The sequence below is a fragment of the Spirochaetia bacterium genome, from assembly GCA_022482625.1.
Classification (GTDB): Bacteria; Spirochaetota; Spirochaetia; order Sphaerochaetales; family Sphaerochaetaceae; genus Pleomorphochaeta.
Window position 1 is genome coordinate 2,998,410 of record JAKVOU010000001.1, and the last position, 230,686, is coordinate 3,229,095.

At 43.8% G+C, this 230,686-nt stretch carries 202 protein-coding genes, 2 tRNA genes, 7 pseudogenes, 1 CRISPR repeat array and 1 riboswitch (2 of these 213 only partly in view); of the genes and pseudogenes, 132 read left to right on the top strand and 79 right to left on the bottom strand.

The window, feature by feature from the left end:
- From LKE40_13605 to LKE40_13685, 17 genes and pseudogenes are all read left to right on the top strand, one after another.
- Positions 1 to 1,736 carry the 3' portion of an L-fucose isomerase gene (locus LKE40_13605; protein ID MCH3918467.1) on the top strand. Its footprint begins 61 nt before the window's first position, so the window shows 1,736 of its 1,797 coding nt (coding positions 62-1,797); its start codon lies beyond the left edge, outside the window; its stop codon occupies positions 1,734 to 1,736.
- A 403-nt stretch (positions 1,737 to 2,139) separates the two neighbouring features.
- Positions 2,140 to 2,391 (top strand): annotated as a pseudogene (locus LKE40_13610) (IS3 family transposase).
- A gap of 586 nt (positions 2,392 to 2,977) precedes the next feature.
- Entirely contained in the window at positions 2,978 to 3,979 is a 1,002-nt protein-coding gene (locus LKE40_13615) for a tripartite tricarboxylate transporter substrate binding protein (protein MCH3918468.1), read from the top strand.
- Positions 3,980 to 4,003: 24 nt separating this feature from the next.
- Positions 4,004 to 4,495 carry a tripartite tricarboxylate transporter TctB family protein gene (locus LKE40_13620; protein MCH3918469.1) on the top strand — a complete coding sequence of 164 codons (492 nt, stop codon included), beginning with the start codon at positions 4,004 to 4,006 and terminating at the stop codon, positions 4,493 to 4,495.
- Positions 4,496 to 4,504: 9 nt separating this feature from the next.
- Complete coding sequence (locus tag LKE40_13625; protein MCH3918470.1) at positions 4,505 to 5,992, top strand: tripartite tricarboxylate transporter permease; 1,488 nt, start codon at positions 4,505 to 4,507, stop codon at positions 5,990 to 5,992.
- Positions 5,950 to 7,170 carry an amidohydrolase family protein gene (locus LKE40_13630; protein ID MCH3918471.1) on the top strand — a complete coding sequence of 407 codons (1,221 nt, stop codon included), beginning with the start codon at positions 5,950 to 5,952 and terminating at the stop codon, positions 7,168 to 7,170. Before LKE40_13625 ends, LKE40_13630 begins: the two co-directional genes overlap by 43 nt.
- 243 nt (positions 7,171 to 7,413) lie before the next feature.
- The gene (locus LKE40_13635) at positions 7,414 to 8,745 is read left to right on the top strand and encodes a glucarate dehydratase (GenBank protein MCH3918472.1); all 1,332 of its coding nucleotides are present in this window, start codon (positions 7,414 to 7,416) and stop codon (positions 8,743 to 8,745) included.
- A gap of 225 nt (positions 8,746 to 8,970) precedes the next feature.
- Complete coding sequence (gudD, locus tag LKE40_13640) at positions 8,971 to 10,293, top strand: glucarate dehydratase (GenBank protein ID MCH3918473.1); 1,323 nt, start codon at positions 8,971 to 8,973, stop codon at positions 10,291 to 10,293.
- A gap of 307 nt (positions 10,294 to 10,600) precedes the next feature.
- On the top strand, positions 10,601 to 12,127 hold the full coding sequence (garD, locus tag LKE40_13645; GenBank protein ID MCH3918474.1) for a galactarate dehydratase: 1,527 nt from the start codon (positions 10,601 to 10,603) through the stop codon (positions 12,125 to 12,127).
- A 294-nt stretch (positions 12,128 to 12,421) separates the two neighbouring features.
- Positions 12,422 to 13,306: a 2-hydroxy-3-oxopropionate reductase gene (gene garR, locus LKE40_13650; GenBank protein ID MCH3918475.1), complete on the top strand. Its 885-nt coding sequence runs from the start codon at positions 12,422 to 12,424 to the stop codon at positions 13,304 to 13,306.
- A 12-nt stretch (positions 13,307 to 13,318) separates the two neighbouring features.
- On the top strand, positions 13,319 to 14,218 hold the full coding sequence (locus LKE40_13655; GenBank protein ID MCH3918476.1) for a dihydrodipicolinate synthase family protein: 900 nt from the start codon (positions 13,319 to 13,321) through the stop codon (positions 14,216 to 14,218).
- Between the two features lie 86 nt (positions 14,219 to 14,304).
- The gene (locus LKE40_13660; protein ID MCH3918477.1) at positions 14,305 to 15,294 is read left to right on the top strand and encodes a tripartite tricarboxylate transporter substrate binding protein; all 990 of its coding nucleotides are present in this window, start codon (positions 14,305 to 14,307) and stop codon (positions 15,292 to 15,294) included.
- Positions 15,295 to 15,351: 57 nt separating this feature from the next.
- A complete protein-coding gene (locus tag LKE40_13665) occupies positions 15,352 to 15,816 on the top strand; it encodes a tripartite tricarboxylate transporter TctB family protein (protein MCH3918478.1) in 465 nt (154 codons plus the stop codon).
- 15 nt (positions 15,817 to 15,831) lie between these two features.
- Positions 15,832 to 17,334 carry a tripartite tricarboxylate transporter permease gene (locus LKE40_13670; GenBank protein MCH3918479.1) on the top strand — a complete coding sequence of 501 codons (1,503 nt, stop codon included), beginning with the start codon at positions 15,832 to 15,834 and terminating at the stop codon, positions 17,332 to 17,334.
- A gap of 17 nt (positions 17,335 to 17,351) precedes the next feature.
- Positions 17,352 to 18,209 carry an MBL fold metallo-hydrolase gene (locus tag LKE40_13675; protein MCH3918480.1) on the top strand — a complete coding sequence of 286 codons (858 nt, stop codon included), beginning with the start codon at positions 17,352 to 17,354 and terminating at the stop codon, positions 18,207 to 18,209.
- 1 nt (position 18,210) lies between these two features.
- Positions 18,211 to 18,906 carry a tripartite tricarboxylate transporter permease gene (locus LKE40_13680; protein ID MCH3918481.1) on the top strand — a complete coding sequence of 232 codons (696 nt, stop codon included), beginning with the start codon at positions 18,211 to 18,213 and terminating at the stop codon, positions 18,904 to 18,906.
- A gap of 5 nt (positions 18,907 to 18,911) precedes the next feature.
- Entirely contained in the window at positions 18,912 to 19,793 is an 882-nt protein-coding gene (locus tag LKE40_13685; GenBank protein MCH3918482.1) for an MBL fold metallo-hydrolase, read from the top strand.
- Between the two features lie 168 nt (positions 19,794 to 19,961).
- On the opposite strand, the gene LKE40_13690 is transcribed toward LKE40_13685, so the two are convergent.
- Positions 19,962 to 20,189 carry a hypothetical protein gene (locus LKE40_13690; protein ID MCH3918483.1) on the bottom strand — a complete coding sequence of 76 codons (228 nt, stop codon included), beginning with the start codon at positions 20,187 to 20,189 and terminating at the stop codon, positions 19,962 to 19,964.
- Between the two features lie 76 nt (positions 20,190 to 20,265).
- On the opposite strand from LKE40_13690, the pseudogene LKE40_13695 reads away from it, so the two are divergent.
- From LKE40_13695 to LKE40_13715, 5 genes and pseudogenes are all read left to right on the top strand, one after another.
- Positions 20,266 to 20,325: pseudogene (locus tag LKE40_13695) on the top strand (hypothetical protein).
- 63 nt (positions 20,326 to 20,388) lie between these two features.
- Positions 20,389 to 20,586, top strand: a complete 198-nt coding sequence (locus LKE40_13700) for a hypothetical protein (protein ID MCH3918484.1) — start codon at positions 20,389 to 20,391, stop codon at positions 20,584 to 20,586.
- The gene (locus tag LKE40_13705; GenBank protein ID MCH3918485.1) at positions 20,586 to 21,902 is read left to right on the top strand and encodes a nickel-dependent lactate racemase; all 1,317 of its coding nucleotides are present in this window, start codon (positions 20,586 to 20,588) and stop codon (positions 21,900 to 21,902) included. The genes LKE40_13700 and LKE40_13705 overlap by 1 nt, the downstream gene beginning before the upstream one ends.
- Before the next feature lie 53 nt (positions 21,903 to 21,955).
- The gene (locus tag LKE40_13710) at positions 21,956 to 22,957 is read left to right on the top strand and encodes a hydroxyacid dehydrogenase (GenBank protein MCH3918486.1); all 1,002 of its coding nucleotides are present in this window, start codon (positions 21,956 to 21,958) and stop codon (positions 22,955 to 22,957) included.
- 221 nt (positions 22,958 to 23,178) lie between these two features.
- Positions 23,179 to 23,967, top strand: coding sequence for an IclR family transcriptional regulator (locus tag LKE40_13715; protein ID MCH3918487.1), 789 nt, complete (start codon positions 23,179 to 23,181; stop codon positions 23,965 to 23,967).
- Between the two features lie 142 nt (positions 23,968 to 24,109).
- On the opposite strand, the gene garR (LKE40_13720) is transcribed toward LKE40_13715, so the two are convergent.
- The 4 genes and pseudogenes from garR (LKE40_13720) to araA form a co-directional block, all read right to left on the bottom strand.
- Positions 24,110 to 24,994 carry a 2-hydroxy-3-oxopropionate reductase gene (gene garR, locus LKE40_13720; GenBank protein ID MCH3918488.1) on the bottom strand — a complete coding sequence of 295 codons (885 nt, stop codon included), beginning with the start codon at positions 24,992 to 24,994 and terminating at the stop codon, positions 24,110 to 24,112.
- 458 nt (positions 24,995 to 25,452) lie between these two features.
- Positions 25,453 to 26,514: a LacI family transcriptional regulator gene (locus tag LKE40_13725; GenBank protein MCH3918489.1), complete on the bottom strand. Its 1,062-nt coding sequence runs from the start codon at positions 26,512 to 26,514 to the stop codon at positions 25,453 to 25,455.
- Between the two features lie 3 nt (positions 26,515 to 26,517).
- Positions 26,518 to 27,275: pseudogene (locus LKE40_13730) on the bottom strand (L-ribulose-5-phosphate 4-epimerase).
- A 13-nt stretch (positions 27,276 to 27,288) separates the two neighbouring features.
- The gene (araA, locus tag LKE40_13735; GenBank protein ID MCH3918490.1) at positions 27,289 to 28,773 is read right to left on the bottom strand and encodes an L-arabinose isomerase; all 1,485 of its coding nucleotides are present in this window, start codon (positions 28,771 to 28,773) and stop codon (positions 27,289 to 27,291) included.
- A gap of 208 nt (positions 28,774 to 28,981) precedes the next feature.
- On the opposite strand from araA, the gene LKE40_13740 reads away from it, so the two are divergent.
- The 3 genes from LKE40_13740 to LKE40_13750 all read left to right on the top strand — a co-directional run bounded on the left by LKE40_13740 (position 28,982) and on the right by LKE40_13750 (position 31,514).
- Complete coding sequence (locus LKE40_13740) at positions 28,982 to 29,809, top strand: transporter substrate-binding domain-containing protein (protein MCH3918491.1); 828 nt, start codon at positions 28,982 to 28,984, stop codon at positions 29,807 to 29,809.
- Positions 29,810 to 29,971: 162 nt separating this feature from the next.
- Positions 29,972 to 30,745 (top strand): amino acid ABC transporter permease, encoded by a 774-nt coding sequence (locus LKE40_13745; protein ID MCH3918492.1) that lies wholly within the window; start codon positions 29,972 to 29,974, stop codon positions 30,743 to 30,745.
- The gene (locus LKE40_13750) at positions 30,735 to 31,514 is read left to right on the top strand and encodes an ATP-binding cassette domain-containing protein (protein ID MCH3918493.1); all 780 of its coding nucleotides are present in this window, start codon (positions 30,735 to 30,737) and stop codon (positions 31,512 to 31,514) included. Before LKE40_13745 ends, LKE40_13750 begins: the two co-directional genes overlap by 11 nt.
- A gap of 5 nt (positions 31,515 to 31,519) precedes the next feature.
- Here LKE40_13750 and LKE40_13755 read toward each other — a convergent pair whose 3' ends face one another.
- The gene (locus tag LKE40_13755) at positions 31,520 to 34,651 is read right to left on the bottom strand and encodes a DUF3427 domain-containing protein (protein ID MCH3918494.1); all 3,132 of its coding nucleotides are present in this window, start codon (positions 34,649 to 34,651) and stop codon (positions 31,520 to 31,522) included.
- A gap of 320 nt (positions 34,652 to 34,971) precedes the next feature.
- On the opposite strand from LKE40_13755, the gene LKE40_13760 reads away from it, so the two are divergent.
- The 14 genes from LKE40_13760 (at position 34,972) to LKE40_13825 (ending at position 50,150) form a co-directional block, all read left to right on the top strand.
- The gene (locus tag LKE40_13760; GenBank protein ID MCH3918495.1) at positions 34,972 to 35,565 is read left to right on the top strand and encodes a hypothetical protein; all 594 of its coding nucleotides are present in this window, start codon (positions 34,972 to 34,974) and stop codon (positions 35,563 to 35,565) included.
- A gap of 43 nt (positions 35,566 to 35,608) precedes the next feature.
- Positions 35,609 to 36,112: a hypothetical protein gene (locus tag LKE40_13765; GenBank protein ID MCH3918496.1), complete on the top strand. Its 504-nt coding sequence runs from the start codon at positions 35,609 to 35,611 to the stop codon at positions 36,110 to 36,112.
- A 308-nt stretch (positions 36,113 to 36,420) separates the two neighbouring features.
- Positions 36,421 to 36,975, top strand: coding sequence for a rubrerythrin family protein (locus LKE40_13770; protein MCH3918497.1), 555 nt, complete (start codon positions 36,421 to 36,423; stop codon positions 36,973 to 36,975).
- A gap of 1,114 nt (positions 36,976 to 38,089) precedes the next feature.
- Positions 38,090 to 38,869 carry an ABC transporter ATP-binding protein gene (locus tag LKE40_13775; GenBank protein ID MCH3918498.1) on the top strand — a complete coding sequence of 260 codons (780 nt, stop codon included), beginning with the start codon at positions 38,090 to 38,092 and terminating at the stop codon, positions 38,867 to 38,869.
- Position 38,870: 1 nt separating this feature from the next.
- Entirely contained in the window at positions 38,871 to 39,701 is an 831-nt protein-coding gene (locus LKE40_13780; GenBank protein ID MCH3918499.1) for an ABC transporter permease subunit, read from the top strand.
- A 5-nt stretch (positions 39,702 to 39,706) separates the two neighbouring features.
- Positions 39,707 to 40,516: an ABC transporter permease subunit gene (locus LKE40_13785; protein MCH3918500.1), complete on the top strand. Its 810-nt coding sequence runs from the start codon at positions 39,707 to 39,709 to the stop codon at positions 40,514 to 40,516.
- Between the two features lie 54 nt (positions 40,517 to 40,570).
- The gene (locus LKE40_13790) at positions 40,571 to 41,671 is read left to right on the top strand and encodes an ABC transporter substrate-binding protein (protein MCH3918501.1); all 1,101 of its coding nucleotides are present in this window, start codon (positions 40,571 to 40,573) and stop codon (positions 41,669 to 41,671) included.
- A gap of 40 nt (positions 41,672 to 41,711) precedes the next feature.
- Positions 41,712 to 43,064, top strand: coding sequence for a dihydropyrimidinase (gene hydA, locus LKE40_13795; GenBank protein ID MCH3918502.1), 1,353 nt, complete (start codon positions 41,712 to 41,714; stop codon positions 43,062 to 43,064).
- A gap of 30 nt (positions 43,065 to 43,094) precedes the next feature.
- Positions 43,095 to 44,606 (top strand): NAD-dependent dihydropyrimidine dehydrogenase subunit PreA, encoded by a 1,512-nt coding sequence (preA, locus tag LKE40_13800; GenBank protein ID MCH3918503.1) that lies wholly within the window; start codon positions 43,095 to 43,097, stop codon positions 44,604 to 44,606.
- Positions 44,603 to 45,022, top strand: a complete 420-nt coding sequence (locus LKE40_13805; GenBank protein ID MCH3918504.1) for a hypothetical protein — start codon at positions 44,603 to 44,605, stop codon at positions 45,020 to 45,022. The genes preA and LKE40_13805 overlap by 4 nt, the downstream gene beginning before the upstream one ends.
- Before the next feature lie 41 nt (positions 45,023 to 45,063).
- Positions 45,064 to 46,326, top strand: a complete 1,263-nt coding sequence (locus LKE40_13810; protein ID MCH3918505.1) for a Zn-dependent hydrolase — start codon at positions 45,064 to 45,066, stop codon at positions 46,324 to 46,326.
- A gap of 20 nt (positions 46,327 to 46,346) precedes the next feature.
- Entirely contained in the window at positions 46,347 to 47,657 is a 1,311-nt protein-coding gene (locus LKE40_13815; GenBank protein MCH3918506.1) for an aminotransferase class III-fold pyridoxal phosphate-dependent enzyme, read from the top strand.
- Between the two features lie 21 nt (positions 47,658 to 47,678).
- Entirely contained in the window at positions 47,679 to 48,317 is a 639-nt protein-coding gene (locus LKE40_13820) for a PucR family transcriptional regulator ligand-binding domain-containing protein (protein ID MCH3918507.1), read from the top strand.
- 678 nt (positions 48,318 to 48,995) lie between these two features.
- Positions 48,996 to 50,150 (top strand): iron-containing alcohol dehydrogenase, encoded by a 1,155-nt coding sequence (locus LKE40_13825; GenBank protein MCH3918508.1) that lies wholly within the window; start codon positions 48,996 to 48,998, stop codon positions 50,148 to 50,150.
- A 145-nt stretch (positions 50,151 to 50,295) separates the two neighbouring features.
- Here LKE40_13825 and LKE40_13830 read toward each other — a convergent pair whose 3' ends face one another.
- From LKE40_13830 to cytX, 8 genes are all read right to left on the bottom strand, one after another.
- The gene (locus tag LKE40_13830; GenBank protein ID MCH3918509.1) at positions 50,296 to 50,673 is read right to left on the bottom strand and encodes a hypothetical protein; all 378 of its coding nucleotides are present in this window, start codon (positions 50,671 to 50,673) and stop codon (positions 50,296 to 50,298) included.
- The gene (locus tag LKE40_13835; GenBank protein MCH3918510.1) at positions 50,666 to 51,097 is read right to left on the bottom strand and encodes a helix-turn-helix domain-containing protein; all 432 of its coding nucleotides are present in this window, start codon (positions 51,095 to 51,097) and stop codon (positions 50,666 to 50,668) included. The genes LKE40_13830 and LKE40_13835 overlap by 8 nt, the downstream gene beginning before the upstream one ends.
- Positions 51,063 to 51,545 carry a type II toxin-antitoxin system RelE/ParE family toxin gene (locus LKE40_13840; GenBank protein MCH3918511.1) on the bottom strand — a complete coding sequence of 161 codons (483 nt, stop codon included), beginning with the start codon at positions 51,543 to 51,545 and terminating at the stop codon, positions 51,063 to 51,065. The genes LKE40_13835 and LKE40_13840 overlap by 35 nt, the downstream gene beginning before the upstream one ends.
- A gap of 572 nt (positions 51,546 to 52,117) precedes the next feature.
- Positions 52,118 to 52,906 carry a bifunctional hydroxymethylpyrimidine kinase/phosphomethylpyrimidine kinase gene (gene thiD, locus LKE40_13845; GenBank protein MCH3918512.1) on the bottom strand — a complete coding sequence of 263 codons (789 nt, stop codon included), beginning with the start codon at positions 52,904 to 52,906 and terminating at the stop codon, positions 52,118 to 52,120.
- Positions 52,903 to 53,523, bottom strand: a complete 621-nt coding sequence (locus tag LKE40_13850) for an HAD family phosphatase (protein MCH3918513.1) — start codon at positions 53,521 to 53,523, stop codon at positions 52,903 to 52,905. Before LKE40_13850 ends, thiD begins: the two co-directional genes overlap by 4 nt.
- Positions 53,508 to 54,149: a thiamine phosphate synthase gene (gene thiE, locus LKE40_13855; GenBank protein ID MCH3918514.1), complete on the bottom strand. Its 642-nt coding sequence runs from the start codon at positions 54,147 to 54,149 to the stop codon at positions 53,508 to 53,510. Before thiE ends, LKE40_13850 begins: the two co-directional genes overlap by 16 nt.
- Positions 54,133 to 54,945, bottom strand: a complete 813-nt coding sequence (thiM, locus tag LKE40_13860; GenBank protein MCH3918515.1) for a hydroxyethylthiazole kinase — start codon at positions 54,943 to 54,945, stop codon at positions 54,133 to 54,135. The genes thiE and thiM overlap by 17 nt, the downstream gene beginning before the upstream one ends.
- The gene (cytX, locus tag LKE40_13865) at positions 54,927 to 56,096 is read right to left on the bottom strand and encodes a putative hydroxymethylpyrimidine transporter CytX (protein MCH3918516.1); all 1,170 of its coding nucleotides are present in this window, start codon (positions 56,094 to 56,096) and stop codon (positions 54,927 to 54,929) included. Before cytX ends, thiM begins: the two co-directional genes overlap by 19 nt.
- Before the next feature lie 39 nt (positions 56,097 to 56,135).
- Positions 56,136 to 56,243: riboswitch (TPP riboswitch) on the bottom strand.
- Positions 56,244 to 56,664: 421 nt separating this feature from the next.
- On the opposite strand from cytX, the gene LKE40_13870 reads away from it, so the two are divergent.
- Genes LKE40_13870 through LKE40_13880 form a run of 3 tightly spaced genes read left to right on the top strand, consistent with a single transcriptional unit; the run spans position 56,665 to position 60,882 of the window.
- Entirely contained in the window at positions 56,665 to 57,636 is a 972-nt protein-coding gene (locus LKE40_13870; GenBank protein ID MCH3918517.1) for a glycosidase, read from the top strand.
- Between the two features lie 12 nt (positions 57,637 to 57,648).
- Positions 57,649 to 58,713, top strand: coding sequence for an NDP-sugar synthase (locus tag LKE40_13875; GenBank protein MCH3918518.1), 1,065 nt, complete (start codon positions 57,649 to 57,651; stop codon positions 58,711 to 58,713).
- 15 nt (positions 58,714 to 58,728) lie between these two features.
- Positions 58,729 to 60,882: a glycosyltransferase gene (locus tag LKE40_13880; GenBank protein MCH3918519.1), complete on the top strand. Its 2,154-nt coding sequence runs from the start codon at positions 58,729 to 58,731 to the stop codon at positions 60,880 to 60,882.
- A 19-nt stretch (positions 60,883 to 60,901) separates the two neighbouring features.
- Here the strand turns inward: LKE40_13880 and LKE40_13885 are convergent, their stop codons facing one another.
- Positions 60,902 to 62,554, bottom strand: coding sequence for an acetolactate synthase large subunit (locus LKE40_13885; GenBank protein MCH3918520.1), 1,653 nt, complete (start codon positions 62,552 to 62,554; stop codon positions 60,902 to 60,904).
- A gap of 347 nt (positions 62,555 to 62,901) precedes the next feature.
- Here LKE40_13885 and LKE40_13890 point away from each other — a divergent pair, with 347 nt between their 5' ends.
- The 11 genes and pseudogenes from LKE40_13890 (at position 62,902) to LKE40_13940 (ending at position 73,463) form a co-directional block, all read left to right on the top strand.
- Entirely contained in the window at positions 62,902 to 63,285 is a 384-nt protein-coding gene (locus tag LKE40_13890) for a hypothetical protein (GenBank protein MCH3918521.1), read from the top strand.
- A gap of 73 nt (positions 63,286 to 63,358) precedes the next feature.
- A complete protein-coding gene (locus LKE40_13895; GenBank protein ID MCH3918522.1) occupies positions 63,359 to 63,769 on the top strand; it encodes an SIS domain-containing protein in 411 nt (136 codons plus the stop codon).
- Positions 63,770 to 64,176: 407 nt separating this feature from the next.
- Positions 64,177 to 64,647, top strand: a complete 471-nt coding sequence (locus LKE40_13900; GenBank protein MCH3918523.1) for an AAA family ATPase — start codon at positions 64,177 to 64,179, stop codon at positions 64,645 to 64,647.
- Positions 64,581 to 65,300 (top strand): ATP-binding protein, encoded by a 720-nt coding sequence (locus tag LKE40_13905; GenBank protein ID MCH3918524.1) that lies wholly within the window; start codon positions 64,581 to 64,583, stop codon positions 65,298 to 65,300. Before LKE40_13900 ends, LKE40_13905 begins: the two co-directional genes overlap by 67 nt.
- Before the next feature lie 544 nt (positions 65,301 to 65,844).
- A pseudogene (locus tag LKE40_13910) lies at positions 65,845 to 67,111 on the top strand (ABC transporter substrate-binding protein).
- A gap of 60 nt (positions 67,112 to 67,171) precedes the next feature.
- Positions 67,172 to 68,113 carry an ABC transporter permease gene (locus LKE40_13915; protein ID MCH3918525.1) on the top strand — a complete coding sequence of 314 codons (942 nt, stop codon included), beginning with the start codon at positions 67,172 to 67,174 and terminating at the stop codon, positions 68,111 to 68,113.
- Position 68,114: 1 nt separating this feature from the next.
- A complete protein-coding gene (locus LKE40_13920; GenBank protein ID MCH3918526.1) occupies positions 68,115 to 68,972 on the top strand; it encodes an ABC transporter permease in 858 nt (285 codons plus the stop codon).
- A 5-nt stretch (positions 68,973 to 68,977) separates the two neighbouring features.
- Positions 68,978 to 69,985 (top strand): ABC transporter ATP-binding protein, encoded by a 1,008-nt coding sequence (locus LKE40_13925; protein ID MCH3918527.1) that lies wholly within the window; start codon positions 68,978 to 68,980, stop codon positions 69,983 to 69,985.
- Between the two features lies 1 nt (position 69,986).
- Positions 69,987 to 70,973: an ABC transporter ATP-binding protein gene (locus LKE40_13930; GenBank protein ID MCH3918528.1), complete on the top strand. Its 987-nt coding sequence runs from the start codon at positions 69,987 to 69,989 to the stop codon at positions 70,971 to 70,973.
- Between the two features lie 93 nt (positions 70,974 to 71,066).
- Complete coding sequence (locus LKE40_13935; protein MCH3918529.1) at positions 71,067 to 72,146, top strand: M42 family peptidase; 1,080 nt, start codon at positions 71,067 to 71,069, stop codon at positions 72,144 to 72,146.
- 12 nt (positions 72,147 to 72,158) lie between these two features.
- On the top strand, positions 72,159 to 73,463 hold the full coding sequence (locus LKE40_13940) for an aminopeptidase (protein MCH3918530.1): 1,305 nt from the start codon (positions 72,159 to 72,161) through the stop codon (positions 73,461 to 73,463).
- 131 nt (positions 73,464 to 73,594) lie between these two features.
- On the opposite strand, the gene LKE40_13945 is transcribed toward LKE40_13940, so the two are convergent.
- Positions 73,595 to 74,434, bottom strand: a complete 840-nt coding sequence (locus tag LKE40_13945) for a M55 family metallopeptidase (protein MCH3918531.1) — start codon at positions 74,432 to 74,434, stop codon at positions 73,595 to 73,597.
- Between the two features lie 391 nt (positions 74,435 to 74,825).
- On the opposite strand from LKE40_13945, the gene iadA reads away from it, so the two are divergent.
- From iadA to LKE40_13970, 5 genes are all read left to right on the top strand, one after another.
- Positions 74,826 to 75,971 carry a beta-aspartyl-peptidase gene (iadA, locus tag LKE40_13950; GenBank protein ID MCH3918532.1) on the top strand — a complete coding sequence of 382 codons (1,146 nt, stop codon included), beginning with the start codon at positions 74,826 to 74,828 and terminating at the stop codon, positions 75,969 to 75,971.
- Between the two features lie 358 nt (positions 75,972 to 76,329).
- The gene (locus LKE40_13955) at positions 76,330 to 77,394 is read left to right on the top strand and encodes a LacI family transcriptional regulator (GenBank protein MCH3918533.1); all 1,065 of its coding nucleotides are present in this window, start codon (positions 76,330 to 76,332) and stop codon (positions 77,392 to 77,394) included.
- Between the two features lie 396 nt (positions 77,395 to 77,790).
- The gene (locus tag LKE40_13960; protein ID MCH3918534.1) at positions 77,791 to 78,207 is read left to right on the top strand and encodes a YjdF family protein; all 417 of its coding nucleotides are present in this window, start codon (positions 77,791 to 77,793) and stop codon (positions 78,205 to 78,207) included.
- 387 nt (positions 78,208 to 78,594) lie between these two features.
- A complete protein-coding gene (locus tag LKE40_13965) occupies positions 78,595 to 79,026 on the top strand; it encodes an NfeD family protein (protein ID MCH3918535.1) in 432 nt (143 codons plus the stop codon).
- Entirely contained in the window at positions 79,019 to 79,987 is a 969-nt protein-coding gene (locus LKE40_13970; protein MCH3918536.1) for an SPFH/Band 7/PHB domain protein, read from the top strand. The genes LKE40_13965 and LKE40_13970 overlap by 8 nt, the downstream gene beginning before the upstream one ends.
- Positions 79,988 to 80,352: 365 nt before the next feature.
- Here the strand turns inward: LKE40_13970 and LKE40_13975 are convergent, their stop codons facing one another.
- Positions 80,353 to 80,589, bottom strand: coding sequence for a 4Fe-4S dicluster domain-containing protein (locus LKE40_13975; protein ID MCH3918537.1), 237 nt, complete (start codon positions 80,587 to 80,589; stop codon positions 80,353 to 80,355).
- A gap of 248 nt (positions 80,590 to 80,837) precedes the next feature.
- Here LKE40_13975 and LKE40_13980 point away from each other — a divergent pair, with 248 nt between their 5' ends.
- The 9 genes from LKE40_13980 (at position 80,838) to mprF (ending at position 90,122) form a co-directional block, all read left to right on the top strand.
- Positions 80,838 to 81,866, top strand: coding sequence for a molybdopterin-binding protein (locus tag LKE40_13980; GenBank protein ID MCH3918538.1), 1,029 nt, complete (start codon positions 80,838 to 80,840; stop codon positions 81,864 to 81,866).
- Positions 81,867 to 82,349 (top strand): cyclic pyranopterin monophosphate synthase MoaC, encoded by a 483-nt coding sequence (gene moaC / locus LKE40_13985; protein MCH3918539.1) that lies wholly within the window; start codon positions 81,867 to 81,869, stop codon positions 82,347 to 82,349.
- On the top strand, positions 82,336 to 83,301 hold the full coding sequence (locus tag LKE40_13990) for a radical SAM protein (GenBank protein ID MCH3918540.1): 966 nt from the start codon (positions 82,336 to 82,338) through the stop codon (positions 83,299 to 83,301). The genes moaC and LKE40_13990 overlap by 14 nt, the downstream gene beginning before the upstream one ends.
- Positions 83,302 to 83,309: 8 nt before the next feature.
- Positions 83,310 to 84,248 (top strand): molybdopterin-binding protein, encoded by a 939-nt coding sequence (locus tag LKE40_13995; GenBank protein MCH3918541.1) that lies wholly within the window; start codon positions 83,310 to 83,312, stop codon positions 84,246 to 84,248.
- 101 nt (positions 84,249 to 84,349) lie between these two features.
- Positions 84,350 to 85,168, top strand: a complete 819-nt coding sequence (gene modA, locus LKE40_14000) for a molybdate ABC transporter substrate-binding protein (GenBank protein ID MCH3918542.1) — start codon at positions 84,350 to 84,352, stop codon at positions 85,166 to 85,168.
- Between the two features lie 13 nt (positions 85,169 to 85,181).
- The gene (locus tag LKE40_14005; GenBank protein ID MCH3918543.1) at positions 85,182 to 85,982 is read left to right on the top strand and encodes an ABC transporter permease; all 801 of its coding nucleotides are present in this window, start codon (positions 85,182 to 85,184) and stop codon (positions 85,980 to 85,982) included.
- On the top strand, positions 85,957 to 86,685 hold the full coding sequence (locus tag LKE40_14010; protein MCH3918544.1) for an ATP-binding cassette domain-containing protein: 729 nt from the start codon (positions 85,957 to 85,959) through the stop codon (positions 86,683 to 86,685). The genes LKE40_14005 and LKE40_14010 overlap by 26 nt, the downstream gene beginning before the upstream one ends.
- On the top strand, positions 86,654 to 87,403 hold the full coding sequence (locus LKE40_14015) for a DUF364 domain-containing protein (GenBank protein ID MCH3918545.1): 750 nt from the start codon (positions 86,654 to 86,656) through the stop codon (positions 87,401 to 87,403). The genes LKE40_14010 and LKE40_14015 overlap by 32 nt, the downstream gene beginning before the upstream one ends.
- Positions 87,404 to 87,542: 139 nt before the next feature.
- Positions 87,543 to 90,122, top strand: coding sequence for a bifunctional lysylphosphatidylglycerol flippase/synthetase MprF (gene mprF, locus LKE40_14020; GenBank protein ID MCH3918546.1), 2,580 nt, complete (start codon positions 87,543 to 87,545; stop codon positions 90,120 to 90,122).
- A gap of 17 nt (positions 90,123 to 90,139) precedes the next feature.
- Here mprF and LKE40_14025 read toward each other — a convergent pair whose 3' ends face one another.
- The 3 genes from LKE40_14025 to LKE40_14035 all read right to left on the bottom strand — a co-directional run bounded on the left by LKE40_14025 (position 90,140) and on the right by LKE40_14035 (position 94,157).
- Positions 90,140 to 91,888: a DUF2326 domain-containing protein gene (locus LKE40_14025; protein MCH3918547.1), complete on the bottom strand. Its 1,749-nt coding sequence runs from the start codon at positions 91,886 to 91,888 to the stop codon at positions 90,140 to 90,142.
- Positions 91,889 to 92,095: 207 nt separating this feature from the next.
- A complete protein-coding gene (locus LKE40_14030; GenBank protein MCH3918548.1) occupies positions 92,096 to 93,064 on the bottom strand; it encodes an SMEK domain-containing protein in 969 nt (322 codons plus the stop codon).
- Positions 93,065 to 93,347: 283 nt separating this feature from the next.
- Complete coding sequence (locus LKE40_14035) at positions 93,348 to 94,157, bottom strand: lysophospholipase (protein MCH3918549.1); 810 nt, start codon at positions 94,155 to 94,157, stop codon at positions 93,348 to 93,350.
- A gap of 233 nt (positions 94,158 to 94,390) precedes the next feature.
- Here LKE40_14035 and LKE40_14040 point away from each other — a divergent pair, with 233 nt between their 5' ends.
- The 4 genes from LKE40_14040 to LKE40_14055 all read left to right on the top strand — a co-directional run bounded on the left by LKE40_14040 (position 94,391) and on the right by LKE40_14055 (position 99,154).
- Positions 94,391 to 95,164: a hypothetical protein gene (locus tag LKE40_14040; GenBank protein ID MCH3918550.1), complete on the top strand. Its 774-nt coding sequence runs from the start codon at positions 94,391 to 94,393 to the stop codon at positions 95,162 to 95,164.
- 26 nt (positions 95,165 to 95,190) lie between these two features.
- On the top strand, positions 95,191 to 96,393 hold the full coding sequence (locus tag LKE40_14045) for an ATP-binding protein (GenBank protein ID MCH3918551.1): 1,203 nt from the start codon (positions 95,191 to 95,193) through the stop codon (positions 96,391 to 96,393).
- 1 nt (position 96,394) lies between these two features.
- Positions 96,395 to 97,582 (top strand): ATP-binding protein, encoded by a 1,188-nt coding sequence (locus LKE40_14050; protein MCH3918552.1) that lies wholly within the window; start codon positions 96,395 to 96,397, stop codon positions 97,580 to 97,582.
- Positions 97,583 to 97,795: 213 nt separating this feature from the next.
- Entirely contained in the window at positions 97,796 to 99,154 is a 1,359-nt protein-coding gene (locus tag LKE40_14055; protein MCH3918553.1) for a GGDEF domain-containing protein, read from the top strand.
- Here the strand turns inward: LKE40_14055 and pyk are convergent.
- The 4 genes from pyk to LKE40_14075 form a co-directional block, all read right to left on the bottom strand.
- Positions 99,151 to 100,599, bottom strand: coding sequence for a pyruvate kinase (pyk, locus tag LKE40_14060; protein MCH3918554.1), 1,449 nt, complete (start codon positions 100,597 to 100,599; stop codon positions 99,151 to 99,153). The two genes, LKE40_14055 and pyk, sit on opposite strands and share 4 nt — an antisense overlap.
- 120 nt (positions 100,600 to 100,719) lie before the next feature.
- Complete coding sequence (locus tag LKE40_14065) at positions 100,720 to 101,550, bottom strand: AraC family transcriptional regulator (protein MCH3918555.1); 831 nt, start codon at positions 101,548 to 101,550, stop codon at positions 100,720 to 100,722.
- On the bottom strand, positions 101,547 to 102,413 hold the full coding sequence (locus LKE40_14070; GenBank protein MCH3918556.1) for an EamA family transporter: 867 nt from the start codon (positions 102,411 to 102,413) through the stop codon (positions 101,547 to 101,549). The genes LKE40_14065 and LKE40_14070 overlap by 4 nt, the downstream gene beginning before the upstream one ends.
- An 84-nt stretch (positions 102,414 to 102,497) precedes the next feature.
- The gene (locus LKE40_14075) at positions 102,498 to 102,917 is read right to left on the bottom strand and encodes a C-GCAxxG-C-C family protein (GenBank protein MCH3918557.1); all 420 of its coding nucleotides are present in this window, start codon (positions 102,915 to 102,917) and stop codon (positions 102,498 to 102,500) included.
- A 124-nt stretch (positions 102,918 to 103,041) separates the two neighbouring features.
- Between LKE40_14075 and LKE40_14080 the strand changes: the two genes are divergently transcribed.
- The 6 genes from LKE40_14080 to LKE40_14105 all read left to right on the top strand — a co-directional run bounded on the left by LKE40_14080 (position 103,042) and on the right by LKE40_14105 (position 110,702).
- Positions 103,042 to 103,566 carry a helix-turn-helix domain-containing protein gene (locus tag LKE40_14080; protein MCH3918558.1) on the top strand — a complete coding sequence of 175 codons (525 nt, stop codon included), beginning with the start codon at positions 103,042 to 103,044 and terminating at the stop codon, positions 103,564 to 103,566.
- Positions 103,559 to 104,788: an MFS transporter gene (locus LKE40_14085; GenBank protein ID MCH3918559.1), complete on the top strand. Its 1,230-nt coding sequence runs from the start codon at positions 103,559 to 103,561 to the stop codon at positions 104,786 to 104,788. Before LKE40_14080 ends, LKE40_14085 begins: the two co-directional genes overlap by 8 nt.
- A 120-nt stretch (positions 104,789 to 104,908) precedes the next feature.
- Positions 104,909 to 106,027, top strand: coding sequence for an aldo/keto reductase (locus LKE40_14090; protein ID MCH3918560.1), 1,119 nt, complete (start codon positions 104,909 to 104,911; stop codon positions 106,025 to 106,027).
- Positions 106,028 to 106,202: 175 nt separating this feature from the next.
- The gene (locus tag LKE40_14095; protein ID MCH3918561.1) at positions 106,203 to 107,108 is read left to right on the top strand and encodes an AraC family transcriptional regulator; all 906 of its coding nucleotides are present in this window, start codon (positions 106,203 to 106,205) and stop codon (positions 107,106 to 107,108) included.
- Between the two features lie 64 nt (positions 107,109 to 107,172).
- Positions 107,173 to 108,975: an ABC transporter ATP-binding protein/permease gene (locus LKE40_14100; protein MCH3918562.1), complete on the top strand. Its 1,803-nt coding sequence runs from the start codon at positions 107,173 to 107,175 to the stop codon at positions 108,973 to 108,975.
- Entirely contained in the window at positions 108,975 to 110,702 is a 1,728-nt protein-coding gene (locus LKE40_14105) for an ABC transporter ATP-binding protein/permease (GenBank protein ID MCH3918563.1), read from the top strand. Before LKE40_14100 ends, LKE40_14105 begins: the two co-directional genes overlap by 1 nt.
- Before the next feature lie 186 nt (positions 110,703 to 110,888).
- On the opposite strand, the gene LKE40_14110 is transcribed toward LKE40_14105, so the two are convergent.
- Complete coding sequence (locus LKE40_14110) at positions 110,889 to 111,053, bottom strand: hypothetical protein (protein ID MCH3918564.1); 165 nt, start codon at positions 111,051 to 111,053, stop codon at positions 110,889 to 110,891.
- A gap of 462 nt (positions 111,054 to 111,515) precedes the next feature.
- A tRNA-Ile gene (locus LKE40_14115) sits at positions 111,516 to 111,589 on the bottom strand.
- 414 nt (positions 111,590 to 112,003) lie between these two features.
- On the opposite strand from LKE40_14115, the gene LKE40_14120 reads away from it, so the two are divergent.
- The 3 genes from LKE40_14120 to LKE40_14130 all read left to right on the top strand — a co-directional run bounded on the left by LKE40_14120 (position 112,004) and on the right by LKE40_14130 (position 115,420).
- The gene (locus LKE40_14120; GenBank protein MCH3918565.1) at positions 112,004 to 113,056 is read left to right on the top strand and encodes a hypothetical protein; all 1,053 of its coding nucleotides are present in this window, start codon (positions 112,004 to 112,006) and stop codon (positions 113,054 to 113,056) included.
- A 90-nt stretch (positions 113,057 to 113,146) separates the two neighbouring features.
- On the top strand, positions 113,147 to 114,727 hold the full coding sequence (gene lysS, locus LKE40_14125; GenBank protein ID MCH3918566.1) for a lysine--tRNA ligase: 1,581 nt from the start codon (positions 113,147 to 113,149) through the stop codon (positions 114,725 to 114,727).
- Positions 114,728 to 114,847: 120 nt separating this feature from the next.
- Positions 114,848 to 115,420 (top strand): flavodoxin family protein, encoded by a 573-nt coding sequence (locus LKE40_14130; GenBank protein ID MCH3918567.1) that lies wholly within the window; start codon positions 114,848 to 114,850, stop codon positions 115,418 to 115,420.
- Here the strand turns inward: LKE40_14130 and era are convergent.
- Positions 115,417 to 116,298 carry a GTPase Era gene (gene era, locus LKE40_14135; GenBank protein MCH3918568.1) on the bottom strand — a complete coding sequence of 294 codons (882 nt, stop codon included), beginning with the start codon at positions 116,296 to 116,298 and terminating at the stop codon, positions 115,417 to 115,419. The genes LKE40_14130 and era overlap by 4 nt on opposite strands.
- 199 nt (positions 116,299 to 116,497) lie before the next feature.
- Here era and LKE40_14140 point away from each other — a divergent pair, with 199 nt between their 5' ends.
- Both LKE40_14140 and LKE40_14145 read left to right on the top strand, forming a co-directional pair.
- On the top strand, positions 116,498 to 117,088 hold the full coding sequence (locus LKE40_14140) for an ATP-dependent Clp protease proteolytic subunit (protein MCH3918569.1): 591 nt from the start codon (positions 116,498 to 116,500) through the stop codon (positions 117,086 to 117,088).
- Positions 117,089 to 117,289: 201 nt separating this feature from the next.
- Entirely contained in the window at positions 117,290 to 118,195 is a 906-nt protein-coding gene (locus LKE40_14145; GenBank protein MCH3918570.1) for an endonuclease/exonuclease/phosphatase family protein, read from the top strand.
- A 38-nt stretch (positions 118,196 to 118,233) separates the two neighbouring features.
- On the opposite strand, the gene LKE40_14150 is transcribed toward LKE40_14145, so the two are convergent.
- A complete protein-coding gene (locus LKE40_14150; GenBank protein MCH3918571.1) occupies positions 118,234 to 118,911 on the bottom strand; it encodes a redox-sensing transcriptional repressor Rex in 678 nt (225 codons plus the stop codon).
- Between the two features lie 484 nt (positions 118,912 to 119,395).
- Here LKE40_14150 and LKE40_14155 point away from each other — a divergent pair, with 484 nt between their 5' ends.
- The 7 genes from LKE40_14155 (at position 119,396) to LKE40_14185 (ending at position 126,731) form a co-directional block, all read left to right on the top strand.
- A complete protein-coding gene (locus tag LKE40_14155) occupies positions 119,396 to 119,863 on the top strand; it encodes an NAD(P)H-dependent oxidoreductase subunit E (GenBank protein MCH3918572.1) in 468 nt (155 codons plus the stop codon).
- Between the two features lie 15 nt (positions 119,864 to 119,878).
- Positions 119,879 to 120,460 (top strand): ATP-binding protein, encoded by a 582-nt coding sequence (locus LKE40_14160; protein MCH3918573.1) that lies wholly within the window; start codon positions 119,879 to 119,881, stop codon positions 120,458 to 120,460.
- A gap of 21 nt (positions 120,461 to 120,481) precedes the next feature.
- Positions 120,482 to 120,877, top strand: a complete 396-nt coding sequence (locus tag LKE40_14165; protein MCH3918574.1) for a (2Fe-2S) ferredoxin domain-containing protein — start codon at positions 120,482 to 120,484, stop codon at positions 120,875 to 120,877.
- A gap of 3 nt (positions 120,878 to 120,880) precedes the next feature.
- Complete coding sequence (locus LKE40_14170) at positions 120,881 to 122,668, top strand: NADH-quinone oxidoreductase subunit NuoF (protein ID MCH3918575.1); 1,788 nt, start codon at positions 120,881 to 120,883, stop codon at positions 122,666 to 122,668.
- A 21-nt stretch (positions 122,669 to 122,689) separates the two neighbouring features.
- Entirely contained in the window at positions 122,690 to 124,435 is a 1,746-nt protein-coding gene (locus LKE40_14175; protein ID MCH3918576.1) for a [FeFe] hydrogenase, group A, read from the top strand.
- A gap of 202 nt (positions 124,436 to 124,637) precedes the next feature.
- Entirely contained in the window at positions 124,638 to 125,084 is a 447-nt protein-coding gene (locus LKE40_14180) for a PTS sugar transporter subunit IIA (protein ID MCH3918577.1), read from the top strand.
- A gap of 18 nt (positions 125,085 to 125,102) precedes the next feature.
- A complete protein-coding gene (locus LKE40_14185; GenBank protein MCH3918578.1) occupies positions 125,103 to 126,731 on the top strand; it encodes a cation:proton antiporter in 1,629 nt (542 codons plus the stop codon).
- A gap of 58 nt (positions 126,732 to 126,789) precedes the next feature.
- On the opposite strand, the gene LKE40_14190 is transcribed toward LKE40_14185, so the two are convergent.
- Positions 126,790 to 128,862 carry a hypothetical protein gene (locus LKE40_14190; protein ID MCH3918579.1) on the bottom strand — a complete coding sequence of 691 codons (2,073 nt, stop codon included), beginning with the start codon at positions 128,860 to 128,862 and terminating at the stop codon, positions 126,790 to 126,792.
- A gap of 201 nt (positions 128,863 to 129,063) precedes the next feature.
- Here LKE40_14190 and LKE40_14195 point away from each other — a divergent pair, with 201 nt between their 5' ends.
- The 7 genes from LKE40_14195 (at position 129,064) to LKE40_14225 (ending at position 135,423) form a co-directional block, all read left to right on the top strand.
- Entirely contained in the window at positions 129,064 to 129,519 is a 456-nt protein-coding gene (locus tag LKE40_14195; protein ID MCH3918580.1) for a PTS sugar transporter subunit IIA, read from the top strand.
- On the top strand, positions 129,516 to 130,076 hold the full coding sequence (locus tag LKE40_14200; GenBank protein ID MCH3918581.1) for a hypothetical protein: 561 nt from the start codon (positions 129,516 to 129,518) through the stop codon (positions 130,074 to 130,076). Before LKE40_14195 ends, LKE40_14200 begins: the two co-directional genes overlap by 4 nt.
- Before the next feature lie 185 nt (positions 130,077 to 130,261).
- Positions 130,262 to 130,837 carry a hypothetical protein gene (locus LKE40_14205; protein MCH3918582.1) on the top strand — a complete coding sequence of 192 codons (576 nt, stop codon included), beginning with the start codon at positions 130,262 to 130,264 and terminating at the stop codon, positions 130,835 to 130,837.
- Positions 130,838 to 130,943: 106 nt separating this feature from the next.
- Complete coding sequence (locus LKE40_14210) at positions 130,944 to 131,807, top strand: hypothetical protein (protein ID MCH3918583.1); 864 nt, start codon at positions 130,944 to 130,946, stop codon at positions 131,805 to 131,807.
- Between the two features lie 58 nt (positions 131,808 to 131,865).
- Positions 131,866 to 133,113 (top strand): peptidase T, encoded by a 1,248-nt coding sequence (pepT, locus tag LKE40_14215; GenBank protein MCH3918584.1) that lies wholly within the window; start codon positions 131,866 to 131,868, stop codon positions 133,111 to 133,113.
- Entirely contained in the window at positions 133,110 to 134,051 is a 942-nt protein-coding gene (locus LKE40_14220) for a DUF3187 family protein (protein MCH3918585.1), read from the top strand. The genes pepT and LKE40_14220 overlap by 4 nt, the downstream gene beginning before the upstream one ends.
- A gap of 7 nt (positions 134,052 to 134,058) precedes the next feature.
- Complete coding sequence (locus tag LKE40_14225) at positions 134,059 to 135,423, top strand: hypothetical protein (protein MCH3918586.1); 1,365 nt, start codon at positions 134,059 to 134,061, stop codon at positions 135,421 to 135,423.
- On the opposite strand, the gene LKE40_14230 is transcribed toward LKE40_14225, so the two are convergent.
- The gene (locus LKE40_14230) at positions 135,416 to 136,177 is read right to left on the bottom strand and encodes a glycerophosphodiester phosphodiesterase (GenBank protein ID MCH3918587.1); all 762 of its coding nucleotides are present in this window, start codon (positions 136,175 to 136,177) and stop codon (positions 135,416 to 135,418) included. The two genes, LKE40_14225 and LKE40_14230, sit on opposite strands and share 8 nt — an antisense overlap.
- 178 nt (positions 136,178 to 136,355) lie before the next feature.
- On the opposite strand from LKE40_14230, the gene LKE40_14235 reads away from it, so the two are divergent.
- Positions 136,356 to 139,295: an insulinase family protein gene (locus LKE40_14235; GenBank protein ID MCH3918588.1), complete on the top strand. Its 2,940-nt coding sequence runs from the start codon at positions 136,356 to 136,358 to the stop codon at positions 139,293 to 139,295.
- Positions 139,296 to 139,351: 56 nt separating this feature from the next.
- On the opposite strand, the gene LKE40_14240 is transcribed toward LKE40_14235, so the two are convergent.
- Entirely contained in the window at positions 139,352 to 139,696 is a 345-nt protein-coding gene (locus LKE40_14240) for a DRTGG domain-containing protein (protein ID MCH3918589.1), read from the bottom strand.
- A 237-nt stretch (positions 139,697 to 139,933) separates the two neighbouring features.
- On the opposite strand from LKE40_14240, the gene LKE40_14245 reads away from it, so the two are divergent.
- The 10 genes and pseudogenes from LKE40_14245 (at position 139,934) to hisIE (ending at position 148,649) form a co-directional block, all read left to right on the top strand.
- Positions 139,934 to 140,743, top strand: a complete 810-nt coding sequence (locus tag LKE40_14245) for a hypothetical protein (protein ID MCH3918590.1) — start codon at positions 139,934 to 139,936, stop codon at positions 140,741 to 140,743.
- Between the two features lie 16 nt (positions 140,744 to 140,759).
- Positions 140,760 to 141,377 (top strand): DUF308 domain-containing protein, encoded by a 618-nt coding sequence (locus LKE40_14250; protein ID MCH3918591.1) that lies wholly within the window; start codon positions 140,760 to 140,762, stop codon positions 141,375 to 141,377.
- A 193-nt stretch (positions 141,378 to 141,570) separates the two neighbouring features.
- Positions 141,571 to 142,431 carry an ATP phosphoribosyltransferase gene (gene hisG / locus LKE40_14255; GenBank protein ID MCH3918592.1) on the top strand — a complete coding sequence of 287 codons (861 nt, stop codon included), beginning with the start codon at positions 141,571 to 141,573 and terminating at the stop codon, positions 142,429 to 142,431.
- 4 nt (positions 142,432 to 142,435) lie between these two features.
- Positions 142,436 to 143,740: a histidinol dehydrogenase gene (hisD, locus tag LKE40_14260; protein ID MCH3918593.1), complete on the top strand. Its 1,305-nt coding sequence runs from the start codon at positions 142,436 to 142,438 to the stop codon at positions 143,738 to 143,740.
- Complete coding sequence (hisC, locus tag LKE40_14265) at positions 143,740 to 144,789, top strand: histidinol-phosphate transaminase (protein MCH3918594.1); 1,050 nt, start codon at positions 143,740 to 143,742, stop codon at positions 144,787 to 144,789. The genes hisD and hisC overlap by 1 nt, the downstream gene beginning before the upstream one ends.
- Positions 144,789 to 145,937 (top strand): imidazoleglycerol-phosphate dehydratase HisB, encoded by a 1,149-nt coding sequence (gene hisB / locus LKE40_14270; GenBank protein ID MCH3918595.1) that lies wholly within the window; start codon positions 144,789 to 144,791, stop codon positions 145,935 to 145,937. The genes hisC and hisB overlap by 1 nt, the downstream gene beginning before the upstream one ends.
- Positions 145,934 to 146,531, top strand: a pseudogene (gene hisH, locus LKE40_14275) (imidazole glycerol phosphate synthase subunit HisH). The gene hisB and the pseudogene hisH overlap by 4 nt, the downstream one beginning before the upstream one ends.
- Positions 146,528 to 147,265 carry a 1-(5-phosphoribosyl)-5-[(5-phosphoribosylamino)methylideneamino]imidazole-4-carboxamide isomerase gene (hisA, locus tag LKE40_14280; GenBank protein ID MCH3918596.1) on the top strand — a complete coding sequence of 246 codons (738 nt, stop codon included), beginning with the start codon at positions 146,528 to 146,530 and terminating at the stop codon, positions 147,263 to 147,265. Before hisH ends, hisA begins: the two are co-directional and overlap by 4 nt.
- Positions 147,255 to 148,031 (top strand): imidazole glycerol phosphate synthase subunit HisF, encoded by a 777-nt coding sequence (hisF, locus tag LKE40_14285; protein MCH3918597.1) that lies wholly within the window; start codon positions 147,255 to 147,257, stop codon positions 148,029 to 148,031. The genes hisA and hisF overlap by 11 nt, the downstream gene beginning before the upstream one ends.
- A 12-nt stretch (positions 148,032 to 148,043) precedes the next feature.
- Positions 148,044 to 148,649: a bifunctional phosphoribosyl-AMP cyclohydrolase/phosphoribosyl-ATP diphosphatase HisIE gene (gene hisIE / locus LKE40_14290; protein MCH3918598.1), complete on the top strand. Its 606-nt coding sequence runs from the start codon at positions 148,044 to 148,046 to the stop codon at positions 148,647 to 148,649.
- A gap of 2 nt (positions 148,650 to 148,651) precedes the next feature.
- On the opposite strand, the gene radC is transcribed toward hisIE, so the two are convergent.
- Positions 148,652 to 149,347, bottom strand: coding sequence for a DNA repair protein RadC (radC, locus tag LKE40_14295; GenBank protein ID MCH3918599.1), 696 nt, complete (start codon positions 149,345 to 149,347; stop codon positions 148,652 to 148,654).
- A 55-nt stretch (positions 149,348 to 149,402) separates the two neighbouring features.
- On the opposite strand from radC, the gene LKE40_14300 reads away from it, so the two are divergent.
- The gene (locus LKE40_14300) at positions 149,403 to 149,855 is read left to right on the top strand and encodes a MerR family transcriptional regulator (protein ID MCH3918600.1); all 453 of its coding nucleotides are present in this window, start codon (positions 149,403 to 149,405) and stop codon (positions 149,853 to 149,855) included.
- Here the strand turns inward: LKE40_14300 and LKE40_14305 are convergent.
- From LKE40_14305 to LKE40_14365, 13 genes are all read right to left on the bottom strand, one after another.
- Positions 149,852 to 150,280, bottom strand: a complete 429-nt coding sequence (locus LKE40_14305; GenBank protein MCH3918601.1) for a hypothetical protein — start codon at positions 150,278 to 150,280, stop codon at positions 149,852 to 149,854. The two genes, LKE40_14300 and LKE40_14305, sit on opposite strands and share 4 nt — an antisense overlap.
- Before the next feature lie 43 nt (positions 150,281 to 150,323).
- The gene (locus LKE40_14310; protein ID MCH3918602.1) at positions 150,324 to 152,195 is read right to left on the bottom strand and encodes an EAL domain-containing protein; all 1,872 of its coding nucleotides are present in this window, start codon (positions 152,193 to 152,195) and stop codon (positions 150,324 to 150,326) included.
- A gap of 249 nt (positions 152,196 to 152,444) precedes the next feature.
- The gene (locus tag LKE40_14315; GenBank protein MCH3918603.1) at positions 152,445 to 153,869 is read right to left on the bottom strand and encodes a hypothetical protein; all 1,425 of its coding nucleotides are present in this window, start codon (positions 153,867 to 153,869) and stop codon (positions 152,445 to 152,447) included.
- Positions 153,866 to 154,738 (bottom strand): ABC transporter permease, encoded by an 873-nt coding sequence (locus LKE40_14320; protein MCH3918604.1) that lies wholly within the window; start codon positions 154,736 to 154,738, stop codon positions 153,866 to 153,868. The genes LKE40_14315 and LKE40_14320 overlap by 4 nt, the downstream gene beginning before the upstream one ends.
- Positions 154,729 to 155,754, bottom strand: a complete 1,026-nt coding sequence (locus tag LKE40_14325; GenBank protein ID MCH3918605.1) for an ABC transporter permease — start codon at positions 155,752 to 155,754, stop codon at positions 154,729 to 154,731. The genes LKE40_14320 and LKE40_14325 overlap by 10 nt, the downstream gene beginning before the upstream one ends.
- Positions 155,751 to 157,277 (bottom strand): ABC transporter ATP-binding protein, encoded by a 1,527-nt coding sequence (locus LKE40_14330; GenBank protein MCH3918606.1) that lies wholly within the window; start codon positions 157,275 to 157,277, stop codon positions 155,751 to 155,753. The genes LKE40_14325 and LKE40_14330 overlap by 4 nt, the downstream gene beginning before the upstream one ends.
- Positions 157,274 to 158,329, bottom strand: coding sequence for a BMP family ABC transporter substrate-binding protein (locus tag LKE40_14335; protein MCH3918607.1), 1,056 nt, complete (start codon positions 158,327 to 158,329; stop codon positions 157,274 to 157,276). Before LKE40_14335 ends, LKE40_14330 begins: the two co-directional genes overlap by 4 nt.
- A 92-nt stretch (positions 158,330 to 158,421) precedes the next feature.
- Positions 158,422 to 159,861 (bottom strand): phosphomannomutase/phosphoglucomutase, encoded by a 1,440-nt coding sequence (locus LKE40_14340; protein ID MCH3918608.1) that lies wholly within the window; start codon positions 159,859 to 159,861, stop codon positions 158,422 to 158,424.
- Positions 159,862 to 159,864: 3 nt separating this feature from the next.
- Positions 159,865 to 161,631: an ATP-binding protein gene (locus tag LKE40_14345; protein MCH3918609.1), complete on the bottom strand. Its 1,767-nt coding sequence runs from the start codon at positions 161,629 to 161,631 to the stop codon at positions 159,865 to 159,867.
- Positions 161,615 to 162,316, bottom strand: a complete 702-nt coding sequence (locus LKE40_14350) for a response regulator transcription factor (protein ID MCH3918610.1) — start codon at positions 162,314 to 162,316, stop codon at positions 161,615 to 161,617. Before LKE40_14350 ends, LKE40_14345 begins: the two co-directional genes overlap by 17 nt.
- Positions 162,317 to 162,395: 79 nt before the next feature.
- Complete coding sequence (locus LKE40_14355) at positions 162,396 to 163,508, bottom strand: ABC transporter ATP-binding protein (protein ID MCH3918611.1); 1,113 nt, start codon at positions 163,506 to 163,508, stop codon at positions 162,396 to 162,398.
- A gap of 1 nt (position 163,509) precedes the next feature.
- A complete protein-coding gene (locus LKE40_14360; GenBank protein MCH3918612.1) occupies positions 163,510 to 165,303 on the bottom strand; it encodes an iron ABC transporter permease in 1,794 nt (597 codons plus the stop codon).
- A 90-nt stretch (positions 165,304 to 165,393) separates the two neighbouring features.
- Positions 165,394 to 166,551 (bottom strand): extracellular solute-binding protein, encoded by a 1,158-nt coding sequence (locus tag LKE40_14365; protein MCH3918613.1) that lies wholly within the window; start codon positions 166,549 to 166,551, stop codon positions 165,394 to 165,396.
- Between the two features lie 279 nt (positions 166,552 to 166,830).
- Between LKE40_14365 and LKE40_14370 the strand changes: the two genes are divergently transcribed.
- Positions 166,831 to 167,322 carry a flavin reductase family protein gene (locus LKE40_14370; protein ID MCH3918614.1) on the top strand — a complete coding sequence of 164 codons (492 nt, stop codon included), beginning with the start codon at positions 166,831 to 166,833 and terminating at the stop codon, positions 167,320 to 167,322.
- 51 nt (positions 167,323 to 167,373) lie between these two features.
- Here LKE40_14370 and LKE40_14375 read toward each other — a convergent pair whose 3' ends face one another.
- The gene (locus LKE40_14375; GenBank protein ID MCH3918615.1) at positions 167,374 to 168,900 is read right to left on the bottom strand and encodes an NAD(P)-dependent oxidoreductase; all 1,527 of its coding nucleotides are present in this window, start codon (positions 168,898 to 168,900) and stop codon (positions 167,374 to 167,376) included.
- A 6-nt stretch (positions 168,901 to 168,906) separates the two neighbouring features.
- The gene (locus tag LKE40_14380) at positions 168,907 to 169,920 is read right to left on the bottom strand and encodes an NAD(P)-dependent oxidoreductase (protein ID MCH3918616.1); all 1,014 of its coding nucleotides are present in this window, start codon (positions 169,918 to 169,920) and stop codon (positions 168,907 to 168,909) included.
- Positions 169,921 to 170,028: 108 nt separating this feature from the next.
- Here LKE40_14380 and LKE40_14385 point away from each other — a divergent pair, with 108 nt between their 5' ends.
- On the top strand, positions 170,029 to 170,667 hold the full coding sequence (locus LKE40_14385; protein ID MCH3918617.1) for a TetR/AcrR family transcriptional regulator: 639 nt from the start codon (positions 170,029 to 170,031) through the stop codon (positions 170,665 to 170,667).
- Between the two features lie 44 nt (positions 170,668 to 170,711).
- On the opposite strand, the gene LKE40_14390 is transcribed toward LKE40_14385, so the two are convergent.
- A tRNA-Arg gene (locus LKE40_14390) sits at positions 170,712 to 170,785 on the bottom strand.
- Positions 170,786 to 171,799: 1,014 nt separating this feature from the next.
- Here LKE40_14390 and LKE40_14395 point away from each other — a divergent pair.
- Positions 171,800 to 172,147, top strand: coding sequence for a hypothetical protein (locus LKE40_14395; protein MCH3918618.1), 348 nt, complete (start codon positions 171,800 to 171,802; stop codon positions 172,145 to 172,147).
- A 199-nt stretch (positions 172,148 to 172,346) separates the two neighbouring features.
- Here the strand turns inward: LKE40_14395 and LKE40_14400 are convergent, their stop codons facing one another.
- The gene (locus tag LKE40_14400) at positions 172,347 to 173,339 is read right to left on the bottom strand and encodes a DMT family transporter (GenBank protein MCH3918619.1); all 993 of its coding nucleotides are present in this window, start codon (positions 173,337 to 173,339) and stop codon (positions 172,347 to 172,349) included.
- A gap of 143 nt (positions 173,340 to 173,482) precedes the next feature.
- On the opposite strand from LKE40_14400, the gene LKE40_14405 reads away from it, so the two are divergent.
- From LKE40_14405 to LKE40_14425, 5 genes are all read left to right on the top strand, one after another.
- The gene (locus LKE40_14405) at positions 173,483 to 174,025 is read left to right on the top strand and encodes a CGNR zinc finger domain-containing protein (GenBank protein ID MCH3918620.1); all 543 of its coding nucleotides are present in this window, start codon (positions 173,483 to 173,485) and stop codon (positions 174,023 to 174,025) included.
- A gap of 441 nt (positions 174,026 to 174,466) precedes the next feature.
- Entirely contained in the window at positions 174,467 to 175,519 is a 1,053-nt protein-coding gene (locus tag LKE40_14410) for an aminotransferase class I/II-fold pyridoxal phosphate-dependent enzyme (GenBank protein ID MCH3918621.1), read from the top strand.
- A gap of 196 nt (positions 175,520 to 175,715) precedes the next feature.
- The gene (locus tag LKE40_14415; GenBank protein ID MCH3918622.1) at positions 175,716 to 176,150 is read left to right on the top strand and encodes a hypothetical protein; all 435 of its coding nucleotides are present in this window, start codon (positions 175,716 to 175,718) and stop codon (positions 176,148 to 176,150) included.
- A gap of 426 nt (positions 176,151 to 176,576) precedes the next feature.
- A complete protein-coding gene (locus LKE40_14420; protein MCH3918623.1) occupies positions 176,577 to 176,975 on the top strand; it encodes a hypothetical protein in 399 nt (132 codons plus the stop codon).
- Positions 176,976 to 177,166: 191 nt separating this feature from the next.
- Positions 177,167 to 177,442, top strand: a complete 276-nt coding sequence (locus tag LKE40_14425; protein MCH3918624.1) for a hypothetical protein — start codon at positions 177,167 to 177,169, stop codon at positions 177,440 to 177,442.
- 598 nt (positions 177,443 to 178,040) lie between these two features.
- On the opposite strand, the gene LKE40_14430 is transcribed toward LKE40_14425, so the two are convergent.
- Positions 178,041 to 178,988: a 3-hydroxyacyl-CoA dehydrogenase family protein gene (locus LKE40_14430; GenBank protein MCH3918625.1), complete on the bottom strand. Its 948-nt coding sequence runs from the start codon at positions 178,986 to 178,988 to the stop codon at positions 178,041 to 178,043.
- 101 nt (positions 178,989 to 179,089) lie between these two features.
- On the opposite strand from LKE40_14430, the gene LKE40_14435 reads away from it, so the two are divergent.
- Positions 179,090 to 179,671, top strand: a complete 582-nt coding sequence (locus LKE40_14435; protein MCH3918626.1) for a macro domain-containing protein — start codon at positions 179,090 to 179,092, stop codon at positions 179,669 to 179,671.
- Between the two features lie 10 nt (positions 179,672 to 179,681).
- Here LKE40_14435 and LKE40_14440 read toward each other — a convergent pair whose 3' ends face one another.
- From LKE40_14440 to LKE40_14450, 3 genes are all read right to left on the bottom strand, one after another.
- Entirely contained in the window at positions 179,682 to 180,443 is a 762-nt protein-coding gene (locus LKE40_14440; protein ID MCH3918627.1) for an SIMPL domain-containing protein, read from the bottom strand.
- Between the two features lie 485 nt (positions 180,444 to 180,928).
- Complete coding sequence (locus tag LKE40_14445; GenBank protein MCH3918628.1) at positions 180,929 to 181,549, bottom strand: NUDIX hydrolase; 621 nt, start codon at positions 181,547 to 181,549, stop codon at positions 180,929 to 180,931.
- 1 nt (position 181,550) lies between these two features.
- Complete coding sequence (locus LKE40_14450; GenBank protein MCH3918629.1) at positions 181,551 to 182,477, bottom strand: Mrp/NBP35 family ATP-binding protein; 927 nt, start codon at positions 182,475 to 182,477, stop codon at positions 181,551 to 181,553.
- 243 nt (positions 182,478 to 182,720) lie between these two features.
- Here LKE40_14450 and LKE40_14455 point away from each other — a divergent pair, with 243 nt between their 5' ends.
- Genes LKE40_14455 through LKE40_14465 form a run of 3 tightly spaced genes read left to right on the top strand, consistent with a single transcriptional unit; the run spans position 182,721 to position 186,073 of the window.
- On the top strand, positions 182,721 to 183,008 hold the full coding sequence (locus LKE40_14455) for an OadG family protein (GenBank protein ID MCH3918630.1): 288 nt from the start codon (positions 182,721 to 182,723) through the stop codon (positions 183,006 to 183,008).
- 24 nt (positions 183,009 to 183,032) lie between these two features.
- Complete coding sequence (locus tag LKE40_14460) at positions 183,033 to 184,862, top strand: biotin attachment protein (GenBank protein MCH3918631.1); 1,830 nt, start codon at positions 183,033 to 183,035, stop codon at positions 184,860 to 184,862.
- 14 nt (positions 184,863 to 184,876) lie between these two features.
- On the top strand, positions 184,877 to 186,073 hold the full coding sequence (locus tag LKE40_14465) for a sodium ion-translocating decarboxylase subunit beta (GenBank protein MCH3918632.1): 1,197 nt from the start codon (positions 184,877 to 184,879) through the stop codon (positions 186,071 to 186,073).
- 103 nt (positions 186,074 to 186,176) lie between these two features.
- Here the strand turns inward: LKE40_14465 and LKE40_14470 are convergent, their stop codons facing one another.
- Positions 186,177 to 186,800 (bottom strand): CpXC domain-containing protein, encoded by a 624-nt coding sequence (locus LKE40_14470; protein ID MCH3918633.1) that lies wholly within the window; start codon positions 186,798 to 186,800, stop codon positions 186,177 to 186,179.
- Between the two features lie 110 nt (positions 186,801 to 186,910).
- Here LKE40_14470 and LKE40_14475 point away from each other — a divergent pair, with 110 nt between their 5' ends.
- Together LKE40_14475 and LKE40_14480 are read left to right on the top strand one after the other, a co-directional pair.
- A complete protein-coding gene (locus LKE40_14475) occupies positions 186,911 to 187,879 on the top strand; it encodes an alpha/beta fold hydrolase (protein ID MCH3918634.1) in 969 nt (322 codons plus the stop codon).
- Positions 187,860 to 188,342, top strand: coding sequence for a dCMP deaminase family protein (locus LKE40_14480; GenBank protein ID MCH3918635.1), 483 nt, complete (start codon positions 187,860 to 187,862; stop codon positions 188,340 to 188,342). Before LKE40_14475 ends, LKE40_14480 begins: the two co-directional genes overlap by 20 nt.
- A 279-nt stretch (positions 188,343 to 188,621) precedes the next feature.
- Positions 188,622 to 192,007: a CRISPR direct-repeat array (repeat unit 36 nt; unit sequence GGTTTATAGGTATTAGAAAGAACATACTACTCAAAC).
- Between the two features lie 157 nt (positions 192,008 to 192,164).
- Here the strand turns inward: LKE40_14480 and csn2 are convergent.
- The 8 genes from csn2 to LKE40_14520 all read right to left on the bottom strand — a co-directional run bounded on the left by csn2 (position 192,165) and on the right by LKE40_14520 (position 201,760).
- Complete coding sequence (gene csn2 / locus LKE40_14485) at positions 192,165 to 192,836, bottom strand: type II-A CRISPR-associated protein Csn2 (protein ID MCH3918636.1); 672 nt, start codon at positions 192,834 to 192,836, stop codon at positions 192,165 to 192,167.
- Positions 192,833 to 193,156 (bottom strand): CRISPR-associated endonuclease Cas2, encoded by a 324-nt coding sequence (gene cas2 / locus LKE40_14490; protein ID MCH3918637.1) that lies wholly within the window; start codon positions 193,154 to 193,156, stop codon positions 192,833 to 192,835. Before cas2 ends, csn2 begins: the two co-directional genes overlap by 4 nt.
- Positions 193,149 to 193,973, bottom strand: coding sequence for a type II CRISPR-associated endonuclease Cas1 (cas1, locus tag LKE40_14495; protein MCH3918638.1), 825 nt, complete (start codon positions 193,971 to 193,973; stop codon positions 193,149 to 193,151). Before cas1 ends, cas2 begins: the two co-directional genes overlap by 8 nt.
- A gap of 47 nt (positions 193,974 to 194,020) precedes the next feature.
- Complete coding sequence (gene cas9 / locus LKE40_14500; GenBank protein MCH3918639.1) at positions 194,021 to 198,247, bottom strand: type II CRISPR RNA-guided endonuclease Cas9; 4,227 nt, start codon at positions 198,245 to 198,247, stop codon at positions 194,021 to 194,023.
- A gap of 366 nt (positions 198,248 to 198,613) precedes the next feature.
- Positions 198,614 to 199,396, bottom strand: a complete 783-nt coding sequence (locus LKE40_14505) for an ABC transporter substrate-binding protein (protein ID MCH3918640.1) — start codon at positions 199,394 to 199,396, stop codon at positions 198,614 to 198,616.
- Complete coding sequence (locus LKE40_14510) at positions 199,393 to 200,202, bottom strand: metal ABC transporter permease (GenBank protein MCH3918641.1); 810 nt, start codon at positions 200,200 to 200,202, stop codon at positions 199,393 to 199,395. The genes LKE40_14505 and LKE40_14510 overlap by 4 nt, the downstream gene beginning before the upstream one ends.
- A complete protein-coding gene (locus LKE40_14515; GenBank protein MCH3918642.1) occupies positions 200,195 to 201,220 on the bottom strand; it encodes a DUF1893 domain-containing protein in 1,026 nt (341 codons plus the stop codon). The genes LKE40_14510 and LKE40_14515 overlap by 8 nt, the downstream gene beginning before the upstream one ends.
- A gap of 105 nt (positions 201,221 to 201,325) precedes the next feature.
- Entirely contained in the window at positions 201,326 to 201,760 is a 435-nt protein-coding gene (locus LKE40_14520) for a DUF3842 family protein (protein ID MCH3918643.1), read from the bottom strand.
- Positions 201,761 to 202,002: 242 nt separating this feature from the next.
- Between LKE40_14520 and xdh the strand changes: the two genes are divergently transcribed.
- From xdh to LKE40_14535, 3 genes are all read left to right on the top strand, one after another.
- Positions 202,003 to 204,576, top strand: a complete 2,574-nt coding sequence (xdh, locus tag LKE40_14525; protein MCH3918644.1) for a selenium-dependent xanthine dehydrogenase — start codon at positions 202,003 to 202,005, stop codon at positions 204,574 to 204,576.
- 67 nt (positions 204,577 to 204,643) lie between these two features.
- Entirely contained in the window at positions 204,644 to 205,708 is a 1,065-nt protein-coding gene (locus tag LKE40_14530) for a M20/M25/M40 family metallo-hydrolase (GenBank protein MCH3918645.1), read from the top strand.
- Positions 205,705 to 206,634: a ketopantoate reductase family protein gene (locus LKE40_14535; protein ID MCH3918646.1), complete on the top strand. Its 930-nt coding sequence runs from the start codon at positions 205,705 to 205,707 to the stop codon at positions 206,632 to 206,634. The genes LKE40_14530 and LKE40_14535 overlap by 4 nt, the downstream gene beginning before the upstream one ends.
- A 3-nt stretch (positions 206,635 to 206,637) precedes the next feature.
- Here the strand turns inward: LKE40_14535 and LKE40_14540 are convergent, their stop codons facing one another.
- From LKE40_14540 to LKE40_14565, 6 genes and pseudogenes are all read right to left on the bottom strand, one after another.
- Entirely contained in the window at positions 206,638 to 207,561 is a 924-nt protein-coding gene (locus tag LKE40_14540) for a 3'-5' exonuclease (protein MCH3918647.1), read from the bottom strand.
- A 62-nt stretch (positions 207,562 to 207,623) separates the two neighbouring features.
- A pseudogene (locus tag LKE40_14545) lies at positions 207,624 to 208,926 on the bottom strand (NCS2 family nucleobase:cation symporter).
- 179 nt (positions 208,927 to 209,105) lie between these two features.
- On the bottom strand, positions 209,106 to 209,258 hold the full coding sequence (locus tag LKE40_14550; GenBank protein ID MCH3918648.1) for a hypothetical protein: 153 nt from the start codon (positions 209,256 to 209,258) through the stop codon (positions 209,106 to 209,108).
- A 115-nt stretch (positions 209,259 to 209,373) separates the two neighbouring features.
- The gene (locus tag LKE40_14555) at positions 209,374 to 209,475 is read right to left on the bottom strand and encodes a hypothetical protein (GenBank protein ID MCH3918649.1); all 102 of its coding nucleotides are present in this window, start codon (positions 209,473 to 209,475) and stop codon (positions 209,374 to 209,376) included.
- 10 nt (positions 209,476 to 209,485) lie between these two features.
- Positions 209,486 to 209,641, bottom strand: coding sequence for a CatA-like O-acetyltransferase (locus LKE40_14560; GenBank protein ID MCH3918650.1), 156 nt, complete (start codon positions 209,639 to 209,641; stop codon positions 209,486 to 209,488).
- A gap of 157 nt (positions 209,642 to 209,798) precedes the next feature.
- Complete coding sequence (locus LKE40_14565; protein MCH3918651.1) at positions 209,799 to 210,611, bottom strand: WYL domain-containing protein; 813 nt, start codon at positions 210,609 to 210,611, stop codon at positions 209,799 to 209,801.
- Positions 210,612 to 210,849: 238 nt separating this feature from the next.
- On the opposite strand from LKE40_14565, the gene LKE40_14570 reads away from it, so the two are divergent.
- Entirely contained in the window at positions 210,850 to 211,392 is a 543-nt protein-coding gene (locus LKE40_14570; GenBank protein ID MCH3918652.1) for a hypothetical protein, read from the top strand.
- A gap of 5 nt (positions 211,393 to 211,397) precedes the next feature.
- On the top strand, positions 211,398 to 211,922 hold the full coding sequence (locus tag LKE40_14575) for a hypothetical protein (GenBank protein MCH3918653.1): 525 nt from the start codon (positions 211,398 to 211,400) through the stop codon (positions 211,920 to 211,922).
- A gap of 74 nt (positions 211,923 to 211,996) precedes the next feature.
- On the opposite strand, the gene LKE40_14580 is transcribed toward LKE40_14575, so the two are convergent.
- Both LKE40_14580 and LKE40_14585 read right to left on the bottom strand, forming a co-directional pair.
- Positions 211,997 to 213,901 (bottom strand): phosphoenolpyruvate carboxykinase (GTP), encoded by a 1,905-nt coding sequence (locus tag LKE40_14580; GenBank protein MCH3918654.1) that lies wholly within the window; start codon positions 213,899 to 213,901, stop codon positions 211,997 to 211,999.
- 30 nt (positions 213,902 to 213,931) lie between these two features.
- The gene (locus LKE40_14585; protein ID MCH3918655.1) at positions 213,932 to 214,129 is read right to left on the bottom strand and encodes a hypothetical protein; all 198 of its coding nucleotides are present in this window, start codon (positions 214,127 to 214,129) and stop codon (positions 213,932 to 213,934) included.
- A gap of 239 nt (positions 214,130 to 214,368) precedes the next feature.
- On the opposite strand from LKE40_14585, the gene LKE40_14590 reads away from it, so the two are divergent.
- Positions 214,369 to 216,537 carry a U32 family peptidase gene (locus LKE40_14590; protein MCH3918656.1) on the top strand — a complete coding sequence of 723 codons (2,169 nt, stop codon included), beginning with the start codon at positions 214,369 to 214,371 and terminating at the stop codon, positions 216,535 to 216,537.
- Between the two features lie 15 nt (positions 216,538 to 216,552).
- Here LKE40_14590 and LKE40_14595 read toward each other — a convergent pair whose 3' ends face one another.
- From LKE40_14595 to LKE40_14620, 6 genes are all read right to left on the bottom strand, one after another.
- A complete protein-coding gene (locus LKE40_14595) occupies positions 216,553 to 217,152 on the bottom strand; it encodes a class I SAM-dependent methyltransferase (protein MCH3918657.1) in 600 nt (199 codons plus the stop codon).
- Between the two features lie 116 nt (positions 217,153 to 217,268).
- Positions 217,269 to 218,291 carry an aspartate-semialdehyde dehydrogenase gene (asd, locus tag LKE40_14600; GenBank protein MCH3918658.1) on the bottom strand — a complete coding sequence of 341 codons (1,023 nt, stop codon included), beginning with the start codon at positions 218,289 to 218,291 and terminating at the stop codon, positions 217,269 to 217,271.
- A gap of 198 nt (positions 218,292 to 218,489) precedes the next feature.
- Complete coding sequence (locus tag LKE40_14605; protein ID MCH3918659.1) at positions 218,490 to 219,254, bottom strand: class I SAM-dependent methyltransferase; 765 nt, start codon at positions 219,252 to 219,254, stop codon at positions 218,490 to 218,492.
- 40 nt (positions 219,255 to 219,294) lie between these two features.
- On the bottom strand, positions 219,295 to 220,701 hold the full coding sequence (locus LKE40_14610) for an MATE family efflux transporter (protein MCH3918660.1): 1,407 nt from the start codon (positions 220,699 to 220,701) through the stop codon (positions 219,295 to 219,297).
- Positions 220,702 to 220,872: 171 nt separating this feature from the next.
- Positions 220,873 to 221,052: a hypothetical protein gene (locus tag LKE40_14615; GenBank protein MCH3918661.1), complete on the bottom strand. Its 180-nt coding sequence runs from the start codon at positions 221,050 to 221,052 to the stop codon at positions 220,873 to 220,875.
- A 175-nt stretch (positions 221,053 to 221,227) separates the two neighbouring features.
- Positions 221,228 to 222,232 (bottom strand): LacI family transcriptional regulator, encoded by a 1,005-nt coding sequence (locus tag LKE40_14620; GenBank protein ID MCH3918662.1) that lies wholly within the window; start codon positions 222,230 to 222,232, stop codon positions 221,228 to 221,230.
- 170 nt (positions 222,233 to 222,402) lie between these two features.
- On the opposite strand from LKE40_14620, the gene LKE40_14625 reads away from it, so the two are divergent.
- A complete protein-coding gene (locus LKE40_14625; protein ID MCH3918663.1) occupies positions 222,403 to 223,317 on the top strand; it encodes a ribokinase in 915 nt (304 codons plus the stop codon).
- Positions 223,318 to 223,341: 24 nt separating this feature from the next.
- On the opposite strand, the gene LKE40_14630 is transcribed toward LKE40_14625, so the two are convergent.
- Positions 223,342 to 224,631, bottom strand: coding sequence for a hypothetical protein (locus LKE40_14630; GenBank protein ID MCH3918664.1), 1,290 nt, complete (start codon positions 224,629 to 224,631; stop codon positions 223,342 to 223,344).
- 195 nt (positions 224,632 to 224,826) lie between these two features.
- On the opposite strand from LKE40_14630, the gene LKE40_14635 reads away from it, so the two are divergent.
- On the top strand, positions 224,827 to 225,582 hold the full coding sequence (locus LKE40_14635; GenBank protein MCH3918665.1) for a DUF364 domain-containing protein: 756 nt from the start codon (positions 224,827 to 224,829) through the stop codon (positions 225,580 to 225,582).
- A gap of 88 nt (positions 225,583 to 225,670) precedes the next feature.
- Positions 225,671 to 226,495, top strand: coding sequence for an MBL fold metallo-hydrolase (locus LKE40_14640; protein ID MCH3918666.1), 825 nt, complete (start codon positions 225,671 to 225,673; stop codon positions 226,493 to 226,495).
- 86 nt (positions 226,496 to 226,581) lie between these two features.
- Here the strand turns inward: LKE40_14640 and LKE40_14645 are convergent.
- Positions 226,582 to 228,049 (bottom strand): annotated as a pseudogene (locus LKE40_14645) (carbon starvation protein A).
- Between the two features lie 771 nt (positions 228,050 to 228,820).
- Between LKE40_14645 and LKE40_14650 the strand changes: the two are divergent.
- Positions 228,821 to 230,026: a methyltransferase domain-containing protein gene (locus LKE40_14650; protein ID MCH3918667.1), complete on the top strand. Its 1,206-nt coding sequence runs from the start codon at positions 228,821 to 228,823 to the stop codon at positions 230,024 to 230,026.
- A gap of 148 nt (positions 230,027 to 230,174) precedes the next feature.
- On the opposite strand, the gene LKE40_14655 is transcribed toward LKE40_14650, so the two are convergent.
- Positions 230,175 to 230,686 carry the final stretch of a M18 family aminopeptidase gene (locus LKE40_14655; protein MCH3918668.1) on the bottom strand. The gene runs 778 nt beyond the window's last position, so only the last 512 of its 1,290 coding nucleotides appear in the window; its start codon lies beyond the right edge, outside the window — the gene reads right to left on this strand; its stop codon occupies positions 230,175 to 230,177.

The following is a 230,686-nucleotide window of genomic DNA, read 5'->3' on the forward strand; positions in this document are numbered from 1 at the left end:
CTAGGATTGGGTTCCTCAATGTAAGAGGTTCCTTGGAGAAACAGACAATGCAGATGGCGCAGTCCGCTGCAGCCCTATTCAGGGATAACCTTAGGTATTCTGACGGGACAGCGGTAAAGGTTGTCATCAGTGATACGACAATCGGAAGAGTAGCTGAGGCTGCACGGTGTGCAGAGCAGTTCCGTAGGGAAGGTGTTTCCATTACCCTTTCTGTTACGCCTTGCTGGTGCTATGGTTCAGAGACAATGGACATGGATAAGCATACGATCAAAGGTGTATGGGGGCTCAATGCAACCGAACGTCCCGGTGCTGTCTATCTTGCCTGTGTACTTGCTGCGCATGCCCAGAAAGGCCTTCCGGCTTTCGGCATCTATGGCAAGGATGTACAGGAAGCTGATGATGCGACGATTCCTGATGATGTGAGGGAAAAACTGCTTCGATTCGGAAGAGCGGCAGTGGCAGCAGCTTCCATGCGCGGTGCTTCTTTCCTGCAGATAGGGTCCCAGTGCATGGGCATAGCAGGAAGTGCCATCAACCAGGATTTCTTTGAAGAATACTTGGGCATGAGAGTAGAATCTGTAGATGAGGTTGAGATTCTCCGTCGGATGAAAGAACACATCTATGATGAGAAGGAAGTTAAGCGGGCAATTGCCTGGGCATGGAAAAACTGTCCCATCGGATTCAACAAGAATCCAAAGGAAGTACAGCGCAGTGAGGCAGAAACGAAGGAAGAATTCGAATTCGTTGTCAAGATGGCTGTCATCGTCAAGGATTTGATGAACGGTAACCCGAATCTTCCCAAAGGGCGGGAAGAGGAAATGCTCGGCCATAATGCCATTGCTGCGGGATTCCAGGGACAACGTCAATGGACTGACCATTATCCTGATTGTGATTTCGGTGAAGCCATCCTCAATACGACCTTTGATTGGAACGGTACAAGGGAGCCTTATATACTTGCTACTGAAAATGATACGCTTAACGGTGTCAGCATGTTGTTCATGAAGTTGCTGACGCATAGGGCACAGATGTTCAGTGATGTGAGGACATACTGGAGTGAGGCTTCGGTCCGCAAGGCCACCGGCTACCAGCTGGAAGGGAAAGCCAAGGAAAACGGTGGATTCCTGCATCTGATCAATTCCGGAGCAACTGCCCTTGATGCCTGCGGACTATGTACCGACGAGAAAGGTGAGCCGGTGATGAAACGATGGTATGAGGTGACCGAAGAAGACCAGAAGAAGATGCTTGGCGCAACGACTTGGTGTGAGGCGGACAACGGCTACTTCCGTGGAGGTGGTTTTTCATCCAGGTTCATTACCGAAGCGCAGATGCCTGCGACGATGATCAGGCTCAATTTGATCAAGGGACTGGGACCTGTGCTGCAGATTGCCGAAGGATGGACCGTAAAGTTGCCCAGGGAAGTCAGTGAATCCCTGTGGAAGCGTACAGACTATACATGGCCGTGTACATGGTTTACACCTCGCTGTGATGGCAAGGACGGTCCGTTCAAGAGTGCCTATGATGTCATGAACAACTGGGGTGCCAACCATGGAGCTATAAGCTATGGGCACATTGGCGCTGATCTCATAACCCTTTGCTCAATCCTGCGTATTCCTGTCTGTATGCATAATGTTCCACAGGAGGATATCTTCCGTCCTGCCTGTTGGAATGCCTTTGGTATGGACAAGGAAGGCCAGGATTACAGGGCCTGTCTGAATTATGGACCTTTATATAAATAAATAAGAATATATCGATTGAATAAAACTGACGGAATCATATACAATGTGATTCCGTCAGTTGTTTTTTAGTTCTGGATGCCACTGTGCGTCGTTCGGGCGCAAAGGATGGCTTGCCACATGGGAAGCCTGAGGCTTAGAATAAGCCGAGAAAATTAGTATCAGAACTTGCTGTACAGCATGTCGAATTTGGTCTATCATTTTGTGGAAAGTGTCGGAAAGCATGCGAGCAAGAAGTGGTAGTGGAGCATGTAAAGAATCAGAGTAAGCAGAAGAATGACTATAGGTAATTGTATCCCAAACTTAGAAGTGAAAAATCTGATATCTTTGTAAGGGATTCCTCTATCTTGATTTTCATATTCCGTAGAATATTTAAGATGAAGGCAAAGAGCTTTAGACAATTTTTCCCCCAAAAAAGGGGCTGAGCGACATTACCGAGTTCAGCATCACCGCAAGGAAGGTATATCTCTTTCCCGTAGTGAACTGTAATGACGATATGGCAGTCTCATGGACATTGGGGCCAAGGCTTAATGCCCAGTTGGTAAATACGATGCTGGACGAGGTGACGGCTACCCTGCGGGAAGACGAGCATCCGGTAATCCATACGGACAGGGGCTGCCATTATCGCTGTTTTGAATGGATTTGGTGGATAATGGAATAGGCAGAACTGGTATGCTCGATGTCAAGGAAAGGCTGTGCCCCTGTCATACAGCAGGTGGAATCTGTTCACCCTGCCCGACCATGCTGCCAAAAAGAATTCCCAAAAACTAGTCTATCTATCTAATTTGATGCTTACAGTCGAAGCGGATACTCGCAAGGCAGCAGGGGCAGTGCCCATTGGTCATAGCCTATGCGGACAGGGCAAGGAAAAAGATCAGTACATGATCCAGCCATCTTCGACTAAACTATGAGACTGAAACAGACTCTCGCTTGTAGACTGAAAGGGCTTTCGACGAACCATTGACCTGTAGGTATCCAATCCACGTATATCAGAATGGCCAAGTGTCGAAAAGACTGTAGCCTTTTCCTTATCCACGTCCATGACATCTGCAGAAATGGCTTAGCCGATGAAAAAGGAGTAAAGGGTGTTGCAATAGTGCTTGACAGAATATATAGTCTAGACAATTTTATAATAATTATATAATATATTTTGTAATTTTGATTATATATTTTTTTAAAATCAAATACTAATTGACATGATTAGAATCAATGTTATAATTATAATCAAAAATTAGGAGGGAAATATGAAAAAAATATTTTCATTATTATTATGTATTGTTTTGTCAACATGTTTGTTTGCAAATGGTTCGCATGAAGATGAGGCTGATTTGCAAATTTCTCAAACAGATGCCGGTGCCATTTGGCCACAAAAAACTACGACGATTATTGTACCTGCACAAGCAGGAAGTTCTTTGGATTTAAATGCTAGGGTTATGGCTGAATATCTTCAAAGAACGACTGGAAATGCATTTGTTATTCAAAATGATGTAACAGGTAATGGTACCGTCGCGTATGAGAATGTACGAAATGCTGCAAAGAATGGAACAACATTGCTTTATACGCAAAATTTATTTTTACAATATCATGGAGGTGTATACAGTCAGAATCCATGGGATGCTTTTGATGTTGTAGGAATTGGTCAAAATCTTTCCGAAATGTATATTTTGGTTGCAAAGAATGGACGGAAAGAGTTTTCAAATTGGAATGAGCTTGTTGCATATGCAAAAGCTAATCCTGGGAAATTAGTTGCAGGTATCCAAAATGGTGGTATGGCTCATCTATTGACTGTACTTTTGGAAAAGGATGCTGGAATCCAATTTAAATTGGTAGAGGCTGGTTCATCTGCAGATAAAATTAGTGGTATTCTTGGCGGGTATATTGATGTTGCATTTGTTGCAACTGCAACAGGAGCTGATTATGTAAAATCTGGTGATCTCCTTGCATTTATGACAACAACATCAAAAAGAAGTGCTTATAATGATACTTGGCCTACTTCATCGGAACTTGGTTATAAGGATATTGTTAATCTAGCTGCTACGGGCATATTTGTACCAAAAGGAACTGATCCAAAAATTATTGCAGCAATTAGCAATGCTATAAGTGGAATGGCCTCTGATACAAAAGTTATTGAATCTGATACTAAATTGCATAGTATTTATACTCATTATTCTCCTGAAGAAGCTACGAAACTTTTGCAAGATTATGATATTGCTTTGACTGCTGCTTATAAGATGATTGGTAGGTAAGTGAGAAAGGAGTGAGGTGTAACTATGGATAAGAAAAACCTATCATCCTACAAAGACCGTATTTGTGGAATTATCATGCTGATTTTAGGGATAGTAGTAGTAATCGCGACAATGGTATTGCCTGACTCAAACTTAGAGGGTGATCCTGGCCCAAAATATTTTCCTTTATTTAGTGCGATACTTATTATCGGAAGTAGCCTTGCTCTGATTTTAAAAAAAACTGATGAAGCTGCAAAACCATTTTTAAACAAAACCCAATGGAAAAGGCTTGCTGTTATGTTCTGTGTTATTGCTGGGTATGCATTTGTTATGTGGTTGCTTGGTTATGTTATTTCAACAATTATCACTCTTTATTATGTAAATTATTTGTTTTGTGAACGCGAGGGAGTAAATACAAAATCATCAGCATATCGTATTAAAACTGCAGTTTATTCTATTACAATTACAGTAATTATTTATTTTGTATTTCATAAAGGACTGCAGATGATTCTTCCACAGGGATTACTTTTTAAATAGGAGATGAGAATGAGTAGCATTGTTGGGCAGATTTTTGTTAACCTGCTAAATCCCATTTGTTTTTTTTTGGTGCTTGTAGGTGGAGTCCTCGGCACTGTCCTTGGTGCTATACCTGGCCTTTCCGGTGGACTTGCTATAGCTGTTTTTTTGCCAGCAACTTTTTTTATGAAAGCCGAACTGTCGATTCCCTTTTTGATGGCTATTTACGTTGGTAGTATGTCAGGAAGTTATATAGGAGCTATTTTACTTGGAATTCCAGGAACTCCTTCTTCAATTGCAACTGTATATGACGGTTACCAGTTTACAAAAAAGGGAGATGCTGTACATGCTTTGTCCGTAGTTACTGTGTGTAATTTTCTTGGAACAATTCCGTCAATTCTAATAGCAATGTTCTTTAGTCCGTTGCTTGCGAAATGGGCTTTGAAGCTTGGTCCTTGGGAGTTTTTCTCCCTTAGCTTTTGTGCTGTTATGATGGTTATTTCTTTGTCAAAGGGGAATATTACCAAGGGATTGCTTTCAGCAGGAATTGCTTTTCTTGTTTCGTCAGTTGGTACTGCACCACTTTGTGGTACACAACGTTTTACCTTTGGTAGTTATTATCTGTCCAGTGGTTTTAGCATTACATCGGTTATGCTTGGTTTATTTGCAGGAATTACTATTTTAATGGAATATGCTAAACAAGGTGAAGTTGCAAAAGTTAAACAAAAGGTTGGACACTTTAAATATTATAAAAGGGATTTTGTTCATAATAGGAAAAATATGTTTCGGTCTTTTTTGATTGGACTATGGGTAGGATTTCTTCCAGGGTTGGGTGGATCTGTGTCAAACCAAATGGCCTATGCAATGGAAAAAAATGCCTCCAAAACCCCCGATCAGTTTGGGAAAGGTTGTATTGATGGGTGTATTGCTTCTGAAACAGCTAATAATGCTTCCCTTGGTGGAGCTTTAATCCCTTTCCTTGCTTTAGGGATTCCTGGTGATATGGTAACTTCATTGTTGTTGGGAGCCTTGACGATTCAAGGGGTTCAAGCTGGACCCTTGGTGTTTAGAAATTCGCCGAAGGTTGTTTATTTGATTTTTGGTGCTTGTCTTATGACTGCTATTTTTGTATTTTTGTTTGAAATCATTGGTATGCCGATTTTTCCTAAAATTCTTAGTCTTTCGTCACATGTTTTGTATCCTGCAATTTTAGTTGTTGCTATTTGTGGGGCATACACAAGTAGCAGTAATATATTTGCAGTTGTTATGGTTTTGGTTTTTACTGCATTAGGTTTGTTTATGGCATTTCTTGAGTTACCTGTTGGCCCCTTTATGTTGGCCTATGTACTTTCCAATGTGTTGGAAACAAATTTTAGAAAGGGTATCAGTTATGCAGGGAATGGTGCATGGTCCTTTTTTACACGTCCCATTTCATGTATTCTTTTATTGATTGCTATTGGTTCCGTTGTTTATCCATGTTTAAAGGGAATTGTTTTGAAAAAGAAGGTTTCGGTATGAAAACTTTAATTGAAGGTGCGACTATTGTCACTTGTATGGGAAAAACTATCAAGGATGGCTGTATTCTTTTTAGCGATAGGATTCTTGGAATAGGAAAAACCAGAGATGAAGTTGGAAATGTGGAAGATGCAAGAGTCATAAACGGGGAAGGGAAAACCATTATTCCTGGTCTAATTGATTGTCATGTCCATTTGGGGATGGATTTAGAAAATGATGCATCAGATACAACTATAGGCGCTGTAGTGTTGTCTGAAGCACAAGAATGCTCAACATACGGAATTACAACTGTAAGAAATATGGGAACGAAGCATAATGCCGATATTGCCGTTAGGGATATTATTAACAGTACTTATTGCAAAGGTGTGCGAATTGTTGCTAGTGGACAGCCGATTACAATTACAGGAGGACATGGCTCTTCGATGAGTTATATTGCTGATTCGGTTGATGAAGCAAGAAAAGCAGCCAGGACAGTTATCGGTAATGGTGCTGATGTCATCAAGATGATTGCGACAGGAGGGATGGGTACAAAAGGTTCAAATCCTTATGCGGTACAACTTTCTGAGGAGCAAATGAGAGTTATCTGTGAAGAGGCTCGCAGAGCGGGTATCCTGACGGGAGCCCACTGTACAGCTCTTGATGGAGCAAAAAATGCTATAAAGGCTGGTGTCAGAAGTGTTGAGCATGTGCAAATGAATGAAGAAATTGCCCGTATGATGAGAACAAACGGTACCTATTATTGTCCAACAATTGTAACAAGGTATAATATCTTGCATCTTTTGGATCCGTCTTTGCAATGGTTGAAACAAAAGGCTCGCCCTACTGATTTAGATGGGAAAAAACGTGCTATCCAGCTTTGTCATAAATATGGTATTCCTGTTTGTGCTTCGACTGATTCAATGAATAGTTCAAAGGCGGAACATGCAGTAACAAAACTAGGAGTGAGTCTTGCAACAGAACTGCATATTTATGTTGAATTTGGTATGACGAATGAAGAAGCCTTGCTTACAGCAACAAAAACAGCTTCAGAAATGTTGTGTATTGGCAATCAAGTAGGGACCCTTGAAGTAGATAAATGTGCTGATTTGGTTCTTTTGGATGGAAATCCATTGGATTGTATTGATAATGTTTCCAGAGTGGTAAAAACATATCAAAGAGGTAAACTTTCATTTTCAGCATGAAATTATTTATAAAGTAATTATTTACTTTAGTTTGAAGCTTTGTACAATTATAAAAAAGCATTAATTAAAATTTTACCATGTGGCAATTTTTATTTTAGGTATTATTTCTCTATAAGCTTCATTGCTAATAAGTAGGGGCAATTTCGAGAATAGTAATATTATATTTTGTTGATTGCTACCTGATAAATTTGAATGAATATAATATAAGTTTTAGTTTTGCGAGAAAAAGTAAAGGATGTAATAATGTTCAATACTCCAAAAGTAACTGATATGAAGGTAATTCCCGTTGCTGGATGTGACAGTATGCTACTGTCTCTCAGTGGGGCACATTATCCATATTTTACAAGAAACATCGTAATTTTGACTGATGACAGCGGTCATACCGGAATCGGCGAAGTACACGGTGGAAAGAGAATTACCCAAAGTCTTCAGGCCTGTGTGCCTGAAGTGGTTGGCAAACCGATCGGAGCCTATAGGAATATCATCAGCAAGCTGCGAAGGATACACGACTGTGGTTGCAAGGACAGCGATGGATTGCAGAATTTGGATTTGTGCAAACTTGCTGATGTCGTACACTTTGAAACAGCTATTGAATGTGCTCTCTTGGACTTGATGGGGCAGTTCATGGATGTTCCCGTATGTGAACTTCTGGGTGATGGCAAACAAAGAGATGATGTAGTCGTATTGGGATATCTTTTCTATCAGGCAGATTCCAAGAAAACTGATTTGCCATATATCCATGAGAAAAAATGCGGAAATCCTTGGTTTGATGTCAGAAGAAATACGTATATGACCAGTGACTCGATAGTAGAACAAGCCCAGGCCTTGCAAGAATACTATGGTTTCAAGGATTTTAAGCTGAAGGGTGGAGTTTTTTCTGGTGAAGAAGAAATGGAAGCTGTCGAAAAATTGGCCAAGACTTTTCCCGATGCAAGAATCAATATCGATCCCAATGGGGCTTGGAAGCTGGAACAGGCAATTGATCTCTGTAAGGGCAGTTCGCTTACCTATGCTGAAGATCCCTGCGGTACTGAATGCGGCTATTCAGGCAGAGAAACAATGGCAGAATTCAAGGAAGCGACAGGAATTCCGACGGCTACCAATATGATTGCTACGGATTGGAGACAATTCAAGCATGCAATTGTAGAAAAGTCAGTTGATATCGTACTTGCAGATCCTCATTTCTGGCTGATGTCCGGTTCTGTCAGGATTGCACAGGTTCTGAACGATTGGAAGCTTACCTGGGGATGCCATTCCAACAATCATTTTGATGTTTCCTTGGCAATATTTGCCCAGTGTGCCGCTGCCTGTCCTGGTAACATTACAGCTATGGATACACACTGGATTTGGCAGGATGGACAGTACCTGACTAAAAATCCGTATCAGATAAAAGAAGGTAAGATCCATATTCCTGATGCTCCTGGTCTTGGACTTGATATAGACATGGATGCAATCATGAAGGCGAATGAACTGTATGAAAGTCTGTCATTTGCAGATCGGAATGATGCCTTGGGTATGCAATATCTTATACCTGGTTGGAAATTTGATTCCAAGCTGCCTTGCCTCGTGCGATAAGGATATATCCTTTTTGGCCTGACAAACAATTTTTTTGATTGGTTGGTGAGATAAGGGCAAGTGTATTGGTTTTTTATAAAATATAATAGAATTATAAATATATGATTTTTTATATTATTATATAAAGTATTAAGATAATAAACTGGAAATTAACTTGATAATTCAAAATAAATTTTAAGTTGTTACCCAGTATGTATTGGTTGTGACTGAAGGAAGGAGTGCAGGATGTCACCAAAAGTTATTGATATGCAGGTTTATCCCGTTGCGGGGCACGATTCAATGTTGTTGAATCTCAGTGGTGCCCATGGCCCATTCTTTACCCGTAATGTGGTGATTCTGACAGATGATGCCGGACACACCGGAGTAGGTGAGGTTCCTGGTGGACAAAAAATCACGAAAGCTTTGGAAGAAGCCAAGAGCCTTATCGTTGGGTCGGCAATCGGTGACTATAAGAATACGCTGCTGAAGGTCAAGGACTCAATTCAGAGTGAGAATGATGTAAGGGGTGACCAGACCTATGACCTTCGTACCGGAGTACATGTACTTACGGCAGTGGAAGCTCCCTTGCTGGATTTGCTGGGCCAGTATCTTGGTGTACCTGTAGCATCCCTTTTAGGTGATGGCATGGTAAGAAGAAAGGTAAAAGTACTTGGCTACCTCTTTTTTGTAGGGGACAGGAACAAGACTGATCTTCCATATTGCAATGAACAGGACAGCGATGTCGAATGGTATAGGCTTCGAAGGGAAGAAGCCATGACTCCTGAGAAAATCGTGGCACTGGCGAAAGCAAGCAAGAGTCTCTATGGGTTCAAGGATTTCAAGCTCAAGGGTGGTGTCCTCAAAGGTGAGGAAGAGATGGAATGCATCATTGCCCTGAAGAAGGAATTTCCTGATGCACGTATTACTCTTGATCCGAATGGTGGTTGGTTACTTAAGGATGCCATAAGGCTCTGCAAGGATAAACATGGAATTCTTACGTATTGCGAAGATCCCTGTGGTGCTGAGGAAGGATATTCCGGACGTGAAATCATGGCTGAATTCCGCAGGGCAACAGGATTGCCTACGGCAACGAACATGATTGATACCGATTGGAGACAGATGCAGCATGCCATAGCGCAGAATGCAGTGGATATTCCTTTGGCAGATCCGCATTTCTGGACTATGGAAGGTTCTGTAAGGGTTGCTCAGCTCTGCAATGATTTTGGGCTTACCTGGGGCTGCCATTCAAATAATCATTTTGATATTTCCTTGGCGATGATTGCCCATTGTGGATCTGCGGCTCCTGGGAATCCGACTGCATTGGATACCCATTGGATCTGGCAGGAAGGCGAGGAAAGACTTACCAAAGAACCTCCTCGGATTGAAAATGGTTGTCTGACGATTACCGACAAACCGGGACTTGGAATTGACGTTGATATGGATAGGATTATTGCAGCAAACGACCTTTATAAGAAACATTGCCTTGGGGCAAGAAATGATGCTGCAGCAATGCAATATCTGGTACCAGGATGGAAATTTAATGCAAAGCGTCCATGCTTGGTACGTTGAAAATTGTGGATATGTTATGATAGACATTTTTTAAAACTAATATTGCTAATAGAACCGAATATAGACCTTTGTATGACATGCTGAATGAAAAAAATGGGTTTTAATCATTATGAATTTCTAGGTTAAGACTTGAAATTATTGTGGTATGTATAGAAATTTTAAAAGAAACAAAACGTTTCTGACTTAATTTATGAAAGTGATATTAATATCAGTATAGTAATATTATTTTATAAATATGGATTATTTTTATTTTGTTATAGTCAGTTGTAATAAGGGCTATAGTTTTTGTTTCAGAAGGTAATGAATTATGCTAATATACAAGCCCCAGCAAATAATCAAAATCGCATCCACGGATAATGTTGCCATTGCAATCAGGCAAATAAAAAAAGGTACGCAATTATCTCCCGACTTAATTGCGACCGAAAATATTCCACAAGGACATAAAATTGCCTTATACAATCTCAAAAAGGGTGATAAAATTTTTCGTTATGGAGTTGAATTAGGACATTTGCTTGTCGATACATCGAAAGGTAGTTGGATAAATGAAAAAATGCTATCACTACCAGCAGCTCCACAACTAAAAAATCTTGATTTAACTTGTCAGTTGACTCCGCCAAAATTCATTCCTCCACGTATGACATTTCAAGGATATGAAGTCCCGGGAAGCCCTTATGCAGGTACACGTAACATCCTTGGCATTACAACTACGGTCCAGTGTGTTGCAGGAGTACTCAGAGTTGCAGTTGAAAAAATGAAACGGGAACTATTACCCAAATATTCCAATGTTGATGATATTGTTTCGCTTGAGCATCCATATGGATGTGGAGTCGCAATCAATGCAAAAGATGCAGATATTCCAATACGTGCAATCAAGAATCTTGCTAAAAACCCTAATTTTGGCGGAGAGCTCATGGTAGTTGGCCTAGGATGTGAAAAGTTAACTGTGGACAAATTACTTGATTCCGAAGATAACAATAGTGATAACGTTATCATGCTACAGGATTGCAAGGGATTCAATGCAATGATTGATGCATTAATGACTATGGCTGACAAAAAGTTAAGGAAACTCAATACAAGAAAAAGAACAACGCTACCGCTTTCTGCTTTATGTATTGGTCTTCAATGCGGAGGAAGTGACGCATTCAGTGGAATAACTGCAAATCCATCTGCCGGATATGCAAGTGATCTTTTGGTAAGCGGAGGAGCTACAGTTTTATTCAGTGAAGTAACAGAAGTACGAGACGGCGTGGATAAAATCGCTCATCGTTGTGTAGATACTGGTACAGTAAAAAAACTTGCTCAACAGATGGCTTGGTATGACAATTACTTAGAAAAGGGGAATGTCGATCGTAATGCAAATCCTACTCCAGGTAATAAACAAGGCGGCCTATGTAATATTGTGGAAAAGGCAATGGGTTCTATAGCAAAAAGTGGTACTAGCCCTATTGTAGAAGTGCTTGCTCCTGGCGAGCTTCCCTCCAAACATGGAATGATTTTTGCAGCAACTCCAGCCAGTGATTTTGTTTGTGGCCCTATGCAATTAGCAAGTGGTATCACTTTACAAGTTTTTATGACCGGACGAGGTACTCCTTATGGATTGGCAGTTGCTCCTGTCATCAAGGTTTGTTCCAGAACCGAACTAAAGAACATGTGGAATGATTTGATCGATGTAAACGCAGGTACTATTGCTACAGGAGAAAAAACCATCCAACAGGTAGGACTGGAATTATTTAATCTGATTTTGGATATTGCATCAGGACAAAAAAAACCGTGGGCAGAAAAATATAATCTGGCAAATAGTCTTTGTATTTTTAATCCTGCACCAATCACATAGAAATATAGGTTTTTAAAATTTTATTTAGTAATATAAATTCAAGTTTTTATTATTTTAAATATAATCTTAAATTATATATTTTTATTGACATATGATATTTTTTATAATATAACTATATTATAAATTGTTGAAAAATATTTTTTTGTAACTACTATAGAAATTTGTTTAATTATAACATTTTAATATTTAGGTAGATTAGTAGAATTCCATGGCAAGTTGAGGTGTTAATAACCTAAGCAACTATAATCTGATAGGAAAGTAGTTATCATGTTAAAAATGTAAGGAGATACAATTATGAAGATTGGATTCATTGGACTTGGTATCATGGGCAAACCCATGGTAAAGAACCTGCTGAAGGCAGGCTATGAAGTTGTCGTATATGACATCATAAAAGAAAATGTTGACCAGATGATTGCTGCCGGAGCTTCTTCCGGCAAGAGCGCCGCCGAGATAGCAGCCAGTTGTCCTGTAGTCATCACCATGTTGCCGAATTCACCTCATGTGAAGACCGTAGTCTTGGGCAAGGACGGCGTTCTGGAAGGTGCAAAGCCCGGCCTCAAGTATATTGACATGAGCTCCATTGCTCCTCTGGCAAGCCAGGAAGTTGGGAAGGCCTGTGCGGCAAAGGGCGTGCGCATGCTTGATGCTCCTGTTTCCGGCGGAGAGCCGAAGGCAATAGACGGGACCATGTCGATCATGGTCGGCGGTGACAAGGACCTGTTCGAGGAAGTCAAGCCGATCTTCGAGGTACTGGGCGGATCATACGTGCTCTGTGGCTCGATCGGGGCCGGCAATACGACAAAGCTTGCAAACCAGATGATCGTTGCAGGCAATATTGCAATCCTGGCCGAAGCCCTTACCTTGGCCAAGAAGGCTGGTGTTGATCCCCAGACTGTGTTCGAAGCCATCAGAGGTGGCCTTGCCGGTTCGACTGTGATGAATGCAAAGGCACCCATGATGATTGCAGGGGATTTCAAGCCTGGCTTCAAGATTGACCTGCACATCAAGGACCTGAACAATGCCATTGAGACCGGACATGGTATCGGTTCCCCCATGCCGCTGACCGTTGAGGTACAGGAGATGCTTGAGAACCTTCACTTTGAGGGCAAGGGCCAGCATGACCACAGCGGTTTGGCTGAGTACTATGCGAAAGTATCCGGTACAAAAATCGGCAAGTAAGGAATGAATACAATGGACACGGATTTCTTCAAAGGTATCATCGTACCGATCTTGACTCCAATGACTGATGACGAGCGTATTGATGCTGAAAGGTTGTGCAGGCAGGTAGACTTTGTTATTGATGGCGGAGTCTCCGGTATCCTGCTGTTTGGCAGCAACGGAGAATTCTACGTCATGGAGGAAAGCGAGATTGAGCAGTCTCTTGGACTCGTTGTAGAACATGTAGCGGGACGTGTACCCGTATACATGGGAATCGGAGCAATCAGGACGAGCAAATGCGTAAGGCTGGCAAAGATGGCGCAAGGGTATGGAGTGAATGGCATTTCTATCCTTCAGCCCATGTTCCTGAAGCCTTCTGAAGATGAGCTGCGAACACATTTTGCAACTATTGCTGAAGCCGTGTCTGACCTGCCTGTATTGCTGTATAACAATCCGGGCAGGACTGGTTACGGCATAAGCCAGGACTGCGTGGAATATCTGGCACATCACCAGGAAAACATCATAGGCATGAAGGACAGCAGCGGCAATCTGACAGAAACCATTGAGTTCATCCGCAGGAACCATGATGTGAATTTCAAGGTCATGTGCGGAAAAGACACTTTGATTTATTCAGGTCTTAGTGCTGGGTGTGTAGGAGCAGTTTGCAGTACCGCAAATTTTCTTCCCAAGCTTGTCTGTTCCATCTATGATAAGTTCACGGCTGGAGATTCAAAGGGCTCCTTGGAAGCCCAATGGAGATTGAATCCGATCCGTCTGCAGATGGATAAGAGCAGTTTCCCTGTTGCAACAAAGGACTATGCGAATCTTCTTGGTCTTGATGTGGGTGCACCTATATTGCCATGTAAGCCTTCTGATCAACAGCAGATGGATGGACTGAAACAGCAACTGAAGGAATCGGGTTATATTGATTGATTTTTCAGAATGAATAATTAATTTTTAAGGTTTTTATTTTGTATGTAGTCAAATGTATAATACATATCTCATAGGATGGAGGAAGTATGAAAAAAATATTGTTTGTGTTTTGTATCTTGCTAGGAAGTATGTCTCTTGTTTTTGCTAATGGGCAAGGGGAATCAAATGATTCTACTTGGGCAAAAAAAGTAGAAATCCAAGTACCTGCCCGTGCTGGGGGTGGAAGTGATGTCATAGCAAGGACACTAGGTACTGAAGTGGCAAAGGCATCCGGTCGAACATTTACTATTGTCAATGATACAGATGGCAATGGAGTAGTTGCGTTTGAAAAGACTCGAACAGCAAAGACTGACGGAAGTACTCTACTTGCATATCATACATCTATGTTGATTAAGATGGCAACAAATGTTTATAACCATTCATTAGATGATTTTACAGTGATTGGAGTTGCTCATCCGTTGGATCAAGCACCGGAGGTTTTTGTTGTAGGTGCCGATTCTCCTTATCAATCGTTAGATGATTTTGTAAAGGCTGCAAAAGCGGCACCTGATACTTTGCTTGTAGGTGTTGAAACAGGAGGGGTGTCTCATATTATAGGAGGTCTCTTTGACAATGCTGCTGGTATTACTCTCAAATTTGTCGAGGCAGGTAGTGATACTGAGAAACTGACTTCTTTGGTTGGAAAAAATATTGATGCTTGCATAGTCAATGTAAATCAAGCAAAACAATATGTACAATCGAACAAAGTCAGGGCCTTAGGGGTGATTTCACGAGATAGTGAGGGAGGAAAAAGTGAAGTACTTCCTGATGTACCCAGTTTTATTCAGCAGGGCTATAATGTTGATTTCTGTATTTTCGATCTTTTATTGGGTCCAAAAGACATGAATCTTGATCTGGTTGCATCCATCTATAATTATTATGCAAACGCGGCTACTTCTGATGCTGTCAATGCAGTACTGGAACCGGCAGGATTTGCAATGGAATTTTACGGGCAGGAAAAAGGTTTGCAGGTAATTGAGAAACAACAGAAGGAACTGAACGAAATAGTCAAGGATCTTGGATTGATGAAGAAGTAGGCTTTGCCATCTTTATCTTGGAGAAAGTGTAATATCTTTCTCCATGAAGGAAAATATATGAAAGTTAAACGTGATCAAATAACAGGTTCAATTTTAATATTGTTTGGAATCTGTGTGCTTGTATTAATACAGCAGTTTCAGAAAAATTTTTCATTGTCTTATCCAGGGCCTAAGTTTGTACCTGCATGCGCAGCCATTGGCTTTTTAATCTGTGGCAGTGGTATTTTCATTGAAAGTTCATTGAATAAGAAAGAAGAAAAAAAGTTTCTTGTGAAAGATGGCTGGATGAGAATGTTTGTAAGTGTATGTATCTTATGTTTATATGTCTTAGCAATGAAATATTTTGGCTATTTGGTATGTACACCTATATTCACTTATGCCATTGTAACATTATTCGCAAGAGAGAAAAAAACGACACTGATAGGGCGGATATTTTTTTCTCTTTCTGTTAGTTTTATCGTGTATGCTGTCTATGTGTTTGCCTTTGGCATGTCGTTGCCTGTAGGTCTTGTCTTTGACTAAAAAAGGAGTACTTTTATGGGTTCTTATTTGCCCTATATTCTATCACAACTACTACAACCATTTAATTTTAGTCTGCTGTTGATAGGAAATATTATTGGTTTGATTTTTGGGGCTATTCCAGGTCTTTCTGGGACACTTGCAGTTATTCTTTTCATGGCATTGACTTATACAATGAAAACCGCTCCTTCGGTAATCTTTTTGATAAGTCTTTGGGTGGGAGGCTGTTCCGGTGCCTTTATTGGATCGATTTTGCTTGGTATTCCGGGATCGCCCTCTGCCGTTGCAACTTGTTTTGATGGTTATCCGATGGCTCAGAAAGGTAAGGCAGGAAAGGCACTGGCTATTGGTATGTGTGCTTCGCTGATTGGTACTTTTTTCAGTGCGATTTTCGGTGCTCTTTTGAGTGAGAAAATTGCAGATCTTGCTTTCAAGTTGGGACCATGGGAATATTTTTCTCTTTGTTTGCTTGCTATTACTATGGTAGTGGCAATTTCAAAAGGAAATATGTTGAAAGGGTTGGCCTCCGGATTCCTTGGGCTTTTATTGGCTTGTATTGGCTATTCTCCAATTGATGCCGAACCTCGTTTCGTTTTTGGGAATATGTATTTGATGAGTGGTTTAAGTATGATTGTTGTAATGATTGGTATATTTGGAGTTAGCAAAATTCTTTATGAATATGCCAAAGGATTTTCAGTGTTGCCTGAAGTCGATACTAAGTCAATCAAGGGGTTGGGAATTACCCTTCATGAAATCAAGGCACAATTCGGTAATATACTTCGATCCTTCGGTATTGGTCTTGGCATAGGATTTCTGCCTGGTATGGGAGCTGGTTTGTCTAATCTTGTTTCTTATTCAGCTTGCAAGAATGCTTCTAAACATCCTGAACGTTTTGGAACTGGTGTCCCTGAGGGGCTATGGGCTTCCGAAGTTGCAAACAATGCGTCGGTTGGTGGCTCTTTAATTCCTATGTCTGCTTTGGGAATACCTGGTGATTCGACTACTGCATTGCTTATCGGTGCTCTTACAATACATGGGCTTGAAATGGGGCCTATGGTTTTTAAGAACAGTGGTAATATTGTATTCTTAATGTTTGGTGCTGTTGCAGCAGGAGCTATCATAGTATTTATTCTCCAAGCTTTGGGGATGAGGATTTTTCCAGAAATTTTAAAGGTACCCTATCATTATATGTATCCTGCTTTGCTGGTTGTTTCATTTGTGAGTTGCTATGTTGAGTCTGCAAGTTTGTATAAATGCGGGATGCTCATTGTATTTGCCATTTTAGGTGTTGTTATGGCTTTTGGAGATTTACCTGTAGCTCCGCTTATTCTTGCCTTTATTCTTGAACCTACATTGGAGTCAAATATGCTTAAGGCTTTTCAATATACGGGGACCGGTGTTACGTTCTTTGCTAGACCGATTTCTTGTATTTTCATTTTATTATCTATTTTCAGTGTTTTCTCTCCGATTTTACGTTTTCTATTTAATAAATTTAAGAAGAACAAGGCTCTATCGGCATAAAATTTTAGGAGGAATCTATGTCATTGCAATATAATACTGTTGACAAATTGTTATCAGCTGAGGTCTTGATGGAGCATTGTTGCAGAGAACCATGGGACACATATCAATCACCTATTAAGATGGCTCCTCGTGTATATTATGTATCCGGCAATAATTGGGTAGCTAGCTACCTTATTGATACTGGAGATGGGTTGATACTAATTGATACCGGCATGCATGAAACTGCGTATCTATTATTGGAAAATATTCGTAAACTTGGTTTTGACTATCGTGATATAAAAAAAATATTACTTTCTCATGCACACATAGACCATATAGGTGCGGCAAGGACTTTGAAGGAGCTGACCAAAGCGGATTTGTACTTGGGAAAAAGGGACTTACTTTTTCTGCATGAAAGGCGAGATTTGATTTATATTGGTAATTATACCTGTGGCTTATTTGAACCAGATTATATTTATGATGATGAAAAGCCCATTATACAGGGAGATATTACTATACGTACTATATCTACGCCTGGGCATACTCCCGGCTGTACCTCGTTTTTCTTTGATGTCAGGGATGATATACATAATAAAATTTTGCATTGCGGTATGCATGGTGGTATTGGAGTTACCTGTACAAAGAAAGCATTGAATCAGATGGGACTTCCGCTGTCATTGCAGACTGAATTTGCAGAGGGGCTAGAAAATTTGGATAAAATGGATATTGATGTTTGTTTGCCTTCTCATACAAATCAAGTGGATATACTATCACTTCAGGATCAAGTTACTGACAGTTTCAACCCCTATGATGATCCATCAGTATGGCATAAACTTATGAAAGAGCGACTAATGCGGGTTAAGACTATGATTGAAGAAGAGAAGGATAAATATTAGCTTGTCAAATAATGCAGCTTGTGGCGGAGCTATGATTCCCATGGTTGCATTAGGAATTCCTAGGGACTCAACTACTGCAATTATTGAAGCGATTCCAAAAGAAAAAATAACATCTAGGGAACCAGAATTGCTTATAAAGGCAAAGGGGCTGTTACCCAAACTTTTTATCAAGAAAATAGATGTCTTGATTGTTGATACTATAGGTAAAAATTTTAGTGGTGCTGGCATGGATGCAAATATTACAGGGTCGTTCATATCTCCGTTTGCAAGCGGAGGACCTGAGGTTGAAAGATATGTGATATTGGATTTGAGCAAAGAATCACATGGAAATGCAATGGGCGCCGGCCGAGCTGATTTCATGACAAAGCGTTTGTTCGATAAAATAGATTTTGATTCAGCATATCCAAATGCTTTGACCTGTAAGCTTCTTTTAGGCGCAAAAATCCCAATTGTTTTAAAGAATGATGAAGATGCAATAAAAGCCGGAATTTTCACCTGTGATTCAATTGATTTTGACAACCCTAGAATTGTCCGTATCCATGATAGTTCGCATGTTACAAAAATTATGGTTTCAGAAGCGTTGTCAGAAGAAGTGGAAAAATCTTCAGAAATGAAATTGCTTTCTGAATTCCAGCCAATGACTTTTGATGAAAAAGGTAATTTGGATATTTCTTCTGACTTTTGGAATAGAAGGTGAAAATTATGAAAACAATGAAAAAGGCATATGAGGATTATTTACAACGGCGGAATATTTTAATGCAAGATTCCCATGCTCAATTTTGGTTTGAGCAAGAAAAGCGTTATGTACATCCATTTCGGATATTTGGAAATATTTATTATGTGGGTGATAACTGGGTGTGTGTCCATATCATTGATACAGGAGATGGACTTTTAATGATTGATGCTGGAAATGTTGGGGCAACAGCTATGCTTATAAATTCAATTTGGGAAATTGGATTGGATCCTAAAAATGTAAAATGGATTATTTTAAGTCATGGGCATGTAGATCATATTGGAGCGGCTTGGTTTTTCAAGAGGATGTTTGGAACAAGGTTGTTGATGGGCGAACCTGATGCCATAAATTTTAAGGAAAAACCAGAATTGTCAGCAATTCAAGATGCAGGACAGTTACAGGATTCTTTGTTCATGGTGGATGAGGTAATAAGAGATGGTGATGTTAAACAGTTTGGAAATACTCTGATACATTTTTTTCTTGTTCCTGGACATACGGATGGATGTGTAGCTGCTTTTTTTGATGTTTCTGATGGTGTCTCCTTTAAAAGGGCCGGTTATTATGGAGGATTTGGATTTAATACTTTGCAAAAAGATTATTTACTGGAAATAGGCGATAATACCTTTAATCATCGGAAAATGTATCTTAATTCGCTTCGGCATGTCAGAGAACAGAAGGTTGATATTTTCTTGGGAAATCATACTGAGAATAATCATTTGTTGGAAAAGAGGAAACAAATGTTAATGGGCTGTAGCAAAAATCCCTTTATTAATTCGTCCGAATGGAAAGAATATTTGGATAAGAAGCGCGATGCCCTTATGTTATTTATGAATGATCCCAAAAACAAATAAGAAAAATTTTATTTTGTACACGAATGATGGAAAACATTGATCCAATCGTTCAATTGGGCTTTTCATCCCGATATCTGAGCAAAATGGAAGTTGCGAGGCTCCGTTTCAGGAATTCCTCGATTTTCATGTTCATATCCCGTGGCGTATTCGTGATGAAGGCAAAGAGGTTCAGATAGTCCTGCAGGTCATCCCTGCAGAAGCCGCCGTGGACATTGAGGGATCTTTTTCAGCAGCCTGTGCACGCTGTTGATCCTGTCCATGGGATTGCCATAGCCTGCAAGGCCCCTCGTTTCCCTCGAGGGTTACTTTTGCAAATGGTTCAACAAAACAACAGCAATCACAGGATAGTAGTACTACGGCTACATCAGTTAAATGGCCCTCGACTGTAGAAATCATTGTTCCTGCAGGTGCAGGTGACGATACTGATTTTAATGCTCGATTACTTGCCCAGAAGTTATCTAAAAAAATATATATTAATTTTGTAGTATCTAATGTAAATGGTAATGGAGGAGCAACAGGAATTCGACAAGTAAGGAATACAAAACCAGATGGCTCTACTGTTTTGTTTTACTATTCTGCAGTAGTAGTCAATCAGTTGACTGGAGCTGCTGATTATGGATTTGTTTTGGGCGGTATTATCGAACAAAATCTTATCCGTGGCCTCATGTATGCAAATGGCAATTTCTTAGTTTTCTTTACTTCGCCGGTAGCTGCTGTTTGTCTTGGGTTAGCAGTTGTCTATATGATATATTTGATTATAAAACAAATAAAAATGAAAAGGGAGCAGCATTAATGGTTAAGGTTGAAAAAGATGGGAAAGTATCCCAATTATTAAGTTCTGTACTGATTCCACGAATGTTTCATGCAACCCAAGTTTTCCCTAATGAAAAAATTAAATGTGAAGATATTCCCGCCTATGTTGACGCGTTACTTAATGATAGTTGCTATAAGTCTTTGGTGAGACCTGCTATGAATATTGCTATTACTGCCGGTAGTAGGGGAATACGTAATATTGACATAATTACAAAGGCAATAGTGGATTGGGTAAAAAGGCAACATGCTGTTCCTTTTATTGTCCCTGCAATGGGGAGTCATGGAGGTGCAACCGCCCAAGGGCAACGAGAGATTCTGACTCATTATGGGATTTCAGAAAGGACAATGGGTTGTCCTGTAGTTTCTTCAATGGAAGTAATAAAACTAGGTGTTTCGAAAAGCGGTAAAACGGTCTTTTTCGATAAACATGCCTATGAAGCAGATGGTATCATCGTTTCGTGTAGAATTAAACCTCATAACGCATTTCGAGGGCCTATAGAAAGTGGTATCTGCAAGATGCTGACTGTTGGTTTGGGAAAACAAATTGGCGCTTCTGTTGTTCATGGTGATGGAATGGCTCATATAGCGCAAAATATTCCTGAAATGGCAAAAGTAGTATTGGAAAAAGCTCCAGTACTTTTTGCCGTTGCAACTATTGAAAATGCTTATGATCAAACATATATGATTGATTCTATTCTTGCAAAAGATGTTCTTGATCGTGAACCTGAATTATTGAAAATTGCCTTTAGGCAAATGCCATCGCTTTTGGTTGGAAAAACCGATGTATTGATTGTAGATGAAATTGGTAAAAATTTTAGTGGGACCGGAGTAGATCCAAATATTACTGGTACTTTTTCTACTCCATATGCTTCGGGAGGTATAAAAGTTCAGCGAACCTGTATGCTTGATTTGACGGAGGAATCTGATGGAAATGCGTTGGGTATCGGACTTGCTGATGTTATTACAAATAAGATTTTTTCCAAAATGGATATTAGCAAGATGTATCCTAATTGTATTACCAGTACTGTATTGGCGTCAGCAAAGATTCCATGTATTGTATATAGCGATAAAGAAGCAATTCAACTGTGTATTCGTACATGTACAGGTTTATCAGGGAAGCAACCTTATGTTGTTAGAATTCCTAACAGTTTGAATATTGGGCAGGTAATGCTTTCAGAGCGATATTATAATGATGTTATAGGGGGTAAATATCCTAATGTCCATGCAGTTGATCAACCGAAAGCTTTGGAATTTGATCAAGCTGGTATGTTGCAAACTACCTGCCTAATTGATTAAGTTGCTAACAGTATGTTGGGTGTAATTATTTATATCTGAAAGGGTAATGCTCAATGGGAAAGAAAAAAGTTTTCGTAGGACAAGCGGTTTCATCATCTGGTATTAATTATCTGATTAGTCATGGGTATCAAGTCGTTAATGCCACAAAAGCTGATCCAAGAGTTTGGGTACATGAAATAGGTGATGCGGATGGTTTTTTTTCCAGAGGTACCATAGGGTGCCCTGGTTTTGTAATGGATGTTGCAAAATCTCTCAAAGTCATAGGAAACTATGGTGTTGGAATTGACAAAATAGATGTCAAGCATGCCACAGAGCTCGGCATACAGGTGACGAATGGTCCCTATTCTAATTTGGTTGCAGTAGCTGAGTATACAATGGCTTTGATTTTGGCTCTCGAAACGGATTTAATTCATATGGATAGTCAAACACGGGAAGGACATTGGAATGATATTCGAGATACGACTAACGCCCGTGAAATCAAAGGGAGAACATTGGGAATTGTAGGTTTTGGCCATATAGGAAGGTATGTAGCCCAATGTGCTAAAACCTTCGGTATGCATATTATAATATATAATCATAATCTTTCAAAGGATACTGTCCCTGGTTATGTTACTTTGATTGATTCCCTTGCTGAGATCTTTAGTAAAGCAGATGTCGTTTCTTTGCATGTACCTTTGACTAAAGCGACTTTTCATCTTGTCAGTGATGGCCTTCTCAATTGTATGAAGCCATCTGCATATATTATTAATTGTGCCCGTGGTGGTGTCATTGATGAGAACGCTTTATATACGAAGCTTGTTAATAAAGAAATTGCCGGAGCTGGAATTAATTGTTTTGAGGAAGAACCTGTCAGATCTGGCAATAAATTACTGAAACTAAGCAATATTATTGTAGGACCTCATAGTGCAGGACAAACAGTAGATTCTGTTGAACGGATGAGTCTACATGCTGCAATTGGGATAGATGAAGTCTTAAGTGGGAAAAATCCTTCATGGCCTGTTAATTTTGTAGATAAGAAAATTATTTCTAAATGTATGCAAACTAACTCTAGATAGTTTGATATTAAAAGGATAAAAATGGAAAATAAAACAAGTGGATTTTATGTCAATTAATATGTTTGTATTGACTTTATTTAGGAGCGTAATGCTAAAGTATTCTACTTAATTATTTTTACTTATTTACTTTTCAATTACGTAAGTAATATTTGATTATTCAATAAGAAAATGCTATAATACTCTATAAGTGTTATAAAAATAAAGATATTTTTGAGGTGTATATGGCAGTTGACAATGACAAATACAGTATCAAAGCTGTAATGAGATGTTTCCAGATTCTTGATTTTGCGGCTGACCATAATGGTCCTATATCCATTCCTGATGTATGCACAGCTTTGGATACCAACAGCAATATGGCTTTCAGGTTACTCAACAGCCTTGAGAGTTCCGGATATATGGTAAAGGATGCTACTACCGGTTTATATTCCGTTTCCCTGAAGACATTGAAGCTGTCAAGGAGAGCATTGCAATCGTTGGTAATACGTAAAGTTACCATGCCTTATCTTGAATTGCTATGGAACCAGTATCCGAAGGCAAATGCCAATATGGCAGTCTTCCATCAAGATGAGGTCCTTATGCTTGACCGTGTCGACACACAAACTACTCCACGTACCTATTTTACTCCTGGCCGTGTCTTGCCTTTTCATTGTTCTGGACTGGGAAAAGTGCTGACTTGTTCGCTCCCGGAAAAAGAAATTGACAAACTGATAAAAGAAAAAGGATTGAAAAAGTATACCGAGAATACTATTACTGATCCTGATCGCTTGAAAGAGGAATTACGGAAGGTAAAGGAAGAAGGTGTCGGTCGGGACAGAAATGAGTTTATGCAGGGTGACAATTGTTCTGCAGTTCCTATTTTCGGGCATGAAGGTGCAATAGTTGCAGCAATCAGTCTCAGTTCACTTTCTACGAACATGAGTGCAGACGAAATTGAGGCAGCTATTCCTGTATTGAAAGATACGGCGACAAAGATTTCTTATGTGATGGGATTTGGTGCACAGTTGCTCTGATTGGCAGTAACTGTTATTTTTTCAAGGAAAAGGGTAGTTTGTCTTTTATGTTGTTTCTCAAAGCGATGCAGCTTCCGTTTCTAAAAACGGAAGCTGCATGCCAATTTTTACAAAACAAAACTAACCAAAGCAATGGAGTATATCAATCTCCGATAGAAATACCGGATAATTGCTTATAGTAAAGAGCCAGTCCACTGTGATCTTCCAGACCTTTTCCCTGTGCATGTAAGTTTTCAAACATTTCCTGCACAGCGACTGTCAAAGGAAGCGGAGACCCGAATTTATGGGCAGACATAATTGCATTGTTCAGATCCTTGATATGCAGGTCAATCCTGAAACCAGGCTTGAAATCTCCTGCAATCATCATCGGAGCCTTTGCGTTCATTACAGTTGAACCAGCAAGTCCACCTTTGATGGCTTCGAATACAGTCTGCGGATCAACACCAGCTTTCTTGGCCAAGGTAAGTGCCTCAGCAAGAATAGCAATATTACCGGCAACGATTATCTGATTTGCCAGTTTTGTTGTGTTTCCCGCTCCGACAGAGCCACAATAGACAACAGAAGAGCCCATGGCATTCAATATAGGTTCACACTGTTCAAATATCTGTTTCTCACCGCCGACCATAATCGAAAGGGTGCCGTCAATTGCTTTTGGTTCTCCGCCTGAAACCGGGGCATCAAGCATCTTGATACCTTTCTGCGCACAGGCCACTGCAACATCCTGACTGTCTGTAGGTGCTATGGAACTCATATCGATTAGAATAGTTCCGGTTTTTGCATTGTCAAGCAGCCCATCTTTGTCCATGACGACAGATTTGACCTGAGGACCATTTGGAAGCATGGTAATGATGATATCTGCCCTTTGCATGATATCTTGGGCAGACGTACCTGCCACAGCACCATCTTTAGCTACAGCATCGATGTTTGACTGATGATGGTCGCTCACCAGAACTTCATAACCAGCCTTAAGCAGATTTCTGACCATGGGCTTGCCCATGATACCGAGACCGATAAATGCAATCTTCATGTTTTTCCTCCGGATTCTGTATAAAAAACTAACATATTGTAAAATTTTGGTCAAATATAATTATATTAATTTATAAAAATATAAATATTTTATAATTTAAAAATAAATATTTTTATATTTGTGATAATATATCGAGTTTCCTTGAGGTGTTTATACGCTGGTTCCCTGTGGAATCCTTCAACAGTGCTGAAGGAACAAATATTTTTGAGGAATCGTGGCATGGTATACATGTGCTGTACTGGAATGGATAGAGTCTTTGGGCAATAGCTTTATTTCAAAAGTAAGGCAGGAGAAGTAAATTACTCTGGAGAACTGCCAGAGGTATCCCTTGTCTTCCTTACGAATTGGTATATTCTGTGAAAGATCTGCAGGCGTCAAGAAAAAGATACTGTCCTTTAAAGGGCAGTATCTTTTTACATTTCAGACTATAGCAGGCAATGATATCAGACTGATATTTTCTATCCCTCCAAGATGACAGGTTCCTTGCTATCAGTCTGTTCCGGGAGATTTTCCTTGAGAAGTATCTCGATAGGGATTGATACTGTCGGCACGGTCTCTTCCTGATGCATGACCAAAGCCCTGAAAAGTTCCTTGATGGTGAGGTATCCCTGCCTTTTCGGTTGCTGGGAAATCAGAGCATCAATCTTTCCTTGTTCAAGTGCTGTTTTGTTCTTTTCCATCAGATCAAAACCGATGATGACCGGTCTGGAAGGAAGCTGCAGTTTTTCAATTTCTTCTTCCAATCTCCATACTGCATCGTTGGTTACGAAGATTCCATCGGGCACTCCTTGCTTTTCCAACACGTCATTGATATATCCCTTGAAATCTTCAAGACCAAGGTCGTGGGCAAAAATACAATTGGATATTTTCACGGTCGAATTGAATTGCTTGAAAAAATCACAGAAACCTTCTGCGCGTTCTTTCAAGTTACAAGCATTGGCGTACATCTGCAAACAAGTCAGCAGGTGTGCCTGGGGTGCCAGCAGACTCATAAGGCGTCCTGCTGTAAATCCTGCCCGATAGGCATCCTGCAGATTTGTAGTGACCGGAGAACTACCAGGAAGTGAAGAATCAAAAATCGCATATGGCAGGTTTTTGTTGATTTCGATTACCTGCAATGCTTCTTCCTGCATTACAGGGGCCAAAGCCAAGGCATTCGGTCCGCTTTTGACCAGTTGCTTGCCTGTTGCAAGACAATCACCTGGAATGGAACGGTCAAATTCTTTCATTACCAAAGTCACGCAAAAAGGCTTCAGTTCTTCTTCCGCTTGTTTCATACCCTCAATGACTTGTTTCCAATATCCTGATTCGGAACCAAGCTTCGGCAAGAGCACGCCGATTTTGAAGGGTGTCCCTTTCTTGAGATTCTGTGCCAAAGGATTGGGTTTGTATCCTGATTCCTTTATGACTTTTTCAATTTTGGTCTTCGTTTCAGGTGAGACTCTTCCTCTGTTGTGAAGCACACGGTCTACCGTACCGATGGAAACACCGGTCTTGGCAGCTATTTCTGCAATTTTCATAGTCTACTTCAATCCTGACTGTCCGTAGTATGCATTCTTGCCATGCTTCCGCTCATAATGTTTCTGTACGACATATTGAGGGAGAGGCTTGAAATCCGGCTTCAGCAATCGGACGAAAAGAGCCATTTTGGAAATTTCTTCAAGTACTGCTGCATTGTATACGCTAGCTTGTGCATCCTTTCCCCAGGCAAAAGGACCATGTCCACAGACCAATACCATCGGATTTTCAAGTGGAACCAGTTCCCTTGAAGGATAAGGTCCTTCATTGAGGACTTCCATTGCTGTCTGGGGATGCCTGAAGGTATCCACGATGACAAGGCCTGTGTTTTCTTCATAGGCTGTACGTACTTCCTCTTCGCTAAGTGAACGGGTGCATGGGACCGGCGAACAGAGATGGTCAGCATGGGTTGTGCCAAGCAAGGGCAGGGAAAGTCCTGCCTGTGCCCAACCGACGGCATAGGGAGAATGCGTATGGCAGATGCCACCCAATCCTTTAAGTTTCTGTAAAGGACTGCATGTGTCGGTGTATCACTGGAGGGATTCAGTTTCCCTTCTACCTTCTTGCCATCAAGATCGACGATTACCATATCGTCAACGTTCATTTTGTCATATGGGACTCCTGAGGGCTTTATGGCAAAGACTCCTGCGGCTCTGTCAAGAGCCGATACATTTCCCCATGTATAAATAGCCAGATGTTGTTTTGGAATTTCAAGGTTCGCTTCAAATGCTTCTTCCTTGAGATTCTTGTACTTGCTTGTCATTGATTGCTTCTCCTTAAGTCCTGTCGTAATAAGCTCGGTTCCAATGAGCTTCGTTCCTGATCTGGCGTATGGTAGTATTTTCTGTGACTTCGAGTAGCTCTATTCTCAGTATTTCAGCCAAGTCCCGTAGCATTTCCAGGTCAACCGCATACGTCAGTGTACAGTGATGCCCTGCTCCGGCCAGAATCCATGCTTCGGTTGCCGTCGTAAAGTCCGGGATAGGTTTCCATAGACAACGTGCGACAGGAAGGGATGTAAACTGTTCCGGCGGGTCAACAGCCTGCACTTGATCGCAGATTATACGGAAACGGTTACCAAGGTCAACAATGGAAACTGTCATTGCCTTTCCCGGTTTTCCTGTGAAAACGAGTCTGGCAGGATCTTCCTTGCCACCGATTCCCAAAGGATGCACTTCAACAGTCGGTTTGTCCTTTGCAATGGTCGGACAGACTTCAAGCATGTGGGCAGCCAAGTTCATCTGGTTTCCTTCCACGAGGTTGTATGTGTAGTCTTCCATGAAACTGCAGCTGTTCTCGATCCCTCCCATGAACTTCATGGTCCTTACCATTCCTGCTGTTTTCCAATCACCCTCGGCACCGAACCCATAGCCAAGTTGCATCAGATGCTGTGCGGCAAGTCCTGGAAGTTGTTTTAGTCCATGAAGATCTTGGAAATTGGTACAGAATGCTTCAGCCTGACGGTCATCAAGGAATTTCTTGATGGCTGTTTCCATTTTAGCTTGTTCCCTGACGGAAGCTATTGTTTCCGGTTTTTCATCCTGGAATTCATATAAGCGACGGTAGGTCGCCATCAGCTCGTCGACTTGAAGTTCAGATACCTTGTCCATTTCTTCTACCAAGTCTCCGATACCATAGTAAGGAACACTCCAACCAAGCTTTACCATTGCTTCAACCTTGTCTCCATCGGTTACTGCAACTTCCCGCATGTTGTCACCGAACCTGAGTATGATGAGTTCTCTTCCGAAGACAGCAGCGGCTGCAGCCCCCATCCATTTTGCAAGTCTTTGCTGGAATTTTCCATTTTTCCAATGTCCTACGATTACCTTGCGCGGTAGGTCAAGCCTGCTGGTGATATGGCCGAATTCCCGGTCCCCGTGTGCGCTTTGGTTGAGGTTCATGAAATCCATGTCCATTGTCTGGTAAGGGATGGCCTCGTTGAATTGAGTATTGACCTGCAGCAATGGTTTGTTCAGTATCCGTAGTCCGTTGATCCACATTTTGGCTGGCGAAAAAGTATGCATCCAACATACTATTCCTGCACATAGTGGGTCACTATTTGCCTTCTGTATTGCCTTTACGATTGAAGGGGAGTCGATCAACGTTTCTTGCCAGACCAGCTTGCAGGGTAATGTCCCTGCCTCGTTGAGCGAATTGACCATGGTCTTTGAGTGTTTGGCCACTTCCAGCAGTGTTTCTTCACCGTAGAGATCCTGACTGCCTGTCAGGAAGTAAAAATGATATGCATGTAAATCTTTCATGGAAAGCTCCTCTTGATTTTATTGCGTTAACGTACACATAATTATGCCACGTTTCCTTTCAACAAGCAAGAAGAATTATTAAGATTTTTGATACCAAAAATAAGAGTTGTATTTTCTAAATATTCTATTGACCTAAAAAGAGCTGATGTGTACCTTGGAAAAGTAGATATGTGGGTGTATTTTCCTACTGAAATGATAGGAGTGTAAAATGAAGAAAATATTTATTTTATTGTTGTTAGGTACGATAGCTGTAACCTCCCTTGTTGCACAGGGGGTACAGGAGTCATCTTCCCAGGCATCAGGCACCAAGGAAAAACCACTTGTCGTTGCCATGGAATTGGCCTATCCTCCATTTGAAACAAAGGATCAGGAGGGCAACCCTTCTGGGATAAGCGTTGATTTCTCAAAAGCCTTCGGCCAATATATCAATAGGGATGTCAAGATTGAAAATATTGCTTGGGATGGCCTTATTCCTTCTTTGCAGACAGGTAAGGCTGACATGGTCATTTCGTCCATGACGATTACCGATCAGAGAAAGCAGGTGGTTGACTTTTCTGTTCCGTATGCCAATGCCCAGCTGGCAATCCTTGCAAACAAGAACTCCGGTATAAAGTCAATTGATGACCTCAACAAGAAAGGAAAGAAAATTGCAGTAAAGAACGGTTCCACCGGTTTCTTATATGCCCAGAACCATCTTGCCAATGCCCAGCTTATTGTCCTGGCAGATGAAAGTGCCTGCGTGACCGAAGTAGTCCAAGGCAAGGCAGACGGTTTCCTTTATGATCAGCTGACAATCTACCGTAACTGGCAGAATCATCTGGATACTACTTCCGCTGTCTTTATTCCTTTCCAGGATGTAGAAAAGTGGGGCGTTGCAGTGAGAAAGGGCAATATTGCACTTCTTGACCAGCTCAATGCCTTCATACCGAAATTTACTGCTGAGGGTGGTTTTGACAAACTGACGCAGAAGTATCTTTCAAAAGAAAAAGCAGACTTTGACAGGTTGGGATTCAAATGGTTCTTTGATTTGGACTAGAATTGGTTTCCTGTATGCCAGGGCTGCCTATTGCCTAGGTAACCCTGGCTCTTTTTGATGTAGGCACTGGATTGCTTGGAGCAAGACCTCTGCTATACAGGAACGGGGCATGCCGCTACTGTTTCTTGAGAGGAGGAAAGTGGATAATTCCACTGTAGTCTTATGGAAAAAAAATCATTATACGGCTCTACGGGCTTGAGCTTCAGGCAAGTTGGCAATGCATTTCTGGCTGGTCTTGTGGTGGTAGGAATAGTATGGTTTTCTGTCCTGCGTCTGTCGGTTACCTTCGATTTCAGTTTCCTTGGGGACTTCCGTATCAGAATATGGAAAGGCTTTCTCATGACCATTGCCTTGAGTCTTGTGAGTCTGGTGCTGAGCCTTGCCATAGGAATCCTTGCTGCCTTGGGAGAGAACAGCAAGTTGCTGTTTCTCAAGTACCTCAGCAACCTTTATGTTACCTTTATCAGGGGCACGCCCTTGATCATGCAGATATATCTGTTCTTCTATATCATAGGTACTGCTTGGGGAGTAGACAACCGTTTCGTCTCCGGTGTCCTTATCCTTTCTCTTTTTGAAGGAGCTTACATAGCGGAAATTATCCGCGGCGGTCTTGCTGGTCTGGAAGAAACCCAGCTTGAAGCGGCAAAGGCTGTCGGTTTCAACAGACGCCAGACTGTCCGTTTCGTTGTAATTCCCCAATTGGTAGCCATGACATTGCCTGCACTTACAGGCCAGTTTTCTTCGATCATAAAGGATTCGTCGTTGCTTTCGATCATTGCTGTCATTGAACTGACACAGACCATGAGAGAGATCAGTGCACTGAACTTCAGGCTTTTTGAATGTTATCTGTTCCTAGGTGTCCTTTATCTCTGCCTTACTTTGCCGCTTGCTTTCGTGAGCAAGTATTTTGAAAGGAAATTTGCCTATGAACATTGAAATCAAGGATCTTGCCATGCAGTTTCCTGCGAAACAGAAAAAAATACGGAATGCTCCGGTACTCAAGGATGTCTGTTTCAAGGAAAATATTACGACTATGGCAATCATAGGTCCTTCCGGCGGTGGTAAGTCGACACTCATACGCATCCTTGCAGGTCTTCAGACACCGACGGGAGGTAGCGTGAAGATCGGAGATACCACTGTATTTCCCCTTGACGCAACCGAAAGAGACAACAAGATGGACCCATTGTCGGGCTATCGTAAGAAAATCGGCTTTGTTTTCCAGAACGGAGGCTTGTTCAAGCATCTGACAGGATTTGAGAATATCGAGTTGCCTTTGGTCCAGGTCCATGGGTACAGTCCTGAAGCGGCCCATGAACGTGCAGTGGAATTGCTTGGCCGTTTCGGATTGCTTGATGATGCAGGAAAGCTTCCCGCAAATCTTTCAGGAGGACAGCAGCAACGTATTTCCATAGCCAGGGCAATATCAGCAAAACCCTCTCTCCTGTATCTTGATGAACCGACATCAGCCCTCGACCCTGAGTATACTGTCGAAGTCCTTGATATGGTAAATGAGCTCAAGGAAGAAGGACTGAATTTCATTATCGTTACCCATGAAATGGGATTTGCCAGAAGGGCCTGTGATACGGTTGCCTTCCTGGACCAGGGAACTTTGATGGAATATGGAAAAAGCGAACAGATATTTACCCAACCGGCTACAGAAAGTCTCAGACATTTCCTGGACAAACTGCTTGAGTGGGAAGGTTAGTATCGTCAGGCATTGATCAGACGTTGATACTCCATGCGGTATTTTGCCGGTATGGGCGATTCCAGTTTCCATGTGATGTTCATCGGCTTGCTGCCATGATGTGTTACATATCTGGCTTTGCCCATGAACGTATAGGGCATGGTACCACCGAAACTATCCCTTTTTGTCTTTCTCACGAAGATGAGTACGCTTGTATGCATCTTTTCATGGTTGATATATCTCTCTCCGGTCACAGAGGTTTCACTTGTCGTACTCTGGCTCTGCCAGTGAAGGTTGTCCGTACCGTAAAGATAATCATTATACATGGTAGTAGGGGAATAATCCTTTTCGGTTTTATTGAGCGTAATCAAAAGTACATCAGTTTTTTCTGCAGGAAGATATCTGACGCCTTCCCTTGCGGTGCCCGGTTTTTCCAGTCCCAATGCTGTAAACAATTGGTTCCTGCTATATGTTGCATGGACAGAGAGAGGACAACCGAATGACAAGTTGTCAAAGTCATCTTCAAGGTCAGTGTAGTCGCGTCGGAAACTGAGCAGTTCCGATAGTTCATTGAACAATATCGGATTGTCGTCGATTGCCTTTTGGATTTCCATGTCTTCCTTTGGAGCGGTAAGGTCTGTCCATAGTGTATACTGGAACATGTTGAGCATCCTTCTTTCCCTCAAATTCAGATGATTTGGAATGCCCTTCTGCAATATTGTTGAGATAAAATCCATGAACAGAAGCGAATCACAATAGCAGAATGTTGCCAGACTGGTGCAGATTGTTTTTTCCAGTGGTTCATGGAAACCATCGATGCAACCGGCTTCGACAGCCAGCCTGGAAAAAGCGGTTTTACCTTTATATATTTCCCGCGGGTCCATCTGATAGTATTCCAAGAATCCTTTCAATGAGAGAGGATTTCCCAGATCTTTTGTAAATTCCTTGATTCTTTCCCTGATCTGGTTCTTGCTGCCGGAAGCTTTGAGATTCTCAAGTATATATGCCTGTGCTTTTTCTTCAAGTTGGATGAAGCATCCTTTCGGTACCGAAGGGAAACCTGCTTCAATTTCGTGCCTTACATTTTCAGCATGCCTTGGCAGCAATGCAGACAGTTTTTCCTCAAAGCGATATTTCCGGTTTGCTTGTCCGATGAAATCGAGCACCAGCAGGCGGTCCTTGCCGTCATACAGTCTCAGACCTCTTCCCAACTGCTGTAGGAAAACAGTTTTTGAAGCTGTCGGACGAAGGAACAGGACCGTGTTGATTTGCGGAATGTCGACTCCTTCATTGTAGAGATCAACAACAAACAAAAATCTGATTTTCCCGGTAGTCAGCTGTTTCTTTATATTTTTTCTGATTTCCCAGTTGCTGTTCCCATCAAGGGACGCAGAAGGGATGCCATATTCATTGAACTGGGCTGCCATGAACTGTGCATGCTTTACTGTTACGCAGAAGCCGAGTGCGATGATTTGCATTGGATCAGTACAATAGGTGTCGATGCTGCGTATGATCAGGCCGACACGTCCCTTGGCGGTAAGATAGCATTGTTCCAGTTCATTTTCATCATAACCATGTCTTGTCCATCTTACATTTTCGAGATTGACATTGTCGGTAACACCGAAGTACTGGAAAGGGCAGAGCAGACTCCTGTCTATAGCTTCTGATAATCCAAGTTCAGCCGTAATTCTTCCATTGAAGTCAGTAAGGATACTTTTGCCGTCCATCCTTTCTGGTGTTGCTGTCAGACCAAGCAGTATCTTGGGGGTAAAATGTGAAAACAATGGCCGGTAACTTGTTGCCCGACTATGGTGGCTTTCGTCTATGACGATGTAGTCGTAGAAATTTCCAGGTATAGAATTCAGTGGAAATGACCTGCCGTGCAATGATTGTATGGTAATGAAGAGATGATTGAAATCTTCATCAGGATGATGATGTCCTGTGTAGAGGCTTCCGAAGTTTGCATCCCTGAGGATACCTCTGAACGTCGCTATGCTTTGCTTGAGTATTTCTTCCCTGTGGGCAACGAACAATAAAGTATTGGCCTTGCCGCGGTTTTCCTTTTGTTCACAGAACCTTCTATAATCAAAAGCTGCGATGACGGTCTTGCCCGTCCCTGTTGCTGCAACGATCAGGTTGCGGTAATTATGACGTGACAGACGTTCAAACTGGATTCTATCCAGTACTTCCTTCTGATAATGGTAAGGCCTGATATCGAAGATTTGCTGCAGACCCTCCTGTGCCATGGAGAAACTATGTTCAGCTTTCAGTGCCTTTCTGAGTTTCTCTTCATCTTCTTGCAGATAAGGTTCGAATTCGTCATCTTCCCAGTAGCTGTCAAAGGTTGCAAGGACTTTTTCCAATACTTCAGGTTGGTCAGTAGCCGTAATCTTGATGTTCCATTCCTTTCCGCTGGTAATGGCAGGATTGGATAAATTGCTTGAACCGATATAAGCCGTAGTAAAGCCGCTTTTTCTGATGAAAATATAACTTTTTGCATGTAGCCTGGTAACTTTTGTATCATAGCTGACCCTTATTGAAGTTCCGGCAAGTCTGCTCAGTTCCCTGATTGCCTTTACATCTGTAGCTCCCATGTATGAAGTCGTGATTACCTTAAGTATGCCTCCACGTCGGGTGAATTGTTTCAGTTCGTCAAACAACATGACCAGACCGGACCATTTTATAAAAGAAACCAACATGTAGATTTCATCTGATGAAAGTATTTCTTTCTTCAACTCCGACGCCAACAAGGGTTCATCCTTTGCGCCCGTAAAAATCGATGAACAAGAAAGAGGAGAAACAGGCCTTTGCAGATTGCCGTTGCCATGGAACTTGTTCACGGCAGAAGTGACGGAAAGCAACTGTTCATTGTCCTTATCTATTGTTGCATCCAGATAGTTCCCATCCTTTGTTGCTTTGCTTATCAAGGATATGATGCCATTTGCCAGTGCCAGTTTCTGTTCTTTGTCCTGTTTTATTTCCGACATACCTTGCTTGATCAAAGCTGCAAGATAGTCTGCATAGATCCTTGCGGATTCTTCTGTGTCAACCTTGCTTTTGCCTATCTGCTTGTCAGAGGCATTGTCCAGTCTGTTCTTCAGGTTATCTGAGATGAGTTGTTCATAAAGTCCGTCTGCAAGATCATCATCATGGTCCATAGATATCTCCGAAATTGTTGGTCATACGCTTCAAGTATAGCAGCATGGGCAGAAATTGCCAGATCAATGGAAATGTTCTGTATGGATGGTCTTTCCTGTGCAAGATCCTGACTGAGAACCAAATGTAGCGTAGATATAAAATTATCAATCTAAAATTTCTATATTACCAAATAGATGTCATACGATTAAAATTTTTAATTTGTTTTATAATAATAAATTAAATATTAAATCATTGATTATGTAATTTTTATAATAAAAGCTATTGACATAAGTTGCATTGTTTTTTATAGTATGTACGAAAGGACAGGAGAACGAGACATATGAAAAAGATATTGATGACTTTGACACTTATGATAGGAATACTTGCCGGAGCTTTCGCTGAAACGACGATTACACTCAATACCACGATCCAGCCCAAAGCCGAAGCCGGATTCAGTCTCTCTTCCATTTCTTCCTATTCAGATGTTCCTACGACTCCTTCAGACACGGTTACACTCGACAATTTCAACAATAATATTTATGTGTATTATAAGCTTAATACGACTATTTCAAACTTTACCCTGCAGGTCAAAGCTACTCCTTTCAATTATGCTGATGATACTTCGACTGATTATGTGACCACGAAGATCGGCTATACGCTCAAAGCAAGTAGTCCGACCGGAAGCGAAGTGGCTTCTACGCATGTTGCTTATAATCAGGGTGATGGCAATCCGGCTGTCCTGACTATCATTTCTTCCGGCAGTTCCACACAGCCTACCCAGGCTACTTCAGCAGGATCATTCAAGTTGAATTGTAGTTTGGATTCGACCAGCGATTTGTCATCAGTTGATTCAGGTTCAGTCATCGGTACATATGAAAATGCTGTAGAGGGTACCTACCAGGCTGTCTTGACGTTGGTTTACTCAGCGAATTAGGATGCAGGTGATGAGTAAAGATTGGAAACATGGAGATAGAATGATGAAAAAGATAATAGCAAGTCTGGTTATATGCGTTGTCATCCTTGCAGGTGCTTTTGCCGGAGACCTTACGGTAAAGACCACGAGGACTGACGGAACGGTAGTCGGTTTCAGCAGTACCCAGGTGAACGGTGGTGCCATTGTCCCTACGGTCATCGAAGGCGGAAGCAGTGTCGCTGCCAGCTCGGTTTCCAGTTGGGGAAATCTATTCCTGTACTATATTTCCAACAGAAAGGCAAGCGATACGTTTACCATAGATTTCATTGCGGATCCTTTTAAGAAGACTGATGATGAGAGTGAAGCGTTCGGCTATACCTTTTCCATCGGAAGCAACAACCTGACAGTGACGGACACGACATCAGCCGAAGCAACGTTTACGGTTACACCGAGTAACAGCGGACGTGTCTACGGAAGCTATGCCTTTTATAATCTTGCTATGGATTCAAGCTCTGCACCAAGCGGCAACTATACGGCCAAATTGACTGTGAAGATTGAATCCAACTGATATCGACGAAAATCTTTGATTTTGTCCTTTTTGATAGAAGAGAGACTGTTGCAAATATATTTGCAACGGTCTTTGTTTTCTTATGATGTATTTGTGATACATATTGCAGATTCATGATTGTCGGAGATTCACAAGACTTATTGGAATAGCTTGATGCCAGAAATATCGATAAAATGGAAACCGGACAAAGCAGTTGCCTGTTGCTGAGGGTCTATCTCTATTAAATTTGACTTTGTACAGAAACTGTCTTACCTTTATTTCTATAAGGATCCGTTTGGATTCCTGGATATTTATATGGAGGTATAAGTATGGCTGTAAAAAATGCAATGACTTCTGAATTTCTACATTCTGCATATGCAGGAGAAAGCATGGCGCATATGCGCTACCTTATCTGGGGCGATATGGCAGAGAAGGAAGGATTTCCTAATGTTGCCAGATTGTTCAAGGCAATTGCCTTTGCTGAACGTATACATGCAGGTAATCATTTCAAAGCGATAGGCGGAGCGACGGCCTCTGTATCGGTTACCGGTGGGGGTGTGTTTGGGGTAGGAAAGACTGTGGACAACCTGCAGGGAGCAATAGACGGAGAAGCAGGGGAAGTAAACCAGATGTATCCGGTGTATCTGCATACCGCAGAATTCCAGGATGAACCGGAGGCAAAACGTTCATTCCATGCTGCATTGGAGGTGGAGAAACTTCACCTGGAGCTGTTCAAGCAAGCTCAGCAGGCAGTACGTGCCGGACATGATATGGAATTGAAGAAGATTCTGGTCTGTCCTGTCTGCGGACATACTGTCCTTGATGAGGCTCCTGAACATTGTCCCATCTGCAATACGAAAAAGGAAAAGTATGTAGAATTCTGAGGCCTACATAAAAAATCCATGCAGTTGATTTCAGACAAATCCCGTTTTCAGCTTTTGATGAAGACGGGATTTCCTTTTTCTTGGAATGGCTGTAGGTAGTAATGATTGTGCACCATAACTGTGATTTTCTGTTTTTGGTTGCTGGTAATATAGGACGGTTTTGATATTTTTATAGATACAAGAAACCATACTGTAGATATTTTTGCCAGTCTTCATTCTTTTTGAAAAAATCATTTCCTATTTGATACCATCTTTTTTACCTGATTTGAGAATTCTGATATATGTCTTCAATTTTCTATCAAAAAAGAACAAAATTTGTGCTATCTATTTTTTAATCTGAATATTATTTATTACATATTATAAAGATAAGTTTTTGTATGCTCTTTGGTTCGTTGAACAAATTTGATAAATCAGGACAAAGCAGATGTACTAGCGTTACGGACAAAGCCAGTAGAAAAAAGACATGATATGACAAATGAGGTCATCCGCAGGTGACGAGTCATATCAAAACAATTCTATTCATGGAATGACTTTGCCTGTAGCAAATGAGATAGATGGATGATAAAATCCCCTGTATACCATATTTTTGGCACACAAGACACTATGAGGAATTGAATGTGCTGAAATGAAACTTTGCTGTCCGTGCTGTTGTACAAACCCGGTACAGTTCTCACTTGGATGAGACCTATAGGATTTTTACTACAAAGTCCATTGGAACACCTTCCGTTCTTTCTTTTTCAGCTTGCATCACCAACATTGATATGAGTGTCAAACGAAGAGGTATTGTTGTCAAAATTTTTGATGAATATGTGCATATGACTTGAAAATACATTATGATTGGATTAATAATTTCAAATATGCATGTATAATTCTGCAATTAATGTGCATATGCATATTTTATTTGTGCAGATGACCATAAAATATAATTGACAGGTTTTTTATCAAAATATAAACTGCAACCATGGAAAGGCAATGGGGCCGGTTCAAATAATCGCTTCCGCCTTTCCGCTTTTTTTAGTATGGATGATTTGGCAGAGCAAAGGCGCTTTGAAAGTAATTCTTACCTTTGCTCTGCCTTTTTCTTTTTTATGGCGCTGAGAAGGAATGCAAAACCATGAGTACAAACACCACTGAAACAGAAATAATGCTGAACGACATAGGAATGAAATTCAACGGGGGAACTGAAGAAATAACAGCTCTTACCAGTGTGTCGTTGGATATCAAGAAAGGTGAGTTTGTCTCATTGGTCGGACCTTCAGGCTGTGGGAAGACAACCTTGCTGCGAATCATAGCAGATCTTTTGACTCCTACCTCCGGTACCGTGACAATCGGTGGCGAGACTCCGAGGGAAGCAAGACTGAAAGGTCGGTACGGCATGGTCTTTCAAAGTCCCGTGCTCTATAGCTGGCGAACCGTAATCAAGAATATCGAGCTTCCTCTTGAGATCATGGGTATTTCAAAGACTGAAAGACGGGAACGTGCCGAAGAAATGCTGGAAATGGTGGGCTTGAAGGATTTCTGGCGAAGCTATCCAGGACAGTTGTCAGGGGGCATGCAGCAACGTGTCGGCATTGCAAGGGCACTTGTCATACGGCCGGAAATCCTGCTTATGGATGAACCTTTCTCAGCCTTGGATGAATTTACCCGGGAACATTTGCACGAAGATTTGCTCAACATCTGGAGAAGAACCAACAAGACGATTGTCTTCGTTACCCACAACATCTCTGAGTCGGTATTCCTTTCGGACAAGATCTGTGTCCTTTCTCCTCATCCAGGCAGGCTTTCTGCGGTCTTGGATGTTGACTTCGAAAGACCTAGGCACATGGCAATCAAAAGCACGGCGGAATATACCGCGAAAGTATTTGAAGTTCGTTCATCATTCGAGGGGGTGTAGGATGGATAGACCGAAGAAAAAAGATCATTCAAGCAGTCTCGTCACCTTGGCATGGACACTGGGCTTTTTCCTTATCTGGGAAATCTTGGCATTTCTGGTAGCAAACTCAGCTCATATACGGTCCCCGGAAAAGGTGCTTCCACATTTCTGGAAGATCATCGCAGCTGCATTCAATACAAACAAAGTAAACGGAAGCCAGACGGCCATCCAGCTTGTATGGCTGAATGCAAAAGTTACATTGTTCCGTTCTGCTGAAGGCTTTGCAATCGGAGCCGGCATAGGTTTTCTTCTTGCTGTGCTTATGAGCCTGTCAGGCGCCTTGAAGAAGATTTTCTTTCCATATCTGATGATCATCCAGATGATTCCTATTCTTGGCATGGCACCTATTCTCCTGTCCTTGACAGGCAATATCAATCAGAGTCGGATAATCATCGCAGCAATATTGACGTTCTACCCTGTGGCAACCAATATGCTTGCCGGCATTGAGTCCGTAGAGGAGGAGATGCATGAACTCATGTATTCGTATGCTGCAAACAAATGGCAGATTTACGGAAAGATGCTTTTGCCTGCAAGTATCCCATACCTTTTTACAGGGCTGAAGGTATCTGCTCCACTTGCCATTACTGCTTCGATTTTGGTCGATACCCTGCAGGGGGGCATAGGGTTGGGATGTCTGTTGTCCCAGTCTTTGAAGGGCGCAATGACACGATATGTGTTCTGGTTGATTGTGGTGATCAGTGCGGCAATAGGAATCATGAGCTACGTTGCCATGGGGATAATTGAAGATATTGTTTCTCCGCACAAGAAAGCAGAAAGGGCCTGCAGAGGATAGATGCAATGAAAAAAAGACTTGGTATCCATTGGGAATCGACTTCAACGATCGTATATCCGGTACTTTTCGGAATCCTTCTCTTTGCTATGTGGCAAGGAGGCCTGCTTAACATCCTGCTTGGTACTGATACGAATACATTGCCGCCTCCCAGCAAGATAAATTCAATCATCAGTGACAATACTGCAAAGATCCTGCTGAACCTGAAAGCTACGGTCATAGTGGCTTTGATTGGATTGCTGGTAGGTTCATTGGCAGGGTATGGACTTGCAATCATTGCAGCTGAACACAAGAAATGGGGTGCTGGCGGGATAACCTTGGCAGCTGCATTCAATGCCGTGCCGATCGTAGCACTTGCACCTGTGATGAATAACCTGACTAAACAGCTTTCCTCGGACGTTGACTTTCGTTCTATGCTTGCCAAGACCTTGGTAGTTGTAATCGTATGTATCGACGGTATGGCCGTCAATGCATTCAGGGGACTGACGGAACTGAAGCCGTTTGCTGCTGACCTGATGAAGACCTATGCGGCAAGCAACTTTACGATTTTCAGGAAACTTCTGTTTCCGAACAGTGTCCCTTACATATTTACGGCCCTCAAGGTGAGTCTTCCAGCAAGTATTATCTCAGCATTGGTCACAGAGTATTTTTCCGAGAAGGTAATCGGAGTCGGCCGACAGATTCGTGAGAATATCGTAACAGCGCAGTTTGCGACTGCATGGGCTTACATCGTCGTATCGTGCCTGCTTGGTGTCGTACTTTACGTGGTGTTGCTCTTTGTTGAGGCTGCCGTTATGAAAAATAGGAACAGGAACTAAGAGGGTGACCGTACCGCGACGGTTCAACATTCAGAAAGGAATGAGGGTAAAAAAATGAAAAAAATGATCACATTATTGATGGTCTGTGCAGTGTCCGTTGCTGCATTTGCGAACGGCAACACGGAATCAGCTCCAGCCCCGACACCGGTTGCAACGACTGCATCGGCTCCTATGACCAACGGCGAACGCATCAAGGCTGCCGCTAAGGAAGGCAAGGTCGGTAACTGGGGACTTGGCAATGAATATGAGATTCAGGCCCTGCTTACCAAGTACGGCTGTCCTACTGATTTCTTGAGCCAAGACTTCACGATGGATGGCTTTGACGATGATTCCATTACGCTGGCATCAGCCATGACGTACAACGAACTGGGCCTTGTCAAGAATAGCTACGAAGGCGGCTATGGCTATGGAGACAAGGTAGGCACCATAGACATGAACGATGAAGGTGTCGCCATGTTGGAAGATAACATCTTCTGTACGACGAAATTTGCAGAAGAGAATCCAAACACGGTGAAAGCGTTCCTGTATGCGTCCCTCAAGGGTTGGAAGACTGCCTGTGCTGATCCTGAAGCAGCTGCAAAGATCGTGTACGAGTATGGCTCTTCGGTATCTGCCGGACACCAGTCCTATATGGCCAAGGAAGTCAAGAAATTGGCAGAAACCGACACCAAGGGCAATCACGTAACAAATTATGGCTATATGGATCCTGATGCAATGGCTCAGACTCTCAAGCTGGCGCAGACATACATCAAACTTGATGATCATAGTGCAGCTGACAAGCTCAAGGCTCTTACGCTTGATGATATCCGCGATACTTCCTACTGGAAAGCTGCCACGGATTCAAAGGATGGGACAGATCTTGGCAAGCCTGAAAAAACATCAGTCAAGATACAGCTCAAGTGGTTGCCGCAGGCACAGTTCATGGGCTACTACGTTGCACTTAACAAGGGATACTACAAAGACGTAGGTCTTGATGTACAGATTATTCCTGGTGGCGGCGATATCGCAGAGACGACAGCTGTGTACAACGGTACGGTCAATTTCGGTGTAACGTGGGTCTCAAATCTGATTTCTGCAGATGCGGCTGACATGAACCTCCTGGAGGTCGCACAGATCTTCCAACGCTCAGGTCTTGTCCTGGTATACAAAAAATAATCCAGTCAATGCATGACGAGGAAAGGGAAGGTGAAAGATGATGGATTTAATTGTTAAAAACGGAAAAGTCGTGACGGCTTCTGAGACATTTGTTGCTGATTTGGCGGTCAAAGACGGGAAAATCATTGCAATAGGCAAAAACCTGGAACCGGATGCCAAGACAGTGATAGATGCTGAGGGGAAATACGTACTGCCGGGAGCCATCGACGCACATACCCACCTCGCCATGCCATTCGGCGGGACGATTTCTTCCGATGATTACTTTGCAGGAACAAGAGCTGCAGCATGCGGGGGAACGACGACGGTCTTTGACTTTGCACTTCAGGACTTTGACGAGCCTATGGTCGATGTCATCAAACGTCGGGATAAGCTTGCAGCACCGCAAGCAGCAGTCGACTATGCATTTCACATCGGAGTCAAGGATGTCCATGGGGAACTCCTTGATTCAATGAAGGATGCAGTGGAGTATGGGGTCCCGTCGTTCAAGGTATTCATGGTCTATGACTTCGGAGTCACCGACGGTGTATTCTATCGTCTGCTGGAGAAATCAAAGGAAGTGGGGGCTATGATTTCTGTCCATGCAGAAAACAATGAGATGGTCAACTATCTTACCAAGAAATATCTTTCTGAAGGTAAGACAAGTCCTTGGTATCATTATCTCTCACGTCCTGAATTTGTCGAAGCAGAAGCTGACATGAGAGCTATCCAATGGGCAAAGGAAACCGGCGCAAAGCTTTATATCGTACATCTGGCAAACAAGCAGGGCGTAGAAGCTGTGACAAAGGCCAAGGAAGAAGGGTATCCGATCTTTGCCGAGACCTGTCCGCAGTATCTTCACTTTACCTGTGATGTATACAAACGCCAGGACGGAAGGAACTTCGTCTGCTCTCCACCGATGAAGGGACAGGAAAGCCAGGATGCCATATGGGCTGCACTGAAACGGGGTGACATCGATGTCGTAGCGACTGACCATTGCCCGTTCCAGCAAAGCGAAAAGGATTGGGGACTCAATGACTTTACCAAGATACCGAATGGCTGTGCCGGTGTAGAAAACATGTATCCCTATATGCTCGATAAGGCAAACGAAGGTGTCATTACCTTCAATAAAGCTGTTGAAGTCTGCTCCACCAATCCGGCAAGGATATTCGGATGTGCCCAGAAAGGTAGCCTTGCAGTAGGTAAGGATGCTGATATCGTCATCTATGATCCGAACAAGGACTTTACCATTACCTGTGCAAACATGCATTCTGATTCCGACCATACCATCTGGGAAGGAACCAAGCTGCATGGATATCCCGAAATGACATTTTCCCGTGGCAGGATGGTCTATAAGGACGGCAAGTTCCTTGGAAAGGCTGGTTATGGCAAATTTGTAAAACGGAAGCTGAGCTGATAGACAGGAATCAGGAAAAGGACTGAAATAATGGACACTTCAATTTTTGAAAACAAACTGATCGTAAATGAAGCAGACCGCTGTCTGCTGTGTAGCGATGCGCCCTGCACGGCAGCATGCGGCAAGTCCAATGATCCTGCGCAAATGCTGCTGTCCCTGAGATTTGAAAATGCTCGGGTTGGAGGCTTCTTCAATCCGGCATTATGTGCTGATTGTAATGCCGGCTGTGAAAAGTCATGCCTGCATTATGATTTTCCAATTCGTATAAAGAAAGTGGCTGCCATCCTTGAGGACAAGGACCTTGCACCGAAAGAAGCTGATCTTTCCTGTATGTTCCTGAATGTAAGATGTGAGAATCCATTCTTGCTTTCTTCCTCAGTGGTGGCAAGCAATTACGAGATGTGCAGAAGAGCTCTGGAAATGGGCTGGGCAGGTGTAGTATTCAAGACCATTGGATTCCTTGTTCCCCATGAGGTTTCTCCTCGCTTTTCTTCACTGAGAAAGGAGTCGACGCCGTTTGTCGGATTCGGAAACCTTGAGCAGATTGCCGAACATTCACTTGAGGAGAATCTCAAATTCATTTCAGACCTCAAACGTGATTTTCCCAAAAAAGTGATGATAGTCTCGATCATGGGACAGTCTGATGAGGAATGGACTGAACTTGCAAAGCTGTCACAGCAGGCAGGAGCGGACATGATTGAATGCAATTTTTCATGTCCACATATGAGCGGAGATGGACTGGGTTCGGATGTCGGGCAGAAACCGGAACTAGTAAAACATTACACCCAATGTGTCAGGAAAGGGACGGACCTTCCTATCCTGGCAAAAATGACTCCTAACCTTGCACATATGGAAATTCCGGCAATTGCTGCCGTTGAAGGAGGAGCTGATGGCATCGCAGCCATCAATACCATAAAAAGCTTGTCCGGTGTTGATCTCAACATGCTCTCTTCCTCACCTGTTGTACACGGCATGTCATCTGTTTCCGGCTATTCAGGCAAGGCAATCAAGCCAATAGCCTTGAGATTCATCAGTGACTTGGCACAGTGTGAACAGCTGGTAGGTATTCCGATCAGTGGCATGGGGGGAGTCGAGACTTGGCGTGATGCATTGGAATTCATTGCCTTGGGCTGTACGACGGTACAGGTGACGACTGCAGTCATGCAATATGGCTATAGGATCATCGATGACCTGAAAGCCGGGCTGTCAAGTTACATGTATGAACACAGGATAGGTAGTGTTGCTGAGCTCATCGGACTTGCAAACGAACATATTGTTCCGACGGATGAACTTGACCGTAATACCATAATGTTTCCTTCGTTCCATCTGGACAAGTGCCTTGGGTGTGGGCGTTGCTACATTTCATGCAGAGATGCTGGTCATCAGGCTATAACGTTTGATGCAAAGACAAGAAAACCCAAGCTGATAGGAAACAAATGTGTGGGATGTCATTTGTGTCGGTTGGTCTGCCCTGCAGGCGCAATCGGGAAGAGCAAGCGCATTCCTAAGCAAAAGCCACATACACAGGAGGTGAGGGCGTGAGCAACAGATTGAAGAAGGCAGAGAAAATTGCGCTTGAGAGCATAATGCCGGCACAAGATTTTCGCACTGTGGAAAGTGAGCTCCGTGACTTGCGAGGTGGCATAACCGAAATTCCTGTTACGGTCGAATTCAACAAGGATTTCAAGCCGTCACTTAAGAATCCCATTTCAGGAGGTTGTTTCGTACACGGATTCATACGGATGAATGAAATGCTTGCAAGGATCAATGGCTCACCCTATCGACAGAACGAAAATGGGAATGGTATCAAGCGGATTTACCTTACTGACTGGGATGGTATATTCCTTTTGTCAGTTACGATGATTCATGGAAGTGAATATTTATATTCAGTTACCAGCGAAGAAGTTGAATACCTGCTCAGTAACTGCAGGCATCCGAACATCATTGCGGAAGTCTGAATAAGACAAAAATTTGTTTAGTTATTATGGAGGGTAAAATTATGTATGAATGCAGTCTCGAACGAATGACAGACAAGATCAAGACCTTTTCTACGTATGGTGATGCAGGACATGGCGGAATAACGCGTTATTCTCTTTCTCCTGCCGATATTCAGGCGAGGAATGAATTTATCAAGCGCATGAAGGCCATCGGTGCCGAAATAGAAATCGACGATGTGGCAAATATGTATGCGACACTTCCCGGCAGTGATCCCGATGCAAAGCGCATCGTAATGGCATCACATGTCGATTCAGTAAAGAATGGCGGTAACTATGATGGTATCCTGGGGGTCATGAGTGCCATGGAAGCTTTGGAAACCGTCGTCGCAAAGAAAATTCCTCATAAGCATCCCCTTACTGCCATGGTATGGACGAACGAGGAAGGCTCCTTATATCCACCTGCCATGATGTGTTCCGGCATCGTCTGCTATGACTATCTGCCGGATGCCATCAAGGAAAAATTCAGGAAGGAGGATATGCTTGCGACGAAGGATATCCTGACAGGCAAGACGACCTTCGGAGAGGCATTGGAAAAATCAGGATTCAAAGGTGATGAAAAGAACCGGCTCAATCCTGACAAGTATCTGTGCATGTTTGAAACCCATATCGAACAGGGACCGATTCTTGAGGATGCAGGCAATGATATCGGTGTAGTTGACTGTGTACTTGGTATGTTCAACTACCGCGTGAAGTTCTATGGTCAGACGACACATGCCGGGACATTCCCCATGCCCAAACGTAAGGATGCATTCTTTGCTGCTGCCCAGGCCCTTGTTTACCTTCACACAGAAATTGACAAGCTTGGACTTCCTGAACTTGTGTATACGACAGGTGAAGTAGTCTGCCATCCTTGTGTACATACCTGCGTCCCTGATTACTTTGATTTTTGCATAGATGTCCGTCACGAGGATCCAAAAGTCCTTGAAAAGGTCCTTGAAATCGTAAAAAGCTGTGCTGACAGGGAATGGACCGGCTGCACCTGCAAGGTAGAAAAGGCTTGGAACCGTGATACGGTGTACTGGGATAAGAAACTTGTTTCCTATGTCAAGGAAGCAGCGGAGGAAGCTGGTGTATCACACCAGTATATCCATTCTGGAGCAGGACATGATGCCCAGTTTGCATCTTACATGTTGCCGACGACAATGGTCTTTGTTCAGTCCAAGGATGGCTTGAGCCATTGTGAACCTGAATATTCATCACCCGAGCATTGTACCGAAGGTGCCACGGTCATGTTGAATGCCGTACTTAAGGCAGATAAGGATTGAAGGGAGCACAGGAATAGAAAATGACAGGAAAAGAAATCTCAGAGACGCAGAAGAAATACAACCTCCAGTCATGGAGCAAGCAGGCAAACATAAATCCCCTTGCCGTGAAAAAGGCGGAGGGAATTTATTTCTGGGACTATGAAGGCAACAGGTATACTGATATGTCTTCCCAGCTTGTGAACCTGAATGTGGGTTTCGGCAACAAGGCAATCGGGGATGCCATCAAAGCCAAGGTCGACCAATACTGCTTTGTCGGACCCGGCTATGCGGATATTTCCCGTGCGACACTAGCCAAAAAGATTATCTCGCTTCTACCGGAGAGTTTTGGGAAGGTGTTTTTTACGAATGCCGGAGCCGATGCGAATGAAAATGCCATAAAGATTGCCCGTATGTATACGGGCAGGAACAAGATCATGAGCCGGTACCGGAGTTACCATGGTTCATCCTTCGGCGCCGGTAACCTTACCGGCGAGCCGAGGAGATTTGCACTTGAACCGGGAGTCCCGGGATTCATCAAGTTCTTTGACCCGTATCTCTACCATGAGAAGATTCCGTTTGCAAGTGAAGAAGATGCTTCTGCATATTATATTTCCAAACTTGAAGAACAGATACAGTATGAAGGCAGAGCTGCCATTGCGGCAATCGTGATGGAGACAGTCACGGGTTCCAACGGTGTGATCATACCACCGAAGGGTTACTTGAAAGGTGTTCGCGCACTTTGTGACAAATACGGTATATTGATGATATGCGACGAAGTCATGGCTGGCTGGTACCGTACAGGGACATGCTTTGCTTTCGAAAACTTTGGCATTGTTCCTGACATCGTGACGTTCGCCAAGGGTGTGACCTGTGGATATGTGCCCTTGGGTGGCGTGGCGGTTTCCTCTAAGATTGCTGCATACTTCGATGACCATCTGCTTTCCTGCGGCCTGACCTATAGCGGACATCCCCTTGCCTGTGCAGCAGGCGTTGCCTGTGTCAACTATTATGAAGACGCACACATTGCAGGGAATGTCAAGAAATCCGGTGCATATCTGGCCAGGCGGCTTGATGAGATTGCAGCAAAGTATGACTGCGTGGGTGAAGTGCGCCATATAGGGCTGTTCTCTTCCCTTGAACTGGTAAAGGACAAGAAGACTCATCAGCCATTGGTTGAGTATGGGTATGATCCTGACGGAGTCATGGCTAAGATTGTCGGCAAATTGAAAGCAAAGGGTTTCATGACCTATTCTCATGAAAACATGATCTTCGTGAATCCTCCGCTTATCATTACCGTCGAACAGCTCAAGGAAGAACTGGTGAAACTGGAAGAAGTACTGAAGGAAATCTAGATGGCACCGGAATGAGGTTATATGTCACTTACAGTCGGTAATCTATATCATAATGCAATATCGTCATTTAACCTTAGCCTGCTTGCTGGCCAGGATGGTCTTGAACATACCGTGGAATGGGTCCACATGGTGGAGAGCATCGAAGTCTCCGAGTTCCTGCGTGGCAATGAAATGGTGTTCACTGCCGGGTATCTCAATGACCGTCCTGACTGGCTGTTGGATTTTGTCAAGACACTTTACAAGGCAAATGCAGCTGCATTGTTCGTGAATATCGGTCCATATATAAAAGGAGTTGATGATGATGTAATCAAATACTGCAATGAAGTAGGGTTTCCATTGTTTTCCGTACCTTGGCAGTCAAGGCTTGTGGATATCACGCGCTATTTTTCCCGTAGGATCATCCACAATGAGAAAGTAGAAAGAAATGTTGCCATGTCAATGAAGAACCTTATATTCAAGACAGGTGACAGGCAGGAAAGCATCAAGGCCATGCAACGGTTCGGCTATGTCACGGACAGCAAGTTCTCTTATGTGAACATTACCGTGGAAAGCGTTGACAATGACCGGCATCAGGAAAATATCAGGGCAATGAAGCGCCTCTTTCGAGCAACTTGCCGGACAAAAGAAAATCAATATCATCTGGCTGACTTACGAGAATAACATCATATGTGTACTTACTGAGGGAATTTTGATAAAGTACGTAAGTTCTGCTCTGAAGCATCAAGGGCAACTGCAGAGAAATACAGCCGACGCTACCATCTGTTCTGTGGTGTTTCTGACATTGCCCAGGGATATGACAATCAGTTGGTCAACTTTGAAAAATCTGTCAAGGCAAACTACATGGCGGTGAAACAAAGGAAAAAGGCTGGTGTTTCATACTGACCTTGATTTCTACAAACTGCTTCTGGACGTGAAAGACAAGACTTGCTTGCAGGGAGTACTATGATGAAATCTTGAAGCCGCTGGAAAACTATGATGCCAAGAACCATACGAAACTTACGGAATTCCTGCAGATATATCTAGGGTTGCAACGGCTCTCCCGCCGCCGTCGCAGAGCGGATATCCATACATCGCAACACAGTTGCAAACCAAGTCAAGAAGATTGAACACATTACAGGCTGCAATCTGCTGAGCCTGGATGATAAGGTCCGTTATGTAATTGCATTTGCGATAAGGGATCTGTTCTGAGTGGAGTGCATCTGCACATGGTCCTTTGGAATGTGTGACAGACGATTTGATTGACGGGTATAAGCTGAATCTATACACTTCAGGAAAGGAAAGACAACAGCATAAAAGGCAGTCTGTCTTTTTTCATTGTCTTGCAAAGGAAAGTACGATATGTCAACACAATTCACTACTGCAGGATGCGCTGTCATGGGTGAAAACGCACTTGAAGATGCTGCCGGAAAAATTGCTGCCTTGGGATCCAAGGCCCTTATCATTACAGGAAAGCATATCACGGCATCCGGAATCATCAGGATGCTTGCTGATTTACTGGAACAAAAATCAATCCGGTATTCAATATTCAATGAAATAACCGGTGAACCGACGGATAAAATGGTAGAAATGGCGGTTTCTGCCTATAAGGCAGAGAAATGCGACTTCATAATAGGAATCGGTGGCGGTTCTCCTCTTGACAGTGCTAAGGCCTGTGCAGCCATGAGCGTACTTGATGGAAGGATTCCTGATTATGCAGGAAAGGAAATCGTTGGGAACCTGCCACCTTTGGTGTTGATACCTACGACAGCAGGGACTGGCAGTGAGGTTACGAAGTTTACCGTCATAACAGATACAGCATCAGATGTAAAGATGTTGCTTAAAGGTGAGGCCTTGCTTCCTGATCTTGCAGTGGTAGACCCGAAGTTGACCTATGGTGCACCGAAGAGTGTCGTTGCAGCGACCGGAATCGATGCCCTTACGCACGCGGTCGAAGCATATACTTCAAAGAAGGCCACTCCTATGACCGATATCCTTGCCTTGTCAGCCATCAAGCGTATCTTCACATACCTTCCACGGTCATATAAGGACAAAAATGATGCAGAAGCACATGACGAAATGGCAATTGCTGCATATGAGGCAGGTATCTGCATCAACAATTCCTCCGTTACCGTCGTGCATGGCATGTCACGCCCTATCGGGGCTTTGTTTCATGTTCCTCATGGTGTTTCGAATGCCATGTTGATTGTGACCTGCCTGGACTATGTGCTTGACGGTTGCTATGGCCGTTTTGCTGAAATTGCACGGCAGATCGGTGCTGCAGGCAAGAACCTTGATGATGAGCATGCTGCGCATAAGTTCATCGATGCTCTCAAGGAATTGATCAAGGCTGTTGAAATCCCGACTACCAGGGAATATGGACTGGATATGGATAGATTTGAAGCCTTGAGTGACAAGATGGCCGGTGATGCACTTGCAAGCGGAAGTCCTTCAAATACCCGTAAGTCACTTTCCAAGAGTGATATCCTTGCAATGTATAGGCGTGCGACTATGTAAGGGAAACTATAGAAGAAAAAAGCATCGGGTTGATTACCGATGCTTTTTTTTACTTGGATACTTATCCTTTTGATTTCATGCACAATTATGACAAGAGAAATATTGATATTGAATGCTTTTCAGACGTATTTTTATAGAATCTGAATTATTTTGAAGTCTTGATAAATGAGATCAATGGAATTGGAGGAAACCTCATTTTACTTAGAATCTGATTTACATCGTTGCATAAAGTTGCTTCTAAAACCAACGAAATACAATTAAGAACTGTATCATTTTTCTGTTGCACGTCTTTGAAAGTTTCATCAGTTTTTATGCTTGCTATATAAAAAATTTCAATTGTTGCATCAACTTTTTTATCATGAAGAAAAGAACAATTATATTTAATAGTTGTTTCTGTTTTTCCTTTGTCCTTTGGAACAGAAATAGCCGTATTCATTTGTACTTCATATTTATTACCAGGTATAAATCTCTTTTTTACTTCAAAAGATGATTTTATCATTGAAAAATCAATAACATTAGTCATTTTCTTTCTCCACGTGATTGCTGATACTATAATAACTAAATTTTGAAGATTCTTCATGTGCAACTTCTAAATTAGCAATATCAACTGTAGTTTTTTCTGTATGTTCCCATTGGAAAGCTGTAACAATATATGGACTTCGTATATTCATATTTTTGTCAATAAGACAAAAATATGGCTTGCATCCAATTACATCTGATAATTCAACAAGTTTATCAAGTGTGAGATTTCGATCACCAGAAAGAAGAGAGGTTACAGCTGCTTTTGATTTTCCTAGTTTTTCTGCTATATCAATTTTTTTTAAATTATTTCGTAACATCCACTTATAAAATTCGCCAGTAACAACGTTTCTGAATGTCATTTTTTTAACATCCATATCATTGTCCAAGGCATTAAAGTCCTCTTTGAATTTTGTCAATCCGCCCATGTTTGTTTTCCTTTATACAATTCATTTCATTCAAATATTTATCTCGTTGATTTCTCATATTTTGTAGTTCTTTTTTAGGCCATTTTTGAACTTTCTTTATAATCCCATATATTGCAACTAATTTCTTTGGTTTAGGACACCATATGCATGCAATCCTCAATTGATGACATTTTATCTCCCAAACCTTTTCTTCCAGAGGCTTGAATTTTTCTTCATTACAGTAATTCAGAGGATCTGTGTTAATAGCATTCAAAACAGCAAATACTTTTTTTCGTTGTTTTGAATCTTCAAATTGTTCATCAGGAAAGTCATAAACAAGAGTTTTGTACTTTTTGATTTTTCCTTTTAAATTTTCATCGCAACCATAGACTACAAAAATAAAATCTTTTGTCCAAAGTTCAATCTCAAAGTTAACATAAACATTAACTTTTGTCAAATTTTCGTCCATTTCCTTATTGACTCCAAATCAAAACAAATTACTACTTTTTAGGGAAACTGCTACAAATGATCAGTTATCATATATAACCTACAAAACTAACAAGTTGTTTTTTTGTACCTTTTGGTGGCATCTATCTAACATTTGTTTTACCTGCTTTTGTTGTGATGGTATAAATTTTTCTGGTGGTAGGTCGATCGATGATTTTAACTTGGACTGGAATTCCAAATACAAAAGTTCTGAATACATAAGTGCATCGGCGTTTCCTGATGCAATGGAACTGACATGATATATTCCTTTGTAAAAGTAACCGTCGATGGAAATTAAACTAAAAAGACAGGATAATGAATAAGATTATTGAATTAATTGACAAGGAATTACCTATATGAAGGACAAGGTATTTGACCAATTCTTTATACATGAAGACTTGTTGGATTATCCTATGATATCACAGGAACTATACTGCAAAGAAAGGATAAGACGAATTGGACTATTATTCCTGTCTGGCATAAATCAGCATGCTTTTCAATTGCTTGAAGATGGCAGAAGGGGAACCGGTATATAAGAGTATCTGAAACCTGTTGCTATCTTTTGATCCCTCTGTAGCCATGGTCAAGCGGTCCCCTGCCATGCCCTAGGTCAAGCTTTGCTGCAATTGCCCCGTACACATAGGTCTTTGCCTCTTTTGTGGCTTCCTGCAGACTCAGTCCCCTTGCAAGATACGAGGCGATGGCACTGGAAAGGGTACAGCCGGTACCATGGGTGTTGGGATTGTCTACCATCGGGGAGGTAAGCCAAAGTGGTTGTCCCTTGTACCAGAGCAGGTCGTCGGCCCTGTCTTCCAAATGACCTCCTTTGACCAATACTGCCATCTTTGTTTTTTCAGCAATGATTTGAGCAGCTTGTTCCATTTCTTCTTTATTGTGTATTTCAAGACCTGAGAGTACGGCTGCTTCGAACAAGTTCGGTGTAATGATGTCTGCCATTGGCAGCAACTTGTCTATAAGCGTGCCGACTGCATCTTCCTGCAGCAATCTGCCTTTGCTGGTCGCAATCATTACAGGATCCAATACGATGTTCTTTGCTTTGTAAGCTGTAAGTCTTTCTGCTATCGTGCAAATAAGTGGCGCTGAAGCAACCATGCCAATCTTTACAGCATCCGGCCGTATATCAGAAAAGACACTGTCTATCTGTGCGCCTACCGATGCAGGGGAAATTTCTTCGATTTTCTGGACACCCATTGTATTCTGTGCCGTTACTGCAGTAATGACACTCATGCCGAATACACCATTTGCCAGCATGGTCTTTAAGTCTGCTTCTATTCCTGCGCCACCGCTGCAATCGCTTCCGGCTATTGCGAGTACTGTTTTCATACTATTGCCTCCAATTCTCTGAGATCTGTGATATTGTAAGGAACTCCATCAAGTTTTCCAGTTCCTATGTGAACCGTAGCAAAGCCGGCCTTCATGGCACTCGTCGCAGCGTGTACTGCATCTTCAACTACCAGGCTGCCGGTCCTGTCCAAGTGCAATCTTCTTGCAGTCTCACTGTAAAAGGCCGGTTCCCTTTTTGGAATGCCGATCTCTTTCTCACTGACAATACCGGAAAGCAAAGGAAGGATACCATTGTTTGAAAAGCAAGCTTCCAACAGGGGGCGGTCCGTGGCACTTGCAACAAATATCTCTATCTGTCTGTCTTTCAAGAAAGCAAGGACCTCTTCTGCATGCGGAAGCAGCTTGACTTTTTCCCCGTACCATTGCTGCAAGGTCTTGTCATACCAGACCTGCATGCTCTGCTTGGTTTCATCGAGCTTGAAACGATCAAGAAGGTAGATGATACCCTCCTCAACACTTTTTTCAGCCAGGATAGCATTGATGTCCACTGGTGGAACGATTCCCTTTGCCTTGAGCAGATTTACCGTAATGCTGTTCCAGATCCAAAGAGAATCGAGCAATGTGCCATCAGCATCAAAAATTACTGCGTCAAACACCGTGTAACCTCCTTTCTAAGTTCTTCGGTTGCTTCCTTTATATGTTTCTGTGCAAAGATAGCACTGACAATTGCTACGCCGGCAATTCCACAGCCTTCAAGTTGTGGAATGTTTTCCTTTGTAATGCCCCCGATACCGACGACCGGAATTGTCACTGCGTGACAGATGGACTGCAATATATCTGGTGACAGGTGGGATGCATCTGCCTTTGTCGAGGTAGGAAAGACCGCTCCGACCCCAAGGTAATCGGCACCGTTTGTTTCTGCCTGCAATGATTGTTCGATAGTGGAGGCCGAGACTCCCAGGATCATTGAAGAAGGAAGTTCCTTTTTTGCTCTGCTGCATTCAAGGTCACTCTGACCTACGTGAAGCCCATCTGCTTTTGCTGCCAGTGCAACGTCAAGTTCATCGTTGACGACCAAAGGTACTCCATACCGATGACAAAGTCTTGCAAGACTTTTTGCCTCTGCCACGTATTGGTCAAAGTCCAGTGCCTTTTCCCTTACCTGTAACATTGTAATACCACCGGACAAGGCCTCTTCCACAGCTTCTTCCAGTTTTTTCCCGTTCAACCAGCTTCTGTCTGTTATTCCATACAGCAGCAAGCTGTCAGCCAATGATTTCATAATGTGCCCTCCGATTCAGAACCTTTTCATCAATCAACCCGATGCTGTCGATGAGATGGATACCATAGGAAGCATTGCCTTCTCCTTCGTCCGACAGTTCCTTCGCTATTTCACCTGCAACATTCATCTGTGTGATTGCTGTTAGAGTTGCACCGAAAGGATCGTTTCCTGAAGCTAGGTAGGCTGCAATGACTGCAGTGACCATGCAGCCGGTTCCTGTGATGGAGGACATCATGGCATCTCCGTTCCTGAGGATTGCAGTCCGTACTCCATCGGAAACGATATCAATCTTGCCGCTTATGGCAATGATGCAACCAAGTTTGGAGGCAAGTGTTTTTGCCTGCTGTATCGTCCTGTCAAGCGAGGCATCCTCGATCTTGTCACCTTCGTCTGCATCTACTCCCCGTGTTGAAGTAGTTCCTGCCGCAATTGCCTTGATTTCAGAAGCATTTCCTCTGATTGCGCTGATTTTAAGTTCACAAAGCAACTTTCGGACTGATTCACGTCTGAAAGTCGAAGCACCGATACCGACAGGGTCAAGTACAATGGGCTTCCCTGCTGCATTTGCTGCTTTGCCGGCCTTGAGCATGTTGTTGATGATGGCTTCATTTGCTGTACCGATGTTGAGGTATAAGGCATCAGCCATTGTTGCGATTTCTGCTACTTCCTTCTCACAGTCTGCCATGGTAGGGGAAGCCCCGATTGAAAGCAGTATGTTTGCCACTTCATGGACTGTGACATAGTTTGTGATGCAGTGGACCAAAGGCTTCTTTTTCCTTACTGTTTCTGCAAGCATTTGTTTTTCTCCTTCAGTGATAGTAATTTTTCAGTACATATTTCCAGTACTGACGTGATGATAAGTACAGGAATAGACATGCCGAGTGCACAATTGATATGCAACAGATAGTGATAGAGCAGGAGACCTGCCAAGAAAACTACCAAAGAGGGGCCCTCAAGAAGTACCCTGGATGCGTTTTTTCTAAGGATGAAATAATCCGTAATCTGAATTGCAGCCATAGGTACAAAAATTGAGCTGATTGCATAAAGAAAAGGTTCCAGGCTTCCTGAAGGTACACTCAGTGCCAAGAGCAGTCCTATTGCAGTACAGATGATGGCAGAAGGGCGCTCTCTGAAGTCAAAGGTCTTCAAGGAAATGCCACAGGAATAAGCGTCAAGATAAGTAGTCGTGACAGTTGAGAGCACGATGACAAGGACACCGGCTACCGGAAGTCCGCTGTTTTTCAAAATGAGAGCAAAGTCGCTGCTTCCCTCATGCATTGCACAGCCAAGTCCGAGAAGATACATCCATGAGCTTGCGGCAAAGTAGACGATGGCACTGGCGAGAGGAATCTTTTCATTTGCTTTTTCTTCGCTGGTATAGTCTCCGATCAAAGGGAGCCATGACAAAGGCATGGCTATCGACAGTTCGAGCCCTGACCAGATTGTAATTGAATTGTCTATAGGCAACATGCCTCTTGTGGTCGTGAAGACTGTCCGGCTGGCTATGATGGTCAGAATGAACAGCAATGCCATGGTGACCGTAGGCAGGATGCCAGGTTCCTTGAAGTATGCAATGAGCCATACGAGGATAAGGAGTGCGATTGCGCTGGCCCATATTGCATAACCTAAGCGTGGGAGCAAAAGTTGGGCGGCACTTGCTCCGCTGTAGATCATGATTCCTGTCCACCCGACCAGTTGCAAAGCATTGAAGCCTGCAAATATACGGCTCCCGATTTTTCCAAAGGACAATGATGTACTGTCCATCGTTCCCATTCCTGTCTGCGTACCTATCAGGCCGACAAGGTACATCAATAGACAGCCTATCAGATGACCGATGATGATGACAAATATGCCCTTGTGCCATCCCAGAGGGGCAAGAAGGGTTCCTGTCATGATTTCTGCTATTGAAACTGCAGCTCCGAACCAAACCAGAGGAATTTTTTTCATGGATACATCCTTTATACTCCCTGAATTTTGGAATACAAAAGATGCAGTCAGCAGGCTCCCTCCGTTGGTATTGACCAAATCAGGTTCTAGGGTCGAGGTTGAAGACCTCCTCTCAGCCTGCTGACACAGACTCCCCTGCACAAAATATAAATCTATGGCTTATGCTACAGACAACAGTTCTTTTTATCAAGACCCTGTCGCAAACAGTAAATTTTATATCGGTATGCTACAGCTGTTTGTAAGGTGCAACACGACAAACAACAAGGATATTGCGCAACAAAATTGATTTGTTTTGGTTGTAATGTATTATTTTTGTTGCTATGTGTGTTGATTTGACCATTTGGCTATCTTTTGTTATATTTAAGTTGACAGAATGTGTTGCATATATGTAGTTGAGCAACACAGATGTGTTGCATGGATGTGTGTGGGTTCTTGGTTTATAAGATCCGATACAAGTATGACCATGATCTGGAAAGTGAATATATCCTCTACGATTATACGAACATAAGTTCCCTCGGCATCAATGCCTTTTTTATTCCTATCATTGCTGAACTGGAGGTGTACTATCATGTCAAGCAGAACCATACGTCCTGGAAGGGATTTCCGAGAACTGTTTACGCGCTGGAAAGGTAATCCGATTCTTACTGCTACCGATTGGCCATACTCGGTCAACACCGTGTTCAATCCCGGTGCCGTGGCCTATGACGGCAAAGTCTTGCTCTTGGCAAGAGCTGAGGACCGAAGAGGTTTTTCTCATTTGTCACGGGCAATCAGTACCAATGGAAAAGATGAGTGGGATATCTTTCCCAAGCCTGTCCTTTTTCCTTTGCAGGACTGTCCGGAGGAAAATTGGGGAGTAGAAGATCCTCGTATTACCTATATTGAGGAATTGGAAAAATATGCAGTGGTCTATACTGGTTTTTCATCTTCCGGCCCTATGGTCCGGCTTGCCCTTACTACCGATTTCATCAATTTTGGAGACAGGATTTCCATCATGCCTCCAGAGGACAAGGATGCTGCACTTTTTCCGAAACGGATTTTCGGCAGATGGGCCTTGATACATCGACCTATCGAACATGGTTCACATATCTGGATTTCCTATTCGGAAAATCTCAAGGACTGGGGAGACCATCATATCCTGTTGCCTACGCGCCCAGGAAGCTGGTGGGATTCTGCAAAGGTCGGTCTATGTACTCCGCCGCTTGAGACCAAGGAAGGCTGGTTGTTTATCTATCATGGAGTAAAGGGAACTGCTGCCGGATATATTTATCGTCTGGGACTTGCCTTGCTTGATTTGGATAATCCCAGCAAGGTTCTGAAACGAAGTGCCGGATGGGTATTTGGCCCAAGGGAACGATACGAAAAGAACGGGGATGTTCCTGATGTCGTGTTTCCCTGCGGTTGGATCCATGATGAAAAGAATGATGAATTGTCTATTTACTATGGAGCTGCAGATACAAGCATATGTCTGGCAACAGCCAAGTTGTCAGATGTGCTTGAGTATGTAATGAAATGCAGCAACTCGTATGAATGTCTTTAGAAGGAGAGAGCTATGGACGCAATATATCTTGTAGGAGGAAAAGGTACGAGACTCAGACCGCTGACGTATACGACGGTCAAGCCGATGGTACCGATAATGAACAGGCCTTTGTTGGAAAGGAAGCTTGGTCGTGCAGCGAGATCCGGTATCCGGCGTGCCATTTTGAGTACTGGATACAAGTCTGATATCATCGAAACCTACTTTAGTCAACATCCGATCAAAGGAATGCAGGTTCTTATAAAGAAAGAACTATCTCCGTTGGGTACCGGCGGCGCTATCAGGAATGCTGCGGCAGGACTGAGTGATGATTTTTTTGTGTTCAATGCTGATATATTGGAAGGCATAGATTTGGCGAAGATGGCACGTTGCCATAGACAGATGCATGCTGATGTTACCATTGCCGTGAAAAGGGTGGAAGACGTCAGGTCTTTTGGTGTTATTGAACAACGGGATGGATATGCCCATAGGTTCATTGAGAAACCACAGGCAGGAGAAACTTCAAGTCATCTTATCAACGCAGGTACTTATATCTTTTCCCCGGAAGTCATTTCACTTATTGCCCGAAATCAGGCAGTTTCTGTGGAGCGGGATGTCTTTCCTTTATTGTTGGAAAGGGGAAAGAAAATTGCAGTTTATCCGATTCGGTCCTATTGGCGTGACATCGGTAATCCTGAAGATTATCTGAGGGTACATGCAGATATCATGAAAGGTTTATACAGAATTCCGGAAGTAGATTACCGTAGCCAGCAGGTATACTGCAATGGCATTGCAACTACCTATCAGAACGATATGATGCGGGGACCCGTCTATATAGGAAAAAATGTACAGATTGGACCGGGAGCAGTAATCGGTCCCTATGCATGCATCGGAGACAACTGCCATATTCCAAGCGGTTGCCGCGTCGGTCGATCACTCTTATGGGAAAATGTACATCTTGGACGAAATGAGCAGACCTTTGGTTCCATAGTTACACCTTCTTGCCGTATCGATGGTTTGGAAGATGTCTTTGGTGATGTGAAATCTTCCCAGATTACCGATACTGCCGAGAATGTTGCTGCATTCCTGAATATAGAATAAGGACAGGGGAGAAAAATGAAGTTACTTATTGTCAGTTCATATCCACCACGAAAATGTGGTATTGCAACATTTACTCAGGATTTGGTTGCAAATCTTCGCCAACAGGAACCATCGGTTGAAATAGGTATCGTTGCTTTGGGTGACGGTACTGTCGGTTATGACGGGGATGTTGTCCATATAATAGAACATCACGATGCTGAAAGCTATCAAAAAGCTGCAGCTTGGATCAACGCCTCGGGTTATGAAGTACTGGTCATAGAACATGAATATGGCCTGTATGGAGCCAATGACGGAGAAGCTGTCCTTACTTTGGCCAAAGAAAGTAGATTACCTATAATTACGACGCTGCATACCGTGCTTGCCCATCCATCGAAACAGCAGCGTGATATTCTTGCGTCTCTTTGCAGGTCGAGTGCTGCTGTCGTGACAATGGCTTCCAATTCACGCCACATGCTTGCAAAGGTATACGGAGTACCAAAGACCAAGGTCCATGTAATACACCATGGCGTTCCTTCTCACGAGGGATATCCCTCAAGAACAGTATTGAAGCAAAGATATGGTATGAAAGGAAAGACTGTTGTCAGTACTTTCGGATTGCTTAGTGAAGGAAAAGGCATCGAATATGGCATTATGGCTATGGCAAGCGTTGTCAAGGAACATCCGGAAGCCTTGTATATCATTGCCGGTCAGACACATCCTGTCGTCAGAGAAAAGGAAGGCGAGCAATATCGAAGGAAACTTGAACAAATGGTAGCTGACAAAGGGCTTAAGAATAATGTACGGTTCATTGACAGATATTTTTCCCAAGAGGATCTGGTACGTCTCCTTTTGCTCAGTGACATATATATGACACCTTATCTAGGACGTGAGCAGGCTGTGAGCGGGACACTGGCATATGCAGCCGGATGTGGAAAAGCCATTGTGTCCACTTCCTATCCATATGCACAGGAGCTTCTGGCAGATGGGCGAGGGATACTTGCTGATTTTGCTGATCCGGATTCCTTGGCACGGGCTTTGCTGCAGTTGCTTGACCATCAGCAGCAAAGACTTGATATGGAGCAGAAGATGGCTGAATTTGGAAAGAATATGACGTGGGGGACTGTCGCCCGCAGGTACAAAGAAGTCTTTGCCCATGTCTTGGCTATGGAAAAACTGCTGTCTGTATGTCCCTCTGACCGGTGCCTGTTCAGGATGAGCGATGATACCGGTATGTTTCAGCATGGAATCCTTACGGTTCCTAATCTCCATGAAGGGTATACGACTGATGACAATGTCAGGGCATTGCTTCTTGCTGCTCTGCGTTATAAGGGAAAAAAGGATGAACGGATACTGGTCTTGGTCCAAAAGTATCTTGCATTTGTCGCATATGCCTATAAGGATGGATGGTTCAGAAACTTCATGGGATATGACCGGAAATTTCTTGGAGAGTGCGGTTCTCAGGATTGTTTCGGCAGGTGCCTGTGGGTCTTGGGGACCCTCAGCATTGCTTCTTGGCTACCGGGTTCGGTTACTGAAGTCTGTAACACTTTGTTTCAGCAAGCTTTTTCCTCAATTAGCAAAGTCACTGCCATTCGAGCCAAGGCCTATAGCATAATAGGACTTGCACATAGGAATGTAAAAGCAGAATCTCCTATACTTGTAGCATTGGCGCAGGATTTGGTTGCAGCCTATACCCGTACATATTCCGATTCATGGAGATGGTTTGAAGATGAAGTAACCTACTGCAATGCCATATTGCCGTTGGCTCTTTTCGAAGCCTATCGGACCACAGGTATGAAAAAATTCCTTGCTGTTGCAACTGATTCGTGTGATTTCCTTATCAAGCTGACCGTGCGGGATGGATTCTTTTCGACTGTAGGCTGTAAAGGATGGTGTCACAGAGGATCTGAACCTGCACTTTATGACCAGCAACCTGTCGAAGCAGCCGGAATGGTTCAGCTATGTCTTACTGCATATGATGTTACGCGTCAGGTTCGTTACCATGAACTGGCAAAGACCTGTCTGCTATGGTTTGCAGGGAAAAACCTGCTTGGACTGCCGCTTGCCGATGGAAATGAAGGTGGTTGCTTTGATGGCTTGGAAGCCCATGGAGTGAACCAAAACCAAGGGGCAGAGAGTATCTTGAGCTGGCAGTTGGCTTGGTTTTGGTGGCATGGAGAAAGAAAGTAAAGGAATCTTTGGCTGTTCCTTATAGTTTTCCTTCTGTCAGTTTCTTCAGATGCTCAGTGAGTTTCATGTTCTCGCTGTAGTCGACAGGACAGTCGATGATAACTGGCTTGTCCATGGAAAAGGCATTCTCAAGCGATGGAATGAGGTCTTTACACTTCTCTATCTTCATTCCCTCACAGCCCATTGCCCTGGCGAGGGCAACGAAATCAGGATTTGTGAAATCCACATAGCAATGGTGCCCGAAGCGTTCATCTTGTTTCCATTTGATCAGGCCATAGGCTGAATCGGTAAGAATAAGGACAACGAAATTTGTCTTGCATCTAACGGCAGTCTCCAGTTCCTGTACGTTCATCATGAACCCGCCGTCCCCGCATATAGCGAGGATCTTTTTGTCCGGATAGACCAGCTTTGCGGCGATGGCACCAGGAACGGAGATGCCCATGGTGGCAAATCCGTTTGATATGATGCAGGAATTCGGCCTTTCGCAGTTGTATTCTCGTCCGATCCACATCTTATGGGCTCCGACATCAGAGATAAGGATGGATCCTGCATCCATGACTTTTCTGACATCGTAAAGGATTTTCTGTGGTTTCATAGGGAAACTGTCATCATCTGCATAGCTTTCAAATTCTGCTACCATCTGGTTTCGTATGGCAAATGCCCATTCAGGTACTTCTTTCCTATAGGCACGTCTTTGGATTTCCTGCAGGGAGTCTTCTATGTTTCCTATGACTTCTATTTCGGCTTCGTACCGTTTGTTTATATGTGCGGATTCTGGGCCTATATGGATGATGCGCTTGTCACCGTCCGGGTTCCATTTGATGGGGGTACATTCCACAAGGTCATAACCGATTGCAATGACAAGGTCAGCCTGCTTGAAAACCAAATCCGGATAATCTTTCTGTGGGATTCCAAAAGACCACATGCTATATTTGTTCGTCCAGGGAATAATGCCTTTTCCCATCATGGTATTGACCACGGGTATCTTCAGTTTTTCTGCAAATTTTGTCACTGCTTCACCGCAATTGTTCCTTGCTGCTGAAGAACCTGCAAGGATGACAGGTTTCTGTGCCCGCGAAATGACGGTAGCAGCTTCCTCGATTGATTGGAATGTCGCCTGTCCTTCCTGGGCTGGAACCTTTTTCATCGGATGACCGTCTACTTCCATTTTTGCGATGTTGCAAGGAAGATCAATATGTGAAGCTCCCGGTTTTTCACTTTCAGCATACTTGAAGGCTATCCTGACGATTTCCATGACGGTATCGGGACGGACAACGGCCTTTGATCTTTTCGTGATCGGTTCAAACATCTTTACGAGATCTACGTACTGATGGGAGGTGAGGTGCATCCTGTCAGTCCCAGCTTGTCCTGTTATGGCTACCAACGGGGCCCCATCCATGTTGGCATCTGCTACTCCCGTGACAAGGTTTGTTGCTCCTGGTCCAAGCGTGGAGAGACATACACCGGCTTTGCCAGTCAGCCTGCCGTAGACATCGGCCATGAATGCTGCACCTTGTTCATGTCTTGTCGGAATGAATTCAATGGTGGACTTCTCAAGGGCATTCATGAGTTCAAGGGTTTCTTCTCCTGGGATTCCGAAGACATACTTTACTCCCTCTGCTTCAAGGCATTCTACCAGAAGCGTTGCCGTGTTTTTCTTGTTTCCGTCCATATTGTCTTCCTGACTTCTGTTGGTTCAAGGTGCACGATGACATCTATACAAATTGGAAAATACCACTAAAGCAGGAGCTACACAATAAGGAAGATTTGCATATGGACAATTTTGATGAAAAAGTTTTGACAATTGGACAAATCATCTTGAGAATTACAGTAAAAGACATTCCTGGATAGAAAAATACTGATAGATACGATATGTCATTATCGTCGGTCCCACAGTCTCTTATCCCGTGAAGGATGCTGTAAAATCAAAGTACAGGCTAGCATTTTGCATGATGATGGATTACCATTGCTACCTGTGCATAGTGCTTGCAGTATACCTGATGATAAAGGAGAAGACGCATGGATATCATGGAACGGATCAAGGGGGAATATGATGGACAGAGTGCGTTGCGGAAGAAAATCTCAGACTTTATCATGGATAATCTTTTACAAGCCTGTTTTTTTTCTTTGAAGGAATTTGCTTCTGCCAATGAAGTTACCGAAGCTACGGTGCTCAGTTATGGAAGAAGCATCGGTTGTGACAGTTATCTACAGATGAAGAAAGAACTGCAGAACCAGGCTATGAAGAGTTTTTCTTCCCAGAGCCGTCTGTCGGTATTGGCCAAGCAAAGTTCAAGCTTTGATGACCTGTTCCTCAAAGTGGAGACTGCTGAGATAAAATCACTGCGTACCATGTTTGAATACAATAGTCCGCAGAAGATACGGGCTATCTTGCCTTGCTGAAAACGAGCCCATGATATCTATGCCGTAGGGACACTGTGACAGTAGGATTTTCTCCGATTATTTTTCCAGGAGAATGAATTCACTTGGGTGTTCCTGTGAGGCTCTTGATCTCCAGGATATTTCACTGAGTCTGAGCAAGATATCGTCAATTGCTGCGAGTGACAGCCTGTTGGTTGCCATTACCATAACCCCATATGGAAAACCTACTTTGTCCATGGCTAGGCTTTGCAAATCAATAGGTATGCCTGTCATTGCCATTACCGATAGTCAGTATTCACCCATTGTTGCCGACTGTGATGAGTTCCTGTTGGTTTCCACTGAATTGTTCGGCTTGACCAATTCTCCTACCTCCGTCTTTGCCTTGATCAATCTTATAAGCATCCTTATGCAGTTTGATCTGCAGAAGGAAGAGCATGCACAGCAAGATTTGCAACCGGATATCCTGGCCCGGCGCTATGATGATATTCTCAATACTTTGAACTGAAAAATAGTATGTGATATCATACAAAAGCAAAAGTATCTTGTGAAAAGTTGATAAGCTGAAGTTACAAAGGAATCTATATATGGCTAGCTTGCTGTATATTACGTAAGAAACTATATTGTGTCTCGATATTGTCGGTTTTTTCCCTTTGCTAAGTATACATCCCTAGGTCCTAAATCTAATGTTTCCAAAAAAGATTTGTACTGTTTCAAAAGAATTGTTACATATTCAGATGAAATAATTTCAAATAATTTAAATTTTGTTCATTCTGGTGGGTAATTATTGACACAAGAGTATAACCTGTTATTTTGGTTTCCAGAGATTTTGATATACATATTATTCAACGTACACAGTATTTGAATGAACTTATCCAGTATTGTAATGAATCAGTTATCAAAGTGGTTACTGGCGTGCGTCGGTGTGGTAAATCAACATTGCTTAGCCAACTGTTCTATTCGTACTTGCTTGAACAGGGTACTGAAACCAGACAGATTATTTTAATCAATCTTGAATCATTGGAAAATGAAGAATTATTGGATTATCATCAGTTATATACATTCATTAAGTCTAGATTGGTTTCTGGCAAAATGAATTACATCATAATCGATGAAATCCAAAATTGTAAGGGTTTTGAACGAGTCATAGATAGCCTTTACCTATTGTCTAATACAGATATCTATATTACTGGGTCAAATGCCTATTTGCTTTCTAGTGATTTGGCGACAATGCTGACCGGTAGATATGTGATACTACACCTGTTGCCTTTTTCATTCAGTGAATATCAATGTTTTTTCCTAATCAGGAGAAAAGGGAATTGTTCAATGCATATATCAAGACGGGAGGATTTCCTTTCAGTACGGAACTGTTTGCGAAGGATCTAGATATCATTCCTTATCTTGAAGGTTTATATGCAACCATTGTGACCAAAGATATTGTTACCAGAGAATCAATCGAAGACATAAATACCCTGAATGCCATTATAAAAACTTTGGCAGGAAGTTTGGGATCTACAGTTTCACTTCAGAAGATAACCAATACTTTGAAGGCTGCTGGTAGGAAGGTATCAATAAACACCATTGAAAAATATATCAAGGCACTTTGTGACAGTTATTTGTTCTATAAAACCAATAGGTTTGATGTCCGTGGGCGACAATATCTCAAGACATTCGGCAAATATTATATTGTAGATACAGGATTACGGAATTTATTGTTTGCCCAACGCTCATTTGATTTAGGACATCAGATTGAAGATATTGTATTCCTCGAACTGTTGAGGAGAAAGAAAAAAATCTTTATAGGCAAGGCAGGAAACCTGGAAATTGATTTTGTCTGTCAGGTGCCATCTGGATTGGAATATTATCAGGTCAGTGCCAGTGTTTTAGATGCTGGGACATTGGAAAGGGAACTGAAGCCGTTGCAGAAACCTGGTGATAATTATCCAAAATACCTTCTTACCCTTGATGAAGTAGGAACCGGAGCCGACTATAATGGTATACGGCAACTTAATCTTATTGATTGGCTTTTGTCTATATAAGATATTGTATTTATGTTGTCTTTGTCGTCATGAGATGATGATATTCTCAACACACTTTGAACTGGCAATAGTACAGGATATACACCATTTTGCATAAAATTATAATAAATATTCAAAAACCTCTTGTATGAATTGATTGTAGCAATTACTATAAATCAACCTGTGGATTTAGGAAATCATAGGACACAATGCACTCATTCTGTAGTGAAAAGTATAGCGCAAGGAGAAAAAAATGAAAAAAAAGCTATTGAGTCTCATGGGTGTCGCTTTGTTTCTGGTGGGATTGCCTGTATTTGCAAACGGCACGGCCGAAAAAAGTTCTGCAACGGCTGAACAGACAGAAACTACTGCCACTTCTCAATTGGCCGATCAGATTATAGTCGGTAATCTGTCGGAACCAAAATATCTTGATCCCAATGCACCGGGTGTCGGTGGAGCCGAGGTCAACGTCTGCCAACAGATCTATGAAGGTCTTGTGACGATTGACAAGGAAGGAAAGGTCGTCCCTCAACTGGCTTCTGATTGGACAGTCAGTGATGACGGTATGGTATATACCTTCAATCTTGTTCCTAGTGTGAAGTTTTCCGATGGCACACCGGTTACTGGGGAGGATTGGAAGTGGTCGCTTTACCGCGCCCGTGATTACAAGCCTTCAAGCTATCGGTTCATTGCCGAGGACATTGATACCGTAGAAGCTACAGACAGCCAGGTCATCATTACCTTGAAGAAACCTGCAGCTCCGTTTATCTATGATCTTGCCAATTTCAATATGGTCGTCGGTTCGAAGGCCCATTGGGATGCAGTCGGTGATGAAGCTTACCTTGATCAGCCGCTTGGAACCGGTCCTTATATGCTCAAGTCCTGGGATCGTGGCAAGTCATTGACTCTTGTTGCCAATCCATACTATCGCAATGCAGACTATCCCAAGACCAAGGAGATCAAATATGTCATCGTTGCTGACGACAATACCCGCTATGATGCAGCTGCAGTCCGGGCAGTTGGATGTCATCGGTGATATTCCCTATAGCATTGTTCCGATGATCAAGGCTAACAAGAACCTTACCCTCGATATGTTTGATTCTACAAAGATCAGGTATTTGATTCTGAATACTACAAAGGCACCGTTCGATGATCCTGCAGTGCGCAGAGCCCTGTACTACGCGCTCAACAAACAGGAACTTGCTACTGCAATTACCGGTCCTTACGGTACTCCGGTTGCGGCTTTGGTAAGCCCGACTCAGGGAAAGTGGTCTGACAGTGACCTGAAGGTAACTCCATATAGTCCTGAAAAAGCCAAGGCTGCACTTGCTGCTGCCGGTTATACTGAACCTGTACAGTTCACACTTTCTGTATTCAGTGGTTCCAAGGTCTATGAACAGATTGCAACCTTGATCAAGAGTGAAGTTGACAAGGCAGGTTTCTCCTGCAAGATCGAGCTTCTTGAGAATGCTGCACTTTCAGACAAGTATTCCTCTCTGTCCCACCAGGCTACGGTACTGATGTGGATTGATGACATCAGGGATCCTTCCGAGGTATGTGGTTGGACAGTTGACTATGACCAGTGCGATGCATGGTATACCGGATTGAGGGATCAGAAACTTGAGGATCTCAATGACACTGCATTCAAGGAACAGGATGAGACAAAGCGTGTGCAGATGTACCAGCAGGTTCAGCAGAAGATATATGACAATGCAAATGTCATTCCTCTGTTCAGTACTGGATTTGCCTATGCTTCCAGCAACAAGATCCATGGATTGTATGTAAGTCCATTCGGCGTCTATCAGGCAATGGATTGGACCAAGACACGGTAAGTGACGTAAGTTATATGCCGGCACAGAAGGTTTTCTGTGCCGGTATTTCGGAGGAAAAAGATGAACAGGCTCAATTATTGCATCAAGCGGATACTGCAGATCATACCGGTACTTTTTGTCGTTTCCATATTGATTTTCTTCATGTTGCGTTTTATCGGAGGAGATCCTGCCCGCTTGATCCTCGGAGACAAGGCGACCAATTCTGCCATTCAGGCGTTGCACGAAAAGCTTGGTTTGGACAGGCCGCTCCCTGTGCAATATTGGCTGTTCCTTTCCGGTATCTTTCATTTGGACCTGGGGACTTCCCTGAGTCTCCAGTGTCCCGTTTCCCAGTTGCTTGTCCAGCGTATGCCGATTACCATCAAATTGACTCTGCTGTCTTCCCTTATTGCAGTCCTTATCAGCCTGCCCCTGGGATATTTGGCAGGCAAGTATAAGGATAAGCTGTGGGACCATACGATACGGACGATGACGTTGGTTTTCATATCCATGCCTTCTTTCTGGGTCGGCTTGTTGCTGATGATTCTTTTCGGAGTCGTCTTGGGCTGGCTTCCTGCAGGAGGCTGGGATGGAACTTCTTTCCTGACCCAGTTGAAAAGCCTGTTGCTTCCGGCTCTTACCCAATCCCTTTCAATGACTGCCTTGCTGATGCGGGACATGCGGAATTCCGTAGCTGATATTTCCCAGATGGATTTTGTCAGCTTTGCAAAAAGCAAGGGACTGAGCAAGAGAGCGATACGGAACAGGCACATATTCCGGAATGCATTGATTTCCTATGTGACGTTGCTTTCGATCAACATTGCCTATATGTTGGGTGGTTCCGTCATCATAGAAACGGTCTTTGCCCTACCAGGCATAGGCAAACTCATGATTGATTCGATTTTCAACCGTGACTATGCCGTAGTCCAGTCCCTGGTATTGCTTTTTGCGGCTTTAGTCATGGTCATCAACCTGATTACTGATATTGTCTATTCTTTCTTGGATCCAAGGGTAAGCTACTGATATGATCAACATCAAAACAAAACTTGAAAAACGACAAAGTTCCCTTCCGCCATGGTTGGTACGTCCTGCTTTCGTGGTAGGTAGCGTCATTGTCGTGCTGTTTATACTTATTTCATTTTTTCCTGGCGTATTTACTCATTACGATCCTATTGAAGTCCATGTGGCGGAAGCTTTGCAGGCCCCTGGCTTCACCCATCTGTTCGGTACCGATGAGTATGGCAGGGATATCTATACGAGGATACTGTATGGAGCAAGGATTGATTTGGCGATGGGCGTACTTGGCGTCATCATTCCTTTCATCGTGGGCGGTACATTAGGCCTGCTGGCAGGTTACTATGCAGGCATACTGGATACGGTTGTCATGAGGATCATTGATGTATTGATGGCTTTCCCTTTTACAATTTTGGTAATTGTCATCATGTCTATCCTTGGTGCCGGCATACAGAATGTGTTCATCGCTCTCTGGCTGGTGGGGTGGATGAGCTATGCCAGGCTTGTACGCAGTGAGACGATGAAGCTCAAGAATACTGAATTCATCCAAGCGGCCAAGGTGGAAGGTTTTTCAGATATGCGTATCCTTCTCCGGCATCTGTTACCAAATGTCATTTCTTCCGCCATTGTCTATGCTGCATCGGACATCGTTTTGTGCATGCTGACCGGCGCTTCCATGAGTTTTTTGGGACTGGGTGTCCAGTTGCCTGCACCCGAATGGGGGGCAATACTCAATGAAGGCCGCAGTTACATCAGCTATGCATGGTGGATCACGTTGTTTCCGGGGCTTTTCCTTGCTTTCAATGGCATTGGATTTTCCCTGCTTGGAGACAGTTTGACTGATATATTGAGAAGGAAGGGGCATTGACTGATATGGCAGAGAAAAAAATACTTTTGGAAGTCAAAGGGCTCAAGACTTGTTTTCCGCTTAAGACTGAGACCGTACATGCTGTCAATGGGGTTTCCTTTGTCATCTATGAGGGTGATACCTTCGGCTTGGTAGGAGAATCCGGTTGCGGGAAAAGTCAGACGCTGTATTCGATCCTTCGCTTGTTGAAGAAACCCGGTGTCATCCAAGGCGGAAGCATCATCTATAAAGGGCGTGATTTGGTCAGCTTGCCTGAGAAGGAAATGCAGCAGGTAAGGGGAAAGGAAATTGCCCAGATATTCCAGGAACCGATGACGGCACTCAATCCTGTGCTGACCATCCGCAAGCAGCTGTTTGAATCATTCGAACATACACCGATGACAAAAAAGCAGAAGGAAGCCCATGCCGTTGAATTGCTGCGCATGGTCGGCATCCCTTCTCCTGAAAAAAGACTGAATGAATATCCTCATCAATTTTCCGGTGGGATGCGCCAAAGGGCGATGATTGCCATTGCACTTGGAGAAAAACCAAGACTTCTTTTGGCTGATGAACCTACGACGGCCCTTGACGTAACCATCCAGGACCAGATATTGACCTTGATCAATGACTTGAAGGAAAAACTTGGCATGAGCATGATCCTGGTTACCCATGACCTTGGGGTCGTAGCACAGATGTGTAACAGGGTTGCTGTAATGTATGCAGGCCTTATCATGGAGTCAACTGATGCGATTACTTTGTTTTCAAAACCACGGCATCCGTATACCAAGGCGTTGATGAGTTCTATTCCGAACGGCAGCGGGAAAAAACTTGATACCATTTCTGGTACTCCGCCCAATCTTGCGGCTGATATCATCGGTTGTCCTTTTGCTCCGCGTTGCAGATATGCCGTGGATACATGTAGGCAGGTTCTACCCGATCTTTGTGAGATTGAACCTGGACATATGACCAGATGCCATCGTCTTGATGTCGTTGCTGGCTTTGACGGATTGATTCCGGTTGAGGAGAAAACTTGAGATGATGGATGGACAGGAATTGCTTCGGGTCGAGCACCTGAGCAAATGGTTTCCTCAGAAGCGAGGAATCGTTGAACGGTTCAAAGGTGGAGAAATTGCCTATCTCAAGGCCGTTGATGATGTTTCTTTTGTTATCAAACGAGGGGAAAACCTTGGTTTGGTCGGTGAATCAGGATGTGGAAAATCTACACTTGCGAAATGTATTCTCCGTTTGATTGAACCTACAAAGGGACAGATTTTCCTTGAAGGAACGGATATTACGGCACTTGCAGGAGAGCCGCTGCGCAAGGTCAGACCTAGGATGCAGATGATTTTTCAGGATCCTTATTCATCCCTGAATCCTCGGATGAGTGTCTATGATACCATTGCAGAAGTCCTTAAGGTACATCATGCGGTTCCCCTGCAGGATATACCACGGCGAGTAGGGGAACTTCTGGATATGTGCGGTCTGTCTATGGATGTCAAGGACCGTTATCCCGGTGAATTCTCAGGCGGACAGCGGCAGAGGGTAGGCATTGCCCGTGCCATTGCTCTCAATCCTAGTTTCATTGTTGCGGATGAACCTGTTTCGGCCCTTGATGTCTCGATTCAGGCACAGATCCTCAATTTGCTCGATTCCCTGCAGCAGGAACTTAACCAGACACTGCTGTTCATTTCCCATGACCTGCAGGTAATCCGCCATATTACCACGAGGGTAGAAGTAATGTATCTTGGTTCGAATATGGAACTGGGAAGGACGGAAGATGTATTCTCCCATCCTGCTCATCCGTACACCGAGATATTGATGAAGGCTACACCGAGTCTCGATCCTCGGAACAGAAAAGAAAAACATGCAATTGACGGAGAACCGCCAAGTCCCATTGATATGCCTTCTGGATGCAAATTCCATACCAGATGCCCATATTGCAAGGACAAGTGTAAGACTGAGGTCCCTCAGATGAAAGAAATAGGCCCCGGACATTTCTGTGCTTGCCATTTCCCGTTGTAGATAAATTGTATTTTCTGATTTTCCCTTTGTCTTCCGGTACTGTCTGGAAGAATGGGGGTATATCTTTTTTAAAGATCTGTAGGAGGTAAGAGTATGGATAAAGCTGAATCACTTAAGTTGATTTCAGATCTTTCCGATGCAAACGGTGCATCGGGTTTTGAATATGATGTCGTATCAGTATTACGCAAAGCTGTTTCCGGGCTAGGGACAGTTGATGAAGATAGCCTGCATGACTTATACGTCAACTTCAAGGGTAACTCAGGGAACAGGCCACGGATGTTGCTTGATGCACATACGGATGAAGTAAGTTTTATGGTCAAGGATATAAAACCGGACGGGACTCTTGATTTCATCGTACTCGGCGGCATCGTATCGTGGGATATCCCTGCACATAAGGTGAGGGTAAGGACGAAGGACGGAACTTATATTCCTGGAATAATCTCAAGTACGCCACCGCATTTCCTTTCCGAGGCAGAACGGAAGCTTCCTCCTGATGAAAGTTCCATGTCCATAGATATCGGTGCTACCAGCAAGGAAGATGCGGAAAGGAACTATGGTATACGGATAGGCGAGCCGGCAGTACCTGATGTAGCTTTCTGGTATGACAAATCCCATGACAGGATGTTCGGCAAAGCCTTTGACTGCCGTCTGGGTTGTGCCTGTATCGTCAGGACTTTGGATGCCCTGAAGGAAGAAAAGAATTTGGGGGTGGATCTGATTGCTGGATTTTCTGTACAGGAAGAAGTAGGGACCAGAGGCGCGACGGTTACGGCAACAAAAGTAAAACCTGATATTGCCATTGTCTTTGAAGGTTGTCCCGCCGATGATACTGTCGTACAACCATATGCAAGTCAGACAAGAATTACCGAAGGTCCGATGCTTCGCTACATTGACAAGAGAATGATTACCAATCCCCGGTACCAACGCTTTGCCTTGGATCTTGCCGAAGAACGAAACATTCCTGTACAGGCCGGTGTAAGGACAGGTGGCTCAACCAACGGGGCTCCCATACATCTGTCAAACAATGGTGTACCTACCATCGTCATCGGTATCCCTGTCCGCTATATCCACACTCATTACGGCATTGCCTGCTTTGCAGATGTGGAGGCTTCGACGGACCTTGCCGTTGCGCTGATCAAAAAACTTGATGCTGATAGCATCCATAGTTTCTAAGGAGGATAAGATATGGACAAATTCATTGCTGAATATAAGCAGTTTCTGGATGATGGCAAGACGGAACGGGAATGTGTACGTGAAATACTAGCTTTGGCTGAAAAGAAAGGCTATCGGAATATTGCCGGTTTTTCGTCTTTGAAGCCTGGTGACAAGGTCTATGTCAACAAGATGGACAAGAGCGTTGCTTTGTTCTGCATCGGTAGGAAAGACCTTGCGGAAGGTATGCATATCCTAGGTGCACACATAGATTCTCCTAGGTTGGATGTCAAGCAGAATCCTGTATATGAGAAAGATGGCATCGTTTATCTCAATACCCATTACTATGGTGGGATCAAAAAATACCAATGGCTGACGCTTCCTCTTGCCATCCATGGGGAAGTATTCCTGACCGATGGTACCAGCGTAAGTCTGAGCATCGGTGAGAAACCGGATGATCCGGTATTCAGCATTTCGGATATCCTTCCTCATATTGCCCAGGAGCAGATGAAAAAGAGTGCTGCGGATTTCATCGATGCAGAGAACCTTGATCTGGTACTTGGGGCTTTCGCCGGAAAAGATACGGGGAAAAAGGTTGTGCTGGAGGTACTGAAGCGGGACTATGGCATTGAAGAGGAAGATTTCCAATCTGCCGAGCTTGAAATCGTTCCGGCTGGTGCCGCCAGGGACAGCGGGTTCTGCAGGGATCTGATACTTGCCTATGGGCAGGATGACCGTGTCTGTGCCTTTGCTTCCCTGAAGGCGATGCTTGACATTGAAAATCCGGAAATGACTGCTAGTTGCATCCTTGTAGACAAGGAAGAGATTGGCAGTTATGGAGCTACCGGAATGAGATCCCATTTCTATGACAATGCCGTAGCTGAAGTGGTTGCAAGGACCAGCAGTCCAAGTGAATTGACAGTTCGTCGTTGTCTTGCAAATTCCTGGATGCTGAGCAGTGATGTGAATTCAGCCTTTGATCCGTTGAATGCAGATCTCTATGACAAGCAGAATTCATCAGGGCTTGCCCAGGGTGTCGTGTTCAACAAGTATACGGGTGGCAAAGGGAAAAGCGGCTCAAGTGATGCAAATCCTGAATTCATTGCAAAGTTGAGAAAGGTGATGAGCGATGGAAAGGTTACCTATCAATTTGCTGAGATGGCAAAGGTCGATGTGGGAGGCGGCGGTACAATTGCACATATGGCAGCAACTTTCGGCATGCAGGTCATTGATTGCGGTGTACCTGTGCTGAGCATGCATGCTCCATGGGAACTTACCAGTAAGTTTGATGCCTATCAGGCCTACTTGGCTTATGGTGCCTTCTTTACCTTGAAGTAGGTGTATTCCTTATAAAATTTACAGGTTTCGTTGAAAAGACGGGACCTGGTTTTTTGCCTATGAAAAAAAGCCCTATGGAAACCGATATGTTCCATAGGGCTGATTCTTTTACAGGTTGTTTTCTTATTTCCTTAGCTATAATTTCTAAAATGTCCTGAGAGCAGTGCAGTAACCAAGATTATGTGCATGATGTCTGCAAAAGAAGAACTGACATACTTGATTGTCCTTCCGCTGATCCTTTCTACCGATGGAATCATTTCCACAGCATCAGCCATGACGGTTGTCATCAGATCGATTTCAAGTGTTGTCGGTGTCTTTGCAAGTAGAATAGGCAACTTTCCTTGTTTTGTGTTTGCCACGGCATCCCTGACTGCTTTTCTGAAGCGGGGTTCCAATGATTGAGGTTCATAGAGTTTTGCTGCAAAACGGCCGAGTCCTTCTTTTGTCCTGACGTATGTCGGTAGCAACTGTGTCTGTTTCAGTTCCTGTTCCAGGATGTCATCACCGGCAACCATTGCAAGCGGTACACCTTTTTCTGCTGCATAGTAGCAGTTCAGTTCTGTTTCTCCTACCGGTACCGAGTTGATACGGATGTTGTAGATGCCTGCACTGCTGTAGGAATGATCCATCAGTCCATATTTGCTGCCGATCATTGCATGGTAGCCGATGAGCATCAGCATGTCATAGGAACTGTCAAGGGTAGCCATCATATAGTTCTGACGGGGATAGCCTTTGATCTGGGTGATCCTTGGATCATTGAAGCTCCCGTAAGGCAGGTTTTCGCCTCTGCTATGGGAATCACATAAGGTGATTTCTTCAAGTTCCGGGGCACTTTTGAACAGTTCGTCAATGACCCATTGCAGTTCCCTTATATAGGCTTTTCCGGCAGTTGTCGGATCGGCTTCCATTTCCTTCCAGCTAGTCAGGCCGCTGAGACCCTCTGTATCCAAGCTTATGAATACTTTACGCATAAGATGTATAGCTCCTTGAAATTAACTATCTGATTGATATGTAGATAGAATATAAGGAAATGCAATATGTTGCAATAGATTTTACAATATTAGACATATTCATGAGATGTGTTTTCCTTTCTTTTTTTATATGAGTTGGAGAACTGTTTTAAGAGTTGAATTTATATTGTCAGTGAAAATAAAATGAGGAGTTTGCTGTAGAATGAAATCGGGAGATTGAGGTTGCGTTGGAAGCAATTGCCAATTTTGACAAACGGGAAAAGCTGCTGCAGCAACAGCTTTTCCATACCAATGAAACAGCAACAAAAGTATAAGATACTTTGCATTTACCATCATTTCCGTTGGATTTTCAGAAGCCTTCCGTGATATGCTTTCCGATGGAGGATTTTCGATGAAACCATCAGCATATTTGTTGAAACATGTACATGCCTTTGGCCCGGAAGACCTGGGCATCGTAGATATCGCAGTTGCAGGAACCAAGATCATTGATATCGGTAAGGATCTTGACTATACCGGACGGAACATCAAGGTCATTGATCTGGAAGGGGCCTTTGTCATTCCTGGATTGATTGACCAACATGTCCATCTTATCGGAGGTGGAGGGGAAGATGGCCTTGCCAGCAGAGTACCGCCTATAAAGGTATCCGATTGTGTGTCTGCCGGTGTCACGACACTGGTAGGCGTCCTTGGAACCGATGGTGTGACCAGGACAGTCCAGGATCTTCTTGCCAAGACAAAAAGTCTGAATGAGTATGGGCTCACTGCCTTTTGTCTGACAGGATCCTATCAGGTTCCGTCTCCGACTATTACGGGATCTGTTGAAAAAGACATTGTCTTCATCCAGGAAGTCATAGGAGTCAAACTTGCTATAAGTGACCATCGTTGTTCCATCCCTACAAAAGAGGAAATCATACGCTTGGCCTCAGAAGCCCGCTTGGGTGGACTGATAGGCAAGAAGGCAGGTGAAGTACATATCCATGTCGGTTCCGATCCCAGGGGCATACAGGATATCTTTGATATTGCAGAAACGACGCCATTGCCGGTTTCGATATTCCATCCGACTCATATGGGTGGTCATCTTGACCAAGCGCTCAAGTTCACTACCATCGGTGGATACGCTGACATCACGACCGGAACCAAATCGCCTGAGAAGGTTGCTTCTCTCCTGCATGCAGGAGCAAATGAGCATCTTGTTACGATGAGCAGTGATTCCAATGGGAGTATTCCTGTCTGGAACGATCATAAGCAGATAATCGGCATGCATGCCGGTCATATTTCCTTGCTTCATGAGAATTGGAAACGGTTGGTTGATGAACAGGATATTCCTTTTGCGACAGCACTCCGTCTTGTTACTGAAAACCCTGCAAAAGCTTTGGGTTTTGTCTCAAAGGGATGTCTGGCTGCCGGCTATGATGCGGATCTTGTCGTCCTTGATGACAAAAAGGACATACGGTCGGTCATGGCAGGTGGAACCTGGCTTTCTGAAGATGGAAAACAGGTCAAGATTGCCATGTATGAGGGGCCTGACAACCTGTAGGATCTGTTTTATTCGGCAATAGTACAGTCAAATAGATTGTTCTGTTGCCGTAGGGCTTTTTGATATTCCGCAGAATCGGTATATTACTGCCAAAATGTTGGAGTGGTTTTTCTTTTCATAACCTAAATGACAAAGTCAGTTTGTGTAAAAATTAAACAAAAAGTAACTTATAAATCATGCATGAGACTAAGTTTTTTATAACAATTTGTGCTATCAATAAGGCAATAATTCTTTATCGTTGATAATAGTTGCTTTAATTTAATGTGAATTATCTAAAAGAATTATTAAAATTTAGTTAATTTTCTATTGCTTTCATACGGATATACGGTACAATAGATGTCAATGAAGGGGTACCAGCATGTCAAGGCAAAAGGTAACATTGAAAGATATCGCGCAGCAAGTGGGACTGTCCACTGCCAGTGTTTCCATGATTTTGTCCGGCAAGAAACTCTCACGTTTCCCTCAAGCTACCATTGACAAGGTTAGGTCAAGTGCCACCGAGTTCGGATACCAAAGCAAACATGGTCCGTCCGTTTCGGAGGAGTCTGTGCTTATCGTCTGTCCTTCGGTTTATAATCCATACTTTGCGATGTTGCTGCAAGGAATGGAAATGCAAGCGGCTCAATTAGGAATCCGTACAGTCGTCCGCAATACCTATTGGAATATTGAGACAGAATATGATGTCTTTTCCTTTGCCCGGAATTCTCTTTTTTCAGGAGTAATCTTTGCGATGATTCCACAGCAGGAAAAACTGGGTATGGAACTGAGCAAGGTCATGCCTCTTGTTGCAGTCGGTGATTACAGTGACCGTTTTCAATTTGATACCGTGGATATCAACAACTATGAAGCTGGAAGGATGGTTGCCCGACATTTGCTGGAATTAGGCCATCAGAGGATTGCCTATATCTCGACAAGTCTCAACAGTTATCATAGTGCGCGGGTGCGGCGATTGGAAGGAATCCGAGATGAGTTGCTTAAGGCTGGAATAAAAGAGAAGGCAATTGTCTGTTGTAAGGACGTAGACAGTATGACTGAACTCAATCATCCTGATGTCGAATATGAAACAGGTTGTTTTTTGGCTCGTCAATGTCTTGAACAGCATCCTGAAGTAACTGCAATGGTCGGCATCAATGATATGGTTGCCTATGGCATCATGGATGCCATACATGCCGGTGGCTTTTCAATTCCTGACGATTACAGTGTCTGTGGTTTTGACAATATCTTTCCTTCCAAGTTCATGTCTGTGGGCCTGACGACTGTCGAGCATCATATCGTTCAGCGTGGGCAACGTGCTATGAGTCTGATTGCTTCGCGGATACGGCATATGAAAGCCTATGGAGATGCTGTGTGTGATGTAACGAGGGTTGAATATTCCAGCAAGCTTATCGTAAGGTCAAGTACGGCTGTACCGAGGGAAAGCTAAGTTCTTCGCCCGGATGATCGTCGGTCAGGCGTTGGATTTTCCTGAAAAATTCTTTTGAAGAACCGATTATATAAAATGGCAGAGGTGTATATGATCCAAGATCATAGTTTTCAATGCTTGGTTATTGTTTTATTTTAGAATATAATATTCCTATTTAGGTACTTTATTTTTGAGTATAGTATGTGATACTAAGGTGAAGTTACATTTGGGACAACTTATGCTGTTGCCGATTCTGAGACTCTATGTTTTTGTTGCTATTTAAATCAGTTTGAGATATATTCTCTACGGAAGATAAAAACACGATCCGGTTGGTAGTCCGGATGCATGTATATGTCAGTAACCTGCCTCCTTAGGTTGTCCCTTCCTCCGTTGATTTTTTATGAGGAGGTGCCCTCTATGTTAGTATGGGGTAGTTTGACAATTTTTTTTGAGGATCCGTTTTGGGTCGGTATCTGGGAAAGGCATTTTGATGGAGTCATGCAGGTTGCACGTTATGTGTTCGGGGCAGAACCGACAAATGCCCAGGTTATTGATTTTATCCAAAATCGATATGATTGCCTTTCTTTCAGCGAGCCGGTAACTTCTGAAGTTGAAGAGATTGATTTTTGTCAGAACTTCAAGAAAAAGCTTCATGACGCACGGAAAGACCAGCACAAGACCATCGGGAAAAAAAGCTTTGGTATACTGCAGGCTGAACGTGAGGCAGGTGCTGCGGCCCGCAAGTCGGCACATGCAATGAAGCGCCAGGACGAAGAAATACGTCATTATATGCTCCGGCGCGAAAAAAAGAAGCAGAAAAAGAAGGGACATTGATATTTTTTGGGCCTTGGCTTAGGTCGTGTCCTGTGTATCTTTTTCAAATTGAAGAATGCTGGCCTTGTGTCCTGTCCATTCAGAGGAAAGTGCTGACTTCTGTTTTTTGTATCGTTATTCATCTGCTGGAGAACAATACAAGCTGGAGCAACTGAACCTCTTCTTTCGATAATAATCTTGCAGAAGAGAATTGAGATAAATTACCTTTTTATCATGAATGGTCCTGTTGTATGGATGCTTTGTTTGCTCTGCAAGGCTTCTTTTGGATGAGTACAAGTGTAGAAGGCCTGATATCCCTTGTCTGTGGCAAGAAGGATTATGTGTTGGACATATGGGGAGTTCGGGGGTACACTCCATATATCGACAGAATATAAATCGGGAGGGGCTATGGATCTGAATGCAATCATCTGGCTTGTCGCTGGTCTTGTTTTTGTCATCATTGAACTATTGACTCCCATGTTCTTTGCATTGTCAGTTTCCTTTGGGGCTTTTGTTGCATTCTTTTGTGCACTTCTTGGTTTTTCGGTGCCTATTCAGATGGTTTGTTTTATCAGTGCGGTTGTTTTGTTCTTTGTATTTCTCCGACCGGTGCTTTATCATGGTAACAAGGCTGGGGAAAAGTTCGGCAGTGCGGCCTTAGTCGGCATGAAGACTGTTGCAGCAGAAGATATTACACCTCTGCATGGGACCCTAAGGATTGATGGGACCGTATGGCAGGTACGGACAAGGGAAGGGAGTATCCCCAAAGGGGAAAGGCTCATCATCGTCGGCTTTGACCGGATCAAGGTCATCGTAGAGAAGGATAGCAACCATGAGTAGCATTGTCTTAGGCCTTATCTGTTTCATTGTCTTCCTGTTCCTTATCATGGGAATCAGGATTGTCCCGGAATCCCGCGCAATGATTATCGAACGTCTTGGAAAATTCCATCGTACCTTGACTAGCGGCATCAATGTCATCGTACCCTTTTTGGATAAGGTCAGGATGGTACCGGAACTCATTACCTCCAATACTATGGATGATGAGAGCACAAAGGATTTATCCGTTACTAAGTCTAGGTTCATTGATCTCAGGGAGCAGGTGTTTGACTATCCCAAACAGAACGTCATTACGAGTGATAATGTAACAGTTGAGATTGATGCCGTGATTTACTTTCAGGTTGTAGAACCTGAGAAGTCTGTCTATGAGATTGTGAACTATCCTATTGCAATCAAGAAGATGACACAGACTACCCTGCGAAATGTCATCGGTGAACTTGAACTTGACCAGACATTGACAAGCCGTGATACAATCAACAGCAAACTCCAGACGATACTCGATGAAGCGACTGACAAGTGGGGTATCAAAGTCAACAGAGTGGAATTGCAAGACATCATTCCACCTGATAATATCCGGGTACAGATGGAAAAACAGATGAGTGCCGAGCGAGAGAAGCGGGCGATGGTGCTTACTGCCGAAGGTGAAAAACAGGCGGCCATATTGAAAGCGGAAGGCGTGAAGGCTTCTGAGATCAACCAGGCGGAAGGTGCCAAACAAGCAGCAATTCTCCGAGCTGAGGGCGAAGCCCGCTCCATTGAATGTGTCAAGGATGCGCTGGGGAGTGAAAAGAATTACATCGACTATCTTGTGGCAATCAAATATATCGAAGCTTTCAGACAGATGGCCGAGGGTAAGGATGCGAAACTGGTGTATATGCCGTATGAAGCCAGTGGAGTCCTTAGCTCCATCGGAGGTATCAAGGAATTGTTCAAGGGAGCAGGTCCCGGTGCGCCGTTGAGTTGAGTGCAGAGTGTCCTGCAAGGTACATAGCCGTTGCTTAGGAAAGAGATTTCGAAAGGTGCTTTTGCATCCTGCAGGTTGAACGCAAAGCGAATGTTTCCGTCCGTAAATTTGTACATATTTAATGAAGCGCCAGGACAAGGAGATGTGGAATTATCTGCTCAGGAGTAGGAAGAAGAAACAGAAAGGTCATTGAGATTGTTCTTTGTATTGAAGAAAAATCTGTCCCGTCTATGTTTTTTGTCTGAATCCTGTCACTGTGCAATGATTGCCTGACATATACTTTTGCCCTACTGCATATGAAGCAGCTATGGTCATTGGGGACATAGCTGTTATCTTGTCATATTATAGGATTCCTGTTCTGTAGTTTATTTTTTCGGGACGAGCTTGATTGCGCGGAAGGCACAGTGATGTGTACATTTGCCACATTTGACACATTTTGAAAGATTTACCCGCGGTGCGTGGTTGCCACTCTGGGTAAGTGCCCCGACCGGACAGACATGTACTGCCGGGCATCTATGGCTTTCCGGGCAACGGGATTTGTTGATTGTAAGAATATAGGAAGATCTGTCAATGGGGTCTTTTTTTTTGAATAAGCTGAACATGATATGATATCCTTCGGTGCCTGCAGAAATATGTCCTTTCGGACAACAGTATTGCAGTACCTTGCCTTGATAGTGAATTTTCAGACAGTATAGATGGAAGATGGAAAAGACTCGGTGACTATGTTACCGGACTGTGTTTCTTACCATTGAAGCTTCTAGTGTTTTGTTGACATAAATAAACGGAAATCCATATACTCATTATAGTTCTGATACTATAATGGTTCAGACAAAATCAAGAGGAAAATACAATGAAACTGATCAGGACCGAAGATGCCGTAGGACATGTCCTTTGCCATGATATGACACAGATCATCGTAGGAAAAACAAAGGATGCAAGATTCCGAAAGGGACATATTGTCCAGAAAGAAGATATTCCTGTTTTACTTTCAATGGGTAAGGAAAACCTGTATGTCTGGGAAAAGCAGGAAGGAATGCTTCATGAAAATGAAGCGGCTGAGATACTTTGCCAAGCTACAAAGAACCGTTACATGGAACGTAGCGAAGTAAAGGAAGGAAAAATTGAACTGACGGCTATGACAGACGGTGTACTGAAAATCGATACCAAAAGACTTTATGAAATCAACAGCCTGGTCGATATCATGATTGCAACCCGTCCGAATTATTCCATGGTCCACAAAGGGGACAAACTTGCCGGTATGAGAATCATACCGCTTGTCATTGATGCAAAGAAGATGGATGCAGTCTCTGCAATTGCAACGGTGTCCGACCCCCTGCTTGAACTTGTACCATATACCATCCGTGACTGTACGCTTATAGTCACAGGGAATGAAGTGAAAAAAGGCTTGATAAAGGATACGTTTTCACCTGTAGTGACTGCCAAACTGAAAGCATTCGGAGTCCAAGTCAGCAAAAAGATTCTTACCGGAGACAATGGCCCCTATATTACTTCCTGCATCAAGGATGCTGTGTCGGAAGGTTCACAGATGGTACTGTGTACCGGTGGCATGAGCGTTGACCCGGATGACAGGACTCCTAAGGCAATCAAGGACAGCGGAGCGACTGTCATCAGCTATGGGGCACCTGTCTTGCCTGGAGCAATGTTCTTGGTGTCGTATCTTGATGGTGTCCCGGTTTTGGGTTTGCCTGGATGTGTCATGTATGCGAAAAGGACAGTCTTTGATCTCATGCTTCCGCGTGTGTTGGCAAAAATTCCCATTGCGGCCTCTGATATAGCCGCACTTGGCAACGGAGGACTTTGTCTGCAGTGTCCGGTCTGCACATTCCCGAATTGTGGTTTCGGGCACGGAGGAATATAGATGGAAACGAAGGAAATGACGCATCTGGACGCAGAAGGTAAGGCGTTGATGGTCAACGTTTCTGCCAAAGCTGAGACAGTACGTACTGCCATTGCAGCAGGAAAGATTTTTATGAATGCTCTTGCATTTGCCTCCATCAAAGGCGGGACGGTCCCGAAGGGAGATGTCCTGGCTGCGGCCCGTATTGCCGGGATCATGGCGACGAAGCAGACTTCTTTCCTTATTCCTCTTTGCCATACGCTTCTTTTGACTTCATCAAAAGTTGATCTTTGCCTGTTGGAAGATGAAATGGCCGTCGAAGCAAAATGTACGGTAACTTCTACGGGAAAGACAGGTGTTGAGATGGAGGCCCTTACAGGGGTCAGCGTTACGTTGCTTACGATATATGATTTCTGCAAGGCCCTTGATCGTTCGATGCATATGGAATCCGTTCGCCTGCTGTATAAGGACGGAGGCAAAAGTGGTCGTTATGAACGGGCCTGAAAAGGGAGTTGCAGATGATTTCGGGAGATTGCATACGTATCTCCGTCTTTCTGTGACCGATGCCTGCAACTATCGATGTGTCTATTGTGGTCCTGCTGCTGCTCATGTTGGATTGAGTACAGACCAGATGGTGGATCTCTGTTCGATATTTTATTCAATGGGAATCAAGGTTCTTCGTATCACCGGCGGTGAACCGACGGTGAGATCCGATATCGTTACCTTGACTTCCCGTCTGGCTGATATAGGCTTTGACCGTCTTTCAATGACGACGAACGGTGAATATCTTTGCCGCTATGCAATGGATTTGAAAAAAGCTGGATTGGACAGCATAAACATCAGCCTGGATGCTACGGAGGACAGCCTGTATGAATCTCTTACAGGAGGCTTCCATGTCAGGGCCGTACTTGATGGCCTTCAGGCTGCCCTGGATGCCGGATTGCTTGTCAAACTCAACTGTGTGCCCTTGGCGTCCTGCTTTGAGCGGCAGGCTGTCCAGCTGATGGAAGTGGCTGCAGCATACAAGGTTCCTGTCCGTTTCATAGAACTTATGCCTTTTGGTAACGGAGCTCGATGTACGGGTGCATCTTTCCCGCTGCTGCAGCAATTCCTTGAGGACAGGTTCGGAGGCGGACAGCTTATTCCAGAGGGTATGATTTCCGGTTGCGGACCTGCCATATACAGGAATTATGCCGGAGTTTCTGTCGGATTCATTACAGCTATATCAGATTGCTTCTGTGACCGATGCAATAGACTGAGGCTTACTGCACGCGGCAGACTGAAAAGTTGCCTGTATAGCAACAAGTATCTGGATGTCCAGGCATTGGTAACGCAAGGCTTGCCTCAGGTGGATATCGAAAAAAGGATCAGGGAATTCGTAGCGAAAAAACCTGCACGGCATGGAGCAGGGCGAAAGGATATGGCAGAAGAACCTCTGTCAACATTCGGAGGGTAAGGATAATCATGAAAATAGGAACGATAGAAGCAGTATGTACCAGCAGTATGAAAGGTACGCCGAAACAACCGAAACAAGCCTGTCTGTTCAAGGAAGGATGGGGTATCGAAGGTGATGCCCATGCAGGAAAGTGGCATAGGCAGGTAAGTTTGCTTTCCTCTGAGGCTGTTCAGGCTTTTGTTACAGCAACGGGGATCAAGGTCAAGCAGGGTGAGTTCGGAGAAAACCTGCTGGTGGCAGGAATGGATTTCCCGCTTTTTCCCATCGGTACTGTCTTTGTTTCAGGAGATGTAGTCCTGCGATTGACGCAGATCGGCAAGAAATGTCATGACGGGTGTACCATAAAGCAGCGGACCGGCAAATGTATCATGCCGACCCAGGGTGTCTTTGCCCGGGTTCTCCATGGGGGTGAGATTACTCCGAGGATGGAACTGAAAGCATATACAAATCCTCGTGTTGCCATCATCTGTGCTTCGGACAAAGGCTATGAAGGGAAACGTATAGACGAAAGTACCCCATTGTTGAAACAGATGGTCAATGACCATGGTTATGAGACCGTTATGACCATTTTGTTGCCTGATGAACGGAAGATGCTGGCTGAGAAGATGGCTTCGATCTGTGATGGTTTCCAGTCTGATGTAATTCTGACGACGGGAGGAACAGGACTTTCTTTCCGTGACGTCACTCCTGAAGCTACCGAGGATGTAGCTGACCGATTGGTACCAGGACTTGCAGAACTCATGCGATGGAAAAGCTTTGCAAAGACTTCAAGGGCATCACTCAGCAGGGCAGTCTGTGCGACGCGGAAACAGACACTGATCATCAACCTTCCAGGAAGTCCTCGTGGGGCAGCTGAATGCCTTGAGGCGGTTCTTGAACCTTTGGCCCATGGCCTTGCAATCCTGCAAGGTACCGTAGAAGACTGCGCCGCGGATAGAACTGATTGACCATGATGTCTTGACTTGCAATTTCTTAGAATATGTATTGAAGTCATCCATTATTCTTTATAAAATATAATGGTATTTATTATATTGTCTGGAGGATTATGATGAAAAAACATGTATTATTTGTGATGTTGGGTGCTATGATGCTCTCACTGGAGGCTGTCTTTGCACAGGCAGTACCGGAACAGCAGGCACAGCCTGTACAACAGACGGAATCAGTGCAAGCGACACAACCCGTAGAGAAAACACAACTATTGGTTTATTCTGGAGCTGGACTCAAGAAGGCAATGGAAGAAATCAAGACAACCTATGAGAAAACACATGATGTAGACATACAGTATGTGTATGCAGGATCTGCCCAGCTCATTTCACAGATTGCACTTTCCGGTAAGGGAGACGTGTTTATTGTCGGGTCCGAGAAAGTATATGATGCTGCCGTACAGAAGGGTTATGCTGACAAGCCGTTGCTTGTTGCCCATCATACGCCTTGTATTGCTGTTCCTGCCGGAAATCCGAAGCATATAACAGGTCTTGCTGATTTGGCCAAACCGGGTGTCAAGGTTATCCTTGGTGATGCCAAGGCAAATGCCATCGGACTGTCGGCTGAGCAGATAATCAAGAAGAATGGCCTTACTGGCATCGATGACAATACTGTTTCCCGTACGGCAACGGTAAATGAAATCGTGACACAGCTTGCCATGGGAGAAGCTGATGCGGGAATTGTTACCAAAGACAGCATTGCGGGAAATTCCAAACTGGAAATGATCCAGATTCCTGCTGACCAGAACATAGACCAGATTATTCCTGTCGGGACATTGACGATGAGCAAGCATCCTGAGGAAGCCGAAGCTTTTGCCAAGTATATAAGCTCAGATGCAGGCAAAGCCATATTCCAGAAACACGGGTTTGATCCGGCCAACTGACGAGCCATACGTCATGTCGAACAGATTCTTTACCTTTTTGTTGATTTTTTCCCTTGTGCTGGTCTTCCTCTTCCTTGCAATTCCATTGCTTTTGCTGGTCGTGGAAGGCTGGAGGGGTGTCGGAAGTGCCATGGCTTCGGATGAAGTAAGATTTTCCCTTCTGCTGAGTATGTGGACGACGACCCTTGCTGCTATAGTCTGTATGGCTGTTGCTGTCTGCGCGGGCTATGCCTTGCATTTGCTTGGACCGGTAGGGAAGCGGATAGTTTCTTCCGTTTTATCACTTCCGATGGCTTTGCCGCATTTGGTTTCAGGTGTAGCGCTTTTGCTCCTTTATGGAAGGAACGGCATCGGTGATTGGCTTTTTTCCACGTTCGGCATTGATTTTGTCTTTACGACCTCTGGTGTGGTCCTGGCTCTTGTATTCGTCAATCTTTCTTATGCGATTATCATGATGTATACAGGATATGAAGAAGTCGGTGGTCGACTCGAATTCATAGCCAGGACATTGGGATGTTCACATTTCCAAGCTTTTTCCCATGTCATGCTGCCGCTTTCTCGCTGTACGCTTGTTTCGACGGCTGTCATGACATGGTCACGTGCCTTGGGAGAATTCGGTGCAGTGATTATGATTGCAGGTACGACAAGGATGAAGACGGAAATCCTGCCGACTACCATATTCCTCAATATGTCGACCGGGGACCTGGATATTGCGTTGGCTGTTTCTGTCATATTGATTCTTGTCTCAGTGTGCTGCATAGCCTTGCTTGGCCTGTTCATGCCGAAACATGAAAAAGGATGGGCAGATGCTTGAAGTTGCAGATCTTTCCTGCCGTGCCGGCTCTTTTTACCTGTCTCATGTAAATCTGAAGCTTGAGGATGGGGCATATTGTGTGATCCTTGGTTCCAGTGGCGCAGGAAAGACAGTCTTTCTTGAAACTCTTGCCGGGCGTTATCCTGTTACCGGAGGAGTCCTGTATTGGGACAAGGAAAACCTAGCTATCTTGCCTCCTGAGAAAAGACACATCGGATTGGTCTATCAGGATTATGCCTTGTTTCCTTTCTTGACTGTGGCCCAGAACATTGCCTTTCCCCTTCGTTTTGCGTCAGGCAACCATATTGAAAAAAAACACAAGGTCCAAGAAATGCTAGAACAGCTTTCTCTCACTGATTTGGCTTCATCCAAGCCAGAGACATTGAGCGGAGGAGAGCGCCAACGTGTTGCCTTGGCCCGTGCTTTGGTCTTGGATCCTGAACTCCTTTTGCTTGATGAACCTCTCAGTGCCCTTGACTGTGTGACGAAAGAACACGTAAAGTCTCTATTGAAGCAGCTTCATCAAAAACTGGGCAAGACTATTATCCATGTTACCCATGATTTTGAAGAAGCAAGATATTTTGCAGATTGCATGGTGTTTATGCAAGGACACACGTTGTCGTCACCGGTCGGACGTGAGGCCTTGGCTGAAATGAGAAAGGAGGATGTGTATGAACGACTTGAAAATAAAACAGTTCTATGATGAGTTATCCCGTCGGTTTGCCAGTGTCGTATATGAACATGGCCTATCTGCCGAACATATTGAAATTCATGCAAGGGCTTTGACACCTGAAGAGGCCATAGGACATCCAGGGCGGACTGATTATCCTATCCTGACAGGAAAGGAACAGATGATCGAAGCTACCTGCAATGGTGCCAGAGGACAGGCATTTACCGATGCACCTTCCAAGTTTACGGGAACTGTTGCTGATATACTGACACTGGACCTTGTTGGCAATGAGCATGACCGAGGCTTGTTCATCGCGTCAATGAATGCAGTATTGAGGTCACTTCATCTCATTGAAGGGACTGTACATTGCAAGGACAGTGAGCCTGAGGAATGTGCAAGGCAAATGGAAGACCAGATCATGGAAACCTTTGGGCATCCTCGGATTCTCCAGGTAGGATTCCAACCTGCTCTGGTCCAGCGCCTTGGAGCACGTTTTTCGCTTAGGGTGCTTGACCTTAATCCTGATACAATCGGAAGCAGACGCAGTGGCATTTTGATTGAGGATGGCGGAAAAGCGATGAAAGATGCAATCTGTTGGGCTGATTTGATTCTCTGTACCGGCAGTACGCTTGCGAATGGTACTATCGTTGATTATATCGATCTTGGCAAGAAGGTTATTTTCTTCGGTACGACACTTTCCGGAGCAGCTTATCTCATGGGGCTCGAACGCTGGTGTTTCTGTTCCTGCTGAGCAGTGCCTGTTTCCTTGAGAGCACGGTACTGAGGGATATATAATTGCCTGTAGCTTTGTTTTTTGCTAGAATGCAACCAAGATCCTACCATACATGCAAACCATGATATGATGGAACAAAGAGCTGCAGGAGAGAAACATGGGCAATTGGTGGTCGGGGAAATCATGGAAGAAGATAAAATCCTTATGCATTCTGGCGGTTTTGGCCGTTGCATTGTACTTGTTGTTTGCTACACTCAGGAATTATCACTATCATGATTTGGTCCGCTATCTGAAAAACTACCCAAGGAGGACTATTGCAATTGCAATAGTTTTGACAGCCTGCAACTATTTCGTATTGACGGGTTATGATGTGCTTGCGCTTCGTCACATAGGAAAGAAACTCCCATATAAAGAGGTGGGTTTTACCTCTTTCATGAGCTATGTATTCAGTTACAACATAGGACTTTCCTTGTTTGGCTCCAGTACGATGAGGTATCGCTTTTACTCTCTTTGGGGCTTGGATGGCAAGGATATTGCCCGTATAGTTGCATTCTGTGTATCGACGTTTTGGATCGGTTTGGCAGTAATGGGAGGCAGTTCCCTCCTTCTGACGCCCAGATCAATTCCAGCCTTATCAAAATTAGGTGCGTTTTCACAGGTAATCGGTCTGCTGCTGTTGGTTGCAGTAGCCTGTTATATTGTGCTTTCTTTCAAGATGAAGAAAGAATTGCATATCCGCTCTTTTTCAGTCCGGTTGCCTTCTCCTGCAATTTCCCTGCGGCAGGTTTTTGTTTCTTCTGCTGATTGGTTTCTTGCCTCTGCAGTATTCTATGTGTTGCTTCCTTCAGGGAAACCTTCCTTTCTGGCATGTGTCGGTATCTTTGTGATAGCTCAGTTGATCGGAGCCGTAAGCCATGTACCTGGCGGTTTGGGTGTCTTTGAGTCAATGATTATGCTTGCCCTTTCTCCTACCATTTCTTCTGATGTACTGTTTGGTACGCTCATTGCCTACCGTGGTATCTATTATTTTGGTCCGTTGCTGGTAGGGCTCCTTGGGTTTGTGTTGCATGAGGGATATTCCCTGCGTAAGCATATTGCTTCTGATGCACTGCAAAGAGCCAAGACCATGGCACCTTTGATTCCTATGATATTGTCTCTTTTCGTCTTTTTCTGCGGAGCCGTGCTTCTTTTTTCAGTGGCAACTCCTTCAGTTAAGTCACGCTTGGAATTGCTTAATCTTTTTATTCCTCTGCAATTGCTGGAAGTTTCCCATTTCGCGGCAAGCATTACCGGATTGGCATTGCTGGTCGTAGCTGATGCCTTGAGACGACGAATAGACGGAGCTTATTATATGACGCTTGCCTTGCTTGGACTTGGTGCTGCCTTTTCATTGCTGAAGGGATTTGATTGGGAAGAGGCAATTATTCTTTCCTGTGTATTCTTGCTGATGCTTCCTTCTCGTCGTCTTTTTTATCGTCATGCTGCCTTGCTGTCTCCCGGGACGGGAGTTCCATGGCTTGCCGCGGTTGGAACCGTGTTGTTCGTAGCTGTATGGCTTGGTATTTTTTCTTATAAACATGTGCAGTATTCGGGAGAATTGTGGTGGGAATTTGCTTTCCGAAAAGATGCTCCCCGTTCTTTGAGGGCTGGCCTTGGTGTAAGTGTTGCTGCTGCAGCCGTTGCGCTGAGGATGTTGCTTACCTCGGTTGCAAAGTTACCCTACCGGACTTATGAAAGTTGTCGGGAAAAGGTCGATGACATATTGAAACATGCTTCCTGCGCCTCGGCAAATCTAGCACTGCTCGGTGACAAGTATTTTTTCTTTTCTGAAGACAATACGTCTTTCATCATGTATGGGAAGATCAACAATATGCTGGTCATAATGGGGGATCCTGTCGGAAACCGTGATGCTTTTCCCGGCATGCTTTGGTCATTCCATGAAATGGCTCATCGTGAAGGTGTCCGATTGGTTTGGTATGAGGTTTCTTCTGAAAATCTCCCTTTGTTCATTGAACTTGGACTTCATATCTTCAAGATAGGAGAAGATGCCGTAGTCAACTTGGGAGACTTTACTCTTGAAGGTGCTGCCGGCAAGAGCCTCAGGCCGCCTCGGAACAAAATGATCAGGGAACAGTATACATTTTCCATACTTGCCAAGAATGAGGTTTCAGAAAGACTTGAGGAACTGAAGGCTGTTTCCGATGATTGGATTGCCGCCAGACACCTTACGGAAAAAGGTTTCTCCCTTGGATTTTTTGACGAAACCTATCTGAAGCATTTTCCATGTGCAATTGTCGAGCAAGGAGGGCAGATCGTAGCATTTGCCAATCTTTGGGCCAGTGGTGACGGAAAAGAGCTTTCGGTGGATCTGATGCGATATAGGCAACATGTTTCCAATGGAATCATGGAATACCTTTTTATCGAGTGCATGCTATGGGGAAAACAACAGGGATATGCACGTTTTGACCTCGGTATGGCACCTTTGTCAGGTCTTGATGCCAGGGAAGGAGCCCCTCTTTGGAACAAGGGGGTCAATTTTCTTTTCCAACGGGGAGAAGGCAGCTATAATTTTCAGGGACTCAGGGCCTTCAAGAACAAATTCAGACCAGAATGGCAACCTGCTTATCTTGCAGTGCCTCCTGCGGTTAATACCGCAACTCTTCCTGTTGTGGCTATGGAAATTGCCCAGCTGGTAGGAAAAGGCAAACCCCAAGCTGGGGCTGTGGGACACTTTTAGAGGATATGTTTAATCAACTATATCCTTCCTGTGGCCTGTTTGTGTTCAGTTTCTTCAATTCTAAACAATTTGCTGTCTTGGGATAATTCAAGAACTACAGTATCTGGTCTCAGTAGACCTTCAGGTACTTTGTCTCTGAGCATAGGCAGTATGAGCTGGATATTGTTTTCCATGACAAAATCTGCGACTTTCTGCAGTTGATTATTATGGAGTAGTTCTTTTTTGTCATTCATTAGGAATTCCATGCATGGAATGTGTTCTTTCCTTGCAAATAAAATATAAGCTAAATCAAAACAAAGTATTTCTCCCTGTTTTTTACCTGAACTCATATTTGCATTGAAAGATTTGAATTCATATAGCTTTCCAGTTTTTTTGTCTGTTACAATTTCTTTCGTGAGATAGTATAATTCACCATACAATGTTTTGGAAATGGTGGAAAAAAATGTGTTGAAGGTGTCTATTTTTTTTTGTAGTCTTGTATCGAAATCCTGTGAAAAAAGTGGATCATTTATTTTTTGTAATTGTCCTTTTTCATTTGCAATGGATTTCTCAGTCGTTTCAATCTGATCAAGTATGCCTTCATATTCACCTTTTATCCGATAATTTTCATTAAGCTCTTCAATTATCTGTTCAAGTGTATCGAATGTTTCATGTTTTTTGATAGTAATGCTTAATTCCTTTTCTTGGATAAGGAGGACATTCAGTTTTTCATCATTGCTTTCAATCTGCTTGATAATATCGGATAAATCAGATGAAATATACTTTACTTTTTGCTGAATCATTTTGTTATGATATTCAACCAAATCATCAAAGGTTTTTTGTATGCCTGCAACATTATTCGAAGCTTCGGTGTACAGGTCTTTCAACTGTTTAAGATTGATATTCGATATTTGTTTGCTTAACTCTGCAACAGCTTCTTCTATAAGTTGCTTTCGCATTTTTAATCGACTCTGTATGGAAGATGTTTTATTAATAGCATATTTTATATTGTCAAGTTGCATTACATGATTTTTGAACTTCGCATCAATATCAAGTGATTCTTTTCTTTTATTCAACTTGTCAATATCTTGGGTTATTAAAGTTAGGCCGATTTTGTAAGCGGCTTTGGATTTTGTTTTGGTAAGTCTGTTGAGATAATTCAAGTCTTCTTTCAATTTTTCAATAAGATTCTGTTTTTGTTCACTTCCTTGAAACGGGCAACCAAGCAAATAGACGTAGAGTGTTTCATATTCTTCAAGGGTCGTATATTTATCCAATGTCTTGATTGTTTTTTCAAGGTTTTCTTCTCGGTAACGAAGATTATGCGAAACAAGTTGCCTAAAAGTCGGTTTTTTATTTTGCAAGTCAGGATAAAAGCAATGAATAAGTGTTGTGTCAAAGTCCTTGAGGGAGATTTGTTTTCCGTTTATTTTTCTGATGGCAGCAGGGCGGTTAAGAAAATTACGTTCAATAGTAACTGTTTGAGCATTCTCGGCATGCAAATTGTCAGCAAACGTTGCTTTGATATGGATATCATGTGCAATAAGAAAATTTTTGACAAGTTCATATTCATCTTTTTCGTTTTCTTTATCTTTGTATAAAATCCCAGGCTTTGCACCAAAGCAAAAATCAACAAGTTCAATGACTGTCGTTTTGCCAACATTATTACCTGTTTTTTTGGTTTCAATGGCAGAAGTCGTATCAATAATCAAATTGAGACCAGCATGGAAACGGATAGAACGAATTATTTGATTTCCAGTATATATTTCCAATGATTTTATGAACATAAGATTACCCTTCCATTGTCTTTGACTTCTGCGATATTAAGTAGAAACAGCCAATCAAGACTTAGCAAATAACTGGAGAAACTTATAGTTGAATTTTTTTCCTTGAGCATTTGAAACAAATCAACAAGCGGAATGGTATTGTTTTTTTTGAGATATTTGAGAATAAGCCCACCGATATAATATAATGTAAATTCTGGTTGGATGTTGTCAGGTAACAGCATAGTTATAATGCTCCGGATTCTTAAAAATTTTGCAGCGGATAAAGGCATCTACTACCACGATAGATACACATAAATCAAGTTCTTCCAATGGCAAGGGAATGTAATTATTACTTTTTTGAATTATTTGCTCTGCATGGTTAATAATTGCATAAAAAATATCATACTCTTTTTTCTGTTCATGTACGAGTCGGTGGTAAAGTTTTGATAGCATATGGTACACTGCCAAACGTTTATTTATTCCCAGTTTATCACATTCCCGATATTTTTCATCCAAACGGCCATAAAAATCCTTGTACAAAGGTATTTCTGGTATATCATTCAGATTGTTGAAATCTATTTTCCGTTGAATTTCATATTGATTAGGCTCTGGTTTATCAATATTATCACTCAAGTCCGCTTCTGCAAGGATATTGATAATACAAGACAGGTCGCTGTCTACTTTTTCTATTGATATGTCTGATTCGAATTCTTTTTTCAGAAACAGATAAATTTTCCTTTGTTTTGGAGCTGACATAACTTGGATCTGGCGTAGCAAGGATGGAATATCATAAATATCCTGATAAGGATCAAAATCCATTTCATTTGGATTAGAGAAAGAAATATCTTTTAATCTTGAAGCATCTTTTGAAATACAGATAAACATAAATCTGTATGCTCTGTAATTTTTAAGATTGTCTTTTATCAGTGCTGTCGCTAGTTTTTCCTTGCTGTTTTGAGCAGATACCTGTACTACTATTTTATTTTCTCTATCGATAAGGTCAATTGATGTCATGTTTTGTTTTTCAGTATTGATATTTTTCAATTTGTATTGAAAAATCAGATTGAACATATCAGCAAAAAAAGATTCAGATAAGATATGGATGTCAGTACAATTAATTTTACCACGTATTTCTATTTCATATGCGAGAGAACTTAATTTTTCTGTGATATAGTTAAAATAAAATAATCTATCCATCTCAATATTCCTTACCAACATGTTCAGTATAACATGAAGTTGACATTTCTTATAGTAATTATTATTTGTTTGTCTATTTTGATTTACTGTTCTATACAGTTTTATAGCAATGTCTGTTTCCTGTTTTTTTTGAGATGAGTTTTTTCCTTGTCAAGAGAGATAATCGGAAGAGGATAATGGAGTATACTGATTGTCCATCAATATTCCTATCTTTTCTAGAAAAACGCACCACCCATATTGCGGGGTGGTGGATTATATTTCACTTTTTGTTGGACCAATAAGTTCAACTATGTATTCTGTTCTTGATCCATGCAATGGCATCACCTATGGTTTCGTCATGGCAATACTCATTGAAGATTTCATGGAACAAGCCTCCGTAGATTTTCATCTGCTTGTCTTTTGAAGCTGCATGTGCAAAGAACTCGAACGTATCCTTGGGATCGACCAATCCATCCTTCTCTCCATGAAGCATCAGCACAGGGAAGGAGAATGAAGAAACTGCTTGTCCAAACCATTTCAGTCCGTCTTGGATTGCATAACACAGTCCGATGGTGAATGTCATCGTGTTGTAAGGATCCTTTCCGTACCAGTCTGCTACTTCCTTGACGGAGCAGACTCCTGCACCCAGCTGGTTGGGAAGTTTCGTGTGGGGATCCTGTCCTTGTGGCACTCCAGAGATGAGATGTCTGTTATCGCCTGTAAGGGCGCCGCTGGCAACGATGCCTGCAAGTTTCTTGTCCGGATACTTTGCACCATAAAGGGCTACTGCAAAACCTCCCATGCTATGCCCGAGCAGGAATACCGGTTTTCCTGGATTTTCTGCAATGGCCATATCGACGAAAACATTGACATCACCAAGCATCTGCATATAGTCATCATAGTAGGTCCTTTCTCCTTCGCTGCGTCCATGTCCCCTATGGTCGAAGCGATAGGTACCGATACCGGCCTGATGGAATTTCTTTGCCAGATAATCATATCGTCCCTGATGCTCACACAGTCCATGTACGATTACACAGACGGCCTTGTCCTTCTGGTCCGTTTCCCTGTTCAGAAAAAGCTTGGTACCGTCGAAGGAACTTATCATTGTTTGCATATGCAATACCTCCGTCCTTAATCATCTCACGTTTGGGTCCAAAGTCAAGGTGAAAAGCAAGACTTGATTTTACTGAAGTTATATTATCCTATTTAGCTAATATTTTATGGCATAAAAAGAAGTTTATAATAAAATTTAGTTGTAGCAAAAGCTTTAATTGCAGGTTTTGAGAATTGTTTAAGTGACTCAAGTATGTTAAAATTAACTGAATTCCAAGAAAAAGGGAAAACACCATGAATTATGAAGAATTTTACGGACAGTATCTGAATCTTGAAAATAAACTGGCAGTTGCCAGTAAGAATGCTCTTAAGCAGCAAAAATCAATTGCAAAAGATTTAGCCCAAGGGGATCTTTATTCTTTTGAGAAAAGTATGACGGAAATGCAGTCTGCTCTGTCGGAACTACAATTGCAGTTGCAAGAACTAAAACAACTATCTGACAATTTTGATGGTACTGCATACCTTGAAGAAGGTGATTTTGCACGGCAGCTGTTGTCTGAATGTGAAAGGAAAAATGTTGATATCAAGGGTGATTTCCCTGTATTTGAGATATTGCCGTTTACTGTTGCCGTTGATAAGAATACCCAACAGATAAGTATCGATCGAAAAAAATATAAAACTATTCGTCCTAAATATATTGTCAATACTATCGTCAAGATGCAAGATAAACTTAAGTCAGCTTCTTTTGCAGCCGTACGTTTTGCCACTGAAATATCAAAAGTGTATGACATATTATTAGTTCTTCATGGACAAAAGGAAGGAACTGATATGTATTTGATGGATATTTATCAACTCATGGTGCCCATGGCTCGATCGAGAAAAGACTATTCCAAGCAAAACTTTGCATATGATATTTCACGGCTTGCAGTTGCTGGACAAATTGTGTTACGGGATGGAAGGACTTTTCAGTTGGGAACTTCCAGAAACAATGTGAAGAAAGGCATACGGACATTGAATCCGAATGGCAAAGAAGAATTTTTTGCAACAATCAGGTTTTATGTGGCTTGACAAGGAATTGTAAGTTATAAAGGGCAGTGGACAGAATAAAGGATATCATAATGGTAGGTAACGATATTATCCCTATGCAAAATAACAGCAGTGACAGGATTGTCGACTTTTGGAATGCAAGGTATCTGCATGAATTTATTCCTGCTGGAGGAAGTAAGATTAAATTCGTAACAGGCTTGGAAGAAAGCGGAAAAACATCAATGCTCCGACAAGCGACAGCCGAAGCAAAAGAAGCTGGATTCTTGACTGTCTTTTTTTCTGCAAGAGATATCTGGCTTTATGACTTTAAGTTTGTTTTCTTTGAAATATTACGGCAGGCTAGGCTTGAACATCTTATTATACGTTGCTCGGATGCTATCATTCGCCAAATGGGTTTTGATTCGGCAAATATTCCTACAGGGAAGACTTTTATTGATTTTTTAGCTTCTGAAAATAGAAATGATGCACTTGAAAGACTTGAAATAAGAAATCTGCTCAGGAAGCGGTTCAAGGAAAATCCAGTGATGGATAATAGTTTTGCTATTGCCTGTTCTTTGCTGTGTGGAGATTGCCTTGGTCAACCGAAACTTGAGCCTGAAAGCAAGGAACATATTTTTGCATGGCTTACTGGACAGAAAGGGTTTAGGGTTACTTCTTTGAGGCCTCTTGGTTTCTCACCTGTAAGAATTAGTAAATTCAATGCACGTAGAATGTTGATGTCATTATGTGAGTTGGCAAGAATCAGCGGATATGCAGGGTTGTTTATTGCAATCGATGATGTGGATGTGCTTGTAGATAAAGCAAATTATGGTTTGTTGCACTACACAAAGATGCGTAGGGAAGATACCTATGAAAGTATCAGGGAATTGGTTGATGATATTGATAATTTTAACAATATTATGTTTGTCTTTGGATTTGACCGAAGTTTGATTGATGATGAGAAGATGGGATTGAAATCTTATCAAGCTCTTTGGATGCGAATCCAGAACGAAGTGGTTTCTGAGAGATTTAATAAATTTGCTGATGTGATTGACCTGAATAGACTTGCTTCTTCCATGTATACACCTGAAATGTTGATTGAACTTTCTCAACAGCTCTGTAGCAATGTTAAGGAAGGGAAAATACCTGTTCCGATAAATGCCGACATGGCTGAACAAATACTTACATTATCAAGGCTAAATGGTAAGTCAATTCCTTTATTGGTCAGACAGGCTACGTTAGGGAGTCTGATGGAAAAACAGGAGCAGTAATATGGACTTTGATTTTGAAGCAAGGACGATTATAGAAGCACTTCGATCGGGTATTCCCTCCAGAGCTGTAGGTAAATATTTTGCTCAGGCAAGGCCAAGGGTTTTAGCAGATATTGAACATGATATCACTATGGTTGGAAAAACGGGGCAATCTTCAGGCAAGATTATCAGCGGAAAATATGGTGAAGGGAAAACCCATTTGCTCAATACAATTTTTAACTACGCACATGACAACAATATGGTAGTATCCATGATTTCCCTGAGCAAGGAAACTCCTTTCAATAAACTTTACGATATCTATAGAAAGTTGATGGCGAATACTTATTTGCCCGGCAAAAAGCAACCTGGATTTATTCATGTATTCCAGGAAAAGCTGACTCTAAATTCCAATATTTCCTCAAATATGTTACTTTATTGTCTTGAACGGCTTGATACTGACAGGTTGTTTTTCCTTTTGAAAGACTATATTCATACCAATGATATGGATGAAAAGGCTTTGCTTCAGTCTGATTTGGAAGGTGATTTTATACCAAACACAATGGTTAAGTCGATTTATTTTCGAGTATTTAACCAAAGAGCAAAGTTTAAGGTTAATTTTGTCAAATCACGACATTACCAAGATTATTATTACTTAATGAGCAACTTATTCAAGAACCTTGGTTATGATGGATGGGTGATACTCTTTGATGAAACTGAATTGCTTGGGCGTCTTGGTAACAAAACACGAATGGATGCTTATCGCAATATGGGACGCTTCCTTTTTCCTGCAGACAGTTTGGAATCCGTATATACACTGTTTGCGATAAGTTCTTCATATGTTGAAGATGTCATTGAGGGGAAAAAGGACAATGCGGTCATTGATAAGTATTTCTCTGAGACGCCAGAAGTTTATCTTAAGGTAATCGAAAAAATTAAAGAGGCTGATCAGTTGAGTCCTTTGACTGAAGATGAAATGCGCTCTATACTCTCCAAGATTGTCCTGTTCCATTTTAAAAGTTATGATTGGCATACCGAAGTTGATATGAATGATTTTTATGACAAGGTATCTGCGGGCGGTTATCTACTTCGTTCCAAAATTAGAGCAGCCATTGAATATCTTGATATCCTTTACCAATATAGAATGAAAAGTCACATTACGATTAATAAAATTGATAGTACTATTTTCGAGAAAGAGTTTTCAGATGAGTAATCATTTCCCCAATTATTATTCGAAGTTTAAGCGTAACTGTGCTATCAATATATACCATGTTGGTTTTTCTGTGTCACTATGTGTACAAATTAATACACTAACTATAATCAACACATGGATATATTTATTTGGTGAAGTTGTAACTACTTTTGCTTGATTGTCTTGACATATGACTGAAAATTCGTCTAGTTTAATCGACGGAGATTTCTATACATGATGAGACTTACGAAACGGGTATTTTCTGATCTTGCCATCTGGATGATGGGGTTTGGTATTTTGGTGGGGATACTGTTTCCCTTTTTCATGAGATTGCTTGGCATTTCCGATTCCATTGTCATGACATGGTGGTTCTTTACTGTCTGCATGATTGCAGGCCTTTGTGTCGGATTCGTCAATATATTGCTGGCAAAGCGTGTAGTCGGTCAACGTCTGAATGTCCTGGCGTCTCATATGAAGGACATAAGCGGACATCTCAAAAGTCTTGAGCACAAGGAAAACTTTGACTGTTCTCCTCTCAAATGTCATATACCTGTGGATTCCGAGGATGCCATAGGTGCCAGTTCCCTCGCATTCAATAACCTTGTTGATACGCTGGCCGATACCATGAATGCAGAGATTAGCATCAGGAACTATACCCAGATGTTGACTAGCCACTTGGAAACGACAGGATTGTGTCGAAGTGCTTTGTTGCGCCTGATTGACATGCTCGACGCCCAGGGGGGTGCCATATTGGTGGATGAAGAAGGTGAGCTGACTGTCCATTGTGCATCTGGTCTTACTGGAACTGACCGATTGCAGGATAATCCCCTGGTGTTGGATACTCTCAGGACTATGAAAGATAGGCTCATCGATATTCCTAGTGACATTGAACTGGATGGGGTAGTGACTTCCTTCAGGCCTCATCAGGTAATGGTCCGACCGATAATTTATAAGCAGCTTCCTCTTGGAGTTATCCTTTTGGCTACTTCAGGCTGTTTCAAAGGTGAGTTGTTTGCTAATCTTGATGTCTTTGCAAAGAGCCTTGCCCTTGCCCTGCACAATGCGATGACCCATGACCAGGTACAGAAGCTTGCCGCGGTCGATCCATTGACAAGTGCATATAACCGCAGGTTCGGCTATGCCCGTCTGCATGAGGAATTCAACCGTGCGGCAAAACAGGAAAGTGCATTGGGCCTTCTGATGATTGATGTGGACAAGTTCAAGCAGATCAATGATGTCTATGGGCATTCAGTGGGAGACCGGGTATTGAGAAGTATCGTTACCTCAATCAGAAGTCAGCTGAGGGAAGGTGATATCGTTGTCCGCTTGGGCGGTGATGAATTCATGGTAATTCTTCTTGGTGCATCCAGGATGGACAGCGGGGTATTGGCCGAAAATATCCGCCGTCAGGTTGACGAGAGGAGAATCTCTTATGGTGAACAGGCAATAGAAGTTTCCATCAGCGTAGGTGCCGTATCTTTCCCTGAATTTGATGTTGACAATGAGAATGACCTTGTTGAAGCCGCAGACAAGGCTTTGTACATTGTCAAGAATGCTGGCCGCAACAAGGTTTCAGTCTTTGACATTTCTTAGATTTCAACGACTTTGATCATGTTTGTCATACCTGGGTATCCCACAGGCACTCCCGCTGTTACTACTACTTTCTGACCTGCTGTGACCATGGCATGTTCCTTTAGATAAGCCGGAGCAAAAGCGAGCAAGTCATCGACTGTCTTCAGGTCATCTGCTATGAGGACAGGCGTGACGCCCCAAGCCAAAGCCAGTTTCCTGGCAGTCTGGACCACAGGTGTAAAGGCAATTATAGGTATGCCTGGGCGAAACTTGATGATTCGTCTGGCCGTACTGCCGGACTGGGTAAAGCAGGCAATGTACGAGGCATGCAGTGCCATTGCAAGTTCCCTTGTTGCAAGTCCTACAGCTTCGGTCGTTGTCCTTTTCAAACGCAGGTCTATGTATTCCCTGTTGGCGTTCTGGCCGATGACCGCCCGATAGAATTCATCGCTTTGTTCTGTCCTGCAGGTTATCCTGTGCATGATCTGGACAGCTCTGATAGGAAATGCTCCCGCAGCAGTTTCTCCGCTGAGCATCACTGCGCTTGTACCATCAAGGACCGCATTTGCCACATCGGCAGCTTCCGCTCTTGTGGGCCGGGGATTTTCGATCATGGAATCCAACATCTGGGTGGCCGTAATTACCGGCAAACCTCCCTCAAGACATGCATGTATGATTTCTTTTTGGGCAATCGGTACCTCTTCAAGCTGCATTTCCACACCCAAGTCACCTCTGGCTACCATGATGGCACCGGCTTCCTTGATTATCTCGTGGATATCCTTTACTGCTTCAGGTTTCTCAATCTTTGCAATGATAGGAATTACCTTCCCGTATTTGCTGAGCATGTAGGCTTTCAGAGCTTTGACATCATCCGCTTTCCTGACAAAGGACAGGGCAACATAGTCAAGGTCATTGTCAAAGGCGAAGTCCAAGTCTCTGATATCTTTTTCCGTGAAGGATGATAGGTGGGACAAGGGCACGCCGACCGGATTTACACCTTTCCTGGGCTTCAGTTCTCCTCCTTCGATAATCTTGCATATGATATCTTTCCCGCTGACCTGCTGCACTGATAATTCAAGCAGGCCATCGTCGATAAGTATCCTGCTGCCACAGGAGATTTCTTCATGGAGATAGGGATAGTCAATGCTGATACGCTGATCGGTACCTAGGAATGGCTCCGTTGTGACCGTAATGGTATTTCCTTTTTCAAGCATAAAGGATGGTTGTGAGAGTTGCCCGATTCTTATCTTTGGTCCCTGAAGATCTTGAAAAACTGTTACCTGTATCTGTAATTCTCCAGCAGCTTTTCTTACCATGTCAAGTCGCTGTTGCTGTTCATCCCGAGTGCCATGACTGAAATTAAGTCTCAGAGCACGGGCTCCTGCTTCAATGACGGCCTTGATTGTCTGGTAGTCGTTGGTGGCTGGTCCAAGGGTTGCCACGATTTTTGTATACATTTCATCCATTTCAAATTTTCCTTTACCCCTTTGCCTTAATCGTATCTGGGTTGCCCTGACAACGCAAGGTGCTTACGATATTTTTTGTTCGTTTTGTTTCCAGGGGAGAACTGTAAGGTCTGTTGCAATCTATTTGGCAACTGTTCCATTTTCACTGAACATGCAGGTATAGTACCTGGGTGTAAAACCGGTGAACCGTTTGAAGGTCGTAATGAAATGACTTTGGTCTGAAAATCCACATTGCAGGGCTGTTTCGACGGGAGCGCAGCCTTGCTGAAGCATTTTCTCTGCATGTTCCAACCTGATGGAAAGCAAGTATCGATAAGGAGAAATTCCTATTTTCCTTGTGAACTGCCTGCTCAGGTATGATTTGGAGCAGCCTACGAGCCCAGCCAACTCCTCAATGCTGAGATTTTCTGTCCAATGTGCTGCAATGTAGGTTGTGATCGTGGCTATTGCATCAGTGGCTACAGCTTGTTGCTTTTGTTTGTTTTCTTTCTGTTCCAGTACCTGTTCCAGAATCTGGTAAAGCAATTCCTGTTTCTGGAGCCTTGTCCCTGCTCCAGCTTTGATGAGATCAAAAAGCTGAGAAAGCGTTTGGTACAGTTCTTGGTCATTTATTACGGGAGCAGTGAAATAGGCAGAAGGAATTCCTTCGGGATAGATATCTTTGCTGTATTTCAGCATTATCTGTCTTGAAAGGGTTATGGCCCGATAGTCCAGGGGTGTATTGTCCAAGGAATTGCAGGTGTGCGGTTCCCCTGCATTGAACAGGACTATGCTTTGGGAGCCTGTTAAGTATGTCCTGTGTCTGCAGACTGTTTTTTCGGCTCCTTTTTCAATGAAGCCGATGACATGGAAATCATGGATATGCGTCGGGAAATCCTGCAGGATACCCTTGAGCCTATAGGCATCAATACCAAGTTCATCATCGTGGTATATATACCGTTGCGGTTTCATCCCTGTCTTATCATCCTCCGTTCATAATAGAATGTCGGTCCTAGGATAAGCAGACCACCTGCAAGTTGCAAGAGGGAGGATGGTTCCTTGAGGATGACAATACCGAAGAAAATACCGGAAAGAGGTTCAAGATAGCTGAGTGAGACAATTTCAATGGCTTCAAGCTTTCGGTAACTTGAGAAATACAGGAAATATGCAAGACCTGTATGGACGAAACCGAGGATCAGAAGCATCAGGAACTGAATATTGCCAAGTGCAAGAACGTGTTTCAGGGAACCTGTTGCTATCTGATAAGGCAGGAGTATTACAGCTGCACCGATGAACTGCAGGAAAGTTCCCTGCAATGTCGTGAGGTTGGTATCTTCAGTACTTATCTTTCGGTTGAGCAGGACGATTGCTGCATACAGCAGACCGGATACTCCTGCTCCGATTATGCCGATGCCAAGAGTATTGTGTGCCCCGATGAGAAGCATGAGTCCGAGGAAACAGAAAATGACTGTCAGGATCTGCAGACGGTCTGCTTTTTCATGAAGAATGAAAGGAGAGGCTATGAGCACATAGACCGGGCAAAGATTGTAGATGAGTATTGCCGTAGAGACCGTGGTGTATCTGTATCCTATGAAAAGAGCTGCCCATGCAAGGCCGATGAGCGTGCCGCTGATGACGTATAGTCTGCTGGCTTTTTGCTTGAAGATTTCCTTATGTTGTTTTGTACAGAGCATGATAAACCACAGAAGTGGCAAAGCCAGGACTGCCCTGTAGAAAGCAAGTTCAAATGGATCAAGAGGTATCAGCCGAGAGAAGAGGCCTATGCTGCCCCAAAGCAGCATACAGGCAATGAGAAGTAGTCTGTTTTTTTTCATGTACGGGAGTATACAGTTAAAAGGGCCTTCTGTATTTTAACATAGTGAACAATTGTCTTTCAGTATGGCTCTGCTTTTTTCCTTTTACGTCATGGAACGGATGAATCCATAGGCAAAGCTGATTGCTCTGACGGTCAGATGCTCGCACAGGTGCGGTGGGTCATCTGCCTTGAAGCCGCCAGGCCGCAGACTGCTGCATGCAAGGGACGAAAATTCCTTGCAGAAAGCCTGTGCAAATTGTCTGCAGATTGTGCTGATTGCAGCATCATCCATGCCTTTTCTTGCAAAATGGATACCGATAAACATAAGGGAACCTTCGACAAGCCCGCATTGGGCTCCTGCTCCTCCTGCCCCGTGCATGCCGATTGCGGCCTGCAATGTCTGTTGTTCCATCGGCTCTTTGAAAAGCGTGCCGAGTATCAGCAGCGTACAGCGCGCACAGTTGATGTCTTTGTCCCAATAATAGGTATGGACTTGTCTTTCAATTATCTGTATGTCCGTCATTGTGTTCCATCTCCTTGGTGGAACAGTATAAGGTATGATATGGATCAAGGGAAGCGACTGGCTGGATTTGCTGATATGACAAATATATTGACGTAACAATTATTATTATGTTATATTATTTGTTATGAAAACAATTACATTGACTACAGATGCACAGCTGCGGATTTACATGCAGCCGTTGCGGCAGAAGATTCTCAGGCTTCTTTCCATCAAAGGGCCGATGACGGCAAAGATGGTTGCAGATACTCTGTCAATTACAAGTTCCAGTGCCAAGCACCATCTTCTCAGGTTGGAATCGATCGGAGTTGTCGAAGTCGACCATACTCAGCAGATTCACGGTATTACGGCAACCTTTTTCCGTAATGCACCGGTGACAGTCAGCCTTGGTAGTGATTTTTCCGAAGATCGGGAAATCCTGGCACAGGATTTGCTCAGAGATGTTCAAGAGGGATTCTTCAGGAAAATACACAATGCAAAGAAAGGCCAATCTTCCAGCTTTGAAGGGGATATGCTGACTGGCGTGCTCCATCTGACGCAGAGTGAAGCCGATGAGCTTTATGAATTGATCAGGACATATATTAGTTCCCATGAGACAAAGAAAGAAGAAAGTTTGCCATTTGTCTATTCTTTGGTAGCCTATCGTGAATGAGACGAAATCCTTTGCCAGACAGCTTGCTGTCATTGGATTGGGATATTTTTGCACAGGGATTACCATCCCTGCGTTGAGCCTTGTCATAACAAGCAAGGGATTCTCTCTCCTTCAGCTGAGTTCAGCAATGCTCTGCTATTCCGTGACTACAATACTCCTTGAAGTTCCCAGTGGCATTTTCTGTGATGCAAAAGGTCGCCGTTCCAGCTATGGTTTGGGATTGGTGTTTGCTATTGTCAGCACTGCTTGCTTGTTTTCACCATCATTCTGGTTGCTTTGTGTCGGATTTGCACTGGGAGGATTCGGACGAGCTTTTTCAAGCGGAAGTCTGGATGCTTTGGTCATCGAGGATTATCTGCATGGTGGAGGAAGCATGGGACATGTCGTCATGTGGACTGAAATCATCTCTGATGCAGCTCTTGGCATAGGAGCCTTGGCCGGTGGTTTGCTCCTAGCAGTGGGGAAAGACGGCCCTCACCTTACTGATGTACTTCTCGGTGTAAGGGTTTTCCTGCTTTCAGTCTGTTTGCTTTTGCTCCGGTTCTGGGTTCGAAAGGACAGGGGAGGGTCGAAAGAGTATGTAGGCTTTTCGGCACAGGCAAGGTTGGTAACAGCCAAGATGCATACCAATGGCATTATGGTGTGGTATCTGTTTTTTACCTTGCTGCTTGGATTTCAGCTGGCCTCACTTGAAAGCTACTGGCAGCCATATCTGAAGTCTTTGCTGTCTGCCTCCTCTGAGTATTGGATCTTGGGAGTCATAGGTGCTTCCATCTTTCTTGTAAGTGTCATCGGTTCCGTTGCTGGCAAATTCTTCCAACGTTATGGCAGGCTACCACAACTGTTGCTTCTGAGTTTCGGTATTGCCTTTCTGCTTGAACTGTCCTTACCCTATACGAAGACACTGTTCATTTTTTGCATTCCCTATGTACTTATCTACTTCAACCTTGGCGTTGCTTCCGTTGTCGGCGGATGCCTGTTCAATGGAAGCCTTGATGATGCTGTCCGTTCTTCGTCATTGAGTCTCAATTCCTTTGCACTTCAGTTCGGTGCCGTGCTATCCAATCTGTTTGCCATGGCAATACTGCATCATGGTACGATTGTCACTTTGTGGATATCTGTTTCCTTGATATGTTGCTTTTCCCTGGTTGCCGGTGCCATACCGTTCATCAGGGTAGCATCGGAGCAACAAGACAAATCTTGTTCAGGTATTGTAAAGTAATGGTTCCCTCGCAAAGAGAGCTGGTGCCTGTTTTTTTAAGGTCTTTTGCATTGTCATTTGACAATTCTGTCTTATTCGGTAATCATAAAACAAGGATTGCTTTGAGGAGGTAACTGTTCGATGGCATATTTGGGTGAAGGAATCAGGAAACTTGGATTCGGATTCATGCGTCTTCCGATGAAAGGAACGGATGTCGATATAGAACAGACGAAAGAAATGGTCGATCTCTTCCTTGGAAAGGGTTTTACTTATTTTGACACGGCTTATGGTTATTTGGGGGGCAAGTCAGAAGAAGCAATCAAAATTGCACTGGTTGACCGCTATCCTCGGGAAAAATTCCAGCTTGCAACCAAACTGCCTGCATGGGAAGGTGCCTCTACCACCGAAGAAGCCCGGAATATGTTCTTTACATCCTTGAAAAGGACCGGTGCCGGCTATTTTGATTTTTATCTGCTTCATAACCTTGGTGATGAACGCACTGAATATTTTGACAGGTTTGGCATTTGGGATTTTGTACAGGAACAGAAACGGAAGGGGCTGATAAGACATGTCGGATTTTCTTTCCATGACAAGGCAGATGTCCTTGATGCACTACTGATTGCCCATCCGGAGGTGGAATTCGTTCAATTGCAGATCAACTATGCCGATTGGGGAAGTGATTCTGTCCAATCCCACAAGTGCTATGATGTAGCAAGGAAGCATGGGAAGCCTGTAGTTATCATGGAACCGGTCAAGGGTGGTTCATTGGCTGATTTGCCGCCGAAAGCTGCTTCGGTTTTCAGAAAAACAGAGCCGGAGGCATCCGTTGCTTCGTGGGCACTTCGTTACGTAGCTTCCCTTGAGGGGCTGATTACGGTATTGAGTGGAATGTCAACGCTTGATCAAGTAAAGGATAATGTTGCAACCTTTGAGCATTTCAAATCCCTTGATGCCTCTGAACGGGAGACTATTGAACAAGTAAGGAATATCCTGGATAAAGTGCCGAAAGTTCCTTGTACTGATTGCCGTTATTGCAGGGAAGGGTGTCCTCAGGGCATTGATATTCCTGGGATTTTCTCAGCTATGAATAATTTCATGGTCTTTGATAACCTCAAGGGAGCCAAAGGTTCATACAGCTGGGCAACAAGGAAAGGTAGCAAGGCGTCTTCCTGCATTGCCTGCGGGCAGTGTGAATCAGTTTGTCCACAGCATATACCTATCATCGAGGAACTGAAGAAGGCCACAGTCCTGTTTGAGTAGCTTTGATGCAAGTGCCCGGGATATATGAGGTCCAGGGAGGGAGGTTGACAGTCTACCTTGTTTTGTTATACATTGCTAACAAATGAAAGATATCCGACATGCTTATTCATTCCAAGAATTGTATTCATTCTTTTTCGAGGACTTGTACGGTAATTCTATATGTTCAAGTTATGCAATGCGCCTTGTTGATGGAACAGGACGTATGGAACGTTACCGTATCCTGGATGGAATAGACCTGATATACAATGATTTTGCTACTGACGTTCCCATGCATGGATCGGGTTGTGATACCGACTTGATGGAGATCAATCATTGTGTCGAAGGTTCTTTTTCCTGTACGTTCGATGATGGTAGCATTCTTCATATGGGAGAAGGGGACCTTGCCGTCAATTCCTTGTCACATAGGATTTCTTCATCACGTTTTCCGTTGGGCAGGTACAAAGGAATCTGCCTGGTGATACATCCCCGGGAAGCCGCACGGAGCATGGAGCGTTTCCCTTCCGAAATTACTGTTGATATTCCTTTGCTTGCACGGCGGTTCAGGGAAGAAGCTGCCTGTCTGCAGATACATGCGGTTGCTGAGGTGCAGCATATTTTTTCAGACCTTTATCTGCATTCTCCCGTCAAATACAGAAGCCTGTTCATACTGAAGTTGCTGGAATTGTTTCTATATGTTTCCCGAGCCATAAACGAGAATAGCAGGGAGCAGCCGCAGAAGCCAAATATTTCTTCCAGGCAACTGGAGACTATTCGCGCTGTTGAAGCTTTCTTGGTTGCCGAACACGAACGCAAGGTGCCTGTATGTGAACTATGCGACCGATTTGGTATCGGAATGTCTACTTTGAAGAAAAGGTTCAAAGGTGTGTATGGGTGTCCTGTTGCGACTTATCACAAAGTCCTGCGGATGCAGGAGGCAGCTCGGCTACTGCGCCAGAGTGACAATAGCATTATGATGATTGCTGGTCTTGTCGGCTATGAAAACCCAAGCAAGTTTGCCGCTGCTTTCAAGGCTTTGATGGGAGTATCTCCAACACAATATAGAAATAACCGTTCAGATCAGCAAAAAGGCCATTTGGAGTAGAAAAGGAAAAACCTGCCATGTATTATTGTTAGCAACTATTAACAATACTGCAAGGAGGTTGTACATGCAGAAACAGGAAAAAAACGGCATTTCCCGATTGTTGCAGTTTGCGGGGCACCAGGCTCCGTTGGTACTTGTTTCGATGGTATTTTCTGCCGTCAGTGCCTTGCTGAATCTAGTCCCGTTCGTATGTGTTTATCTTGTCGTGGAACAAGTTCTGCAGTCCTTTTCCACCGGCGTTCTTGATACAGCATTGCTTCAGACCTATGGTATCTATGCAGTCGTTGCGGCAGGAAGCGGTTTCTTGATGTATGGATTTGGCTTACTTTTTTCTCATTATGCTGCTTTTTGTACGGCAAGAAATATGAGAAGTCAAGTCATGCACCATATCGTCTGTTTGCCTATGGGTTTCTATACTGGTACTACCAGTGGACGGTTGCGTAAGATCATTGATGAGAATACCCAGCAGACAGAGACGTTTTTGGCTCATCAGATACCTGATAGCATAGGAGCTTTCATTACTCCTGTTGCCTTGATGGTTCTGCTTCTGTTTTTTGACTGGAGACTTGGTATCGCAAGTCTGATTCCTTTGTTGTTCGGCTTTGTAATCTTTGCAAGGATGATGAAAATTGAATCCAATACGTTTCTCCGGAAATACCAGGATTCCCTTGAGGACATGAACCGTGAGGCTGTTGAGTATGTGCGCGGTATCTCCGTGGTCAAGGTCTTCGGCCAGACTGTCCGTTCTTTCAAAAGTTTTCATAAGGCAATCATGGATTATAAGGATTATGTCATTGCCTATACATTGTCTTGGCAGAAACCCATGACGTATTTCAATGTTGCCGTAAATGCGACTTTTTATCTGTTGATTCCTTGCGGGATAATTTTTGCAAGGAACGGTGCAGACTTGCAGGCCGTCCTTAGCTTGATTTTCTATCTTATCCTTACACCTGCCTGTGCAGGTTTCTTGATGAAGGTCATGTATATGTCATCATATAAGATGATGACTGCTGAAGCCATCGCCAGGATTGATGAGTTGCTTGCCGAACGGCCATTGCCTGAGCCCAAGGCACCAATCAACCCGCAAGGAGCCTCCGTGGTCTTTGACCACGTCAGTTTTTCTTATCCTGGAACTGGAAAGAAAGTTTTGTCTGATGTGTCATTTTCTGTTCAGGAGGGTTGCACCCTGGCTTTGGTTGGGCCTTCAGGAGGCGGCAAGACTACCATTGCTTCTCTTATTCCCCGGTTCTGGGATGTCGATGCCGGTAGTGTTCTTGTCGGAGGCGTAGATATCAAGCAAGTTGCCAGTGAGACTTTGATGCAGCAACTTTCCTTTGTTTTTCAGGATTCAGGACTAATCAAGGGATCGGTTGCAGACAACATCCGACTTTCCCGTCCGAATGCTAATCTACAGGAAGTCATTGCTGCTGCCCATGCTGCACAATGTGATGAACTTATCATGAGGTTGCATGACGGTCTTGATACTGTAATCGGTGAAAAAGGAATATATCTTTCCGGTGGAGAGCAGCAGCGGGTAATCCTTGCACGTGCCATACTCAAGAATGCCCCGATTATCATCCTTGATGAGGCAACGGCCTTTGCCGATCCTGAGAACGAGTACCTGATTCAAAAAGCCTTTGAGAAGCTTACAAAGGGAAAAACTGTCATCATGATTGCCCATCGCCTTACTACGGTACGTCATGCGGACGAGATCCTTGTGGTCGACGACGGAAAAATCTGTGAACATGGATCCCATGACCAACTGGTTGCGGCGGCAGGACGGTATGCCTCGATGTGGCAGTCATACAAGAAGGCTGCTGACTGGAATCTCAAGGAAGAGATACATGTGGACAGGAGGAATGCGTGATGCTTCAGAAACAATTTGCACTCAGTGATGCGGGAATCCGATCCTTGCATCAGGGAATTGTATGGAACACGCTGTCAAATTTGGCATTGATGTTTCCTGCAGGGCTTTCAATCGGAGTCATTCAGATGCTCCTGGCACCATATCTCGGTATTGCCATGCCAAAGTTAAGTCTGGCCTTGGTTCTCTTGGTAGAGACAGCCATTCTGTTTTTGCTTTATTTCTTTAATTACAAAGAATACGGAGCTACCTATGTGGCAGCTTATGAGGAAAGTGCAACACGGCGGATTACACTTGCCGAGAAACTACGAAAACTACCCCTTTCGTTTTTCGGGAACCGAGATTTGAGTGACTTGACTACTACGATGATGGGAGATTGCACAGCTTTGGAGCACACTTTTTCCCATGCTGTACCCCAGCTTTTTGGCGCTGTGGTTTCAATCATTGTCGTTGCTATATTACTCTTTCTCTTTGATTGGCGCATGAGTCTGGCGCTGTTTGTCCCGCTTCCTGTTTCACTGTCTGTCGTCATCGGCAGCAAACGTCTTCAGGATCATTTCGGAAACAAAAAAATCAAAGCCGGACTTGCGGCTGCAGACGGTATCCAAGAGTGTCTTGAACGTATAAAGGACCTGAAATCCTGCGGCAGGGAAGAAGCCTATCTTGACGGTCTTGATACAAAGTTCAATGCAACGGTTCATGCATCCCTTATTGCCGAGACCGTAGGAGGTCTGTTGGTTGCTTCTGCAACCATCATCCTCAAGTTTGGTTTTGCGCTTGTCATCCTGACTGGAGCAACCTTGTTCGGCAATGGTTCCGTTGACTTCATGACTTATTTGATTTTCTTGATAGTTGCAGCAAGGATCTATGATCCTTTGGTGACGGTCATGATGCAGATTGCCGAATTGTTCTCTGCACAGCTGCAGATCCGGCGCACTAAAGAACTTGAAGAACATCCAGTCCAGAAAGGCCGTGATACCTGTAGCCCGAAGGGATATGATATCGTGTTCAATCATGTTACTTTTGCCTATAATCATGAGAGAGTCTTGGATGATGTATCCTTTGTAGCCCGACAGGGTGAAGTGACCGCATTGATCGGTCCCTCAGGCAGCGGAAAGAGCACGGCTGCAAAGCTTGCTGCCCGTTTCTGGGATCCTTTGTCAGGGGAGATTGCTCTCGGTGGTGAAAAGGTGACACAAATAGAACCTGAAGCGCTGCTCAGGCATTTCTCTATCGTTTTCCAGGATGTCGTCCTGTTCAACGGTACAATCATGGAAAATATCAGGATCGGTAGACGGGATGCCAGTGATAAGGAAGTGCGGCGTGCTGCAGCACTGGCAGAGTGTGGGTTCATTGAGCGGTTTTTGAGTAGATACGATACGGTCATAGGAGAAAACGGAGCAACTTTGTCAGGAGGAGAACGCCAGCGCATTTCAATTGCCCGTGCCCTTCTGAAGGATGCTCCTGTTATTTTGCTTGATGAAGCGACGGCTTCCCTTGATGTAGAAAATGAAACGCAGATTCAAAAAGCGCTTTCGACCCTGATCAAAAACAAGACGGTCCTGGTGATTGCCCATAGGCTGCGGACTGTCGAGGATGTTGATCATATTGTAGTCCTGGAACATGGTGAAGTCGTGGAAGACGGTACACCGTCCGCTCTCCGGAACCACAAAGGACTGTATGCACGTTTGCTGTCTTTGCAGCAACGTGCAGAAGCTTGGACTTTGTAATCCAATCACTTCTTTTCCTTGATTTTTGTTTCGGCCATGGTTTTTCGACACCGTGGCCGATTTTCTTGAACTTGTCAGAGAGATTCTTATAACGGTATATAATATGGTGTTACCTTGCTGCTGATTGTATACGATGCGATATGACCATTGGCTAAACAAAGAATTCGGAAGACCATGTGTTGTCTGTCAAAAGAAGAAGGGGAAAAGCATCCTTGTTTCCTTGCAATAGGAAACGTAGGCATTGCCGAACTGGTTTTTCATGGTTTTTTCCTCGAATGCGATACAATGCCCATAAGCCAGGATGACCAAGCCGATCACGACCAGAAGGCCGAGTAGGCTTCCGATGTCCATACATGCTATGCCTATCCAAGAAAGAACGGCTTTGAGCGATGAATCCTTGACCAGCAGCAAGGGAAATATTCCAGGTATGAAAAAGAGAAGGAAACAGCTGATGGCATTTGTAGTTATGACAGTATAAATTGATTTGTCATCGACATTAGTTGATTTTTTTCAATTATGCTTTGTTGTTGTCTTTATAAGCAATTCTGCGGCAAGCCAAATGACAAAACTTATATTGAAGTACAGTGCTTGGGCTGTGCCAGCAAACCATTGTGGACCAAGTAAGTACATGATTTTATTTTCCTTATGTCGATAGTATGCTTATTCTCTGGCAACGGATTAGAAATGATAATCTGTGAATATGACATTTGATACAAAGTTGATAAAAAAAGAAGCTAGCTAGTGCTTCCTGTTTGTTTTTTGTCTGATTCTCCAGAGATAACCAGCAGTCCTTATCGGACTATTCTATAAGTTTGGGCCCAGTAGGACTTGAACCTACGACCCACGGATTATGAGTCCGATGCTCTAACCAACTGAGCTATGGGCCCGGCAGGAGGGATTTTCACCTATCTCCGACCATTGTTTGTTGCTCGCGCAACGCCCGTATTTGTATCTTATTTCAGCAAAAGTGTCAACTGGCTTCAGTAATGATTGCCATAGTTGTTGTATCAGGTATAAATGTCGGGATGTACTCTGTAGCTTGGCATGGAATATTATCTTGTATTCTTAGACATACGCTGACCTACAGGCAGCTGATACATATAGGAAAAGTTTGAGTATTTACTGCAACGATATGCTTTCGATAAATCAATAAGAAATGTTCATTTTCTTTGAATTCTGAAGAGCTGATCAAAAATATTCTTCCTTTACAGGGTGTTCTATGCTACTATTACACATATATTGCTGTTTATGTTTTCTTGATTCTGTAGAAATAGGACCGAATGTGGTCCAGGAGAATACCCATGAAGAAAGTCATTCCGATGTTGCTGGTTGCAATGTTTTGTACAATCATTCCCGTATCTGCATCCGACGTACATTTTGTATTTGGAAGCGGTTCTTTATGGTATCTCAATGCAGGAGGAGGTTACAAAGGCTTTACTGCAATAAAAGGCAATACGACGGATTTTCAAGCATTGCTTGGCTTGGGGTATATTTCCAGGGATCTCTGGCAGAATAGCTCAGGGGGAGGACTTGCCGATTCCAGTATTGAAAATGAATATCTTAGAGCTGATCTGACACTGAAGGCCAAGCAGGGATTCTTCAATGATGATTTGACCTGCTATGCAGGGGCAACCAGTGAATTTGATTATCATCTTTCCGGCCTCCAGCCTGATTCTTCCGTCTATCCAGATCTGAATGACACCACGCAGCTTGCCCAGACCCTTTTTGCGGGAGCCCTGTACGACCGTATGGATGACAAAGGTTTCGTGCAGAACGGGTACAGCATCGAATTGAAAGGCAGTGCAGGTCCCAGTTTGCTTAATGAAGCATCATCTTTTGTAAGTTTCCATGCGGAAGCCAGAGGTGCAAAGACACTGTTTTATATTCCTACGACAAGAGGAAAGGAGAATCTTTTTTCGATAGTTCTTGTTGACCGAGCCATGCTTGACTATACCAAGGGTGACAAGGTTCCGCTTTCTTTCCAGAAGCATATTTCATTGGGGTCCAACGTGCGAGGATATGCATCCTATTCCTACAATACAGAATTCACTGCAGTGAACAATTTTGATATCAGATTCAGTACCTATGAATTTGATTCCTTGCCTTTTTCTTTGCTTGCTTTTCCCCGGGTCGTCATTTTCTTTGATGTCGGATATGCGGGCGGCAATTACCTGAACAGTGATGTGTCCTGTACTGACAATATACTTGCTTCGACAGGTATCCAGATGACAGTTTCCGTCAATGATTTCATCGATCTTGGTTATCAGATGGCTTATCTGCTTGTCGATGCAGATTATGCAGGTGGGAGTGACACCCATCTCACAGGAGAATTTCTGCTGAGGCTTGCATTCTGAATACCAACGGAAAAGAAGATTTTTCTTTTGGAAGCGGATGACTTTCCTGTCGGTTGAAACGTAGATACAACTTGTATATAATCAGCAGCTATGAGTGAAAAGAAAATTGCATCTGTACACTGGGCAGATATCTACGCTGATAAGATTATCCGTGAAAAGGGTGAGAAGGATTGTTATACCTGTGCGAGCGGCATTACGCCTTCAGGTACCGTACATATCGGAAATTTCAGAGAAATTATTTCAGTTGAACTGGTTGCCAGAGCTTTGCATGACAAGGGGAAGAAGGTAAGGTTCATCTATAGCTGGGATGACTATGATGTATTTAGAAAGGTCCCCAAGGATATGCCGGAACAGGAATTGCTCCAGAGCTATCTGAGAAAGCCGATAACTTTTGTCCCTGATACGCTCGGCAGGGCTGAAAACTATGCCAGGGGAAATGAACTGGATGTAGAAAAAATACTGCCGGAAGTCGGTGTCAAGCCTGAGTTCCTTTATCAGGCAGAACGATATAGAAGCAGCCTCTATGCTGATGGCATACGGAAGGCCCTGTCACACAGGGAAGAAATCCGCACGATACTGAATGAGTTCAGGACCACCCCGTTACCTGATGACTGGTGGCCGATTTCCATTTTTTCATCTTTTACAGGCAAAGATACGACTACTGTACTTGGCTGGGATGGAGAATGGAAGGTTACCTACCGTGATGATGAGACAAATCAGGAAGAAACGATTGACCTTCGGACTACACCCAATACAAAACTTCCTTGGAGAGTTGATTGGCCGATGCGATGGGCTCGTGAGGATGTTGATTTTGAACCTGCAGGAAAGGACCATCATAGTGAAGGTGGTTCCTTCGATACCAGCAGAAGGGTAGTCGAACTTTTCGGTGGAAAAGCTCCGGTTTCATTCCAATATGATTTCATCTCAGTGAAGGGTAGGGGTGGCAAGATGTCATCCTCAAAGGGTGGCGTGATCAGCCTCTACGATGTGCTTGAAATCTATACACCTGAAATATGCAGATACCTGTTCGTCGGTACGCGGCCCAATGCGGAATTTGCCATTTCCTTTGACCTTGACGTACTCAAGATCTATGAGGACTATGACAACTGTGAACGGATATATTTCGGTCTGACCAAAGTCAATGACAAAAAGAAAGCAAAGAATGACAGGATCTTTGAACTAAGCCAGGTCCATGATATTCCTACTGAACCTTCCTATCAGATTCCTTTCAGACATCTGTGCAACCTGTTGCAGATACATGAAGGTAATATCGATTCAGTATTTGCTTCACTTCCAGATCTGAAGGATTGCCAGGTTGAGAGACTTCGCAGGAAATGTTCCTGTGCCTGGAATTGGATTACTACTTTTGCACCGGAAGATTTCCGTTTCTCCCTTGCTGCGGCTGACAGCCAGCCTGTAGATGTGTCTGATGCAGAACGTGTTGCCATCAGATCTTTGGCGGCAACGGTGGACAAGATGGATGCTTATGCCAATGACAAGGAGTTTACCCAGGCGATATATGACTGTGCCACTGACAACGGTCTCGAACCAGCTACGTTCTTCAGAATTGTATATCTTGCCTTGATACACAAGGAAAGGGGCCCTAAGCTTGCTTCGTTTATCCAGACCTGCGGTAAAGAGAAAATCCTGCCGATACTTGCAAGATATTAAATTCTTTTGCTTGATGGAAATGAAAGGGAAGAGGTCCTCGGTATCTCTTCCTTTTTTGCCTTTTTGCTATTTTGTAAGTATCTTGTAGATATTCTGAAATAATTATGACGGAGTTTAGCGATGAAAGTACTTATGATCAATGGCAGCCCTCGTGAACATGGTTGTACCTATACAGCACTCGATGAGATTGCCAAGACTTTGAAAGATGAGGGATTGGAAAGTGAGATACTGTATGTGGGAAACGTTCAGAAAGCACAGGACAGACAATTTGTTGCACAGGTAGCCCAGAAACTGAGGGAAGCTGATGGCTTCGTAGTCGGAAGTCCTGTCTACTATGCGGCACCTTCCCAAATTACCGTAACGTTGCTGGTGAATCTTTTCGGTATATTGAAAAGTGAAGATATAAGGCTGAAACCTGCGGCAGGTGTTGCTTCTGCAAGAAGAGCCGGGACTACATCGACCATTGACCAGATCAACAAATTTTTCCTCTATGGGCAGATGCCTGTCGTCTCTTCACAATATTGGCCCATGGTGCATGGCAACAGTCCTGCCGATGTGCTGAAGGATGAAGAAGGATTGCAGATCATGCGGACCCTTGCAAGAAACATGGCTTGGATGATCAAGAGTTTCAGCAAGGCTGCACTTCCGAAGCCTAAGACAGAGACCATCATGAGGACAAACTTCATCCGTTAGTTGATGAGTTTGTCCAAAAGGAAGGAATTCTTTCGCCACTTGGGCTGGGCCTTGACCCTGAGATCCAGATTCAGTTGCTTTCCTGGAAATATCTTTTTTATGGCATTGAAGGAATGTACTCTGATTTTCTTGATGGTTGAGCCGCCCTTGCCCACGATGATTCCCTTTTGGCTTTCTCTTTCTACGATGATGAAGGCCCGGACCCAGACCTCTTCCTGCTGTGGATTGTACTCCAGGTCGGCAATATCCACATAGACAGCATGTGGTAATTCCTGCGTGACCATGGCAATGGTCTTGCCTCGGATGATTTCACTGATCCTGAATTCAAGAGGTCTGTCAGTGTAGGAATCCTCGGGATAAGCCAATTCTCCTTCAGGAGCCAGGGCAAAGAGCTCGATGAGCAGATCATCAATGCCTTTGTCTTCCTTTGCACTGATGATGTGGATCTTGGCTTGTCGGATATGAGTTTCAAGGAAAGCTTTCGCTGCATCGATTTGTGAGGGAAGAAGTAAGTCTGACTTGTTTATGCAACATACGATGGGTGCCTTGGCGCTGCTGACAATTGATGCGATGGTTTCTTCTTCCTTTCCTGCCGGTCTGGTGGCATCGAGCATGTAGATAATTATGTCGGTTTCCTCAAGGGAAGCTCTTGCAACTTCCTGAAGCTTGAGGTTGAGTTTCTGTTCATTGAGGTGATAACCAGGGGTATCAGTGAAAATCAATTGGCCCCGTTGGTCGGTATAAATGCCACGGATGGCATTGCGTGTCGTCTGAGGTGTGCTTGCCGTAATAGATACAGGCATTTCCGTGATAGTATTGACAAGTGTGCTTTTGCCACTGGAAGGCCTGCCGATGATGGCTACTGTGCCACATTTCATGATTATGCTCCCGGGAGAAAAAGGGAATTCTTCTTCTGTGTAATCTGATATGCATGGTAGTCTATCCTATGAGGAAATGCAATGATTTTACTGGTGGGTTGTGAAAAAGTTAAGGGGAACATCAGGGTGCTGGGTTTTCATTCAAACTATTATCAGATACAGTAAGTCAGTGGCCATGGGCCCTATTCAGGAGAAAAATATGCAGTTGAACGACGAAGAGGAAAAAAAAGAAGAAAAGAAGGAACAGGATCCTGCAACCAATGAGAAACTGCTGAAGACAAGGCAGATACTGCTCAGTGGTGAAATAAACAAGGAAAGTGCCGAAGGTATCATCAAGCAGTTGCTGGTCATGGAGGCTGATGACCCTGACAAGGAAATTACAATATTCATAAATAGCCCGGGAGGGGATGTCGATGCCGGCTATGCAATCTACGATATGGTCCGGTTCATTTCATGTCCCGTTACTATGGTCGGTGCGGGGTTGGTTGCCTCTGCTGCTTCTTTGATTTTTCTTGCAGTCCCGAAGGAAAAGAGGATCGGCTTGCCGAATTCAACCTATCTTATCCATCAGCCGATGAGCGGGATGAAGGGTGTTGCTTCTGACATCGAGATTTATTCCAAGCAGATAGAAAAGCTGAGGGTCAAGCTTGATGCCGTTATCGCAGAAGCGACGGGCAAAAGCTTGGAAGAAGTAAGCGGAGATACGGAACGGGACCATTGGTTATTCAGCGAAGATGCCAAGACCTATGGATTGGTTGACCGAATTGTTTCGTCCAGATCCGATATCTAGGAAAACTCTCTGTTGCTTCAAGGGTCTCTGTTCCGCTGTGAGCGGTACGGAGGCCTTTTTGTTTGTGTGCTCAACTGAAAAGGGACCCTTTTCCGTTACATATAACGGGAGGGGACCATGTTGGTATGCATGTTGCTGTCGATATTTCTGTTGTGTTCCTGCAGTCTGCCTGCTGAAAAACCTTGCAGTTGTTTTTCCATTATGAGCTGGAACGTCCAGAACCTGATGGATGCCAAGTTGGATGGCAGTGAATATGATGAATACAAACCTGGGAACGGTTGGGATGAGGTTGCATATCGACGGCGGCTGAAACTTGCTGCAGATATCATTGATGATGTTGATGCAGACCTTGTTCTCTTGCAGGAAGTTGAGAATTCCCAAGTGTTGGCAGATCTGTCGGAGAAATATCTTTCCCGGTATGGTTATAAATGGTATGGGACAATAAAGAAAAAAGGGAATGCAATTGCCCTTGGTTTCTTGTCCAAGGAGAAGCCGGCCGATCTTCTTGTCCATGGGGTATCTGGTGCCCGTTCCGTATTGGAAATTGACTTTTCCTTTGCGGATGACAAGCTGGTGGTACTGACGTGTCATGGAAAAAGCCGTCTGGGAGATGCAAGGGAAAGTGCACGGCTTAGGTTGGAACTGTCAAAGACACTTTCTGCACAGCTTGCACTGCATGAAAATGACCTTGTACTTTGTGCGGGGGACTTCAATGGAAATGTCGGGGATGACAGTCAGATAGGTCAACCCCCTATCGTTGATGTTGCCAGCGCGGAATATCACCGCTTTGTCGATAAAGGTTCTCTATGTGTGTCGGGAGATAGAAACTACCTCGTCGGAAAGACACTTTACAGTCCTGAATTGGATGATGGAATAAAACTTACAAAACCTGGTACATACTACTACAGTGGAGAAGGATGGCAGTATTTTGACCATATCTATACTTCTGCTGCCGGATTTGATGGCAATGGGATGGAGTTTGAAGCTTTTGATATCTATGCTCCGGAAAAGCTTTGTAAGGTCGAAGGTGTCCCTTATGCGTGGGACAGAAGCGGGCTTGCCGGAATAAGCGATCACTTTCCAGTTGTCCTGCAACTGAAGAAATAAAGGAGAGAGCTGCAAGACAGCGTCTCTCCCCTTGGTTGCTATTCAATATCATCCTGTCCTGGCGCTTCAGCTGCCGGAGTCTTTGATCTCTTGGGAAACCGAAGTTCGTAGAATATCTGTTCTAGTGAAAGGCTTAGGTTGATGTTGTGTACGACTGACAAGTTGCCATCAGGCATTTCTACAGGCTTGAGTGTGACGGGACTGAAATTCAGTATCCCCGTTACACCTGCAGTCAAAAGCCGCTGATACGTATCTGCAGCCGCAATTTCTGGTACCGTGATGATACCTACACGGACATTCATGGCTTCAACTACTTCATCAAGTCTTGAAAGGGGATAAATAGGAGTCGGTTGAGAAGCATCACTGTAGACCTGTGGATCATTATCAAAACCGGCAACGACTTTGATGCCGTCAGGTTCGAATCCGTTATAGTGCATCAGCGCCAGGCCGATTCTTCCACAACCGATAATGATTGTATTCTGAGGATCTCCCTTCCCTAACAAATCGGAAAGAGACTGCAGGAGATCGGTGATTTCGTAACCACCTCTTTTCTGTCCGTGGATTGACAACTGCGAAAAGTCCTTTCGCACGACAGCTGGAGAAACTCCGGCAGCATCGGCAAGATTGTGTGCGAAGACTTTTTCGAGACCTATTGATCTAAGTCTGTTGAGTGCCCTGTAATAGCGAGTAATTCTTATTAACTGGTCATTGTTCATTATTTTTTCCTTGTTATGTGTCATATGTTATAATAAACTATATAATAAGTCAATAAAATGATGGTTATCGAAGAAAAATAGAAAAAAAATGGAGAATGAATGTATTAACAACAGAAATCTTCATCATTTTGTCTCTAAGTATTTTTACAACGATACTTTAGATTGTCGATAATGACTAGATTTGTATAATGATAATATTGTACTGCTTGTTCAATATTTTAAAATTATGATAAAAAAAGTAAAAATTTTTATCAATAAAATAACTTAGGAAACAAGTATAAAAATTATTATTTTATATTTATGTGATTTGATTCATATTAAACTGTATATAATCCAATATTATGAATATTTTATTACGTTGATAAGATATAAAAGGGAATAATTCTTTCAGTCTTATGTACAAATATTTTAATCAATGGTACAATTGGTGCCACTAACGAAAGCTTGTTTTTACTGTGGTTCGGTAAGGACAATTGGAGGGTACATGTCTGAGAAAACAGAAAAGTTCTCGCCTGAGTTGATGGCGTTCATCGACGAATGGCGGAACAAACCGGGTAATCTCATCATGATTCTGCATAAGGTACAAGGTGAATTTGGCTATGTCTCTCGTGAATCAGCGGAAGAAGTATCCAAATTGATTGATGTCCCTTTGGCAAAAATCTGGGGAGTTTTGACGTTTTATCATTTCTTCAAGCTTACGAAGCCTGGGAAAATCAACATTCAGGTCTGTCTTGGTACTGCCTGCTATCTCAAGGGTAGTGAGGGTATCATTGAGGAAATTCACAACCAGCTCGGCCTTGATGTCGGAAAAGTGACCGAGGATGGTAAGTTTTCCTTGGAGGCTGTCCGTTGCATAGGTTGCTGTGGTTTGGCTCCTGTAATGACTGTGGCCGGTGAGGTCTATGGCAAGCTGACGAAAAGTCAGATACCTGCTATCTTGCAGAAGTATTGAAGAAGGAAACATAGGATGCATCGGTATGTGACTGATTTTATCCTTGACATTGTCCAGAATTCTTTTGAAGCAGACAGTAATAACGTGGAACTGGTGCTTAGGGAGGATGACAGATATCTTGACATGACAGTCAGGGACGATGGAAAAGGAATGAGCCACCAGATGCTGGAAAAGGTCCTTGATCCCTATCAGACTGATGGAATCAAACATATAAAAAGGAAAGTTGGGCTAGGGCTTCCGTTCCTCGTGCAGGCAACAAGATCGGCAGGAGGAAGTTTTGATATACAATCGGAAGTCAGCAAAGGTACAGTAGTAAAGTGTAGGTTTGACCTATGTAACATTGACACTCCTCCGATGGGGGATATCCCTTCTACGTTGCTTGCCTTGGTGAGTCATCCGGCTGCCAAGGGAGTTGAGATTGAAAGGAGCCTGTCAACGTCAAAGGGAAGTGATTCCTATCACCTTTCAAGGGAGAAGTTGCTTGAAGTCTTGGGGTCCTTTACTACGGTAGCTACACTGAACCTGCTGATGGAGTATCTCCAATCGCAGGAAGAAGCGCTCGACAGATTCAAGGTGGATCATATTCCGGTCCTATGAAAGGAATGAATGGAGAAAAAAATGGCAAAAATGACACTTGAAGATCTTAGGAAACTGAGAGAATCAAAACAGGATGCGCTTCGCAAGAGAGATGTGGAAGGCAAGGATTGTCAGGTTATCGTCGGCATGGGTACCTGCGGTATTGCAGCAGGAGCCAAGGTCGTACTTGATGCTTTCCTCAGTGAACTTGAAGCCAAGGGAATCGAGAATGTCTCGGTTACCCAGACAGGCTGCATGGGACTTTGCCATGTAGAACCTACGGTTGAAGTCATCGTACCGGGTATGCCTGATGTCATCTATGGCAACGTAGATGCGAAGGTAGTGAAGCAGATTGTTGCAGACCATATCATCGGCAAGAAGCTGGTGTCCGAACATGTATTCGACAAGCCTGCCGCAGATATTCTTAAGAAGGACTAAGCAATGGCATTCAGAAACTATATCTTGGTTTGCGGAGGTACCGGTTGTGAATCCAGCCGCTCCGAGGAGATTTATCAGAATCTCATAAAGGAATGTGAGGCCCAGGGCGTCAAGGATGAAGTACAGGTCATCAAGACCGGATGCTTTGGATTCTGCGAACAGGGCCCTATTGTCAAGATTCTTCCTGAGGATGCTTTCTATGTCAAGGTAAAACCCGAGGATGCCAAGGAACTTGTGGCCGAGCATATTATCAAAGGCCGTGAAGTTACAAGGCTTCTGTATGATAAGAACCAGAGCAAGAGGAATACAAAGGTAGAGGATATCCAGTTCTATCAGAAACAGTTTAGGATTGTCCTTCGTAACTGCGGTAAGATAGATCCTGAGAACATCGATGAGTATATTGCACGTGATGGTTATGAAGCTTTGGAAAAAGCTTTGTTCGAGATGACTCCCGAACAGATCGTTGATGAACTCAAGACTGCTGGACTTCGGGGACGTGGCGGTGCAGGTTTCCCGACCTGGATGAAATGGAATTTTACCAAGAGTTCTCCTGGTGAGATCAAGTATGTCGTATGCAATGCCGATGAGGGCGATCCTGGTGCTTATATGGACCGTTCGACTTTGGAAGGCGATCCGCATTCCGTGCTTGAGGCCATGACGATTTGTGGCAAGGCAATCGGAGCCCATCAGGGATTCATTTACATCAGGGCTGAATATCCATTGGCAATTCATCGTCTTGAAGTTGCCATGAAACAGTCCCGTGAATATGGATTGCTCGGTAAGGATATTTTGGGCAGTGGTTTTGATTTTGATATTGAAATCAGACTTGGTGCCGGTGCCTTTGTCTGTGGCGAGGAAACAGCCTTGCTTCAGTCGATTGAAGGGCATCGTGGTATGCCGCAGCCTCGTCCACCATTCCCTGCCGTCAAAGGTCTGTGGGGTAAACCGACATGTATCAATAATGTTGAGACCTTTGCAAACGTTGCTGTCATTATCAACAAGGGTGGCAATTGGTTCAATAAGATAGGAACTGATGACAGCCATGGTACCAAGGTATTTGCCTTGACTGGTAAGATTGCAAATTCTGGGTTGGTTGAAGTTCCTATGGGGACCACACTGAGAGAAATCGTATTTGATATCGGTGGTGGTATTGCCAATGGCAAGAAGTTCAAAGCCGTACAGACCGGAGGTCCTTCTGGTGGTGTCATTACCGAAGAGAACCTTGATACTCCTATTGATTTCGGTGGCTTGATCAAAATCGGCTCCATGATGGGAAGTGGTGGTATGATCGTCATGGATGAGGATGACTGTATCGTCGACGTGGCAAAGTTCTACTTGAACTTTTCTGTGGACGAATCCTGTGGCAAATGTGCTCCTTGCCGTATCGGCGGACGTTCATTGCTGCATATCCTGGATAAGATTACCTGTGGAAATGGAACTTTGGAGGATATCGATACCATCCATAAGATTGCTCATGCCATGCAGAAAGGTGCACTCTGTGCCCTTGGGCAGACTACACCGAATCCGGTACTTTCAGGACTTCGGTACTTCCCTGAGGAATACAGGGCCCACATTGTGGACAAGAAGTGCCCGGCAGGCAAGTGCAAGAAACTGATTACCTATGTAATCGATCCTGCAAAATGTATCGGTTGTACAGCTTGTGCACGCAAGTGTCCTGTCGGAGCGATTTCCGGAGAAAGGAAACAACCCCATAAGATCAACACTGCTGCATGTATCAAATGCGGTGCCTGCTATGCCACCTGCAAATTCGGTGCCATTTCAATCCACTAAGGTACCGGGAGGACAAGAGTAATGGTAAATGTAAAAATAGACGGAATTCCAGTAGAAGTGGAGGAAGGAACGAGTGTATTGAATGCGGCCAAGAAAGCCGGTGTTCGTATTCCGACCCTTTGCTATCATCCGGATCTTGTTCCTTTTGCTTCCTGCGGCATGTGTATCTGCAAGCAGGAAGGCAAAGCCAAGATTATTCGTGCGTGTTCGACTCCTGTCAATGAAGGTTTGAGCGTCATTACCAATGATCCCGAACTTTTTGAAGTCAGGAAGACGATCCTTGAGCTCATGTTGAGCAATCACCCATCCTCATGCTTGACTTGTATAAGGAACGGTAATTGTGAGCTCCAGACTCTTGCTGCCGAATTTGGCATCAGGGAGCAGCCGTTTGAAGTCAGGCTCACTACCAAGCCGAAGGATACTTCGACTCCTTCTTTGGTGCTTGATCCATCAAAGTGCATCAAGTGTGGTCGCTGTGTACAGGTCTGCCAGGATCTTCAGGGGGTATTTGCTCTTGAATTCATCGGTCGTGGTGATAGTACATGTATGGCTCCTGCTGCGATGCTGAAACTTGCTGACAGTCCTTGTGTAAAATGCGGACAGTGTGCTGCCCATTGCCCTGTCGGTGCCATCTATGAAAAGGATGAAACCGATTTGCTCAGGGCAGCAGTTGCTGATCCTGACAAGAAAGTCGTGGTACAGATGGCACCGGCTACGCGTGTCGGTATTTCTGAAGAGTTCGGCTATAAACCTGGTACCATATCGACTGGCAAGATGTATGCAGCATTGAGAAAACTGGGTTGTGATGTGGTCTTTGATACCAATTTCAGTGCAGACCTTACTATTATGGAGGAAGGCAGTGAATTGGTGAAACGGTTGACTACCAAAGGTAGTGTGCTGCCACAGTTTACTTCCTGCTGTCCTGCATGGGTTGATTATGTTGAAAAATACTATCCTGATCTGATGGAGAATCTTTCGACAGCAAAGTCACCTATGATGATGCAGGGAGCTGTTACAAAGACCTACTATGCAGAAGCTAGCAAAACCGATCCATCCAAGATCTTCAGTGTCGCAATCATGCCCTGTACTGCCAAGAAAGCAGAACGGATAAGAGATGACAACATGAAGGTATCTGGGTACAGCGATGTGGATTTGGTTCTTACGACGCGTGAACTTGCTCGGATGATCAGAACTGCAGGAATTGATTTTGAAGCACTTCCTGAAGAGAACGCTGACAGCCCGATCGGTGAGTACAGCGGCGCAGGAACTATTTTCGGCAATACCGGCGGTGTTATGGAAGCTGCCATCAGAACAGCCTATAATCTTGTTACCAACGAGGAACTGGACAATGTTGAAGTGGAATCCGTGCGTGGTATGGATAACTTCAGAACCGGAGAAGTTGATATCAAGGGTACCAAGGTCAGAGTTGCCGTCGTACATGGGTTGTCCAATGCAAAGCAGGTCTGTGATGAGATCCGCGCTGCAAAGGCTGCCGGGAAACAGGCTCCATATGAGTTTATTGAAGTCATGGCCTGTCGTGGCGGTTGTATCGCAGGCGGTGGACAGCCGTATGGTGCAGACGATACTGTCAGGCAGGAGCGTATCGATGGCCTCTATGAGGATGATGAGCAGTCAAGTGTGAGACGTTCTCATGAAAATCCATCGATCAAGAAGATCTACGCTGAGTATCTTGATAGTCCATTGTCAGAAAAGGCACATCATCTGCTTCATACAACCTATGAGGAGATTCCTGTGTACAAGGCCTGAACGGTCTGATTTACGAGGTCCGATTCCTAAAAGAGGGAGTCGGACTTTTTTTGCTTTTTATTTGCTTGATTGGGTAAAGTTCCTGTGTCAAAATGATCCCTTTTCCAAAAGGGAGTTCACGAATTGCCTGATAGGTGATATCATAAAAAGATATTGTTGCCATTTTAACTGATGGGTAGCATAACCTGAATCCGAGGTGTGTATGAGACTAAAGAATACGTTGAATCCAAATCTTGTAAAGATTGGATTGGAAGGTACAGGAAAGGAAGAAATTATCAGGGAGTTGCTAGGTCTATTGAAAGCTGATGGAAAGCTTGGTGATATCGAGAAGGCCTTTGCAGATGTGATGGAACGAGAAGCAAAAATGTCAACGGGCATACAGCACGGGGTAGCGATTCCCCATGCAAAGACTTCAGAAGTGAAGGAACTTGTTGCCTGTATTGGTATCAAAAAAGAAGGTGTTGACTTTGCTTCCTTGGATGGGAAGCCAAGTGAATTGTTCATCATGACATTGTCCCCGAAAGACCGTATCGGTCCGCATGTACAGTTTCTTGCTGAGATCAGCAGAATAATTAAGAAAGAAGAGGCCAGAACGCAATTGTTGGAGGCAACAACAGTTCAAGAAGTGCTATCAGTCTTTGGTTTGTAAAAAAGGAAGGAGTTTCGTATGTCTGAAAGAATGATGGTGCTTGTGCTCCAATTGGGTGTCATTCTTATCGTTTCTAAATTTGTCGGATATGTTTTTTCACGGTATCTCAGGCAACCCAAGGTCCTGGGTGAGCTGGTTGCCGGAATGTTGATAGGCCCTTACTTGCTGGGGTCGATACCTCTGGGAAGCTTTGGGCCGCTGTTTCCCTTGATAACGGATTCAACAATACCCGTTTCGGCTGAATTATATGCCATATCGACATTGGGATCCATATTCTTGCTTTTTGATTCTGGATTGGAAACGGATTTGCCGACATTTCTCAGGTTCAGCGGCAAAGCAACGGTTGTTGGTTTCGGAGGCGTAATATTGTCTTTTCTCCTGGGAGACGGAATCACCTATCTGCTTTGTAGTGATGTGCACTCTGTGCTGGCACCTGAGGCTATGTTCCTTGGGACAGTCTGTACTGCTACCAGTATCGGTATTACGGCAAGAATCTTGGGAGAAACGAAAAAAATCGGTACACCTGAAGGTGTGACAATCATGGCTGCAGCAGTACTTGATGATGTTATTTCCATTGTATTGCTTTCCGTTGTAGTTGGCGTAGCATCTGTTGAGATGAATGGAGGAGCAATACAATGGAGTGTCATAGGCTCTGTTGCAGTACGGGCAATTGCATTCTGGCTGGCTTGTATGGTAGCTGGTATCATTATTGCCCCTTTTTATACAAAAGGAATGAAAAGGTTCCATTCTTTACCATTGATCAGTGAAATCTCTTTTGGTATTGCGCTCTTACTTGCTGGCTTTTCTGAAATGGCAGGTCTTGCCATGATTATCGGTGCTTATATTACCGGTCTTGCTCTTAGCCAGACAGATGTCGCACATAGTATCAGTACGAGAATGCAATCTGTCGGAGAATTCTTCGTGCCGGTTTTCTTTGCTGTAATGGGAATGATGGTCAACTTTGATGCTTTGAAATCTGTTTTTGGCTTTGCTTTGATCTTTTCCTTGATTGCATTCCTTGGAAAACTCTTGGGATGTGGATTGCCCTCCCTGCTTGTAGGATTCAATTTGCGAGGGGCACTGCGTATTGGAACAGGAATGTTGCCTAGGGGAGAAGTAACTCTCATTGTAGCTGGTATCGGCCTTGCTTCCGGTGCAATTGCGCATGATATGTTCGGTGTTGCTGTCATGACTATGTTGGTAGCTTCCATTGCCGCTCCTCCGTTGCTGATTGAAGCATTCAAGGGCGGAGAAAGTGGCTATCGTAAGAGCCTGCAGCGGCCAGAGCAGAAAGACAGGGTCTCGATTGAACTTGAATTCCCTACTACGCGGATTGCTGAATTCTTTACTGAGTCGTTGATTGCAAGTTTCATTCAGGAAGGTTTCTTTACCTCCAGCATTGAATCTGTTGACCCGACATGGCAGATTAGAAAAGAAAATACGGTTCTTTTGTTGAAGTTGCTTAAGGGCAAAGAAGATTCCTGTATGGTTTCAATAGGCTGTGGTGCAGAAGATCAGGACTTTGTTCGGTTGATGATGGTTGATGCCATGGCTGATTTCAGTGATTTTGCCCAAACTGTTTCTTCGATGAAAAATGAAGAGATGATGAGTGCAAAGCTCTTGATGCAGATGTTTGACGAAGCATAAGAACCGACGGTAAGCTTGCCGCGACCTAGGGCCGGGCAAGCTGTCTAATCAGGTCTTTTTATCTGTTCATCCTGCAGATAACTATCTTTGCATCATCCTCGCTGGTCAGAATCATAAGGTCATGGGTATAACTGAATGACAGATCTGATGGACAGAAGTCTCCTAGCTCTGTCGTGGCAATATAATTCAAAGTCGGAGCCTCCAAATCATCAAGGTCATCATCTTCAATGGCAAAGCAATGTATTGCATTGCTTTCATTGCTTAAGGCATACAGATATTTTGGATCTGATCCTGTTGTGTCTGGAGCCCAGTCTAGGTGGATGACTTTGCCCAATTTCGGAATGCCTTCGTTGTTGCTTGTGTAAGAATGCTTTATTGAAACAGCAAGAGGAGATGTACTGGTCTTGACCAACACATCAATCCCATCTGCAGTACCTACAAATGCAGATGTATTGCTGATCGGCAAAGTACATAAAGCCGAAAAATCAGGATATGCAACCGGTGCCGCCAGCTGTGTCAGGCGAAGGTCTCCGTTTACATCAATGTCCATCGTGAAATATGTGTCACTGACTGTTGCAACAGAATGACCGAGTGGACTTGAAGCGCCTTGCAAAGGACCTCCGTCCTTACATGTTTTGTAGGTATGGCATACAAGCTGGAGAGTAGAATTGAATTCATCCTGGTCTGTAGCATCAAGGGAAAATTTCATCAGATAGTTTGCGCCATATCCGATGACCCATATTCCTTCGTCGCCATTATAGGCAAGATCTCCGGCTCCGCAGGTATATACCTTTCCATTGTACGAATAAGACAACAGATGCTTGTATTTCAATACAAGGTTATCGTTGGCAAATTGGTAGACATATAGGGTGTTTGTAGTAGTCTCGCTTATAGCCAGCAGACTGAGCGAATCAAAATATAACATGTCGGTAACTTTTCCCAAAGGCAGGGCACTGCTGTTCGAGAATGTTTTGATGACGTCCAGGGTATTTCCAACAAATCTACAAAGTTGCAATGTCTTGTTTGAACCGGAATAAACCAAGAATCTGTTGTCTGGCAGGAATGTTACTGTTTCATGCCCGCCAAGCTTGAGATTGCTGTTGCTCTGGTCAAAGGTCTCAATGACCTGTGGAGTTTGCAAAGGCGTGTCCAAGGTAGTAATGAAAGTCTTGGTCGTTGAGGCAGAAGCTCCCAGGGCAGGTCTTTCGACTACGGCATCCAGCCGGTGTTTTCCAAGTTTTGGAGTAAGGGAACAGGTTGTTCCTGAAGTTGTATATTTGCCATCAAGATACCAATTTGTCGTGGAATCAGTAGGTATAGGATAACCTAGTTCACTGGAAAGTGAAGCTGTTATGGTTTGTCCGAAAAGGACTGAGTCTTCGATTCCTTCAATGCTATAGGACAGTGGTACGCCTGATTTGTCTATCAATTGCAATGATGAGTCTTGTGTCGGCAATTTGTCCAAGTTGAAATCAATGGCTCCGTTGCTGGTCTTGCTTTGGACTATCCTGATAGCTTCGACTCCGCCGGCAACCGAAATATCATTGTCTTTCAGAGTTGCTGTTACCGTATAGGAACCTGCATTCCATGTTGCACGGTACTGTGCAGTACCTCCGGTACCATCAAAGGCTGTCGGTTCGATTGTTTCTTCATTGCCGTCTTGGTATTTTTTCTGTAATACCAATGCGGGTGACTTGACGCAGGAGGCATCCCAGTTGAAGTCAATTTGTACATCACCTCTTCCGACAAGAGTATCCAGTTCGATTCTTGCGATTATCGGATCATTGCCAAGTTGTACAGCTTTTGTCCCTTGGATGATGGATAAACCATTTTCATTCTTTCCTGTTGCAGTAATGGTCCATCTACCGATCTTAAGACCTTTCAGCTGTACTTTTGTCTTGCTGGTCTCTATGGTAATGTGGTCATCTGCCGTAGGACCTGTACATTCAACTGTATACTGTTCGATATTGAGTGGTGTTGATTGCGGTAGTATTGACCTTGCTGCTGCAGCTGTTTCCTGGGTCAATTCCAATTCGATGTCTGATGTCTTTGGATTCTGATTACAACTTATGAAGGCAAATGCCGACAGGGCAATCATGCATAGGGGAATGATTTTCTTTTTATGTTCCATATGAACCTCCTTCCCTTATATGCAGATTCGCGGTCACATCTGTTTGGCTGTTTCTTCTCCCTTTGTTGTTTGATTGCAGTAGAACGATATATATCTATTTTGTATATAAGCAGATACCTGAAGTGTTCGAAACTGCTTTCAAATTGGTATTGGTGCAGATGTGATATGGAAAAGGGGAAAGCTTTATGTTATGATGGCCGTATGAAACTGAATGAAATTTTGAGTGTACCATTGATATCAGTTGATTTGAAGGCAACTGACAAAGAGGGTGTTCTGGAAGAACTGCTGGATCTTCTTTGTTCCAGTGGTAAAGTACATGACCGTACCCTTGCTCTCCGCCTGTTGCAGGAACGTGAGGAAAAGATGTCTACAGGTCTCCAGGATGGAATTGCGATTCCTCATGCGAAGACCGATGCCGTACAGGAACTTATTGCCTGCATCGGTATAAAAAAAGAAGGCTTGGATTTTTTATCGGCTGACGGTAAGCCGGCAAAAATTTTTGTCATGGCGTTGTCTCCCTCTGATTGTGTAAGCCAGCATCTGAAGTTTCTGGCAGATATCGGTGCTGTACTCAGTGTACCGCTCAACCGTAAGAAGTTGCTTAGGGCCAGTTCTCCTGAGCAGGTACTTTCGGTTTTTCTAGGACTTCCGAATTGAAATATCTGCTTCAGTTTATGATGCTTGCATCTGGTTTTGTCATTATATTTGTCCCTAGGGAAGTCATTGGTCGAATATGGTATTTTATGTTTTTCCCTTTGCTGGCTTTGTGCGGTTTTCTATATGTCCGTCTGATGTTTCAAGTCGGAGACAAGGAAGTCACAAAGGTTTTGAATAGCAAGCCTGTTTTTTCATTTCCCTGTGGAAGAGCTTCTTCCGTTGATAGACAGATTGCAGAAAAGGGACGATTGGCTGTCAATGATGACAAAATTTACTTTATAACGAAAAGGAATGGAAAACTGGTAATAGCCTTTGAGGAGAAAATCAAGGATTTGGATGGATTTTCCGTAGGTACATTCAAGGATGAGCAGACTGGTTTCTTTTTCCATAAGGGGAAGGAAGAATTCGGTTTCAGCTGCAGGCAGGTTGATAAAGTTCGGGACAGGCTGGTCCAAGCTCTTGGCTGGGAAGATGAGGTTCCTTTCCATGGTGATGTTTCTGTAGGGGATGATGCTGCGACAGCTCCCGTTTTCGGTGATGATGACATTGACAATTGATTGCTGATTATCTGCAATATATTGATGAAATCTGGTAGAGATACCGGATTTTTTTTCTTTATGTCAACAGGAAGCTTGTTTCTTTTCCTTAGTAGGATGAGTGCTGATTACCGGGGCCATAAGTCTCGTGATTAAGTCGAAAACTAGGGAGTGTGCATAATTTATTTTAATGTACGTAATGATTCATGAGAATAAAAAAGCATCTGATTGCTAAGATCTACATCCTGTTGCTTTGCCTTTTTCCTTGTGCCGGGCAAGCCTTTGCTGAAAGTCGTATGGCTCATTTTTCCATTGCGGCTGACGTGGCCTATACAGATCCTTTCATAAGCAAGCTTGTCTATAACCATGTCTGTGCCACGGTGAACCTTGACAAAAATTTTTCATTACGGGTTCCCCTTGTCTATGCTATTTCGTTGGATGACAGGGACGTTTCCTTGCTGTCAAGCGGTGTGCAACTTGATTATTATCCATTTCAGTTGCCGTTGTTCATTTCCTTGTCAATGGTCGATGTCGCATATCTTTTCGGTATAGATGCACCGTTGGAACGTCTGCAGTACTTGGATGAAGTTGCTATCGGTTATCACTGGGATATTTCTGATGGTTTTTTCGTTGAACCTGCTGTAGTGCTGTTTGATCCCAGTGGTGTCTATGCTGATGCCTATGAAGCAGTTACCGAAAGCTTCGGTGATTTTCCAAAGATAAGATTTGAACTTCATATAGGATTCAATCTATTTGATTTTCCTGAAGAAAGAAAACAGTAAATGTGGCAGGTCCTCATCAGGTAAGGGGTACCTTGGAATACTGATGTCGCTTGTAAGCAAAAGGAGGTAGACGGCAGGAGCCGAGGGTGTCCTGTCGGAGCAATGTATGAAAAAAATGACAAGGAACATCTTCAGTTGGATACTGGTAGGGATGTTGGTTTTCGTGTTAAGCGGTTGTTCCCAAGGCTGGGATGAAACCTTGAAGCCTCGGATAAGTGATGAGGAGCTTCTTCCTGCAGTTGAAAGAATCGTCGATGAACAACTTGATCAGGTATTGCCTTTCCTTGACGTACAGACCCGTGACAGCCTGAAAAGTTCAGATGATGAGGAACTTACAGGCAAGAAGGTGGTCGAGGAAACACTTGGAGAAAGCAATGGACATGCCTATCTTCAGTTTTGCTATGATGTTGCCTATACGCAGGATGGTGATATCGAAGAATTCGTTGAGAATGCAAAGCAACTGTTGCCAGAGGAAGAAGCCTCAGAGTTAGATGAGAAGGTTGAAGAAACAAAGGCTGTACTGGAAAGTAACTTTGAAGATGTAGGAAGAGGAGTGCCGCCTAGCCAGAGGGCTGCGTTCAATAAAGATGTAAGGCGTCTGGTCGTGAGGACATTGGTCTTGTTTGTAGCCGGAATGGTATATTCTGCTATTCCCACGACAATGTTCTGGGGAAAGGTCTCGGCGGCATCAGCAATTGCAGTAGCTGCCGGAGTTGTATCGTGTACAATCATGAACCTGTACCAATACTATAAGTATGGAGGTGATATGGATGAGTCATTCGGTGTCTGGATGAAAGAAGTTTCCACAGAACCGGAAATAGCTTATGCGATGGCGAGCTCAATCATAACGATGGGTAAGACCCTTCATCGAAGTTCCGTTGTAACAGGGATTTCAATATGCGTGTTTTCGCTTTATAATGTACTGGATATGGTAAAGGACTTGCTCAAAAAATATACGTTTACGAGTTGAATATGGATATGTTCCGTTGTCCTGGAAGCTTAGCCTTTGCCTGTCTTAGGAGTATGGAATGGAAAAGAAAAGATTGACAGAAGCTTTGCTTTCAAGATTTCTTTGTTATGCACGTATTGATTCGATGAGTGATGAAAAGATTGCCGATAAGGGGACGAAGCCTTCTACTGCCTGCCAACTGGATATGTTCAAACAACTGAGAAGGGATTTGATTTCTTTGGGAATTGAGGATATCGAGGATGGGGGCTATTACCTCCTGGCCAGGATCAAGGCAAATGTAAAGGGAGTACCGTGCATAGGCTTGATGGCCCATGTCGACACTGCACATGATGTAGAGGGAAATGGTGTCAAACCCATTGTCCATGAAAATTATGATGGCAATGATATTATCCTTGATGGTGTTACCATTACCCGTGCTGACAATCCTGAACTTGGTGATTATGTCGGCAGTACGGTAGTTACTTCTGATGGGACAACACTCCTTGGTGCCGATGACAAAGCCGGTGTTGCGGAAATCATGGTGGTAGCCCAGCAACTGATGGAAGATACCTCATTGCACCATGGGGAAGTTGAGTTTATATTTACCAGCGATGAAGAAACTGGACATGGGATGGACCGTTTCCCTTATGAACATCTGCATTGCAGTACCTGCTATACGCTTGATGGTGGAGCCAGATATATCATTGAAACAGAATGTTTCAATGCCAGTCATGCAAAAGTGCTTTTTGAAGGGAAATCCTACCATTTCGGAGCTGCAAGGAATAGGATGATCAATGCACTTAACCTTGCATCTAAATTCCTGCAGGCACTGCCGGCAGGTGAACAGCCTGATACCACTGAAGGCCGTGAGGGGTATTTTGGTCCGGAACAACTCCAAGGTACTGTTGCCCATGCGCAACTGGATCTCTTGGTGAGAGATTTTGACTTGGATCAATTGGAGCGACGGGAAAATCTGCTCAGGCAGATTGCTGCAAGCCTCCAACAGACTTATCCTGGATCCAAGGTTTCTGTCGTGATTTCAAGACAATATTACAATATGCTCGAAATTGCAAAGCAGCATCCTTCAGCTGTACAGAATGTTCTGGAAGCAGGCAGACGATTATCCCAGCCTTTAAGTTTTGCAGTCATAAGGGGAGGAACCGATGGGGCCAGAATGGCAAATGAAGCGGATATTCCATGCCCGAATCTTTATACCGGCGGATACAATTACCATTCTCTATATGAATGGTGTGCCCTTGATGCCATGGCTGATGCTACGGCACTGGTGTTGGGAATCCTTGCCGTGGCTGCTGTTACTCAAGCATGAAACGTCATCTCCTGCTGTTTCTGATACTTGTATCTTTTTTCCCTTTTTCTTTGTCTGCACTGAAAGTGCAAGGAGAGGATTTATCTGCGGAACTTGAAGGTGGAATTGCCCAGGCTGTGTTTGAAGGGTGCAAGGACAGAATTGATTTGAAAGATGTACAGGTGCATGTATCCGATCTGATTGATGATGGAAAGCAAATCAGCTTTACATTGTCAATGGAGAAAAGTAACAAGGAACCTCTTTCATTTGATGTTTGGGCACAGGATGAAATACAGATGAAACAGCAGATTGTGATGAATCTGCGCTATGTGCTGTTGCCGTGGCTTGATGATTGTGGGCAACCGTCAATTGCCTATGCCGATGACCCTATATATTCTTTCAAACAGGTAGATGATTTCAGTGTAGGTGAATATTGTCGATTGGTTTCCTGTCAGGGAAAAAAACTTGGACTTGGAAGGATCGTAGCATCATATGATGACTATGATTCGTTGCAACGTATTCGGGGGACAGGCTTTGCCCCTGGTACACGACTGGGGCAGGGACCCCAATGGCAGATAGGTCTTGGAGCTGATTATTTGATTGATACCGGTACTTATGGCTGTACGGTTTCAGTTGCGTATTCCCATCTGCCATTCTGTAAACTTCCATGGTCCTTGTTCCAGCCGATTATGGAATTTAGTTTTTCCCAACAAAAGCTTGGTTTGGGTTTCCAGTATGATCTGCCGTTTTCTATATTTGGATGGAGAGGCGGTACATTCATCACTGACGGAGGACTTTTTGCTCGGGGGATGCTGGAAACTGATTTAGAAAGTCTGTCAGCTTCATACGCTATAGGTTATCGTTGGATGTTGAATGAAAAACTATATCTTTGGTCGGATGTAGGACAGACATCAGATGGAATTACTGAAGTCGGCCTTGGGCTGACAGTCATGGAATAGGAAAAATATGAAAAAACTGGGTGTTTTGCTGTGCATCAGTCTGGTTTTAATGATTTCCTGTATTTCTACAGGTTCCGAACGACTGTCTGACAGACCATATTGGATTGATCATCAGGTAAAAATCGAAGGTAAGGTCTGTTATCATGGTTTCGGAGAAGCTGTAAAATCGCAGGATGCAGTTTTCAATGCATGCAAATTTGCATTGCAGGTCTTTATGAAAGAAAGAGGTAATGGCGATGTATCCGTATTGGCGGATGAACTTGCCAGGACTTCTGAGGCTGAGAATGGACGTTTCAAGCTCGAATATCAATATATGGAACAAGGACGGGACGGCAGCTGGGAAGCCTATGTCCTGATGTCCGTAACGGATACTTATGATAAGCAAAGCCGTGATGAATATAAAGAAGCCGTTGCTTCCTGTGAGGCAAAGGTCCAGGAACTTATCAACAGCAGTGATGCCGCTTATAGACAGAATAATGACTATCAAGCAATCGTAGATTTGCTTGATGCCTATATGCTGGCACGAAAAGGGCCGATAGGTGAGGCTGCTTTCAGCTTGCAAGTCCTGCTGGACCGTGCCATAAAGATGATTGGTAATCTTTCTGTTTCGATAAAGGATCTTGAAAGAAGCAAGGCTACCTGTACTATCAGAGTGCGAAGAAATTCGGGATTTATCCACCCTAATGTCGTCGGTGCAAAGTTCTTTGTAACTTATCGTGCATTCAATGCTGTAAATGCTTCTTATACGGCTTCCTATAGTTTTGTTACACAGAAGGACGGACAATTCCATTTGTCGATTCCGAATAGGCAGTTGACGGCATCGGGTATTATGACCGTGAGGCTTGATTTGACCCAGCAGCTGGAAAAATTGAAAGAAGCTGGTTATATGGATGCTTACGACCAAGTAGAAGCCGCTAATCATGGACGTATAATCAGTTATGACAAGCAGATACTGCTTAATGGGAAAAAACTGGCATTGGATACACTGGCCAATGATGCGACACAGAATCCGTTGGACACTTCCGGTATGGATAACATATTGTCATCATTTCTTCTTTCTTGTGATAATTCTGTCTATACACTTGCGATAAAACAGGATGATGTGGATGAAATCCTTGCTCAGGCAAAGTTGCACGGATGTGAGTATGCTGTACTGTGCAAAGCAGAAATTGTTGACGAACAAATGGGTACCGATGCCTCTGCCTTGGTTTCAGGTTCCGTGGAACTTTACCGTGTTTCGGATGGTAACAAGCTCTTTGTTTCCGATTTGCAGCAGTTCTGTGCAAACGGACAAGACCAGGCGGAAGCCCGCAAAAAGGCTTTTGCCGGTATAGCCAATAGACTATGTGCTGTATTGCTGTCCTCTACCTGAACAGACCGGTTCCTTGAAGCAACAGGGGATTATTGCTGATGACACCACTTACACCCAGATTGACTACCCGTTTTGCTTCCGTAGGATCATCCACGGTCCAGCAGACAACATCATAATCATCAACACTCATCTTTTCCATGAATTTTTCAGTGACTTGAATGTGCTCAGGTTTTAGATAGCTGCAGTGGCAGAGATGTCTTCCGAAACCTTTTCTCAATAGCCAAGGAACTTCCCGATTGTTGCTGAAGATGACTGCATCTCTGAATGAATAGTTGCTTGTTTTTTCAAAAGCTCTCAATGCAAAGGGGTTGAAGGATGAAATGGTACAGTTGAGGACAAGCCCATGTGATTTGATGATTTCATAAGTAGACTTGGCAAGTTCTCCGACATATATTTTTGGACTCTTGAGTTCAATATCATAGGTAACAGAGTCTTTGCACAAGTCAAAGACTTCGCCCAGAAGAGGAATTGTTTCACCTTTGAACGCTTTGCCTTTATGTAAACCAACATCGAGGGATTTGATTTCGTCAAGTGTCAGGTCCTCGACGATAAGGTTCTTTCCGCTGACTCTTTGCAGATTGCTGTCATGCACAACGACTATTTCGCCTGTCTTGACACGATGGACATCCAGTTCAATGCCATGGATCCTATGTTCCAGGCAGAGTCCAAAAGCAGTCAGGGTATTCTCCGGTGCAAGCGTGCTGAGTCCTCGGTGACCGTAAAGCAAAGGTCTGCTGTCTTTGATATTATTCATATTCAAACCGTATCCTGAAAGGTCAGGTTTTGCAATAAGGTTTTGTCTGTTGGCTTTGGGGGGACACTATATGTCCCTGCTTATGAAGTATACTTAAGAACTGTGAGGTGGCTTGCAGCTGCCTATGACTTGATTACAGCTGTATATTTTGCTATCGTTTCGAAATATGGAGGGGTTGATGAGTGACCTTAAATTCTCTGTAGGCGATGAAATCAATGGCTTTCGCCTGGAACAGATTGATGAACTGCCTGACTACCATGGTCTAGGATATCTTTTCAAGCATGTCAGGACTGGGATGGAAGTCTACCAGGTAGCTAATGATGACCGTGAGCTTTTCTTTTCTTATGTATTCAGGACCACTCCGACCAATGACAGCGGAGTTGCCCATATAATTGAGCACAGCGTGCTTTCCGGTTCGGAAAAATATCCTCTGCGTGATCCTTTCATGGAACTTCAGAAAGGAAGTGCAAATACTTTTATGAATGCTCTTACCTATCCTGAAAAAACACTTTTTCCGGGTGCCAGTCCTTTGCCAAAGGATTTCGAGCACTTGTTCAAGGTATATACTGATGCAGTCTTTGCCCCATTGCTCAGGGAAGAGACTTTCTTGCAGGAAGGCATCAGGCTTACGTGTGATGATGATGATAATTTCCGGTTTGAAGGCGTCGTATTCAATGAAATGCTCGGAGATTTTTCTGATGCTGGCAATGTCATCTTTTCCAGTATCATCAGGATGCTTTTCCCTGATTCGCTCTATTCATTTGTCAGCGGTGGTGATCCTGCCAAGATAATCAATTTGAATTATCAGCAGTTCAAAGCTTATTACTACCAGCACTATCACCCGAACAACTGTCGCCTGTTCCTTTATGGAAAATTGAGGATAGGTGAATACTTTGATTTCCTTGATAAGGAATATCTGTCCAGCCGTTCTCTCATACAAGCCCCGCCTGCAAAACTTGAAAGCCTGGATTGGGATACTCCGCGTACTACCAGTGTGACTTGTCCCAAGGATGGCTCAAAAGGTTCAAGTGTCCTTCTGGCATTCAGTACAGCGAAATCAGATGATAGCTTGGAAGTACTGACGCTCTCCTGCCTGACTGATCTGCTTATCGGTTCACCGGGAACTCCTCTATACAAAGCTATGATTGATTCAAAGCTTGGAGAGGATGTTTCCAATGTCTGTGGGATGAGTTCCGATTTCTATCAAATGCCGTTTATCGTCGGATTTTCTGGTGCTGATCCTGCAAATGCTGAAAAAATTGAAGATTTTCTCCTTGGGAAGATGAAGGAAATAGCAAAAGATGGTTTTGATGCTGAACAAGTAGCAGGAACTCTGAAACGACTTCGCTTCCAGGAACTTGAAATTCCTGGAGGTAAACCTATGGGCTTTGTTGCTCTGCGAAGATGTCTGAGAGGGTGGCTGAGCGGACATGGACCAGAGCATACCATTGCAACAGGAAGCGTCTTGCGCGAGCTTGAGAAAAAACTCAAGGAAAATCCTCGTTATTTTGAAGATTGGATGCAGGAACATCTTATCAACAACAATCACAGGTTGTTGCTGACAGCTGTACCTGATGAAAAACACCTTGAAAGACAGAAGAAGGTCATTGCTTCCAAGTTGACTGCCATGACAGTGGATTTGGATGTGGATGCAAGGAAAAAACTTCGTGAAAAGACAGTGGGCTTTGAAGCTTTTCAGAAAAGCAGTGACAGTCCGGAAGTCCTTTCTACGATTCCGCATTTGCATATCGATGATCTTCCCCGAGAGATTATACCGTCCGTTCATAAGAAAAGCAGTGATCTTGGTTGTGTGATCTGGAAACTTGAAATGCCCACCAATGGTATTTCCTATGTCAATTTTGCCTTGCATCTTGAAGATCTGAGTATGGATGAATTGCTTCTGATGCCGCTGTTGAACAGTGTATTTGATATGTCAGGGGTAGGAGAACTTGATTATATCCAGGTAACTACCAAGATGAAAAACCTGACAGGAAGTTTCCAGCTGATGATGGAGGGGGGAGAAACTGTCGATGGAAATGAGATGCTTTGCCTGCTGGGGCAGGCAAAGATGCTTGATGCTGATCTGGAAGAAGCCCTCGGTTTTATCAGCAGGATCATACGGGAAGCCCATATGGATGATTTGGAACGAATCTGGGCTGCCGTGGTTGATAGCAAGGGTATCTATGCCTCTGCGGCAGCTTATAATGGACATCGTCTCGCGTCGATTGCTGCTTCCAGTGTTTTTTCCAACCAGAACTTTGAAGTGGAATATCTGTTGGGAATCAGGCAGTGGAAATTTCTTGCCAGTCTTCAGCGTGAGGATATGCCACGGATTTCAAAAGAACTGATAGCCCTTCAGAAGAAATTGACAAACCGTAATCGCTTGGAAATTCACCTTACCTGCGATGGGCAGATGATGAATGAAAACAAAAAGAAACTGCATGATTTCATCAAGAGTTTTCCTCTTGGAGAAAAGATTGCCTGTGCTGAAAGATATTATCCTGAGGTTGCTCAAAGGAAAAGCTGTACGGTCAGTATCATGACCTTGCCCTCTGATGTCAGCTATACCAGCATGGTACTTCCAGGCGCGGGGCTTAAGGAAAAGGACAATGCGGTTCAGCGCATTTTGGCTTCCATACTGTCTGGCAATGACTTATGGTCTGTCATAAGGGGACAGGGCGGTGCCTATGGCGTAGATTGCTACGTAGAAAATCTGGAACGTCTGTTTATCTTTACGTCCTATCGGGATCCGAACATAGCATCAACGCTTTCATATTTCCGTCAGGTATTGGAAAAATATTCAAAGACAGATGTTGATGAAGAAAGACTGGAAGATGCCATTGTCAGCAATGTATCCAGCGACCTCAGGCCGTTTGGTCCTGCACAACAGTCATTGATAGATTTCAGAAGGATTCTTTACGGAATAACTGATGATATACGCCGTTTCTCCAGAAACTCGATTCTTGCTGTCACCGCAGCTGATGTACGGGAAGAGGCAAAGCTTCTGCTTGATTCACCTCTGAGCTCTTATGCAGTGCTTACCGGAGAGCAACTCTTTGAAATTGAAAAAGAAAAGCTTGAAATCCTTCATGTTACTCCATCAGCTCTTCCTCTATAAAATGATACAACCGGAGCAGTAGCTCCGGTTGCCTTTGATTTTATAGTATATGATTCTCAATAAACGGGTGGTAATCCTTCCTGGAATAGCAATGCACTTGCACGATAGGAAGAGTATTTTGTCGCTATGATTGCTATATCTAATTCTTGGGCCATTTCAATCATTGCCTTGCTTGGTGTCTTATCCCTGACTATCAATATATTGGAGATATCACTCATTTCTGCTGTCCGGATTACTTGGTTGGTAGCCAGACCTGTAATGAGCAGGACGTCATCCTCCAGAATGGTCAGTACATCACTCATAAGGTCACTCGAAAATCCATGTTTTACTTCCTTTTCCAAATGATCCTCATGGCAAAGTAGCTGTCCGTTGACAATTCTAACTACATCTTTCAGTTTCATGTAAACAGTATAGCATCATTTTGCATAATTTGAATAGCTGTTTCCTTGGATTGAACCTATATTGATGTATAAATATCGAACGTAGACTAATATAACAGGTAAAAGATACGATTTGGCTGGACTTATAGGCTGATCTGTTGTAAGGTTATCACTGGATTTGTTGCAGGATGGGGTCTTTGCAGATGGGGTGATGCGAGATTCTTGGCAACAAAACTGCTTATTCCTGAGGTACGCAACATGAAGCTAGCTATGAAGACAAGCATTGCATCCCTGTTTTTTTCCGCCATTGCCTGCCTTGCAGTTTTTCCGGCGCCCAACGCAGAAGAGAAGAATACTGATTCTGCTCAGCTTGTGGCGACCGTTATGGACAACCAGAAGATGCATGTCGTTACCGTAAACGACTTGGATGATTTGGAATTGCCTACGACATTGGAACAGAAGTTCAGTTATGCTTATTCCTATCTTTTGTTTCTCTCAACGATTCAGCAAAATGTAGCCTTGGATGGCAAATACTATGCAAAAGGTGCATTGGATGCTGCAAATTCCCGTTGCCTGTATACAAAGGAAGAACTTGCCCAGATCATTCAGGAAATGCAGAAGAAGCTTATCTTGCAGGCTCAGAATGAATATAATAAGAAGGCAGAGGACAACCAGAAAAAGACACAGGTATTCTTGAAAGAAAATGCATCAAAGGAAGGTATAGAACAGACTGGAGATGGCATTCAATATAAAGTTCTAAGTGAGGGTGACGGGCCGATGCCTCAGGCTGGTCAGAATGTAAAGATCAGCTATAAGATTACAACACTTGACGGCAAAGTCGTTGACCAATCGAACGGCGAACAGGTGTTTTCAATGGATTCTCTTTCATCTGTATTTTCGGGTGCATTGAAGATCATGCATACCGGAGCAGAGAACTTGTTCTATGTACCATCTGCACTGGTCAATGGGATAAACAGGTTCCAGGGACTGGAACCGAATATATTGCTTCTGATTGATGTCAAATTATCGGAAATCATACCGGTAAAGACAACCGAGTCTCACCAGTAGGGAGGAAGTATCTATTATGAGTGGGGAAAAAAGTACGTATGGTTTTTTCAAGAACAGTTTTCTTGTTCGCCTGATATTGGGAGTACTCCTGATTGTCCTAGGCTTATATCTTCTGTTGGCCAATAGCGAACATGTTCTGGCTATCCTGATTGTTATTTTTGGTATAGGAAGCATCATTACCGGAGCGCGGGAATTGTTCCAGCAATCAATCTATGCTGAATTCCATCTTGCACATACTACCTCAGTCATCGTTGCTGTGGTCGATCTTGTCGTCGGAATCCTAGTGCTTGTCTATCCACATACATCAGCCTCCATAGCCGTGAAGGCCGTTTTTTATCTTCTTGCAATACAGCTTGCTGTTTCAGGAATCTCAAATGCATTCATGGCGTTGACTGTCAAACGGAAAAGCGGTCTTCCTATCCTGAGTCAGATGATTCTTGCTCTTGTTGATATCCTGCTTGCCATCATCTGTATTATGTTCAGTGCGGATTTAGCCAGTATCATACTGAAGATAATCGGAGTAGGCATACTTGTCGGTGGGATAGGCATGTTCCTGTATGGCCTGAGGCTGAACAGGCTCAGGAAAGAGGCAAAGGCGAAGACGATTGAAGGAGATGTCGAACCCTTGGAATGATCGTTTTTCTCTAATATTACGCAATGTATTGACACAACTTAGGTGAAAGTATAAGGTGCACAGTATGAAGATTACAACAACCAGAATCCATCATCATTACGTGTTTTAACCGACCTAAGCGTGGTGTGGATTGTTGTTCATGTGCAAGGGCCCCCGCTTAGCGGGGGCCTTAATTTATATTCGGGAGTGAGAAATGGAACCGAGACTGAAGATTGCATTGCAGAAAAAAGGCAGGCTGAGTGAACAAAGTTTGGAAATCATCAAGACCTGTGGTATCAAGTTTGGCTGTGACTCCAGGGTCCTGAAGGAGTCTGCTTCAAATTTCCCGCTTGATTTTCTGTATGTGCGTGATGATGATATTCCCCGTTACGTCGAAGAGGGCGTAGCTGATGTGGGGATCGTCGGGCGTAATGAATTCGATGAACAGGGACTTGACCTGAAAGTTATCAAAGACTTGGGCTTTGCTTCCTGCCGGCTTTCGGTTGCGGTTCCTCATGATTTCGCCTATGCAGGCCTGCAATCTCTTGAAGGGATGCGCATAGCTACCAGCTATCCCCATATCCTTGGAAAAATTCTGAAAGAGCATGGAGTATCCGCATCTTTCGTTACGGTTACCGGTTCTGTTGAGATTACTCCTGCTATCGGAGTTGCTGATGCTATCTGTGACTTGGTTTCCACAGGTGCTACCTTGGCTATGAACGGACTGAGGGAAGTAGAGCCGATTTATTATAGCAGTGCGGTGATGATTGCCAGTAGAGATCTGGGAGCTGCACAAGGGGATATCCTGACAAGGCTGCTGCTGCGGATTGATGCTGTGATGCAGGCAAGGAACTATAAATATATCATGTTCAATTTACCGGAGGAGCAACTTGATCAGGTTGCCAAGATTGTAGGTGGTATGAAAAGTCCTACGGTAACTCCTTTGATGGAAAAAGGATGGATTTCTGTTCAGACTGTTATCAGTGAAGATACATTCTGGGAAGATTTCGAACAGCTCAAGGCCTTGGGTGCCCAAGGTATCCTTGTCACACCTATTGAAAAGATGACGGAGTAAGCTTATGATGCTGGATTTTACCTATGATCCGAAAGGGGATGCCCTGCAAAGGTTGCTTTCCCGGAGTATGGCGGATGACCAGGCTGTCAAGGAGACTGTCTGCAAGGTACTTGCAAAGGTCAAGACTGAAGGCGATACTGCCTTGTTTGACTTTGCACGGCAATTTGATCATGTGGAGCTTTCCGCTTTGCGGGTCACGCAGGAAGAAATTGCAGAGGCAAAAAGGCTTGTTGATCCGAGGCTCAAGAAAGCAATCTGCCAAGCTGCCGACAATATCACAGCTTTTCATAAAGCAGAATTGCCTCAAGCGGAGTATCTGGAACCCATGGAAGGCATAGAACTTTCTCGGAAGATTGTCCCGATTTCATCTGTGGGACTGTATGTCCCAGGAGGGACTGCCCCTTTGTTTTCGACAGTACTTATGTTGTCTTTGCCAGCAAAGGTTGCCGGGTGCCGGTCCGTGACGCTTTGTACACCTCCAGGGAAAGATGGGACCATACATCCGGCTCTGCTTTTTGCTGCAGATCTTGGAGGCGTCACTAACATCTACAAATGCGGTGGAGCGCAGGCAATTGCGGCCATGGCTTACGGAACACAGACCATAGCTCCTGTAGAAAAGATATTCGGGCCTGGAAATCGCTTTGTTACCACTGCAAAGATGTTGGTCAGTGAAACAGTTGCCATTGATATGCCTGCGGGTCCAAGTGAAGTAATGGTCATAGCTGACCCGACTTCTGACCCTGCATTCGTTGCCAGTGATTTTCTCAGTCAGGCAGAACATGGCAAAGACAGTCAGTCAATGCTTGTTGTCATTGGAGATGAAAAAGAAGCAACAGCATACATGCAGAAGATTGAACGGGCTTTGGAAAAACAACTGTCACAGTTGCCTCGGCATGAATATCTGCTTCCTTCCCTTGCACATTCCCATGCCTTGGCGGTGCCTTCTCTTGAACGTTGTGCACAGGTTGTCAATGCCTATGCACCCGAACACCTTGTCATCAATCTGAGTGAACCTGAAAAACTTGCTGATCTGGTAGAAAATGCCGGTTCAATTTTCCTAGGTCCTTGGTCCTGTGAAAGTGCCGGTGACTATGCCAGTGGTACAAACCATACACTTCCTACCAGAGGATGGGCCAGAAGCTACAGCGGGGTGAGTACAGATTCTTTTCTGAAGAAAATAACGATTCAGAAACTTTCCAAGGCTGGGCTGGAGCATCTTTCAGATACGATTGTTACTATGGCTGAGGGTGAGATGCTTTCTGCCCATGCCAATGCAGTACAGGTCAGGCTGGGAAAGGAGAAGAAATAATGAAAGAATTACTCAGGGATAATATCCGCAACCTTGTACCATATCGCTGTGCCAGGGATGATTTCAGCGGTAAAGCAGAAGTGTTTGTGGATGCCAATGAGAACTGGAAGCAGTTTGTCGGCCAAACACAGTATAACCGTTATCCTGATCCTGCTTCTGCTGCATTGCGAAAAGGTATCGAAGAGGTGATGGGGCTTCCTTTTGGGATGACTGTAGTCGGAAACGGCAGTGACGAGATCATAGATAATCTGATTCGGATGTTCTGTAATCCTGGGAAGGATGCCATCGTTATCTTTCCTCCTACCTATGGTGCCTATAAGGTGTTTGCCGATATAAATGATGTCGCTTCGGTAGAACTTCCACTCAAGGAAGACTTCAGCCTTGATATGGAAAGTTTGAGGAAATTCTGCCATACAGCTGATTCAAAGTATAAGCTTATGTTTGTCTGCTCTCCTAATAATCCGAGCGGAAATGCACATCCTTTGGAACAGATAGAAGAAACTTGCCGATTATTCAAAGGTATCGTGGTGGTTGACGAAGCCTATGTTGATTTTTCTGAAAAGGGGAGCGCACGCTCACTTCAGTCAAAATATGATAACTTGGTCATCCTTCGTACTTTTTCAAAATGCTGGGGACTTGCGGGCGCTCGGATCGGTATCCTTGTAGCTTCTCCTGAACTTTGTGCCGTGATGCGGTCAATGAAATATCCGTATAATATCGGAAGGCCAAGCCAGGAAGTTGCCGTCAATTGCTTGCTTGCAGCGGATCAGGTACATAAGGAAATGAAAGCAATCATTGAAAGACGGGAACGATATCAGCAGCTTTACAAGACTCTTTCCTGTGTGAAGGAAGTTTATCCAAGCGATGCAAATTTTTTGCTTGTGAAGACTTCTGATGCTGATAGCATCTGGTCTTATCTTGCAGGAAAAGGAATAATCGTGAGGAACCGTACCAATCAGTTCGGTTGCAGCGGCTGTCTGAGGATTTCGATTGGAAGCGAAGAAGAATGTCGGAAGACATATGAGGCCATTGCCTCATGGGAGGCATAATGAAAGAACATCCGTTTGTCCCTGTTTTGTTTGTGGATAGGGAAGGGACAATACTTCAGGATACCCGCTTGGATGGATTTGGCAAAGTCCATTGGATCCCTGGCGTTTTTGCAGGACTTTCAAAGATCAGGAAGTTCGGAGATTTTTCTTTGGTTATGCTTTCCCAGCAGATGGGCGTCGGGACAGCTGCTTTTTCCCGTGAGTCGTTCCTTCCTGTACATCAATGGGTATTGGATACACTTGCTGGTGAGCGAATATGTTTCGATGATGTCCATGTTGATTTTTCCTTGGAAGGAGACAACTGTCCTGGACATTTGCCTTCTCCTTCCTTGTTGGCTTCCTATACTGCAGGGGCATATGATTTGGATCATTCTTTCCTGATCGGCGGCAAGCTGATGGATGTGGAGCTTGCGTCTTCTCTTGGATGTAAAGTCATCCTGTTTGCTGAGAAACAAGCCGGTGCAGCATTGCTTGCTGACAGAAAGGAACTTGCACCTGCAGTTGTTTTTATAAGCGATGATTGGCAGGAGATTGCATCCTTCCTGGTCGGAGGAGAAGAGCGGGAAGATCGCAAGGCCACGATAATCCGCAATACGGCAGAGACAAGGATTACCTTATCCGTCAACCTTGATGGGACCGGCAAGGGAAACATGCATACAGGTATAGGATTCTTGGACCACATGCTGGCTCAGGTACTTCGTCATAGCCAGATTGATATGGATCTCTCGGCAGACGGTGACTTGGAGGTCGATGAGCATCATACCGTGGAAGATATTGCCATTGTCATGGGGAGTGCAATCAAGCAGGCACTGGGGGATAAATGGGGTATATCCCGCTATGGTTTTGACCTGTTGCCTATGGATGATGTACTTGCCCAAGGTGCCATTGACTTTTCGGGTCGACCATTCTTTCATTGGAATGTACCTTTCAGGAGAGAATATGTAGGAACGTTTCCGACTGAGATGTTTGGACATTTCTTCAAGTCATTCAGTGATGCAGCTGCCTGCAACCTGGACCTCAAGGTAAGCCAGGGAAATGCCCATCATATGATTGAGGCTGTATTCAAATGCTTTGCGAAATCATTGAAGATGGCCGTCCATCGATATCCATATAGCAATGAGTTGCCGTCGACCAAAGGAGTACTGTGATGATTGCCATAGTAAAATACAATGCGGGGAATGTACGGAGCGTGCTCTGTGCATTACAGAGACTGGGCGCAACAGCCAAGGTAAGTGATGACATCCAGTTCCTGAAAAAGGCCGACCATGTCATTTTTCCCTGGTGTAGGTGAGGCTTCTACAGCCATGGAGTATCTGCAGTCAAAAGGTCTGGACAAGGTGCTGGTTTCATTGAAACGACCTTTCCTTGGCATTTGCCTAGGACTTCAGCTCATGTGCCGTCATAGTGAGGAAAACGATGTGGATTGTCTGGGCATTTTCCCTACGCTTGTGCAGCGTTTTCCTCCATCTGAGGGAGTAAAGATTCCGCATGTAGGTTGGAATATGCTTGAAACAAAAGATGATCCTTTGCTGAAGAATGTTGCTGACGGGCAATTCTGCTACTTTGTGCATAGCTATTATGTGCCTTCATGCAGGGAGACTATAGCTGATTGTACCTATGATGGGATCAAATTCTCAGCTTCGTTGCACAAGGACAATTTCTGGGGATGCCAGTTCCATCCTGAAAAGAGCGGTCATGTAGGAGAACAGATATTGAAGAATTTCCTGGAGATCCGTCTATGATCATCATACCTGCGATTGATTTGATTGACGGACAACTGGTCAGACTGAGCAAAGGTGACTATAACAGCAAAAAGGCATATGGAAAGAATCCTGTGGATATGGCCTTGGCTTTTGAAGCTGCAGGACTCACACATCTGCATCTGGTTGATCTTGACGGGGCCAAGAGCGGAAGCCCGAAGAATCTTGGTGTCCTTGAAGCCATTGCTTCTGCTACTTCCCTTGAGATTGATTTCGGTGGAGGTGTCAAGACCACGGATGCGCTTGCTGCGGCTTTCTCTGCCGGAGCATCTAAAGTTACCTGTGGTTCCATAGCGGCATCAGACAGCAGGTTGGTCATGGAATGGCTTGATAAGTTCGGAGCTGGCAGGCTTGTCCTTGGAGCTGACAGCAGGAACGGCAGGATTGCAACCGTAGGTTGGCTTGAAACGACAGGGCTTGATGTTTTTTCTTTTATCGGCAGCTATCTGGAACGTGGCTTGAAGAGGGTCGTATGTACTGATATTTCCCGTGATGGCATGCTTGCTGGGCCGGCTTTTGAACTCTATGACAAGCTGATTGCTACCTATGGAAAGAAAATTGAGCTGGTGGCCTCAGGAGGAGTCAGTTCCCTGGCTGATTTGGAAAAACTTGCGGGAAAGGGTGTCTTTGCAGCCATTGTAGGCAAGGCAATCTATGAAGGAAATGTAAGTTTGAAAGAACTGAAAGATTTCGAGGAGGAACATCATGCTGGCTAAAAGGATCATACCTTGCCTTGATGTCAGGAACGGCAGGACTGTCAAGGGAATAAACTTTATCAATCTGAGGGATGCAGGTGATGCTGTCGAATTGGCAAAGATCTACAGTGACCAAGGAGCTGATGAACTGACGTTTCTTGATATCACTGCTACGGTTGAGGGACGAAGTACCTTTGCTTCACTGGTCAAGGATATTTCTTCGGCAATAAACATTCCGTTTACAGTCGGTGGCGGTATCAGAAATGTAGCCGATGTAGGTGTATTGCTTGAAGCCGGGGCTGACAAGATATCGATCAACAGCAAGGCTGTTGCCCAACCTGCCATAATTGATGGACTTGCCCATAATTTCGGGAGTCAGTGTGTCGTATGTGCCATCGATGCACGGATGAATGATGAATTCTCAAAAGATAATCTGCAAGGCTGGGAAGTCTATGTCAATGGTGGCCGTACACCGACCGGAATCGATGCCTTTGCATGGGCAAAGGAAGCTGAATCTCGTGGGGCAGGTGAAATATTGCTGACTTCAATGGACCATGACGGAACCAAAGGTGGTTTTGCCCTTGACCTAACCGCAAGAATTAGCGAAAGTGTCTCTATACCGGTAATTGCCAGTGGGGGAGCTGGCTGTATGGAAGATTTTATTGATGTCTTTACCAGAGGAAAGGCCGATGCAGCCCTTGCTGCTTCGATTTTTCATTTCGGGGAAATCAAGATTCCTGAGTTGAAGAAATACCTTTCTTTGCATGGAATAAGTGTCAGGACGTAGAGGGAGAGATGTATGGAAGTCGATTTCAACAAGATGGGTGGCCTGGTACCGGCGATCGTACAGGATGCGAGAACCGGATGTGTGCTGATGCTTGGCTACATGAATGAGGAAAGCCTGAAGATTACCCAGGAAAGGAAACTGGTGACATTCTGGTCGCGGAGCAGGCAACAGCTATGGACGAAAGGTGAAACCAGCGGAAATTACCTGCAGCTGCGGGACATCAAGGTTGACTGTGACAAGGATACCTTGCTTGTCAAGGCAATTCCTATGGGACCGGTCTGCCATACTGGTGCCGATACTTGTTTCTTTGAAGACAACAAGATGGAAGACAGCGATACCAAGGATTTCCTTTTCTATCTGGAAAGCATCATTGAGGACCGTAGGGATTATCCTGTGGAAGGTTCATATACCAACAGCCTTTTTTCCAGGGGTATCAACAGAATTGCCAAGAAAGTCGGGGAAGAAGCTGTGGAATTGGTCATTGAATCCAAAGACAATGACAAATCCCTGCTTATTGGTGAGGCTGCTGACTTGCTTTATCACTTGCAGGTGCTCCTGACATACAAGGATGTCAAACTTATGGAAGTCCTTGAATGTCTGAAGGAAAGGCATAGCTGATTTCAGTCAAATGACAGCAAGTCTTTTTCTGCAAATGAGTAGTAACTTTCTGTACTGAAGACCAGATGGTCCAGTACTTTTATGCCTAGCAAACGTCCGCATTTTATCATCCTTTCTGTCAGCTGTCGGTCAGGTATGCTGGGTAAAAGATTTCCTGACGGATGGTTGTGTGCCAATATCAAAGCAACTCCTCTTTTTTCCAGAATCGGTGCAAATACATCACGAGGGTGCACTTGGCATTCATTGACAGTTCCTACTGCTGCGACGATTATTTCCAGTACTTCATGAGCACCATTCAGCCCTATTACAATAAATTGTTCCTGGGAACGGGAAGCATAATGCCTGATGACATTGAATACATCGGCAGCTTCCTGGATGACGGTTTTCTGTTCCCGTGGTGTCTTTCTCCGCCCTAGTTCCAAAGCTGCAGCGATAATGCATGCCTTTGCTGTTCCAAGTCCTTTTATCTGCATCAGTGCTGCCATGGAGGGCAGAGGCTCCTGGTCCAGGAGTTTTACCACTTCCTGGGAAATTTTTGTCACTGATTGGCTTTTGTTTCCTGAACTGATGAGTATGGCAAGCAGTTCTTCATCTGACAGATTTTCGGCTCCAATGTTTTCCAGGCGTTCACGAGGCCTGAGTTCCTGTGGCAGCTCATGTATCTTGAGCGTGGTCGCTTGTGTGATTGAGTAGTTCATATTCCATATATACAGGATACTTGTCAGTTTGCATGAAACATGCTAAACAATTCACATGGCAAAAGGAAAATATAGGATAGGATTGCTTGCACAGAAAGCACAGGTATCGATACGTACCGTACGTTACTATGAGTCCCTTGGACTGATCAGTCCTACCGGTAGGTCTGAGGGTGGACAGCGATACTATGATGACAAAGACTTGCTTTATCTGCGCAGAATCCTGGAACTGAAATCCTTGGATTTCAGCCTTGAACAGATAAAGATGATCGTACAGATGGGGGCAGATGACCTTTCCGGTGACAAACGTCGGACTGAACTGCTCCACCTGTATCGCAACAAACTGTCCCAGGCGTTGGATCGCAAGAACAATATTGAAGCACGGATAGATGAAATAAGTTGGCATATCCGACAATTGGAATCCGGCATTGACTTTCGCCAATGCCCAGGGGAAGACTGCAAGACCTGTCCTTTCAAGGAAAGCTGTCGTTTTTTCAGTGACTGCCCTTAGGTTTTCTTGACGAAAACCTTACCGCAATGCGGACAGGTGATTTTGATTTTTCCCTTGTTTTTAGGAACGCGACAGATTCCTTTGCAGCTGGGGCAGACGAGGAATACATATCCTTTTTTCCCTTCCCTATGATAATATTGCTGGTCATGGAACCATTTGCTTGGTTTTGCTGTCAATTCAAGGAATTTGTTGTTTTCTTTCAACCTGGTACCTTTGTTCGTTGAAAAGGTCCTGAAAATCTGAAGTATCAGAATAACAAGGGAGAGAAAAGAAAAAACTTGTCCGATTCCGAATTGGAAGGTGACGGCTGCCACAACCTGTAACAGAACACAAAGGAAGAGAAGGAACATGCCCAAGGCATCTGTTCCGTACCACTTGCTGCGCAGTTTCTGCAGCTTGTCTTTTAAGTCATCATGCTTGCTCATAGGAATACTATCGACAAAATCAAAAAAAATGGCAAGCCATAGATCAACTCAAGGCTTTTAGGATAGCCTGTTTGTTGAGCAGCCTGGTAAAATGATGCATCGGTATTGGCCTGCTGTACAGGAATCCCTGCTGGTAGGTTGCCATCATGGATTGGATCATCTGTGCCTGATGCTTGGTCTCGATACCTTCGACTACCGTTGAAAGCCCAAGGTTATTGATGAGTTCAATCAGACCAGAAACCAAGATCCTGTAGCTGTCTTCCTCCTCACAGGGATATAGGAGCGAACGGTCAAGCTTGATGATATCGAATGGCAATCTCAGCACTGCGTCTAGGTTTGCATATCCGGTTCCGAAATCGTCGATGGCAAACTGAATGCCTGCTTGCTGGAGCTTAAGCATTGTTTCTTCGATGAACGGTACCTTGGAAGAAATACTTTCCGTGATTTCCAGTATAAATCTGGAAGGAGATACCTGATATTTCCCCATGAGAGAAAGAATGTCCTCGGCAAGGTGCGGGTTCAGGCAGTCGCTGACACTCAGGTTGATGCTGATCCTTTCGAAGTTCCTCGGCAACTGTGTTGATTTCAAGTATCTGCATGTTGCTTCGAGTATCTGGAATCCTATCTGATTTATCAATCCTTTTTCTTCAGCAATAGGAATGAATTGGTCCGGCATCAACAAGCCAAGTTCGTCATCTTCAATCCGTGCCAAGGCTTCTGCACTGACAAAGGCATCTTTTTCTGGGCAATACAGCGGTTGCAGATATACTGAAAGTGAGTGGTCTTCCAAAGCTTTTCTCAGAGCATGTTCAATTTGTCTGTGATTCTTGAGGTCCTGCAGAAGCGTACCAGTGTCTGACATGACGGATAAACTCGGAATGGTCAGGTATTTGTCAAATAGAGAACATATTTCGTAGGCATCCGTTGCTCCCTGAAGATCTTCAGTACAGATGAGATGGACATTGACGACTATGTCCTTTTTGCCTTTTTCCCTGATGTTGATGGGGAGATGGTCCTCAAGGAAATCCCTGATATCCTGTTGGCTTTTTTCTGTAGAAGTCAGCAGGACAAAACTGTTGTGTCGGTATCTGAAAGCTTTGCATTTCCTGCAATCCGACAGCCAGTTGTCCAATTGTTTCTGTACCAACAGGGTATGCTTGAGGACTGATATGTTGCTTTCCGTACTGTTCTGTGTGGTGTCCAGCAAGATAGCCCGAAAGGAATTTTGTTGCCTAAGTAGGGATGAAATGTATCTTTCCAAGGTCCCTTCATCGCGGATGTTTTCTGATTCCATGGAAAAATTTTCCCTGTTCTTAAGCAGTGCAAGAATTGCAAAGAATTGAAAAACAGGCAGCAATGCCATTGTTTTTTCTTGCACGAATAAAAAAGGAACAAGGAGCAGACTTAGATAAAAGATCAAGCCGGACAGTTGTTTCTTCGTATAGTTGTTTGCATGTTTCACGAGCATATGAACGGCTTGCATAAAGAATATCAATGCTATGCTGCTTGCATACAGACGAAGCAACCATGACAATCGATGGATGTTTCCTGAGGTATTTTCCCGGTTGAAAGAAATGAAGAGCAAGCTTGCTCCCAACAGCATCAAGTCTCCTATATCTAAATGGAGCTTTCTTTTTTTATTCTGGTAGACAAGGCAAGAGACATATCTGGTAGCTAGATACGATATAAGCAACAGGAATATCAACGTCATTTTCTCAAATGGAGCAGATATGAAATGTGACATACTGCCGATACCTATTGCTAGAACTGTCGAGCCAAATGAAAGCAAAGAAACCTCAAACAGCAAGGAGAGTGCCCGTACAGAAGCTGTTTCTTCCTGATTGTCAAGATATCGGAAGAAAAGAATCAGTAGTATGACTAGACTGGCTGAGAGAAGAAAAAAATTGACTGTCACCGTTCGCTCCTTAGTCGAGAGAGAGGAAAACGACTTTCACCTTTTAATTGAGTATAGAGGATAAATTCGTTCATGTACAGACTTCTTACAAGAAAATAAGCAAAAAAGCATTACTTATGACATAAAAAACAAAATAAATGCTACTCTTTTATGGGAAATAGATATTTTTACGATGACATTCCATTGCTGTTTATAGAATATGATGGCCAAAGTATGGCGATAGATTATAAAACTGATTTTTCCGAGTTTTTAGGTGTTGTTTTGGTGAGTTTGCCGATACAATTCTTTGAATCTGAGATATTTTTCATGATAATAAGTCCCCGCTTTCCTGTCAGGGTGGTAGGCTACGGTGGGTCGTGACAGATGGGCATCAGCCTCTTTCAGGTTACCGTAGTAGCCCAATGAGGTTGATGCAAGCATGGATAGTCCCATCAGTTCTACCGGTTTGTCTGTCAAATCCCTTGTTTCCAGTTGCAGTACCGTGCTTTTGAGCTGGCTGAGGAAGCCCATGTCCGAATGGTTGTCCGTAATGTAGAGACAGGTTGCAGCTTCACCCAGCTTGCCCATTGTATCCATGACATCATATATGGCCAGGCATATGCCCTCCATGATAGCCAAGGCAATTTCACCTCTTCCTGTAGTAAGACGGAGACCTGACAGGTTGCCGGTCAACTCACTGTTCCATATCGGAGCCCGTTCCCCGTTGAGGTAGGGGTGAAACAGCACATCTGTCTTTCCTGCCGTTTTTGCCATGTTGATGAATGTCCTGTAATCATCCTTTGCCAGGCCAAGCAGTCTCATGCCCCAATCTATTGCAGCGCCCGTGGTAGATATTACCCCGGAAAGATTCCATAGGTTGCTGTCTGCCGGATGTTCATAGCACATGAGCGGCGTACTGGTCACTTGCTTGCTGATGCAGAGGTTGATTCCCTCGCTTGTTCCGCTTCTGTCGCAGGCAAGATGGGGGCTGCAGGCTCCGCTGCCCAAGATTGAAAGGTAAAAGTCGGGTCCTCCTGCAATGACCTTTGTCTTTTGTGAAAGACCCAATGCATCTGCAGCCTTTTTCGTCAGTGTACCCAATATTGTTCCGGGGCTGACAAAGGGAGGAAACAGATTCCGGTCAAGGCCAAAAGTATCCAGCAGGCTGTCCGTCCAATAATATTGGCCCAGATGTTTTGCAGGGAAAACGGTTGCAGCCGTGCCGGTCAAGGCATAGACAAGATATTCGCTGTTGGTAAGAAAACAGGTTACCTGTTCAAACAGTTCAGGTTCCTTTTCCTTTATCCGTAATATCTTCGGCAGATAGAAACTGCCGTCTATATGGCTTCCGACGGCTTGGGATACCCTTGGTGAGAATTCCTTGCCCCGTTGGTCAAGCCAAAGTCTTGCAGGGGCTGCCTTGAGCGTAAGCAGACCATTTCCCACAGTCGGCATACCGCAGACCGGCACTACCGTCGGGGCATTGCCGCTGATGATGATAGCTTCGACCTGCTGCTTGGGCAGAGTCTTGACTGCTTCCTGCAATCCTTGCAGATATTGATATGGATTGCATTCTGCGACAGGTCCTTCGATATGATTTTCCAACCTTTGTATCGAAAGATGTGATAATACCCCGTGCGTATCTGCAAGGGCTGTTTTCAATGTCGTTGTGCCGATGTCAACTGTCAAGATCATTGCTTGTGTTCCTTGAAATGATTTCTGTGTCCAGCATAGATGGAAACACCGATCAGTACAAGCAAGGCAAACAAGTTCGGCAAGGCAAGTACCAGATCTCCTGGCAATGAAGAAAATCCCTGAAGGTTGTCAGAAACTGCTTCGGCAAATGCAAATATCAATGTAGCAGGAAGCAGACCTATGATATCCCGTCCTCCCAAATAGATGATGACCAAGGCTATCCAACCTTTTCCAGCTGTAATACCGGGAACATAGCTGCCTAGGTTCAGAGACAGGCTGCTACCTGCCAATGCACAGAAAAAACCTGAGATGAGAAAAGAAATTTCCCGTAACCGGTCCTGTCCTATACCGTAGCTTTTCAATGCACCAGCATCAATGCCACAGGCTTTGAGACGGATGCCGAAAGCAGTTCCTTTGATCAGTATGTAGCTGAGGACAAGCAGCAGCAATGCAATGAGCAGGAATGGGGAATGCTGTCCGAGCAAAGGATAGTTCCAAAGGGGTAGCTTGGGCATGTCTGGGAATGTGAGGATTCCTTTGTTGCCGTAGAATCTGAATGAAAGAGCTCCTGTCAATCCCGGAGCAAGCAGGTTTGCAGCCAGGGCAGTGATGAAAAAATTTGCTTTGAGCATTTGGGTGACTTTGCTTATCACGAATGCTAGGATAAGGGAAGCTGCTATTCCTATCATGGTGCCTAAGAAAAGACTACCGGTATAGGCTGCGGCGGTATAGGAAAAATAAGCTCCCATGATCATCAAGCCTTCAAGGGCTATGTTAAGTGTACCTGCAAGTTCCGTATACAGGCCTCCGGTTGCTGCAAGCAACAGGGGAACCATGATATCCAACATGCTGTTGATGATCAGTTCCATGTGTTTTTCCTTCCTTTCAGCAATACCGTACTGGATATGAGCAGAAATACAAGTCCTTGTGCAATTTGTGCCAAATCACTTGTAACATCACTTTGCTGCATGGCAATGGTTGCGCCGCTTTGTATCCATGCAAAGAAGAATGAGGCAGGAAGGACTGCAATAGGATTGCCTGAAGCAATCAGGGCAACGGAAAAACTGCTCCATCCGATGCCTGATGAAAATTCCCTGAGAGTTGCATGATACGTTCCCAACACCAACATTCCTCCTGCGAGGCCATGGAAGAAACCACTTAGGAACAAAGCCCAGACAATGCGTCCATGGCTGCCGATGCCGCCATATCTTGCAAAATCTTCGTTTATGCCGACCATTCTTAGCTCATAGCCACCTTTTGTCTTGAACAGATAGGCGTTGACGATAAAAGTGAGGCAGACTGCATAAATCAGAGCAGTACTGAGACCTGAAGGTGGTAGGATTTGATGAAGTTGCATGGATGCAGCTATCTGTCGGGTTGAAAGCAGATTTGTCTGCGGATCATGCAATGGTCCCGTAACGAGATAATTTCCTAGATTGATCATGCATGATGAGATCAGGTAAGAAGTAATCAGCTCGTTTGTTTTCCATATGGCTTTGAGCAATCCGCTGAGGGCCGCCATAAGGCCACCGCATAAACCGCCTGCCAGCAATGCAATGACAGCTCCCAAAGGACCCCAGCCATGTAGACAGAGTCCTACTTGTGTCGTTACTAGTGCAGAAAGATATATTTGTCCCTCACCACCCAGGTTGATCAAGGAAGCCTTCAATGCGATGAGAATACCTAGGCCACCCAGGACCATGGGGACTGCAGCATTGAGCAGGTTTCCGAAATTGTAGAGATTTGAAAAAGGGCCGAGGCTCATGGCTGCTATTGTTTTCCATGGTTGGCGGCTAAGGATGAATGAAAGCAAGGTAAGAAGCAGAAGGGCTATGCCAAGAATCTTCAATGTACCGACAACTGTTTCTTTTCTTCTGTATTTCATGCCTGTTTTTCTCCGATTCCAAGCATGTAGCAACCGATGACTGTCTTTGTAATTGCCGGAGTCATTTCAAACTGTGCCGCGATTGTTGCATCATGCAGTATGTTGACCCTGTCACTGAGCTCCATTATTTCATCGAGGTTGGAAGAAAGAAGGATAATTGCCTTTCCTTTTGCCTGCAGTTCCCTGATTCTGTCATGTACGTAGGTCGTTGCTGCTACATCCAGTCCCCATGTAGGATTTGCAAGTACAATGTAATCCTCCATGTTGTGGATTTCCCTTGAAAATATTACTTTCTGTATGTTGCCGCCGCTCAACTGTCCGATTGCCTGTCCGAGCTGGCCAGTAATCTGACAATTTCCGATGATATCGTCGACGAATGCCTTTTTGCTGTCTTTCTGCAATGAAAAATATTCCTGCCTTTCATCTATGACGAGGTTTTCTTCCACTGTAGCATTCTGTCCACATCCATAGTGGATCCTGTTTGATGGAACGAAAGCGAGACCCATATGCCTCAGTTTTCTTGCTCCGAGATTTGTGATGTCTTTGCCTTTCAATCTGATCGTACCCCTGCTGGTAGGCAACATACCTCCCAGTACAGCTTCCAGGACACCCATGCCGTTGCCGCTTACACCGCAGAATCCAAGGACTTCCCCTGCATGGACGGTAAAACTGATATCGTGCAGCAATGGTTTCGCTTCGTTGTTCTTTTCAACCCAGATGTCATCTGCCCTGAGTATGGCCTTTGTATGCATCTTGTTTCTCAGGTCAGACGGCTCCATCCTATGTACGGTAACTGCAGATCCTACCATCAGTTTTGAGAGAAGGCATTGATCGACTTCCTGCTTTCTGTAGTTCCCGACCAGCTTGCCCTTTCTCATGACGACTATGCTATCTGCAATTTCCATGACTTCTTTGATCTTGTGCGTGATGAGAATGATGCAGTTGCCCTGGGTCTTGAGTTTTGCAAGCGTCCTGAACAGGGACTTCGTTTCTTGTTCGGTAAGCATGGAAGTCGGTTCGTCAAGTATGAGTATCTTGCTTTTCCTGTACAGCATCTTTGTGATTTCGACCAGTTGTTTTTCACCGACTCCCAGTTGCTTGACTTTCCTTGAAGCCTTCAGCGGAAAACCCTGCCTGTCAAGAAGCGCCTGGACTTTCTGTTCTGCCTTGTTTTTATCATAAAAAAACAGAAACGTCCTTGGTTCCATGCCAAGAACGACATTCTTGGCAATTGAGAAGGGGGCAAAAAGCATGAAATGCTGATGCACCATGCCTATTCCTACCTGCAGGGCCTCGGCGGGGGAAGAGAAACTGACTTGCTTTCCGTCTACTTCAATTGTTCCCGCGTCAGGACGTTCCATGCCATAGAGCAGATTCATCAATGTTGACTTTCCTGCACCGTTTTCCCCGACAATACAGGTTATGGAACCTTTGGAGAAAACAAGATTGACATCATCCACAGCCTTGATGCCGTATTCTTTGTAGGTTTTTGACAGGCCTTTTACCTGTATTGCAGGAATCATTTGCTTAAGTCAATGTCTCCTTTTCTTACTTGGCTGAGGAAAGCATCAAAAGCATCCTTTACCTGTGGGGTCAACCCTTCTCCATAATATGGGGAATCGTCAACAAAGTCGATGTATCCGTCCTTGATTCCCAATGCAGAGGCTTTTCCCCAGGCTATCGTTCCTTTGAGTGCTTCTGAAAGGATTTCAATGGCAAGTTGTTTTTCCTTGATGATGCCGCAGCCGATGACAGTCCCCGGAGCCGATGCATAGTCATCTACGTCCTTTTCTGTGATATAGGTTCCATGTGCTACGGCGCTTTTTATTGCGCCTTTTGCTGCACCTCCGATATCAAGTGCCATTACATCGACCCCTGATGCAACCATTGCATCGGTCAGTTCCTTTGCCTTTGAAGCATCGAACCAATTGCCGATCATACGTTTGTCAAGCGTTATATCCTTGTCGACCTTCCGTGCTCCGGCCAGATAGCCTGGAATCATATAATCATTGAGCAGTGGATAATCCTGCGCTACCAGATAACCGATTTTCTTTTCTTTGTTTGCACCCTTCATGTTGCTGGTAGTTACAAGACCTGCAAGGTAGCCAAGAAGCTGAGCTTGCTGGTACTGGTCGAAGGAATAGGTGCATATGTTGGGATTCCCTTCAAGATAGCCATCAGTTACCACGAATTTCTGCTTTGGAAATTTCTTTGAAATATTGTTGCAGATTTCCGGCATTGAGGGATTTGTGGTCAATACCAGATCATAGGTACCAGAAGCCACAAGACTGGTCAATTGCGATTCCCATTCTGCTTGGTTATAGCCTGCCTCGTAGACCTTGACCGTTACCTGCGGATGGTCAGCGGCAAATTCATTGGCACCGTCTGCCAATGCCTGATAGGTAGGACTTCCGTCCAATACGCCGCTTATATAGACGAGGACCTGCAATGTGTCCTTGTTCTTTTCCTGGGTTCCGCTGGCACCGAGCATCGCAAGTGGTATCAGGAGAAAGCACAGTGCTGCCTTATACATTCGTCTCAATATGCGTGAAGTGAAAAATAGTGTAGTTTCCATACCCTAAGACGCTATGCATACTGACATTCTTTTTCAAGGGAAGCTTGGGAAAAAGTCGGAAGAGGGAGCTTTTTTTTCTGACGTAGGTGAACCTACGTCAGCTTAGGCTTCATATGGTCAGAAAACTGAAAGCCGAACTTGCCATAGAGCACATTTCCGTCATACCCTGTTGCATTGATGCTTTGTATGAGCTTTTTGCATATCCATATATAGGATACTTCATCCTTGCCCTCGGCATAGATGGTCATATGCGGTTCTGTATTGGAGGATCTGATTAGGAAAAAGCCTTTCTCGTTGTCCCATCTTATTCCGTCAACCAATAGCAGATGTCCAGTGGTCTCATCGGCATGCCGACGTATGCTATCCAAGAGGATCTTCCTGTCTTTTTCCTGCATGGGCAGGCGGATTTCACCGCTGTTTATAGGCATCGGATATTTCTTCCTGAAATCCGAAAGGGAAATATGCCAGAACTGCAATGCCTTGAGCACTTCAAGAGCTGCGAACAGGCCATCATCCTCATAGTTGTTTTCTTTGAAATATACATGTCCGCTGGTTTCAGCTGCGAGTCCGACATCTGTCTCTCGCATATGTATCTGCTGATTGACACGTCCGACCTTGGTGAGCAAAGGTATGCCTCCAAGTTCCTTGATGCCATCAAGGAATATCCTGCTGGCTTTGACTTCGCTTTGTACCTTATACCCAGGATGCCTGTCAAGATACGGTCCTGCAAGCAGCAGAAGCAGCTGTATGCCGCTCAATGGTTGTCCGTCTTCATCGACGATGGCAATCCTGTCAGCGTCACCGTCAAAGGCAACGCCGAGATTTGCCTGTTGCCCGCGTACGGTTTTGCCCAGCAACACAAGGTTTTCTGGTTTGCTTGGGTCGGGGGCATGGTTTGGAAAAGAACCGTCAATGGTATCACAGATGAGATAGTGATCCCCCGGCATCTGCGAAAGAAAGGATTTCAGTATGAACAGGGCCGCTCCGTTGCCGGGATCCCATACGATGCGTTTGCCTGCAAATGTCTTTTTGTCTGCTTCGGCAAGCAAATGGGAAAGATAAGCTTCCTTTTCTCGTTTTCCTTCCGTTACCGTCCCTTGGCGCTGAAGCTGAAGACAACTGTCCTCTGCTGCTGTCCTTGCCAAGCCTGCAATATCTTTTTCCAGGAAGTTTCTGCCTTGGAGTACAAATTTCAAGCCGTTGTATGCCGGAGGATTGTGACTTGCTGTTACCATGAGTCCTCCATCGGCATGCAGGGATGAAACGCTGTAATAGAGGCAAGGTGATGAGACCAAGCCTAGGTCAATGACCTGTATGCCGCTTTCGACAAGTCCCTTGATGAGTGCCTGTGAAGCTTCAGGCGAAGAAAGTCTTCCGTCTCTTCCGACGATACAGGAAATTCCATTTTTCGTAATAAGATAAGTTGCAAAGGTACGTCCGAACCAATAGTAGTCTTCTGCTGTAAGCTCAGTACCATAGATGCCTCTGATATCTCCAGGTTTGAGTATTTCCTTGTTGAATATATGTCCCATTCTTTATCCCTTTCTTGCAGCAGTGTCAGTGGCTTTTTCCCATGTAAGGCAGAACGTAGTTCCTTTGCCAACAGTGCTCTGGACTTCTATCGTCCCTTGCATTTTTTCCATGAGTTTCCGGACTATTGACAGGCCTAGACCTGAACCTGCAATTTCGCTGTTCCGGGATTTCTCCACTCGGTAGAAACGTTCGAAGATATGGGGAATATCTGCCTTGCTGATTCCTATGCCTTGATCTGTTATCCTGATGATGACGTTTTCTCCTGATTCATATTCTTCTACCGTGATTTGTGTACCGTTTCCTGAATATTTCATCGCATTGTCCAACAGGTTCCCGATAACCTGCATGACCCATAGTTGCTTGCCCTTGATCAAGGCCGGATTGCTGGAGAGTGAACATTGTATATGTATTCCCCTGTCTGCAACTTTTTCTGACTGTAGGGTACATGCTGCTTCGAGCAGTGGCTGCAGATGAATTTGCTCGAGTGGTTCCTCTGCTTTTTGGTCAATTCTTGATAAGGACAGAAGTTCTTCGATAAGGTGTTCCATGTGCCCGGTTTCTGACAGTATTGCTGAAATGCATTCTTCCTTGTCTGCCTTGCTGAGTTCTATCTGCTTGTCCGCAAGTGCCTGGGCATAACCGCTGAGAATAGCCATGGGAGTTTTCAGTTCATGTGAAACATTGGCAACGAACTCATCTTTCATCTGTTCCAGTTGCCAATGTTCTGTGATATCCCTGAGCATGACAAGTACTCCTTCCTTTGCATAGGGTATATATTTGTCGAACAATATCCTGGCTTCTGCTTCGATTATGGTACCGTCATCCTTTCGCATCGTCTGGTTCCTGTTTTTCTCGTCCGTGAAGACGGACTGTGCCATGTGGAGTATCTGTGCAAAAAGCTGATTGGAATCCATTGTCAACGGCTGACAGAACAATTCCCTTTCCTGGACATCAAGGAAAGAGCAGGCCTTGGGGTTGATCAACGTGACTTTTCCGTTTCTGTCAGTCATCAGGATGCCTGAAGAAAGATCTGAAAGCAAGGAATTCATACGGCTGATCTTTGTTCGGTCTGCTTCAAGCAGGACCCTATGGTTGTATACCAGCTGATTGAAGGAGGCAACCAGTTCCTTGATTTCATCGGCAGCTTCATTGTCAACTGCAAGTACCTGGAAATCTGATTGAGGAAGTGCCGTATTTTTTGCATTCTTGAGCAATTTTTTCAATGGACGTCGATAGTAGTGCAGGTGAATACGTGAAACGAGATAGGCAATGAAGCACAATATCAGAACCATGCTCAGAAGTTCCAGGCCTATCGTAGTGAACCGTATAGAATCATCTGCCGTCTGATAACTGAAATCCAGCAGGTATGTCCTATTCGAAACCACTATTTTACTTGCATATGAAATGGATCGGTGGTCACCTGTCTTTACAATGTTCTGGAACCAACCGTTTTGGCTTGCCTTGAGCAACTGTGCATTGAAGTAAGTCGATCCTATTTTCCTGTCGATACCTTTTGTTGCAAGTACCCTGTATGTCCCGTCAGTAATGACAAGGAAACGGACTGTCGTGGATTTGAAATCCTTGATGCAAGCTGTTACATCTTCGCCTTCAAGCAGTTTGTCCTTGATGTACTGGGTATCGTTCTGTCCAAGGAAACGAACATGAGCCAGTGCAAATTCCTGTATTTGTCCGATGAGGATCAAGGACAGCAGAAGTATACTGCAGCCAGCAAGGATAAGAAGCAGCCATCGCCTATTGTTTGTGTTCAAGGATATAGCCGACTCCCCTGAGGGTGGTAATGAAGCAATCAGTAATTTGTGCATCTTGGAATTTGCTCCTCAGATGCCTGATGTGTACATCCAGGCTCCTTCCGATTTCTTCTATGTCTCTGTTGAAGATGGTTTCGGCAATAGCTTCCCTCGGCAATACTTCGCCAGGATGTCTCATCAACAGTTCCAAAATCCTGAATTCAGTCAATGTCAGATCCAATTCGGCTTTTTCTCCCTTTGCCCGATAATTCTTTCGGTCCAGGGTCAGGGAACCCAAGCGGAGTATGCCGACATTGTTGCCTTTAAGCAACCTGACTTGCCTGATAGCTGCCTCTATTCTCAATAGCAGTTCCTGGATGTCGAATGGTTTTGTTATGTAATCATCGGCACCATAGCTGAGGCCTGCAATCCTGTCATTTAGCTGTGATTTTGCGCTGATCATCAATACGGGAATAGTCCTGGTAGCAGGTTCTTCCTTAAGCAACCTGCAGACATCCTTGCCATCCATACCTGGCATCATTACATCAAGCAATATTGCATCGATCTGCTTTTCCCTTGCCAGGCGCAGGGCACTTGTACCTTCATAAGCTGCCAGCGGGGTGTACCCATGGGCTCGGAGGTTCAACATCAGCATCCGCACCATCTGTTTTTCGTCATCGACTACCAGAATCGTTCCCTTTTCCATTTGTCAGCTCCCAATCTGAAAGGATAAAGGACCAGGCCACAAAAGGCAATCGGCAGACTTCCGTCTGCCGACAGGTATGTCACACCAAACTTCCAAGTCCAAGGTTCTTGCCTGATTCCTTGTCGAACAGGACATACTTTTTTCCTGGGAATGTTACTTTGACCTTGTCGTCCATCTTGAAATCAACATCACCGAATACGACGCAGGTAAGGAGCATGTCGTCAATTTTTATCTTGAGGATAGTTTCCATGCCTGACGGCAGTGTTGAATAGATGGTGGCGTCAAACATACCTTCTGTACCGATTATGATATTTTCCGGTCTGATGCCAAGGGTTACTTTTGTTGCATTGCCTAGGGTGATGGGACCTGTCAAAGGGGTAAACAGCAGGGACAGGCTGCCTTGTTTCAATTGGATTTCATCAAGGTTGACCTGGGAAGCTTCCATGTCAATGAAGTTGATATTGGGAGACCCGACGAAATCTGCCACAAAGATGTTTGCAGGATTACGATAGACCTCCAAAGGTGGTCTGTACTGCTGTAGGATTCCTTCTCTGATCAGACAGATTTTCGTAGACAATGTCATTGCTTCCAATTGGTCATGCGTGACATAGACGAACGTAGATTTTGTTTCCTGATGCAATCTTTTGAGCTCTGTTCTCATTTCCATCCTTAATTTTGCATCAAGGTTGGAAAGAGGTTCGTCCATCAGGAGTATTTTCGGGCCCGTGGCAAGTGTACGTGCAATGGCAACACGCTGCTGCTGTCCACCTGACAATTCTGCAGGATACCGGTCCACGTACGTATCAATCTGGAGCATCTGGGTCAGTTCCTTTACTCTGGCATCGATTTTTTCCTTGTCCCATTTCAAGTTTTCCAGTCCGAATGAAATGTTTTTATACACGGTCATATGAGGCCATAATGCATAATTCTGGAAAAGAAAGCCGACATGTCTTTTGTCCGGTGATACATCTATGCCCTTGCTTGCGGAAAAGACACACTCGTCGTCGATGAATATCTCACCTTCGGTCGGGGTTTCAAGACCTGCGATCATACGCAATGTAGTAGTCTTGCCACAGCCGGACGGGCCCAAGAGTGAAACGAACTGCCCGTCTTCAATGACCATGTTCAGGTCATGTACAGCTTCGGCTTTTCCGAAGCGCTTGGTAATATGGTTCAGTGTAATGGTCGGCATTTCAATTTCCTCCTATGCCTTTGTCAATTGATGCGCCGGTCACCTTGTTGATGATCTGGTTGCTTATGACGACGAACAGTACGATCAAAAGGTTGATTGCGTTTGCATACTGGTTCCAGCCTTTCTCGTTGTACTGGAAGAGCATGGTAGTCAGAATCCTGGAAGTAGGTGTAACCAGCAGGATGAAGAGTGACAGTTCCCTCATACAGGAGATGAAAGGCAACAGATACCCTGAGATGAAACTTGATTTCTGGATGGGGAAGATGATCTTGGTCATTCTTTTCCACCATCGGATTCCCTGTATCGTACCTGCTTCTTCTATTTCTCCGCTGAGCTGGTGCATGGCACCTATGCTTGCACGGGATGCAAACGGCAGATACTTGACTGCACCGACAAGAACAAGCAGGGCAAAGGAACCGTAGAGAGGAGGAATGAAACCTCTCCGTACCGCAAACATCGAAAGGTAAATTGCTCCGAAGGCCATACTGGGCATCAGATAGGGGAAGAATGCAAGGTTATTGACCAATGTGGAGAGTTTCGTACCTCTTCCTTTTGCAATGGCATAGCCTGCCAGTATACCGACGGTACCGGAAATGAAAGCCACCAGGATAGAAAGCCTGATAGAGTTCCATAGCCCTCTGTAGATTGAAGCATTCCTGAGGATACCGGCTTCCCCGTTGGCTATGTCAGGCGAACCTTTGCCGACCCAGAAGACGGTAGAGAAGTTACTCAAGGAATAGTTGCCCGGTACGACGAGGAAGGATTCTATGGCAAAGGATACCAGTGGCATGATGCAGACGAAGAAGATACAGACCAGCAGGATAATCGTAATCGGCCAGTTGAATTTCCTTAGTTTTACAAGTGCTATGTTGGAGCTTTTACCTGTTATGGTGGTGTAGTTCTTTCTTGTACCGACGATTTTTTGGTTTGCGGCAAGAATGGCTACGCCGATGATGATCATGATCAGTGCCATGATATATCCATAACCGGGATTAAGGCCATTGAGTGTCCTGTACATCTGTGTCGTCAGGACTTGGTAACGTACCGGAGTCCCTAGGAAAGCCGGTACGGCAAAGGCACTCATGGCACTTGAGAAAACAAGCAGGAAGGTGGAAAGAAGTGCAGGGAGGACGATCGGTACGGTAATCTTTTTCATGATTGTCCATCGGGAAGCTCCAAGAAGTGTGGCTGCTTCCTCAAGGTTTGCATCCATGTTTCTCAGGATGCCGCCTATAAGGATATAAGCGAACGGTGCATAGTGCATACCCAGGACCATGATGATCGGGAATGGACCATAAGCGAACCAGTTGGGGGTTTCAATTCCCGTGAGGACCGTAAACAGCCCGGGAGCTCCTCCGACCAATGAGTTCTTGAAGAAGTTGAGCCAGAACATGGCAAGGGTCCATGATGGCATGATATAAGGGAATATGAAGAGGGTGGACACCAGGCTTTTGTATTTCAGGTCTGATCGGGTGACGAGCCAGGCAACAATACCTCCAAGAATGATTGAAACGAGGCAGGAGCCTAGGGCAATATAAAGGGTATTGCCTAGTGGTTCATAGAATATTTTCTTGCTGATGCTTGAAAAAAGTACTTTTTTCCAATGATAGAGCGTAAAATCTCCCACCATTGCTCCCTTTATCTTCATCATTTCTGACTGATGGACGGTAAAGGTATCCCTTATGATGGAAAACATAGGGATGATCGTCAGGTAAATCAAGACGATGGAAAGTACGAACAGAATGACATTATGAGGCTTTTTGAAGAAGCTCTTGATTCGGTTTTTGTAAGTCAAAATCGTTTCCTTCCGACAGTGGCAACCGGGTTGCCAGAATTTTGATGCAAGCGGCAAGGGCAGGGCCCTTACCGCTCTTGGTCAAAGAGATCAGTAGATGTATTCGTTGAGGAATTCCTCTACATCTGCCCTGTTTTCGAAGCAGTAAGTGGGGTCTTCCATGACCAGTTTCTTTTCCCAGAAGGATACGGGGTGGTCTCCTTCGTTGATCTTTATGTTTGGATTTGAAGAATAGGTTCCGATATCCGAAGACCATGGTTTGAAACCTTCTTCCGTCAGGAGATATTCGATGAACAGTTTCGCGGCTGCAGGATGCTTGGCATTGCTGCACATAAGGGCATAGATAGGATAGATGAAGCCACAGAACGGTTCGACATTGAGCATCGGCTGCAGTGCAAGGTCCTTGGATTTGACATAGCGGAGTTTTGAATAGACGAACAGTCCTGCATTCTGTGCCTTGTGCTGTCCTTTTACACCGATGCTTTCAGCTGTCTTGGTATCAGAAGTCGTTACGACGAGGTCATTGCTGTATAGGTCCTTTATCCATTCATAGCCGGCATTTTTCGTAGTAAGCGTGATATCCTTGCCGAAGTAGTCCTTGTAAGCCTTTGCAATCTGGTCCGCTATTTCCGGTTTCGTGATGGTTGTCAGGAAATTTGCATTGACACTTTCCTGGAACGGATTCTTGAATTGGAACTTGCCTTTCCATTCATCTGTAGTCAATGCCCAGATATTGTCGAATGGTTCCGTAGTTGAATCTTCATTGTTGAAAATAAAGAGCTTGTTGATCATTGCAAATACCAGAGGGTCCTGGTAGTTCTGAGGAATGACAGACTTCATGCTTTCCGGCATATAGGAATACAGATAACCGAGGTTGATCAACTCACCCATGACTCTTCCGCCGTCCTGGGCAATGACGAAGTCAGCTCCCTGTGCGCCGATTGACTGTTCCTTTGCAACTTTTTCAATGAGTTCATAGTCCTTGAGATCTGTTGCTTCGACGTCGATGCCATATTTTTCTTTGAAACCTTCGGCTGCATTGGCTATTCTGCTGGTGATGGAATAGACTACGACTTTTCCTTCCTTCTGGGCTTCGGCAACCAACTCATCGTGGCTCATCGGAGCCTGCTGTTGCTTTGCTGCGGGCTGCTGCTTTGCAGGAGCCTCACTGTTTCCGTTTGCAAAAATTGGTAGTGTTGCTGTAGTAAGCAATGTTGCCAAAAGGGTAATCCGAGCAAGATTTTTCATTGTCTTCTCCTTTTAGTGTTAATTTTTCTTAACATAGTTTCTTAAGTTATATCGTAGTTTTCTGAATTGTCAATGAAAATTTTGTTTTTTCTGTGATTCTTTATGAAGGTACAGCTGCAGACATCTGAAAAGATAGTTGCCATTGCTTCACTTTTATGCTGTTCTGTGTTATGATAAAAAGAAAAGGAAAATTCTGATGTTCTTTCCTATAATGAAGTTAGTATAGGGGAAAATAAGGTCGTTTTTCTATTTTTAAGAGCTTTGGGGAGGAAGAGGCTTATGCAGAAGAAAGATGCATGTAAGGTAAGTTGCTTGCAGCCGATGCCGAAGGCAATAGTATCATGCAGAGGAAAAGACGGTAGGAACAATGCCTTGGTCGTCGGATATTGTGGAAACTGCAGTTTTGATCCACCTATGGTCATGGTCGGTATCGCGCCCAGCAGGTTTTCACATCACTTGATAAAGGAATCGGGATGTCTGGTCATCAATCTTCCAGGTAAGGATTTCAAGCATGAATATGGGGTAATCGGTTCCAAGAGTGGCAGGGATATTGACAAGTTCAAGACACTTGGCTTGAAAAGCACGGATGGAGATGTTGTGGCAGCTCCTGTGCTTGATGATTGTCCGATCAACATGGAATGTAAAGTCGTGGATTCCCTTGTGACAGGATCTCATGAAATGTTCATCTGCAAGGTAGAGAAGGTACATGCGCCTGAGACTGCCATTGGGACAGATGGTAAGATAGACTTTTCCAAGTTGGATCTGCTGTAAAAAAAAGACGGTACTGATGATACGAATCATTCAGTACCGTCGAGGGGTATTTTATTTTACATCAAGTTCTGACACGGTTTTCGGGTATTCCCTTTCTGGTTCTGACTTGTCATGAAGAGGATTCCATACCTGGGCAAGGAAAGGTTCAACCTTGGCTCTTGCCGCATAATTCCAGCTTTTCCTTTCACAATGAGGACACCAGTGTCCACCTTCGAGGATCAAACGTGGACTTGCTTCAAATTCATGGCTGAAAGCACAGACGAAGTGTAGTTTGCTTTTCCAATCTCCTGTTTCCATTGTCTTGGACAGGCATTTCCCTCCTCGGAATTCTGCTGCCTGTTTCATGTTATCCAGACAGAGTTCACTTTCCGGCTTTGTTTCATCATAGCCGTGGTCTATATGGACTACGTTGTCCCAGTCCTTGAAATGTTCCATGTCATTTATGTTACCAGGAAGTTGTTCCCAATTTTTTTTACTTCCCCAATAAGCATCTATATACAGGGTCATATCCTGTTCTATGAATCTGACTGTGCCATGTTCGGTCCTTGCTTGTTTGACGAAGGTATTTCTGATGAGCTTTCCCATGAGGCTTTGGCCTCCGGGCAGGTGACACAGTGCTTTTGAAAGACTTGCTTCAGCTCCCAGATTCTGGAGGTATGCATCATAGAAGTATTGCATGGAATCATGTCGGAAATGAAGGAAATCCTCCAGTTTGTCTGAATCCAGATAGTACTGTCCGTGGAAATTCCGCGTTGCATACCATTTTGGCCTGATGACATGTGAAAGATCCCTGAAGCCGATGGTTGTGTACAGTTTCCGATACATCGTATAGGTATCGACCCTACAGGCATCACCACCGCCGATATTGTAGATATGTCCCCAGAAAGTATCAGGCAGGGAACCTTCATATTCCATATGGCAGAGATTGCCGAGCAGTCGGCCTGAATCGCGGTCAGAAACATATTCCAAGACGTTATCCAGACAGTTGTGGAACATGATGGCATCTTTTACCTTGCTCATTGCCGGACCCATTATGCCGGTCTGGCGCAGACTTGCCCAATAAGTGAGGTCAGATTCAATCAAGAGTCTTTCTGCTGCTATCTTTGATACTGCATAGTAGTCGAAGATGCTTGGTTTGATCGGGTCCCCGACGCGTCCCCAGTGGATTGGAGGCATCCGGTCTCCTGTTTCTGCTACGGTACCGATGGAAACGACTTTGACTTCTCCGGCCCGACCTTGGGCGTCGATGGCATCAATGATGTGCTTCATTGATCCATAGTTTATTTTCATGGCAAGGTCGGGATGGTAGTCTGCCGTCGGAGAAACCAAGGCTGCTACATGCAATACGATATCTGCTTCCTTTGTACAGGCGTAGACATCTTCATACTTCGTGAGATCTCCCCAATGTATTGAAATGCCTCTCTGGTTTTCAAATGGCTTGAGTTTTTCCCTGTCTGCCTTTGTCCCGAGGGCCAGGATGGTGATGTCTTGCTTGTCACTGTCTTCAAGCAATGCTTGCAGGACCTCAGTTTCCATATTCCCTGTAGCTCCGGTAAGGAAGACTTTTTGTTTGCGCATGATCGGTCATTCTCCCTTCATGTCGAGTGTCTTTGCATGTTTGTCAAGGATATCAAGGCAGAGTTGGACAGAATCACCGATGGCTTTGTCAATATCGTCTTCTTCGACACCAAGAGGTTCACAGCCGAGGGACTTGTCGATGAAGAGCTTTGAGCATTGAAGGTCTGTAAACTTGACCATGTTCAGGCCTCCTTCGATGTCGTTCTCTTTTTGCTCCTTCATGATTTTCCTGGCGCCGATTTCATAGAGCTGGTTCGGAATGGTGATGATTTTTTTGTCAGGGCAACCCAGGTATTTGTGGAAGATTGCAAGCAGCTGTTTCCATTCCATGTCGTAGTAGCCGATAGGATAGCAATTGCCGCCCTTGTTGCGTTCGATGGCACCTGCTATTGCCTGACCTACCTGATGGACTGTCACCATTGCAGTTCCGCCTTTCGGATACATCGTTGCACCTTTCATGCCTCTGATGTTCTCGACCATGAACAGCCATACAGGTTTCCTTCCCGGTTGGGTCCCGAAGATATATGGGAGTTCCAGAACTGCGACATCAAAATCCTGGTCTGCGAATGACATGGCAATGTCTTCCTGGTCCCGTCTGCTTTTGATATAGGGATGCCATTCCGTCAGTTTCTTTTCGGGCCAGATTTTGCTGAAATAGGCAAAGTACGAGCCTAGGATGACTGCGTGCTTGACCCCGGTTTCCTTTGCCAGCGTAAGCAGATGCTTTACCGGATCTATGTTATACTTTTTGTACAGGTCATAGATCGGATGGGGACCTTCGACTCTTTCATCTACTCCTGCAGCAAAGACGAAACCGTCACAGCCTTTGAGGAAGCCTCTTATTTCATCATCACTCATCTGCAGATAATTTCCGTATTTGATTTCCATCTGCGGAGGAAGGACAGCTCCTTCGGGGAGGGGCGGAAGTGCAATTGCAGTCACTTCATGTCCTCTTGCAATCAATTCCTTGGCTCCTTCACTGCCAAGTAGACCTGTGCCACCTATCATACATATCTTCATGTTATGCTCCTTGAGAAATAGTTTTTTGTGAGCATTCTCTTTAGCTCTCATTTTTAAAGATATAGACACTGTGTCTATATTGCAACCATCAGTTGTTTTTATTATGCTGTGTCTGCAACAGAAACACTGCTTATTGTCTATTTCGTAGCAATTTCAGCTGTTACTGGGGCAAGGAAAGCACAGAAAATGGAAAAAGAAAATCAAAGGACTAGGTTAACCAAGCAATTGTTGAGAAATAGTCTGATAGCATTGCTGCAGGAAAACCCTATCAGCAGGATTTCCATCAAGGAAATCTGTGCCAAGGCTGAGATCAACCGGTCTACGTTCTATCTGCACTATCGTAACCAGTTTGATTTGCTGGATGCCATTGAGAAGGAATTGCTGGACAACGTGCAGGCACATCTGAAAAATATCGGGATAGGCTCGGACGGGCGTCAGTATCTGGTTGCATTGCTGTCCTATATCGAGCAGAATGCAGACATCTTCAGGGCTCTGCTGTGCAATCCCCAGGATACGACGTTCCGTCAGACATTTGTTGCCTCCGCATTCAAGAACATGCAGGCATATATCAAGCTTACCTGCCCGGAAAACATCAATGACTATATCCAGGGTTTTCTTGTCATGGGATGTCTTGATTTGATTCAGAAATGGGTGGAATCGGGCTTTGATATTCCAGCAGAACGACTTGCTGATTTGATGTTTCGTCTGTCTGCCGGTGCAGTGCGTCCGTTTTCTTGTCTGAAGTAAAAAAAATAGCCTGTCCTTTTGTAGAACAGGTTACTTTTTTGCCTTGAGAGCAACAGGATTCGAACCTGCGGCCTCAACCTCCGGAGGGTTGCGCTCTATCCAGCTGAGCTATGCTCCCAACAGGAAAGTGTTTTTTACTTTCTTACTGCGCTACTTGCGCAACGCTAGTATTTGTACCGCTTTTCATGGTAAGTGTCAACAATGAGAAATGGCTCCAGCCGTGGTCATAGACAAAGAAAACGTATAGCCATGTCTGATAGTTACTTATTGGTATATAATCCTTATTGGTATACATAATGGTTAATAAGTGTTTCGCTCATTCTATTTTTCGAAATTTTTTTCTATGAGAAATGACTTTGAAGTTTTTCTGGAAATTGATTTCTACATATTTCTCCACATTCACTTTCACTGGGAGCGGTTATAATTCTTATCATTGCATGGTAAGGATCTGGCCTTATGTTACTGTGCTCTTGTTTTTTTCTAGCTGCAGTAGACTTTCTCCAAGGATTCCCTGCCTCGATAAGAGAGAAAGAATACCTTGTTTATTCCATCTTTGTTTTCAGTACCTCGGCTGGGAAAAAATTATTGATTGATCTGCATTGTTTCTTTGTCCATGCCCTTGCCATCCTGCCCTGTCTGCGGTACTGCACAGCAGGCAGGACAGTTCCTTTTACTGTACCTGTCCATTATTGTTTTTATCCAATTGGCAAAATAGGGGATGTATTGTTACCTGTGGATGAATATTTTCTTTATGATATCACGATTTCCATAGCAGTTATTTTCTCTTCAATTATTTTTCATCTCAGAGTTTGCTTAATGTTGAACATGATAAGCCACAAAAAGAATAAGGATTTGGTCAAGTTATCCATTCCAGGCATGTCAGAGAGACGAGATTAGCAAAGTAGCATTGAATTCAAATGACCATATTTTTACATAGTTAATAAAATAATTTAGTTCATATCTATTTATCAGCAAACTAAATGAATCAATTAAAATTCAAGTTTATTGGTAATATAAAACCTATTCATAACAGTGGATATTTCTTACAATGATCTTAGTGAAGGGCCTATTTTATGCTTATTGGGAGGATGCAACTTTGAAAAACACACTGAAAATCCTGTTTGTATTCATTGTGGTATTTAGTATATTTGCCATAAGCTATGGATTCAGGATTGCCAATGGAAAGAAAGTTGCCTTTCGCATCAACAACAAGTCTCCATATACGGTTCTTGATCTTGAAATATGCTTATCAACAAATCCGGAAGTAAAGACTACACAGGATACGTTGTTAGATGATTCTTTTACGACTTTGCCATTGGATATGTCTACCGTTATAAATAGCGGAAAGTACTTTATTAATTACAAGATCAATGGTAACCAGGAAACGGAGAGGTTTGGTAACTATACCAAAGGTTATCCCTCAGAGAGTACAGTCAATATAACCATAGGAGTGGATTATTTGCCTTTGATAGATGACTGAAAAAGTTTTTCGATGATAGCTTTTACTCAATTGAAACTGCTATGAGTCTCTATATGACTTTTCTCTTTATGCTACCCTATCCTTGGAAATGGACGAGTCTGATATGACTTCAGGTATCTTGTTTTTCTTTCCCAAAACGGAGGGTTTAAGTTCCAAAGCTGCCTTTTTGTTTTGTATATCTCTTTCAAAATGAAGGTATTCATTGCTTATCTCGCGGCATTCCTTTTGTTTTACTATCTTTTATTATTTTCAAATTTATTTGGCTCAGGACAGAAGCATTTCCCATTGTTTCGTGTTTTTGCTCATGCATTGCTGCTGTTTGTGAAGTAATGGTAGCCAAGAACATTAAAGTACAGCCGACTATTTCTCTGGAATTCAGTGTTTCCCTTAGAACAATCCAGCCGCATAAGGCAGAGAAGACAGATTCCAAACTAAGAATTAGGGTAGCTGCTACAGGATCTAATTCTTTTTGTCCTGATGTCTGTAAAGTGTAAGCAATTCCACAAGATAAGATTCCTGTATATAAAATAGGAATACTCGCACGCATTATTGATTGTAATTCAGGATGCTCAAACATGAATGCAGCCATTATGCTTAACAACCCGCATATTGAGAATTGAAGGCAGGATAGCTTTATGCAATCTTCCTTTGATGAATAGAAATCGATTGCGAGTATATGAATTGATGTTGTAAAAGCACAAAGTAAGACAAGAGTATCTCCAAAGCTGAGAATCAACTTTGCATCGATGCATAGCAGATACATGCCAACGGTTGCAAGAAGAATGCAACCCCATGTTTTCAGATCAATACGTTTGCCTCGAAAGCGTTCTAGGATAGGAACAATGATTATATATAGGGACGTAATGAAACCGGCTTTTCCAACCGTAGTATAGGCTATGCCTGCCTGTTGCAATGAGGCCGTGACAAAAAGGATGCTTCCGCAAATAAAACCTCCCTTGAGTAAGGAATAATTTTTTTTTGGAGAATTGCTGGATTTTGCTTTATCCCTATGGCCTTGATAATCTGTTATCAGAATTAACGGCAAGAGTACGCATGCTCCGATCAAGAACCGTACTGCATTGAATGTAAAGGGCCCTACTGATTTTGTCCCGATACTTTGGGCGACCAAAGAGGTTCCCCAGATTAGTGTTGCACTTATAAGCATGATTCCACCGATGGTTTTTTGTTGCATAGTCCTTGGCCTTTTAAATGTAACTGCTTTGTGGTATAATAATGGTTACTTACGGTTGTTATTTTATGCTACCGTGACGTAACTGTCAATATATATTTTGATAGTTACATATGATATATTTACCTACAAAGAGAGGTGCTTAGGTGAAATTCCTGTGTTTAGATTTTATAAATAGCCGATGGTATATCACACATAAACCTTTTTCTGATCCTCTTGATGATTGCACGTGGTTAGCTCAATTCTGCAACAAATGGGATTTGCCTGAACTTATCCCTTCAATGCGTGGATTTGAGAAACTAATAACGTTCCGGGAATTTATGTTTCAAACTTTAATGAAAATGTGTGTTGGACGGATTGTCGGGTCTCAGGAAATACATGAACTTAATCAGATATTACTGCAGGGAACCCCTAAAAAGGTGTTGGTTGAACAAGACGGCCACTATATTCTGAAAACACAGCAGCAATCGGATGACATTGCATGGATTATGTATCAGATTGTATTGTCTTTCAGTGTGTTGATTACGGAATATCCTTTGCAATACCTAAAGAAATGCGGAAATCCAGAATGTGATTGGATATTCTATGATGACAGTAAAAGCCATACGAGAAAATGGTGCGATAACAGATGTGCAAGCCTTATGAAAGTGCGTAGATATAGGGCATCCAAAAAAAGGCAAGAGCAATGATTACACAATACCTTGGACCGGTGTTGTCCGAAATAGGGTATCCTATTGGCAAAAGAAGCCGTTTCAAAAGTTCAGGTTTTTCGGCAGTTCTCTTTTGATTTATCTTGAGTTTCCTGAGCATGGAGAAGTAAAAGTGCGTTATGCTATCAATGGATTCCCATGTATACAGACTATGTCCTGACATCCTATTGCCGGTTCAGCTGGAATTGACCGCAAGCAAAGCCGTCCTGTCCCGCTTCTTGAAAGCTATTTGATACTTTCCTATTTGTTTTTTAGGGCGTGAGCTAAGTTCATCTAAGCAAGGGATGCTTTTATAAAACCAAGGAAAAGCGATAAACTGCTTTCGTCTTTTTGCAGATTGATGTGAAAGAGCCTGATTGATTTGCTTACGGCTTGGTTCCTTGTGGAATCGGATACTGCATCGGTTGTTTTGGAGCTTATATGGATTATCGCTTGTCAACGGAAAAAGGGGAAGAAACATACTTTGATTTTTCAGTCAATACAAACCCGTTGGGAGTAACTGATGTGCTGCGACAGGCAGGCGATGGTTTTGTTTCAAGCTTCGGGTTCTATCCTGATCCTGATTGCCGACAATTGAAAAAGGCTCTTGCAGATCGATATGGTGTACCGATGGCCTCTCTCTACTGTGGCAGTGGGGCAGATGATGTGTTCTATCGTTTGATATTGTCATTAAGGCCAAGGAAAGCCTTGGTCATCGAACCTACGTTCGAGGAATATGCCGTTGCCTTGTCGTTGGTTGACTGTGAGATTATACATTGTCAGCTGTCAATGTCAGATGGATTTTCCCTTGATATGGACCGGCTCCTCTCTTTGGCTGTACGACAGGATATCGTCATTGTCTGCAATCCGAATAATCCTACAGGGACACTGATACCACGGAAGGAACTGTTGGAGCTGATCAGTATCTGTGAGGCAAACGATACTGTCTGTGTCGTTGATGAATGTCTTATGGAAATGATGGAGGATTGGAGGCAGCATACCGTCAGGCAAGAGGTAGAAAACTTCTGTAATTTGGTTGTCATCGATGCCTTTACAAAGACTTATGCCCTTGCTGGTCTTCGCCTTGGCTTTGTTATCACAGGACATGAGGGCTTGGTCGAGAAGATGCAAAGACAGGGGCAGGCGTTCAATGTTTCTTCGCCTGCTCAGTTTGCCGGTATCCTGGCTCTGTCAGATGCTGCTCCGTATCTTTCCCGCACGTATGTCTTGTTGGCACAGGAACGTATGTTCTTGTCTTTATCGTTCAAAAGGCTCCATGTTCAATTTTTCCCGACTGTTGCCAATTTTTTCCTTGTGAAATCTTCTGTTGCACATTTCAATGAAAAGTTATTGCTCTTGGGCATCAAGGCCAGGGACTGTACGAAGTTCTATGGCCTTGATGCTTCATATAGCCGTCTTGCAATCCGGACTCATGAGGAAAACATTGCCTTGGTGAAGGCGTTGGAGAAAATACTGGAAAGTTGTTGTATCTGATGTTATTTTTTCTGATACTAAGAGGAATAATCGAACAATACTATCGTGTTGCATTTATATAGTTACAGACATATCATATTATAAAAGATTTATTTGTTTGCTTTTTTAATTCTGAGGTTTTGTCATGCAAAGGTATTTTTGTTTTTTATTTTCCATTCTGTTTACTGTTTTTTGCTTGCTAGGATGTTCATTGAAGGTGAGGATAACAGATATTGCAAAGGAACTTGGAATAGATGCGGTCGCAGATGGAACAATTTGTGATGAAACTGATACTCATAGTGGAAACGGTGATGGATATACCTTTGTAAAAATAAGTTTTGACAATACTTGTGCATCTGTATTTGAATCTGCTGTTGATTCAAATTCCAATTGGAAACCTTTGCCTTTATCGTGCAACTTGCAAGAAGTGGTGTATGGACAAGGAAGACGGGGACCATATCTTACTGATACACAGGATAATGTCTTGATGCCGTCAATTGAAAATGGATATTGGTATTTTTATGACAGGTATGAGGGTGGTGGCAACCATCATGATGATTGCACTATTCTTGTTCGTCCATCTTTCAATTTTACCATTGCGATTTATGACAAAGATGAACATTTTCTATATTTTTGCAGATACGATACATAAATAAAAATGGCCTCTATAAAAGACTGAGTGAAAGCAACCTATAACAATTTGTTTTTCTTTATTACTTGGCTAATAGATTTACTGATATCATAGGTATCTTTCAGTGCCAATAAAAATATACATCTTATATTACCTGCTGATTATGAATACTTGACAGGGTATTTTAATAAACTTTTACTAATAAATTGTCATATGATTATATTTAGATTCAATTTAATATTTGTAAATATGTATATATTGTGTAAATAAATATATCATCAAAAATAGTAAGAAATACACTTTTATTACTACAAAATATATTATACAATTATTTATGCTTGATATGACATGATATGTCAGAAAGCGGTGTAACTGGGAGAGACGTTGTTTTATGCAGGAACTTTCACCGTGGATTGATTATCCTGGCTTAGGAGAAAAAAAACTTCTATGAGAAAATCATATGGAATTCTAGGTGTAGTCCTAGTGCTACTTTGCAGCATATTGGTAGGATGCAGTTTTAACATAGTCAATGCAAAGACGGTAACTTTCAATATAAAGAATACTGGTTCAGATGCTGTAACTAATGTCGAGATTTGCCTTACGAAAGATGCTGATACGAAAGTTACATCTTCGGCGACTATAACTGGTCACGGAGGAACGCTTTCACTTTCTCTAGATATGACTTCCGTTGTAAGTACTGGACAATATTACCTTACTTGCGATGTTGGAAATATTTTCAAGGACAAGACTTTTGGTAGTTATACTCTCGGTTCTCCATCCGAAAGTACTGTTGCAATAACAATTTCTTCTGATGCTGATCCTGTTATTGCCGTTGATGGTGATTGAGATCAGGGCTCATTTTATTGACAGTTGGTTCCATGCAAAAAATTCCATCCTAAACAGGATGGAATTTTTATTATCTGTTTGATTTGTAGGGTGTTTGTTTAGTCAGCTGTGTAGGTAACCGTTACGTCACTCTGGTACTCACCTGCATCAGGATTGGTAGCAGCTGCCCAGTAGAGGTAGAACTCTGCCACATGGGTGTCCTTCTGGTAGCCTACGGGAAGCGTAACTGTGGTGGGCGTGGAAATCTTTGTGGAGCTGTCGGAAGGGTTGAGATATTGCACGCTGACAGCCTGTTCCTCGTGGGTTGTCTTGTCGCTCCTAGTGGTATAAAAGCTGGTGGCCGTGACACCTATGGAGAGGCTGGTAGCGGAGGTCTGGTTGCCGGAGGCCTTGAGGATGAAGTCCTTTGTGGAGCCTGCGGAAGCCAGCGCGTTGTCATCCAGGGTGATGGAGTAAGGGTTCTTTGAGCTCGTGTAGTCGGAAAGGTTGACCTCTGTGCTGTCTGATGGTTCATAATAGAGTGCTGTCGTAATTGCTTCGGTCGGAACCTTGGTGGCAAGTTTGACATAGTTGCTTGTGTCTGTTGCGAAGGTGGCGGCTGCTGCAAGTGTTGCTACTGCGATGGCTGTGATAAACTTTTTCATTTGGTTGATTCTCCCTATTTCTTTTTTTAGTTTTTCTTGTTTACGATTTGAATATACAGCGACTTATAACTTATGTCAATAGTTGCAAGAAAAAATATTTAAAATTTTTTTTATTATTGGTAATTAAGCCATAATTTTAACATATTTCCTATAAAAAGAAGTGAACAACCTTTATTGTGGTAGTATATCTTTGCTATGTGTTAACATAAGTATATACTATCCAAATATGACATTTTCGTAATAATGTAAAACTTTTTGAATATGCTATCCAATATAAGAATTTAGCAAAGATATCAGTTCCTTTTGTCTGTTGCGGTGGTCAGGTGAAGATGAATTTGACGTACTGATAAATTCAGCCCAGACCTATCAAGCTATAAGTCTGGGCTGATGAATTGAGGCGTTGAAAGCTAGTTGTTGCTTGTTAGTCGTTTCCTTTTTCAAAGGATGCAAGCAGTTTGCTTTGTGCCATGAACTTGGCGTCCCTGTTTTTTATTGCTTCTTTGTCTTTGCCTTTATGGTAGTCATAGAACCCTTCTTGACTTTTTACTCCCAGTTTGCTTTCTGCAACCAGCTTGTTGAACAATGGCTGAGGCTGTTGGTCTGCACTGAGATCGGCATACAGGTACTTTGCGACATTATGGAAAACATCCAGACCTCCCAAGTCAGTGACTTCAAAAGGGCCGAGACAGGCATACCTGAAACCGAGTCCGTATTTCATGCAATCATCGACATCCTTGAAAGATCCTATACCGTTCTCGACGATGTGGATTGCTTCTCTCAATACTGCAAGCTGCAGACGGTTTGCAATGAAACCCTTTGCATCCTTATGTACCATGATTGGTTTCTTTCCCAGGGACAGGGATAGGTCATATACCTGTTTGGCCGTTGCCTCACTGGTTTTTTCTCCTTTTATCACTTCGATGAGGGGGATCAGATGTGGAGGGTTGAACCAGTGCATACCGACGAAACGTTCTGGATGACTTACTGCAGTAGCCAGTTTTGTGATGGAAAGGCCGGATGTATTTGTGGCAAGTATTGCATCTTCCCTTGCAAGGTCACTGATTTGTTTCCAGTAGACCGATTTGATTGTCAGATCTTCTGCAATTGACTCGACGACAAGGTCACATGCGGCAAAACTGCCAAGATCTTTCGTGTAAGTAAGCTTTTTGAGAATGGCATCTTTATCTTTTTGATCAAGTTGGCCTTCTGCGATTTTTGTTTCCAAAGCCGTATATATTTGTTCTTTGCTTTTTATTCCTGTTGCTTCATGTCGATAGACAACGGTGACATGGTAACCTTTTTCTGCAAATATCAGGGCCATGGAGGTGCCCATGGTACCGGCTCCTGCCAATGCAATGTCTTTTATCATGCTAGATACTCCTTGTTGTCCATTTTAGATATTTTTTTATTAAATACAATATGGTTGCGTGGGAACTCCTCTAGGGATATGCTGGTAGAAAGAGGTAGTGTATGGGGTTGCTATTTACAAATAAGGATATTACGGAACTTGAGGTGGAATCCATAGTCAATGCAGCAAATGAATACCTTGCACCTGGGGGTGGGGTATGCGGTGCAATTTTTGCAGCAGCAGGACGTAAGGAGCTTGCACAGGAATGCAGGTCGATCGGACATTGCAGTACCGGTTCTTCTGTAATTACAGGAGGATATAAGCTCAAGGCAAAATATATCATCCATACCGTCGGACCACGATATCTTGGCGGGAAAGAAGGCGAAGAAGCCTTGCTCCGTTCCTGCTATGTGTCTGCCTTGGCGCTTTGTAAGGAGAAAAATCTGTCTTCCATAGCATTCCCGCTGATTTCTGCAGGAATCTTCGGCTATCCTAAGGATGAAGCCTTATGGATAGCCATAGAAGAAATCGAACGGTTCCTTTCAACATCAAGGGAGACAGATGTTTACCTGAGCCTTTGGGGACGAAGGACGAACTGGGCGGCCTTATACAAGAATTGCAGATTCTTTGCGTCCCGTTTTACTCCTTCGTTTTATGATCCTGCACAAATATTGCACCTGCTTGAAATATTCCAGCAGAAATAACCTGTTCCTATCAGCGTGTGGGTTCCATCTGATAGACGATGGTAATGGAGGAGGTGACGTCGAGATTCCCTGCTGGGGTATCAGTCGAAGCGTTTCCTTCTGCCATTGAAGCAGTTGCCATCAGTACTTTGGGCTGATAGGTCCTTTCTTGGACAATACTCTCGGATGCTGTGTTGCCGATGGTGATCGGAGCACCTAGCACCATATTGCTTGCCAGAGCCAATACTCTGGCTTTTTCTGTTGCCTTTTCTACGGCGAGCTTACGGGCTTGGCGTATTGCTTCCGTTTTGTCATCCTTATCAAAGGTGATATTGCCGAGGGTGATGTTGCTGACTTGTCCCAGGTCATCGATGATGTTTCCAAGTTTTTTCGTATCTTTGTCTATGCCTGTGACCTTGACCTGGATACTTTGGGAGGCTCTTTGCCCTTTCAGGACTTGTTTGCCATCAATCCAGTCATATTCCGGCCGAAGGGAAAGTGATTGCAGCTGTAGATCTTTTTCGTCAATCGAAAAGCTTTCCAGAATTGTCCGTAATTTGTTCATTTTGCTACTTGTTTCCTGCAGGGCTTCCGTCGTCGTATCTTTGAGTTCACTGACCTGTATGGTAAACAGGGCTGTGTCAGGTTTCACCTTGACTTCTCCCGTACCGCTGACGGTAATCGTTCTGACCATTTCCTGTTGATGGCCTGCCAGGCTTGAGCAAGCCGTAAGAACCAATGAAGCGAAGCAAATCGCAAGGACGGCAAGTATTCCGCCGGTTCTGTGTTTCATAATGAAAATCTCCTGTTTCTTGTCTGAAATTACCATATCATACCATGGATTTTTATTGCACGGTGGCATGACAGTCGTTTTTTTGATTTTTTCCTTGCATTATCCTGAAAACGGTTGTTCAATAAAATAGAAAAGGAGTTTGTGGTGTGTTGTTCACTGTCATTGGCTGGGCATTGTATGCCATAGCCTTCTGGATTTATGAGCGATGCATAGGCAATGGTTTTTGCCTGTCGTTCGCTATAGGATGTTTGATTTCCTGTGTGTTTTCTCTTTCTGATCCAGAGATAAGTGACCAAGTCTCAGTATTCATATGTTCGGGAAGCGGTATATTTGTACTGGACAGGCTACATAAGAAAAAGCATCACAGGTAAGTGTAAGGGATGTCTTGGTCCGGAAGATGGTTCCGGGTGAATATGTTTTCTATTTGGTGCCGTATTCGGCATTGGGGCTGTAACCCAGTATGCTTGGGTACAGCCCTTTTCTTGTTATTGTTGCCGTAGCAGTTCGGGCTGGTTGGCTGCTTCTCTCATAAACAGGCCCAATGCCATCAGCATCATGCCGTTGTCATAGAGAGAATCCTTGCCCATCTGCCTGATTACTTCATGGACTGGTACGGACTGCACATCGAGCTGTTCAGTTGCATCGAGATGTTGGGCGGTGACTTGGTGCAACCCTTCGGCAAGGTATACTATGGCTCGGTTGTTCATCAGTGCCGGATTTGGATTGATATCAGCAAGGAAGGTAAAGGACTGTGCCGCCAAGCCGGTCTCTTCTTCCAGTTCCCTTTTTGCTGCTGTCAGGCCATCTTCCCCGGCATCGATTATTCCTGCGGGAAATTCCCGTATTACCTTACGTGCTCCATGTCGGAATTGTTGGACCATGACAAAACATGGTATGCCTTTTCCGTTCCGATACCATGGGATGATTGTAATCCAATTCGGCGCTTTGAGAGTAACGAAAGAGCCCCGCACCCCTTGCTGTGACTCCCGTTCGTCCTGTTGGAGATCGAATATGGGAGTATGCAACAGGTCTTTATGTGCTACTTCCTTCCAGACCAAGTGGGAGGGATCTTCGGTATTCCCGATTCTGAAACGATCGGTTTCCATCTCAGCTGTGCCTTGATGAACAGTTGCTTGTGCAGTGGGCACATGCCTCAGGTGAACAATGTGAGGTGCCCTGGAGATCATTGGGATCATAATGGGAAACCTTCGTATGTGCATCAATGTACAAGGCAATTTCCCTCATCTTCTTGCTGCTTGGGCTTTCCGGCGTACCGTCAATGTAGTTTTTGCCTGTATCTTCACTTTCCATCAGCGGGATTTCCATGGGAATCTTACCTAGGAACGGTACATCCATCATCTTGCACATCTTTTCGCCACCGCCTGTGCCGAACACCGGAATTTCCGTTCCGCAATGAGGGCAGATAAGTCCACTCATGTTTTCAATGACGCCGATTACCGGTACATTGAGCTTCTTTGAGAAAGAAACGCTTCGCTTGGAATCGAGGATTGCCACTTCCTGCGGAGTAGTGACGACAATGGAACCGGTCATTTCCGGTATTGCCTGGATTGCTGTCAGCTGTTCATCTCCTGTCCCTGGGGGCGTGTCGATCAACAGATAGTCCAAGGTGCCCCAGTCGACATCTCCTATGAATTGGCGGACTACGCCTGTTTTCATGGCGCCACGCCAGATTATAGGAGCATCCTGTTGCTCCAGTGCAAAGGAAAGGCTGACTACATACAGTCCTTCCCGTACCTTTACCGGTTCAAAGCGATTTCCGTCGGGTGAGGCGTTGAGTACGCCGTTTTCACAGCCGAACATCTTGGCTACGTTCGGTCCGTGCAGATCAGTGTCAAGGACACCGACGGTATGTCCTGCATCAACCAATGCATTGGCCAGGTTTATGGTAACGGTAGTTTTGCCGACGCCTCCCTTGCCGCTCATGATGATGATTTTCTTTCCGATCTTATCCATGGCGGATCGTATTCTTTTATCTTGTTGCTCCATTTCATTTGCAGCATTCTGCTCTGCCATCATAGTGCTCCTCTGGTGGTGCAATACCATCATATGTCTTGTTGATAAAGATAAGGAAAATATGGCTGTTAGGCAACCCTTTTTGCGGCCTACTCTTTTCCATGGTACCAAATAGCAGACAAATTGCCAAAGCTTGCCTTGCATATCTCTTTGTATATCAGTATCATAGGATGCGAGTACATTGAGACATGATTTTGTCAGGTCCCATATGTACCAATCTACAACAACAAACCAGGAGTCCGTATGATACAATTGGCGCAACAATCGGCAGAAACTCTTTCTGCCAATCTATCTAATGGCGTCGTACTCATGCTGCTTGGAATGGGAACCGTATTCCTGTTCCTGGTCATTTTGATTTTCGTTACGAAAGGAATGAGTTCAATCGTAAGGAAAATCGAAGCCAAGAGACCTGCACCTGCACCTGCAGCTGCACGTCCTGCAGCAATGCCGAAGACCGCTTCGGCCGCGATGGGTACTGACCCGGAAATCGCCGCAGCCATCGTTGCTGCCGTGGTCGAGTCCAAAAGATAAAAAATCAAAAGGAACAACAGAACAATGAAGAAAAAGAAAGTCGATTTTATGTGTACAGCTTTCCGCGACGGTTTCCAGTCCGTTTTCGGAGCCCGTGTCTTTACCAAGGATTTCATGCCGGCCGTTGCTGCTGCAAAAGAGGCAGGCATCACCCATTTTGAGGCCGGTGGCGGAGCCCGTTTCCAGTCTCTTTATTTTTATAGCAATGAAGATGCTTTCGACATGATGGATGAATTCCGAAGAGTGGCAGGTCCTGATGCAAATCTCCAGACCCTGTCCCGTGGTGTCAATGTCGTCGGATTGGATTCCCAGCCACGTGACATCATCAAGCTGCACGCACAGATGTTCAAGAAACATGGTATGACTACCATCCGTAACTTTGATGCTCTCAACGATGTCAACAACCTGATCGATAGCGGACAGGCAATTCACGATGCCGGACTCAAGCATGAAGTAACGGTTACCATGATGAGCCTTCCCCCAAATGTTACCGGTGCGCATGATCCTGATTTCTATGAAAATGTCCTTCGCCAGATTTTGGATGCCGGCATTCCTTTCGATTCCGTCTGTTTCAAGGACGCTTCGGGAACTACTACGCCGCATGTGGTTTATGAAACCATAAAGAGGGCGAGGAAACTGTTGGGCAATGATGTTCCTATCTGTATCCATAGCCATGAAACTGCAGGTGTATCAGTTGCACAGTATCTGATGGCTCTTGAAGCCGGTGTCAACCAGATTGACGTATCCATGTCACCTTGTTCCGGCGGCACCTGTTCTCCTGATATCATTACCATGTGGCATGCACTTCGTGGTACGGAATTTGAACTTGATGTTGACATTGACAAGATCAAGAAAGCAGAGGAAGTTTTCCAGGACTGCATGAAAGATTATTTCTTGCCTCCTGAAGCATCGAAAGTCAATCCGACTATTCCGTTCTTCCCGCTTCCCGGCGGTGCTCTTACAGCCAATACCCAGATGCTCCGTGACAATGGCTTGATGGATAAGTTCCCCCAGATTGTAAAAGCAATGGGTGAGACGGTTGCAAAGGGTGGTTTCGGTACTTCTGTTACTCCTGTTTCCCAGTTTTATTTCCAACAGGCATTCAACAATGTCATGTTCGGACCGTGGAAAAAGATTGCAGAAGGCTACGGCAAGATGGTCCTTGGCTATTTTGGCAAGACCCCTGTTGCTCCTGATCCGGAAGTTGTCAAGATTGCTGCCGAACAGCTCAAGCTGGAACCCACTACAAAGAAAGTTGTCGATATCAATGATGCAGATCCTACCAAGGGTCGTGATGTTGCGATCAAGATGTTGAAGGACAATAACGTTGAAGTTACTGATGAGAATATTTTCATTGCAGCTTCATGTAAGGAAAAGGGGATCCTCTATCTGACCGGAAAGTCAAAGGCTAACGGGGTAAGAAAGATTGACCGCAAGGCTGAAGAAGCAAGGAAGAAGGGTGAATTTACCGTTACCGTCAATGGCAAGGCCTATGGTGTCAAGCTCAGCAAGGCTGATGCTAAGGTGAACGGTGTCTCTTATCCTCTTACCGTCAAGACAGGTATTGATGAAGCTGCCATTGCTGCTTCTGCTGCTGTTGCAGCACCGGCTGCTGCCGCTTCTGCTGTACCTGCAGGACCTGGCACACCTGTTGTTGCTCCTATGCCTGGACTGGTACTTCGTTTCAATGTCAAGGAAGGCGATGTAGTTACCAAGAACCAGAGCCTTATGGTCATGGAAGCCATGAAAATGGAAAATGAAATCTTTGCACCATGTGATGGCACGGTGACTAAGATTTGTGTAAGTCAGGGGCAACAGCTTGTTGCTGATGATGAGCTGATGATCATCGGCTGAGGAGAAGAAAGTTTATGATTGGTAACGCATTGCACCAACTATGGTATACGACCGGCATCACAGGCTTCCTTGGCCTGGCCAGTTCGGAATTCAATATGGGCAACTTTGCAATGATTCTTGTCGGATTGTTGCTGGTTTACCTTGGGATCAAGAAAGGTTACGAACCTTTGCTCCTGATTCCTATTGGATTCGGTTGTATTCTCTGTAACATCCCGCTGGCTTATATTTCCGGGATTGATCCCGCCAACAATTCGGCTGGATTCATCAAGGTCTTGTTCGATGCTGGTATCAGCACAGGTCTTTTCCCTATTCTCATATTCATGGGTGTAGGAGCGATGACCGATTTTGGACCGCTCATTGCAAATCCGAAGACGTTGCTGTTAGGAGCTGCCGCCCAGTTCGGTATCTTCTGTGCTCTTCTCGGTGCACTGGCTCTGTCCTTTGTGCCTGGCATCCATTTCAACCTGCATGCCGCCGCTTCCATTGGTATCATCGGTGGTGCTGATGGTCCTACCGCCATTTATGTGACCAGCCGCTTGAAGCCTGACTTGTTAGGGCCGATTGCAGTTGCTGCTTATTCATACATGGCTTTGGTTCCTATCATCCAGCCACCTATCATGAGAGCTTTGACTACCCCTGAAGAAAGAAAGATCAAGATGCAGCAGCTTCGCCCGGTTTCAAAGACCGAGAAGATCCTTTTCCCGATTACTGTTATTTTAATCTGTGCCTTATTGCTTCCTACAGCTACGCCCTTGCTGGGTTCTCTTATGTTCGGTAACCTTGCCAAGGAATGCGGAGCAATAAACCGTCTCAGTGATACCATGCAGAATTCGTTGATGAATATTGTCACGATTTTCCTTGGCTTGTCTGTCGGTTCGAAGATGGAAGCCAGTCACTTCCTCAAGTTGAATACCCTGGGTATTTTGTTGCTTGGGTTGATTGCTTTCTCTATCGGTACTGGCGCTGGCGTACTTATTGCGAAGTTGATGAATAAGTTGACTCCAAAGCATCCTGTGAATCCTCTTATTGGTTCTGCAGGTGTTTCTGCAGTTCCTATGGCTGCCCGTGTGTCAAGCAAGGTAGGTCAGGAGGAAGATCCTCAGAATTTCCTTCTGATGCATGCCATGGGACCGAATGTAGCCGGAGTTCTTGGTTCTGCCGTAGCAGCTGGTGTCTTGCTTGCTGTGGTTCCTTTCATGGAAGCTCTGTAAGTTTGAAATCCTGCTGATAAAGCAAAAATATCAGGGAGCTGAAATTGATCAGCTCCCTGTTTTTTTTTTTGTCATTTTGAGTTATAATAATTTCTGTTTTTTTTTATTCTTTTCGTGCAAGTTCAGAAAATAAATTGTATGCCCAATTGGAATCAATGAGATAGTAGTCGTCACTTTCTGCATGGTTCTGTGTAAGTTTGAGCAGTTTTTCATAGAAGTGGTATTCCAGTTTGATCGCTTGGTTTTCATGGTTGGTGTCAGAAATGGCAAAAGTAAGTTCTTTACCAGGGTCTTGCATCAGGAAACGTAGGTTTTCTATTTGTGTGTTTCTGTAGGTGATATAGGCTTTGGAAAGCTCAATGGCCCTGTCATCCAAGCCTGCATCGAAGATGACGATTTTTTCTTTGAGATCGATGACTGAGGTGACAATCCTGTTGATGGAGGTCTTTGCTTCAAGACGAACCGAGCTGAGATCTAGTTTTTCTAAATCCGGGGCTACCAGGATTGTCAGATCTGCTTTTTCGTCAATATAGAGCAACTCGTGGTTGATCAGGAAGCTGTTTCCGCAATTCTTGCATGTCATCATAAAGAGAGAATCTGTCAGTATACCGAGTTTCAACTGGGGGTCGGTGGTAACGTTGACTAGGTTTCGTAAAGTTCGTTTTTGGCAGTGTCTGCACTTGGGGCAAGTTATTTCTGCTTCGAATATGGCTGTATGTTCTTCCATGGAATTACCATATCATGAATCATCGGTTTCCAAAAGATACTTGCCGGATACTGCTGTTCATTTTGAAAAAAGAAAGCAAGCAGTATGTCTGATAGACTTGAGATGAATCGTTGTTCAGGGGTATAGTTGATGACATGGAATGTGCCGTCATAGTTGTGTTGCTTATAATTTTACTATTGGTCTGGAGTTCGACGCTTGTCTTCTATAAGGATAGGCAGACAAAGCCCTTGGAGACTGACGAGAGCAAATGTTTTGCTCCCAGATGCCACAGTATCATCAAGGTCCATGAAGATACTCCCAGTGATGTTGCCGTTTTCATGATACATGGTTTTCCTTCTACGCCTCATGTCTATGCATATGCCAGTGAACGGCTGTTTGATGCGGGGTTCGATACTTTTGCATATCTTATGCCCGGTTTCGGTACTGATCCCAAGGATTTGAAGAAAACGACTTATACCCAATGGTTTGACTTTACCTGCAGGAAATATGAGCAGTTACGTCAGAAATATCATACGGTATTTGTGCTTGGAATCAGCATGGGTGGCTTCATGGCAATGCATCTTTCTGAGGTGTACCATGGGAGTGACAAGCGTCCTGATGCCATTGTGACAGTCGATGCTCCTATTGTCTATAACAGCTTAAAAGACCATATTGTGACAAGGCCTGTGATGTATCTTGTAAGGATACTTGCCATATTCAAATCTACTTTTGCCACTGGGTGCGTAAATGGTATCGACAGTGTTGATGGAAATGAAGATTGGACTGGGTACAAGGGTTTGTTCATTCACCAGGGATTGAGCTTGATTGTGGCTGAAAATAAGGTACGTAAAAAGCTTTCTTTGATTGATGTGCCGATGTTTTCCATGCATGAATGTCATGACAAGACAGTTCCTTTCGGCAACTTTATGATTATTTCAAGAGAAAATGGTTCTCCTGATTTTCGCGGTAGGGTAGTAAAGATGGGGTCGGTCAATCATAATCATCATGTCCTGTTGATGTACCGTTCTGTCAGGGTTGGGCTTATGGATGAAATATTGACATTTTTGGAGGAAAAGCTACATGACAAAGAAACGAAGTGATTATATCAGCTGGGATGAGTATTTTATGGGTGTTGCGATGCTTTCTGCGTTCAGGAGCAAAGATCCCAATACTCAGGTAGGTTGCTGTATAGTCAATCCGCAGAAGAAAATCGTCGGTGTCGGGTACAATGGTTTTCCGACTGGCTGTGATGATGATGAACTGCCGTGGGGTAGAGAAGGAGATTGGCTTGAGACCAAATATCCGTATGTCTGTCATGCAGAGCTCAATGCAATACTGAACAGTACTTGTAACCTGGATGGCTGTAGCCTCTATGTCAGTCTGTTCCCTTGCAATGAATGCGCAAAGGCAATCATCCAAAGCGGTATCAGGGAAGTAGTGTATCTCTGTGATAAGTATGAGCAAGCTGATAACACTGTTGCTTCCAAGAAGATGCTTACTGCAGCTGGTGTGGTATTGAGGAAATTACCACAGAATCATAAAAAGATGACGGTTGAGATTTAAAAAAAACTCCCCACTGGTTATGTGGGGAATTTTTACGACTAATCGTTACAAAAGGTATAACTTACCACCTGAAAAATAGTTAGCAAAAAGCCTCTATAATAGTGAAAAAACATATTGCTTGGTAAATTAAACCATGATTATCTTTTGTGATGTTTGTAAATATCAGAAAGGGCATACTTCTCAAATGTATGCAGCTTAGGAATCAAAGCTTCTGGATTTACAGAATTATAAAAAAATATACTTCTTAAATAAAGATACCCGTGGGCAATGATACAATGCTGGTTATAGGTATTAGAAAGAACATACTACTCAAATCCACATTCGTGGGGGTGTTTCTCTACCAAAACGTTAAAAAACATACTACTCAAACCTGTCGGACATGTCAAGCAAAAAAATAAAGGTTTATAGGTATTAGAAAGAACATACTACTCAAACATAAAAGAGAACCTGCAGAAACTTGAAGAGGGTTTATAGGTATTAGAAAGAACATACTACTCAAACAGAGCTACTGTCCTAGGTCTTGGCATCAAAGGTTTATAGGTATTAGAAAGAACATACTACTCAAACCTTCTCCAGACGCATTGCCGTCTTGCGGATGGTTTATAGGTATTAGAAAGAACATACTACTCAAACAGGGGCTGCAACAGAGTATTTTGAGCCGGTGGTTTATAGGTATTAGAAAGAACATACTACTCAAACTCGTGCGAGGTGGGAGACCATCTAGCAAAGGGTTTATAGGTATTAGAAAGAACATACTACTCAAACGATTAGCAGAACCATTGATACTTCCGCAGCGGTTTATAGGTATTAGAAAGAACATACTACTCAAACTTATTGCATCATTGCCTGCATTGGCACCTGGGTTTATAGGTATTAGAAAGAACATACTACTCAAACGGATGAGATTACCTCATTCCTGGCCGAGAAGGTTTATAGGTATTAGAAAGAACATACTACTCAAACAAGAATTAGAAAGTGACGGCACTTCCACTTGGTTTATAGGTATTAGAAAGAACATACTACTCAAACTAGCTTTCTCTTTGTCACGAGCGGCCTGAGGGTTTATAGGTATTAGAAAGAACATACTACTCAAACGGACAAGGCGAGCTCGCATCAGGGGAACGAGGTTTATAGGTATTAGAAAGAACATACTACTCAAACGCTACCTGGACTGGCTGGAGGGCAACGGCAGGTTTATAGGTATTAGAAAGAACATACTACTCAAACTTTCGATCGGGACCTGGGACACTTCCACATGGTTTATAGGTATTAGAAAGAACATACTACTCAAACCGATAATTGGGACCGATGTAGCGGTAGAACGGTTTATAGGTATTAGAAAGAACATACTACTCAAACGAATCTAAAAAAATTCGCACCTGCAGGGTTTATAGGTATTAGAAAGAACATACTACTCAAACAGCATACCATGGATAAGTGCCACAGCCTGTGGTTTATAGGTATTAGAAAGAACATACTACTCAAACAAAGGGACGGCGAATCATTTGGTGGGATAGGGTTTATAGGTATTAGAAAGAACATACTACTCAAACCGCACTCCTGACTGCCACCGCCACCGGCACGGTTTATAGGTATTAGAAAGAACATACTACTCAAACGTCAAGGCTTGGGTTGACAACCCATTCAGAGGTTTATAGGTATTAGAAAGAACATACTACTCAAACTTTTGCATTTGCAGGATTATCAATGAGACCGGTTTATAGGTATTAGAAAGAACATACTACTCAAACATCCTTTCACCTTCTGGAACAATCTTAATAGGTTTATAGGTATTAGAAAGAACATACTACTCAAACTTATGTACTGAGTAGGGCTTTTTGCCTGACGGTTTATAGGTATTAGAAAGAACATACTACTCAAACAGGTCATAGCTCCTTGTGTCGTCAACTACAGGTTTATAGGTATTAGAAAGAACATACTACTCAAACGGATACCTCAGCCCTATATGAGCCGCGAATGGTTTATAGGTATTAGAAAGAACATACTACTCAAACCCTGGGCATAGGCAATGCTCCCGATGTCGGGGTTTATAGGTATTAGAAAGAACATACTACTCAAACATCTACGCTACGCTGCACATCATTAGTCTGGGTTTATAGGTATTAGAAAGAACATACTACTCAAACAACTCTGTCCCCATCGTTTTTAACGATGTAGGTTTATAGGTATTAGAAAGAACATACTACTCAAACATAGGGTCGACACAGCAGGTTGCCGGATTCGGTTTATAGGTATTAGAAAGAACATACTACTCAAACAGGTCCAAGGTCACATTGTCGCAATGCTTGGGTTTATAGGTATTAGAAAGAACATACTACTCAAACTAATTGCGACTCCGGGTGAAACTGTTGATTGGTTTATAGGTATTAGAAAGAACATACTACTCAAACGCAGCGTGCCTGTGTATCTCGCATGTCCATGGTTTATAGGTATTAGAAAGAACATACTACTCAAACCCATCATGGATGTAGATTAAATCGTCGCCAGGTTTATAGGTATTAGAAAGAACATACTACTCAAACGCAACACCTTTATACGACACAGACGTGATAGGTTTATAGGTATTAGAAAGAACATACTACTCAAACCTTCTTGACCTCAATGGATTCCAGGTGCGTGGTTTATAGGTATTAGAAAGAACATACTACTCAAACGGAGGTGACTGGTCAAAGGATGGCATAAAGGGTTTATAGGTATTAGAAAGAACATACTACTCAAACACAGACATGGTCTTTGACACAATTTTGCTGGGTTTATAGGTATTAGAAAGAACATACTACTCAAACTCCCCATCGACATCCATATCATCATAATAGGGTTTATAGGTATTAGAAAGAACATACTACTCAAACTGAAGATAGAGCTTTTGGCAAATGGGGTAAGGTTTATAGGTATTAGAAAGAACATACTACTCAAACCCCCATGTTTCGCAATCCGTTTTGTCGGCCGGTTTATAGGTATTAGAAAGAACATACTACTCAAACGAAGCAGTTACCTCAAAGCCCAAGGATGGAGGTTTATAGGTATTAGAAAGAACATACTACTCAAACGCGTCGGGTGGATTGCCACCCTTCGGTGCTGGTTTATAGGTATTAGAAAGAACATACTACTCAAACAGGACATGAGGGACACATTCAAGTTGCGCTGGTTTATAGGTATTAGAAAGAACATACTACTCAAACGACACCATCAGGTCAGTACAACGCCAGGGGGGTTTATAGGTATTAGAAAGAACATACTACTCAAACTCCGAAGAGTGTCATAGGCTCTTGGGAACGGGTTTATAGGTATTAGAAAGAACATACTACTCAAACTGTATTATGACGTATTAAATGACAATTACTGGTTTATAGGTATTAGAAAGAACATACTACTCAAACACAATCCTCTTGTCGGCAACTGCTATCAGTGGTTTATAGGTATTAGAAAGAACATACTACTCAAACGAACCTCCTTGTAGCGGTTGTTCATAATGCGGTTTATAGGTATTAGAAAGAACATACTACTCAAACCGACTGTAATGCAGTGTACAAACCCTGTGAGGTTTATAGGTATTAGAAAGAACATACTACTCAAACTATGTGACGGATTTTGACGAGGAGAACGGCGGTTTATAGGTATTAGAAAGAACATACTACTCAAACTGAACATCTGTTAACTGTAATAGATGCGAGAGTGACAACAAACACATCTATCTGAAGCAAACAATTTAGTCCAGCTTGAGTGGTTTCCATAATTGAATCCTTTATTAATCATTTCCTACAATTGATATTATATCATAAACAGTAAAAAAATCCTACACTAAAACTGACAAAAATCTGTATCTATCACAACTTTCTGGAATAGTTCTTTATCAATAGAAATATCTTTGGCTTCTATAAACATTATAGCAATTGATTCCTTGATGCAACTTTCTATCAGTTTAGTAATTTCATTCATAGGTAAAAAATTCATAAGATTGACAAAACAGAATAAAGAATAGTGCATGTATTTATTATATGATAAAACTGAATCAAAAATATGTTCAACCAAGGAATTACCGAGAGTGTCGACATGAAATGACAAGGCTTTGATTATTGCGTTAATAGGAATTTCTTCTACAGGAGTAATAGCACCAGGAAAATCATATGCGAGGTCAATAGCATATGATTTAAGCATGCTTATTAACTTGTTTGTTGCTTCATAGTGGTATTCGTTTATGGCGTCTTCTTCCACTTGTTTATTGATTGCATTTAATATTATTTTATCATTCGGATCAAAGGCTAGGGGGTCAATGATTACTTTTAGATTTTTATCAAGTGGCATTATTTTTTCTTCTTCAGATAAAACAAATAAACCAGAATTTCCTTCACTTTGATTTTTTAGCTCAGTAAGAACTTGCGAAAACACAGAAGGTGCTTCTATGACGAGCAGAAGAGATTTTCTTTCTATATTAGAAAATTTAAAACATAATTCAGGATGTACTAAGTTCATAGGAAAACTACTTTATCAATAGTATTGATGATGTCAGATTTTGACTTTCCGACGATATATTCCATTTCGTTGTATTCTTTTTCGGAAAGAACCAATACTTGTACAATTCCTTCTTCAAGTTTATAATTTCTTAGCTTTTCTATTACTAATTTCGCTGAGGAAGGATTTAAGACAATTTTTGAATAGATTGATTCCTGCATCATAATAAAACCTTCCGTTATTAGCCATTTCCTAAACTTTCTATACGTCCTTTTTTGATTGCTAGTCAGTATCGGTAAATCAAACATAATTAAGATTCTCATTATTTTTTTCTCATTCATATTCAAAAAATTTGATTAGATTGATATTTTTGGATTGCAAAGCTTGGAATAAACTTGTGCAATAAATTTCAGTGGCATTGAGAAAATCATAATGCCTGTCATTTATTTTTAATTTACAATTGAATATACCCAGCAATTCATGCTTCAAAGTCGTTGTAAATTCATCGAAAGGCATCATATAAAAGACAATCTGATCGACTAATGGTCGAAAAGGTTCCATCAAATCACAACCAAGATTAAAAGTATTATGTACATTTGAATGGCAAATTCCTAATTCCGTCAAATATCCATTCTTTACGATTTCTCGATTGAACACTGACAATAAGATCCCATAACCGTAATTCAAAGCTGCATTAATGGGGGTATCTGTATGTCTGGAAAAATTATTTCCAAATAGAAGATGGAAATATTTTTTTGCAACTTGTGCTTCCATTTTTGATTTGTCTCCAAGTAACACGCTTTCTGCTTTTGCTTTAAAATATCCTAGGTCGTCAATATGAAGCCGGGCAACCATTTCTTGTTGTTTCTTTATCTTTTGTCTTACAATTTCTGTCCAGACCAAAGTCTTTGCATTAATAGTCCAATTGATTTGTACTAAGATTCGTTCATTTGTTGTTTGGGCACAATAAAATGGTTTTAATTCGGAGCAGGGATTGCGAGTACTATCACAGAAAATAGTATCAATACCTCGATTTGCTAACTCCTGTAACAAAACTACAGTAAGGCTGACTGCGGTACTTTCAATTATCAACACAGAAATTTCATCAAGAAAAACTTTTTGTATACCATCACTTGTCCGTATGACAAGGTAATTCATCCTATACTCAAGTTTTGACTGATGACTGATTACAATAGTTCTGAAGCTCATGGGACTTTTATCTCGGTTCGTTTTTCATATATCCCTGTAGCTGATTGATAGATAAACGTAATAGAATCTTGAAGGTTCCTATTAATTTTTGAACTTTCAATTGCTTTTAAGCCCCCTATTAAACTTAAATCAATAGTTCCTTGTCTACAAGAAAAGAGCAGTAGCAATTGTTCAAGGAGGTTTGCTTGAGTAACTATATTGGATGAAACGAATTCTGATAAATTTTTTTCTAAAAATAATTTATTTGAAACCGTAACTTTGTTTTTATATATAGCATTCGTACATTTAGATAACAATGTATGATAAAGTTCTATATTTCTTTCTGGTGAAAGGCGATACTGATATGCTTTCAATTCAAGAAGTTTCTTGTTTTCTGGTGTCATTTTATCTTTTTTTGTTTCAATTGGTTTTATGTATGTAAGATATTTTTCTAAGTAATAACTGTATTCATATGAATTGGAATCAAGGATTAGAGGTACCGCAGTTTTTAAAGCAATTTTGTTTCCAGAGGCGCCAGAAATTTCATAGATAAAACCCTTGTAGCGTATTTTTGTGTTGATTAAGATTTTCGGCAAGATGATTACAGGATCTTTAAGGCCTAACGTTTCAGTACAATATTGCTGCAAGGACATTTTACCACTGTCAATTTGTGAAACTAACCAAATAGGGACATCTGAGAATGTTTTTATTCTTTTCCCTTTTGCCGTATGTTCAACCAAGAAGAAATAAGCCTTCCCTGTTTTATTGTATCCACCATATTTTTCAATCTTACAGAGGCGTTTATCTGAGGATTTAATTGGTAATACATCATTATTTGTGCCATGCCTAACTATGGTTTGATCAGAAATAGCTCCTTTCTTTTGAAAACATTGTCTGGTAAAAAGTATATCATTACGCTCCATGAACTTTCGTATAGTACGTATGGTTCCTGTTTCTGGATAGGCTTGTAAATTGTTTTTTGCTTTGATTCTGGCATCTCTGTTTGTATCTCTTAGCCAAGCAACTTGATTATTCCGTTCAATATCGTAGAAAAATAATTTGCCAAGATTATAAGAATTCTCATGTAAGGAAACAGCATCGGTTTTGTTTCGTTTCGAAAAGATATATCTGGGATCGTTTGTAAACTTTGTGTAATATGTATTACCGACTACGATATTCAAATATGCATCCTTTGCATGATGCAAATCATTTACAATTCTACTTTTATGCAGTTCAAATGTATTTCTGAAATCAGTTACGTTTCTTGCTTTTGAATATACTATGACAGAATTCGGACACATTTTATTCAAAAGTCTTCCAATTTCCTTTGTACTCTGCCTGGTTTCAACGATTTGACGAGCAATAAAATTTTCGAACTCATCATCAGAAAATTGGGTTGTCCTCGTTAACCTTGTATACTTTTCCTTGGAAATCAACTTGTTGTCAAGCAATAATTTCCAAAAAACTTGGCAATGTTGTTGAATCGTAGAATCAAGTGGGTAACTGTCTGATTTTTTCCCATTTTCGTTGCTAAGCACGAGTACGCGATTATCCAAACTGTCATCCTTGACTTTACTTTGTGGATAAATATGATCAATATCGAAACGTTTGCTGCCTGATAACAATTGTTGCAGATCAATTTTTTCATTTGTATACATGCATCTACCCAATTGTGTATAGTAAAGATACAATTTTGTTTTTCGCAGGTTATCATCAGATTGTGATTCAATGGATGTAAGAAGTTCTGTTGCATCTGGGTTATCAGTCAGATTCTTTAATTTGGTTCGAATATCTTCCTTTCTGGAAACAGTCCTTTTCCCTTTCTTTTCATCTTCTCTAGCCATCTCAATGAAAATTTTTTCGGGATCAACACCCATGGTTTGCCGAATTTCCTTGGAAACCAGCAACGTTTGCCAAATTGCACGTTTCACAGAAGGGGAAACAAGCAATGGCTCAACAAGGGATTCATAAGACCATGTGTAGTCTTGTTCTGTTTTTCTTCGTTCTTCTTCGACCGATTTAGTAATGGTATATTTATTGCTGAGCAATTTCATCAAATTGGCAGATGTTTCATGCATTAGCGTGAGAATTGATTTGCATTCACCGGTTGCCTTGTCAACATCATACATTTCTGTTAAAAACTTTTTTGATAAATTTCCCCAGCCGGAATAACTTTTGCATTTATTTAGGATATCTTTTTGTTGTGTGGTTGTAAGTTTGTCCTTATATTTTTCAGAAAGTTTTTTCCCTAATAGGTCCTGTCCTTCACTAAAAATTGTTGCCCATTCAATAATTTCTTCAACTTCATCCTTAGATAAGATATTGCTTTCCAAATAAGGGGAGAAATCGATGTAGCCTCTGAGGACTGTCTTGATGTTTTGATCTATCCCTGTAATTTCTAATTCTTCATCTTTTCTATAATAGCCTCGGATAATCAAAAATTTCCTTATCCCTTTTTGTGTAACAGTCTTTTGCTTTTTAAACAGATTAAAAAGCTGTTCCTTGGCTTCAATTGTCAAAGCAATTCCATTGATACGAAGATTATTCAGTTCATTCAACAAAGAAAATTCACTGTAAGCCAATGAATTTTTCGGTAAAACATTTTCAGCGGGAAGATAAGTACACTTTCGTGTCATCTTTCGGATAAAAGCATTACCACATGCAGGTAAATCAACTTGTTCCTTAAATTTCCATGGTCTGATAGGGCTTTTGCCATCATCTTTCCTGACCATCCAACTGAATTTTTGATATTCTTTGCCGGAGCCATCATTTTCAACCAAAGGTCCGACATAGTAAGGTATTCTGAAATTCATCAGCGCAATAATTTTTTTATTGACTGAATAACCTTCATCATCTGTGGAATTCAAAAAAGGCAGGTAAGTTGCTGCATTAAGAAGGATTTCCTGCAATTCAGCTTGATTCAATTGGTAAGGAATTGTCCTGTTGGATATATCTTTAGCTTTTGGTAGCATGAGGTTGTTTTCAAGTCTATTTTTTACAGTATTGAGCAAAACATCGGAATTGTCGGAAACATAATCTTTGGGGAAAAAGATACCTTTGAAATATTTGTTTACTGCTTCCATGGAACATTTTGATTTTGTAGGTTTCTTTTTCTCGAATTTAGGTTTTATATGTTTTCCGTTTTTTTCTATAACAAGGCCATGTCCAATGTAATCGAGGTAATTGTTTTCTATATTCGTTGCATTGAAAGCCTCTTCATATTTGTCTGGATGATATTTTCTCATCAGCTGTTTCAAATCGGCAAGATCTTTCCTGTGCTGTTCATAGGCATCAACTTTTGCATATGACAGATACTTTTGCCCATGAAGCATCTCATCAAGCAGAGACCAATTATAAATTCGTTTTAGGGTAAGAATTACTTGAAAAAAATCTTCTCCTACTTGGCTACAGAGTTTATCTTCAATTGTTTCATAAGTACTGCTTTTGAATTCAAAGTCTTTGATTTCCTTCTCTTCTATGTCATAATCAGGAAATAGCTTATCCAATTTTGTTTTGTGTCCAAGCAAAGCTTTTGCAATTTCAGTACAAACTTGTTTTTGGAGCTTATTGTCAGAATCTGAAATTTCAAACAAAGAGATGAGCGTTTTTTGTTTGTCGTACATTGAGTGATTCACAAGGGTGTTTTTTATTTCATCAATACCCTGCGGGTATTGTAAGTTTATTTCCAGTACATCATTGAATAGTCTTTGCAATTCAAGAAATTGAGGTATAACATTTTTTGTACTTTCCAAGGACTGGTTTTCAAAGATAAAATGTCCCCGATGTTTCAGGATATGGTGAAGTGCAAGATACACTAACCTGATGTCATGTGGATTTTTATTATCAATCAAATCTTTCCTGAGATGGTAAATCGTAGGATAAGTTTTATGGAATTGTATATCGGAGTATTTTTTATCATTGAATAGGGTATTCTTGTCCTTACTATTTTTATCATCAAGACAATATTTGCTTTCTGCCAGGCGAGCGAAGAAATTTGCGTCAGTCTTTTTGATTTCTTCTTCAAACAATTCATCCAGCAAATCGAGTCTGGTATGTTTTCTGAGTGTCCTTCTTCTTGCTGCACGATAAGCTCTTCTATCTTCTGCGGAATTTGCACTTTCAAAAAGACGGATACCCCATAGTGCTTTTCCTTTTTTTCTTTCAATAGTATAAGCTTCATCCGTAACAGCCCAGCCAACACTTCCAGTTCCACAATCAAGACCTAAATAGTATTTTTCTGACATAAAAACTCCTCAATATGATTTTGATTCTAACATATTTGTCTTGAAATACAAACAAAATACTTGACAATTTCTAATAGGTATTCTAGGGTTACAGATAGAAAGAACATACGTTCAAATAAAAATTAATTCAAATCGCCCTAGGGCTCGCATTGTGCGAATAAGGTTTGCTGAAAAGCAGACCTATTTTTTAGTAAATATCTTTTTCATTTTCTCCTTGTTAAGGATAGTATCGCATGTGTGGTGGGACGCATATTGTCCCACTAAGAGAAATTTTATTATTTTTTTATGCTATTCCCTTTAAAAAAGAAAATACCCGTCAAACCTGACGGGTATTACAAGGAAAATCCAGATATTATCTATATGTTTTTACTGTTTTTGGAAAGCCTCTGAAAGTTCCTGGATATTTGCCTGTTCCATCTTGAGCAAGGCATCAGGGCCAAGATTTTCAGGGAAATTTCTCCATACGATAAGCTTGCTGTTCAGACTGACTTCGCAGAGAGGATTTGCAAGAGGATTATGGATATTGTCGATGATGAGATCGAACTTGCCATCCTTTGCTTCCTTGATCTGAGCAGGAGTAACCGGTCCTGGTCCGAAGGTTCCTTTGACATCTAGGCCGATGTCCTTTGCAAAATCCACCTGATGGGAATTGACATAGCAGGACAACTTATCCAATCCTTGGTCTTTTACCATTTTTCGTGCTGCAATAATCATCTGTTCATAAGCTGCAACACGCTTTTCGCTGATTACCTCGGTTCCTGCCTTCTTTGCAATGATTGCGGCAGAAGACTTTACAGTTGCAAGGTCATTTGTAGTCGTTATCTTGACCATCTTGTCCTGTGGCAAGGTACTGTCTCCCAAGGTCTTCATCATGACTTCATATCCTGCATAGATGAACAGGCTGCAAGTCGACAATGCCTTGATATCAGACGGTGTCAGTTCATACTCAGGTGGGTGAACCAAGTTTGCCGGTGCAAGGTTCCTGACATTGTCCAATCCGCCTAACTCAGCAAAGGCTACAGTCCATGTGTTGCTGGCAAGATACGTCTTTTGTCCAGCTGAAGCCTGCTGTTCAATCTGTGCTTGGGCTGTTACAGGCAGGCAGACAAGCAGCACAGCCAATAGCCCGGAAAAGAATTTTTTCTTCATATCTCAATACTCCTTAATTTCTTGCTTCCTTTTGAGAAGCTTGTAAGTGCATAAAAAACAGCCGCCAAGAGGGCAATGGTTGCACTCAGCGGGAAATCCCAGAACAGCGACAGGAAGTATCCTCCTATAGATAGGATGAGCCCTGTAATGGCCGAGAACATGAATAGTTGTCTGGAGCCTGAAGAGACCCTTGCTGCAATAAGTACGGGAAGAATCAAAAGGGCGTCTATAAGCAGGGCCCCGATCAATCTCATAGCCATGGCAACGACCAATGCAACCACGACCACCATCGTGTAGTAATGGAATTTGACCTTGACGCCGAGACTATTGGCAATATCCTTATCAAAGAAGATTGCGGTGATTTTCCCAAAGTTTACTTTCAGATACACCAGCTCGAACAGACACAGTGCAGCGAGCAGGATCAGGTCAATGTCTCTCAAGGCATACGGGCTGCCCCACAGCAGCTGCATTGAATCCTTGGAAGGAACGTCAAATACATGCATGATCAAGGAAGCAAGTCCCATGGTAAAGACCATTGAAGCAGCGCTGGACATGGACTTGTTGCCCTTGAGGGCAAGTACCATCCATACAACGAGCAGATTGGTCAGGAAAGAAACCGGAGCTTCCGGAATACCGAAAGCAAGGGAAATCGCTCCTCCCAGTATGACTCCATGCATCAGGGCATAGCGAAGCGGAACCAGATCAAGTCTGAGGACCATGACACCGCAAAGTGGGAAACATACACCTCCCATCAACAGTGCTGCAAGTGCCCGCATCATAGGCGGCAACAGAAGCAGTTCAAGCATCTGGAGCCTCCAGACGGAAAGTCCGCCATCCCAGTTCTTCCTGGAACTGCCGGTCATGGCTGACACATAGGATGGTGGGCATCGTATCAAGCGTCAAGGCCTGCAGCAAGCTGACCAGTTCACTGCGCCCGCTTTCATCCAAGTAAGATGTCGGTTCGTCCAGCAACAGCAATCTTGCTCCTTGGCAGAGACAACGGGCTATGGAAACCTTCTGTTGTTCTCCGCCGGAAAGGCTGAAATAGTTTCTTTTTGTTAAGGCCGCTACGCCACAACGTCTCAGGGATGTATCGATGAGAAATTTTTTCTCTTCTTGGGATAGGGTCGGGTCAACACCCATCTCAACGACTTCCCTGACGGACATGGGAAAACTTTCTGCAGTAGTACCCTGCTTGATGTAACCGATCATCCTGCTTGGCAAATTCTTCATCAGCTTGCCGTCGATCAGGAGACTTCCGCTGTCCGGCTGAAGCTGTCCGAGCAGTATCTTGAGCAATGTAGTTTTTCCTGCGCCGTTTTCACCTATGATAAGCAGGGGTTCTCCTGCCCCGATTTCAAGATTCAAGTCTCGCAATACCTTTTTAGGGCCGAAGCTGAGGCAGAGGTGTTCTGCTTTGACAATGACGCCGTCAACCAGTTTGGCCTTTCGCCTCAACAGCCGATAGATTTCATCGAGGTCATCAATATCCTGGAGCAGTGTTTCGGTCATGCAGGCAAGTCTCTCGACTTGCCGATCATAGCTGTAGGCAATACCATGGTTTTCAAGAAAACTTTCAGCAGGCTTGCTGATCAGGTTGAATTTGACTTTTTTGATACCCATGCGGACCATCAGGGCAGCAGCAGCCTTGCCTCCTGCCGTGTCATGGGCAGAAAGCGTACCTGCCGGTTGCTGCTTGGAGAGGAAACGTTCCAATTCAAAAAGTGGATGTAGCCATTTCCCAGATGAGGAAAAGATCAATTTGTCATCTTCACATACACAAAGGGTTTTTCCCTCTGGCAAGTTTTGGAGGTATAAGTCCATAGTTGATTCCTAAAAAAACAGAAAGACCCCTTTGAGGGCCTTCCTGGCAAAAAACAAGATATAATAATGCTGTCTGAGCGGCTCCTTCCTGGAGCCATTGCAAGTCTATAGATAATGTCCTGCAGGGTCAAGGGACGCCAATTGTTCCTTGAGCAATGCCATCGCATCCCTGATCAGCATATCCAATCCGATTTTTTCTGTACCGGCAATCAGGACATTGCATTTTGTCAATGGAATGATGATTTTCTGTGCGTTGCTTTGTCCGATTGCTGTAGCCATTTTGGGCGTAATTTCACCATGTAGGGCATCTGCTATGAGAATTCCCATAGGACCGATGATAATGTCACTGTTTCTGCAGGCTACGATTACCGGATTTTCGCCAGTAGCAATGGCATCTGCGCCTGCTTTGAGCATGTTGCTGGTTGCTATACCGTTGGTCCCTATCGCAAGTACTGTCAATTTGGAATACCTTTGTTTTATTTCTTTGACCAAGCTGTTGCCCAGACTTCCTCCTTGGCCGTCAATTACCGTTATTTTCATGTATGCTCCTCAAAACTATTCTTGATGAAACGGCATGGCCTGTCAACTGCTGTTTATTTTCACTATATTGGTAATATAAAACTATCTCTTTGCCCCATCAGCTATAGTTTGTACTGCCTTGACAGAATAGCCATTACCTTCGATAATAGGGAGTAGCGGGTATCACAGAACGGGCTGATTAAGCGACGCTAAGCGACACGCAGATTTCATGCATGCTTCCATGCTTTTTCAGGAGGAACGCTGTGGCATATACTTTCAGCGTCAATGGAAGTGAGATATTCACAAATCAAGATAAGAGTTTGCTGAGGTTCCTGAGGGAAAATCTGAATCTCTACGGAGCTAAGGATGGCTGTAGTGAAGGTGCCTGCGGGACCTGTACGGTCATTGTCGATGGAAAGGCCAGGAAAGCCTGTACCATCAGGACTTCCCGATTGGAAGGCCGGCATGTGACGACTATTGAAGGGCTTTCCGAGCGAGAACAGGAGGTCTACAGCTATTGCTTTGCTGTCGATGGGGCCGTACAATGTGGATTTTGTATCCCTGGTATGGTCATGGCGGCAAAAGCTCTGTTGGATGAGAATGACAATCCTACCCTTCAGCAGGTAAAGGATGCTATACGCGGCAATATCTGCCGTTGTACCGGTTATGTAAAGATTGAAAAGGCAATTCTTGACTGTGCAAGATTCTTCAGGGAAAACCTACCTATTCCTGAAAACAACGAATTGCCTCGGCTTGACATGCGGTACACCAGGCCCGATGCTGTGGCAAAAGCCTTGGGAAAAGGTATCTATACTGATGATATCAATCTGGAAGGGATGCTTCACTGTCGGGTTCTTAGAGCTGCCTATCCCAGGGCCAGGGTTGTCAGGCTCGATATCAGCAAGGCTATGGCCCATCCTGACTGTGTCTATGTGGCAACTGCGGATGATGTACCGGAAAATATACTTGGACATCTGGTATTGGACTGGGATGTCATGATTCATGTAGGAGATATTACCCGTTATATCGGAGATGCCATTGCAATCGTAGCTTCAACAAATATTGATTCTCTCGATCAGATCCTTGGACTTATTGAAGTTGAATACGAAGTGCTTGAACCTATGACCACCGTGGAAGAAGCCTTGAAAGAAGGAAGCCCGAAGATCCATAAGGGTGGCAATATCCTTGATGTGGAACATATCATCAGGGGCAATGCTGACAAAGCTATAGCGGAAAGTGCGCATGTGGTTACCAGAACTTACCATACGCCGTATACGGAACATGCTTTCATGGAAGTCGAATGTGCCGTTGCGAAACCTGAAGGTAATGATGGTGTGCTTGTCTATACGTCCAGCCAGTCCATCTATGACGAACAGCGGGAGATCTCCCGGATGCTCAAGATTCCCAAGGAAAAAGTCCATTGTCACAGCATGCTTGTAGGCGGTGGCTTCGGCGGCAAGGAGGACATGAGTGTCCAGCATCATGCCGCACTGATGGCTTGGTTGACCAAGAAGCCCTGCAAGTTACATCTTACCCGGCAGGAAAGCCTGATGGTCCATCCCAAACGCCATCCTATGGACATAACCATTACTACTGCCTGTGATGAAAAGGGATATATCACAGGTATGAAAGCAGTGATCCTTTCAAATACAGGAGCCTATGCCTCATTGGGCGGTCCTGTCTTGCAGAGGGCCTGTACCCATGCATCCGGACCGTACAACTACCAGAACATAGACATCTTGGGCAAGGCAATCTATACGAACAATGTTCCTGCAGGAGCCTTCAGGGGATTCGGAGTGACCCAAAGTTGCTTTGCTGTAGAAAGCAACCTTAACCTGCTTGCAGAGGAAGTCGGCATGGATCCCTTCGATTTCAAGTATATGAATGCCCTCAGGCCTGGCGATGTCATGCCCAATGGTCAGGTTGCAGGGCCTGACTGCGGTATCAGGGAATGTATGGATGCCGTACGGGATGCCTATAAGGCAAGTCCGTATACAGGGCTTGCGATTTCATTCAAGAATACAGGCCTTGGTGTCGGAGTTCCTGATTCCGGACGTTGTATTTTGAGCATCGAGCATGGTGTGGTCCATGTCCGTACCAGTGCGGCCTGCATGGGACAAGGTATAGCTACCATGTGTACCCAGATGCTCGGACAGTCATGTGGCCTGACATCAGAGCAGATTTTTGTCGAACCACCGGATACTACCAGGACACCCGATTCCGGCTGCAGTACTGCCAGCAGGCAGACAGCCTTTACCGGCGAAGCAGTGAAAAGGGCTGCGGCAAAGCTCAATGCGGAGTTGACGCAAGGGAAAAAACTTTCTGACTTGGAAGGGAAGGAATTCTCCGGTGAATTTACTTTTCTTTCTGATCCCATAACTTCGACGAAGGATCATCCTGTCAGCCACCTCGCATACAGCTATGCAAGTGAAGTGGTTGAACTTGATGCAGATGGCAAGTTGCAGAAGGTTACCTATGCCTGTGATATCGGGACAGTGGTCAACATTACTGCCGCTGAAGGGCAGGTAGAAGGTGGCGTAGCCATGGGACTTGGCTATGGGCTGACTGAGGATTTTCCCACCGAAGGTGGTTATCTGAAAGTGAAGTACGGTACTCTTGGGCTGTTGCGTTCAACGCAGATGCCTGAACAGATAGATGTCAAGTTTGTCCATGGTCCTGGAAAGAGTCCCTATGCTTATGGAGCTAAGGGAATAGGAGAATTGAGTGCCATACCGGGAGCTCCGGCTTGTCAGCATGCATACTATAGGAAGGATCATGTCTTCAGGACAGAATTGCCTTTGAAAGATACATTCTATAAAAAAAACAAGAAGAAATGACAACTGTACCTGTGTGATTATTCTGAGGTGTATAGCCGTGCATAGGATTTTTCGGTAGGATGAGCCTATGGACACTTTGGAATATCTACAGCAGCTTCTTACCATTCCATCGCCGTCAGGACAAGAGGATGAGATTTCCCTCTTTCTTGGTAAGCAGCTGGAAGAGTTTGGTTTTGCGGTCAAAAAGGATGCCTTCGGCAACCTTATTGCCCGCAACTGTTCCCCCGATGTCGGAGCTATATTGCTTTCTGTGCATATGGATACCGTCAGTTCTGCTGTCAATGTACTTCCGGTCATAAAGGACGGATATCTGGTCAATGATGGAAACGGGCCGTTAGGCATTGATGACAAACTGGGTGTTGCAGCCATATTGTCCTTGTTGGAACGTAAGACAGACAGCTTTCCCTTTGTAATCTGCATTACAAGAGGTGAGGAGCAAGGCTTGTCCGGTGCCCGTCATCTTGACTATTCCCTTCTTGGAAAAGTCAGGTTCGGCTATGTTTTCGATGCTAATGGAAAGATCGGTACTGTCGTTATACAAGCTCCGGGGAAAATACAGTCAAAAGCTATTTTCCATGGGCAAAGTGCCCATGCAGGATTTGAACCTGAAAAAGGTATCAGTGCCATCCAACTTGCCTGCAAGGCAGTCAATGAAATGAAGTTGCTGAGAGTTGATGATGAAACGACTGCCAACATCGGCTCGTTTCAGGCATCCGGCGCAACAAACATTGTCTGTGACCGGGCTGAACTGACTTTTGAAGTGAGAAGCAGGAACCTTGAAAAGCTTCGGCAGGTCCAACAGAAACTGGAAGATGTCTGTCTGTCGGCAGCACAATCAGGCGGAGGTACGGTTTCAATTGAAAGGGAAACGTCATATCTGCCTTATGAAAAACCATCAAACTGTGCAAGCTTAGTGTACCTTTCAGGTAGATACACCGGGTCCGTATGGCCTACGGCCACCGGAGGCGGTAGTGATGCCAACTGTTTCAACGCACATGGATATGATGCCTTGGTATGTGCCATCGGCTATGAATATCCCCATACATCGAAGGAACGCGTACTGCTTAGGCAGATTGCTGAACTTGATAAGTTGTTTACTGATTTGTTTATGGATCAAAGGATTGAAGAATGAAAGAGATCAAAACTGTAGCAATGGTCGGATGCGGGGCTGTCGGAGCTCTGTATGGAATCAGATTATGGAAGCATCTTGGTGCCGATTTCCAGATAGTGGCATCCGGCAGCCGCAAGGAAAGGTATGAAAGGGATGGCTTTGTCATCAATAATGAGCTTGTACATTTTCCCATCGTTTCTCCTGAAGCATTGCAACCTGTTGATTTCTTTATCTTTGCAACAAAGAACCTGCAGTTGGAGACGGCCATAGAAGAGTCTCGGAAAGCTATCGGGCCTTCAACCATCGTTCTTTCTTTGCTCAATGGCATTGACAGTGAATATCGGCTTGCCGAAGAATTCGGCAAGGAGAATGTACTTTTTGGTTTCTGTGTCGGCATGTCCAGTGTGCATGTGGGGAACCATATTGATTTTTCTTCTGAGGGTAGCATTGTCTTCGGGGATGGGGATAACCGGTCTACTTTGCAGGTCAAGTCTGTCGCAACATTGCTTGAAGCCAGTGGCATCAGCCATGTAGTTCCTCAGAACATCAGGCATGACCAATGGAAAAAGTTCATGATGAATACTGCCTACAATACCCTTTCTTCCATTTGCAGGGCAGGATACGGTGTGTTCGCAGGAGATGCCTTGAAGAAACTTGTCTGGCAGGTCAACGATGAAGTGCAGAAGGTCGCTGCGGCCGAGGGTGTCATACTGACAGAAGATGACAAGGCCTCAAACCAGAAGATCATCCTTTCCATCGATCCTATGGGAAAGACTTCCATGTACCAGGATATGGAGGCTGGGAGGCCGACGGAAAACAATTGGTTCTGTGGTACTGTCGTCAGACTAGGGGAAAAGCATGGCCTTGCTACTCCGGTCTGTGCGACGCTCAATCTGATGGCACAGGCATGTGAGGATGCAAACCAAGCCAGGAGAGAGCAACAGTAAAATCTACCGTTGCCTTGACTTCAGTTCTTCTTCAGCCCGTTGCTTTGCTACCATCATGAGCGGCAGAAGTTTCGGGGCTGTGGAAAGGACAGCAGACATTTCTGTTTCACTTGTTGGCACAGCTTTGCATAGCTGGACCAATTTCCGTTTGTCCAATATTTTTGCAGGTGGGACATTCCATTGCCTGGCAAGTGTATCACGTGCAATAAAAAAGTATTTCAGATATACCTTTTCTTCTGGCTGCAGTTTCTTCCAGTTGCATATCTTCATCCAACCGGGCTTCGGTTTGTTTTTTTCCTTGCCGGCCATTTTCATCTGGGCAAGGATTTCCTTGGTTTTCCCTTCTGCCTGGCATTCATTTTCAAGACTCGATTTGAGATCATGAAGATAGGCTACGTCAAGCAAAGCATACTGAATCTGTTCATTGCCAAGAGGGCGTTTGAGCCAGTTGGTCATCTGGTTCTTTTTCTTTGAACCTGAGGTCTGTATCGTAATACCAAGATTCCTTTCTACCAAGGAAGTATAATTGCCTTGGAAACCGAGTGCCAATGCGGGAATCCTGACATCCCAGACATTTCTGATCTGCAAGCCGAATTCTTTCCTGACCAAGGAAGCGTCACTGGCACAGTCGAACATGATCTTTTCCAACTCGCCGTCTTCAAAAAGTAAGGCAAGCCCTGCCTTGGAAACTTTCAGGGGATCGATCAGATAGAAACTACGGGTATCATAGAGCTGGACCAGGCAAAGATGTTCTCCGTAGACATGGAGATTGAATTCTCCTTCAAAATCCATAGCAATGCTGGTCAGCCCATCGTTTTTCCAACCGGTAATAAGCTGTTGGATTTCATTATCCGTTTCAATGATTGTATAAGACAACATGTTGATATCATAACGTTTGGGCGGCAGATAGAAAAGGGTCGGATCCATAATGGACCCGACCTTGGTTTAGTTAGGACATATTTTACTTTTCAGTAGAGACATCCCTGTTCTCAGACATAGCTTGCATTTGGGTCTGTCGCTGGAAGTATCAAGTTGAGGAGGATCCCTACCAACGTAGCAAGGGCAACACCACCTAGGGAGAAGGTAAGGCCTCCGCCCATAGGGAATGAAATCAGGCCACCTCCGATACCGATGACAAGGATCACGGAACTGATTGTCAGATTACGCTTGTCTTGGTAATCCACACCGCTTTCCTACAAGTGTCCTCAGTCCACTGGAGGCAATGATGCCGAACAGCAGCATTGAAATACCACCGAGGACCGGATTAGGTATCGTCCTGATCAAGGCACCGAATTTGGTGAAGAAAGAAAGGACCGTAGCCAGGACTGCAGCACCTCCGATTACCCAGACACTGTATACCCTTGTGATGGCAAGTACACCGATATTTTCTCCGTAGGTCGTATTTGGAGGACCGCCCCACAAGGCAGCCCATGCTGTTGCAAGCCCGTCGCCCAGCAAGGTCCTGTGCAGGCCCGGATCTTCATAGAAATCCTGTCCGACGACTTTGCTCAATACCAGGATATCTCCCAGATGTTCGCAGATAGTCGCGAAGGAAACGATTATGAATGTCAGGATAGCCACGATATTGAATTTGGGGAAGGCAAAGGTAGGCAGTCCGAATACCGGTGCATCTTTGACGACTTGGAAATCAATGATGTGATAGGCTGGGAAAAAGAGTCCCATGATCAGGGTAAAGAAATAACCGCTGAACAGACCGATGAGAATCGGGATCAAGGCCCAGAATTTCTTGAAGAAGATATTTGCTGTGATAGTGACGGCAAGGGTAAAGAGTGCGATGGAGAAGTACACGAGGCTATAGCTGCCTGAAGCATCATTCATTGCCATTGACATGGCTGTAGGGGCTAAGCTCAGTCCGATGACGATGATGACAGAACCGATGACAACAGGAGGAAGAGCCTTGTTGAGCCATTCATGGCCTGCTACTTTGATTATTCCTGCGACGATGGCATAGAACAGTCCTGCAAACATTGCACCACCCATTGCATATGGCATGCCATATGCAGCACTGACTGCTATGATTGCTGGTATGAATGCAAATGAACTTCCTAGGAAAGCGGGTACTTTGGCTTGGGTAAGCAGTATGTAGAGCAATGTACCTGTCCCAGCGCTGAATAAGGCGGCACTTGGACTCAATCCTGTGAGAATCGGTACAAGAATCGTAGCCCCGAACATTGCAAAGACATGTTGGATACTGAGGAAAATCCATTGCTTTGTCGGTGGCTTGTCTTTTGGTCCGTAAATTGCCTGTGAACTCTTTTTGTTTTCTGGCATGTATGCTCCCTGTTGTCTGCTGCCGACAGGAAGTCTGAAGCCTGCCGACTTCAAACAGTTGTTTAGTTGACTGATCGAAAGTCTCTTAAACGTAACAGAATTACATCCCTATGAAAAGAGTCTTGCATGGTAATATATAGACAAAGTTCTTTTTCCATCCAACACGATGCAACAGTTTCCTATTTCCCCTTGATGATGGGGTATAGAGCTCCGACAATTACCAACAAGGGGAACAGCAGCAGTACTATGATGCCAATTACAAACATACCGGACTTGTGTGCAAGAAATGAATCCAATGGTTTTTGTGCCAAATATTCTTCTGTTGTTTTCATATGTATCGCTCCTCTGCTTTCCTATGATACGGCAGAGAGTGGGACATATATTGTCCCTATCGTAGAAAACTTCACTATATTTGTAATTCAAAGTCGATGGATGCGTTTGTTACCATCATTCCTCAGGATGATTGAATGTCCGTTGAAGTTCAGGAAAAAACAGTTTCAGCTGATAGCCGTCTACGGTAGCATGATGGACTGTGACAGAAAGCGGCATCAACAGCCTGTCACCGTTTTCCTGTAAAGCCGCCTGCTTCGAATGAAGGTACATAGTAATCCTTGATCCCGTGGTTATGAAGCGAAAAACTATTGAACGTAAACCATGGAATGCAGGAAATGATGTATGTATTTGCAGGAGGAAGTTCTTTTGCTTTTCCTGGCATAGTGTAATTTTTCCTTCAGCATGGGCATGGAGAGTACTTTACTGTTATGATGGCGACATTATTGTCGTTTATTTGGATAATAAGAGCCCTATATGTCGTTTTTTTGTCAACTGGTTCCTCTGTCATTGAAAAAAACAGAATTTTATGCTGACTGACCTTATTGTGAAGCAATTTTTTCCATTGCCTGTATTTCTTCTTTCCATAGGCGAACCAACTCTGCAGGTTCCAACGGTTCAGCTAATTTCCCGAAAGAAAGTATTTTATGAAGTACTTCGTTGAGTGAAGAAACAGGAAGTGAAAGCAAAAGCTCATCCTTGTTTTTTATGATGCTTTGCTCCTTGTGCCAGACTTGGGTACTTATTTCATTTATTGCCAGACCTGTGAACCTTATGGTGACCATGACCGGTTTTTTTTCCATATAGACACCGAATCCAGAACTCATATACTCCTGCAGGAATTCTTCTGTAACGGTATGTGCATTCTGTTCATCCAATACTGACAGATGATGGATGCGCGCAAGATGAAAATTCCTCAATGCCTGTTTTTGGGTATCATATGCAATCAGATACCATGTGGAACTTACGGAAACAAGTTTTATCGGTTCTACATGACGACGCGTTATGTCGCCGGTGATGCTTTGATATTCCATTGCTATCCGTTTGTTTTTCTCCATTGCTTCAATGACTTTTGAAAAGATAGTCTGATCAGGCAAATCGATGATCGGACTCAGGAATACGATTTTGTCAGATATCAGCAGGCTGTCTTTTCCCATACCATTTTCAAAACTTTGCTGCAGAAGGTCGGTTGCCAAAGGCATAAGTCCTGTATGCTTGCTGAAATTCCTGACGACAGCATTGAGAAGGAGCATCTTTTCATTGGTATGGGAATAGGATAGACGAAATCCCGGACGGTAGCAGTAAGCTTTCCGTGTTGCGGAAAACTCAATTTCTGCATCAAGTCGTTCCCGCATGTACTCAATATCTCTTTTTGCCTGGCGCGTACTGATTTCAAATTTCTTGGCTATATCTGAAGAAGTAACGTCATTTCCGATTCCAGTCTTTCATTGATCCAAATGATTCTTTCCGTCTGACTCATAGATACACATTACCATGTTCCTCAGTTTTTAAAAAGTATGGTAACTTATAAAAATAGATCAGTTTGTAAATATATTGTTGACTAATAACAAGGCCAATGTTATGCTCATGAACATGAAAAAGACAATACTCCTATGTGCTTGTTCTCTTTTCTTGCTTTCTGGTCTTTTTGCTGCATCTTCTTCCAATGAGCAGGTTGGACCAGGATTGCTTGGCTATGAAACTGAATGGACCGGAGAAAAACTTGGGTTTAGCTGTGGTGCGTATCTTGCCCAGTTGCTTGCTCTAGGCTTGCCGTCATCAGATGATGAACCTGAACTTTTTGACGGACCGCCGGTCATCGCTCTTGACCAGACGATATTTTTCCTTCAGGAAAGTCAGCGGCAAAAAGGATTCCATCAAAGAATCGGGGCAATGGCTTTTGAGATCATGCAACCCGTAGATGGAATCAGAGCCGTTGCAGGGTTGGGTATTGCTACTGAGGTGAACTACCAGTTTGACAGACGTCAGGGTATTTTCCTTCGTTTTCGCCTGCCAGTACTTGAAGCTTCGTTCGATAAGACAGGTTGTCTTGGATATCGCTTTACGCTGTTTTCCCTTAATTTGCTTGAGACAAGCGGTGGCCTCAGCATCGGTTACCGTTTCTTTGAAAGGTAGGTATGATGAAGAAAAAACTGTGTGTACTTATCCTTGCAGTGATGATTGCAACTTCATCACTGTCCGCAGGGAATTCCATAAACTGGCAGTATAGTCCCTGTTTTGTCGGTTGTGAAATAGAGCATGTCGATACGTATGGCAGCAAAGGCTTCGGAGTCTATGCATTCCCGTTGCTTGCAGATGTCAGTAACTATACGGATACTGATTTTCCCAATGGGATCCTGACCCAAAGCACACTTCATTCTTTTGCCGGTCCTATGGACGAGAAAGGTTTCCAGACTCGACTGGGAGGCACACTGGCAGAGTGGATAGGCTATGTTGATTCAGAATTTGCGATGACTGTGATTGTCTGTGCAAATGCTGAACTTTCATATCGTTATGCTGACAGACAAGGCCTGTTTCTACGTTCCTTGTTGCCGCTCTGTGCTTTTTCCTATCAAGAAGGAAGTTTTGATGCCTACAACCTGATGCCGATGAATTTTCTCTATATGCCGGTGTGTACGACGTTCGGTTATCGCTATTCATTTTGATTTGATAATTGTTTTTTATGATTGCAAAAAAGGGCGAACCTTTTCGGTTCGCCCTGATTTTTACTCAATTGCTTTTAGTCAGCTACATATTTTCCAGGAAGGATTTCGTTTCCGAACTTCTTCTTTGCAGCAGTAATCTTTGCAATGTAGTTGTTCCATTCTGCATAGATCTCAGGTGAGCAATTTGCATCCATCTTCTTGAAGTATGCCTTGGACCTTTCAAGCTTTTCAATCCACTTCGTGCAACGGAAAGTGAACTGATAATCATACTCTTCACGGGTATAGTCTTCATCTAGAAGATCCTTGAACAGCTTCTTGAGGTCTTCATATACTGGAATCTTTCCGGTCGGTGTATCCAGAGCTTCGAAGTCTCCATGGATCCTTCCTTCTGCCCAGTGTACCCAGACTTTCTTTGCAAGCTTGGAGTTGCAGAACTTTCCGTCAGGAGTTCTCAGGAAGTAGTTCGTGGAGAATACCTTCGGGCAATCCTTGACGCTTTCGCCGAACTTGATGTTGTTTGCGGTATATTCTCCAAGAGGATAGGAGAGGAAGTCCATGTTTGCCATCGGGCTTGGCTTCCTGACGCCCTCAGCTCCAAGTGTAGCTGAAGTTGTTTCTGATTCAAGAGTGCAGGCCTTAAGCAGGATACCGTCCTTCCATGTTGCTGATTCTTCGCATGGAACACAGGTGTCACTGTCACGTCCGCCATAGAGTACGCCCTGGACCTTGACGCCCTGCTTGTCTTCGAAGCCTGCTCTGTCAAAGTTGTCCAGGTAATCGAGCCTCATGGTGTAACGGGCGTTGCCGTGTGCACATTTGATCTCGTTTCCTTTTGCATCTTTCTTGCCTTCATACCAGTCTGGACCGGAGAAGTTGTCGCCCTTGGTCGGAGTGTCCATACCTGAACCAAGCCAGTACGGGAGGTTGTCTGGTCCACGAAGAACGTTGGAGAAAATGATTTCCTGGTTTGTCGTCAGGTTCTTGAAGATAAGAGGGTCGTCCTTGGCGTTGACGTCCTTGATGATACCGAAGATACCTTGTTCGACGTTGACTGCCCTGAATTCACCATCAATGTTCCTGAAATAGGCAATGTCATCACCGACGATCTGTTCGCCGGGAATCATAGCTGTGGAAGTCTTGCCGCAAGCTGATGGATAAGCACCGGTGAAGTATGTCCTTCTGTTCTTTTCCTTGTTGAGACAAGCCATGACGAACATATGTTCGCACAGCCAGCCTTCCTTGCCGGACTTGTTGATCGCAAGTCTCATGGAATGCTTCTTGAGACCGACGGTGTTACCTGCATACTGTGCGTTCATGGAATAGACGATGTTGTTCTGGGTATCCATGTAGATCCTGCGCTTGTCAAGGTTCTTGCAGGTGTTCCTTTCATCAAGCTTTCCTGCGGAATGGATGAAGCAGAAGATTTCATTCTTTGCAGCACCCTTGAGCGCCTTGAAGTGTTCATAAGCGGCCCTGTACAGGATGGTTTCTGAATGTGCGACATACCAAGAATCGGTAAACTGTACACAGGGAATGGTGAATTCTGAGAATGTAGGACCTTCACAGAAAAACTTGACCACTGCGTCCTTGCCCTTCATGATATCCTTTGCAATGCCCATGATTTCCTTGAGGCCTGCTTCATATTCAACGGAATTCAAGGTCTTCATCTTTTCCAGGTTCTCTGCCTTGACCATGTACTTGGTGTTGACCTTGTCACGTGCCTGGTCACCGGCGTTATCCCAGTGAATGGTCTGCTTGTCACGTGCAAGTGTAAATTCCTCACCTTTTGCCAATGCCTGGTCTCTAATGTACTGTTCATCTTCCTTGCTGTCGTTGCAGACATAGATGGAAGCGGGGTTGCAGTGTTCGGCAAACTTTCCGACGAAATCCATGACTTTTTCATTGTCAAGGAGAGCAAGCTTGTTGAAGCTTTCTTCACTCATCTTGCTTTTAAGCAAATCAATGTACTTAGAATTCATGTATTACTCCTGTTGTAATAAATTGTTCATTCAAAAATGGGTTGTACCCCAGAGGACCTCCGAAGGAAACAACATCCACCTTACCGAATCGTCGGTATCCGTGGTCCTAGTCCGGATACCATTCACTATGATACTGATTTTCAGCGTTGGATTCAATAGCTGTTTGTCCGTAGAAACAGAAGTGCACCGGCCATCCAATGAGGAAGAAAAAGTTGTCCTGTTCTTCATAGGTAGCATACATCGAATTAAAAAATGTGTAACCCTGTAAAAGACAATAAAAAGCTTGATTTTGCTTTTTTTACTTAATTGCAAAGAATTTTTAGATAAAATTATGACAAAAAACTGTAAGTTATGTTCCATTACTCACATGAATCATTGATTATCTTATATCTTCCTGTTGCACGCTTGGCACTCTGCACGATACACTGGAAAATGGTGAGAAATGATAGTTCGGAGGACAATAGGCAATGAGTGAACTGGCACTGCCTGCAGGTTGCCTGCAGTCGGCTTTGGTTGCATTGGATGAAGGTGCTGATGCAGTATACCTTGGACTGAAGGATTTTTCAGCACGCAAAGGGGCTGTCAACTTTACCTTCGAGGAATATGCAAAACTTTTACGGTATGCCAAGAGCCATGACAAAAAAATCTATGTGACGGTCAATACCATCATCAATGAGTCTGAACTTGACAGGCTTGAGACTTTGCTCAGGCACCTTGCACTGCTGGGATGTGATGGTGTCATCGTGCAGGACTTGGGGGTTGCTCGGCTGGTCAAGTCATATTTTCCTTCTTTGCCTCTCCATGGAAGTACACAGCTTGCAATCCATACAGTGGACGGTGTCCGTCAGATGCAGGATTTTGGTTTTAGCCGGGTCGTACTGGCGCGCGAGCTGACATTGGAAGAAATCAAGTCAATACGGCTTGCATGTCCGGATGTCGAGCTCAAGGTTTTTATCCATGGTGCCATGTGCTATGGGTTTTCCGGTCTTTGTATGGCAAGTTACATCATTACGGGAAGAAGTGCAAACCGAGGAATCTGTGCCCAGATATGTCGCACTTGGTTCACCGAAGAGTCCTCAGGTGCAGCCGGGTGGTATTTTTCCATGCGTGATCTCAACACTGCACATACTGTACGCCTGCTTCAGCAGATGGGCATTGATAGTCTGAAGGTAGAGGGACGTATGAAAGGACCTGAATATGTGGCAGCCGTTGCCCGGGCTTATCGTAAGGTCCTTGATGGAAATGAGGCTTCCAGGGAAATCAGGGCCATGGAAACAGTCTTCTCCCGTTCTGGTTGTGCTGGGTGGCTTGATGACGGCAGTACAGGAAAAGCCCGTTGTCTCATCAACCGCAAGTATCCGGCCCACAACGGCATCGAAGCAGGGACTATCCTGTCAGCCGAAAGAGTCCATGGTCAGCTGCACCTGCAGGTAAGGCTGTCAAGTGCCATCTCACTACGGGACGGGCTTATGTATATTGCAAAAGGTGAAACGGCACCGGCCGTTGCTGTAAAATTTTCATTGGCTTCCATGGATGACAGCCATGGCAGTCTTTTGACCTGTGCCGACAAGGGCAGGACTGTCCATATAGTGACGGCAGATACTACGACTGTACCGGAAAACGGAAGCAGGCTTTACCTCATTTCGCTGCATGACCAGCATCTCAAGCTGATCAATGAAAAGAGCCTGCAGATGGGAAAGATTCCCTTTTCGATGACAGTCAGGCTTACGAAGTCTTCTCTTGTGCTTGCTTCACCTGCTGGATTCCTGCATTTGGAAGAAACATATCCTTTGGATGTTTCCGTTGCAAGATCCATGCATACGGATTGGTTCCAGGCAATTCCGGAGCTTTTCCGCCAATCTGACAAAGCCAGTGGCGAAGCCGCAGAAGTCCGTTTCATGAATGAATCGGGCATTCCCGATGAACAGCTGTTTCTTCCTTTGTCCAGCTTGAAAAAAATCAGAAGAATGTGGTATGCATCGGCTGAAGACAAACTTTCGGATTATCTTGCAACCGTACCCCGTACAAGGAAGTTCAACCTTCAGAAGTCTTTCAGTCCTTTGCCTCCCCGAAACCAGTTGATTACTGCCGAAGGATTGCCTTTCTTCCGGCATGTACCTGTGGAGATTGGGGGAATGCTTTTCATCGGAGATACCTACTATGTGCCGCTCTCTCCTGTTACCTTTGATGAACCTATGGAAAAGAAGCGGCTTGCGATGCTGCTGGAAAAAATTACGACACAAGGGCTTCAGGAAAAAGTTCGGTTCGGCCTTAACAATCTCTGTCAGATCAAGTGGTTCGAAGACACGAAAGCGCGTACTTTTGTTGATTATTGCCTCTATGTCGACAACTGTGAAGCCGCAGCAAACCTGATGGAACATCTTCCGACTTTTGATGGTGGCTACGCTTTCTTTGAGGATAAGGAGCCGGATTTTTCTGATTGGCCTTTTATCCCCTCTGTGGTAGGCGAGGCTTTCGTGCCGCCTCTGTTTATCTCAAGGAGCTGTTTTCGCCGGGATTCGATGGGCTTGGCCTGCAAAGGCTGTTCTCAGCATCATGATTTTTCCCTTAGCCAGAATGGTCATAATTACAAAGTCCTTGTTCGGGATTGCCTGACCTATGTGCTGCAGGTATAGAGATGGATGTCTTTTTTATTTCTTTTTTGCAATAAAGTTGAACCATGTTGTTTGTTTGTGCCTGGAATCGACGGCATGGGTGGCTTTTGTTTCCAAAAGGACAAATCCGGCAGTAAATGATGGCAGTGCATTCAACCTGTCGATGTTGAGATCCGTGAAAAGGCGGCCATCTCTTGTTTCTTCTTCCGAGCCTTCCTTGAAAGAAGCGTAGAGTATGCCATTTTCCTTCAATGCAGTATGAAGACGCAGGAATGTTTCATCAAGTTCACTATATGGAACATGCAAGAGCGATGCGCATGCCCAGATTCCGTTGTATCTTGCTATATCGTGGAATTGGTCGAACGTAAGGTTCCTGGTTTTGATGCCTGTAAGTTTTTCTGTTTCATTGCACATCTGCAGAGAACCATCAAGTGCTTCGACCTTGAAACCTTCTTGCAGAAAAGCAAGGCTGTCCCTGCCTGAGCCGCAGCCGAAATCAAGCACAGTGGCGCCTTTACACAGATGGTCAGTGAAAAGTTTCCTTATCTGCGCAAAAGGTACATTCTGGGTTGCTTCAATGTAGCTGCGGCAATTGTGCTCATAGTATGACAAAGTACGTCGTGTCGGCTGTTCCATGGAAAAAGCGTAGCAGAAATGTATAGTCTGTACAATTATCAGGGGAATTGTATTTGGCCAAGAAAAAGCCTCCGTACGTGGCTGTACGAAGGTTTGTATGCGGTTGCCCGAGATGACTAGTCAAGCAGACCGTATCTCTGTACGAATGCCTCTGCATTCTGGACCGATCCTCCTGCAGCACCTTTGACAATGTTGTTGACCATGAGGGAGAAACCAATCTTGTTGTTCTTTCTCTTCAGCCTTCCAGTGTAGACAACCATGCCTCTCGGGGTACCCCAGAAAGCATATTTCGGCTGTGGGAAAGTAGGCTCATCGCTGAATACAACCGGCTGTTCCGGCGTGGACGGCAGATCAGTCACTACCTTGAAATCGTTCCAAGCCTGGACGATGTCTTCCAGTTCTACGTCCTGCTCAAGGTCAAGCCAGACGGTTTCCAGATGTCCGAACATTACAGGCACCCTGACGGTGAAAGCATATACATCGGGATTGATGGAAAGAATCTTCTTGATTTCTTTCTCAATCTTTTCTTCTTCACCTTTGATGAATGGGATACAGTTGTCCGTGATATCCAAGGAAGAAAGTCCAGGATATCCAGCACCGCTTACACTCTGATAGCTGTTGATGTAGATGGTCTTGATACCAAACTTACGTAGTGGCGCAAGGGCCATTGCCAAACCTGTAGTCACGCAGTTTGCATTCGTGACGCAGAATCCAGTCTGTGGATAACCCTGGGACCTGATGAGGTCAAGCTGTTCCACGTTCGTCTCAGGGATAAGGATAGGTACGTTGCTGTCGTAACGCATGGCAGCTGCATTGGAAAAGACATAGAAACCTTTTGCTCTCAACTGCGGTTCGGCTTCCCGTGCTACATTTGCAGGAAGTGCCGAGAAGACGATCTGGACACCTGCTTCCTTCATTGCATCATGGTTGAATTCCTGCATCACGATATGCCTGATGGAAGAAGGCATTTCCAATGGCAGTACCCAATGTACTGTGGATGAATATTCAAGCCCGATGCGGGATGCCGAAGCTGTGACGTATGCTACGTCGAACCATGGATGATCTGCAAGCATCCACATGAACACTTGCCCGACAGCACCAGTAGCACCGATTACTGCGACTTTGATCTTTTTGTCCATACATGTTTCCTCAAAATTTGTCCAAAATTATTTTTATTGATGCAACCATAGCCATTTTGTCAAAATAATGCAAGACTTTTTAAACAAAAACGTTAAAATTAATACAATGTGTTATTATATCAACATAAAATTCAACATAATGAACGAATCGGAGCTGAAATGTACTTGGTTAATTATAGCAAATATCCAAATAGTAAACTATATCAGCGGCTTCCTTGCTTTTGTTGCCATAAAAGTCGGTATCTTCAGCTCTCCCAATCGTCCTTCGTCGTTTATGTCTTCATAGAGATCTTCTATGACAAGTCCGGCATCAAGTTGGCCTTTCAGCTGTTCCTCAAGTGAATGGGAAAATTGAATGCCCCAGTTCTTTTTCATGCTTTCTTCATAAAGGCCCTTGTCCTGAAGTGGATCAAAAGGAAGTCCCCGTATGATCCTTTCTTCCTGTTCATCGACAATGTAATTGATGTTGGTATCGAATCCTGCAAGCAGAAGGCCTCCGGGTACAAGTATCCTGCTGCATTCTTTCCAGAGCGGAAGTATTTCCCTGATATAACAGTTGGAAACAGGATTGATGATCATATCAAAACTTCCATCAGCAAAAGGAAGCGGCTTGGACATATCAGCCTGCACCAAGGTAACGGTATAATTTTCTCGCTTGCTGACTGATGTCTCAGCTTCAAGCTGGCTGCTGCAGTAATCAAGGACCGTACAGATAGCTCCTCTTGCGGTAAGAATCGGTATCTGTTGTCCTCCTCCGCTTGCAAGGCCAAGTACTTTCTTTCCTTTGAGAGAGGGAAACCAACTTCTGGGAACAGGTTTCGTCGGTGTCAGCAGTATGTCCCACACGTCTTTGTCTTTTGCCTGCAGGTAGGTTTCATGCGAAACGGGTATGCCCCATTTCCATCCTTCGGCAATCCAGTGAGAAATAGTATTGTTGTTGATGTCTTGGTATGTATCATCCATGTCTGCAGTGTAAGTTGACGGAGAATCTGCGTCAAGCTTGTCATGCACTGAGTCTTGGTTTACCGAACTTTTTCTGTGGAGGTTTCTGGGTCTTTGGAGGAATTACTCTCATCCATCTTCCTTTTTTGTAATAGATGATGAAGATGATGGTAGTAATGGTCCATGTGAAGGGGTAGCTGAGGATGATGTCAAGGATTGATCCTTCTTGCGGGACGAAGGCAAAAAGATAGATTATGCGGAGGATACAGATGCCGAAGACCGTGATAAGCGTAGGAGGTACCGTCTTACCGCATCCTCTGATTGTCCCGCTGAGGATCTCAATGGCAATGTAGGTGATATAGGTGGGGACCAGGAATCTCATTATCTGTACCCCTGCATCGATGACCGATGGCGCGTTGATGAACAGGCCGATCAGTTGGGGGCTGAAGATATAGTAAGGAATACCGATTGCAAACGTAGCCACTATGGCGAACAGCAGTGATACCTTCGTACCTTGCCGGACTCTGTCAATCTTACCGGCACCATAGTTCTGGCCGGCAAAGGTCGTGGTTGCGATACCAAGGGCGCTGATTGTCATCCAGAAGAAACTATCCAGTTTTCCATATGCTGCCCATGCAGCAATGGTTTCCGTATCCAGCCTGTTGATGAAGGCCTGAATTATTATGTTTGATATCGTATAGAGGGAGGATTGGATGCCTGTAGGGATGCCAAGGGCCAGCATAGGGGCAAAGCTTTCCTTATACAGTCGGATCTTTCGGATTTCTACCTGATAGCATTCCTTGCTTTTTGTAAGTATCACAAACAGGATGATACAGGAGATTGTTTCTGAGAGGACGGTAGCCCAGGCTGCTCCTGCGATACCAAGTTGCAGTACACCGATGAAAATAAAATCAAGGACGATATTTACGATCGTACCTACCAAGAGGACATAGAAAGGTCTTCTGCTGTCTCCTATTGCCCTGAGGATACCTGCTCCCATGTTATAGAGGCTGAGGGGAAGGGAACCTATGAAAAAGATGGAAAGGTAGGTCTGTGTCGGGACGAACAGGTCCTTGGGAGTGTCGATCAGGGAGAGTGCCGGAGCTGAGAATTCAATGCCGACGACCGTGATGATAAGGCCGCATATTATTGCAATGGCCACTGCTGTGTGGGTACTCTTTCCGACTTTCTCTTTATGTCCGGCTCCGAATTGCTGTGAAATGAGAATTGATGCTCCTCCGGCCAAGCCGACAAAAAAACCAAGGAGGATGTTTATCAATACGCCGCTGCCGCCTCCTACAGCGGCCAAGGCCTGCTTCCCTAGGAATTTACCGACGATGATTGCATCGGAAGTATTGTACAGTTGTTGGAAGAATGTTCCCAGCATGATCGGAAGGAAAAATGAAAGCAGGGCTCTCGGGATATTCCCCTCTGTTATGTTCGGCGAAACCGCCAGCCTATGAGTCATGCAAGTGTTCTAAAGCGTTATGATGTTTTTTTCAAGAGGACAAATAGACAAAACGAAGAGATTTTCCTACAAAAATCCAAAAGGAGTCCTGAAGGTGTGGAAAGGTACTGCCTGGGCAGAAAAAAGGCATCCAGACGGATGCCTTTTACGAAGTACATGATGCCCTCACAACTAAGCTTCGGCATTTTTTTCTTCCATAATTTCCTTGCGTCTTACCTTGCAGAGGGCGGCAATTTCAGATAGGGCTTTCCTGGCTCTTGCAGCGGAGACCTTTACGTTCTTTTCTGTAAACTTTTTGTTTTCAGCAAGATAGGTTTCGTACTTTTCGATTAGTTCTTCGTGTGTAGTCATCGGCTACCTCCTTAATGGCTAAATTCTATCATGAAAAAACAGATTGACAAGCAGAAAAATGCAGAAATGATGTAAATATAGGCTTTCAGAGGCTATTTATTGCATTCCATGCTAGTATAGCAACCGAGAATTGGTTTATTTCAGTTGCTTTCAGACTCAGTATCCCCTGTATGGCTTACAAGGTTGCCACGGAATTCCTTTCAATGAGGGTAGGTGCGAATGCATAATCACGGATTTGCTGTACCTGTTCTCCTTCGATGAGCCTGATGATGGTGCCCGCAGCAAAATTTCCCATTGCTTCCACCGGGTTGTCAATCGTAGTCAGTCCGGGAGTCACCAGTCGGGAAAAGGGTATGTTGTCGAATCCCGTCACTGATATGTCCTTGGGAATACTGAGGCCGGCTTCCTGCAGGATCTGTATGGTTCCCAAGGCAATAAGGTCGTTGGCACAGATGATACAGGTAATCTGGCTGTTGTTGCCATCCAGAATCTTTCTGGTAGCAACTCTTCCGCCCTCCATCGTATAGTCACAATGCAGTACCAGTTCTGGAATGAGCGGAATATGGTGGCTTGCCAATGAATCTTCGAAACCCAGCAACCTTTGAGAAGCGGAAAAGACCGATTCTGGGCCTGCAAGATATGCAAATTTCCTGTGTCCGTTGTCCACAAGGAAATCAGTCATCATCTTCATTCCTTGCTTTTGCTTTACGTGTATGCAGATGGCATTGTCTGCATCTCGCTGGTTATCTATGTAGATTACCGGAACATGGATGCTGTCGATCAGTTTCATCGTCTTGCTTCCGGCATGGTAGTTGTTGTAGATGATACCTGCTACATAGTTGTCTTTCAGCCGTCTCAGATTCCTGTATTCATCTTCGCCGTCATTGTCGGAGTTGCAGAGGATGACGTCATATCCTTTTTCTCCGGCAGCTTTTCCGATACCTTTTGCCATCAATGCATAGAAAGGATTCGTGATATCAGGGACGATCAAGCCGATTGAAGTGTTTTTCTTCGTTACCATGCTACGTGCGACAGCATTTGGATTATAGCCGGTCTGTTCTATTACCTGCAGTACCTTATCCCTGGTTTCCTTGCTCATGCCGAAGGGAACCTTGTTCAATACACGGGATACAGTGGCAGGTGATACATTTGACAGTCGTGCTACATCTTTGATCGTCATGTTCATGTCCAGCAGTATACCATGTACCTAATTATTGGTAAATCGATTTCTTAAAATATATCTAATATGTTGACAATATTCCATTAAATGGTAGAATTAATCTTATAAATAACGAAAACGTTTTACCAACTGTGGCATGACTGCGGTATGGTAACAGCCGGGAGGCTCTGATGAAACTTGTCAACTTCGGATCGATGAACATAGACAATACCTATAGGGTTGAGGAATTCCTCAGACCAGGGGAAACAAAGTCCGCTTTGAGGCTTGATGTCTATTGCGGTGGCAAAGGGCTCAACCAGTCCATTGCTGCTGCAAAAGCCGGATGTACGGTCTGGCATGCAGCCCTGCTGGGACAAGGAGCAAAAATGCTCAAAGACAAATTGGATGAAAATGGAGTTGATACACATCTGCTCAAGCCGGCTGAGGGAAAAAGCGGGCATACGGTAATCCAGGTCGATGCACATGGACAGAACTGCATCCTGCTGTATGGGGGTGTCAACAAGCAGCTTACCAAAGACTTTGTCGATGAAGCACTGCAGGCCTGCAGTGCAGAAGATGTGGTACTTGTCCAAAATGAAACCAATATGGTTGCCTATATCATTGAAAAGGCCAGCAGCATGGGTATGAGGGTAGCTTTCAATGCATCTCCGATTACGGAAGAGCTGCTGGGATATCCCTTTGACAAAGTAACCTGGCTGTTTATCAATGAAGTGGAAGGCGCTTGCCTTACCGGAAGTGAAGATGCGGATGAAATCCTTGCAATCCTTGGCAAACGCTATCCGCAGTGCAGGATACTGCTGACTCTTGGCAAGCACGGTGCTGTCTACCAGGCAGATGGGAAAATGACAAGGATTGGCATTTTCCCTGTTCCTGTCGTAGATACTACTTCTGCAGGAGATACTTTTACAGGATACTTCCTGCAAGCCATGATGGACGGGCTTTCTCCTTATGACTGCCTGCTTCGTGCGACGGTGGCAAGTACGCTTTGCGTGCAGAGGCCGGGAGCTGCAGATTCCATTCCGTTGCGAGACGAAGTGGAAAAAGCCATGGAACAAAAAACCTTCGGGCAGATGGTTCTTGCATAAAGGAACTGAGACGATGCTTTTTCCTCAGTCGGCTGACAGCCTGTATTGCCGACAATTGATGGAAAGGAAAGTAAATTCTACGGCATATGCAGCAAGGTAGGCCAAGGAGGCTATGTATACGCCTGAGGTCTGTATGAGCTGCGGCGTGATGAATATGGCTGCCAGCATGGTGCAGATATTCAATATCACGCCGATGGTAATGGTTACCGTATGTCTTTCAGCTACAAGCAGACCTCTGAACCAAGCAATCTGTCCCGAAAGGAATGGGAGCAGGCCCATCAGTGCCAAGGAGGCAGGCAAAAAGACCAACAAGTCACCAGGAACTCCTGAAATCCTGACGAACCAGAGTCGCCATAATGGTTTGCAGAAATAGACGAGCAGGAAAAAAAGTTCTGTCACGACTGCTACGGCAAGGGCAAAGTTCCTTACTATGGTATAAGTCTTCTTTTTTATTTCGGCAACGACTATTTCCTGCACCGATTGCGTCACTGAGGTGTAGAGGCTTATATAAGCCAACAGGACCGGCCAGATTGCCAAGGACTGCACTGGTGCCGTCCCAAGGGTAATGCCATAGTTGAGGATTGGACGGACTCCCAAGGTAACAGTCGAAGTAATGGCAAGCGGAATATAGAAACGTACGGTCTGATGATAGCTCATAGTATCTGTGCCGTCCGTATCCTTCAGGTCTTTCACTATCGGCCTTGCAAAAAAATAAGCTGCAATAGTCCCGATAGTGACTCCACAAGCAAGTGTTACGCTGCCCAGTATTGCTCCTGAGAAAGGTTTGAAGATCATGCCGAGCGTCAGGATGACTCCTGCACTTGCCAATCTGATATACATGATATAAGGGACTTGCTTCGAGCGTTCGTGCTTGATCATGACACCTTGCCATAAGCGCCTGTAGCCGATGACAGGGGCCCATGGCAACATGATGACAAAACAGTAGTATGAATGGGTGAGCAATTCCTCAGGAAGGTTCATGAGCCTTACCGATACAAAGAAAAAAACAGCAGGTATGCATAGGAAAAGATGGATTGACAAAGTAATGAGTGCCAGATGGTTCATTACCTTCAGGATCTTTCTGTAAGAGCCAAGGCTTCCTGAAAGGGCTGTGCCGGCAGAAAGCATCTGTACGACAGGGCCTTCGATCATGAGAGCGAGGGCAAAGGAAAAACCGAAACATGCAAGTTCTTCCGTTGCATTTGGCAACCGTGTGATTGCTGCGGTAATCGCCGGTTGTTCCAATGCCATGACGACCCACATGACGGCCAGCGGTACCCAGAGGTAAAACAGTTTTTTCTTTGTCAGGTCCATGGAGGGAGTGTACTCTCTCACAGATTTATTTTCTACCCATTTCCCCAGACTCCATTCCTTGTTTGGGTAACTCGGTTCTTGGGGATGGGTTTTGTACCTGTTTTTTGGGAATATTCGCTGTCCAAGAAAACAGTTGTCCTGATTTTTTTCTGTACGGATGTTGCGTTCAGGCTACATCAATGTTATTCTTTGGGTATGTTTGCATACTATAATAAGATTGTTTCCCTGCTTGCTGAAGAAGCGAGGAAGGCTACCATTGGAATGATTTCCATAGGTCTTGGCTATACCGCTGTCGTGCTCAATGACGGACGGTGTGGCCTGTGCTGTACCTTGAGGGATGAAAAACAAGGATGCATGCTTTGGAAAGATCCGGTTGCCTATGAGGGTGGAAATGCCTATCCCTTGCTGCAGACATTGACGGATGCCCGTTGCAGTGGCATTGGACGGACTGTTGCCTTGGCTTTGGCAAATGCCCTTAACTATGAGTCTGCCATTGCATGCGGCAAAGACAAGGGAAGGCTGTTTGATGATTTGCAGCTGAAGGCCGGATCCAGACTTGCAATGGTCGGTTGTTTTGCTCCTGTGGTAAGCCAGCTTGAGGCAAAAGGTGTCAAAGTGATGATGTATGACAAAGGAAAGCATTTGGGGGAATCGGAGGCATTCTTCAATTTTGCCTCTTCAGAAGCAGATGCCATAATCCTGACGGCAACAAGTTTCATCAACGGAACTTTTTGTGATGTCCTTGATGCCTTGGTCCCCAGCATGGCACCGATAGCGGTGCTCGGTCCTTCGACTCTTATGATTCCTGCACTTTATGCAGGTACCAATGTCAAGATCTTGGGGGGGACTGTTCCGATGGATGTCGAGCAGGTTCTCATGGCTATACGGCATGGCAAGGGTACTGCTGAACTGCATCGCTATTCGTCAAAAGTCTATGCATGCCTGAGTTAACCGGACATGGATTGAGAATTATAATTTGCTATCCTGGAATTTCCTTGTTAACTTTGAGATATAGCAGATCATAGGAGGTCAGGCACGGATGGATACATGTACCATTCTGATGGAAAATACCAATACGGGGTTGAGTTCTGCTCTTGTTGAGCATGGACTGTCCTGTCTTATCGAAGCCCGTGGCATCAGATTCCTTTTCGATACGGGAGCAACCGGTAAGTTCCTGTTCAATGCACAGCTTGTCAACAAGGATCTTGGCGGAATCGATACGGTCGTGCTCAGCCATAGCCATTTTGACCATAGTGGCGGCTTTAGGTTCGCGGCTGAACAATTGCCTGTCAAGCGTCTTGTTACAGGACCGGGATTCTTCAATCCGAAATACTCAGGGAAGGTGCCGCTCATCAGCTACCATGGCTGTGGCTTTGACCAGGATTTTCTTGCCAGCCATGGCATATCGCATGAAGTGGTGACTGACAGGCTCGAATTGGCAAAGGGACTTTTCGTAGTTTCTGGTTTTACCCGTTCATACCCGTTCGAGACGATAGACCGGAAATTTGTCCGTAAGGAAGGTGAAAAGATAGTAGCGGACGACTTCCAGGATGAAGTAGCGCTTGTCTTGGAAAACGAAGTGTCACTGACTTTGTTCGTCGGCTGTTCACATCCGGGTATCCTCTCTATAGTCAAGGATGTCAATACCCGTTTCAAGAAACCCGTAACACGCATCATAGGCGGGGCCCATCTGAACAAGGCACCGTATACCCGTCTGAACATGACCTGCAAGGAACTGTACAGGCTTGGGGTCCACCAGACTTTTTTCTGCCATTGCAGTGGAAATGTAATCACTACCATGCTCCAGGACCGAGACAAGGTATCAGCCTATTCCGTTTCTTGTGGAGATGAGATTATCCTTTGATGGTAAATCTTTGACTGATACTGAAAATAAGCAGGCTGCAGCTTTTCTACTGCAGCCTGTCTGTTTGACATAAGAAGTTTATCTTCCTAGCACATTGCCGGCATTTCCTGCAACTGCAATACTTTCTTGTCAAGAACAACTTTCTTGAGGAAAATAATCAGGCAGACTGCAGCGAAAATCAATCCTACAGGGAATCCGATGCTGTTAGGGAGTTTGAATCCTTCCGGAGCAATCAGGATATAGTTTGTGGTGACGACTGTCATGAATACAGCAGGAATGACACTCATGAGCCAACCCCATTTGGACTTTGCGTAGGTATACAGATATACTGAACCAGCCCAGAGGACAATCATTGCCAATGTCTGGTTTGACCAGCTGAAGTATCTCCAGATGACACCGAAGTTCATTTGGGACAGTGCAGCACCTACGATGAAAATAGGAACGGAAATCATCAGGCGCTTCATTGTGGATTCCTGGTCTATATTGAACCAGTCGGCAATCGTAAGACGTGCACTGCGGAATGCAGTATCACCGGAGGTGATAGGGCAGGCAATGACACCAAGCATGGCAAGGATACCACCGACCATGCCAAGTGTGCCGGTTGAAATCTCATAGACTACGGAACCTGCGCCGCCGGGGCCATTGTATGCTGTCTGCAATGCGGTCGGGTTTTTATAGAATGCACAGCCGGCTGCTGCCCAAACAAGGGCGATGACACCTTCACAGACCATTGCGCCGTAGAAAATCTTTCTACCGTTTGCTTCAGGATTGAAACAACGTGCCATCAAAGGTGACTGAGTAGAGTGGAATCCTGAAATTGCGCCGCAAGCCACTGTAATGAACATGAACGGGAATATCAGTTTGTGGTCAGGATGTACATTCGTAAAAGTAATCTCAGGCATATGATATGCACCATGGGCAATTCCTGCAAAGATACCGCCGATGATTCCTACTGCCATGATAATCAGCACGATGCCGAACACCGGATAAACCTTGCCGATGATTTTGTCAACAGGAAACATTGTTGCCATGATGTAGTAGATGAGAACGACCAAAAGCCAGAAATTCTGACTGCCGATGAAACCTTTTGTCGGTGTCAATTTGAAGAGCAATCCTGCCGGACCGGTCATGAAGACTGTTCCTACGAAAATCAGCAGGACGACAGAGAAGACTCTCATGACGTTTTTCATCTGAGGACCAAGGTACGTTCCAGTTACTTCTGAAATTGAAGCGCCTCTGTTCCTTTCACTGAGCATGCCGGAAAGATAATCATGTACACCACCGGCGAAAATAGTACCCAGACAAATCCACAGGAAAAACCTGCGGTCCCCACATTGCACCTGCAATGGCACCGAAAATGGGCCCGAGGCCAGCAATGTTCAGCAACTGTACGAGGAAGACTTTCCACGTAGGCAACAGTATGTAGTCTACATCGTCTTCCATGGCAATTGCAGGTGTCCGCCTGTCATCGGGTCCGAAAACTTTTTCTACGAACTTGCCATAGGTTAGGTATCCTATGATCAGGACAGCCAAAGCAATAAAGAATGAAATCATTACGATCCTCCTAACTTGCATTCAGTCTAATAGCAGAATTTCGTTTTGTATAGTCCACAGTAAACAGGTTTTGTGTAGTAATAACAAGCTTTTTGTTTTACTATTTTTGTATTGATAGCTTATAAATGGTTATAATAATTGCAATTAATGGATAATAAAATATTAAGACCTTCCATAGAAAATATTATGGTTTGTTAGAAAAATGCCAGGGATGTTGTCTGTCTGAGAAAGTATTGCAATGATTTGTTTCTGGAGGCAGACAATAGAAAATATAGCAGGCAGTTCAGCCTGGTTGCCGGTTCATTTCATCGACTGCTACTGTATTGCTGCGTGGTTGATGTTCCCTGTCATATGTTTATGGCTATCCCGAAATTTTTACTGCCATAAATCTGTTGTTGAAAAAAAACATGACTCCCTGTCTGCAGGAGTCATGTAATAATAAGGAGGTTGTATGTTGGGAGAAAGCGAGCTGTTTGTCATTGCTCTGACTTTTCCCACATGTTTGATTATAAGGTAAAGAATTTTCTAACTTATGTCAATAGACATGTTAATAAATATGTAAAAAAATTTTTATTTTTATATTTATTTATACTATAATAAAAAATAATACATTACTTATGACATTATATAAAAAAGTATTGTTTTATTATCACTTGCTGTTACAAAATAATCATATTCCAAAGCTTTATGTGAGTCTGTCCTTGACTTGACAAGATAGTCAGTACTGAGTATATAGTAGTCAGTACTGACTACTATATTTTGAGGCAATATATGATTCCGCTTTATATCCTTGGTATTTTACTTCGTTTTGGACCTCAGCATGGTTATAGGATTAAGAAGATCATTGCTGAGCAACTATCTGATTTTACCCAGATAAAATTACCGACCATCTACTATCATCTGGAAGGAATGCAGAAGAATGGTTTGCTGAAGATTCTTGATGGAAAGAGTGAAGGTAAAACAGAAAAGACTGTATATGCAATTACTGACAAAGGAAAACAGGTATTCCAAGGGTTGCTGGCCAAGTTGCTGAAATCCGAGTATCGTCCGGTCTATCCGAATGATGCGGTCTTCTATTTCTTTGAGTATCTTGATCCCGATGCAATCCAGGAAAGTCTGCAGGATTATGCCAATAGGTTGGAAGGAGTAATTGCCTATTTGGAAAAACATAGGAAAGAAACTCTTGCATACGTCCCTGAGGATGCGACTGTGCCAGTAACTGTCATTTTTGACCATCATATGCAGCACTATCAGGGCAGAGCTTGCATTGGGCGAGGGAGGCACTGGAAAAAATTCGTAGGAAAGAAAGACAATGATATGATAGAACCAAGGAAAATTGAAACGGATGAGGGGATCCAGGACAATGTGACTGTGAAAATCTTTGATGATTTTGCCAGGAACATGAGGGATAAGGGATGGAACAATGTGAATGTCATACTGAAGTCCGGTATTACGGGGGGCAAGGTACTGGAAATCGGTCCTGGACCGGGATATGTCGGATTGGAATGGCTGAAGAAGACTTCGGAAAGTGGGTTGTCAGCAATTGAAATCAGCAATGCAATGATTCTACTTGCAGAAAAGAATGCAAAGGCATATGGACTGCAGGATAGGGTTCACTACATTGAAGGAAACTGCATGCAGCTGCCTTTTGATGCAATGTCCTTTGATGCGGTGTTTTCAAACGGTTCATTGCATGAGTGGAAGGATCCCATCAAGGCATTCAATGAAATTCATAGAGTGCTTGTACCAGGAGGACGTCTGTGCATAACAGATCTGAGACGTGACGTCGGGACAAGCCGGAAATGGATGATCTATCATTCGACCTTTTCCAAGGAAATAAGACCTGGTCTTCTTACTTCCTTGGGTGCTGCCTACACCGTAAAGGAATTGCAGGAGATTATTAGGAAAACTGCTTTCCATAATCTGACGATACAGGAGGCATTTTTTGGGCTTTGCATATCAGGAACCAAACAATAGGCTTTGAAATGACGATTGATTGATGGGGTCCTGAAATTGATGGCAGGATAATGATTTTACAGACAATTATCCTATCTGGAAAAAGAGTACTGGGGCGTAAGGCACAGGGTATCCAGATAGGATATAAGGATTCGAAGGCATATATGGCTTATCTGGCTGTATCATAGAAGGCTGTCATTCCTTCTTTGAGGAAGCTGGTATCCATGACGCCGCCAGTCTCGTAAGGGGAATGCATTGCCAGTTGGGCTACGCCTATATCCACCGTCGGCAGGGAAAGATGCATGTTTGCAAGGTTGCCTAACGTAGAGCCTCCAGGTTGATCGGAATTGTTGACGAACTCTTGGTATGGTATGTTTTTGGAATCCAAGATGGTTTTCAGCATAGCTGCACTGAAAGCATCCGTAGTGTATTTTTGGTTTGCACTGTGCTTGATCAGTATGCCTCCGTTAGGAACCGGATGGTTGACCGGATCACAGGCTTCCCTATAGTTAGGATGCAGAGCATGCCCGTTATCTGCAGAGAGCATGAACCCTTTTGACTGGAGCATGAGGCGTTGTTCTTCATCCAACCCAAGGCTATATCCTATTCTTCTGACGGTTGACAGCAAAAAATCACCCATAGCGCCTTGCTTGGTACCACTTCCGACTTCTTCGTTGTCCA

Excerpts from the sequence above, each read along its gene's own strand:
- LKE40_13615 (MCH3918468.1), top strand. The coding sequence starts at position 2,978 with ATGAAAAAAATATTTTCATTATTATTATGTATTGTTTTGTCAACATGT.
- LKE40_13620 (MCH3918469.1), top strand. The coding sequence starts at position 4,004 with ATGGATAAGAAAAACCTATCATCCTACAAAGACCGTATTTGTGGAATT.
- LKE40_13625 (MCH3918470.1), top strand. The coding sequence starts at position 4,505 with ATGAGTAGCATTGTTGGGCAGATTTTTGTTAACCTGCTAAATCCCATT.
- LKE40_13630 (MCH3918471.1), top strand. The coding sequence starts at position 5,950 with ATGTTTAAAGGGAATTGTTTTGAAAAAGAAGGTTTCGGTATGAAAACT.
- LKE40_13635 (MCH3918472.1), top strand. The coding sequence starts at position 7,414 with ATGTTCAATACTCCAAAAGTAACTGATATGAAGGTAATTCCCGTTGCT.
- gudD (MCH3918473.1), top strand. The coding sequence starts at position 8,971 with ATGTCACCAAAAGTTATTGATATGCAGGTTTATCCCGTTGCGGGGCAC.
- garD (MCH3918474.1), top strand. The coding sequence starts at position 10,601 with ATGCTAATATACAAGCCCCAGCAAATAATCAAAATCGCATCCACGGAT.
- garR (MCH3918475.1), top strand. The coding sequence starts at position 12,422 with ATGAAGATTGGATTCATTGGACTTGGTATCATGGGCAAACCCATGGTA.
- LKE40_13655 (MCH3918476.1), top strand. The coding sequence starts at position 13,319 with ATGGACACGGATTTCTTCAAAGGTATCATCGTACCGATCTTGACTCCA.
- LKE40_13660 (MCH3918477.1), top strand. The coding sequence starts at position 14,305 with ATGAAAAAAATATTGTTTGTGTTTTGTATCTTGCTAGGAAGTATGTCT.
- LKE40_13665 (MCH3918478.1), top strand. The coding sequence starts at position 15,352 with ATGAAAGTTAAACGTGATCAAATAACAGGTTCAATTTTAATATTGTTT.
- LKE40_13670 (MCH3918479.1), top strand. The coding sequence starts at position 15,832 with ATGGGTTCTTATTTGCCCTATATTCTATCACAACTACTACAACCATTT.
- LKE40_13675 (MCH3918480.1), top strand. The coding sequence starts at position 17,352 with ATGTCATTGCAATATAATACTGTTGACAAATTGTTATCAGCTGAGGTC.
- LKE40_13685 (MCH3918482.1), top strand. The coding sequence starts at position 18,912 with ATGAAAACAATGAAAAAGGCATATGAGGATTATTTACAACGGCGGAAT.
- LKE40_13690 (MCH3918483.1), bottom strand. The coding sequence starts at position 20,189 with ATGATTTCTACAGTCGAGGGCCATTTAACTGATGTAGCCGTAGTACTA.
- LKE40_13705 (MCH3918485.1), top strand. The coding sequence starts at position 20,586 with ATGGTTAAGGTTGAAAAAGATGGGAAAGTATCCCAATTATTAAGTTCT.
- LKE40_13710 (MCH3918486.1), top strand. The coding sequence starts at position 21,956 with ATGGGAAAGAAAAAAGTTTTCGTAGGACAAGCGGTTTCATCATCTGGT.
- LKE40_13715 (MCH3918487.1), top strand. The coding sequence starts at position 23,179 with ATGGCAGTTGACAATGACAAATACAGTATCAAAGCTGTAATGAGATGT.
- garR (MCH3918488.1), bottom strand. The coding sequence starts at position 24,994 with ATGAAGATTGCATTTATCGGTCTCGGTATCATGGGCAAGCCCATGGTC.
- LKE40_13725 (MCH3918489.1), bottom strand. The coding sequence starts at position 26,514 with ATGAAAATTGCAGAAATAGCTGCCAAGACCGGTGTTTCCATCGGTACG.
- araA (MCH3918490.1), bottom strand. The coding sequence starts at position 28,773 with ATGAAAGATTTACATGCATATCATTTTTACTTCCTGACAGGCAGTCAG.
- LKE40_13740 (MCH3918491.1), top strand. The coding sequence starts at position 28,982 with ATGAAGAAAATATTTATTTTATTGTTGTTAGGTACGATAGCTGTAACC.
- LKE40_13745 (MCH3918492.1), top strand. The coding sequence starts at position 29,972 with ATGGAAAAAAAATCATTATACGGCTCTACGGGCTTGAGCTTCAGGCAA.
- LKE40_13750 (MCH3918493.1), top strand. The coding sequence starts at position 30,735 with ATGAACATTGAAATCAAGGATCTTGCCATGCAGTTTCCTGCGAAACAG.
- LKE40_13755 (MCH3918494.1), bottom strand. The coding sequence starts at position 34,651 with ATGGACCATGATGATGATCTTGCAGACGGACTTTATGAACAACTCATC.
- LKE40_13760 (MCH3918495.1), top strand. The coding sequence starts at position 34,972 with ATGAAAAAGATATTGATGACTTTGACACTTATGATAGGAATACTTGCC.
- LKE40_13765 (MCH3918496.1), top strand. The coding sequence starts at position 35,609 with ATGAAAAAGATAATAGCAAGTCTGGTTATATGCGTTGTCATCCTTGCA.
- LKE40_13770 (MCH3918497.1), top strand. The coding sequence starts at position 36,421 with ATGGCTGTAAAAAATGCAATGACTTCTGAATTTCTACATTCTGCATAT.
- LKE40_13775 (MCH3918498.1), top strand. The coding sequence starts at position 38,090 with ATGAGTACAAACACCACTGAAACAGAAATAATGCTGAACGACATAGGA.
- LKE40_13780 (MCH3918499.1), top strand. The coding sequence starts at position 38,871 with ATGGATAGACCGAAGAAAAAAGATCATTCAAGCAGTCTCGTCACCTTG.
- LKE40_13785 (MCH3918500.1), top strand. The coding sequence starts at position 39,707 with ATGAAAAAAAGACTTGGTATCCATTGGGAATCGACTTCAACGATCGTA.
- LKE40_13790 (MCH3918501.1), top strand. The coding sequence starts at position 40,571 with ATGAAAAAAATGATCACATTATTGATGGTCTGTGCAGTGTCCGTTGCT.
- hydA (MCH3918502.1), top strand. The coding sequence starts at position 41,712 with ATGGATTTAATTGTTAAAAACGGAAAAGTCGTGACGGCTTCTGAGACA.
- preA (MCH3918503.1), top strand. The coding sequence starts at position 43,095 with ATGGACACTTCAATTTTTGAAAACAAACTGATCGTAAATGAAGCAGAC.
- LKE40_13810 (MCH3918505.1), top strand. The coding sequence starts at position 45,064 with ATGTATGAATGCAGTCTCGAACGAATGACAGACAAGATCAAGACCTTT.
- LKE40_13815 (MCH3918506.1), top strand. The coding sequence starts at position 46,347 with ATGACAGGAAAAGAAATCTCAGAGACGCAGAAGAAATACAACCTCCAG.
- LKE40_13820 (MCH3918507.1), top strand. The coding sequence starts at position 47,679 with ATGTCACTTACAGTCGGTAATCTATATCATAATGCAATATCGTCATTT.
- LKE40_13825 (MCH3918508.1), top strand. The coding sequence starts at position 48,996 with ATGTCAACACAATTCACTACTGCAGGATGCGCTGTCATGGGTGAAAAC.
- LKE40_13830 (MCH3918509.1), bottom strand. The coding sequence starts at position 50,673 with ATGACTAATGTTATTGATTTTTCAATGATAAAATCATCTTTTGAAGTA.
- LKE40_13835 (MCH3918510.1), bottom strand. The coding sequence starts at position 51,097 with ATGGGCGGATTGACAAAATTCAAAGAGGACTTTAATGCCTTGGACAAT.
- LKE40_13840 (MCH3918511.1), bottom strand. The coding sequence starts at position 51,545 with ATGGACGAAAATTTGACAAAAGTTAATGTTTATGTTAACTTTGAGATT.
- thiD (MCH3918512.1), bottom strand. The coding sequence starts at position 52,906 with ATGAAAACAGTACTCGCAATAGCCGGAAGCGATTGCAGCGGTGGCGCA.
- thiE (MCH3918514.1), bottom strand. The coding sequence starts at position 54,149 with ATGAAATCATTGGCTGACAGCTTGCTGCTGTATGGAATAACAGACAGA.
- thiM (MCH3918515.1), bottom strand. The coding sequence starts at position 54,945 with ATGCTTGCAGAAACAGTAAGGAAAAAGAAGCCTTTGGTCCACTGCATC.
- cytX (MCH3918516.1), bottom strand. The coding sequence starts at position 56,096 with ATGAAAAAAATTCCTCTGGTTTGGTTCGGAGCTGCAGTTTCAATAGCA.
- LKE40_13870 (MCH3918517.1), top strand. The coding sequence starts at position 56,665 with ATGTCAAGCAGAACCATACGTCCTGGAAGGGATTTCCGAGAACTGTTT.
- LKE40_13875 (MCH3918518.1), top strand. The coding sequence starts at position 57,649 with ATGGACGCAATATATCTTGTAGGAGGAAAAGGTACGAGACTCAGACCG.
- LKE40_13880 (MCH3918519.1), top strand. The coding sequence starts at position 58,729 with ATGAAGTTACTTATTGTCAGTTCATATCCACCACGAAAATGTGGTATT.
- LKE40_13885 (MCH3918520.1), bottom strand. The coding sequence starts at position 62,554 with ATGGACGGAAACAAGAAAAACACGGCAACGCTTCTGGTAGAATGCCTT.
- LKE40_13890 (MCH3918521.1), top strand. The coding sequence starts at position 62,902 with ATGGATATCATGGAACGGATCAAGGGGGAATATGATGGACAGAGTGCG.
- LKE40_13895 (MCH3918522.1), top strand. The coding sequence starts at position 63,359 with ATGAATTCACTTGGGTGTTCCTGTGAGGCTCTTGATCTCCAGGATATT.
- LKE40_13915 (MCH3918525.1), top strand. The coding sequence starts at position 67,172 with ATGAACAGGCTCAATTATTGCATCAAGCGGATACTGCAGATCATACCG.
- LKE40_13920 (MCH3918526.1), top strand. The coding sequence starts at position 68,115 with ATGATCAACATCAAAACAAAACTTGAAAAACGACAAAGTTCCCTTCCG.
- LKE40_13925 (MCH3918527.1), top strand. The coding sequence starts at position 68,978 with ATGGCAGAGAAAAAAATACTTTTGGAAGTCAAAGGGCTCAAGACTTGT.
- LKE40_13930 (MCH3918528.1), top strand. The coding sequence starts at position 69,987 with ATGATGGATGGACAGGAATTGCTTCGGGTCGAGCACCTGAGCAAATGG.
- LKE40_13935 (MCH3918529.1), top strand. The coding sequence starts at position 71,067 with ATGGATAAAGCTGAATCACTTAAGTTGATTTCAGATCTTTCCGATGCA.
- LKE40_13940 (MCH3918530.1), top strand. The coding sequence starts at position 72,159 with ATGGACAAATTCATTGCTGAATATAAGCAGTTTCTGGATGATGGCAAG.
- LKE40_13945 (MCH3918531.1), bottom strand. The coding sequence starts at position 74,434 with ATGCGTAAAGTATTCATAAGCTTGGATACAGAGGGTCTCAGCGGCCTG.
- iadA (MCH3918532.1), top strand. The coding sequence starts at position 74,826 with ATGAAACCATCAGCATATTTGTTGAAACATGTACATGCCTTTGGCCCG.
- LKE40_13955 (MCH3918533.1), top strand. The coding sequence starts at position 76,330 with ATGTCAAGGCAAAAGGTAACATTGAAAGATATCGCGCAGCAAGTGGGA.
- LKE40_13960 (MCH3918534.1), top strand. The coding sequence starts at position 77,791 with ATGTTAGTATGGGGTAGTTTGACAATTTTTTTTGAGGATCCGTTTTGG.
- LKE40_13965 (MCH3918535.1), top strand. The coding sequence starts at position 78,595 with ATGGATCTGAATGCAATCATCTGGCTTGTCGCTGGTCTTGTTTTTGTC.
- LKE40_13970 (MCH3918536.1), top strand. The coding sequence starts at position 79,019 with ATGAGTAGCATTGTCTTAGGCCTTATCTGTTTCATTGTCTTCCTGTTC.
- LKE40_13975 (MCH3918537.1), bottom strand. The coding sequence starts at position 80,589 with ATGTTCAGCTTATTCAAAAAAAAAGACCCCATTGACAGATCTTCCTAT.
- LKE40_13980 (MCH3918538.1), top strand. The coding sequence starts at position 80,838 with ATGAAACTGATCAGGACCGAAGATGCCGTAGGACATGTCCTTTGCCAT.
- moaC (MCH3918539.1), top strand. The coding sequence starts at position 81,867 with ATGGAAACGAAGGAAATGACGCATCTGGACGCAGAAGGTAAGGCGTTG.
- LKE40_13990 (MCH3918540.1), top strand. The coding sequence starts at position 82,336 with ATGAACGGGCCTGAAAAGGGAGTTGCAGATGATTTCGGGAGATTGCAT.
- LKE40_13995 (MCH3918541.1), top strand. The coding sequence starts at position 83,310 with ATGAAAATAGGAACGATAGAAGCAGTATGTACCAGCAGTATGAAAGGT.
- modA (MCH3918542.1), top strand. The coding sequence starts at position 84,350 with ATGAAAAAACATGTATTATTTGTGATGTTGGGTGCTATGATGCTCTCA.
- LKE40_14005 (MCH3918543.1), top strand. The coding sequence starts at position 85,182 with ATGTCGAACAGATTCTTTACCTTTTTGTTGATTTTTTCCCTTGTGCTG.
- LKE40_14010 (MCH3918544.1), top strand. The coding sequence starts at position 85,957 with ATGAAAAAGGATGGGCAGATGCTTGAAGTTGCAGATCTTTCCTGCCGT.
- LKE40_14015 (MCH3918545.1), top strand. The coding sequence starts at position 86,654 with ATGAACGACTTGAAAATAAAACAGTTCTATGATGAGTTATCCCGTCGG.
- mprF (MCH3918546.1), top strand. The coding sequence starts at position 87,543 with ATGGGCAATTGGTGGTCGGGGAAATCATGGAAGAAGATAAAATCCTTA.
- LKE40_14025 (MCH3918547.1), bottom strand. The coding sequence starts at position 91,888 with ATGTTCATAAAATCATTGGAAATATATACTGGAAATCAAATAATTCGT.
- LKE40_14030 (MCH3918548.1), bottom strand. The coding sequence starts at position 93,064 with ATGGATAGATTATTTTATTTTAACTATATCACAGAAAAATTAAGTTCT.
- LKE40_14035 (MCH3918549.1), bottom strand. The coding sequence starts at position 94,157 with ATGCAAACAATGATAAGTTCCTTCGACGGTACCAAGCTTTTTCTGAAC.
- LKE40_14040 (MCH3918550.1), top strand. The coding sequence starts at position 94,391 with ATGAATTATGAAGAATTTTACGGACAGTATCTGAATCTTGAAAATAAA.
- LKE40_14050 (MCH3918552.1), top strand. The coding sequence starts at position 96,395 with ATGGACTTTGATTTTGAAGCAAGGACGATTATAGAAGCACTTCGATCG.
- LKE40_14055 (MCH3918553.1), top strand. The coding sequence starts at position 97,796 with ATGATGAGACTTACGAAACGGGTATTTTCTGATCTTGCCATCTGGATG.
- pyk (MCH3918554.1), bottom strand. The coding sequence starts at position 100,599 with ATGGATGAAATGTATACAAAAATCGTGGCAACCCTTGGACCAGCCACC.
- LKE40_14065 (MCH3918555.1), bottom strand. The coding sequence starts at position 101,550 with ATGAAACCGCAACGGTATATATACCACGATGATGAACTTGGTATTGAT.
- LKE40_14070 (MCH3918556.1), bottom strand. The coding sequence starts at position 102,413 with ATGAAAAAAAACAGACTACTTCTCATTGCCTGTATGCTGCTTTGGGGC.
- LKE40_14075 (MCH3918557.1), bottom strand. The coding sequence starts at position 102,917 with ATGACGGACATACAGATAATTGAAAGACAAGTCCATACCTATTATTGG.
- LKE40_14080 (MCH3918558.1), top strand. The coding sequence starts at position 103,042 with ATGAAAACAATTACATTGACTACAGATGCACAGCTGCGGATTTACATG.
- LKE40_14090 (MCH3918560.1), top strand. The coding sequence starts at position 104,909 with ATGGCATATTTGGGTGAAGGAATCAGGAAACTTGGATTCGGATTCATG.
- LKE40_14095 (MCH3918561.1), top strand. The coding sequence starts at position 106,203 with ATGCGCCTTGTTGATGGAACAGGACGTATGGAACGTTACCGTATCCTG.
- LKE40_14100 (MCH3918562.1), top strand. The coding sequence starts at position 107,173 with ATGCAGAAACAGGAAAAAAACGGCATTTCCCGATTGTTGCAGTTTGCG.
- LKE40_14105 (MCH3918563.1), top strand. The coding sequence starts at position 108,975 with ATGCTTCAGAAACAATTTGCACTCAGTGATGCGGGAATCCGATCCTTG.
- LKE40_14110 (MCH3918564.1), bottom strand. The coding sequence starts at position 111,053 with ATGGACATCGGAAGCCTACTCGGCCTTCTGGTCGTGATCGGCTTGGTC.
- LKE40_14120 (MCH3918565.1), top strand. The coding sequence starts at position 112,004 with ATGAAGAAAGTCATTCCGATGTTGCTGGTTGCAATGTTTTGTACAATC.
- lysS (MCH3918566.1), top strand. The coding sequence starts at position 113,147 with ATGAGTGAAAAGAAAATTGCATCTGTACACTGGGCAGATATCTACGCT.
- LKE40_14130 (MCH3918567.1), top strand. The coding sequence starts at position 114,848 with ATGAAAGTACTTATGATCAATGGCAGCCCTCGTGAACATGGTTGTACC.
- era (MCH3918568.1), bottom strand. The coding sequence starts at position 116,298 with ATGAAATGTGGCACAGTAGCCATCATCGGCAGGCCTTCCAGTGGCAAA.
- LKE40_14140 (MCH3918569.1), top strand. The coding sequence starts at position 116,498 with ATGCAGTTGAACGACGAAGAGGAAAAAAAAGAAGAAAAGAAGGAACAG.
- LKE40_14145 (MCH3918570.1), top strand. The coding sequence starts at position 117,290 with ATGAGCTGGAACGTCCAGAACCTGATGGATGCCAAGTTGGATGGCAGT.
- LKE40_14150 (MCH3918571.1), bottom strand. The coding sequence starts at position 118,911 with ATGAACAATGACCAGTTAATAAGAATTACTCGCTATTACAGGGCACTC.
- LKE40_14155 (MCH3918572.1), top strand. The coding sequence starts at position 119,396 with ATGTCTGAGAAAACAGAAAAGTTCTCGCCTGAGTTGATGGCGTTCATC.
- LKE40_14160 (MCH3918573.1), top strand. The coding sequence starts at position 119,879 with ATGCATCGGTATGTGACTGATTTTATCCTTGACATTGTCCAGAATTCT.
- LKE40_14165 (MCH3918574.1), top strand. The coding sequence starts at position 120,482 with ATGGCAAAAATGACACTTGAAGATCTTAGGAAACTGAGAGAATCAAAA.
- LKE40_14170 (MCH3918575.1), top strand. The coding sequence starts at position 120,881 with ATGGCATTCAGAAACTATATCTTGGTTTGCGGAGGTACCGGTTGTGAA.
- LKE40_14175 (MCH3918576.1), top strand. The coding sequence starts at position 122,690 with ATGGTAAATGTAAAAATAGACGGAATTCCAGTAGAAGTGGAGGAAGGA.
- LKE40_14180 (MCH3918577.1), top strand. The coding sequence starts at position 124,638 with ATGAGACTAAAGAATACGTTGAATCCAAATCTTGTAAAGATTGGATTG.
- LKE40_14185 (MCH3918578.1), top strand. The coding sequence starts at position 125,103 with ATGTCTGAAAGAATGATGGTGCTTGTGCTCCAATTGGGTGTCATTCTT.
- LKE40_14190 (MCH3918579.1), bottom strand. The coding sequence starts at position 128,862 with ATGGAACATAAAAAGAAAATCATTCCCCTATGCATGATTGCCCTGTCG.
- LKE40_14195 (MCH3918580.1), top strand. The coding sequence starts at position 129,064 with ATGAAACTGAATGAAATTTTGAGTGTACCATTGATATCAGTTGATTTG.
- LKE40_14205 (MCH3918582.1), top strand. The coding sequence starts at position 130,262 with ATGAGAATAAAAAAGCATCTGATTGCTAAGATCTACATCCTGTTGCTT.
- LKE40_14210 (MCH3918583.1), top strand. The coding sequence starts at position 130,944 with ATGAAAAAAATGACAAGGAACATCTTCAGTTGGATACTGGTAGGGATG.
- pepT (MCH3918584.1), top strand. The coding sequence starts at position 131,866 with ATGGAAAAGAAAAGATTGACAGAAGCTTTGCTTTCAAGATTTCTTTGT.
- LKE40_14220 (MCH3918585.1), top strand. The coding sequence starts at position 133,110 with ATGAAACGTCATCTCCTGCTGTTTCTGATACTTGTATCTTTTTTCCCT.
- LKE40_14225 (MCH3918586.1), top strand. The coding sequence starts at position 134,059 with ATGAAAAAACTGGGTGTTTTGCTGTGCATCAGTCTGGTTTTAATGATT.
- LKE40_14230 (MCH3918587.1), bottom strand. The coding sequence starts at position 136,177 with ATGAATAATATCAAAGACAGCAGACCTTTGCTTTACGGTCACCGAGGA.
- LKE40_14235 (MCH3918588.1), top strand. The coding sequence starts at position 136,356 with ATGAGTGACCTTAAATTCTCTGTAGGCGATGAAATCAATGGCTTTCGC.
- LKE40_14240 (MCH3918589.1), bottom strand. The coding sequence starts at position 139,696 with ATGAAACTGAAAGATGTAGTTAGAATTGTCAACGGACAGCTACTTTGC.
- LKE40_14245 (MCH3918590.1), top strand. The coding sequence starts at position 139,934 with ATGAAGCTAGCTATGAAGACAAGCATTGCATCCCTGTTTTTTTCCGCC.
- LKE40_14250 (MCH3918591.1), top strand. The coding sequence starts at position 140,760 with ATGAGTGGGGAAAAAAGTACGTATGGTTTTTTCAAGAACAGTTTTCTT.
- hisG (MCH3918592.1), top strand. The coding sequence starts at position 141,571 with ATGGAACCGAGACTGAAGATTGCATTGCAGAAAAAAGGCAGGCTGAGT.
- hisD (MCH3918593.1), top strand. The coding sequence starts at position 142,436 with ATGATGCTGGATTTTACCTATGATCCGAAAGGGGATGCCCTGCAAAGG.
- hisC (MCH3918594.1), top strand. The coding sequence starts at position 143,740 with ATGAAAGAATTACTCAGGGATAATATCCGCAACCTTGTACCATATCGC.
- hisB (MCH3918595.1), top strand. The coding sequence starts at position 144,789 with ATGAAAGAACATCCGTTTGTCCCTGTTTTGTTTGTGGATAGGGAAGGG.
- hisA (MCH3918596.1), top strand. The coding sequence starts at position 146,528 with ATGATCATCATACCTGCGATTGATTTGATTGACGGACAACTGGTCAGA.
- hisF (MCH3918597.1), top strand. The coding sequence starts at position 147,255 with ATGCTGGCTAAAAGGATCATACCTTGCCTTGATGTCAGGAACGGCAGG.
- hisIE (MCH3918598.1), top strand. The coding sequence starts at position 148,044 with ATGGAAGTCGATTTCAACAAGATGGGTGGCCTGGTACCGGCGATCGTA.
- radC (MCH3918599.1), bottom strand. The coding sequence starts at position 149,347 with ATGAACTACTCAATCACACAAGCGACCACGCTCAAGATACATGAGCTG.
- LKE40_14300 (MCH3918600.1), top strand. The coding sequence starts at position 149,403 with ATGGCAAAAGGAAAATATAGGATAGGATTGCTTGCACAGAAAGCACAG.
- LKE40_14305 (MCH3918601.1), bottom strand. The coding sequence starts at position 150,280 with ATGAGCAAGCATGATGACTTAAAAGACAAGCTGCAGAAACTGCGCAGC.
- LKE40_14315 (MCH3918603.1), bottom strand. The coding sequence starts at position 153,869 with ATGATCTTGACAGTTGACATCGGCACAACGACATTGAAAACAGCCCTT.
- LKE40_14320 (MCH3918604.1), bottom strand. The coding sequence starts at position 154,738 with ATGGAACTGATCATCAACAGCATGTTGGATATCATGGTTCCCCTGTTG.
- LKE40_14325 (MCH3918605.1), bottom strand. The coding sequence starts at position 155,754 with ATGAAATACAGAAGAAAAGAAACAGTTGTCGGTACATTGAAGATTCTT.
- LKE40_14330 (MCH3918606.1), bottom strand. The coding sequence starts at position 157,277 with ATGATTCCTGCAATACAGGTAAAAGGCCTGTCAAAAACCTACAAAGAA.
- LKE40_14335 (MCH3918607.1), bottom strand. The coding sequence starts at position 158,329 with ATGGAAACTACACTATTTTTCACTTCACGCATATTGAGACGAATGTAT.
- LKE40_14340 (MCH3918608.1), bottom strand. The coding sequence starts at position 159,861 with ATGGGACATATATTCAACAAGGAAATACTCAAACCTGGAGATATCAGA.
- LKE40_14350 (MCH3918610.1), bottom strand. The coding sequence starts at position 162,316 with ATGGAAAAGGGAACGATTCTGGTAGTCGATGACGAAAAACAGATGGTG.
- LKE40_14355 (MCH3918611.1), bottom strand. The coding sequence starts at position 163,508 with ATGCCGACCATTACACTGAACCATATTACCAAGCGCTTCGGAAAAGCC.
- LKE40_14365 (MCH3918613.1), bottom strand. The coding sequence starts at position 166,551 with ATGAAAAATCTTGCTCGGATTACCCTTTTGGCAACATTGCTTACTACA.
- LKE40_14370 (MCH3918614.1), top strand. The coding sequence starts at position 166,831 with ATGCAGAAGAAAGATGCATGTAAGGTAAGTTGCTTGCAGCCGATGCCG.
- LKE40_14375 (MCH3918615.1), bottom strand. The coding sequence starts at position 168,900 with ATGCGCAAACAAAAAGTCTTCCTTACCGGAGCTACAGGGAATATGGAA.
- LKE40_14380 (MCH3918616.1), bottom strand. The coding sequence starts at position 169,920 with ATGAAGATATGTATGATAGGTGGCACAGGTCTACTTGGCAGTGAAGGA.
- LKE40_14400 (MCH3918619.1), bottom strand. The coding sequence starts at position 173,339 with ATGCAACAAAAAACCATCGGTGGAATCATGCTTATAAGTGCAACACTA.
- LKE40_14410 (MCH3918621.1), top strand. The coding sequence starts at position 174,467 with ATGGATTATCGCTTGTCAACGGAAAAAGGGGAAGAAACATACTTTGAT.
- LKE40_14420 (MCH3918623.1), top strand. The coding sequence starts at position 176,577 with ATGAGAAAATCATATGGAATTCTAGGTGTAGTCCTAGTGCTACTTTGC.
- LKE40_14425 (MCH3918624.1), top strand. The coding sequence starts at position 177,167 with ATGGGTGTCCTTCTGGTAGCCTACGGGAAGCGTAACTGTGGTGGGCGT.
- LKE40_14430 (MCH3918625.1), bottom strand. The coding sequence starts at position 178,988 with ATGATAAAAGACATTGCATTGGCAGGAGCCGGTACCATGGGCACCTCC.
- LKE40_14435 (MCH3918626.1), top strand. The coding sequence starts at position 179,090 with ATGGGGTTGCTATTTACAAATAAGGATATTACGGAACTTGAGGTGGAA.
- LKE40_14440 (MCH3918627.1), bottom strand. The coding sequence starts at position 180,443 with ATGAAACACAGAACCGGCGGAATACTTGCCGTCCTTGCGATTTGCTTC.
- LKE40_14445 (MCH3918628.1), bottom strand. The coding sequence starts at position 181,549 with ATGGAAACCGATCGTTTCAGAATCGGGAATACCGAAGATCCCTCCCAC.
- LKE40_14450 (MCH3918629.1), bottom strand. The coding sequence starts at position 182,477 with ATGGCAGAGCAGAATGCTGCAAATGAAATGGAGCAACAAGATAAAAGA.
- LKE40_14455 (MCH3918630.1), top strand. The coding sequence starts at position 182,721 with ATGATACAATTGGCGCAACAATCGGCAGAAACTCTTTCTGCCAATCTA.
- LKE40_14460 (MCH3918631.1), top strand. The coding sequence starts at position 183,033 with ATGAAGAAAAAGAAAGTCGATTTTATGTGTACAGCTTTCCGCGACGGT.
- LKE40_14465 (MCH3918632.1), top strand. The coding sequence starts at position 184,877 with ATGATTGGTAACGCATTGCACCAACTATGGTATACGACCGGCATCACA.
- LKE40_14470 (MCH3918633.1), bottom strand. The coding sequence starts at position 186,800 with ATGGAAGAACATACAGCCATATTCGAAGCAGAAATAACTTGCCCCAAG.
- LKE40_14480 (MCH3918635.1), top strand. The coding sequence starts at position 187,860 with ATGACAAAGAAACGAAGTGATTATATCAGCTGGGATGAGTATTTTATG.
- csn2 (MCH3918636.1), bottom strand. The coding sequence starts at position 192,836 with ATGAACTTAGTACATCCTGAATTATGTTTTAAATTTTCTAATATAGAA.
- cas2 (MCH3918637.1), bottom strand. The coding sequence starts at position 193,156 with ATGAATGAGAAAAAAATAATGAGAATCTTAATTATGTTTGATTTACCG.
- cas1 (MCH3918638.1), bottom strand. The coding sequence starts at position 193,973 with ATGAATTACCTTGTCATACGGACAAGTGATGGTATACAAAAAGTTTTT.
- cas9 (MCH3918639.1), bottom strand. The coding sequence starts at position 198,247 with ATGTCAGAAAAATACTATTTAGGTCTTGATTGTGGAACTGGAAGTGTT.
- LKE40_14505 (MCH3918640.1), bottom strand. The coding sequence starts at position 199,396 with ATGAAGAAAAAATTCTTTTCCGGGCTATTGGCTGTGCTGCTTGTCTGC.
- LKE40_14510 (MCH3918641.1), bottom strand. The coding sequence starts at position 200,202 with ATGCTTGAACTGCTTCTGTTGCCGCCTATGATGCGGGCACTTGCAGCA.
- LKE40_14515 (MCH3918642.1), bottom strand. The coding sequence starts at position 201,220 with ATGGACTTATACCTCCAAAACTTGCCAGAGGGAAAAACCCTTTGTGTA.
- LKE40_14520 (MCH3918643.1), bottom strand. The coding sequence starts at position 201,760 with ATGAAAATAACGGTAATTGACGGCCAAGGAGGAAGTCTGGGCAACAGC.
- LKE40_14530 (MCH3918645.1), top strand. The coding sequence starts at position 204,644 with ATGGACACTTTGGAATATCTACAGCAGCTTCTTACCATTCCATCGCCG.
- LKE40_14535 (MCH3918646.1), top strand. The coding sequence starts at position 205,705 with ATGAAAGAGATCAAAACTGTAGCAATGGTCGGATGCGGGGCTGTCGGA.
- LKE40_14540 (MCH3918647.1), bottom strand. The coding sequence starts at position 207,561 with ATGGATCCGACCCTTTTCTATCTGCCGCCCAAACGTTATGATATCAAC.
- LKE40_14550 (MCH3918648.1), bottom strand. The coding sequence starts at position 209,258 with ATGAAAACAACAGAAGAATATTTGGCACAAAAACCATTGGATTCATTT.
- LKE40_14555 (MCH3918649.1), bottom strand. The coding sequence starts at position 209,475 with ATGCCGCTTTCTGTCACAGTCCATCATGCTACCGTAGACGGCTATCAG.
- LKE40_14560 (MCH3918650.1), bottom strand. The coding sequence starts at position 209,641 with ATGCCAGGAAAAGCAAAAGAACTTCCTCCTGCAAATACATACATCATT.
- LKE40_14565 (MCH3918651.1), bottom strand. The coding sequence starts at position 210,611 with ATGCGGGAACGACTTGATGCAGAAATTGAGTTTTCCGCAACACGGAAA.
- LKE40_14570 (MCH3918652.1), top strand. The coding sequence starts at position 210,850 with ATGAAAAAGACAATACTCCTATGTGCTTGTTCTCTTTTCTTGCTTTCT.
- LKE40_14575 (MCH3918653.1), top strand. The coding sequence starts at position 211,398 with ATGAAGAAAAAACTGTGTGTACTTATCCTTGCAGTGATGATTGCAACT.
- LKE40_14580 (MCH3918654.1), bottom strand. The coding sequence starts at position 213,901 with ATGAATTCTAAGTACATTGATTTGCTTAAAAGCAAGATGAGTGAAGAA.
- LKE40_14585 (MCH3918655.1), bottom strand. The coding sequence starts at position 214,129 with ATGAAGAACAGGACAACTTTTTCTTCCTCATTGGATGGCCGGTGCACT.
- LKE40_14590 (MCH3918656.1), top strand. The coding sequence starts at position 214,369 with ATGAGTGAACTGGCACTGCCTGCAGGTTGCCTGCAGTCGGCTTTGGTT.
- LKE40_14595 (MCH3918657.1), bottom strand. The coding sequence starts at position 217,152 with ATGGAACAGCCGACACGACGTACTTTGTCATACTATGAGCACAATTGC.
- asd (MCH3918658.1), bottom strand. The coding sequence starts at position 218,291 with ATGGACAAAAAGATCAAAGTCGCAGTAATCGGTGCTACTGGTGCTGTC.
- LKE40_14605 (MCH3918659.1), bottom strand. The coding sequence starts at position 219,254 with ATGGATGATACATACCAAGACATCAACAACAATACTATTTCTCACTGG.
- LKE40_14610 (MCH3918660.1), bottom strand. The coding sequence starts at position 220,701 with ATGACTCATAGGCTGGCGGTTTCGCCGAACATAACAGAGGGGAATATC.
- LKE40_14615 (MCH3918661.1), bottom strand. The coding sequence starts at position 221,052 with ATGACTACACACGAAGAACTAATCGAAAAGTACGAAACCTATCTTGCT.
- LKE40_14620 (MCH3918662.1), bottom strand. The coding sequence starts at position 222,232 with ATGACGATCAAAGATGTAGCACGACTGTCAAATGTATCACCTGCCACT.
- LKE40_14625 (MCH3918663.1), top strand. The coding sequence starts at position 222,403 with ATGAAACTTGTCAACTTCGGATCGATGAACATAGACAATACCTATAGG.
- LKE40_14630 (MCH3918664.1), bottom strand. The coding sequence starts at position 224,631 with ATGGACCTGACAAAGAAAAAACTGTTTTACCTCTGGGTACCGCTGGCC.
- LKE40_14635 (MCH3918665.1), top strand. The coding sequence starts at position 224,827 with ATGTTTGCATACTATAATAAGATTGTTTCCCTGCTTGCTGAAGAAGCG.
- LKE40_14640 (MCH3918666.1), top strand. The coding sequence starts at position 225,671 with ATGGATACATGTACCATTCTGATGGAAAATACCAATACGGGGTTGAGT.
- LKE40_14650 (MCH3918667.1), top strand. The coding sequence starts at position 228,821 with ATGATTCCGCTTTATATCCTTGGTATTTTACTTCGTTTTGGACCTCAG.